Source organism: Lysinibacillus sp. NPDC095746 (genome assembly GCF_044763535.1).
GTDB lineage: Bacteria > Bacillota > Bacilli > Bacillales_A > Planococcaceae > Lysinibacillus.
This window is the reverse complement of the sequence record NZ_JBIWGL010000002.1, coordinates 1-230,686: the sequence shown is the minus strand read 5'-3', so window position 1 is coordinate 230,686 and position 230,686 is coordinate 1. Positions and strand designations below refer to the sequence as shown.

Here is a 230,686-nt window from a genome sequence, read left to right as displayed (position 1 = left end):
TGAAGATAAAATTGTAAATGTGAGAAAATATAATGCGAAAGCGAGTATTATTTTATCTCGAACTATTATGTGGGGGCTGGCAGTACAGTCAAAAAAACGATGCTCTTCGCTTAAGTATTTAGAACTTGTTGTTACTATTGAAAATACTGCCAATAGGCTAAAAAGTTATTTCGAACGATGTAGATCTAAATTGCTAAGTAAATAATTTCTATGATTCAATATAACCATTTTTGATTTAAAATATATATTTTTACAACTGCTTATGAACTAGGTATTTTTACTCAATTAGCTATTTTTTTATAGTAAAAATAATAAAAAAATACACTTTTACTATTAAAAAATACCATAAATTTTACCATGTTTATTTTTTACTAAATATACATTTATGTAAATTATTTAACATAAAATCCTAATGTAAATATTGACAATAAAAATAGATGTTGTATAGTTACTTGTGATACATAATGTCATCAGTGAAGTGCGCATATAAAAGAATCTTCAGTAATTCTATATATGAGTGACTGTTGTATATAAATAATTGTATATAAATAATTACATACTCATATAGAAAAAAATAGCTATTGATTTTTTTGTTTGGAATTACCATTTTGTTACTTAATAGTATCATTTTAGGTTAATCATGAATTACGATCATATTTTATGTGCTAATCACTAATTGACTATGCTTACTCGAAATTCGTAACAAAAAGGAGGGATGGCTGTATAATCATACGGCCGACTGAATGGAGATTATTAGTCAAACAAACAGAACTATGCTCTTTGAGGAAATTAATCCAGAAAAAATGGATTTAATTACACTTGTTGGAGATGTAAAAGGGATTGACAGTCTTAGTGATGAAAAAATTAAAGAAATTAATGAAAATCTTCTTGTCAAAAGCTTCGACGAGTTTTTAGATAAGTTTTCTCCGACGGTATACTCATTCTACAATGCTGCTAACCAAAAGGTTATGTATACATTAAAAAAACCTGAAGGAATTCAAGATGACTGTATTTCTGAAATAGCTATAGACCAAAATAATGATTTTTTAAAAATGCTATTTACCCTCATCGATACGAAAAGAAGTCAGGGCATTGCGAATGTTGATTTTAAGTTTGAAAATTTGCTTGATATGATCTCTCCTAAAAAGGTTATGGACGACATACGACAAGTCCGAAAAGAAATCCATTACCTATATGGTGAATATGACAAGTTAGATGAAGGCGATCCAAAAAAATTGGATACAGGGGACAAGCTAAACCTAATGTTCGAAGTAGCAAGTAAAAACTACAACAATGTCATGGCGATGCTTCCTTTAGCAATTGAAGATATTAAAACGAGACTATTGTTAGGTGCTAATCAGGATGAAGATGAATCCGAAAAATTACAAATTGGGACACTTTCTATTGGTGACAATGGTGAATTAAAAATCATTGAGGCACCGCAAAATAATAGCTCGGAACTGATGGTTATTGAAGACAATAGTAACTATGGTTTAAGCACAGTTTTTGAAGAGGACTACGAGGCAATTACAGAGTCACCATCCTCTTATGTTAAGGATTTGGTCGTAAGAACTTTCTCTCCTTTACCAGCTGTGAGAGCTGAATTAGATGTAGAAACAGAGGTTCAAAACTACAATACTTACTTAGAATTCTATAAGGATGCTAAGGATGAGTTTGTAAAAACAGTGAAGCCATTAGTTGAAAAGCTATTAGGCGTAAAAATGTACTTTGATCAGTATGCAACTAAAAACAAAGGTATGCAGCCCTCGTTACTTGTAACGAATACAAAGTTAGATATGCTCGTTAAAAGTAATAATCTACCACGATTACGCACGTATTTAAACACGGTTAACTCCAAAAATGACTTTACAGATACAGTATGGTACGGAATTGTCCCTGCACTAGAATTAGAAGCTTCCGGAAAAATGAAAGTTAGTAGAGCTAGATTTAAAGGGAACGATAAAGTTGCCAAGCAAGAAGGTAATACTATGGAATCATTATCTATTCTTCTTGACACTGTGAAAGACTATAAAATACAGATCTTCTTCAACTTCATGGCAGAAGAAGAAACGACATTCAATGGAATTGCTACTGCAGGTATTGATCGCTTGATCGATAAATGCTCAGTGCTTATTCGAAAAGATTATAGTGAGTTTGCGATACCATGTTTACCGAACTTCACGATCATTCCTAAAGATAAATCAGGTGTAATCATTGATACAAGAATGCAGACAACGGAAAATGGAGCGCGATTATCTAAAGAAAAAGAAGATATTTTAAAACTTTGGATAGAGGGCGTTTATGTTGGTGCTAGCTATGTAGCGGCAGGTATTGTTTCAGCTTATCAATGTCCGGAATATTTGAAAGATTCTTTCAGAAATGTTCAGAGAAATTATCCTGGTGTACGCTTCGATATTGAAGCTGGTGATAACTCACTAAGAACCGTTACAACAATGGCGAAAGAAATCTCAGGATTTACTAATAATATTAAAGATGCTATTAACAGCAGAAGCTTTGGCTTTGTATTCTCATCAGAAAATGCACAGCTTCAAGATAAAGAAATTAAACGTATTACCGTGTATAAAGCTAGAAGTTTAGCGATGGAAGAAGATGGATTTGATTCGATCTATAAAACACAAGTGAGTACGTATATTGAAAGAATTTTACGATTCCAATCAGGTGACTTTAAGCATGAAAATATCGTTCGATTCTTTAGTAATAATCCAAGTAGTCAAAAGAGTAAATGGATTAATGATAAAGGCTACGTAAACTCCATTATTCAAGATGGAGATGACATCGGCTACATTATTGATGAAAAAACAAGCACTTGTCAGATTGACCTGGTATTTAATGGTAATGTTAAGAACCTTGAAGTCATGATTACAAAGGCAAGTAGTGCTGTTAAGGCCTAACAAATTTGCACATACACTCAAAAACTTTTTAAGTCGTATGTTTAAGATTTATTCTTAAATCTTTTAACATAAATATTAGAATCTTTCGAAAGTTATAAGGTGAAAAACATTACATATTTCTCCATGCATTTATTTGATTAGCATGGGGGAATGCATACAACTAGTTATACATTTCACCTATGAGGCTTTTTGAAACGATTCAACAAAAATTTTAGGAGGTACTAAAAATGGGTTTTGTATTAAAAGTAGAAGGATCAGAAGCAATTGAATTAGGGTTAGATAGCATTATGTCTGTTCAGTATGAAACAGATACTCCAAATGATTCTAACGCGCGTTCAACAGATGTAGGAGCAACTTTAAAAATTAAAGGTAAAATTCTTACTGCAACTGATGGTGATAATTCTGATGACACAATGAAATTAGGATTATGGTCATTAGTACCAGCTGAAAAAGCTGACTGTTACCGTAAAGTAACTTTAGAAGTTATTTCTGCTGATCAAGTAGTAAGAAAAATTCATTTCCCAAATGCTTTCGTTGTTGACTATTCAGAACAGTTTGGTGACACAGAAGGTATTGGTGAATTCTACTTATTCATTAAGCAAAAGAAAGACAAAACAGACTTGGCGAAAATCGAAGGCGGCTACGCTGTTTAAGATTGCTGCTTGATAGCTATTCCACATTATCTAAGGGACTTTTATAGTTCCTTAGATAATTTTGAATAATCCTAATACTGGGGATGAAAAATATGAAAACGCATTATGAAACTTTAGGTGTTAGTAGAGACGCCACGCAAGCACAAATAAAACTAGCTTATCGAAAACTATCCAAAAAACATCATCCAGACGTGAGCGGTGGAAACAAAGAATCTGAAAAGATTTTCTTAGAGGTGACAGAGGCATATAAAGTACTGAAGGATCAAGCTTCAAGAGAAGCGTATGATGCAGGGCTAGATGGCGCTAGTCAAAAGTGGGGTAATGGGCAGACATCTGAAAAGCAGTCTTCGCGCCAACATTCTACTGAAAAAAAACCAGATTTTAATATGAGCAATATTGAAAAGAACTTTGAGCATTTTTTTGGTTTTAATCCTAAAACAAAGGAAATGGGATCAACCCTTAATAAGAACGCAAAGAAGAATCCACTAGATACAACTGATTTATTTGAACGTTTTTTTTACAAGTAAAACGAAGCCATAGCTAGTATGAAGGAGTGTGATACCATGTATGACCAAAATTCAATGAATGCATACACTGAAAACCCAAAGAAACTAATGATTATAAAATTAATCGATATTATTATTGTCACAATCGCCTTCTTTTTCATTTTATACGTATTTGTCATGAATCAGAATTTTATGTTGAAAACAATTATTGGACTAATGCTGGTCATACTAGCAATTGTTTATGGCTCTGTTAAGTATGAAGCAAAAGATAAAAATAACGAAGTGACAAAAAAGAAAATTCGAAAATTAGTTCTCCTCAATGATCGTGGAGCTGAAATAGATGAATGGGAGATTGATGATCAAACATCATTACTTATTGGGAAAAGTTCAGCAGATAATAAGGCAGATATCGATTTAAGCGGAACTGAATATGAATCGCTTATCAACTATGAACATGCCGTATTAAATAATGTTTCAGGAGTATGGTACATAGAGGATATTGATTCGGTAAATGGTGTTGGTATCAAAAAAGCCCACAAGCGCGTTAAAAACAGAATAAAACACGAAAACCCTTACCCGATAGGTAATGGTGACACAATATACATAGCAAATACACGGATTTTAGTGAAATAGAGACAAGTAAATTCGTAAACATAGACGGGGGATAGCGAAAATGAGTTTGATAAGATGCACAAATGGTCACATGTTTAGTTCCAGAAGACATAGAAATGTATGTCCGTATTGCAACGTAATGGTGGAACAGGAGCAAAGACCAAGCGGTCAGCAAGTAGCTGTAGCTGAGGTAGATGATAAAACAATGCCATATCTCGGAGAAATGGATGGCATTGATCCGGTAACAGGATGGCTAGTTTGTATTGAAGGGCCACAAATGGGGCGAGACTATCGGATTTTATCGGAAAAAAACTTTATTGGTAGAGCAGAGGATATGCACATTCGGATTGTTGGAGATAATTCGATTTCTCAGCGAAACCATGCAGTCATTGTTTATGACCCTAAAAAAAGGAACTTCTATTTACTTCCAGGTGATGCTTCTGGCTTAGCGTATCTAAATAATGAAGCAGTTTATACACCAACAGAACTTGCAGCGTATGATGTGATTCAGTTAGGCAGAAGTATGTTTCTTTTTATTCCCTTATGTGGTGTTCATTTTGAATGGGAAAACAACAACAGTGAGGAATGATGACGGATGGATCAGAAACTACTGCCATACATAATTGCACTTATTTTTATTGTTGTACTCGTTGCATTATTAATCGTTAGAAACATGCTTGCGCAACAAAATGAAAAAACAAAAATAGCAGTAGGAAATGGTCAAACGATTGGCAGACGTGATGAGCAGGATGATTATTTCTCTACAGCGGAAACGAACGATGGAACAATAGCTGTACTAGCAGATGGTATTAGTGGTTTAGCAAACGGTAGGATGGCAAGTACGGTTGCTGTTAATACATTTATTGAAGAATTTAAAAAGCTAAGCGGTCTAAACAATTTAGAAAAATTTTTTAAGGAGGCAGCTTTTGCAAGTAATCATATGATTGTTGAAAATTTAAATGGCTCGAATGGTGGTACTACATTAGTAGCAGCCGTTATTGATAATAACGGATTTCTTCATTGGGGAGCAGTTGGCGATAGTGTTATAACCATATTCCGAAACGGAGAATTCAAGGCCATCAATCAAAAGCATATTTTTGAATCAGTGTTAACTGAGCGATATATATCTGGTGAAATATCTCAGCTTGAGGTGCAAGAAAACCCTTTGAAAAAGAGACTTATCAATTATTTAGGGTATGAAGGCTTTAAAAATATGGATATCGGAAAAAGTCCGATTCAGCTAAATAGAGGGGATAAAGTATGTCTATTTAGCGATGGCGTCTATGATACTTTAACAGAGGTTGAAATGGAACAAATTCTCTCTCAGCAAGCTACTCCCTATGATATTGCTCAAGACATAATAAAAGCTGTCGAACAAAAACGCTTAAAAAATCAAGATAATGCAACGATCGTTATTTTGGAAAAAACATGGTAATCATTTTACGTGTGTTATAAATGAGTCAGTATATGAGGAGGAGTAATCATGAGAAAGGAAAATAGCAATTTTAAAACAAGCTTTTTATCCGAAGCGGGCTCATTTTTGCAAAATAAAGATTACTTTGCCTATACAGAGCTAGACGATGTAGCCTGCTGGGTAGCGGTAAAAGGGTTAGATTCTGATCAGGAAATAAGTAGTGCGGAGCTTGCTGTAAAAGCAATTTTAGAAAAATTTATGGAAAAGCCATCCATGTCCAGACGGAGAATTAAATATTACTTAAAATATGCACAAGATATACTTCAAGCTCAAAGTTTAAGGGTGAGGTTGAAGGCTAGTATTGTCATTGTCGTCTCAGATTACTCAAAGATGATTGTAGCCGTAGCAGGAAATTCAAGATTGTATCATTTCCGTAATGGGACTTTATCTTTTAAAAGTACGGATCAAAGCTTAGCGCAAGAAATAGTGAATGATAGGAATCGTTCGCTCGATATTAGTCAGCATGAGGAAAGGACTAATTTGCTAAATTATCTTGGCAAACCAAAAGATTTCAAGCCTTTTGTTTCAAAGAAAATGAAGTTAATGGATGACGATGTACTAGTGCTTTGTACAGCTGGCTTTTGGGAAGATGTCAATGAAATTGAAATGGCCGATGCGTTGGAAGATGCAAAAGAGCCTGAGAAATACGTTGATGTATTAGAAGAAGTACTGTTAAGCAGGCAAAAGAAAGTCGTCAATAATTACACAATTGCGGCAATATTTGCTAATAAGGTTTATCAGGAAACAAAAAAGAAAAAAATGAAATACATCAAAATGATTACAGCTGCATTAGTGCTGGCTTTGGTCGTAGGTGGAGGCACGATTTTTTATCAGGCTAAGCAAGCTAAAAAAATGGCTGAATTAACCATCGAGATGAAAGATCACGAAAAGAGTGGAAACCAGTATTTCCAAGATGGCACTTATGATAAGGCACTGCTGGAATATAGTGAGGGCAGAAATGCTGCTAAAAAATTGAAGGATCCAATACATAGAAATGTAATAGCGAGAAAATTAAGAGTTACCGATCTGATTATCAGTGGAGATAAAGCAGCCGAAGAAGGTAAATTTAACGATGCACTTGAGAAATATGAAAAGGCTAAAAAAGAAGGAAAGCTTATAAAAGACTTTGGGAAAGCAGTAGTTGAACAAAGAATCGCCAATATGGATACTATTGTACAAATTGCTGAAGCCGTGAAAGATGGAGATTTTCGATTTGAGGCAGAAGATTATAATGGGGCTCTAGAAACGTATCAAAAAGCAAGAAAAAAAGCCCTAACAATTGCCTATACAGGCGAACCTGAAATTAAGACAAAAATAGAAGAGACAGAGGCTAAAATTGCTGAATTGAAAAAGGCCCAGAAGGAATTAAAAGCTGAAGGTTTAGAAAAAAGCGGAGATCAGAGCTATGCACGCCAAGAGTTTGGAAAAGCAATTGAATACTATACACTTGCACAGGAAATTTATCAGGAGACAGAGCTGTTGTCGAAAGTTTTAGGTCTTGAGCGAAAGGTTATGAACGCCAATGATAAATTAAATCCTCCTCCTCAAGCACCAGCTGCCGATACAGCGCCTGATCAGGTTGCTCCGCCTACGAATGAAGGAACAGCTGCAGGTGAGCCATCTGATGAAAGAGGGAAAATAAATTGATGAAAGAGCTCATGATTGAACGGTTACGCAAAATAGAGGATTTAGAGCAACGTCAACTGCTAAAGGATATTGTAAGTGGCGTTTTTGTAAATTTAATCGACTACCAGGATGACATGAACAAAAGGCTTGAAGAGCGCGTATTCAATGAAATAGATGATGCTGAGAATAGGTTTGATATTTATGTGACGTTAAGTTCTAAGGAAGATGTTGACCCTATTCACGAATGCTTATTCCCGATGCGACAAGCTGACTTAGAAAGTAAATCAATCCAAATAAAAAAACTGCTTGAATCGCTTAAATACAATGAACCAGCTGTGTTGTTCACCTTATTTTTAGCGTGTGATTCCATGCAAATACAACAGTTACTTGCCGAGCAGCGACTCTTTAATGGAAGGCTAGTTACGACGGAAGGACAAGTGGAAATTAAGGTCAGCCTTTCACAAAATACAGACTATATACAAGAAATGAACAAGCTGTATCCGCTCTTCCAAATAAATGGATTACCATGGAAAACCATTAATCATCCATTTGTTTATAAATTTTTTAATGTCAATTTAGTAAATTGCCCACCTTTAGATGAGAATGCTGAAATTACTGAAATAATCATTGATTTAGAAGAGTATGAGGACAAAAAACGTCTAAATATGGTTCCGTTATGGAATATTGAACGTCATGAGGTCAAAAATGTCGGGTTTCCAGTTCCTGCTATCGATAAAGTGAATTTTGAACATGTCCTTTCCGTACGTAAAATCGGAAACGAGCATGGCTATCTTGTTGAAGCAGAAGAGGATAATGTTCGTTACGTTAAACGTTCAGACAATGAATTAACGATAGTTTCACCTCAGGATAAGTCAGGGGTTTGGCAGCTAATCAAAATTGCAAAAGTGGAAGATGAGAAGATTGGGAAATTAAATTACGAGCTCGTATCAAATCGAAGAATCGAGCATTTTATCCACAAATTCGCTAACAAGTATACAGCTACTGTTAAAACGAAAGGTGAAATTACACGAATGATTAACTCCTTTGAGGCAGCTAATCGTTTTGAGCTTGTCGATGTCGAAATAGTGGAATCTTTCTCAGGAACAAGCTTTACGCACTCCGCGAACCCGTTCTTAACGGAAATGATGGGAGAAAATAATCATAGAAAAACGATGCTATTAAAATTTAAGGCGGAAGAGGAAAGAAACTTTATCGCAAACGATATATTAAGCTTCCTCGTATCAGAAGTACAGCGGCATTTCTTCGAATATGAATGTGTAGGTGTTTGGCTATGAACTATATTTGGGATTTGCTTATTAAAGCTGAGGATGAAGGCCTTTCTAAAAAGGATATATATTTTCATCTTGCCGAAGCCTATTCACCCTATATGGAACTTAGTCCACAACTATTAAATGCACAAGATGTTGACCAGCACGTTGAAGTAAATCCGTACTATCGCTATTACGGAATTTTTAATGGTCTTTTTCATCCTGATAATACTTCAGATATAGAGTTTAGGAATTATCTTTTGGATACCGTATTGCATTTTTTAGCTGAAATTGATCGTATGCAAGGTATGAATAAAAGAGAGTTTTATATTCGCTTTATTTTGAGGGAAATCGAGGCCGATGTATTTGGTAAATTAGTGCGTGACAATATTCATGCCTTTACGAAAAAGGAGCAAGAAATAGTCGCCCTCAACATGCTAAGACTGTACCGGACTGGTGAAGAAATTTACTTATTAAAAGATACGCTGAAAAGGCTCTTTAAAAATTGCATGATTTATGTGAAATCGGAAGACCAGGATGAGCTACTTGTATACATCCGTCAAAAGCAGACAGAACAGAATGAGCGAAAGGTACAGCTTGTACAAGAAATTTTTCTGCCAATAGGCTTTCATATGGAGGTTTATTGGCAATATCACTTCGGCATTATTGATGCAGAGGAAACGATGAAGCTAGATCGAATAGCTCTTTACTAAATAGGGCAGAGGAGGCATTCCAATGACAACTAAATATTCATATAAGCTGTATGCCAATAAGCGTAACACAGACAAGAAATATATGACCTATACACGAGTAGAATTAATGGAAATGACAACCTTCCAGCTTAGAAATATTTGCTATAAGGAAAAGCTTGTGACTGGGCTTATTAATACACTGACAAGAGACGAGTTAATCGACAAAATTTTAAGATACCGTGGCTCTGAAGAAAACCCTCTTATTAGAGAAAAAAAGGATGGGGGTTTTGAACGAGTAGAAGCGGCCATGCAAGAGTATTTAAAAACACCGATGTCTGACAATGGTGACATTAAAATTCCTGCCAAAATGAGCTTATATAGCGGGATGAAGATTGATAAACCCGACCAGTATTTCGTTGAAACAGGCGGTTTCCTTGTTGAATCTAATGTACTGCTAGTTAATGAGCAGCTGGAGCTTTGTGGCATCCTTAATATCCTTAAAGATGACGAAGTCCCAAATCAATACTATTTCGCTGCTGACCAAGCAATTGGAATTCGGAAGACAAACAATAAAAACTATAGCTTTATTTTTTTAAGAAAGCAAGATTCAGAGTATATCTATAAGACGTACTATCAGGAGACCCCACTTCCGCCAACAAATCTTCATTATTATAAAGTTCCAATACCAGATTTAGAGATGAAACAGCTGGAAACAACGAATGCCATTCTTGCGATTGACTTTGGTACAACCAATACAACGGCTGGTGTTTATTTAGAGAGTGATTATGTGTCCTCTCCTTGCAGTCATGATTTATTAAATAACAGAATTCAGCTAAATAGCATCAATTTTGTGCAATTTCCAGATCCACTTCATCAAAACGAATGGATTGAAGTAGTGCCGACAGTCATGACTGTAGCAGATTGCTCCAATGCAGATCAAGTAGGCTATCACTTTGGTTATGAAGCGTTAAAAATGATGAAAAAAAATAGCTATACATCATTGGCTACGAAATTCCAAGGTATTAAACGCTGGGTTAGTAATTATGCCAAGCTGGAAGAGGTGATGGATGCTAACGGGAATACGGCACTTGTTCCACGGAGCCAAATTATAAGAGAGTTTATGCTTTATATTATTCGAATGGCAGAGCATCAATTTAAATGTCGCTTTAAGCATTTACATATTTCCAGTCCTGTTAAGCTGAAAACACAATTTTTAGATATGTTTCGTGCGATTTTACCTGAATATCAAATTGAAACGGAGCATGCTCTCGATGAAGGAATGTCGGTTCTTTATAATACGATTGCCAATCAAATAGAGAATAATAGTTTTCTTGATGGCAAGGAATATAAAGCACTCGTGATCGATTGTGGTGGCGGAACAACAGACCTTTCTTCCTGTAAGTTTCGGATAGAGGACGGACATATTTCTTACAAAATTGATATTCATACTACCTATGAAAATGGGGATACGAATTTTGGAGGCAACAATATTACGTATCGTATTTTCCAATTTATGAAAATCGTCTTTGCCAATTATTATAGTCGAGGAAAGAATGATTATGATATCGATGCATTAATCGATATTCCAGGTAAGGATATTTATCGATTTGTAGACGATCATGGTGTGGAAGCAGTGTACGAGCAATTCGAAAAAGCCTTTGTAGATGCCGAAAATATTATCCCTACACGCTTTAAAGAATATGAAAATCGCACACGTGATGAATACCTCCGTGTCCGCAATAATTATTATTTCTTATGGGAAATGGCAGAAGAGATGAAGAAAGAGTTTTTCCGCAAAACGGGTATATTAAGAAGTCGTTTTTATGCGGATAGCGATATGCAGCATGATAGTGATTTAAATGTCACAGCAGTAGACCGCTGGTGCCTGTCGTTGGTGGAAAATAATCAATTTAAAGAAGTTTATGACTTCCCAAATGTCTTTTTCAATATTAAAGAAATCAATCATCTCATAAAGGCGGATATTTATGATATCGTGCGGGAGTTTTTAGAGGAATTTTATGAGAATGGCATACTGAGTGACTATTCCATCATTAAATTAACGGGACAATCCTGTAAAATAGACGCATTTCGCGAGGCTTTAAAGGAATTTGTACCAGGACGCAGCATTGAGTTTAGACAAAAGGCTGAAAATATCGGTAAAGTTCCAGAGTTAAAGCTTGCTTGTTTAAGGGGAGCGCTTCGTTATTTAAATGCCAAAAAAATCGGCATGATCGAAACAGAAGTGACGAACCATGCGCCAGTTGTCCCTTACGCTGTCAGTGCCTTTACACATAATCGTCAGGAAAAATTATTGATTAGTAGCTTAGAAAGATTAAATCAAATTCACGGTACGATTTCTCGTCCATGGGGTGTAAAAGAGGTGGAATTTTTCCTTACAGGCAACGACGAGCACTCATCGTATAAATACACTTACTTAAATCGTCAAGAGGATTATACACCTGTTCTTTATGAGAATATTGCCATGCACTATCAAGATAAAATTCCGCAGGACGAGACGGACTCCATCACGAATGGAGAAGTGAAGTTCTTTGTCTTTGCCGGCGAAGATCATTGGGGCTTCCATGTAGTTCCAGTAGCGCGAAAAGACGAACAGTTGTTTATCGGAAGCAAGGAATTCTTTGCCTTCGAAACCGATTTGTCTGAGCTGGATTTCTTTGATGGATTAAAGTAAGCAGTGAAAAACAAGAAAAGAGGTGGGTGACAGCTTGTTTGCCAATCGATATCCACATTTTCAAAAGGGCCGCATTTTAAAGCGAGAAATGCTGGAAAATTTGCGAGATTACCCAAGAGAATTTTTAGATTTATATTTCCAAGATTATTCTAATGGCATTATTGCTGGTGCCAATATTGTCGTAGCAAATACAAGCCTCATCATTACAAAAGGCATTATCAAGCATAACGGAAAGCTCTATACGCTACCTAGTAGCTATGAGCTTCCTTATGAGGCAACAGGAAGCGAAATGATTCTGAAAGTACGATTTGCTGAAGAAGTGAATGAATTAGATTTTAGAAGCCTCGACACTGAAATTATCCTAGATGATTCATTAGAGCTTGCAAATAATGAGCTAGAGTTGGCACGCTTTAAATTAAAATCGGGTGCAAAACTGCGTTCGGAGTATATTGATTTTTCCGATTTTGCTACTGAATACAATACGGTTAATTATCTTCACAGTCAGTATGCAGGTTTTCAAAAAAGCACTTACCATCCAATCATTTTGCACTATTTTGCACGAGAGCTGTTAAAAAATCGACCAGCGAATCCGTACGATATAGCTTTTGCTTTAGAATGCATAAATCAGGAGCGGGTTCAACGAGATGCAATTGATTTCTATATTTGCAATCGGCTAGAGCTAGACTATCAAACATTTTCTAATAGTCAAATTCATAAATACTTGAACCGTATTTTATTGGAATCAAAACGTGGTGGTCGTATGACTGGGCACAGTCAAGGGCGACCGAAGCGCATGATTGTTGACTAACTGATGGTCTGCTAATGAAAAAACGTTCAAGAAATGGAAGGTGAATGGGTTGAAATTTTTAGATGAACAAATTATCGCCCTTAGAAACGAAATGCGAGAGCAGGAACAACATGAATTAGCTCAAAAGGAAGCAGCTTTAAAAGCAGAGCAAACACCACCTGAGGAGCCTATACAGGAGGAACAGTCTGAGCTAGAAGCAATTGACCTTTACAAGGATTTTGTCAATATAGATGAGCAGGAAGTGCCAGTCATTGATCAGCATGTCCTGGAAGGGAAAATTTCGTTCCGAATGCCGAAAATATTTTCAATCATGCCAGCACAGTTAGCCTCATTAAAATATCCGTCAGAACGAAGACCGAACATTATTTATACAGATGAATCATCTACTATTAATCTAGCTTTCAACAAGACATCACATTCTTTACCTGATGAGGGTGTAGCTGAGTTTCAGGAAAATATGATTGACGCTCTTGAGCAAGCTCAGCCTGCAGCAGAATGGTTTGATACAGATGTGATCAAAATAGATGACAAAACAGTTGGCTTTATCGAGGTCATGACACCTGCCATTGATGGTGAGATTTTTAATTTAATGTTCTTTGTATCGATTGATGGGAAAGCGCTTATCGGTACGTTCAATTGTATGGAGGAGGATACCGAGACTTGGCGTCCTATCGCAAGAGCGATGATGGAAACGATGCAATTTGCACCTAACGGAAGGATAGGAGGAGTATGACGATGAGCGAAGTAGTAACTGCCTATCATAATATTCAAATATTACCATTCAAGCTGGTGAGCATCCAAGAGCTTACGCTCACTAAGAAAATGAACGAGCACGCGACATTACACTTCACGGGCATTGTACCAGAGGAAGTTCGAGATCAGTATGTCGAAATGACAGAGGTCCATTCAGCGATTGAAGTGAATCAGCTCGATCATTTAGGTGCACCTACCCCGTTATTTAAGGGGGTTATATTAGGTGTCAAAGTACATACAATTCGGGGAATTTACTACATCGAAGTCGAAGCTGCCTCCAATACTTACTTCCTCGATATTAAAAAGAAAAATTGCTCCTATCAGGATATAGGGATGACCTATTCTTCCTTATTCAAACGAATGAGTCCCCTTTACCCTGGTCTCGATGTCATCGATGAGGCTTCAAAAGGAGGAAAATTAGGCAAGTTTACCTTGCAATATCGAGAAACCGATTGGGAGTTTTTAAAACGTCTTGCCTCCCGCTTTAACACTGGACTAGTTCCTGCAGCTACTTTCGATAAGCCAAAGTTCCATTTTGGTGTTCCTACAGGTCATGCAAAAGGAAAGCTAGAAGACTATCATTATACGACAAGAAAAAAACTAGCAGACTATCTCCTCTATACAGAGAACGGCAATGATGGTATGGGAGAACATGACTTTATGTACTATGAAGTAGAAACCGATAAGGTACTTGCCATAGGCGACCACGTAACCTTCCATAAACATATACTCTATGTTTGTGAAGCTTATACGTCGATGAAGGATGGTTTACTAAAGCATCATTATACACTTTCAACGAAGAAAGGTATGAACAAGAGTGAAACCTTTAACGAAGAAATTTCGGGTGTATCTATAGAAGGTAAGGTGCTAGAAGTTGCCAAGGATCATATTAAGGTCCATCTAAACATTGATGAAAAACAGGATAAAGACAAAGCGCATTGGTTCCTCTACTCAACGGTTTATACAGCTGAGGGGCATAGTGGCTGGTATTGTATGCCTGAAATTAACGACTTTGTTCATGTATATTTCCCTTCGTATCGAGAAGAAGAGGGAATTGCTAGCGGCTCAATTCGAAAAAATTCAGACAGCACCGCAACGAATAAACTAGATGATCCTTCGACGAAATATTATAGAACAGCCTTTGGCAAAGAAATTAAGATGAGTCCAACGGAAATTGTCATTACAGCACAGGATAACGATATTTTTATCCGTTTAAATGAAGCGAGCGGTATTGAAATTTTTAGTAAAAAGGAAATTAAGCTTATTTCCGAGGCAGATATTTCAGTCAATGCAAGCAAGAAAATTCTGTTGTCTGCGGAAGAAGAAATTTCACTAAAATGCAAGGAAAGTAAAATAACGATGGATGGCAGTGTGCAAATTTTCGGGAAAGAAGTAAAGGCCAATTAATAGCCCGTAGATGGGTTTCTTAATTAATAGAAAGAAGGAGACACATATGCAAGCAGAGGAAGTTTTACAGCATTTTTATGAAACGGAAGTAGAGAAAAGACGGTTGAAATATCTCTTTGCGTTAGAGGATTTTTTCCAAGCCTCAAAAGAGGAGCTTGCAGAGGAATTTAGAAAATCCTTTCAAATCATTTGTCGTCAGCTACAGCAGCAACAAGCTCTTCAACAGAAAGGCCCAATTGGACATATTACGTTCTCCATGCTACGTACAGAGCTACTGGAGGGGCGTCATCACTATTTGGTGGAAGGGACAGATGAGGAATGGTTCTTTGATCAACGTCCTATTTTAACTACGTATGATGCAAGTTGGGCTTTAAGCTTTTTAGAGCAATTTGCTGAGGAATTATATTTATACAGCAAGACATTCATGGGAGCCATTACCCAAGCGGATATTGAGCACATCAAGCTAAAGGAAGCGACTCATTTCCATCAATATGTTATTAGCCTTGCTAGATATGCATTGCCAGACATTATTAGATGTCCCGAATATTTAGCACTTGATCGTGAAGTTGCTGTAGAAATTCGTATAGGTGAATTTTTGGATGTCAATGAAGTTGTCTATAGCGAAGATTTCTCCTCGAAGGATATCGATGAAATTAAAGATTGGCTAGCTCAAAAATTAGAGGATGAATATGCATATGAAGTATTTAGCAACTTAAATTTATCTGGTGGCAACTATGAAGACCTAGATATTCAATATGCCTTTTTCCAGAAAACGAAATTAGCACATAGTCAAATGCGAAATTGCTTACTTATTGGAGCTAACTTAAAGGATAGTCAGCTTATGGACACTGATTTAAGTTTTAGTTCAATCCATGAGGCAGATTTTAGCAATAGTCAATTACAAGGTGCAAAGTTCCAACAAGCTCAGGGAGCAAGCGGGCTAACTGATCGACAGCAGTGGGAAATGCCAGGCTACCACCCAGTGCGCTTTACTGGCGCTAATTTAGAAGGGGCTGATTTTGAGCTTGCTAATTTACGAGGTGCTTGCTTTGTCGGGGCTAACGTCAAAAATGCCCGTTTTGAAGGCGCCAATTTAGAAAAAGCCGTGTTCTCGAAGGAAGCACGGGAGCATCTAAAGCTAGATCCATTCCAAACAGCGAGTGTCATTTGGAAATAGATGTCGTGAAAAAGGAGATTAAAAGATGAACTATTTTATTCTATCTCAGGATGAGCGTATCTCGAATGCTGTAGAACCAGTTGGCATTTCAAAAATTATAAAAAAAGAACTATTAACAGTGGAAAGAATGGAAGAGCTAGATGAGCTGGAGCGTCAATTTCCTGTTTTAGATAAAAGTGAAAATGACTATATCGATTTTATCGAAAAGCCCATTGCTCTTTTAGCTGATCCAGTGAAGCAGCTAGTGGAAAAATATGAGCCGCGCTTACCATTTAAAGCAGTTGTTCTCGTAGATATGCCGAAATTAAAACAGACGTTATATTGGCTCTCGATCCCGCCAAAAGTAGCCTGCCTTTCAGCACAAACCGAATTCAATCTAGACGGAACGCTGAAAAAGCTCGTTATTGATGAGACTTTGGCCGCACCATACACTTTCTTTCAAATTGAAGGGATTAAAGAGGATTATATCATTATCAATATTGAGCTTGCGGAAAGTATATTGCGCCGAGCATTTCGAGGTATTCGATTACGTAAAGTGCAAACAGAAGGCAAATGGAACGAGATCTTTCAAATACATAGTGTAGGAGAGAATTAACATGAAAAAAAATGGGCATCGGTTGCTTTCGCAGCATTAGTACTAGCTGGTTGTGGGGCAGGTGAGGCTGAAAAAGGTGAGAAAAAAGAGCCCGTAGCTGAACAGGGAAGCGCAGCTAAAGTAGATATGAGTAAAGAAAATTTGGCTAAAAGCTTTAAAGAAGGCACATTTAAGGCAGATGTCATGGCAATCGGTCTTCCAAAAGATATAAACGAGAAAGTGGAAAAAATTACAGCAGCTATGCAGGCTTCTCTCGCAAAAAATAAAGAGTGGTATTTAGAAACAGTTGCCGGTCTAGCTGAAGGTGAGAAGCTTCCCTATGATGAAAAATTAGGCATTACAGAAGACGAATATAAGTTTTTCCTAGAGCTTAATCAGCATTTCCAGCTCGGAAAAATTGGCGAAAGTGATATTACTATTGCCAAAAAGGATGATCAGACAACGATTGAAAATCCTACAGCTACAATTGTGAAGAAGCTAACAATTAGCGCGGATGGAAGCACATTGCAAAGTGATTTAGGTGATCTTTCATATGTAGAGGAAATCAAAGCTTCCGATGCACAAAAAATAACAGGAAAATGGAACGGTCATTTATATCGCATGGGTGGCGATGATACAAAGCAGGTTCTCAAAGTTTCAATTGGCCAGCTAGAGGATAGCAAGAAAAACATTATTTATACAGAGTTGTATGAAGAAGGTAAAGAGCAAAAAGACGAAATCATTATGTTCTAAAGTGATTTGTTTTTTTAGCGATATCTAGGCATTCAAGCATCGCGATATAGATTCTTAAAAGCGGAAATAGCAACGTATTATTTTCGCTTTTGAGTGTGCAACGGCGAGGTGAATGCACTTTTCTTATAGAAAGGGTGGTTTTTGATGGCAGATGAAATGCAGACAAAAGGCGATGAGCAGCGCAGTTATGTAGTCGCTGGTGCCAAATTATCGTGCTCGCAAGGTGATCAGACAAGCATATTAAAGATGCCTGTAAGCCATGGCGTTTATACAAAAGACAAGGCAAAAATGAACACGATGGATTATAAACCCTATGTCAATATTCAACCCTTTGGTTTATGTCAATCATTATCTAATCCTACGGTAGCAGCTGCAACAGCGGCTAATAATGGTGTTTTGAAACCGATGCCGTGTACACCAGTAGTCACAATGCCATGGATTAACGGAAAGTCCGATCAGTTGATTGAGAATTCTCCCGCGCTGATCAACCAATCTACTAATATGTGCATATATTGCGGGACGATAAAGGTAGAAGATGATGGTCAAGAATAAGCCATTATCCACTGAGGAAAGAAGGGTATTCATGTGAACACGTATGAGGAAGTGATTGGATACGGAGAGCTTGAACTCGTATCCCCCTATGAGGTTCAGACGTTGCATGATCTCAGCTTGACCCAAACTGTGAATGACCATGCAAGGTTATCAATTACGGGATTCATCCCAGAGGAAAAGAAAGATCGCTGTATGCAGATTGCCAGTAGTTCAGATCGGATAGAGCTCTATCAAAAACGTAACGGCCAACGTGTGCGACCGCTTTTTAAGGGACAAGTATCCGAAGTAGCCGTTCGTATGGTGAGAGGCGTGTACCAAATTGAACTTGAAGCGGTGTCATCTACATTTACACTGGATTGTAAACGCAATGCTCGCTCTTTCCAGCACGACAAGATGACGTATAATGCTATGCTCAAGCAAATACTCGCTAATTATCCAGGCTCCGATGTTATTGACACTGTGTCAAAGGCTACTCCTCTAAAGCAATTTATATTACAATATAGGGAGACGGACTGGCAATTTCTAAAGCGCATGGCCTCGCATTTTCGAACAGTGCTTGTACCAGCAGTAGATGCCGATAAACCTAAGCTATGGTTCGGTCTGCCAGAAGGTCGAGTAGAAAAACTGTCCGCTACTAGCTATACAATTACCAAAGATCGCTCTAAGTATTTACAAACGCTACAAAACGATATTGAGCAACCTATGGAGGAGCAGGATACAGTATCCTATGTGATCGAGTCTAAAAAAACATTAGCACTCGGTGACCGTGTCCAACTCCAAAACAAGAAGCTAGTTGTGGCGAAGTCCATAGCACGCATGCAACAAGGTGTCCTAACATACGAATATCATCTACTGTCCAAAGCAGGTATTCGTCAAGAAAGACTAAATATTCCTTCCTTATCAGGCACAGCGATTGAGGGTAAGGTATTAGAGGTCAAAAAGGATCAAGTACGCCTGCACCTATCCATTGATAAGGCACAAAAAAAGGAAGAAGCCACATGGTTCTCACTTGCTACGCCTTATACTGCAGAAGGACATAGCGGTTTTTACAGCCCGCCAGAAGAAGGCGATAGCGTCCATCTTGCCTTCCCGACACACCGGGAGGAAGCAGCCATTGTTCGCCACAGTGTACGAAAGGGCGGCGACTCGAACCCAAAAACAGCCGATCCGAAAACGTCCTACTGGGGCACGCCAAAAGGCAAGGACATCAAGCTAGACCCACAATCTGTCACGTTTACTGCACAGGAAGGCGCTGTTTTCCTAAAGTTGGATCAGGGAAGCGGGGTAGAAGTACATAGTAAGCATCCGCTTACACTAACAGCCAATAATACGATCACCTTTGCAGGTAAAAGTATCTCCATGAGCGCAGGCGAATCCATGCGCTTAACATGTGGCTCCAGCAGTCTCGTTTTTGATGGAATCACCGATATTCAGGGACAGGTTGTCACAATGGAAGGCTCGAACAAAGCACCTGTAACTGTACCTAATACATCGGGAGAAGGCGCTGACCTTGAATCCGCACTAGACGTCATGGGCATGATCCCTATTGGTGGGGGTGGTGCTTAATGGCGAAGAAGGGCAAAGGCTTCTTTGGAGCAGTTGGCAGTTTCCTTGGCAGTATTCCTGTCGTTAAGAAAGTAAAAAAAGCGGCTAAGTCCGTTAAAAAGAAAATCAAAAAAGCCAAAAAGAAACTAAAGAAAGCCTTAAAAAATGCGAAGAAAAAGCTTAAGAAAAAATTAGGCAAAGTCTTAACAAAAGCCAGGAAGCTAAAAAATAATTTATCCAAGAGCAAACTGGTGAAGAGGATTAAAAAGGCTGTAAAAAAAGCAGTTAAAAAAGCCAAGAAGTATGTAAAAAAAGTTGTAAAGACAGTTAAAAAGGCAGTGAAAACAGCTGTTAAGGCAGTTAAAAAGGCAGCGAAAACGACCGTTAAGGCGGTTAAAAAGGCAGTAAAAACGACCGTTAAGGCGGTTAAAACCGCAGCAAAAGCAACTGTCAAGGCAGTTAAAACCGCAACAAAGGCAGCTGTAAAGGCGGTTAAAAGCGTAGCGAAAACAGTCGTACTTGCAAATAAAAAAGATGTTAAAGTGGTTACTAAAAAAGCAAATAAAGCTGTAACTTCAATAGGACAAAAATTAAAGTATACAAATTTAGAAAAATCCTGTCCTGTATCATTAAAGTATACAAATTTAGAAAAATCCTGTCCTGTATCAAATAATTATGAACAACAAGTAAAGAAACCAGGAATATTTTTAAAGTTACTATCTTTAGCTGTAGATTTTATCCCTTATGTCGGAAATGTTAAAGCTGGTTTTGAGGCGTACGAAGGATACGATCCAATTACAATGGAAGAATTGGATCCTACAGATCGAAAGATAGCCACAGCAGGTATCATTCTTGGTGGTATTGCTAAAATAGGAAAAGGAGCGAAAATTGCCTCTGATTTATTATTTGAAGGCAAGAACGCGACTAATGTAGCCGAAACAGCTGCAAATTCATCGAAAAATACGACAACAGCTACAGGGGATATTCCTAAGGGTACGGGTAAAGGTGGTTCAAGTGGTAGCCTTCGAGATTTTAGGGAAGCGAAAGATCAAGATAAGAAACTGATTGACGATGTGTTTAAAAAATATAATGCTGGAAAACGGAAAAATGTCGCTGTTACAAAAGGTGAAATTAACGGTGAAAAGATTGATTTGGAATCAGTAAGTGGAAAAATAGATCCAGCGAATCCTAATCATAAGGATAATTTTAGTAAACCTTCAGAAAACCATTATAAATACAGTGGTTCTGATAAGAATGGCAGGTTAAATGATACAGAGCAGAAAATGATTGAGCATCTTAGGGAAAAGTACAAAGATACTCCAAATGTTAATGGTAATATTGAAATCATCTCTCACAAGGCGATTTGTCAAAGTTGTAATGATATTATTGATCAATTTCAAAAGGATTTCCCAAACATTAATATTACGAGAGTACAAATATTAGATGAGTAAAATATGGAGGAGATTTAGTATGAACTTTTATAAAAGTAGTGATATAGAGGATTTCTTGACATCCTTAGAGAAGGACTCTTATCCAATGAAACCCTGCAGTAAGGATGATATATCAAAATTAGTAGAATTGTCTCCAACTCGAACACTTCCTAAAACTTATTTGGATTTTATGAATAAAGCTGGTAATGGAATTGAATTTTTAGTTGGTACGGATTATTCCATGAAGTACATTTTTGATTTAAAAGAGTGGGCTATTGAACTTTTGGAGGAAAATAATTTCATAAAAAAACTCACAGATAATCAGTTTATATTTATGATGCATCAAGGATATATGTTCTGGTTTTTTAATTTAAATGATGGGGACGATCCAGCGGTATATTGTTATGATGAAAGTGTAGATTTAGATGATTTTAATAAGGTCAGTGATACTTTATCAGATTTTTTAATCTCCCTATACGATTGATAGAAGAGTCTAAATAACATAATGATTTTAACTTGACAATTATTTAAACGTTACACTTGCCATGTGGTAAAAAAAGATGTCATACTGTCAATACTAAACTAACTTATAAAACTTGCAAATATTAATAAACTTAGAAAATTTATAAACTTAAAGCACTTGATTGTCTATAACAGGCGACAAGTGTTTTTTTTGCATGTTTAAATACGTAAATGTTACAACAGTAGTTAAAAAGGGAGGTATTAACAATGTTTGAGGAAAAAGTTAGAGCAGTCTTAGGTGCACGAGCATTACTAGATGATAATGACCCTAGAATTGAGCAGAAATGGGAAGAGTTAATTGTTTTACTAAGCGATGATGAAAACTTGACTTTGAATTTCTTAAAGGTTTGTACAAAAACAGAACTTTCATTTTTAAGTGAGATTTTTGAAGAAGTGGCATATAATTTACAAAGTAAAAAGTATATTGAATTACTATATTGCCTAGATCAAAGATACCCAGACTTAAACTTAAAGAGAAGTATACAAATTGCCGAGGAGTACATGGATTAAATTTGAGGTTCAAATAATGATATTTTGTATCAAGAGAGATTAATCCTGGTTTCCAAGCAAACACCTTGATTGGCTAAATGCCTTTCAAGGTTTTTTTCTTTAATTTATATTAAATCAACTGAAATTTGAGTGAGACAATAAGAAAATGATTCGTTTGAGAATCGAAAACTCATGAAGGCTGGACCATCAAGGAGTACTATGTAAACAGTTGTCTAGGAAGAAAAGTGTGAGAATTAGGCGAGATGACATTTTACATGCAGGAGATAGTTTTGTATGGAATAGTGACTAAATAAACGATAATGACAAAGCTCGTGGCGATGAACAAGGATATAAATAGTTTTTTAATTGTGTACAGTTAAAGATATCCTTGAATTTGAATTAATAACTCATGAAGGCTAGACCATCAAGGAGTCCTATTTTAACAATAAAGCAATAAGAGCGAGAATAGGCGAGATGACATTTTACTTACAAGGGCCACTTATGGATGGTATTAGTAACAACACACGAGATAAACAAACTAAAAACGTTACACTTGCCAAGTAGTATAAAAGATGTCATACTGTCGATATAAAAATAACTTATAAAACTTTCAAATATATTAATAAACTTAGAAAATTTATAAACTTAAAGCACTTGATTGTCTATAACAGGCGACAAGTGCTTTTTCATGTTTAAATACGTAAATTGAAAAGATTGCTCTTATTTAATTAGTGTACTAAGTGTTAAATTTTATACAAGTATTAGCATACAAGGGGAAGAACAGGCGATGGAAATAGAGGTTTCGATAGATAAGTTTGTTATAGATTATAAGGATGTACCATATTCAGCATTTTTACGTGTTTATATGGTCGGAGTGCAGAAATATAAAGTGAAAATGAAGATTTATAACGGAACATACAGCTATGAACTACACATGCGGAAAAGTGACGATGTATACATTCATCTATATTTTAAAAACTTTAGAGAAACAGAAGGTCACTTACATACCCTAAGGATTGAAACAAGGCCAGAGCATTACTCACATTTCAGAGAAATACTAGAAATGATAGGGAAGCGGGCAAGCCGAGTAGAATTTGTGAGTTGTGATGTAGCGTATGATATACAAACAGGCTTGGAAAATATAGTGGTGATACCGACAGATGCACGAAGGAATATGGCACATTTTGATACAACACGATATTTTGGTAGAGGTGATCAACGTAAACGGAATGGTTTCTGTAGGATTTATGATAAACGCCTAGAACTAGCAAGGAATAAAGGAATTTATTTAGCACATGAATTAAGCCGAATAGAAGTTGTGTATAAGGTAAATGAGCAAGTATTGCTTAAAGACCTCATGAAACATCCACCAAAACAGAATGTACATTATTTTGCGGTTGTAGTGACAGATTGGCAAATACTTAAGAAGAAGCAACGAGAACGGGTAGCTAGCATGCGAGATGGAATAGATATGTATACGCAGTATATACGTAGAGCAATAAAAAAGCCCCTTGCGAACCAGTATCGAGTGGATTTCGACGAGTTAGCAGGAGCAGTATGGAAACAACTGATAGATGAGCCATGTTCGATGGTACTTGGGGTTGCTTAGTCAATTGGCTCTAATACAAGGAGGTCTTGAATAGAAACTTGTAATGTATCGCATAAGATAGAGAGAATACGTGTATGTAGACATTGTACAGGGCGAGTACATAGGTCATTTACCGTATTCGGACGTAAAGAGGCTTGTCTGGCAAGTTGCCGACGGCTCATTTGTTTTTCAATTAAAATTTCATTGAGACGTAAACGAATAGTAGAAGACATAATAAAAACACCACCTCTTTTTTTGGATTGTAACGGTTACTTATAGTGTACGACCCTACTAGAGAAAAAACGACTGTAAAATAAAGGGTTGTGCAAAATTTGGGTAAGGTCGTACAGTATGTTGTAACGGATAGACGTTACACACAAGTTATCCGCAAAAAACGGGTAAGCGTTACAGGGACTTTAATTGCTGTAACGGGAGGGGCATTATGAAAGAAAAAGTAGTTGGTTATGTACGAGTTTCAACAGAAGGGCAAGTACGTGAAGGATATAGCTTAGCGTATCAAGTAGAAGAGATTGAAAGGTATTGTGACGAAAGTAAGCTACAATTGCTCCACATATATGAAGATAGAGGACTCAGCGGAGCGACAGTTGATGAAGATGGATTAACAATTGAGCGAGAAGGCTTGCAAGAGCTATTAGCAGATATAGAATATCATCAAGTGAGCCAAGTAATTGTACTGAATACGTCTCGTTTATGGCGCTCTGATATGGCTAAAGTATTGATACAACGAGAGTTGAAAAAATATAACGCTGATGTGAAAGCAATTGAGCAGCCAAATTACAGCATATACACACATGAACCAAATGATTTTTTAGTGAATGGGATGTTGGAGCTGTTAGATCAATATCAAAGGCTTGAAATTGCATTAAAGTTGAGTAGAGGAAGAAAGAAAAAAGCGGAACAAGGTGGCTATGCAGGTGGTGGTGTCATGTTTGGTTATACAGTACAGAAAGGGCGAAAAGTATTAGAAGTGGATACAGAGAAAGCAATAGTTGTACGTAGGCTATTTGAGTTTAAGCATTGGTCACTGTCTCAATTGGCGGAACAGCTCAACATGGAAGGTCATCGAACAGAGAAAGGGAAACGATTTACAAAAGTACAAGTGAAGCGCATTTTAGACCGTGAAAGCTTTTATCGGGGGATTTATACATACGGACAAATACAATCAAATGGGAAACACCAAGCAATAATATGAAAGGTTACTTAAAAAAGGTGCTCATTTTCTTATAAGTTCTTATGTAACAGTGAAAATAGATAGGCTTTCGTACCAATGCGCACCAGTTGGTGAACGCTCGAACTAAGGTTGCCGGTATTTTCATTCATTAAAAATAAATAGGAGAATGTATGATGCACGAAAAACAGAAACACTTATATATTGGAGTGGATTTACATAAGCATCACCATGTAGCGGTGATTATTGATTGTTGGCATAAGAAGTTAGGCGAAATAAAGTTTGAAAATAAACCGTCTGCTTTTTCAACATTTTTACTGGATATTTATAAATATATGGAAGATGGTTTGACACCTATTTTTGGTTTAGAAGATGTTGGGGGCTACGGAAGAGCATTAGCTCAATATTTAGTAGACCATGAACAAATTGTAAAAGAAGTGAATCCAGCTCTATCATACCGTGAACGCAAAAGCAAGATGACCACACAAAAAAACGATAGTTGGGATGCTGAATGTGTAGCTAGAATTTTGTTGAGTGAACTAGACCAGTTACCTGACGTTAGACCCCATGATTTATATTGGTCGATACAACAGCTAGTCACTAGAAGAAATGCATTAGTAAAGGCACAAGGTGCTTTAAAGAACCAACTGCATATTCAATTAAGTCACCACTATCCAAGCTATAAAAAGTTTTTTTCAGAAGTAGATGGAAAAACAGCATTGGCATTTTGGGAACGATACCCGTCTCCATCTTGTTTAGAAGATGTGAGTATAAAACAGTTGACTACTTTTTTATTAGAAGTGAGCAACAATACATGTTCGGTGAAAAAAGCGAGTGAAATTTTAAAGTTGGTGAAAGAGGATGGAAACACAATAAGAGAACACCAAGAAATACGAGACTTTCTAGTAAAGAGCATCGTGCGAGATATTTCGTTTAAGAAGCAGGAAATGCGCTATGTGGAACGAGAATTAAAAGGGTTAATGAGTTTACTAGACGTTCAATTAGACACAATGCCAGGCATAGATCTCGTTACAGCTTCAGCTTTAATTGCAGAAATAGGCGATGTACGCCGTTTTCCGAATGCCAACAAATTAGCACGATTTGCGGGCATTGCGCCAGTTTACTTTGGCTCTGGCGGGAAAGGAAGGGAACAAAAAAGCAAACAGGGAAATCGGGCGCTACACGCTTTATTTTACAACTTAGCCGTACAGCAAGTACAAGTGGCAAAAGGAAGTAAGCTGCCAAGGAATCCAGTATTCCATGCTTACTATCAACGGAAACTAAAAGAAGGTAAGACAAAAGGACAAGCATTGGTTTGCATTATGAGAAGGCTTGTAAACATTATATACGGCATGATGAAGCACAAAACAGCCTATGAATTGCCGATAATAAAGGAGGAAGAAGTAGTTTAATAAGGTTTAAGATAGATTGCTTTTTTATTAGCGGATATTAAGATTACAACATAGGGTACGGTTAATGATAGTAAGCCAGTCAGCGGAGCTAATTCAATTATCACACCTGAAATGGAGGAAAAAATACTTTTGGGGCAGAGAAAGAACCCTAATAAAAATGAAATTATTGGAGGGCATTCATCAAACATTAATAATAGCCATTCTAACTATGCTACAGAAGTTATTAAAATCAACCCTGATGGTACAAAAGATATCAAATATATAACTCAATTTCCTGATGGGAATCTTTCGAAAATAAAAAATAGTACAATATTTCCTGAAGGTTGGAGTGATATTAAAATCTTAGATAGTATAAGTGATATTGGTAATTCTCCTTCAATAAGTATTAGAGGTAGAGATGGAGCAACTTTGCATAGGGGTATTGTTGATGGTGTAGAAATTGATGTTATTAAAATAGGTGATACGGTAGTTAGCGGCTACCCAACAGGACAAATTAATGCTCCATTACCAGGTGGTTTTAGTAAATAGAGGAGGAAAGTGAATGTACGAAAAAGTAGATGCAGTATTATCTGAAAATAGCGCAGATAATTATTTTTATGACGATGAATTTATGTATGTGCAAGAATTGATGAGTGAGTTTACTAATATTGATTGGGAGAATTTAATTCGAGGATTAAAAGATAGAGATGATAAATATAAAATTAGATTAGCCTACTGTATAGATGAAGATAACGGAGTATATGGATTTAATTTATTATTAGATTTACTAAATGAGAGTGATGAAGTGGCTGAATATGCAATAGATTCTTTACGTTCTTTTGATGGTGAAGAGTATAAAAAAATAATTGCTTCTAATAAGCAAATAAAGGACAAAGTAGAGAAATTACTGAAAAATGCTAGTTTACCTATTGAAAGGATTTTAGAAGCATTTTTACAACAAAACAAATTATAAAAATTCGCAAATATTATTAAACTTAAAAAATACAAAATCACTTGATTTCCTAAAATTTGGAGTGAATTGATAGAGTAAATTTATGGTGAAATGTCTCAAATCTTGTGAAAGCTAAAAAGTCTAAGTATAGTATTGAAAAATTAGATGATTATATAGTGAAATTAATTGATAAGCATTATGAAAAAATAGACTTAGGTGAACCTAGTATATGAGTAAATAAATCTTAATACTATTATTAAACCTTGATTGGCTAAATGCCTTTTCAAGGTTTTTTACTTTAATTTATACCTTTAATTTATATTAAATCAGCTGATATTTGAGTGAGACAATAAGAAAATGATTTGTTTGAGAATCGAGAGCTTTTGAAGGCTGGGCCAGCAAGGAGTACTCTGTAAACAGAGGTCTAGGAAGAAAAGTGTGAGAATTAAGCGAGATGAGATTTTGCATGCAATTGCTTAATGGAGTTATTAGATCAATACAATGCCTTGAAATTGCGCACTAACGAAAAAATAAAAAAGCAAAGGAAGGTGGTAATTTTACAACTTAGCCGTACAGCAAGTACAAGTGACAAAAGGTGGTAGGCTACCAAGGAATCCCAGTATATATAACACATGTACAAGTGTCGCCTGGTGGAGGAAGGCATGGGGCTAACCCTTATGTAAAAATCAATACAAGTGACGAAGGGATAATTAAAGTTGTAGATGGGAAAAAAGATACTTATAAAACTGATGGAAAAGAGACTGCTAATATTATTTTTACAGAGAGGTGATATATTTGATTGACTTACAGGCCCCTATCATTCCTTGGGTAGGAATGGGAAATGTAAAGTTATATAGTCATATTAGTGAATTTTTTTCAATAATAGAGCAACAATGTGAGAAACCAGTATCCATAGGAAATTTTTTAATCAGATACGAAATAAATAATTCGATTGATTTATGGTTTAATGTATTAAATGGTAAGTTATTTAAAATTACTGCATTGAAGAACTATACTGGAAAGTTATTTGATGTAATTTATATTGGTATGCCTATTGACAGGGCTTTGGAAATAGAACCAAGTTTTGAATATGATGATTTCGAAGAAATATATTGTAGTCCTAAAGGGATTTATATCGAGACTGACCCTATTGAAAATACTGTAATATGGATTTCAGTATACATTAAAGAAATTGATAACGAGGATTTTGATATAGGAAACTGGTAATAGAATTTTGACCTTGACTGGTTATATGAACTGCGCCCAAATTGTTAGACACATCTAACAATTTGAGGTGCGTTTTTATATGGTCAAAAAATAACTGCCAAAGATAAATTACAAGCTGTTAGCGTTACTTAAATGGAAAGGAAAGTTCCTATGATATAGCTAAATCTATAGAGACTGATAAAAAAGCAATCCTTAAATGGGTTAATGAATCAACCAGATTTAGATGCCGATTTAAAAGAGGAAATTAAAGCGATTCATGAAGAACATGAAGGGCGTTATGGCAACCATTTTACAGTATCCATAAGAAAGACCCCAATGATTTTTTGGTAAACGGCTTAATGGAGTTATTAGACCAATACCAACAGCTTGAAATTGAGCTTAAACTAACGAAGGGAAGAAAAAAAGCAAAGGAAGGTGGGTATTTTACAACTTAGTCATAAAGTAAGTACAAGTGGCAAAAGGAAGTAAATTGCCAAGGAATCCATATTCCCTGCATACTATCAACGGATAGAACAGCTTTTGAATCATAGCAATTAAAAATTTATTTTTGGCAAAAGCCTTTCAATAATTTTATAGCTCGTGGGAAATAGTATTCAAAAATAATGGAGAGCAAAATAAAAACTTGATATTAAGGAAGTATAAGATTAGTTTAAATTTTCTTGCATACGAGAAAAAGCTCGTTACGATAAACAAGAATATTAAAATTTTATGGAATAATCAGATTTGAATTAATAACTCATAAAGACAAGCTATCAATAGTTGCTATTTTAATAAGGGCGAGAATAGGCGAGATGACATTTTACTTAAAGTGCTACTTGTGAATGTAATATGCAACAGATTAAATAAGCATAAGGATCTATACATTACACCTGCCAAGCGTTAAAAAAAGATGTCATATGAAAATAATTACTTATTAAAACTTGCAAATATTAATAAGCTTAAAAAAATATATGAACCTAAAGCACTTGATTGCCTATAACAGGCAACAGGTGCTTTTTCGCATTTTCATAAAAGATGATGGCATTTTAATTAGTGTACTAAGTGCTTATACTCCAATGATTAAAGTTCCACTTTATTCTTTTGTCACACAGTATATCTAACTACTAAATTTAAAATTTTCCCGATCTTCGGGATTATTTTTTTGTTTATTCCAAATAATAGAACTTATGGATGTTGACTTTTTATCTACGGTTTATTAGCATATTTAATGATGAAAATAACCAATTAATGGTTACATTGCCATATATGTATTTATTACTGGAATATTACTGAAAAAAATTAAATTAATAACAAAATGACCTAGGTAATCGGTGTTATTTAATAGGAAAGCGAAAAAATATACGGTTATGAGATGGAATGAATACAGAATCGATATGAAGGAGCGAAAATAATGAAATTTATGGATGAAGAAGTTATCGAGATGACGAAACATGCAAGGCAGAAGAAACGAATGGAGAACATCGAAAACCAATTATTACATACTGATATCGTGCAAGCGATTAAAGATGGTCAGCTCATGATTGAAGATGAAACGATTGCGTTCAAAGAAATAAGTTTTTATGAGGGTCAAATCCGGATGAGTATGCCTGCAACATTTGACGTGATGGAGCCTGAATTACTGGATATTAAATATCCGTCCAGTCGTAGACCCGATTATATTTACACAAGTGAAAGTACGTCCATCAATGTCACACTGAAAATTATGGAACAACAGGTAAAAGAAGAGGAATTAGAAAACTTCACAGAGACTATGAGGAATATCCTCCAAAAAACGCAGCCAACTACAAAAATGTTGGATATTGGCATGAATGAAGTTAACGGTTTACAAATTGGTTACTTTGATTTCATTTCGCCAGCACTAGATAACAAGATTTATAATTTAATGTTTTTGTTTATAGTGGGCGAGAATGTGACGATGGGCTCGGTCAATTGTTTGAAAAAAGAGATGGATATTTGGAAACCCATTGCTTATGGCATGATGGAATCTATTTTTGTTGAAAACAAATTATTAGATGGGGAAGGTGTTGTTGAATGAGTAAGGAAACTGCCTTGACGTATAAAGATATCATCGTGATGCCCTATAATATTCGCGTCAATCAAATCGAAATTACGCAACAAATGAATGAGCATGCTACATTGCATTTAACGGGCGTGATTCCAGATGAACTCGAAGATTCCTATGTATATATGACCGATGCAGAAACGGCTATTGAAGTCGTACAAATCGGTAGTGGTGGACAAACTATTCCTATTTTCAATGGGCTGGCATTAGATGTACAAGTGAAATCGGTTTTGGGCACCTATTATTTGGAGGTTAAAGCCGTTTCGCATACGTATGTGTTAGATGTGAAGAAGAAAAATCAAACTTATCAAAATGCGAGTATGCCCTATAGTGAATTAATAAATGCATGTATTGCCGATCAAAAAGGTGCAGATTTCATGGACTATGCCTCAAAGGGCGCTAGTATTGGTCGCTTTACGATGCAATATATAGAGACAGATTGGGAGTTTCTTAAACGAATGGCATCGCGATTCCATACAGGTCTAGTGCCAGATACGGTTCATCCAGCCGCAAAGTTTTACTTCGGCGTGCCGTTTCAAGCTGGGCGTACGCAAAAAATGGAGGCTATCAATTATCGGGTTAAAAAGGCGATCGGCAATTTCCTTGTGTCCAGTAAAAATCATCTCGACGGTATTACTGATAGTGACTATATGTACTATGAAGTAGAATCGTTCCAATCCTTCAAAATAGGCAATGAAGTGACATTCCAATCAAAAAAATTGTATGTCTATAAAATCGTCTCAACTTTAAAAGATGGCTTGTTCAAGCACATCTACACGTTAACACCTCAGAACGGCTTCAGTGTTCACACTACTTATAATCAAGCTATTATTGGCGCCTCTATTCAAGGCAAAGTAGTCGATGTTGCGGGGGATAAAATTCGTATTCATGTCGATTTCGACGAGGGTCAAGATAAAGATACAGCGTATTGGTTTCCGTATTCAACGATCTATGCATCAGAAGATAATACAGGCTGGTACTTCATGCCGGAGCTTTCTGATAATGTGAGAATCTATTTCCCAGGCAATCGTGAGGATGAAGGGATTGCGATTAGTTCCGTATCAAAAGCACCACCACAATCTAGTTCGATGTTAGCAGCAACGAATCCGCCTAGTCCAGGAGGCGGTGGAAGTGCTAGTGGCGGAGGTGGCGGCGGGTCAAGACCTGCACCACCCGAGGATAGTCGCCAAGATCCAGCGCGGATGGCTGATCCAGATGTCAAAACGCTGAGAACGAAGCACGGCAAACAAATTCTACTTGCACCCGATCGGATTGTCATATCTGGTGGAGGATTAATGATTTCGCTTATGGATGATAATGGGATCTCCATCATAAGTGATAAAAATATTACTTTACAAGCAACAGATAAAGTCGCCATCAATGCGAAGCAAATTATGATTAATGCGAGCGAGAAAATAGAGATGACTTGTAAAGATAGTTCCATCAAGATGGAAGACAAAATGGAGATTAAAGGAACAGAAGTACGAGCAAATTAGTGAGGATGTGGACGCATGAAACGAGAAGAAGCATTACAGCATTTTATGGATGAATGCGTGTCAGTTCATATCAGCCGATTACAACAGAAGGTTGATCGCCAGTTTCGCCAAGAGAAGGAAATCTTATTAAAACCAATCATTCACTCACTTGAACAGTTGTTTGCAAATATTAGAGAGCAGCAGGGGCAAGAGAGGTTAGCGCCAGTTGCCTTTATTCATTTTTCATTGCTGCGAACATCATTACTAGATAACAAGTGTACGTATTTGCTAGAAGCGTATGGAGAAAAATGGTACTACGATTGGGGCGAATGTACGGCACAGTATGAAGCGGGATGGCTTAGTGAGGCGATTATAGATTTACACACAACGCTTGAAAAAGAAAGAAAGCCATACCTCTACATCCAAGCAGCTGACGTTCGAGGAATTATTCAACAGACTGTGATTTTGTTTCATCAGTATATTATTCAATTGGTGCGCTATCTCTTCCGCTATCAACAAGACAGCGTACCTGAAATAGACTTTCAACGAGCCGCGTGCTTGCGATTTCGTGTCGGGGAATATAAAGGATTTAGTGAAGATGTTGGGGTCATCGATGACCGGGAACGAGTGGAACAAAATCTCCTCTCATGGTTAGGGAAAAACGAGACGGATAAATCGTATACGTTTGAAAACTTCTCGAGCCTACCATTACAGCAAAAATATTTCGACCAAATGGATTTTTCTTATGCGAATTTCAATGGCAGTGACTTAGAAGGGGCTTCATTGAAACAAAGTGTTTGCGTCGGGACTAGTTTTGTAGATTGTAGCTTAGCGAATGTTGATTTTTCATATGCAGCCATTCAAGATGCTGATTTTCGTAATGCCAATTTAGCAGGCGCTAATTTTACGCATGCACAAGGAAAAACAATGATGCTTCCCGATGATGAAGTAGCGTGTTATTTAGGCACTGATTTCAGTCATGCGAATTTGGAAAATGCAAAATTTGAGTTTGCGCAGATTGCAGGCGCCAATTTTACAGGTGCCAATTTAAAAGGAGCTACTTTCTTTAAACGCGATCAAGAGAAGTGTCAATTTAGCCCAGACCAGATAAAAGACATTCATTGGATTCATTAATTTTGCATCAACATAAATGATAGTTACAGGAGGAAAAGATGGAGTATTTTATTGTTCGGCAAGATCAAAGCATTACAAATCCAATCATTCCTTTCAAGACAGACCTCGATGATAACTTTGTCTGTTCATCAGTATTCGGGGAAGTAATAGAAAAAGACAATGCGATATATCTAGATTATTTAGAGAAGCCTCGAAGAATCGTGTCGGATGATTTAAAAGGGTTATTGGTGAAATATGAGGATAACTTAGAATTTACAGCCATTGTCTTTACGGATGTGAAGAAAGGAACACAACGCGTACATTGGCTTATGGACATTGTAAAAAAGAACTGTATTTCTGATGAGACAATTTATTATCCAGACGGACAAATAAAGGAGCTCGTAATTGACCCGAAGAAGGTGGAACTAGATTGTATTTTTCAAGTCGACGGTAAAAAGGAATCGTTCACCATCGTCAATTTAGATGTGGCAGAAAGTATGCTACGACGACCATATCTCGGAATTCAGTTGCAGCGAGTAAAACTAGCAAGTCGATAGATCATTCTAATAAATCATGGCTCATTATCCAAAGTTGTGGATGAATGCCATTTATATAAGTTGATGGGAGTGGAGACTGGGCGACTCCTTTGTGACCAACATCGTGTTGGCCCTAGAGAAGCGGATGTTTTCTCTGCGAAAGTGTAGCGACAGCAACAAAGCGCCCAGTCGGAACGGAAATCAACTACACGTTATGATGATAAGCTAAATCATTCCAAAACACTGTCGTAGTTTGAAACAGTGTTCAATCGATACGAAAGGAAGGATATTTAATGGCTCAAGTTGTAGATAGTTTGGAAACAGAAGGTTCGGAACAGGAGCAATTTAGTTATGTCGTACATGGCGCGATCATTTCCTGTGAGCATGGTAGCCACCTCAATTATTTAAATTTGCCGCAAGATCATGGCGTTTATATTAAAGAGAAAGCCGTTATGAATGTAGGGGATCGAAACCCTGACAACATTCCAACCTTTGGTGTTTGTTTACAGTTGCAAAAGCCATGTACACCAACATGTTCCATTGATTGGATGGAAGGGATGGAAAATGTCAATATCGAGGGAAAGCAAGCGTTATTAAGCCGCTGCCATACCCAATGCTCAGCAGGTGGAGGCAAAATCGAAATTATTCATGACGGGCAAGAGGAAGTAGAAATACCGATACAAGGTTTTTAAAGACAGGTTGATGGAAAGGAGGTAAGTAATGAAATCGCTAGAAGAAAAGGAAGTACACATGATTAGTACGTATGAGGATCTTGTGCTCGAGTGGAATTATCCGCTTATTCATTTAGATAAATTAACGATCAAACATAAGGGCAATGACCATGCGAGATTGTACTTTACGGGAATGATTGCTGAAGAGCAAGCGCAAAAGTATATTCAGCGGGTCAATCATACGGATGAAATAGTTGTGAAATTTGGACGAGACAGTGCCGTATTGTTCTCAGGAAGAATAGAAAACGCGGAGTTGCAGGCAGCTCAAGGGGTGCACTATGTCTCCGTTGAGGCTGTATCATTTACTGCAAATATGGATATTGCGAAGCGCTCACGTTCTTTTCAAGATGCCAATATGACGTATGTGCAGTTAATAAATAACATCGTGAAAGCCTATCCTAATGGGGATTACATTGACCAAGCTTCTAACGGTCAAGCCATTGGTAGTATTGCGATTCAGTACTTAGAAACAGATTGGGAATTTATTAAAAGAATGGCCTCTCGTTTGCACGCCGTTGTTTTTCCTGATTTAAAAGGAAAAGGTGCTCGATTTTGGCTCGGTACACCTCAAAGTAGGAAAAGCATAACGATCGACCATCTGCCTTCTATAGTACGTATGGACGTTGATGCGTATCGTTTGATTACAGAAAACGATGGGACGGATGTAAGTGAAGCCGATTATACATTTTGCGAGTTTGAAAGCACGGAACCCCATGAGTTAGGCACGTTGGTGCAATTCAAGGGAAGCTCCTATATCGTAACGGCTAGGGAAACCCTTCTTGAGGGGGGCGTGCTGAAGTTTCAATATACTGCCCAACCAGAGAAAAGTATTCGTCAGCGGTTAGTGCGAAATTTAGATCTCATTGGTGCAGCATTTACAGGAAAGATCATTGATGTTACGCAAAACACCGTTAAAATTCATTTAGATATAGATAAAAGCCAGGATCAAGGAAAAGCACATTGGTTTGCCTATTCAGCAGATGCCAATGGCGTTATGTATTTAATGCCCCAAATAGGTGCACGTGCTCAATTACATTTTCCAAGTGCGGTTGAAGAAGAAGCCATCGTTATTAGCTCGGTGCGTGTTAATCCAGCCACACCAGAGGGTGGGCAAAAGCAGGCGAAGAAAATGGCGGACACTACCGTTAAATCATTGGCGACCAATGTTGGGAAAGATGTGACATTAGGCGTTGGTGATATTACCTTTAGTGCAGTAGATGGCGTCTTGGACTTAAAGATGGATGATGGAGATGGCGTAACATTTCAAAGTAACAGTACCATCATGCTAGCAGCCGATGAAACACTCGAAATAAGTGGGATGAAGGAGCTAGCCGTAGAGGCGGAAGAATGGATCGCGATATCAGCAAAGGAACAAAGCCATGTAATAATGGCCGCTGACACCCAATTAATTAGTACGCTCATTGAGCAAGAAGGTATAGAAAAGCAGAGTCAACCACCGAAGTTAAATGAAGAAGCCATCGAAGCTATGAGTAAAGTTGACTTAATTTTCCCACAAAAGGCAGAAGAGAAGAAAGAGAAGAAAGGCTGGTTTAGTAGTTTATTAGATGGTGTCAGTACTGCGCTGGATATCGCTGGGTTTATTCCTGTCATCGGTACATTTGCGGATATTGCGAATGCAGGAATTAGCTTGGCAAGAGGGAATTACATGGATGCAGCCATGAACTTAGTAGGTGCGGTCCCGTTAGTTGGTGATGCCGCCAAAGCTGCCTACAAGGTCAAAAAAGGGGCAAAACTCTTAGATAAAGCTGGTGATGTTGCAAAAGGTGTTGATAAGGTTGCTGATGCCTCAAAAGTAATAAAGGGAATGAAAGCTGCTTACACAAAAGTGTCTAAAACGCTAGATGCAGTATCGGCGCTAGCCAACAAAGGATCTAAGGCCGTGAAGACAGCAGCAGATAAAGTCGTTTCATCGATGGATGAATTGCTTGGGGTGTCGAAGGTATTAGACGGTATGAAGGATATGGCCAAGGACGTGTTAAAGAAATTTAATCGTAAAGGATCAAAGAAGCAAAAGTGTACAAATGGGCAAAATAAAAAAAATACTAATACATGTTCAGATCCTGTTGATACAATTACCGGGCGTATGATTTATGAAGGTATCGACTTTGAACTACCTGGACCCATCCCCCTTTCATGGGAACGCGTATGGTACAGTGATAGTAGTCGGATTGGCTTGTCAGGTCATGGTATGCACTTTACATACGATCTAGCCTTAGAAATTTTTGAGGATGAAGACCTGATTGGGATAGTTGTAACGGATGGTCGAGCGATAGGGTTTCCAATTTTACCAATAAACTTGCCTTATTTTAACAAACGAGAGAGAATGACCTTAACAAATACAGGTGAGGAGTATCATTTGTTCGAGCATGATACACGATTGATTTATGTATTTGAACAAATAACAGAAACAACATACCGATTAAAAGAAGTAAGAAATGAGCAAGCACATCATATTCAATTTGCGTATAACCTTAAAGGTTTCCTATCCCAAGTTACTGACAGTGTTGGAAGAGTGCTCGAAGTTACTACTAATGAGGCAGGCAGAATGACAGAAGTTGCCTTACGTAACCAGATGAGTCGTGAAGTCTTAGTTCGTTATGTTTACAATGATGTGCAAGATTTAATCGAAATCCAAGATGCATTAGGGCAAAGTACACATTTAAAATATGTGAATCACTTAATGATGCAAAAAACAGATCGTAATAAAAATAGCTTCTTCTGGCGCTACGATGGACCAACTACAGGTGCACGAGTTATCAAAACATGGGGAGATGGCAATGTCCTTGCTTATGAGCTTTCGTATCACGAGGGCTATAACGAAATTACGAATAGCTTAGGTCATAAAAGTTATTACTACTTTAACGAGGATAATCTCTGTACGAAAATTGTACATCCAGATGGTAGTGAAGTTAGCTATCAATATAATGAGGACTTTGAATTACTCCAAACAGTAGATGAAGATGGTCGTATCACGTCATATAGTTATGATGAGTGGGCAAATCCAGTGACGATTACGCTTGCAGATGGCAGTATTTTATCGTCAAAGTACGATGAGAAGGATAGGTTAATTCAGGTAGTTAACGCAGAGGGTGGAAGTCGTCAGTGGATTTATAATGAAGATGGAACATTACAGGCAAATGTTTTAGAAGATGGCACAAAGACTGAATTTTCCTATAATGAACAATGTTTAATTAAAACGGTAACAAATGCGCAAGGCCATATGGTAAGCTTAGCTTATGATAATGATCTGAACCTAAGTCAAGTGACATTACCAGACGGGACGAGTTCGACATGGGCGTATGACCGTCGTGGTAACTGCACAACAACAACCAATCCGCTAGGGGCAACAGAAAAATTCCGTTATGATAACTTGAATCGTCTTGTACGGGCAAATCTATCAGATGGTAACGACGTTCAATTAAAGTACAATGCCTATGACGATATTCTTTTGGCGAAAGATAACCATACGCAAGTAGCCTTTGATTACACCATGTTTGGCAGTTTGATATCTCGAGAACAAGGTGGGAAGAAAATCAAATTCACCTATGATACAGAAGAGCAGTTAACAGCTGTTATTAATGAAAAAGGCGAAGCGTATCAGTTTGAACGTGATACGAAAGGCAATATCATCAAGGAAATCGGCTTTGATGAGATTGAAAGAACATATGAGCGAAGTCTGGCAGGATTGGTTCAGAGGATTCAACGACCTGGTGATCGTTGGACAGCGTATCAGCATGACAATTTAGGGAATGTCATTCGAGCTGATTATTATGATGACACATGGGAAACGTTTGGCTATGACAAAAATGGTTCATTAATTGAGACCGAAAATGAGCATGTGAAAGTAAAACTAGAGCGAGATCCATCTGGACAAGTAATCAAGGAGTGTCAAAATGACCATTGGATTGCGAGTAGCTATGATGAATTAGGCAACCGTTCTCAGATTACAAGTAGCTTAGGTGCCAAAATCGATGTCGCTCGTAATGAAATGGGGAATGTGTCGCAAATCACGGCTTCTCGTTTAGAGCAAGAAAATTGGACAGCGTCAATGCAGTACAATGAACTCGGTCAAGAAATTGAAAGAATCTTACCAGGGGATGTCATTAGCAAATGGCAGTATGACGTAACAGGTAGACCGACACACCATCGAATAAATAGTCAAAACCGCGATACACGAAGACGAGTATATAATTGGGATGTCAATCATCGCTTACGAAGCATGGTCAACGAGTTAACAGGTGTAAAAGTTACCTATGGTTACGATGAATTCAGTAACCTCGTCTGGTCCAATCAAGGTGGTCAATTTGACTTCTTACACCGCAGTGTTGATGATGTCGGGAATTTGTATGAAACAAAAGAAAAGACAGATCGTGTCTATGGCGCCGGAAGCAGATTACTTGAAACGAGAGATGCAACATTTTCTTATGATGATGAAGGGAATCTCATTCAGAAAGTCGAAAAGAATGGTGATACGTGGAAGTACGAATACAAAGGTAATGGGATGATGTCGAAGGTCATCCGACCAGACAAGACAGAAGTTACTTTCAAGTATGACTCACTAGGTAGACGGATAGAGAAGCGTTCGGACGATAAAACTATGATATTCGTATGGGATGGGAATACTATCCTACATGAGTATTTCTCGGAGGAAGATTCAGGGGAATTTGAAAGCCTAGAAGAATGTTCTTTACAGAGTAGATCTGAAATACCAGACAATTTAGTTACATGGGTGTTTAACGATGGGTTCGTACCTTCAGCTAAAATCACGAGTGATGGTAACTACAGTATTATTAGTGATTATCTTGGGACGCCCGTAGAAGCTTTTGATGAAGATGGCAATAGGGTTTGGTCAGTAGAGCTTGATATTTATGGACGAGTGATGGAGTTCAAGGGTGAACAGGATTTCATTCCGTTTAGGTATCAGGGGCAGTATGAGGACAAAGAGATCGGACTATATTACAACAGATTCCGATATTACTCTCCAACTGAGGGGATTTATTTACAACAAGATCCTATTGGACTTGCTGGTGGGAATCCGACTTTATATGGATATGTAGGTAATCCAAATATTCATTTCGATCCTTTTGGTTTATTTACAGCGGGACAAGTAATGAAATTTGGTAATAAAAATTTAGGTGATTGGGGAGAAAAAATTGCTTCCAAATACCTGAAAAGTAACGGGTTTAATGTTCTAGGCTCGGTCCAAAATATATCAAACCAAGGCTTTGATCTAGTTGCAATAGATCGAGCAACAGGGGAACTTAATGTTATTGAAGTCAAAACAAGTAGAAAAGGTTTTAGATCTAAATCAAATATGCCTAGATGGACAAAAATTAACATTAATAAAATAATGAATAATGTAAATGGACATTGGAATAATATGCCATCTTATCAAAAGGATTTAATGAGAATGATTTATAATGCAGATGCAAATGGTACTTTAAAAAATAAATTAGTACAAATAAATGTTGATAAGAGGAGGATAAAGATTAAGTGCAAGTAGAACAACAATTTAAACACAAGCTAATTCAAAAAGCAATAAAAAAGTATAAATATAATGAGGTTATTAACCAAGACGAAACCAATAGAGATTTTTATGATGGATACTCCTTTTACACCAATAGAAAAAACTTCAAAAAAAATTTAAAGAACATTTATGGTGCTTTTCATGGTACACCGAATTGTAACCATATTGCAGCGAAGAACCTACTTTTTCAAGGTGATAGTGACTGTTGGAAATTCTTTGAACGTACCGCAAATTTCTTTGCTTACTCATATACAGGTGGTAGTATTCCTTTTATTGATCCAATTGCACCATTATTAAATTATGCGTTGTATGTGGAAAGAATTGATTTAATAGAACTACTATTAACAAAAGCTGCTGCTGATTTAGAAAGGGATGAGTATAAGAATAACAAGGAATACATTAAGCAAAAGGTATACCCAAGTACGTATTTGATACACTTCTTAATTGAAAAATTAGGAATTCTGAATCCTGTAAAAGATAAGGTCATGCAATACGGTGATGGGTTAGGTATCTATGAGCGAATTATAGATGAGTGGGATCATCAATTCAATGAAATTGAGGATGAGTATTGGGATAGCTTGTGTGAGTACCATTTAAATGGAATTGGTGTTACTGGAACCAAATGGAAAGATGAGGAGCTTATAGATTTTGGTCTTGTTCCAATCGAGCTAATCAATCTATTTAAAGTGAGAGAGAAATTAGGTTTAGATGTTCCAGTAATAAAACATGAGTTATTTTCAACGCCAATGGCTGTCTATCCCATGATTCCTACTGGTTATAGTTCAGACCTAGACGTAAAGTTTCAACTTGTCGAGAGAACTAAGAGAGATGCAAAGGTATATACATTTGAAGAAATAGTGGAGCAATTAAAAAAAGAGCATGGAGAAAATGCTGATCTTTTTTACTAAGCTTCTCAACTTCGCTCTATAAAGTAATCATTTTAACAAAAGGGAGTGCCATACAATGTGGCAATCAGATGACTTCGGTATGCTGTCGGAAGCAGGGACTACAAGATTATAGTCCATTAGGAAATTATGATATAAATGATATGATTAATGATAAACTATAGAAATCCAAGCTGAGTCATGAAAAAATTATGTTACGATATGGATTTTTAATATACTGAAAATCCTTAAAAGTTTTTTTGACTTAACTTTTTCTCTTTTAAATAAGACAATAAAATAGGGGATCTTTTCTTATAATATATCTTTAGTGTAATAAAAGATTGAATCTTTAAAAAGGGCAATAAATCCATTAAAAAGGATTTTATTGCCCTTTTGATCTTTCGTATTAGGTGTCAAAATCGATGTCGCTCGTAATGAAATGGGCAATGTGTCTCAGATTACAGCCTCTCGCTCAGAGCAAGAACAATGTACAGCATCCATGCTGTACAATGTTCTTGGTCAAGAAATTGAAAGAATCTTACCAGGAGATGTCATTAGCAAATGGCAGTATGATGTAGCAGGAAGACCAACACATCATCGAATAAGTAGCCAAAACCGCGATACAAGAAGGCGCGCTTATAATTGGGACGTCAACCATCGCTTACGAAGTATGGTCAACGAGTTAACAGGTGTAAAAGTTACCTATGGTTACGATGAATTCAGTAACCTAGTTTGGTCCAATCAAGGTGGTCAATTTGACTTCTTACACCGCAGTGTTGATGATGTCGGGAATTTGTATGAAACAAAAGAAAAGACAGATCGTGTCTATGGCGCCGGAAGCAGATTACTTGAAACGAGAGATGCAACATTTTCTTATGATGATGAAGGGAATCTCATTCAGAAAGTCGAAAAGAATGGTGATACGTGGAAGTACGAATATAACAGTAATGGTATGATGTCTAAAGTCATCAAACCAGATAACAGGGAAATTTCTTTCAAGTATGACTCGTTAGGAAGGCGAATAGAGAAGAGTTCTGAAGAAAAAACAATGAGTTTCGTATGGGATGGGAATACTATCCTACATGAGTATTTCTCGGAGAAGAATTCAGATGAATTTGAAAATCTAGTAGAACACTCTTCACAGAATAAATCTGAAATTCCAGATAATCTAATCACATGGGTGTTTAATGATGGGTTCGTACCTTCTGCTAAAATTACGAATGAAGGTAGCTACAGTATTATTAGTGATTATCTTGGAACCCCTGTCGAAGCCTATGATGAAGAGGGTAACAAGATTTGGTCAGCTGAACTTGATATTTATGGACGGGTAAAGGAGTTCACAGGTGAGAAGGACTTTATTCCATTCCGTTATCAAGGGCAGTATGAAGATGTAGAAATTAGCTTGTACTATAATCGCTTCCGTTTCTACTCTCCAAGTGAGGGAATGTATACACAACAAGACCCGATTGGATTAAGTGGTGGTTTTGTACTTTATAACTATGTAATTGATACGAACAATTTAACTGACATTCTAGGTTTAAAATCGAATTCTGCGAAATTAGGGAATAATCTAGGAAGTGCTCCGGGACCTAATCACGCTGCTCATCATATTGTTATGACAGGTACTAAAGACTCGAATATGAATTCTCTTGTTGCACAGATGAAAGCACATGGAATTGATCCGGATGGAAAATATAATGGTATTTGGTTACCAGTACGAGATAGTGATAAAGTAATTAATGGACCAGATACCTCTCATCAACAAGATGGGCTACATGGAAAAGATTATAAAAACGAACTATTCAATAGGTTAGATGGAAAGGATAAAGTAACGTTTGAAAATGAACTGCAGAAAATAAAGGAAGAACTAAATAAAGGGCGAACTTGGGAAACAGGAACAACTAAAAAATTAGGGAAGTGTACAAGATGATAGAAAAAGATTACGAGATGATTGTAAAAATATTCGAGGAATATAGTTCCTCATACAATGTGTTGCATCATAAAGTTGAAGACGTTGAAAATGAAACGATTATTTGGAGCAATTCTTATCTAGAAATATACCCATATCAATATGAATTAGATCAATTACCAAAACCAAAAATTTATAAAAAGGAACCGAAATCTAAGGAAGGAATTATAGTGAATAAGTTGAAAAACAATGAACTGTATTTTTCTTATGACGCTGAAAATAAAGGGTGGGGGAGTTCTTTCATAATAAATGAAACTGAAAAGAAAATCTGTCTTAGATTTCGAAGTAATAGGGCTGGTGAAATGGTTTTAAGCCAAGTACATTGTATAATATATGAAGGATCTGTGATAGAAAAAATATTATTCTACACAAGGGACGATGATGTTAACGAAGAAACGTTTATGGTTGACAGATATTCTTATAATGACAATTTGACTACTCATACTATTATTAGAGATGGTTTCTTTGGAGAAAAAATAAAAATTTTATCCACAAGGACATTTAGATTTGAGTATGTAAATGGAGATGTACTTATTTACTCGAAACAATTGAAAAAAAATCTAAAAGTTGTTGAAGATCTATTGTATACCTCTAGAAAGGCAAAAAAAAATAAACAATGAAATCAGAGACAGGTAATGCGAAACGAAAATAGGGAAATTAAGATTAGAGTGTAAGGAATTGTACTTAGCGGATGCAGTACGATGTGATTCCAAAACTCCATGTAGAGAAGAATAAACTTTCTTTTCTGCATGGTTTTTTGTTAGAAATGGAACTGTGTTTAATTCATGTATTTCTGAACACTATTAGGAGATTGAGTGTAAAAATGGGTATTTTTGGTATTTGGATTGCGATAATATAAGAGAAGTATTGAATACGCAGGAGGCAATGTATCTATAACCAATGTAGAATATAAAGATTTTCTAGATAGAAAATTGTAGATGAGGTAGAAGTTATGAGAAGAGAGTTGAAAATATTACCTAAAATCGGGATAAATGAAGTAAAGCTATCTATAACATCTTTAGACATACAAAATATCCTAGGTGAATTGGATAAGAAAAATGTCAATGGAAAAGGGTTTTTTCTATATAAAGATGAATATATATTTCATTTTGTAGATGATGTTTTAGTAAGTATTTCTGTAAACAATCCAAAGATTATTTTCTTGAATAAACAAAAAATTGATTTAATGAATGAATCAAAGCGATTTTTATTCAAAGAAAATCCGTATTTTGTTGATGGATGTTATATATTTCCTCAGTATAACATGTCGATTTACGGTTTGGATAATCCTAATGATGGAATTCAATTAACAATTTATTCAGATAACCAAAAAAATATTTACGAGAAAGATATAAATTTAGCTTTTAAATTCAGAAGTATTGATAAACAACTAATAAACTTAAAATATGAAATTACTCCGTATCAATCTGTAGGATTATTGAAATTCGGCATGCAACCGAGTGAAATTGAAAAAATATGGGGAGTTCCGTTAAAAATAAGTAAGAATAATAAAAAAGGTATAACTACAGAAAACAGGGCGAATAGTAAAGCAATGTATAATGAACAAGGACAGTTAATTCAACTAGCCTTAAATTGTAAAAAGGAAGTTTTAATAGATAATAAATTGTTATCAAAATTCGGTTCTAATTTGGATAGTTTACAAAATGAAGAGTATTTTATAAACAGAAACTATAAAATATATTTCAAGTTTGGAATTGCATTAGATAATTTAGGTAACCTATCTTCTAATGATTTTGTTTATATTTTTTCAGAAGAGATGATTCCTTACTGGAAAGATATATATCGCCCTTTAATCTAACGAATCATCAGAAGTGATAGGAATACTTCGCCTCTAGTCAAAATAAAAATGCGGAGAATTGAAACTTTACTTAACTTAATTGCGGTTCTCTGCATGTTTGCATTTAGAAAATAGCATCAAATTTTATCAAACAACTTTGAAACCTTCGAAAATAATCTTGAAAAATGTGAGGATGATTAAGTTTATTTTTCGACCAAATTAAAAGATTAGCAATAAATCCACAGAATCTTGATTTATTGCTAATCTTTTAATTTGTTTACTTGATAGGGTTGAACTGTTTTAGACAAATTCAGAAGTGACTTGAGGGGACAATTGGAAAACTAGGGGATTTAGGATAAAATAATAGCTAAGCAAGCACAAGAGTTGTTCGAATTTTACGTTTGATGCAGCTAAAGTATCTGGGGAAGTACGAGAAAAGTTTTACAAAGATATCAATAAATATATTTATGCTGAATACAAGTAAATTTGGCATTAAAGGGGGAAGTATGAAGATAAAAGAGATTATTAAAAAAATTGAACAGGATAGTAATTGTAGACTTGTGAAAAGAATCACAGATTTCACAAGTGATTTAACTCTTCCAAAAGATTTGCATTATTTTTTTAGCAATTATGAATCCCTACAAATGTTTTTATATAAGCCTTATGGGATAAAAATAGTTTCTTCAAATGAATTTATTCCAACTAGTAAAAAGCTTTATCCAGAGGATGATGTTATTTGGGAGGAACTAAAAAATGATATTAGTAATGACTGGTATCTTATTGCTGAATCTTAGCAAATAAATCAATACATTAGTATCGACATGAACAATTCTCATTTTGGTTATTGTTTTGATAGTTTCTTGGAAACCCATGCAACACCAGGAGATAGTCAGATTATTGCTAAAAGCTACGGAACTGTTAGAGCATTTATACTCAAGTAAAGGTTAAAATTTGTTTTGGTTGGCTGAAAATTTCGAATCGTATGGGATGCATATGAGGGTCTTGAATAACAAGAATTAGCTAGTATTGACTTGAAAGATAAATCATGGAAAGATACGTCAGTTGGTGATAGGGAGTTTGAGATTTATTCTTTAGAATCATAAAAATAGCCAGTTAACGGTCAAGCCGATTTTTGGCTATTTTTAGATTGCTAAGAGGCAGCCTCTTTGTTCGTTTTATCGAGAAATTTACCGAATTGTTAGTCAATTCTCACCTAACCTATGCATTTTTAGATTCCTTTTTAATACCTAAATAAGTGAATGACCTCCAAACATATTCAAGTGGTCCGAAGCGGAATTTGGATAACCAAAGTTTACTAAAAATCACTTGGAAAATAAAAATGACAATCGCAATGATGATAGCTGTCGTTAAGTGGAGTTTTCCGTATACGCCAAATGCAAATGGTCCAAATAACAATGTACATATAATAGATTGGCCGATATAGTTTGTGAATGCCATTCTTCCAGGGAACGCTAACCATTGTAAAGCTTTCTTTCCTTTCACCGTATGATAAATAAAGATCAAGCTAATAGCATAAAAGATAGTTAGGAATGGTGAGCTAATATATTGAACAGCAGAAAAATTTTCGAAAAGGAAAGGTAAGATCCAGCACAATGTTCCACCAAAAATCAATGTAAGCAACCATGTAATGAAAAAGCCTTTTCGATATTCTTCAAAACGGTGAAACCATTTTTTCTTCGCAACAGCCGCTCCGAATAAGAACATTAGTAAGTACGGAAGATTTGTAAATAAATAAAATATAGGGTTGCCTAGAGAAAGAACATATAATCCATTACGCATTGTATAATAAGTTCTTTCCATAAAATTAGCATTCATTAATTGTTGAATACTTCCATTTTGATGGGCATCTATTGTAAATTGCATAAGCTGACGACTTTTCTCTGACATGGTCATTGACATCATCGTAGAATCGGAGGATAGAGCCCCTAACGTAAATAATCCAAAATATAAGCTATATAAAGTTACGCTAATGATTAACATAGCATTAGGTTTTAACTTATGCAGGAAAAGGAGTAATAATCCTAAGATTGCATAGTCTGTTAAAATATCTCCGAACCAAATGAAATAAGCGTGGATACAACCAAAAATAAAGAGCGCAATAAGTCGTCTAAAATAAATTCCCCAGAAGTTTAGTTGCTTTGCGGCTGATCTTTCCTGCATAATGACCATTCCAAAACCGAACAACATAGAGAACAGCATGACAAATTTTCCATCGACAAACATAGTAATAATAGTATGAACGGTATAATCGGCTTGATTCCAAAAAGAAGTCCATTCATTTTTAAAACTTAGATCTTCCTGCATATAGGCCGGATAAAGGAACCAAACAATATTGGCTAATATAATTCCTAATAATGCGAACCCCCTTAATACATCAAGTGTTTCAATCCGCTCTTTGGCAGAGATGGGTGAAAGCTTTTGCTTCATATAATCATCCTTTTCATGGTTATTTTTGTTCTTTCAACAAATGGCTATTGTTGAAAAAACCTTTGTTAATGAAACTATAAATAATAAATATCAAGATTTTATAAGGAAATTTAAGGCATTGTAATTTATAAATCGAAAAGTTTGGGAGAGGGATTTGAAAATTTTAAGGAATATCCTAAATAGCAGTTTCTCTTTACTAAAGATATTTATAACGAAGTATTGCGAAAATTAGTACATTTTGTGAAAATGCTACGTAATCTATTATTTTTTAGTATTTTATAGAAAATATTGTTGAAAGTATGTAAAATAATGGTATAATGAAGTTGTGGTTACATTAATAGTTATTAATTCCTTGGAAAAGAATTAGTAAGATCAGTTTGAATATATTCAATACTTTAAATGATGTAACTGTGTGTAAAAGGTATAAAAAAACTAATGAAATGAGGAGATTTTATGATTAAAATGATTCAATTTTTAGAGCAAAATCCGTCGATGGTAACTTTGTTAAAAGAAAAAAAAGCTTCTCTAGTTGGTGTTACTGAACTTGAGCAGAAAGCAATTTTAGACTCGTTTGATGAAGAGCTGTGTTTAGAAAATCGTTTGTGGAACTAAGGTCAACTAATTCTAGATGGTTTTGGCTTGCTGTGGGCATTTATGTAATAATAGGGGTTTATTTATTATTTACATCTCATAGTAAGCCTTTTTTAAATATTGAGATAGAAGAAAAAGGCGGAAATTGGATAGTAACAAATCCTTACTATAAGGATTGGGCTAACAAGCATCAAATAGTGCCTGGAGATATAGTATTAAAAGTAGATGGAAAAGATATAAGAAATATTTCCAATGTTAAGTATGAATTCGTAATACGCTCAGCAAATAAATTAACTATAGAGAAACCTAATGGTGATATAGTACATGTGCAAATAAAAACATTCGATATTCCCCAACAATTTTATTATGTATTCGTTGTACCTACTGTCTATTATTTCCTATCGTTAATACTTTCTGTTTATTTGCATATTAAACAGAAGGAAACACCGCTATTAAATCTATTAATTCTATTTATCTTAACAGTTTCATTAGCATATGTAAGTATAGGTGCGTCTGGGATATTAAATAATGTAGGGATCATTGTAAATCGTAGTAGTATGCTGCTATGTCCTGTACTTTTAATACATTTTTTAAGGCTTTATTTTGATTTTTTAAAGATAAAATGGTTGTTTATAAAAAACATAAAGATACTATATATACTCCCTCTTTCGGTAGTATTTTTAAGCATTTATGGTATTAGAAATAACGCCATTCATGTTGTGCTTTCAAATGTAATCTTAGGAGCATTTTTCTTATTACTTATTATCATTCTTGGGATTATGATTTCGGGGTATATTAAATATAAAGTACCACAATTAAAAATATTATTGAGCAGTATAATCATTCCGTTTTTACCTTTTCTTTTTCTATACGCGTTACCAGAAGTTATCTTTCATAAACAAATACTCTCTGCAGATATTTGTTCCCTCTTTTTAGTAATAATACCTTTCAGCTTTTTATGTACACAGCTCACTGAACGTATATTTGATATGGAATATTTTATTACCCGTTTACGCTATTACTTTAATTTTTCATTTGTTTTTACGATTTGGTTATTAGTAGGTCTGTATGTAATTACAGATTTGTCTATTTCAAGAATGGCGGAAGTATTCTTTTTTGCCTTCTTATCATTAATAGCACTTTTCTACATTAAAGAGAAAATAGATTATCATAAGCGAAAAATTCTTTTTTCAACAAAGGGGGATTATATCCATCGATTGTATACGACAGTTGATAGTATTGGTAGGGTCGTGAAGATTGAAGATTTGCTGGATAAATTTGTTCAAGAAATTGCTTTACATCTTGAGATTAAACATGTTTACGTATTAACCTATGATTTGCAAACACATCAAGTTACTTCCACAAGTACATCAAAAGAATATACTCAACATCAAATGGATGAAATATTATTTGAAAATCTCCACATGGGGGATGTAAAGAAAACGGAGCATTTTTATATAGCTTTTATCCACCAAGATGTAAATTATAAAAGAATACTAGTCGTAGACCATAATAAATCGATTTATTTAAAGGATGAGGAGTTACTATGGCTTGAATTATTACTTTTATATGTCAATAATTTTATTGAAAACACGAAAATGGTGGAAGATCTATTAGAACAGTTAAAGCATATGAAAGAGGCTGATAAAAGTCAGCTACCATGGCTCAATAAACTTCTTTGGCTACGCTTTGAACAAGAAAAATATCAATTAGCGCAAGAGCTTCATGATACGGTTTTACAAGAGCAGCTTCATATTGCTCGAGAAATGGATGTATGTATTCATGCGAAGAGGACAACGGATATTCAGGTGAACCTTACTAAGATTCATGATCATATGATTGCATCGTTGAATGATTTAAGAGGCTACTGTGAAAATTTGAAGCCACCATTATTAGATACACTAGGCTTAAATGCTGCGCTTGAAAAGCTTATTCAAAAAGTTCATAAACGTGCGGATTTTGTTTTAGTTTACACAATGGATCGTCTCTATTTAGAAGATGAGCGTTTAAACTTAATGATTTATCGGCTTTTTCAAGAGTTGTTAAACAATGCATTAAAACATTCGTATGCCAATACTGTCGAAATTCATTTGTTAGAAACAGCAGATGGCTTTGAAATAATTTATTCAGACGATGGTGTAGGCTGCAAAATGGATGGCATTATTGTTTCTGATTCAATGGGAATCAGGGGGATGCAAGAGAGGGTACAGGCATTTAATGGTCAGTTTTCTATCAATACCAATGTAGGAGAAGGAATGTCCATTCGAATTAAAATAAAAGAAGGAAATTATACGCATTCCTATGACTACGATACTTATAATAGAAGGTCAACTCCTAGTAGAGGATAATATATGAATAGAAAGAAAGATATGAACGATTTTAACACCTCCTAATCTTCTCGTAGAAATTACAGTACGAGTTGGATTGGGAGGTTTTGTATTGAAGTATAAAGAAAATGCAACAAAATGAAAGAGACATCCCAAATCATAGTTGAGATGTCTCTTTGATGTTATTCATTATATGCGCTTAGCGTGAACACGAAGATACTTTTCGACATCATTGTAAAGTCCTGATTGATTTGCGTATTTCACATAGTTTTTGGCAGTACGTAACCATTCTAATGTAGATGGCTGTATCTCTTCTAAAACGTGTAATAAATCATTAGTTGTGATAGGACGTTCATCACCAGTTGCTAAAATTTCAGCAAGTACATTTTCAGTAGCTAATTCAATCGTATTTTCAATGTCTGCACCTGAGAAAAACTCAGTTTGAGCAGCTAGTGTTTCGACATCTATTTCTTTAGCATATCTTCCTGCTAGCTTTAATTTGAAAATTTGCTCTCTCGCTTTTTTATCTGGTGGAGCGACGAAGATGAGACGGTCGAATCGACCAGGGCGCTTTAAGGCGCTATCGATATCCCAAGGGGTATTTGTAGCAGCCATAATAAGTACTTCATCTGTGCTTGTATCAATTCCCTCTAACTCAGTAAGGAATGTGTCGATGATTCCTCGAGTATATTCAGAAGCTTTAGACCGACTCATACCAATCGTGTCTACTTCATCAAAAAACATAATACTTGGCTTTTGAAAACGCGCCTTATCAAAAGCCGCTTTTAAATTTTGTTCACTTTCACCGATATAGCGATTTAATATATCTGTAATATGAACAGGATAAAAATTAGCCTTACATTCACCAGCGGTTGCCTTGGCAATAAATGTTTTTCCACAACCAGGGGGACCATAGAGCAGTACACCGCCGCCTACTTTTTTTCGAAACTTAGCAAATAGACCTTTGTTATAAAATGGGCTAATAATACGTAAAGTAATGGTCTTTTTTAAGTCATCCAGCCCAGCAACATCCGTAAAAGTGATTTGTTCCTTCCCTTTTTTTACTGTTTTAGGGGCTTTACCATCAATAATTTTTAACCTAGGTGTAAAATCTATTATTTGATCCGTCTCGGTTTCTTCACTTTTGTCTTCTCTTTCAAGCAGTTCTTCTGCTGAAGCGGCAATGTCTTCAGTAGTCTCAATGATTTCATCTGACTTCGTTTGCTGAATTTGCAAACTCGTTTTTGTTAATTCATTTATGATTTCCATACGTAGTGTATCATCTGTACAGAGAGAAATTCCTGTTGAATACGATTGTATCGCTTCTAGCCAACGATCGTTTTCAGCAAGCTCTTTTCCCAGCCAGTAATGTGCTTGAGGGTCAGTTGGGCTTTGTTCCACCATTTGCTGTAACCATTTAATTTTATCCATATGTATAACCCCTTATTTTTCTTAGTCCCTTAGCCAATGGAACTGATATCCATGTATAAAGTGCAAGTATTACATAGCATTTTAAAAACAGCATGGCTATACTATCAAACCCTAGTGCTAATAATAAAAAGGTTAGCCCAATCCCTACAAGCCAAATGATAGCTGGCCCCCCTAAACGCTCTATAAAACGATTAGGAGCTAGCAGAGGGTGGGTTGTAATTTCCATCTCTTCTAATAGAGCTAGTAATGTTTGATCCCCAGGATTTAAAAGAAAGGCTTGTCTGTAATATTCTTTCGCTTCTTTTTCGTTATTTCGGAAGGAGGCATTTATTCCGAGGTGCAACAATTTTGCCACTTCACTATCTGCTGAATTCATATATTGTTCTAATGCAAGGATTTGTTGTTCTTTACTTCCATGTACACCTTGTAAAATAAAGTTTCTCCGTAATACATATGAATTGTCCGGATCTAATTCTAATGCTTTATTGATTAATAACTTTGATTTATTACGATATCCTGTTTGTTTCATTAAAACAGCATAGCCTGCATGTGTTTCTGCATTATTTGGATTTAAGCGAAGTGATTCAAGAAAGGCTTTTTCTGCTTCTTGCCATCGCTCGGTTTCCATGTATAGATGGCCGAGAAAATAAAATATGATTTCCTCATCGAATCCTAATCTCATCGCTTCATGAAATTGTTTTTCAGCCTCGCCAAATTCGTTTATTGCATAGTTACTGTAAGCTAACATATACCAAAGCCGGCTATTTTCAATATTGTCATGTAATTCCTCGTTAATAAGCTCAATAACTTGGGGATATTTCCCTATATTAAAATAATGCTCGATAACTTCAAAGGATGGTTCTTCATATTCATCATATTCTTCAAACTCACTCATAATATATCTCCTTTCCTATAGTGCTAGTAAGAATAACGTAACCAAAGCATCGATTAAGCCCGAGAAGATGATTGCGGCAAATCCTGGTCTCCATAATGATTCAGCACCACCATCTACTGCTAAATGTTCTTTATACGGCTTGTCTAAAAATGCGAAGAAAATGAAAAAACAGGCAACCCCAAAAAGTCGACCAATAAATTTAATATATTTTTCATCTATGGGGATGACTTGTTGACCAATTGCGTAAACGACCGCAAGCTTCGCAATAATAAGTACAATACTAATAATTGCTAACAGCTGTATATCTTTTTTCTCAATTTTTAGCCATTTAGCGTTTTGTATACCTAGTATGGTAATGGCAAAAATACCACCAAACGCAGCAACAAAAAATAGATTACTAATCTCATAGCTTCTTGTCCTGTCTACTTCATTGTTTGTTAAACTAGGTTCATATAGATTTTCCATCATTCCATCAAGCTCCTGTTTCCTATTAATATCCTAATAATAGTTGTATTATACATATGTTTCTTTAAACTGGAAACACCTTCTTTGCAGGATTGTCATGCTCCTACATTTTCATTAAAAAATACGTAATAGATTGTTCGGGTTAATTTTTTGAATCAGATTCTATAATCAAAAAAATATTATTTTCGTTATTGGAATAGGAGAAAATGCACGTTTTTAGAATTATTCAATAAAATGAAGAGAATTATTAAAAATGTAACCGATATAATTCAATAGATGATAGAGGAGGTATGTAAATTTGAATAAAAAATTATTTTTGACAGCAGCAGCTATCCCGGTAGCTCTTATTGTACCAACAGTTGCAGGAGCGGCAGCCAATACCGTTTCCATCACAGGAAATAATATAGTGAATGAAACGTTAAAAGCTTCTATTGAAAACTTACCAGCAAATTCAATTGTGAATGGTTATCAGTGGTATTATGTAGATGGTTCTAACAATTCAACGAATAAACCAATCTCTGGTGCTACAACAGCGTCATTTACAATACCAGTTGATGCAGCAGGCAAAGCAGTTTTCGTGGAAGCGACTACAATTAATGGCGATAAGTATAAGAGTGAACCCCGTTCGATTAATGAACTAAAACTGTCAATAACTGCTCCAAGAATTGATAGTAGTTCAAATTATGCAGTACCTGGTGAATTGGTACAAGTCGCAGGTGCAATAGTAACCGATGATGCCGGAGCAAAGTTACAAAATAGTCAGATTACATATAGCTATCAATGGTTTTATAAAGTTGGTGAATCCTTCACAATTATTGATGGAGCGACTGACGACACATACAAAATTCCTAATGATGCTTTAGAAAAAGGCATGAAAGATATCATTGTTAAAGTAAAGGCAAAGGTAGGATCTTCTTTCGTGGAATCTGATGTTTCTGCTGTGAGATCAGTATCGAATGAACCTTCTGATTCAATGGTTGAAGACATTAAAACTTTACTAATAAATGACAACAAATATAACTTGACAAGTCTAGAATCTTTTAAGTCAGCTGTCACTGCATTGGAAAGTCAATATCAGGCACTATCAACTGCAGCAAAGGCGAATGTGAAAAATTATGATGTATTAAAGAGAGCAGCTGCAGATGTAGAGTTAATTAGCAAGTTAAATGAGAAAGTAGATAAGGTAAAAGAGGTTAATGAAAAAGACCTACCAAAATATTTAAAAGAAATCGATGAGGCCTATGATAAGTTTGATTTATTACAACGTAGCTTAGATCTAAATGATGCGCTATACAATAGCATTAAAAACATTTTGAAAGATCCGACAGATATCGAAGAATTTAAAGAAGTTAGAAGAATCAATCAGGCAATTGTAGCATTATTAACATATGAAAATTCCTATGTGAAGTATGTACCTACTAGCTTAGAGTCTTTACAAGTAGCAGTTGAAACAATTGAAAAGGATATAGCAAAATTATCTCAAAATTACCGAGCAACTGTTCAAAATCAAGCAATTTTAAGTGATGCTAAAGCGGATATAAAAAAGGTTGAACAATTTATTAAACTTTTCGATAAGCTGTCAGAAAAAGATGCACCTAGCAAACAGGTGACTACAGCAAAATCAATACGTACGTCTTATGAAAAGTTAACTTATAAACAACTTCAACTTGTACCAGCAAAATATATGTATACATTACTGCAAGCAGAAAATGCGGAAAACAGTCAAATAGACAAATTAAATAGTGAGATCGACAGTTATGTAGGCGATGTGATTGATAGTTACCCAATTGATCCTTCAGTAACTACTTGGCAAAGTCATGTTAATAATGTAAACCGTATTATTAATGAATATAAGGGCTTAACGAAAAATTCAGCGGCTAAAATTGTCGGATATGATAGCATTGTAACCTTGCAAAAAGATTTTAAAGCAGCTGAAAAAATTATTAAGGATATGGACGCCTATCAAAAACTTTCAGTAACGCCAGGTGTAGCTGAAAGTAAGTTGAAAACGAACTACACGAATGTATTGAAAGCATATAATAAGTTAACGACTCTACAACAATCACTTGTGTATAATGCAAATGATTTTTTATTAAATACACCGACTATTACCGTTAATACAAATGGTAAGGAACCTGCTGATAAAGCTGCTGCATTAGCTTTAAAGGCTGATGTTGATAAGCTTGCTGATGTAACGAAATATACATTTGTACAATTTGAATCTGCTGTTAATGCTGCAACAACAAAATATAAAAACCTATCTTCCGCTGGTCGAAAGTATGTAACAAACTATTATTTATTAACAGCGGCTAGTAAAGATCTTTCTGGTGTGAAGTCATTCCATAAAAAAGTACAAACCGCAAGAGAAGAAAAAGATGCTACGAAACAAGCGAAAAAAATTCAAACAGTTCAAACTGCTTATGCAAAACTACCTGCAAATCAACAGTTTCTGGCAAAACAGCAATATGAAGATTTGCTCAATAATCGTTTAGAAGATGGCAATGCACCAGATATCACTAAATTAAATAATGAAATTGCAAAAATCGTCTCAAATGATACGTATACAGTTTCAATGGAAAAAATTAAGGAGCTTTCAACGCAATATAATAAGCTAAGCTCTAGCGATAAAAAACGTATTACGAATGCTACCATCTTAACAACAGCAGTTTCTGATGTAAAAAAAGTTGAATCATTTATGAAGACGTATGAAAAATCATTTCATAGTAACCCAACAACTGTCATCAAAGCTTTTGCTAAGCTTACATCAAAACAAATGAGTTTAGTTAGTCCAGAAATAAGACAATCTATAATTGATCAAGATAAAAATCAACAACAGTCTAATGAAATTGCTTTGAAATTAGTTGAATCCATTAATTCATTGCTAGTAAATGGTGAATATATTGATGACTTGGAGACGAAAGTAAAAGAAATTCGTACAGCATATGATGGTCTAAGTGCTTCCGAAAAGAGCGTCGTGAAAAACTATTCTAAGCTAACTCAGGCCGAGAGTGATTTGAAAAAGGTAGCAGAGGTTCATGCTCTTTACGTACCAGCTACAAACGAAAATGCAGCAGCTCGTAAAGCTTGGCAAACTGCATACGGTAAGCTCTCAAAGAAATTAGAACTTTTATATCAAAAGATGTATGCAAACGATTTATAAAAAATAGTTTAAACCAGCACCCCGGATAAAGAAATTTATTCGGGGTTTTAATGTGTGTGCCTGGAGTGAAGATGTTGATTTGTCAAGTCCTTAATATTGTGTAAAATTCTATACAAAGTTTTTCAACCCTGATTTTAGTTTTCCTAAATTTTACAGCTTACGTTGGAATTCGCCGCCAACCACATAAAGAACGCCGCACATAAAGTTTCGCTGCTAACAAGCTTTTTCGCGGTTCTATCAGCGATGTTCGAGGTTCTATCAGCGATGTTCGAGGTTCTATCAGCGATGTTCGAGGTTCTATCAGCGATGTTCGAGGTTCTATCAGCGATGTTCGCGGTTTTATCAGCGATGTTCGCGGTTTTATCAGCGATGTTCCCGGTTCTATCAGCGATGTTCGAGGTTTTATCAGCGATGTTCCCGGTTTTATCAGCGATGTTCCCGGTTCTATCAGCGATGTTCGTGGTTCTATTAGCGATGTTCGCGGTTTTATCAGCGATGTTCATGGTTCTATCAGCAATGTTAGCGGTTTTATCAGCGATGTTCGCGATTCAAGCAGTGGAAGATATGACCAAAAATTAAAAGTTAGGTGATAAAACGAGAAAGTTAATCAATAAAATTCAAAAGTTGGGTAATAAAACATAAAAGTGTTCCGATGAAATTCATAAGTTGGGTGACATTATGTTAAAAGTATATGTGGATAAGTGATTAGAGAGAGGAATATGTTTCAGGAAAAGCTTATAAGGCGAAGGCTAGTATTTTTCTATCTTATTTGACTTACACCTCTCTAGCAAACATACAGCAGCCGCACCACATCTGGGTAGAAGTGTATGAGATGCCGTTGAGTTAATGAATGATAGGGTAAACTATTTTTACGTGAGCATATGATAGAAAGCGCGCGTGTTTTATGCGGTACAACATGTCGTGCAACCATATGCAAAGGTGACAGAGCGCTTAAAAAACATCAAGTATAAAACTTATCAAAAAAGGCGCAATGACTGAAACATCATTAGAAAGCGCCTTTATGGGGGCAGCGTCATATTTTATTCCAAATAAAACATTGTATAATCGATGCAAAAACTAATACTTGATTGAGAAATGCAAACTTATGAAAAAGACTGCTGTTGATTAAATTGAAATCCAGCACATATTGAAGAAGAAGGAACGTCTGGGTGAGGAGACTTTTCCGGAAGGCTAAGCATCCAAAATTTTAAAAAAGTATTTAAAAATTTATACCAAATAGAGTCTTCATAGGGTAAACTATGGAGGCTCTGTTTTTGCCTATTATTAAGTTTTTTTCTTAGTAAAGTGTATTTATTGAGTAGTTATGGCGAAAAAATGCCGTTTTTTGAAAGGAGATCACAAAATGCCGACAGATCATATCAATCATCATAATCACCTTGCGGCAGAATGGGTGAAACAGTTTCGTCCTTATGCGAAAGAGGGACAATGCGCAAGCTATATTCCCGCTTTAGCGGAAAAAGAGCCAAATCAATTAGCGATTTCGATTATCGGTACTAATAATGAGGAAATGAAAGCTGGAGACACAACTGAACTATTTACGCTACAAAGTGTTTCAAAAGTCGTTACCTTTATATTAGCGTGTATGGAACGGGGATTACCTTATGTTTTAGAACGAGTAGATGTTGAACCTACAGGTGACACCTTCAATTCCATTATTCGACTAGAAAGCCATCAGCCTGGAAAACCTTTTAATCCAATGATTAATGCAGGAGCGATTACAGTATCCTCTATGCTTGACGGTAGTTCTCCACAAGAGAAGGTTTCGAAAATCCTTCAATTTTTAGAACAAATCGTTGGCAAGGAATTAAAGGTTAATGAAGAGGTTTATCAATCTGAGTGGCAAACTGCCAATCGAAACCGTTCATTAGCCTATTATTTAATGGATTCTGGCTTTTTAGACTGTCCTGTAGAAGAAGCATTAGAGGTTTATTTGAAACAATGTGCTATTGAAGTAAATGTTTCAGATTTAGCGATGATTGGTTTAGTCATTGCCAATGATGGTTATCATCCTTTATTAAAAACACAGCTATTTCCCAAACAAGTAGCAAAATTAGCGAAGGCATTGATGGTTACTTGCGGGATGTATAATGCTTCTGGTAAATTTGCAGCATTTATCGGGTTACCTGCAAAAAGTGGTGTCTCTGGAGCAATTTTAGCGGCAGTGCCAAGTCACGCGGGCTTAGATTCACCTTTCCCTACTGGCTGTGGTATTGGCATTTATGGACCAGCAATTGATGACATCGGGAACAGTGTAGCTGGAGTGCATTTACTAAAGCATATTGCTACCGAGTGGAATATGAATATTTTTTAAGCCATTCAAAAAGATGACTTCATAAATGGAGTCATCTTTTTTGATTATGTTGTTAATTTGCAATAAAAAGCTCTGAATTACTTTCTTTTCATTTTATAAATAATCATTAGTAGCATAAACCAAATTGGTGTTAATAGTAATGCGGTACGCGTTGCCTCTGAAATGAACATGACTACTAATAAAAATGCAAAGAAGGCAAGTACTAAATAGTTCACGAACGGAGTAAAAGGTGCCTTGAAAATCGATGCTTCATGAAGTGCACGGTTTTTACGTTTATAAATAATATGAGAGATTAATATAATACTCCACACCCATATAAAGCAAATAGCACTAATCGTAGTCACAACACTAAAGGCATTTTCAGGCATTAATTTACTTAGTAATGCACCAGCGGAAACTACAATTGCAGAAACAACGAGTGCGTTACTTGGCACACTGTTTTTATTGAGCTTTGCAAACTTTGGCGAAGCTTGCTTATTGTTTCCAAGATTAAAAAGCATGCGGCTAGTAGAAAATAAGCCACTATTACCGGCTGAAGCAGCAGATGTAAGGACGACAAAATTAATAATACCTGCAGCAATTGGAATACCCGCTAGTGTAAATACTTGTACAAATGGGCTACTAGAGGCAGACATTTCATACCAAGGATTAATGCATAAAATAACAAATAACGCTCCTACGTAGAATAATAAAATGCGTAATGGAATTTTATTAATGGCAGAAGGAATATTTTTTTTAGGGTTGGCCGTTTCTGCAGCAGAAACGCCTACTAATTCAACACCAACAAAGGCGAAAACAACCATTTGGAATGCCATTAGGAAACCGTATAGGCCGTTTGGGAATAACCCGCCATGTGACCAAAGATTTTCAACTGTCACTGTGCCAGAGCTTGTCTGAAAGCCTGTAAATAACATGATTAGGCCAATAACAATCAGTGCCACAATGGTGATGACTTTTATAAGGGCAAACCAAAATTCTAGTTCGCCAAATAGTTTCACAGTTAACAAATTCAAAATTAGTAATAGTACTAAACACCCGATTGCAGGCACCCATTGAGGTATATCGAACCAATAATGTGTATAAACGCCGACTGCAATAATATCTGCCATAGCGGTCATGATCCAGCAGAACCAGTATGTCCATCCAGTGATGTAACCTGCCCAAGGACCTATGTATTCGGATGCAAAATCGGTAAATGATGTATAGCCAGCATTCGATAATAATAATTCACCTAATGCCCGCATAACAAAAAATAAGGCGGTCCCGACAATGAGATAGGCAAAGATGATGGAAGGTCCCGCTAAAGCAATGGCTTTACCTGAACCTAAAAATAAACCAGTACCGATTGTTCCACCGATCGCTATGAGCTGCACATGGCGATTTTTTAATTCACGTTTTAATTGTTGTTGTTCCACGTTGATCCCCCTCAAAGATACGTAAAAACTATGACTGGAAAATAAAAAAGAGACTAGTAATGACACTAGTCTCGTAAACGACAGAATAACAAATACCGATTACGGATGTTATAGGTAAATAAAGAAAAACATTCGTATCGTATAGCTTTCGTGTTGAAAGTTGATATTACTCCTCTGTCCTTTTGCCTGAGATAGTGAACCCTTCGGCGACGCAAAATGCGCTCTCTCCAGAACTGCTCCTGCTATAGTGTTATCCATAGCATTCATAGCTTATATTGTATGTCTGTATGACATTATTTTAAGATATTATAAATCCTATCAGTGCCTAGTTAATTATTCAAGGATAAATTTTAGACATTTTCAGAAAAAAAGAAGAATGGAGTTCATCTAGGTAAATACTTTACGAAAAATAGTATTTTTAGACATACATTAATAATAAGTATATTACCTCACGTAGTTTTATTCTTTTCTGAAGAATTAACTTGTCAGACGTTAAACAATATATAATATAGTAGAAACTCAGAATTTTTTGCAAAAAGAAACCATCTCATAGTCATCTGAGATGGTTTACATTTTGTTTAAAACAAAATTGATATAGGTAAATACAAATAAATTTACTTTATGTCATGAGTAGATTTATGTCTTATTGATTTTTTAATTTTGTTTTTTGGACTTTATTTTACCTGTCCAAGTACGGAAGCCGCCCTGAAGTTGGTAAATTTGGTTGTAGCCACGTTTTTTAAGAAATAGAGCAGCACGTGAGCTACGGCCTGTATTTTGACAGTATAAATATACTGGTAAATCTGGGCGAATTTCTTTGTGACGTTGACGTAGAGTAGTTGAAGGAACATTGCGTGCACCAAGGATGTGACCAGCATCAAATTCTTTTTGTTCACGTACGTCGATAAGCTGTGCTTTACGATAGCCTTCAATAAATTGTTCTTGTGTTAGGTTTGTTACGGCTTTTTTTAGTCGTAGGGCATTTATGCCGATATAAGCAATTACAACTACTAAAATAACACCGATTGTGATAAGTATGTTCAACAAAATTTCTTACCCCTTTCTATCTTCTTTATTATTATAAAAGATGCGCTAGCGATAGTCCAATGAGTTTGATAAAATAAATTACATTGTGGCTAGAATTAATCTATCTTTTGTCTATGTATGTTTTAGTGAAAAGCCACAGAATTATCCACTATTTTCTTGGTTTAGTGTGGGGGATTACTTAGAAAAAGAATTGAATTAAACGAAAAGTGTCAAAATTTATGAAGCACTATTTTTGGCTCATCATTAAGAGTAGGATGAAATTTGTTAAAATGTATGCCCTATATAGGTTGATTGTAGTGAAGGTGGGGCTTAAGACCCTGTAGCGAAGCGAAGCGTCAGCAACAAATGTTTTAACTGTGCGAAAGCGAAGCGGCAGCGACACAGCGCCCAGCCGTAACGGAAATTAACCACTCGCTATAGCAATGAGCCTTATTTTGTACACATTCGCATAATATTTGTAGGAGATGAAAATATGACAACTTGGTATTTTCTAAATTCAGGGAAATGTAGCCCTTCTTTTAATATGGCATTAGATGAAGCATTACTTGATTGGCATAGTGAAGGTTTAATTCCACCAGTCATTCGTTTTTATGAGTGGGAGCCAGCAACACTTTCGATTGGCTATTTTCAGCAGGCGAAAAGAGATATTAATCTAGAAGCGGTACGAGAGCAAGGACTAGGCTTTGTTCGTCGCCCAACAGGTGGTAGAGCTGTTTTACATGAACATGAATTAACATATAGCGTTATTGTATCAGAAAGCTATCCAAATATGCCTGAAACAGTGACAGAGGCATATAGAGTGTTAAGTGAAGGTATATTGCAAGGTTTTCATAATCTAGGTATGGATGCTTATTTTAGTGTACCTGATACAGAAGAACAAAGAGCAGACTTAAAGAAACCAAAAAGTGCAGTTTGCTTTGATGCGCCAAGTTGGTATGAGCTTGTCGTGGAAGGAAAAAAAGTAGCTGGTAGTGCACAAACTCGTCAAAAAGGTGTTATTTTACAGCACGGAGCTATTTTACTTGATTTAGATCAAGAAAAATTATTGTCTGTCTTCAATTTTTCAAGTGAAGAGGCGAAGGATCGTATGCGTAGAAAGATGCCAGAGAAGGCTGTTGCTATCAATAACCTTGTTAAAGAACCAGTGACGATAGAACAATGTGTGACAGCATTTAGAGATGGTTTTGCAAAATCGTTGCAAATTGATTTAAAACCATTTACACTTTCTGAGGAGCAATTAGAATATGTACATGCATTAGAAGAAAAAAAATATGCATGTGATGATTGGAACTTCAAAAAATAAAAAATGGTATAAGAAAAATATTTTTTTATCGTTCAACCCTTGTAATAACAAGTAGTTCGGATTCTATTCGAAATTGCAAGAGTTGAATTGAAAAACTATATATAGTATCTTTATTAAAGAAATATACACAATATGTAGTGTTTAGCGACACATGATATTGTGTATTTATTTTGTAAGGCAGAAAATAAGGGAGGCAAAATGATGGTACTAACAAATCATCAACCCGAAGTAAACAAATTTGAACAGTTAAACAAAGACATTGAACAATTTCCGCAGGTTCATCCTGTAACACCTGATATGCACATTACGCATAAGGGTGTATCAAGACTTGTGATGATCGATCGCTACTCGTTTAAGGATACGGAGAAGAAAACGTTAAAAGCCGGTGATTTTGTCGTATTAACAGTGAAGGCAGATCCGAAATTCCCTGCACGTGGTTTAGGGACAATCCAAAAGCTTGATATGTCTACGAAAACAGCAGAAATTTTGATTGAGGAAGATTACCGTAGTGCGTTAGATGATCCGAAAGAGCAAGAAACGGGTGTGATTACACGTTCAATTGACGTGCTAGAAAAGCCTCTTGAAATATTTTATGAACAAATCGCAAAACGAAATGCAACAGGACTTGCTGCTGTTGAAAAAACACAAGAGAAACGCCAAGAATGGTTTGAGAAGTTTTATGAGCAGTTAGTATCATTAAAATTCATCCCAGCTGGACGAGTTATTTACGGAGCAGGATCTGAAACAGATGTAACGTTCTTCAACTGTTACGTAATGCCATTTGTAGCAGATTCACGTGAAGGAATAAGTGATCACCGTAAGCAAGTAATGGAAATTATGAGCCGCGGTGGTGGTGTAGGGACGAATGGTTCGACATTGCGTCCACGTAATACTTTAGCACGTGGTGTAAATGGTAAATCATCTGGTTCCGTTTCATGGTTAGATGATATTGCGAAGCTGACTCATCTTGTCGAACAAGGTGGTTCCCGTTAACCGAAAACGGCGGGATTAAAATCTCGTGAATTGCTGGAACACCCTGAGAGCTTTTCTTGCTACAACGTAAACTGTGAAGTTAGGCGTGAATGCTTGAAAAAAGAAAAGATTGGGCAATCAGCAGCGAAGCATCTATGGAAACGTAGTTGAACGTTCAACGACTATTGAACCTTCCTAAACTTTGAACCACATCGGAGGTGGAAGCATGGAAGAAGTAAATCGTAATGTACGGAGACGTCCTTACGAGGCGCGAGACAAAGAACGATTGATTAAAAGAATTATTGAGTTGCATGAAAATGGTATGAGCCAAGTTGATATTGCAAAAACACTTAACATTGGAAGAGGAACAATCTTTAGGTGGAATAAAGAGCTAGATCTTTTTAAAGCAAGAAAGCCTGGTCAAGCAGGAAAGCTGAAAAATAAAAAGTATCATTATGATGAACACTATTTTAAAAATATTGATACTGCAAATAAGGCTTATTTAGTAGGTTATATTACAGGTGATGGTACTATAAATGATCGTTGTAAATCGAAGCGTATTATTTTATCACTTGCTGAACAGGACCGGCAACTACTTGAAGATATTGCAAAAGAATTATCTATGCAAGAAGCGATTAAATTCCGTCAACGCAATGCACCAAATGAACAAAACAAATACTCTTTAACAATTAATTCAACAGAAATGTGCAATGATTTAATGAGGTTGGGTATTACACCTCGAAAAACAGGTTTTGAAAGTTGGATTGATTTTAAAAATGAGGATTTGCAATGGGCTTATTTAAGAGGGTTTTTTGATGCAGATGGCCATTTTTCCAAGCGTGGGAGAATAGGATTTACAGGTAATTGTCAAATGCTTTTATCATTACTCCAATTTTTGCATAATCAACAACTAGCTTTAACCATCCATAAAGTTTACCCAAAACAAGGATGCGTTGACTTATTCATTTATCGAAAAGCTGATGTGTTAAAGATTGTTCGAAAGTTATACGGTCATGGTTCCTTACAACTCAATAGAAAATATGAAAAAATCAAATCCTTCTTTGATGATATAGTCTGATCTTATGTGAAAGCATAAGAATGTGGCAGAAATGACCACATCGAAAAAGTATTTTAAAATATTTTTTTGTAACAAAAAGCGTGGGGCACAAATGATTATGCTGGCAGATTGGCATCCTGATATCGTGGAATTTATTATTTCAAAAATGCAAAATCCACGTATTCTACGATACCTAATCGAAAATACAACGGATAAAACAATTATTCGTCTAGCAAAAGAAAAATTAAACTTTAAACCTCTTTCAACTCAAGAGGAAGCTATGTACCAAGGTATTGTTAACTATAAAGGTATTGAAGGTTTAGGTGGTTTTGATACGGCTATTATTCGTGAAGCGGAAAACAAGCTTCGTGATGGTGGTACTTATACTGTTCACAATCAAGAGTTTTTAACAGGTGCAAATATTTCTGTAACATTAACAAAAGAATTTATGCAAGCTGTAGAAAATGACGCTGACTTTGAGCTTCGTTTCCCAGCTGTTGAAGAATATACAAAAGAAGAGATGGCTATTTACAACAGTGAATGGCATAAAGTTGGAGATGTGCGTGAATGGGAGAAAATGGGCTATAAAGTACGCACTTACCGCACGATTAAAGCGAAGGAATTATGGAATTTAATCAACGTTTGTGCAACGTACTCTGCAGAGCCAGGTATTTTCTTCATCGACAACGCCAATGAAATGACAAATGCAAAAGCTTATGGTCAAAGTGTTGTAGCGACTAACCCGTGTGGTGGACTTCGCCTCACGTTAAAAATTGCGGGATAAAGCGGGAAGGCTGAGAATGCTAATCCGAACCGAAGGCTAAAGGTAAAACTTCAGTCAGGGGCAACGCATACCCGGTGATCCTACTTAGTAGACTATAACCCGGGCACGAGACCGCAACATTACACATAACAGACTGGCCTAATTAGAGAAAGGCTGTGATCAAATGAACAGAGGGTATGCAGGTTTTTATAAATCATATTATTTAAGAAGTTCATATGAGTATGCATATGCCAAATTTCTAGATTATCATTCAATTTCTTGGGGCTATGAAGACAAAGTATTTAATATTGGATTCAAATTTTATAAACCTGATTTTTTCTTCTATAATGATAACGGTGATATTATAAAGATTGTTGAAATTAAGTCTCGCGATATTACGGCGAAAGAAAAAGCTCTAGAAGCTTTAAAGGTTATTGAAACAACTTATGATATTAATTGCGAATTAATTTCTTATGAAGATTTGCTCGAAATGTATAAACTTGTACCATTTTCGTTAACTTCAACGATAACAGAATGGATAGAATCAAAAAATACAACAATAAACAAAGCTAATTATGGCAAGTTAAATGCTCATTTCAATCAACAGCATAATGAGCATACTAAAAAAATAATTGGACAACATACGAAGCGATTGTGGGAATCTAATAGTCCGGCGAAAGCAAGAATGATTGAAGGTTTAAGAAAATCTGGCTTGGCTCAAAAGGGTAAGCAAAAGAAACCTAGGGAACAAAGAATCTGTAAAACTTGTGGGAGCAAGTTTGAAGTTATTGTTTCTTCATCCAAATGGTTTTGTACTCAATCATGCGCTGGAAGTTCAAATATTCAAGTTGCCACAAAAACTTATGTTGAAAAGCGAGCAAAAGTTCATCAAGAAATTAAACAGGCTGTAATTAAATGGGCAATCGACAATCAGAAAATTATTACTGGAGCCCCCTTTAATCAAATAAAATCAACTCTCCAACCATTAATTGAAAGCATTTATCAAGAATTTGGAGTTAAAGATTTTAGAGTAATTTCGAAATCAATCTTTGGGGAAGATAGAGGAAGAAAAGAACTACTTAGGTTTATGAAAAAAATGTGTAATGAAAATGTATGCTGAACTTACAGGAATTGAACTGTAAGAACTAGAGGATAAAAAGCCTTTAGGATAACAATAATTGGAACAACCACTTGCACCATATTCTGTGTGTAACTTAGCAGCTGTGAACTTAGCACAGTTTGCGAATAAAGAAAATCAAACAATTGATTACGAAGCACTACGTGAAACAGTTCGTGTTGGTGTTCGTATGCAAGATAATGTTATTGATGCTACACCATACTTCTTAGAAGAAAACCGTGTACAAGCTCTTGGAGAGCGTCGTGTTGGCTTGGGCGTAATGGGCTTAGCGGACTTACTCATTTATTGTGAGAAGGAATATGGCTCAGAAGCAGGTAATGAACTAGTCGATGAAATCTTTAAAACGATCGCTGAAACTGCGTATGAGGCGTCAACAGAGCTTGCAAAAGAACGTGGTAGCTTCCCATTCCTTGTAGGCGCAACAGAGGAAGAGACAGCACGTTTACGTAAAGCATTTACTGAAACAGGCTTCATGCAAAAAATGCCTGCACATATTAAAGAGCAAATTTTAGCAACTGGTATTCGCAACTCGCATTTACTAACAGTAGCTCCAACTGGTTCTACTGGTACGATGGTTGGCGTGGCAACGGGTCTTGAGCCATACTTCTCATTCACATATTACCGTTCTGGTCGCCTAGGTAAATTTATCGAGGTAAAAGCAGAAATCGTACAAGAATATTTAGAACGTCATCCGGAAGTAGATGAGAATAATCTTCCTGATTGGTTCGTTACGGCGATGGAATTAAAACCAGAAGCACATGCTGATGTACAATGTATCATCCAAAAATGGATTGATTCATCTATTTCAAAAACTGTAAACGCACCAAAAGGTTATACAGTACAGCAAGTTGAAAAAGTATACGAGCGTTTATATAAAGGTGGCGCTAAAGGTGGTACGGTCTATGTAGATGGTAGCCGTGATTCACAAGTACTAACACTAAAGGCTGAAGAAAATGATATGGATCAATTATCATTTGAGGAAGAATTAGTAGAAGTACCAACGAAGCGTCCAGTTGTATTAGTAGATACGATTCAAGCATTAGAATCAACAACAGTTATTGGTTCGGATGTAGGGAATACTTGCCCTGTATGCCGTAAAGGAACTGTAGAAGAAATCGGTGGCTGTAATACATGTACAAACTGTGCTGCACAGTTAAAATGTGGCCTATAAAATAATGAAAAAGTGTCTATTGTTGCTTTGAAATAAAGTCGTACCGTTTATAAAAAAGATGTACCGTTTAAAATAAAGTTATACCGTTTGTAAAAAAGTTGCACCGTTTTACCCCTTTGGATAATATTATCTAAAGGGGTGTTTTTATGTCAAAACGAAGTAGAACATCTAAAGCTTTCGTTCATCCAGAATTTCCTTATTTTTATTCTAACTTCATTCGAAGATGATCTTTTCTTAAATGAAATTTTTAATGCCTATCAAGTGTTAAACCTATAAGAAGCCATACTGGTGAAGTATGGCGTACTAATTCATCTAACAAAAAAAGACTAGCAGTAGACTTTTACAATAAGTGTGGCTATTGTGGAGATCATGATATTTACAGTGGAGGGTACAATGTATATCATGTTGAACACTTCGCCCCTAAAGAGAAATTTTAAGAGTTAGAGTTTACTTATGATAATTTATTATACAGTTGTCCTTACTGTAATATAGCTAAGTCAAATAAATGGATAGGAAAGACATCCAAAGAAGCGGTTGTGGGAAATAAAGGATTTATTGACCCATGTACGGATGAATACGACTTACACCTTGGCAGAGATATAGATGGTAAAATTATATATAAAACATCCTTGGGTCAGTACATACATGAAGAATTAAAATTATATTTAAAGAGACATGAGATATTATTTAATCTAGAAAAGATAAGAATGAAACGGAGAGCCCTTAAAGAAAAAATAGAGTTTCGTGAAAAAAATAATCAAGACTACAAAGATTTAGAAATTATTTATAAAGATTTGAGTGCTGTTTTCTGTGACTATTATGAATTGATAATCGATGAAAGTCCTGTACATACAATTTAATCGATCTTTTTTACAAAGTGGAATTTAATATTAAGACTAATCCAATTGATTTTGATCAAACTTTGTTCAAAATTGGTTGGATTTCTTTTATATAAAATCAACGTCTGCAGCATACTTTTAATCAACTTTATTCCAAACCAACAAATTTTTATAATCATCATGTTTGCCATATCAATCAAATACTTGCCAAACCCCATTTCAATTTATAATTATATATGGTTAAATTATCTTAAAATGGAATTTGATTAAGAGGGAAGTGTATTTATGAGTAAATATGATGAGTGGATTAATAGGCGTAAAACCTACGGTAACATACATAATAAATGGTCAAACAACTATGTAAAATATCGGGATTATCAAAAGTGGGCAGAGAGAATGCTTATGGTATCTAGTGTTTTGTTATTTGTCCCATCGCTATTATTTTCAGGAATCTTATTATTAAATGGTTTATATAAATATGCATTCTTCATTATAATTGGCATTGTTTTTTATACATATGTGGTATTTAAATTCTTCGATATTCTACAAATGTTTCAGGGAAAGCGGTATAAAAGAAGAGATGAGTGGCCCATCAGAAATAAGCGGTTTATTGAGGATTCTACAACACTACAATACCAAGCATTAAGGAAACAGAATCAAATTGTTGCTTCTTATTTCCAAGAACATACCGAACCTCTCAAGGAAATCGTGTTATATCATAGTTTAGAAGAACGAATTCAATACTTAGAAGGAATACCTGCAGCTTTAGGCTACATAAACACAATCATTGAAGAAAAATACCCATTCCTATCAAAAGTAACGAATATAACTCAGTTAGAGGAGGTAATTAAACTATTCTCAACTGATCGATTTGTTGACCTACACTGTCTAAACAGACCAAACGTTTACCCAGAAGCAAGAGATGTGGAACTAGAACTTTTCACAAAGCACAATATTGACGTTACATATATAGAAAACATATCTAATTATTTCAATCGTCATGGGGTAAGTAAGGCACGAAATATCATAGAAACCTTTAACAAGGAAAATGCTATTCTAAATCTTGGTGTCAAAGGTGAAGATAAGCTTCAACAAGCTTTAGACATGCATTCAGATGAATTTAAGGTTTTATATAATGTTCGATTGCAAGTCAATGATCAATCTATTGAATCAGATGCATTAGTGTTCTCTCAAACTGGTATCTATTCATTAGAAGTTAAAAACTTCGGAAGTTCAGGAAAATATTCGATTAATGTTGCATCAGATGGTCAATGGCTTAAATGCTTACAGAACGGAAAAAAAGAACCAATGAAAGACGTTACAGCTCAAACAAATCGCCATATTGCTTATCAAAATAAGTTCTTAGCTACACATATGCCGAAGCTTATGTTAGAAACTAATGAAATTAAAATAAAGCCTATTATTGTTATTGGAAATGATAATGTTATTGTCTCTAATAATAGTCCTCAAAAAATAGTCCGAACATCTCAATTATATAATTTAATTATTAATAACGATAATATCTACTCAAAACAGGACATCGACAAATTATATAATTTATTTAAGGAGAAATCATTACCTTCACAAAGGTTCCCATATCGTGATTTGATACAGGAATACAAAAACTTAATTGATACATTAACATTACTATTTGATTTAAAATTGTTATTTAGAAGAGTTAGGACAGATTATTATTATGTCCTTGAAGATAATGTTCCAGATAATGAATATTTATTAAAAAACAACTTAGATATAGGTGTAATAAGCAATTATAGTGATTGCCAATTACTATCAAGTGAACGTTTTATTGATTATATTGAAAATGATGTAATTAATATGAAATAAATGGAATAAAAAATAATCCCAAATACACTTAATTATGTTGGAACGAGCACAAGAGTTGTAGCTGCCGCACAAAGAATTAATGAAAGGCAGTTAAAAAAACAACTGGAGAGTTATGATATTCCAGATATTAATTTTACAAAAATCGTAAACTTAAATCATTTTAAAAAATGACAGGTATTTAACTAAAAACTTTTTCTCAGATTTTATAATCGTTGGTAAGATACAGGTATAGTTTAAGAAATACTGTTACTAGCAGGCCTGAACAGTTCTGTGTCATAACGATTACCTTTTGTTTATTCTTAGAAGCCTATTACTTTCATTGTTTCTTATACTATATTAGCTATTGCTAACATCGAGAGACTCCAACTAAATAGGAATTGCTGCTCCTATAGACCATTTGAGCTACACGAATTACTTTCAAAAAAGTCCTTCTCTAACCCCCCCGGTAGAGAAGGCTTTTTTGAATAAGAATATGCGGGTAATGCTAAACACTAGTATAGCTATCAATAGATTAAATGCACACAAGTTTTACTTGGAGGAGACAAATGAACAATATAGTAGCAAGAATTACTGAAGAAGGACTAATAATCGAAAAGGATTACGGAATACGAAAAAATTTTGCATATCATAGTGGTGCAAATTTAATAACATATCCTGCATTTGAAGATTTAAACAAACCAAAAGCAATGTTTGCGCTAGCGCATGAGCTTGGTCACCATTATCAACGGCAACATTATTCTAAAAATTTATTGGATACTTTAAGTGGTTTTGCAAGAATGAATCATTTGTTTCACTTATTCCTTTTCCCTTATTTACTTTGGGAAGAAATAGATGCCTGGTGGCGATTTTGATCAAACTTCAATCTTTATTATAAAGCTACACGATTTTGGGTATGAGCTTAAATTAGATTGTACTGGATGTACTTGTTCTGTTGATGAATTTGGCCTTCAGTAGATTGTTGATGAATCAGGATTACCTAAGGGAGCTTGAAAAAGAGGATAAGCTTTTGAAAGCTGAAAAAGTAACAGATTCTGTGTCAGCAGAAAAAAGCAATAAGTAATATATAGAAAGCTTTGTTAATCGTGTGAAAAGAAATGATTAGATAAATGTTATCGTAGTGGATTTGAGAAGAAAACGTCCGCTGTGCATAGTATCATTAAAAAACATTACGGATAACGAAAGCGATAGTATTTGTTGCAAAAAAACCACCTTGGGAAAAACCAAATAAGAATATGAAAAAGGCTTTGAATGACGGTTATTACCGTTTATTCAAAGCCTTTTCACTGTAGGTTTTTGAATAGTATTCCTCTTAACAAGGATTTAACAAGGTTTGTTTTACAATGATGATAGAAGGGATTTAATTACAAAGAGTGTTTTGTATATATAATTTGCAATGGTTTAGGTACATCTACAATTTCTAGATACTTCCCTCGTTTCCGCCCGACGTTTTACGCTGGCATGGCTTCAACTAATGATAGAGGGGAAAGTACACTACAATCACTATTATATGTAGATTAAAATAAAGTCGTACCGTTTATAAAAAAGATGTACCGTAAATAAAGTTATACCATTTTACCCCTTTAGATTTTAGTTATCTAAAGGGGTGTTTGTATGTCTAAAAGAGCAAGAACATCTATGAATCCATATGAAATTTTAAAAGTATCCATCAAATTTGCTAATGAACAGTTAGTAGATTCTACAGCAATAAAAGAAATATTTGCTGTAACAACTACGGTAATTACGGCTCTATACCGAAAAACCATTAAATTGAGTGATGTGGTTAATGTTTTAGCTGAGAGTGGTTTGAATGGTCCAGTATTGTTAAGTTATCGAGTGTGTATGGCAAAATAAAAGTGCAGATTATTGCAACATTGTGTAATTGCAATTGCAAAACTATGTATGTTTTCTTTGCAAAATACAAACGTGCATGAAAAGATTCAAAAAGAGAAAAAAGTAGTTATTCGATGAAATTAATCGAGTCGGTGGATACATTGCTTCCGAAATAGAAAATGATTAAACTTTTTTATAAAAGTTAAACAATACTTCACAGAGGAAGAATCTGTTTTGATCAATCTTTTTTCAAAACGGGTTCTTTTAATTTAACGTAAGATGTGGATTTGTGAGATGTTTTTGATCAAACTTTATTTCAAAGCTACATCTATTGTAGATTTGAAATAAAGTCGTACCGTTTATAAAAAAGATGTACCGTTTAAAATAAAGTTATACTGTTTGTAAAAAAGTTGCACTGTTTTACCCCTTTAGATTATAGTTGTCTAAAGGGGTGTTTTTATGTCAAAAAGAACGAGAACATCTAAAGTTGAAAAGTGGATTAAGGAAGGTCGAGGTTCGGGTATTGGAGCAGACTATAAGCCATGGCTAAACATTCAGGACGTTTCCTCATTAGGAAGATCCACCCGTCTTAGAGGAATTAAAACAAAACGACAGCATGAATTTTTATCAGATTTGGAACGAAACTACTTTTATTTAACTGAATATTCGGATTTTGTTATTGATATTCGAGAACAATTTCCCTTATTGCCGTTGGAAGAAACAATTGTCATTGCAGATGAATTAGGTCTTAAACATCCTATAGATCCTAAAACGAATGAGCCAGTTGTGATGACAACGGATTTTTTATTAACAGTGGATAAAGGAGAAGGGTTAGTAGAGCTTGCTCGGACTATAAAAATGAAGGACGAGCTTTTAAAAGAGCGAGTTATTGAGAAGTTTGAAGTTGAGCGAGTGTATTGGGAGCGACGCAACATTGATTGGGGTATTGTGACAGAACTTGAGATTCCTAAAGAGATGGCTAGAAACATGGCTAGAAACATTAGTTATATTCATGACTATTACGATATTCAACAATATGATGCTTTCCAAAATTTAAGTTCTCAGCATATGGAGGATTTAGCAATGGCATTGTTACAGCGAATATTAAGTAAAGGTGAAAGCATTCGAGACGTGACAAATCTATTTGATAAACAAACACATATGCCATTAGGGAGTGGTATGACGCTATTTTATTACTTATTGGCACAGAAAATTATTCGGGTAGATTTGCTAGAGCCATTAAATGTGGAACAACCTATTGTTATCCAGTCAATTGATGAAAGCAAATTGAAGAAGGTGAAGTATGGATGATTTATATTAATCAAGTGCTTCAATCTGTAAAAGATTCAACACGTATTCGTATTATTGAAATTGAAGAATCTTATGTCTATATCGTCAATATTGATGCCAATACATCTATGCCTAAAAAAGAACTCTATTCATCGTTAGTAACGGATATAGAGCAAAAAGAATGCCTTATAATTGCCGATCCGTTTGCACGTGCTGTCGCTGAAGATGAATTGAGTGAGGTCCAGATTCAGAAGAGAGATGCAGATTGGGAAATCATTCAAACATATTGCCTAGAGCATATGAACAGTTTATTGAAGAAGAACGGTAGAGAAACACAAATTAAAGAGATAGCTGAAGCATTGAATGTTACCCCAACAAAGGTCAAAAAATTACTTAGTCGTTATTGGCAACGTGGGATGAACAAAAATGCTATGTTACCCGATTATGCAAATTCAGGTGGTCGTGGAAAAACGAAAAAACTAAGCGATGATAAAGTAGGTCGTCCACGTAGAGTAACAGTAAATGGTGAATATCGAAGTGGCATCAATATAACCGATGAGGTTAAGACACAATTTGAACATGCAATTAATAAATACTACCGAAAGACAAATAACTATTCACTAAAAGATGTCTATCACTTTATTCTTCGAGATTTTTACTCAGATCGTTATAAAGAAAATAGAGAGGTTCAATATCGTATATGGGAATCAAATCGTATTCCCTCTTACCATCAGTTTTATTACTGGTTCAAGAAATTAGAGGACCCAAAGAAGGATATTGAATTCCGTAAAAGTGCGAAAGAATATGAATTAAAGCATCGTCCAATTTTAAGTAACTCAAAAGTAGAAACGAACGGACCTGGAACCCGTTTTCAAATTGATGCGACAATTGCAGATATTTATTTAGTTAGCTCTTTTGATGTAAACCGAATTATTGGTAGACCTGTGATATATGCCATTATTGATGTCTATTCACGAATTATTACAGGAATTTATGTAGGTTTGGAAGGTCCATCATGGCTAGGTGCGATGATGGCTTTGGATAATATGGTTGCCGATAAAGTAGAGTTTTGTAAGCAATATGATATTGAAATTACTGAAGAACAATGGTCAACCTGCCATCTACCAGAAGTAATTATTGCAGATCGTGGTGAATTCGAAGGTTATGCAGTAGAAGGGCTTATAAATAATTTAAATATCAAAATTGAAAATACAACAGCATATCGTGGCGATTTGAAAGGGATTGTTGAGCGTAAGTTTCGTACAATTAATGGCAAAGTGAAACAAAAAGCTCCTGGTGCTATTCAAAAAGAATACCGTGAGCGTGGAGATAGAGATTATAGATTAGATGCTACACTAAATTTAAAAGAATTTACGGCATTAATCATCACAATGGTATTACATCATAATCATAAAATAATCGATAAATATCCAATGGAAAAAGAAATGATTACAGATGGAGTTGTACCAACTCCCATTAATTTATGGAACTGGGGCATTCAAAATCGTAAGGGGCGTCTTCGTACGATAGATAGAGATATTCTACGAATGAATATTTTGCCACGTGGTCGAGCAACAATCTCAAGAGCAGGTATTAAGTTCAAAAATTTATTATATAGTTCAAAGCGAGCTATTGAGGAACAGTGGTATGCAAAACTGAAAAATAAAAGTATAGAAATTGTATATGATCCGCGTTATTTAGAGAAAATTTATATTCCTCATGACAACGGAGCTGATTATGAATCGTGTATTTTATTAGAGCCAAGTCAGCAATACAAATTAGATTTTATAGAAGATGTTATTTTCCAGCACCAGCTCAGAAATGAATTAGAAGAAGAGGAACGTTCTAAGCAAGTGCAATTGACAATTAATACAGATACAATGATGGATCAAATTATTAAAGTAGCGGAGCAAAAGAAAAAAAAGACGTTGCATCTACCAACGAATAAAAAAGACAAGTTAGCAGCAATTCGTGAGAATAAAGCTACTGAAAAGCAAGCTAATCGTATAAATGAAAAATTTGATTTATCTCCTATTTTAACTGAACAGAATACTGAAATAATTGAATTGAAATTAGAAGAAAAGTCAGAAAAGAAAGTATCTTCACGTCTTATGGGAAAATTAAAGCAAAAGCGAGATGAAGAATATGGAAAAAATGAATGAAAACATTGAGATTCCTATTAACGAGATTGAGAAGGCAAGTTATAAATCTCAACAGTTAAAAGAATATGAAAATAATCCATTTATTGAATCGTTGCCGCCCATATTTACTGAAGATGATGTATTAGATCACTTTATGGTTAATCCTAGAATTAGTCAGCAAGATAAATCAGGAGAAGTAAATATTCGTTATCATGTGTTGAAACGAATTAAAAGTTTTGTACAACCACTTCCTATTCATTTTGAAGTTGAACGCCGTCTGTCAACTTTAATACGTAGAGGTTATTTAGCTCGAAATCCACTGGACAAAACATTTTTAGAACGTATACGCTTACTTCATGAGTTACGAGAAGATGAAAAACAGGCTCATAAATATATAGAAGACCGTTTAAACTATATTCGTTCAACTGCTGATAGTCTGTCAATTATCGGAATATCGGGAATTGGTAAAACTACAGCGATAGAAAGATTGTTGTTGATGTATCCACAAGTAATAAAGCATGAAACATATAAAAATCAAATGTTTAATCGCACACAAATTACGTGGCTTAAAATAGATTGTCCATATGATGGGAGTCTATCGACACTTTGTAAAAGTTTTTTTAAAGCTATTGATGATATATTAGGCACTCATTATTTAGAGAAATTTGGGTATTTCAATAGGATTACGTCAACTATGTTATTATATATGACATCTTTAGCAAGTTTGTATGGAATTGGGGTTTTAGTAATTGATGAAATTCAACACCTTGCAAATTCTAAAAATGAGCAAGAAGAGATGTTAAATTTCTTTGTTACATTATCAAATACAGTTGGTGTCCCTACTGTATTAATAGGAACTTCAAAAGCACAGCAGTTATTTAAGGGGAATTTTAGACAAGCACGTAGAGCTGCGAGCGATGGTTCGATTTTTTGGGATCGTATGGAAAAAGATAGTGAAGAATGGGAGTTGTTTTTAGAAACTCTTTGGAACATACAGTGTTTAAAAGAACATACAGAACTTACTGAGGAACTTGAAACGGTTTTTTATGAGGAATGTCAAGGAATTACAGCGGTTGCAGTAAATCTATTTATCCTTGCACAAGAACAAGTTTTATTTGACGATAATAATGTACAGGAAAAAATAACAGTAGATGTTTTAAGAAAAACATCAAAAGTAGATTTGAAAATTATTCAGCCTATGCTGAAGGCGATTAGAAATAATGATTTCAAGGCAATGTATAAATTTGAAGACCTAATGATTAATCTTGATGAACTCATGATTAATCATAAAAAGAATATAACCTATGAAGGAAGAGTTAAAGCTGCAATGAAAGAACGTTTAAACACATTAGAGTATAAACGTGAAGATAAAATTAAGAATTTATGTATAGAATTAACAGCGTTAGGTATTTTTACAGCATTGAATTCTAAAGATATTAGAAAAATTGTAATTGATGTAGTAGATAATAATCCAAGTGATGTAAAAGAAAATGAGATTAAGTTAGAAATTATTCAACGAGCTATGGAGATGAATCAAAAGAAATATAATGAAACTCCTAATAAAGAATGTAAAGGAAGAAAGTTAAGTTTATTGGTTATTAGAGATGCAGCCTTAAAAAATAAAAAGCACCCCTATGATTATTTAGACAAAAATGGTTATATTTCCAATCCTTTAATTGAATTTTATTAAAGATAGAGAAAAAATACATTTATAACGGAGGGATTAAATTGCTTTCATTTTTTACGGACCCGTATCCAAATGAATTGTTATATTCGGCAATCAGCCGCTATCATTTTTATATAGGAAATGTTGGTTTTGCTGAGACACTTGAAGAATTATTTGGGAATAGAGCAGTAACGCCTAGTATAGATTTTGGAAGTAATTTATCTACATTTGTAAAAAAAGTAGGCAATAATTATTCAGTTGAAAAAATATTGACTGAGAATACAATTTATCCTTTTTTTGCCCCTTTTATAACGGAAGAAAAACAAAAAATGGTTTTTGAAGATGTCAGTGGAAATAGTGGTGGATTAAAAGGGAGACTAGGAATCTCCTCTACTAAGGTTGTAAAAAAAGATGGGGTTTTCTATTGTTCTAGGTGTTCTAAGGAAGATATTGAAATGTTTGGAGAGCCATATATCCATAGAGAGCATCAATTACCAGGAATTGATTATTGTCCACATCACGAACTACTTTTAAGAGTGTACCCTGTTAACTATACAGAGCATAGTCGTACTGGTTATATAAGATTAGATAAGCGTATGATGGATTTAGGAAATTCAAATGATGATACTCCAAAAGAGTTTAAAAAAGTTCAAATTACATTAGCTAAAATGGCTTATAAACTCCTTGAATTACCTAATAATAAAATAACTTTGGTGAATGTGTTCAATAAATATAGAACCCTACTAAGAGAAAATAATTGGATTACGAGAAATTCTGCTGTAAGACAAGAGGATCTATTAGTTGCATTTAATTCAAAATTTCCTAAAGGGTTTTTAGAAAAATATAATTCAGATATGAAAATTAGTAACGAAAACAATTGGTTGGCAATTGTTGTTACAAATCCAAATAGGCAAGGTGTTCATCCATTTCGCCATTTATTGTTAATGTATTTTTTTAATCAAGATATAGAATCGTTTTTAATGTTAAAAGAAGATGAGGGTCCTTTTGGTAGTGGTCCATGGCCATGCTTAAATGTAGCAGCAAATCATTATAAAAAATTTGTAATAACAGAAGTGAAAGTTTCTAAACGAGAAAAAACGGACATTATTATTGGGAAATTTAAATGTTCTTGCGGTTTTGAATACACTAGGTTAGGACCGGAAAAAACTGAAAGTGAAAAGTGGAGAAAAAACCGTGTTAATGCTTATGGTGAAGAATGGGAAGCTAAATTTGATGAGTTAGTAAACATGAATATGCATAGAGAAGAAATAGCAGCAGCACTTGGAATAAGTGAAAGTACTGTTAGAAGTAAAATTTCCATCAAAAATAAATCAGAACAAAGAACGGAAGAATATCGCTCAAATTTGTTGTTATGGAGAAAGGAATTTCCAAACGCTAACAGGAAACAATTCCAAAGAGAATTTATAAAGATTTTCACGTACTTATATAAAAATGATCGTAAATGGTTAGATGAAAACTTACCTTCAAAACGTTCTGATATGTTACAAGATATGGGGCAAAAAATTGAAGGATACCGCTCCTTGATATTAAAAGAAAAGAAAAATGATCCAAAAGTTACTAGGTCAAAGCTCTGGTATAAATATAATAGAGCATGCAAATGCTTATATGAACATGATTTTGATTGGTATAGTGTTAACTTTCCGGCAACGATAAAAAATAGACGAAATACATCACACGTTGATTGGGATGCAAGAGATGAAGAATATTATCAAAAAATAATAGAAATATATCCAAATTTATTGAGCTTAGAGAAGCCAGTACGAATATTGAGAGGACTATTTAGCAAACGCTTAAATTTATTCTATCTTTCAATAATGGACCAGATGGATAAACTACCAAAGACAAATAAACTATTAGAGGAAATTACAGAAACAGTCCAAGAGTTTCAAATTAGGCGTTGTTGTATCGTAATAGATAAAATGTTAGAGGAAACTGGTGTTGTAAGATTTGAGGAATTAAGGGAAACATGTGCAGTAGGTACCCCGTATTTTAAAGGAATTAAACCTTATTTAGAAGAGTATATTTTGAAAAAACAAAATGATAAGGGAATATAAAAAACAGATATTGGCATAGATTTACCTAATTTTATTGGCTATGCGTAACAAGTAGTGGAAACTAATTTTAAAAAATTATATTGCACTAAGCATAGGAACAATATTGTGGAGAAAGGAAGTAATAGTATGATTAATGTATATGTGGATGATTTAAGAAATTGTCCTATTGGTTTTGTCGTGGCAAGAACGTTTCAAGAAGCCATTCACTTACTTGAAACTCACGAAGTAGATATACTATCTCTTGACCATGATTTAGGAGAAGATCTACAAGGTAATCTATTGCCAACAGGTTATGACTTAGTAAAATATATTTGTGAAAAAGGGTTACGGGCAAACAAAATATATATTCATACGGACAACCCTGTTGAGAGAGAATATGTATCAAACACTGCATGGAGCGAAACGAAGAGGTTTCATTAATTCAGATATTGAAATTTACCACTATTCTATTACCGAAAATAAATATACCTAATGAAGTAATACATTACAATTCGAACAAATTGTTTTGTAAGAAAAAGAAATTATTAATGGGCAGTTCACCACTTATTATAATGCCCATTTTATTATGAAGGAGTGATTAAATGACAACACCAGGGATTGGAGATCCATATTGGTATGAATGGTATGTAGGTATTGAACAACTGATAAAAATGTTAGATCCAGATAAAAAAATCAAGTATGTGATGTTTCAATCAGATGTGCACAATACCATTGACGATGTTGTTGTTGGATATGAAGACAAAAAAGAAATCTGTTATCAAAAGGAAAAGCGAATCTTACTTTCAGTAAATTAATAGAAAAAACCACTTCGCATAGTGGCAATGTAAAAGTAAGTTTAATTAGGTCTTTAGCATTAGGTTGGAAAGAAGCTGAAAATATACATGGGAAATCAATTGTTCCAGTCCTATATACAAATAGACAGTTAGGATCTAATAAAACTAAAAGAGTTTATAACAATGATGAATATAATGCATTACCATTAGGTATGTTTTTGGATGAAATTTTACCATATGTTAATAAAGCTAAAACAATTGATGAGGTGGAAGTATCTTTAGAAAGTATATCGGATATGGGCTACTACAAGAAGACAAGCCCCTCAAATAACTATTGAAGATATTTTTGATGCATTATCAATAAATAGTGATAAAGAGCATGGAAATCATGAACTACCATATCCAACGCCTTTTTTTGAAAGTAGAGAAAAATATGCTCAAGAGATTATATCAATTGTTAAGCAAGAGAATAAAAAAATCATCTGGATTTCTGGAAATCCTGGTAGTGGAAAAACAAGTTTGATTAGTTTTTTACAGTTGGAACATGGAATTTTTACGGCTAGATATCATACATTTAAACCAATTTCTCCTGAGCAAAAATTTTATAATTCAGATTCAGGTTTATGTAGTCCAGAATCATTATGGAATGACTTATTGATTCAGTTAAGAAATAAATTTAAGGGAAAGCTTAATAAAAATAAAATTCCAGTTGTAAATGCACTATTTGATTGGTCTGCTAATGGTTTATAATTTGTTAAGGAAATTACAGAATTTGAAGATGTTGTCTGAGGAATTAGGAATTGTATTAAGTGAATTCAGGACCATTGTTGAAAAGGCAATGGTTCTTCTTTTTTTGATTTAAAACAATGGATAATTTTACACAAATAGATAAATAGTAGTATACTTTAGTTAATTAAATAGGATTTCTATAAGGAGGAATAACCCATGATAGTTTTAGATAAAATAAAGGTTTTTAAATATAGAAAATTCTTTGAAGAGGAAATTTCTTTTGATAATAATATTACCGTTATTGCTGGTTCAAACAATTCAGGGAAGACTTCTATTGTTGAGTTATTATCAAGTGTTTTTATAGAAAAAAAGGATTCAATAAAAATTGATGACTTACATAGTAAAGCTCGGCTAGAAGATGAAAATAAAATATTAGAAATAATTGAAAATGAAGGATTGACAAAATATCAAAAAAAAGAAAAATTAGAAAATATACATAAAGATTTAAACAAAATAGAAATAAATATAACGACAAGATATACAGAAGATAACGATAATATAGAATTCTTTTCTAAATATTTAGCAGATGTTGATATTACTAAAAGAAACTATTATTTAAAATTTGTATACGAATATGCACCAGTAAAAGAAAAAGAGATTATTGAAATTTTGGATGGATATATAGATTTTAGAGAAGTATATTCAATTTTGCAAAGTAAAATTTATTATTGTGATGAATGTTTCTTACATGAAGTACAAATTACCAATCGAACTGATTTTTATAAATTATTTAATGTTCATTGTGTATATGCTATTAGGAAATTAGCTGATACTTCCGAAGAAAAACAAAATCATTTAAGTAAACAGTTACTAACAACAGTAAAAAACAATCCGCAATGGAAAGACAGTTTACAAAAACTAATTTCAAATATAAATGACTTATTAATTGAACAAGAATTATCCAAAGAAATAGATACTATAACTATTGGAAATATCAAAGAAACTTTAGAAAGTTTTTCTAAGACTAATGGAGGAAATGCAGGTAATCTTGGAGTTGATTTCAAATTAGAGAAAAAAGATATCGAAAAAGTATTACTAGATTTCACACATATATATTTTGAACAGGAAATGGGTCTAAGAATAAAAGAACAAAAGCAAGGTTTAGGTTATAGTAATTTAATTTATTTATTATTAGAGGCACAGAGATTTAATGAAAAGTATGATTCCAGAAAAGTGAACTTACTTATTTTTGAAGAGCCTGAGGCACATCTTCATCCACAAATGGAACATGTGTTTATCAGGTATATAACTGCTTTACAACAATCAAAAAAAGTTGAGGAAAGAGTTTTTGAAAAAGTAGGGGTAACAATTGGTGGAGATTATGATATAAAAACAGAAAATGATACTTCTCTAGAAAAGAAATATGAATATTTTCAAATGTTAATAACTACACATTCTACAGAAATGACTAAAAATATTGGTCTAGAGAAAATGAGAATATTAAGACCAAATGGATATCTTAATACTAAAGTCTATGATTTAGATAATTTTATGAAGAAAAGTAAAAATAAGGATTTTTATAACAAATTTTTTCAGTTTAATATGATCGAAGTTATTTTTGCAGATAAGTTAATATTATTTGAAGGTGACGCAGAAAGACTATTATTAAAATATTTGATAGTTAATGATAATAAGTATGAAAAATTATCATCTCAATATATTTCCTATATTCAGGTAGGCGGTGCTTACGCATATAAATATATAGAATTAATGGATTTTTTAAAAATAAAAACTTTAATATATACAGATATAGATTATCGGTATAGTTTTGAAGATGACTTTGATGAAACAGGTATAGACATTATGGTTGAGATTAATGAAACAGAAATTGTTTCTGAAATTTTGAAAAGAGAGACAAGTAATGAAACATTAATTAATATTGTTAAAAATAAAATCATTGAAGACATATATAATGAGTCAAAAATAAAAAAGGGACTATATTTACCAAACGATAAGATATGCTTGAAATTTCAAACTGATCAGGATGGGTTTGCACGTACTTTGGAAGATGCAATTCTATATAATTTAGGGAATGTAACATCTGTTTTTACAAAAATATCAAGAGAAGATTTGGAAGAATTCATCATAACACAAAAAATAGCATTAAAAAGTAGTAAGAAAAAAGAAACAAATTTCAGAGATAGAGTTGATAAACTAAAAAATAAAACAGATTTTATGTACTCATTAATTGAATCCGGAAAAATAAGAAATGCAATCCCTAAATATATTGAGGAGGGGCTAGATTGGCTCAAGGACTAAATATAGATGAAAAATTTACATTAGTAAATGCACCTGCTGGTAGTGGTAAAACAACCATTATAGTTGATACTGTTAAAGAATTAACAAAAACTTCTAGCAAAAATCTTTTATGTATAACATATACAAATAGAGCTGCTAATCAATTAATTGAGAAGATTTCTAGTGATAAAGTAGAAATTAGTACTATACATTCTTTTTTGGGGAAATTTATGAAACCGTTTTTTAAATTAAGAGAAGTAATAGATTTCTTTTTAAGGTTTTATGAAGATAAAATAAATACTATTTTATTAGGTATTGACGAAAAATACATTAATAGTAGAACAAGATATATAGATAGATATGGTCTGAATGACATTACATTGAGTACACAAATAATAAGAGAAAACATAAAGTATCTTGAATATGGAGAAACACAGTTTACTTCATATCTTAATGGGAAATTATCACATGATGATTTATTAATTTTTACTAAAGCACTTTCAGATGAATATCCAAAATTAAAAATGTCTCTAACCCAAAGGTATTCTTATATATTTATTGACGAGTTTCAAGATAGCAACTCTGAGATTCTTAAGTTATTTTATGAGGCTTCATTATTGGGAAATACTCAAATGATTCTACTGGGGGATGAGATGCAACAGATTTATCCGGAAACGATTGGAGAATTTCAAGATAAAATTGATGGTTTTTTTGAAAGGGATTTTTCTTTGAAATATAATTGGAGGTCTCAAAAAGATATAGTTGAAGTTTTAAATAATATTTATTTTGATAGTTCTTATAGGCAGGAAAATAAGCATCCTTCAAAAGGTAAGCCGAGGTTACATATAGTTGAAAATTTAAATGATATTGAAGTGGGAGATGATACATTACAACTTGTATTACTTAATAGCGAATTATTTGCATCAATAGGTGCTTTTGATTTGTATAAGGCATATAAAGAACGATATGGTGAATTTCATAAATATAAAGTTAAAGATATATTAACTAATCTTACTATAGAGAATCCAGATGATTTAATAGTTCTATTAGTATTTATTTTAAAGGTTTCAAATTTACACGAAGAAAAACAATTTAGCAAATTAATAAAATTAACTACAAGTTTCAAGTTTTCTAATAAGGAATTATGGAACATAAAAACTCATTTAGATAAAGTGAAGATTAAAAAAACTCTAGATGAATTAGTGCAGCTCCTAAAGAATGATATTAATATAGAAGAACTTTTGAATTATTTAAAATCAAATGGCCTAATTCTTTCCTCATATGTTAATCAAATTATTGAAAAAATTGATGAAGAAATAAAATTTAAAGAAAAAATTAAATCTGTTAAATTTCAAGAATTTATTAATTGTTATCAAGAAATGAAAGAACCGAGGTTTTCAACTCAACATGCTGTTAAGGGTGAGGGTCATGATAAAGTTGTTTTGAAAATTAAGGATGGAAATAATCCTAATGTTAAAATGTATTTTTTTTTAGAACTCTACTCCAAGGATTACTTTAGATATAAAGAGATGATGAGTATTAATAAAAAGATAAATGAATGTTTATCAAATTTCAAAAGTTGTACCAAAAAAACACCTTCTTCTTTTACAGGTCCTATGTACACAGAATATGAAGAGAAATGCCAGTTACTTATTATGGAATTAAGGGATGTACTATTAGCTACTGGTGAAATATATCAGATTTACTTTGCTGAGAAATTTTTAGGGTACTTAAAAAAGCCAAATGTAACAGCTTTTAAAAAATGTATAACGGAAGTAAATAAAATTGCAGGAGTTTTAATAGCCTATAAGTTGTTTTATGTTGGTTGTTCTAGGGCGAAGAGTGATTTAGATATTTATGTTGAAAAAGATAAAATTGCCCCTTATTTCGATGATTTAATCAGTAAATTTGAAACGATTGGTTTTAATATAAAAATTGCAGAGACTGCCCAATTATGAAAGTAAACGATCCACAGTCCATATTAGTGGTAATACAGTAACCTGAGGACTAGAGTAGCAAGCCTTAATGGATATTCAATTGTAGGTGAACTAGGGGACTTCATAAAAGTTATGCGTGTGATGTAAGATCTTCCTAAAGTGCAGTCGATTATTATCAATCGAGGGAGCTTGCAGGAAATTTGGAAACAAAACGTTTTGTTTATTTGAGTGATAGTGCGACGAAGTGGAAGTACATAGTAGCCGAAGTAAGATTATTTTCTGGAAAGGAAGTTTGTGTAATTGCGGCTTAAAGGGAGATTAAAGCAATATCTATATTTAATTTATTTGCTTTGAAAACCTAAGGGATAAAAACGTACATTAGGAAAGTATTTTAATTGGTTTGATTAATTAATCAAATGATAGCTGGGATAAAGAAAAACTGCGATTTAATGGCATGATTTCCCTGGATTTGGGCGTGAAATAAATGAGCATAGGCATCGAGCTGTAAAGATATTTCAAAAAATAAACTATTATTAGGAGTGGAGATTTTGAATTATTTTCAAGTGAGTTCGGAAGATATTAAAAGGTTAGACGATTTCGAGTTAACTAAATTGTTGTCAATCTTGCTTTATAGCGAAGCAAATAAATTTGGACTTGTGAAAAACTCTGTATCTGTAGCATTGAATATTACTGTAGCAGATGGTGGAGAAGACGGTCATATTAGATGGGATAATAATATTGAATCTACAGATTGGATTCCTAATAGATATACACTTTTTCAAGTGAAAGCAACAGATATGCCACCATCTACTTGCAAACAAGAAGTATTGGGGTCGAATGGATTACTAAAGCCTAGAGTTGAGGATGTAATAACTGCACAAGGAAGTTATATACTTTTCCATAACAGAGAACTGAATCAGCAGCAAATTCTACAAAGGATTGAAGCTTTTGAAGAGTCAATTACTTCTATAATACATGATGCTAATCCAAGTATCGAAATATATGATGCAAGTAAAATTGCACAATGGTGTAATCAGTACATTTCGGCTATATATGCGGTTTGGGAATGGAATGGAAAATCTATTTTAATGGGTAGCAAAACATGGGAAGCATGGAATGGACATAGAGAGTTCCAATCAGACTTCATTTCTACCTATGAAATAGAACATAAAATTAAAGATTTAAGAGATTATTTAAGTGGTGAAAGAAGGGCAGCACGAATAATAGGGTTACCAGGAAAAGGGAAAACTAGATTGGCGTTAGAAGTGTTTAGAAGTGATGGCAATATAGAGCTGGAAGCGTTAAATAAAAGAGTCATTTATATAGATGCAACTTATTCTAAAGATAGTATTTTTTCTTCTATAACTTCATGGAGAAATTTAGGAATATCGGGAATAATTATAGTAGATAACTGTGATTATGAATTACATAAGATGCTGAAATCTGAAGTAGAGCATATTGATAGTAAATTTAGCCTTCTTACTCTAGATTACAATTTACACACATCTAGCTCTTCAGATCCTTTAATTAACTTGGAAGATGTTCCACAGGAGATCATTGAAGGTATTATAAAAATTTCTTACCCAGAAATGGATGAAGGAGACCTAAATAGAATAGTTGCTTTTGCTGACGGATTCCCAAGTATTGCTACATTACTTGCAGAAGCTAGGATAAACGATTTTGAAACAATAGGCAGTATTCAAGATGTGACTCTAGTGAAGAAACTACTGTGGGGAAGAGATCCAGTTGATAATCAAGCGTTAAAAGTTATTGAAGCTTGTGCAGTTTTTGAACATATAGGGTTTTTAGATGAGAAAGAATTTGAAATGAAGTATGTTGCAGAAAATATTTGTGGGGTAACTATAGATGACTTTTATGAAAAGTGTAGTTATTTTATGAAGAAAAAAATAATAGTGCAACATGGTCGTTATATAAAGTTAGTTCCAAAAACTTTAGCAATAACTTTAGCGGCTCAGTGGTGGGATAAGTGTAGACCGCAGAAAGCACAAGAACTTTTATCTGATAATAATCTACCATCATCAATGGTAGAACAATTATGTAGCCAGATCTCGAAGTTGCATTTTTTGGAAAAAGCGCAAGAGTTAACTTCTAATTTATGTGGTATACAAGCTCCTTTTGGCCAAGCAGAAATACTAAGTTCTAAAATAGGGTCTCGTATTTTCTGCTCGTTTGTAGAAATAGACCCTATAGTAACAGTCGAAACATTAGAACGTGAATTCGGAGTAATGAGCATTAATGAATTAAGGCAAGTCAAGGATGGTAGAAGAGATTTAGTTAGGGCATTAGAAAAGCTATGCTTCTGGGAAGAAACCTTCGAAGCTGCTGCTAAAATTTTGGCGAGATTTGCTGCTGCTGAAAATGAGCACTGGTCAAATAATGCTACGGGGCAATTTAATCAATTATTTCATTATACATTGTCTGGAACACAAGCAGATTTACAAAGTAGATTTTCAATTATTAAATGGGCAATATCATCTCAAGAGGAAGAAGTGAAGAAAATAGGTGTAAGTGCAGCAGGGCATGCCTTAAAAAGTCAAGGGTTTTCAAGAATGATTGGAGTTGAAAATCAAGGAAGTCGACCGTCTATGCAAGAGTGGAAGCCTAGTAATTGGGGAGAAATATTCGATTATTGGGATCAGACTATGAACTTACTTGTAGAAATTGTTATAAGAGAAGACGAATGTTCAAATTTAATCTTTGATGAAATAGTGGCGAGTATATTTGGTTTGATTAGAAGTGGATATGTTGAAAATATGGATCAACCTTTAAGAGTTATTCTCGAGAAGCGGAATAATTACTGGCCTGAATTAATAGAGAAAATCAATTTAATTTTGAAATTTGATGAATCAAAAATGCCCAAGAAAGCTGTAGACTTAATTAAGAGTTGGAAAGAGAAGTTACAACCACATGACACTATAACTACAATTATGTTACTAGTATCAAATGCTAACGATGATTATGTTGAAAATAAAGATAGTAGTAGTGGAAGTAAATATCAAAATGCCACCCATACTAGAATTAATGAACTTATAGAAGATATTTACCCACGAAAAATGGAAGAGCTAAAATCTAACTTAAGTATTTTATTGTTAGGTGAGCAAAAGCAAACTTTCTTTTTTGGCAAACAATTATTAAATAAAATGTTAGATGAAGAGAAAGGAAAATTTTTAGAATTAGTTTTCACGAAGATTAAAGAAACAATAAGCTCACAAGGCAAACAGGAGCTTAATTTAAATTTTTTAGGAGGCATATTAAACTCTATACAGTTAAGTGATCCAGCCTTACTTAAGAAATTTATAACACAGCTAGATAATACAAATGATGCTTTTATTCTTGTAGAAATAATTCGATATATTGAAGTTGACAAAGATATATTAAATTCCTTATTGGGGCAAATTAGAGACTCAATAATAACTGTAGATAGCTTATTAGCGTTAGCTTATGGACCTGCATTAAATAATATAAGCGAAGATGATTTGTTGCCATTTTTAGAAAATATATTTAAGTTAGGGAATGGTTTTAATCAAGTAATAGCTTGGAAAATATATTATAGATTTTATTTAAATAACCAAGAAATTACGAATCAGTCATCTAAATGTATAGTTTATTTCTTAGAGAATTCGATTTCTATACTTTCTGAACATAGCATTTCTTATGAAGTAATAGATATACTGGATAAATTGTATGATTCAGTGTTTGTAAATAAAGATAAGTTTAGTAGAAATATGTTAAATATATTGCTAGATATGATAAGTAAAGATATTAAATATAATACCGAAACTTTAATTGGTGAATATTTAGAAGTAATTACTAAAAACACGCCTATAGTGAGCTGGGAAGTATTGTCTGACAAACTTTTAGAAGCTGAAGGTTTATATAAATATAGACTGAGAAATATTTTAGGAAATGGTTTTTTTAAAGAGGATTTGGCAGCTATTCAAAGTATCTCCACAGAAACTTTAAAAGAGTGGGCGAAGATTGAGAAGAAAGCTCCAGCAATATTAGCTGATATTTATCCTGTAAATGTTGATAGAGAAAATGATTTTATTCATTATTTAATAGAGATATATGGAGAGGATGAAATGGTATTGAGAAATATTGATCGTCAATTGCGTACTTTTTCTTGGTCAGGATCTTTAATACCATACTATGAAAAATTAATATGTTTTTATAAAAGATATGTCAGCGCAAAACCTCCTATAAAACAATGGGCATTAAGGAATATTCATTATTTAGGGAGCGAAATAAAAAATGAAAGGATAAGAGAAGAAGAAGATAAGTTAAGATTTTAATCAAACTTTTTTATAAAACTTCACTTCATTCAAGAACCCAACCCACGCATTTTGATTAATCTTTGTTTAAAATGCGTGGGATTCTTTTATTATAAAATCTGCGTTTGTAGCATACTTTTGATCAAACTTTATTTCAAAGCTACATCTATCTCGTCAAAAAGACGGATAGGCATTTTTTTATCTTCATTTAGACAAACATTAGCTACGGAAAGTATCTCGGAGGGGGGCTTAGACCTAAGTACAAAGCCGATTCTGGACGTAATTATTCCAAGGGATTGCCGTCCATTAAGACAGAAGTTTTTACTTGACGTATTTAGTTATTACAATATTTCAATATGTTCTCGTTTGTATTCACCTACAATGATTTCACGCGTGATGACGCGTGGGGGAGTATGTCTTTCAAATAATTTGCACTCGTCCTATCGTTTGCTGATGATCTAATAATCTAGTTTATTTGTGTATAAATTAATATCTGTAGGGACATGGGGAAATAAATCTGAACATACTGGTTTATGGTATGGATTAGAATCAAAATTTGTTTCTCAAGGAGCTTATTCAAATCGAGTATCTTTGAGTATGGATTTAACACTGGCTCAATTAGATACAATAAATTCAAAAATAACTAATGGAGATTCTTGGTCAACATTAAACAACTGCTCTAGCTTTGCTGTAGATGTATAGAATTCAGTTTCTTCTGTTTAACTAAGCGCAGGCGCAACAATAAAAACTCCTACAACTTTGAGAGGAGTATCAAGAGTAAAACAGGATATGTGAGTGGACTAGGTTTTACACATACGTATAAAGTCTATTATGCAAATGGAACAGGATCATCCTCACAAAGTACTCAGTGGAATTAAGTCTCTATTAAACTATAATAATAATTATAAATTTAGGGAAATCGAGGTGGGGATTGTATGAAAAAGGGCTTAATAATTACCTTAATAATAATTATTTTAGCTGTAGGAGGTATAGCCATGATTTTTTTTACGACAACGGTATCCTCTGAAAGTATTGCTGAAAGTGGTTCCTCTTATTCTGGTGAGAAAATATGGCAAAAAGATGCTGTAATCTATATTAATATTAAGTCTAAGTTGATAAATTTCGGTAATTCTCTTGATAATTTCAATATTTCACTAGAAAAGGAAGATTATAGGTATTTTTCAGAAGTAGTTTTAATAAAAGATGATAACAAAAGAACAATATGGTCAAAATAATTAATTGAGTTAATTTCATAATTTTAATCCCTTAAAATATCAAGGGTTCTAAAATAAGCGACCAAACTAAAACCATATTTTTTAATGAGGGGGATGCCCTAAGATGTGGGGGCAAACAAAAAATTTGAATTTTTTAGTAGGATTTTCAGGAACTCTCTCGAAATATTTAAGTATAAGGGGGAGAGTGTATGTCTAGTTTACCAATTATAGTAGCTCCGATGTTTTTAGTTTCTAACACTAAGATGGTTATTGAAGCTAGTAGAGCAGGGGCTATCGGTTCATTTCCATTATTAAATGCAAGACCCGCTTCAGCATGTGCTGAGTGGCTAGAAGAAATAAAAAAGGCGCTATCTACTGAGCAATGGGCAGTCAACTTTATATGTCACCCTGTAGCGAATCCGCGTTTTGAGGAAGATTTACAGTTAATTGAACAATTTCAGCCACCAATTGTCATTACTTCATTAGGTAATCCTAAGAGAGTTATAGACATTGTTCATGGCTATGGAGGAAAGGTCTATGCAGATGTTGCGAACGTTAAACATGCCGAAAAATCTGCGGCAACAGGTGTAGACGGACTAATTCTTGTTTGTGCAGGAGCTGGTGGGCATGGCGGGCAACTGAACCCATTTGGCTTTGTATCTGCGGTTAAGAAATTCTTTACGGGAACGATCATTTTATCAGGCTCCATTTCTAGCGGTGCAGACGTACTAGCCGCTCAAATAATGGGAGCAGACTTTGCCTATATGGGTACTCGTTTTTTAGCTTGTGATGAAGGAAATGCGCCTGAGGAGTACAAAAATATGGTGATTGACAGTGATACCTCTGATATTTTATATACAGACGCCTTTAGCGGTGTCCATGTAAATGTGTTAATTCCATCCTTATTAAAGGAAGGCATTGATCCTGCAACATTGAAGCCGAGAGAGGACATTGATTTAACACATCTAGTAAATGTCAAGGCATGGCGAGATATTTGGTCTGCCGGACATGGCATCACTAACATTGTCAAACGCGAGTCCGTTCGTGAAATACTTAAAACTTTGGAAGTAGAGTACGAGAAAGCAAAGCAGCAAATAATTGCTGTACAGTCATTATAAAAACGATGAAAAGGGGCAAGTCCAACTATATATGGACTTGCCCCTTTAACTTTTAGTGGGTGATCATTTATCCACTTAACTAGTGGAACTCTGTGGCTAAGTGACCAATATTAGCTGGCCTAAAGCCTCCGACAGATGTTACGGAAATTATGCCGAGGCATAATTGATTAATTAATCATGATTCAAAGTAGCAGCGATTTCTGGTTGTTGCTCAACTTGAAGTAGCATATTGAAGGAAGCGATAGCTACTTCTACTTGTTCATCTTTAGGCTCACGTGTTGTCAGTAATTGTAGCCATAAGCCTGGATAGCCAAGGAAGCGTAACACAGGAATATTACGGCATGCATTTGTCGCTTGAAGTACTTCAAATGATATACCAAGAACAACGGGAATTAAGAGAATACGGTCCAAAATGCGTAACCAAAGTGGATCAGTTGGTACGAAGAAATATAAAAACATGCCTACAAACACAGTGAACAGCATAAAACTACTACCGCAACGATAGTGTAAGCGTGATTGTGCTTGCACATTTTCCACTGTTATGTCCATACCAGCTTCATAGCAATTTATTACCTTATGTTCTGCACCGTGATATTGGAATACTCGTTTAATTAGCGGAGTTAAAGATATAAAATATAAATAGGTAAGTAGTAAAAATAGCTTAATGCCGCTTTCAAGTAAAATTTGACCAGTTTTGCCCTCTATCCATTTTGAGAAAAAATCTGCAATAAATACAGGAATTAATGTAAAGGCAAATTTACCGAATAAAAAGGAAAGGATACCTACAACTGCAACTCCTAAAATCATTTGAAGTCTCGAGCCTTCCTCTTTATGCTCTGCTTCTTCGCCAGGTGTAACGTCGTAACGGTCTCCTGAAAATTGCATATGGCGAGAGCCTAAACCAGCTGATTCAATCAGTGCGACAACGCCCCGTACTAATGGAATTTTTTTTAGCTTTTGTAAAATAGGGTTTTGAACTTTTTTAAAATGATAATAATCAATGGAATCATCGTTACGGCGAATAGCGGTAATCGTATGTTCCTTTCCTCCGAACATTACACCTTCTAATTGTGCTTGTCCCCCGTATACAGGTGAATTGCTCAAGGCTAACACCACTCTCTTTATATATTTCAACTGTACCATTGTACTAAATTTAGTGAAAAACCTCTAGAGTTACGCATAGTAAAATTTTTATATGGTTACACTAATCGTACAGTTTAGGAAATGATTAACGCTTGAACATATACTCGTGGTACAAGTTAGGAGGATTTTACTTGAAAGTAGCTAGTATAACATCGCTCGTTAGCGCACTCGTTTTAGCATTGTGTTTAAAGGGACTTCAATACTTTCATCTTATTAAATGGAATCCAATAGGTTTTTATAAAAAATGGAATATATTTGAAGGTAGCTCAAAACTATTTCAATGGAGCTTTCTCATCCTCGTCTTATTTTTGATTGGATTTTTATTATTTATTACATTGAGATATGTCTATATTATCCCAGCTGTGCTATCTTCTTTTTTACTTGGCCTTTTTTTGTCCATGACATTAGAATGGATTGTTCTGGATTTGCCTTTACAATCTTCTTCCTTTAAAAAACTATCGATCCCTTTCATGGTCATTGTTATTTGTCTTTTACGTTTCTTGCTGGAAACTGCGAATTTTCATCAAAAGGAGCACACAGCGCAAAAAGGAAATTAGTTGCTGTATGCGCCTTGTATGATAAAATAATGGCAAGTACATAGAAAGAGGCGAGTATGCGTGAAGTTATTATGTTTGAATGGACCTAATTTAAATCGACTAGGTAAACGAGAGCCACATATTTATGGTTACGAAACATTGGAAGATGTGAAAAATAATGTTCAGAATCTTGCGGCGTCTTTAGGTGCCACTGTCGAGTTTCGTCAATCTAATCATGAAGGGGTACTTGTTGATTGGGTACATGAAGCAGAGGACGAAAAATATGATGGTATAATCTTTAATCCCGGTGCATATACCCATACAAGCATCGCGTTACATGATGCAATTGCAGGTATTTCTGTGCCGGTTATAGAAGTACATATTTCAAATATCCATAAACGTGAGGCTTTCCGTCATCATTCTTATCTCGCTCCGGCATGCCTTGGTCAAATCAGTGGACTAGGTACGAAAGGCTATGAACTGGCACTACGCACATTTATTGAGAGGGAGAATTGATTATGATGAAATTACAAAAGCTTCGTAAGGCACTTCAAGAACAAAATATTGACGGCATTTTAATTACAAACGAGTACAATCGTCGTTATATGACTGGTTTTACAGGAACAGCGGGCGTAGCGATTGTGTCTCAAAATGATGCTGTGTTTATCACGGATTTTCGTTATACAGAGCAAGCAGCTGCGCAAGTACAGGACTTTCGAATTGTAAAGCATGAGGCGACGATCATTGAAGAAATTGCAACACAAGTAAAAAATATGGGTATCAAATTATTGGGCTTTGAGAAAGATACTGTTAGCTATGGCACATATGAGCTGTATAAAAATAAAATTCAAGCTGATTTAGTGCCGATTTCTGGGCTAATTGAAAAAATTCGCTTGATTAAGACGCAACAAGAGATTAATATTATTAAGGTTGCGTGTGAAATTGCTGATCACGCATTTACACATATCTTAAACTTCATCAAGCCTGGTAAAACAGAGCTTGAGGTTTCGAATGAATTAGAATTTTTCATGCGTAAACAAGGAGCAACTCAATCCTCGTTTGATATAATTGTTGCGTCTGGTCTTCGCTCAGCTTTACCACATGGCGTGGCAACGAATAAAGTGATTGAAAAAGGCGACTTTGTCACATTAGACTATGGAGCATTGTACAATGGCTATATCTCGGATATTACACGTACTGTTGCAGTAGGCGAGCCATCTGAAAAATTAGTGGATATGTACAACGCAGTACTTGCTTCCCAGCTTTTAGCACTTGAAAAGGTTGGCCCTGGTTTCACAGGGATTCAAGCGGATGCGATGGCGCGTAACTACTTAACAGAAAAAGGATATGGCGCGGCATTTGGTCATTCATTAGGACACGGGATTGGTCTTGAAGTACATGAAGGCCCTGGCTTATCAATACGTTCAGAAGTGGTGCTAGAGCCAGGTATGGCCGTAACGATTGAACCGGGAGTTTATTTACCAGGAATCGGTGGTGTACGTATCGAGGACGATATTTTAATCACAGAGACAGGTAATGAACTGCTTACTCATTCGTCAAAAGAACTTATTATTTTATAAACTATGGAGGAACACAAATGATTTCAGTAAACGATTTCCGTACAGGTCTAACAATTATTGTAGATGGCCAATTATATCGCGTGTTAGATTTCCAACACGTTAAACCAGGTAAAGGTGCTGCGTTCGTACGCTCTAAATTACGTAACTTACGTAACGGTTCAGTAAATGAAAAAACTTTCCGTGCTGGTGAGAAAGTTGAAAAAGCACAAATCGATAACCGTAAAATGCAATACCTTTATGCACAAGGTGACGATCATGTTTTCATGGACTTAGAATCATATGAGCAAACTGAACTTTCTTCAGCTGCAATTGAATATGAATTAAAATTCTTAAAAGAAAACATGGAAGTTCACATTCAATCATACCAAAGTGAAATGCTAGGTGTTGAATTACCAAACACTGTTGAGCTAGAAGTAACAGAAACAGAGCCTGGTATCAAAGGTGATACAGCTTCTGGTGGTACAAAACCAGCAACTCTTGAAACAGGTCTTATTGTACAAGTGCCATTCTTCGTAAACCAAGGTGATAAGTTAATCATCAATACAGAAGAAGCTTCTTACGTTTCTCGTGCGTAATAAATAAAAAGCATTCAGCCTACTCTTTTTAACAAAAGGGTAGGTTTTTTTAACTTCTTTCAGCGGGTGTCCCAAACATCCTTTGAATAGAGGAAGTCAGTCACAACGCGTTGCTGCCGCTGCGTTAGTACTACACTTTCGCGCAAAAAACATCGTGCTGCTGTCGCTTCGCTTTCGCGCAAAAAACATCCGCTCATATTTGATACATATAATGTTAAATTTTTTGGCAAAGGATAGAGAAATGGTTCATCACCAAAAGTTGTGGATGACTTTTGTTAAAACTATCTACTATGAAATAGTTGATTGGAGTGAAGACAGGGCGACTCCTCGGGGATCAGCAATAGAGGAACGAAGGCTAAAAGCATCACATCCTGTGATAACGCCTTCGTGACCAACATCGTGTTGGCCCGAGACCCTGCAGCGCAGCGAAGCGGCTCATCGGACGCCCCCAGGAAGCTTTGCTCTGTGCGAAAGCGAAGCGACAGCAACAAAGCGCCCAGTCACAACGGAAATCAACCACACGTTTTGGTGATGATCCAGAAAAATAGCAACCTCTTTGTATAAAAAGGGTTTTTATTATTTGATATGTGGTCATATTTGGAAAAGTTGTTTACAATAATAGTAAGGAGTGAATACAATGTTACAAACAATTTTTGAGACCACGTCTCCAATAATACAGGCTCCAATGGCCGGTGTAACTACGTCAAAATTTGTTGCTGCCTGTGCAGAGGAAGGGATTTTAGGTTCGATAGGAGCAGGCTATTTAGATGGGGAGCAAACAAAAAGTTTTATTCAGGAAGTTAAAAAGCTAACGAAAAAGCCATTTGCTGTTAATTTATTTGTACAGGAAGAGCCGCGTATTGATATCGATGTACTTCAAAAAGCTCGAATGGCTTTACAACCGTTTTATGATGAGCTTGGACTTTCACCTGTACAAAGTGTCACGTCCAAGGAAGTATTTGCAGAACAAGTACAAGCTGTTCTTGATGAAAATGTCGCCATTTGTTCCTTTACGTTTGGCATTCCTTCAGCAGATGTGATTCAACGTTTAAAGGATAACAATGTTTATGTTATTGGTACAGCTACTACATTAGAGGAAGCAAAGCGTGTAGAACAAGCAGGGATGCAAGCAGTTGTCCTTCAGGGTGGTGAAGCTGGCGGTCACCGAGGTTCCTTCACTGAACCAATGCAATTAATTGATTTGCATGATTTACTGGAGCAAGTAGTAGGACAAATTGGCATACCGATTATTGCTGCTGGGGGCATTGTCACAAAGGAAGATGTAAGTAAAGCACTAGCAAGAGGTGCCCAAGCGGTTCAAATTGGTACAGCCTTATTAGTAGCGGATGAATGTGAAATTTCACCACTTTATAAAAAAGCCTTGCTTGAATCGAAAGCGCAGCAGACGACCATTACTCGTGCTTTTTCTGGTAAACCTGCAAGAGGCTTAGCCAATGCTTTTACGGAACGTATGAAAGATGCTGTTGTAGCACCTTATCCATTGCAAAATGATTTAACTACTACTATTCGTAAAGAAAGTGCAAAACAGGGCAAAGCCGAATATTTATCGATGTGGATGGGTGAAAAGAGCTATTTAGTGAAACAACCAGGTACTGTGAAAAGCATTATTGCCAAGCTGCTGTAACTTCTTTCCGATTCCGGATGAAGTGATGCTGAGGCATCTTTAATTTCATAAAAATACTAGATCTCTATACGTATGTATGGAGGTCTTTTTTTGAGGGTAGCAACATATATTGCTGTACACGAGGGGGCGTATGAAATGGAATTACAAGACGTATTAAGAGTCGCTGGAGTGGGACTAGTAGTTGCGCTTCTTCATGTCTTCTTTGATCAAACAGGAAAAAAAGAATTTTCATTTTTCCTATTTTTCATTGCCTACTTATATATGACAGCGGAATTACTGCGATTTTTACGTCTATTTTTCAATGAAATTCTTACATTCTTTCAATGGCTAACCTCTTCCGGGTAGTGTAAATGGAAATTGTCATTGTTGCTGTTGTCATGCTGCTTTTATTATTGCTTATAAAAGAAGTCATAAAGCCACTCCATGCGCTGATTAGTGTAATGTTTTCGTTTTTGCTGTTTGGTATGTTGTTTTCTACACTCCTATTGCCATTCATCAAGCAATTGCTTGAGACATTAGCTTTTTTGCCATATGCAAAAGCAATTGTAGTAAGTGCCAGCCTTTTCTATGTAGGGCAATGGGTGTCTTTTTTACTTGTGGAACAAAGCTATAAAGTACTCGGGCATATTGTCTATGATGGGGTCAAGATTGTTATTTTGTTGTACTGGTTTAAGGAATTTTTGGCTGTTTTACAGGAGGTGTCGGCCATTTTACAACGGCTAAACTAAGGGGCGAAGACATTGCTAGAGCAAATAGTTTCGTTTTTAACTGATCCATTTTTTCTATTGCTGAAGATGACGCTTATTTTGTGTGGCTATGTCATTATTATTTTGATCGTTAATATGATTTTACCAGAATTTGAAAAAGGGACAAGAATACTTTTTTTTCTTATTGTACTGGCAACTATCGGACCAGTTGTTGTGAGTTCATTTAATTTAATAGACGAAATAGCACAGGGGCTTGCGCATATATTTACTGCATTTTATCCCATTCTTACTTCAAGTTTTCTTTTATCTAGCAGTATTACAGCGATTGCTTCTTGGCAGCCTTTTTTACTTTTCTTTGTACAAGTCTTAACGATTATTAGTAGTAAATGGCTTATTCCAGGAGTGCTTTTTGCCATTGTGTTTGATGTCTGCAGTGTCATTGTTAAAGAAATTTCGTTTACGAGAATTGCCGAATTGATTCGTTTTACCATTATGAGCATCGTCTCGGCATCTGTAATTTGTTACATCATTTTAATGTCGGCGAGTGGGGTGGCTGCATTTAGTGTCAACGCAGCTGTTGCAGAGCCTGTGAAGAAATTAATAGAGGAAAATATTCCGGTTGTTGGTTCCTTTATAGTAGATAGTTTTTCGATGTTCCAGCATATGACACAATTTTCCTCTTCTATTACTAGTATTTCTGCTTTTATAGCGGTTATTACCGTGTCGTTCATTCCAACAGTTCAGCTTGTTGTCAGTGCGTATTCATTGAAAATGTTAGCTGCTATTTTAGAACCAATAGCTTTTGATGATATTTGTAAACTACTAGATCATGTTAGTAAGTCTCTATTTACCTTATGTGCTGTATCATTTCTAATTGCTTTTTCATTTATGTTTTCTTGTTTATTCCTCATCGTTTTTGTGCAAGTTATGGCTGGGGGGAGATAGATTGATTCTTTTATTAGCGATGCTCTTTATCTGTCAGATATTTGTGTTTCTAACAGATGATAAAGAAATAATTTCACTTACAAAGCTTGTTATTACGTTAGTATTTTTGCAATTGCTATTAAAGATTCCATTTATCAATTCATAGGAGGAAACAAGCGTACATACACTTGAAAAAGAGAAGATGAAAGGAGGCAATGTACAAGTGATGTGGAAAAGAAACGAAAAAAAACAACGTCATTTATAGTCTTAATGCTTATTGCTGCCTCCGTAGGAATTTTCATCATTTTACCAATGTATCAAACGGGTACAACGAATGGGCAAGTAACATCGATGACCAATGAAGAAAAACTTGAGCAGACACTGAAGGCTATGAAAGGTGTTGGGGAGGTTAAAGTCTATTTTTATTACGGAGATATGACAGCTGAGAATGATGACAATAAACTATTCAGTCAATATTTTCGAGGAACTGAACAAGGTACGAAAGAAGTAACAGGGATGCTAATTGTTTCAGAAGGAGCATCAGATATCTTTGTGAAAAATGAAATTCGTGCTGTTGTTAGTCAAGTAATGCAATTGCCGATTCATCGAATTATTATCGTTCCAATGGAAAATAAGGAGGAAAAGTAAATGCGCGTACGTAGAAGAACAGTTTGGTTTATGACATTATTAAGTCTAGTAGCGGTAATCTCAGTGTATTATTTGGTTGATCCAGCAAAACAATTTAATGGACTAACTATTTTCACAGATGACGCATTACAGCAAACTGCGGTAACGGGTGTGACTGATCAAGAAGCAACGAAAGAGGGAGAGACGAAGGAAGTATCTTCTCCAAGTCATTTATTTGAGGAATTGCGTATGCAAGTTAGTGATGAAAGAAGCCAGCTTCGTTTGCAATTAGAGCAGAAGATCGGTTCAAAAGATTACACAGCAGAAGAAAAAAGTAAGGCGTATAATGATATGGATAACCTAATTAAACAAGAATCCTCTGAAGCAATGTTAGAAATGCTTATTAAATCTTTAGGTTACTCTGATGCGTTTGTACGAGCAGATGGTGGGAAAGTACAGGTAACGGTCATGGCGGAGGAGCTGTCGAAAGCTCAAGCAAATGAAATTATTTACTTGGTAAAAACAGAGATGGAAGGCGCAAATGATGTCCAAGTAAAATTCAGTGCGAATAACTATTGAAAAAATAGGAATTTTCCGTTTATTTAAAACTATTGTTATATATCAGTATAATGAAAAGGCTTTCGTTTATTAAAGGAAAGCCTTTTATTTTGTTCATATTTACTTAATTTGCATGAAAGTATTTCAAATTGTTCGAAAAAAATATAAAATAGTGTTTGTAGTAGATTTTATTTCATAAGGAGAGTTAGAAATGTTCAAAATTCAAGAAATTCGCGAAATTATTAAATTGGTAGATTCTTCTTCGATTGATGAGTTCGTTTACGAAGTAGATGGCGCAAAAGTAAAATTAAAAAAGAATGGTGTTGTTGTTACTGATACTGTAGCACCTAAAAAAGAAGTAGTTGCACCTGTTGTACAACAACCTGCACCTGTAGCAGCACCTGTAGCACCAGCTACTCTAGCAAAAGCTGAAGAAGCACCAGCTGCAGCACCAGCAAATAACGACCCATCGTTACATAAAATTGTATCACCGATGGTTGGAACGTTTTATCAATCTCCAAATCCAGATTCACCAGCTTACGTTAAAGTGGGGGACAAAGTTGGTAATGAAACAATCGTATGTATCGTAGAAGCTATGAAACTATTCAACGAAATTGAAGCAGAAGTTCAAGGGGAAATCGTTGAAGTACTTGTTAAAGACGGTGAATTAGTAGAATACGGTCAACCATTATTCCTTGTAAAAGCTGAGTAAGGAGTGCACAACCATGAAAAAAGTTTTAATTGCAAACCGCGGCGAAATCGCTGTGCGTATCATTCGCGCTTGTAAAGAGTTAGGCATTCAATCTGTTGCCGTATACTCAGAAGCAGACGCTGACGCATTACATGTGAAATTAGCAGACGAAGCATATTGTATCGGGCCAAAGCTATCAAAAGATTCATATCTTAGCTTCCCGGCTTTACTGAGCGTAGCAGAAAAAACGGGGGCAGACGGTATCCACCCAGGTTACGGTTTTGTATCTGAAAACGCTGACTTCGCTGAGGCTTGTGAAAACGCAGGCATTAAGTTCATTGGACCTTCATCTGATTCTATTAAAATTATGGGTATTAAAGACGTTGCACGTACAACAATGGAAGCAGCAGGTGTTCCACTTGTTCCGGGTACTGGTATTGTTCCAAATATCGAAACAGGTAAAGAATGGGCTGCTAAAATTGGTTACCCTGTGATCATCAAAGCAACTGCTGGTGGTGGCGGTAAAGGTATCCGTGTAGCTCGTACAGAAGAAGACCTTGTAAAAGGCATTGAAATTACGCAAAAAGAGGCTGCTGCAGCATTCGGTAACCCTGGCGTCTATTTAGAAAAATTCATCGAGTACTTCCGTCACTGTGAAATCCAAGTATTAGCGGATGGCTATGGTAACGTTGTACATTTAGGTGAACGTGATTGTACCGTTCAACGCCGTATGCAGAAATTAGTAGAGGAAGCTCCATCTCCAGCGCTATCTTCTGAGCGTCGTGCTGAAATGGGTGCAGCTGCCGTAAAAGCTGCACAAGCCTGTAACTATGAAGGTGCCGGAACAATCGAGTTTATTTATGACTATCAAGAAGATAAATTCTACTTCATGGAAATGAATACTCGTATCCAAGTAGAGCACCCAGTAACTGAAATGATTTCTGGTGTAGATCTTGTACAACAACAATTAAAAATTGCATCTGGTGAAAAACTTCCTTTCACTCAAGATGATATTCAATTAAATGGTTGGGCAATTGAATGCCGTATTAACGCAGAAAATGCTTATAAAAACTTCATGCCATCAGCTGGCACTGTAGATACTTACGTAACTCCAGGTGGCTACGGTGTACGTATTGACTCTGCTGTATATGCTGGCTATACAATCCCTCCATACTATGACTCTATGGTTGCAAAATTAATTGTTCATGCCAATACACGTGAAGAAGCGATTGCGAAAATGAATCGTGCGCTTAGCGAATTTGAAGTATCTGGTCCTGGTATCAATACAACAATTCCATTCCACCAAGCATTAATGAACAATGACGTGTTCAAATCAGCGCAATTCAATACGAAGTTCCTAGAAGAGAATGATGTTTTGGGGACAAGCAAGTAAGGTTACCAACTTGCGCAATAGTTGTGCGATTTTTGTCAGCTAAATAGAATTAGGAATAAAACAAAACGGAATATCCGATTTTTAGACCCTTTAACGAAACTGAATCGTTAGGGGGTCTTTTTTGTGCGTAAAAATAATCAGCGTACCGGTATTTTCGATATAGAAAATATCGATCCAAATAAAAACGAAATGAACCGCTACAACAATTATGATTGACGTTAATTTGTATGTTTAAAGCTAATCGTATTTGTGCATATTCGGCGCCAATCGTTAAAGAACAAACCGCCTAACGGGCGCGCAAACAAACGATTAAAGAATACGACTAATCGTTGCGCTAACAATGGCCGTTGAAAGCTAGGGGCGCAAAGCTTTTATTAGTTTTCGTTTGTTTAATAAAATTTTGAAACAGTCTTACAGTATTCTTCTAACTCACTTAATGTAAATAGTAATGTCATAGGGAAATCATTTGAAGTTTCTTTTGAATATGTTAAATGAACAACAGCATATTTATTTAGCTTTTTAATCCAAAAAATAACATCATCATTATCTTCTCTTCTAGCCATTGCTACAGCTTCTTTTCCGTAGAGAATGTGTTTTTGTGAAAGTTCTTTCTCTAATTCTTTCGTTAAGAATTCAGACATACTTGTTGAAATCAACCACCAGGGATCGTTTATAAAACTTTTAAATTTTTCTTGCATTTTAGATGACCACTTCCAATTCATTAATTTTCTAAACTTAATTCAACGTTTTATTTTAATATTCCTTCTTGTGACTAAATAGTTGAATGCGGAAGATTTTTCAGAAGTAAGCCTTGAATCGATTTACCTTTAAATGACCGCCTAAATTAATGGTAAGACAGCGTGGATTCATCGAGGGAAATTTGAAAACTGTATTCCTCGGGTATAAGTAATGAGGAAGCATTTCGCCTTTATTTCGTCTTTATACGTGGTTAAAACCGGTTTTACATCGCCAGTCGTATTTATCATCTTATGTGTTTCGACGCTTAAACAAACGGAATTATAAGGGGGATTAAATGGAATGAATATTGCAGTTAGTATTGTTAATATCCAACGCAAACTACTCGAACGGACTGGGCGTAAAACAGACGTATATTACAGCGAAGGTCAAGGCGCTTTATATGTATTCATGGGAGAACCTTTAACGGTCAACAACGTAATTTACGCAGCGTCCGAAATCGAGCTAATGATGGACGTTATTTAAGATGGGAGTGGCGATTTTTATGGAATCGTTAAATATGCACGAAAACCAAGCTCGGCGTTTTGGAAAATAAACAATCGTTTTGGTTTAACGGACACCGGTGCCCGGTTACCTCTCGAATTTAGCCTTTTATGAAGTATGTAATTTGGATATGTTATAATCAAAAGTATGAAAAATCTATACTGACGGTGCAGTGTTCAATGAAAGAGGGGACAGATGATGGATAATCAATATGTCGTAGGCTGGGGTACATTAGCGTTGATCAATGCTGCACTTGCACAAGGAAAGAATAGAACGGGGTTTAATTGGTTTTTACTTTCTCTTGTGTTAGGTCCATTGGCAACACTAATTTTATTATTTGTTGATAAGAGACAGTAACTACATATTCACAATAAAGTGAGAAGCGAATGGATATTCTCACGTATTCAACAATTGGGGTGTTTATGACCTTTATGATGTGATTAACGAAGAAGCAATGTTTTGTACGATTCAAGAAGCAGAAAATAAAGGGAAAATTGACTATGGAAATGAACTTAACGTAGATAATGGCGCAAGAAAACAAGGGATTATCAAAGATAAAAAGTTAATAATGAAGGGAAAGAGGATCTTAATGTTCATCTTTCCCTTCATTATTATGGCGATTTTTATTTTACTCAATAATGATTTTTTGGGCAATTCCTTCCCCAAATCCCTTTTCATTAGGAACAGCGGTAATTTCAGAAGCCCATACAGATACTGTTAATCCAACACGTACAGTATAAATTTCATCCGTAGTAAACCATACTTTTCGTATTTCTGGTCTTTCTTTATCAACTACTAAAAATCTGTCACCTTCTATTTGTACAACTTCTCCTTTAATATTTGGGCCAATATCGTTACTATATGTGGAACATCCAACTAAAAAAAAGGTAAAAATAAATAACATAATTAAAGCTTTAGAAGTTTTCATCGAACTCCCCTTCCTTTGGATATAGTATTTTTCATAAATTATACACTTGTTTTAACGCACCTACACAACGTGAAGTTTATTATTATTCATATGCGTATGGTGGAAATATGAAAAGGAAGCGAATGTATCTCGTGGCGATGCTTTCTACGCCTTCGCTTTAGAAGTAGATTAGTTGGTACATTAAAGGGAGCGATTATTGCACAACATAAGGAAAAAATGCTCCCTTTGAAGATTGCTTTGCTTTTCATTTTTTATCGAGAGGTTATTTGAACTTATCGACCAACTTTGTTAATTTATCGAATAAAATTTGGGGTTTATCGCCTAATTTTTATAGTTATCGACATCACGACTTTCAAACCGGTTTTGTTTGCGAAAATGCATTGAATCTGCTATTTTTTTGCTAGAGTTAAGATCATGCGCACAAACCTAGAATAAATGTTCAACTTAATCCCTTGTATAGTCTTCTTTTTCTCGATTGTTCTTCTTCAATATATCAATAAATTTCTTTATTTTGTTCACGTATATCTTTCAAAATTCTTTCTATTGCTAAACCTGTATAAACTAAAAGCAACACTAATATAAATATAAAAATATCCATATTGTTCAATTCCCCTTTCCTAATTAAAAACTACATATATAGTGAATTATAGCTTATTATGATTGTTTATTTGAATTATAATGGAAAAATACGGAATATTTTGATGTAAAGTCGTATGTGATAAAATTAACGCCAGGTTTCCTGGTGCAAAATGGCTAGTAGGGAGGATTGGACTCTAATTTTGGTTAATTTACTAAGAGGGAGGGTGAAAAATATATTTATGAGGTAGCGACTGTTTTCACTTTTCGTTTTTATCGAGTCGTTATTGAATTTATCGATATTACCTGTCCTAAATAAATTAAATCGGCTTTACGAAGCCAAACCTTCCTTTTTATAGTATAATAAGCGTAAGTACAGCATTTGTTTGTGATGTGTAAGGGAAAGGATGATATTTGTATGGCAGAGAAAGTAGGACAATCTTTCGTACAACCAACGCCTTCTGGAAAAGAAGAACTTGGGAAAATCGAAGTAGCAGCGGAAGTAATCGAGGTTGTTGCTGGAATAGCAGTAAACGAGGTAGAAGGAGTCGCGGCAACTCGTGGTAATATTGCTACTGGCGTAGTAGAACGCTTCGGTAAAAAAGTGCACAATAAGGGCATTAAATCGGGTGTTACTGAAACTGGTGAGATTGCCATTGATGTATTTTGCTCTGTAAAATACGGCTATACAATTCCGAAAGTGGCGAAGGAAGTACAAACGCAAATTCGCCAAGCGATTTATAATATGACAGCACTTGAAACAGCAGAAGTGAATGTACACATTACAGGTATTCACTTTGAAAAAGAAGAAGTAGCCGTACAAGAATAAAAAGAAGGGTTGCCTATAGGGCAATCCTTCTTTTTACGTTTGTTAACGGAAATTGATTAGCAGTGATTAGTATCGCTACTTTATTATATTTCAATATGCTTCGGCTTTCTCCAGAACAAAGCAAGAATTACGCCGATTGTTAAAACAATTGTCGCAAAGTAATATGGGTAATTTAAATTTATATCGAACATTATCCCCCCTAAAATAGGACCAAAGATATTCCCAAGACTTGTAAACATGGAGTTCATGCCACCGACAAATCCTTGTTCATTACCAGCAATTTTCGATAAATAAGAGGTAACGGCAGGACGGATTAAATCGAAGCCGACGAAAATAAAGAATGTGACAAATAAAATTGCGAAATAGTGGCTAACAATGGTCATAGCAAATGTTAAAACAGCAGAAAGGATGAGTGAATAACGGATAAGATTAATTTCGCCCATTTTCTTTGTCAGCCAATCGAATAACACTAGCTGAGCAAGGGCCCCGACTACTCCACTCCCCGTAATAATAATCGCGATATCTGAAGGCGTAAATGCGAATTTATGATCCACAAATAGGCTAAATAACGATTCAAATGCAGCTAAACCAAAGGACAGTACGAAAATAAGGATGAATGGAATAAGGTATAGTGGGCTGAAAATACGTTTCACACTGCCTAAAATTGATGGAGCAGACTCTACATCATCTAAAGCACGTGTTGGCTCTTTTAGTAATAGTATTGACAAGATAGCTGCTAAAAATCCAAGTATACCTGCAGCGTAAAATGGTATGCGTGTTCCGAATTCGGCCAAAAATCCACCGATTCCAGGTCCGATAATAAAGCCAGTACTAATCGCTGCACTCATAAAGCCCAGTGCCTTTGAACGTTGTGTCAATGTTGTAATATCAGCGATATAGGCTGTTACCGCCGGCATGATAAAGGCAGCACTTACACCACCTAGCATACGCGAGATAAAGAGTATTTCAACTGTGCGTCCGAGCCCGAATAGTAGCTCTGAAAAACCGAATATAAAAAGACCCGCAACGATCATAATTTTTCGGCCAATAGTATCCACCATTTTACCAGCAATCGGTGAAACAATAAGTTGCGTAATAGCAAATGCTGCTACCATATAACCGACAACAGAGCCTGAAATTTTTAGCTCATTCATGATTGTTGGTAGCACCGGTATAACTAAACCAATGCCTAAAAAGGCAATGAATAAATTCGATAATAAAATACTTAAGGTTAAAATTTGTTTCTTGTTCATTTTGTTCTCCTTCAATTTTTCACGATAAATGAATCTAAATCTACTAGAATATTTCCATGTAATACAATAAACCCTATAGTAACTATAGGGTCAAAAGATTTGTTTCAGTGTGGCAGTATTAGGTCGCAGTTATACAAGTTGACTCAATAAATCTCCTTTGATGCTCCAAGGTTAATGTAGCAATTCTACATTAGTAATTCCTAAAGAAGTTTCGTATGGCATCAAAACGAATTTTATGTTTACAATTCTCGCAATAAAATAAGTGGGATTTACGTTCTTTGTATTGCTTATATTGTTCCTCACCTTCATATAGCTTGAAAGTTCTTTTACAGCTTGTACAAATAACTTCATAATGCATAATGAACACCTCGGAAAATGAGATTATTTTCCTTGATTATAACATTCTTGTTATTAAACAATAATGATGAATTTTAATTTTTTAACATTAAATTTCATAAAGTTGATTAAAGGGTGTTAAAATAAGCAAAAACTTGCTTGAAAAAGGTATCAGATTATTGAAAACTTGCTTGAATTCGTGTTTCTCGTACGAATTTATGCTATTATAAACCTTAATGCCACTTAAGAAGGAGAGCTTTACATGAAACGACATGAAGCACGCGAAAAAGCGTTGCAAGTTTTGTTTCAGCTAGACAATACTGAACTAACAGTAGAAGAAGCAATGGGCCATATTAAAGGTCAACCAACAAACGTCTTCTACGAAAAGATTGTTACTGGAACAGTTGAACATTTAGAGGAAATCGATGCTACTTTAGAGCAGCATCTTGAAAAGTGGTCACTTGCCCGTTTACCAAAAATTGAAAGAACGGTTTTACGTCTAGCTGTATACGAAATTTTATACATGCCAGAAACACCAAAAAGAGTAGTACTTAATGAAGCAATCGAGTTATGCAAAACATTTGGCGACGATGGCTCGTCGAAATTTGTTAATGGCGTACTTTCTAAATTTACAGAACAATAAAATGTGTTGAATTGGAAGGAGTAACTAAGGTCTATGTCAAGTGCAATTATTAATGGTAAAGAAATTGGTCAAGAAATTCGTAATTCAGTAGCAGAGCGAGTAACGCGTTTAAAAGAGCAAGGATTAACACCAGGCTTAGCGGTTGTTTTAGTAGGAGACAACCAAGCCTCGGCTACATATGTGAGAAATAAGCAAAAATCTTGTGAAGCCATTGGTATGTTTTCTGAGTTAATCAAACTGCCAGAAGAAACTACACAGGATGCATTATTAGCACAAATTGAATTATTAAATATTCGTGAAGATATTCATGGGATTTTAGTACAATTACCACTCCCTAAACATATTGATGAGGATACTGTTATTGCCACAATTGCTGTGGAAAAAGACGTGGATGGCTTCTCACCAGTAAGTGTTGGGAAAATGATGCTTGGCCAAGAAACATTTTTGCCTTGTACACCGTTTGGCGTAATGAAACTTCTTGAATATTCAGGAATTGAAATAGCAGGAAAGCACGCGGTCATCGTGGGTCGTAGTCATATCGTGGGGAAACCGATGGGACAACTACTACTACAAAAAGATGCAACCGTTACATATACGCATTCCAAAACACCAAATCTACCTTCATTCACTAAACAAGCAGATATATTAATTGCGGCAGTTGGACGTGCAAACTTTATTACGAAGGAACATGTTAAAGAAGGCGCAGTTGTTATAGATGTTGGCATTAATCGTGATGAAAACAACAAGCTTTGCGGTGACGTAAACTTTAGTGAGATCGATGGTATTGCTTCTCACATTACACCAGTACCAGGCGGTGTAGGACCAATGACTATTACTATGCTTCTATTCAACACAGTTCAAGCAGCAGAAAATAAGCTTGCACATACAGTTAAGTTATAATTTTGAATGACTCTTTATAAAAAGCTATCTCAATTTTTATTGAGGTAGCTTTTTTGTTTCGTTTATTTTCTGAGTATTTCAAGAACTTTTGTATTGTTTTTAACGTCTAATATAACGTTTGGGTCATACATATGAATAGGGAGGTTTTTATGGAAAACATAGATTTAATACTGATCATTAAACATATTATTATCGGTCTTGTACAAGGGTTTACAGAGCCAATTCCTGTATCATCTAGCGGACATGTTATGATTGCAAGTGAAATTCTTGGTCTTGGTGAGCAAGGTTTTACTTTTGCTATTTTAACGAACACAGCTTCTTTACTGGCTATTGTCTATATTTATCGACAGGATATTGTCCGACTCATTACAAATTTTTTCCTGTATCTGAAAACTCGACAGAATCGTTATAAAGCTGATTTTCGTTTCGCTATATTTATAGTAATTGGTTCTATTCCAGCGGGCGTTTTAGGTGTATTGTTAAGCGATGTTATTGCGGATAATGTTAGTATGACGACGATAGCACTTATGCTGTTTGTAACAGGTATTGCTCTATGGCTAATCCGTAATTTGCGTGGTAGGAAAAGGGATGCGGATTTGACTGCGAAAGACGCCATCATCGTAGGTCTTGGTCAAGCTGTAGCATTAACACCTGGTATTAGCCGTTCAGGAGCAACCATTATTTCAGCCATTGCAGTTGGTATGAAACAGGAAACCGCTTTACGATTTTCCTTCATGCTCTATATTCCTGTAAGTCTTGGTGGAGTTGTCCTTGGAATTTCTGATTTTTTAGATGAGCCAAATAAAGGTGCATTAGCAATTCCTTATGCTGCGACATTTATTGTGACATTATTTATGACTTATTTTGCAATGCGTTGGTTTATGGGCATCATGAAAAGTGGCAAGCTTAGCTACTTTACATATTATTGCTTTCTTGTAGGGACGCTTCTATTAATATTTTATTAATGTAAAAGCCTCATAATTTTATGAAGTTGTGAGGTTTTCTTGTTTGTTAAGAAAAAGAAATGTAGATATTCGACTCCTGTCCGTCATTTCGACGATTTCCCGTCGCTCCGGTGATTCTTACCGTCACTTGGCCTGTTTTATTCGTCGTTCTGGTAGATCTATTCGTCGTTTCGCTTTCATTCTGCTCTTTTATTAGCGATTCTGGCTCTTTCAAGTTTTAGCGGAGTTCCTTGCTTGGTTAGCGGCGGAATTTCGTGTTTTAGCGGCGTTCTTCCTTTGGTTAGCAGCGCAACTCACACTTTTAGCGGCGAATTCCAACATAAGCTGGACAATTTGACAAAACTAAAGTCAGAGTTGAAGAACAGTTGATGCTTTATCAGCGATTCTTGCTCTCTTATCAGCGATGTTTGATGCTTTATCAGCGATTCTGACTCTTTTATCAGCGATGTTTGATGCTTTATCAGCGATTCTGACTCTTTTATCAGCGATATTTGATACTTTATCAGCGATTCTGGCTATTTCAAGTTTTAGCGGCGTTCTTCCTTTGGTTAGCAGTGCAACTCACACTTTTAGCGGCGAATTCCAACACGGACAATTTGACAAAACTAAAGTCATACCGTAGCTTCGGTGGTTCTTCCCGTCACATGGCCTGTTAAATCCGTCGCTTCAGCAGATCAATCCGTTGTTTCATTTTCATACCGTCGCTCCAGGGATTCTTCCCGTCACATGGCCTGTTAAATCCGTCGCTTTGGCAGATCTATCTGTTGTTTCGCTTTCATACCGTCACTCGGCCTGTTTTATCCGTCGCTTCGGCAGATCAATCCGTTGTTTCATTTTCATACCGTCGCTCCGGGGATTCTTCCCGTCACTCGGCCTGTTTTATCCGTCGCTTCAGCAGATCAATCCGTCGTTTCATTTTCATACCGTTGCTCCGGGGATTCTTACCGTCACATGGCCTGTTAAATCCGTCGTTCTGGCAGATCTAATCCGTCGTTTCATTTTCTACCATCGCTCCGTGGGTTCTTCCCGTCGCATGGCCTGTTAAATCCGTCGCTTTGGCAGATCTATCTGTTGTTTCGCTTTCATACCGTCGCTCCATGGGTTCTTACCGTCACTCGGCCTGTTTTATCCGTCGCTTCGGCAGATCAATCCGTCGTTTCATTTTCATATCGTCGCTCCGGTGGTTCTTACTGTCACATGGCCTGTTTTATCCGTGGCGTTCTAGTAGATCTATCCGTCGTTTCGCTTCATACCGTCACTCTGGTGGTTCTCACCGTCACATGGCCTATTTTATCCGTCGTTCTGGCAGATCAATCCGTCGTTTCGATTTCATACCGTCGCTCCGGTGGTTTTTTACCGTCACTCTTGCGTTTCAATCCGTCACATGGCCTGTTAAATCCGTCGCTTCGGCAGATCAATCCGTCGTTTCATTTTCATACGTCGCTCGGTCGTTTCAATCCGTCGCTTCATTTTCATACCGTCGCTCTAGCGGTTCAATCAGCACCCCCGTAGATAAATCTGCCACTCCGATTCTTCTATTCGCACCCCAGCAAAGCACTCAATCAAAACGCAACTCCACCGCTTATTTCGTCGAAAAGACATACTTTATCTAATATGAAATCTTAAGATATGTTATAGTAAGGTTTTCAATTCTATCCAAGACAGTTGTTTTTTCAACCGAAACTGTATTTTGGCACGTCATGGGCAATAAAAAATGTTATGATAGGTGTAGTTTTGTGAAAAACTTGATTTTAGTAAAGGAGCCGGGAAAATGTCATCTGCTTCTTATTTAACTGTAAAAGCATTAACAAAATATATTAAACGGAAATTTGATGCTGATCCGCATTTACGTGAAGTCTATGTAAAGGGAGAGCTATCCAATGTCAAAATTCATCAATCAGGGCATATTTATTTTACATTAAAGGATGATGGAGCACGAATTGCGGCTACCATGTTTAAAACAGCAGCCACAAAATTAGCGTTTGAACCAAAGGAAGGTATGCAAGTATTTATCCGTGGAGATGTAAACGTTTATGAAGGCTACGGTACATATCAATTATATGTACAGGAAATGCAACCAGATGGAATTGGTAGTTTGTTTGTTGCCTTTAACCAACTGAAAGAGCAGTTACAACAAGAAGGGCTTTTTAAACCTGAGTGGAAACAACCAATTCCGAGGTTTCCTGAAAAAATCGGTGTTTTAACGTCGATAACAGGCGCTGCCATTCGAGATATCTGTACTACATTAAAGAGACGCTATCCACTTGCTGAAGTTTTTATTTATCCAACCCTTGTACAGGGAGCGCAAGCAGCGCCGAATATTGTTCAAAATATTGAGCGAGCAAATATCGATGCGAGTTGCGATGTACTGATTGTAGGGCGTGGTGGTGGATCGATTGAGGATTTATGGGCATTTAATGAGGAAGCTGTTGCAAGAGCGATTTTTGGAAGCCGTATCCCTATTATTAGCGCAGTAGGTCATGAAACTGATACGACTATCGCGGATTATGTAGCTGATTTGCGCGCTCCGACACCAACTGCAGCGGCTGAAATGGCTGTACCTAATCAACAAGAATTATTTCAACGGGTGCTTACACAAAAATCACAACTGCATCAAATCGTAAGAGCGCAACTTATGGCAGAACGTCAGCGTCTAAATAAGCTCCAACAATCTTATCCGTTGTCAATGCCAGAACGCCTATATCGACCATTTACAGAAAGGCTAGCACAACTTGAAACGGGATTACAAAAAGCCATGCAGGTCGATTTGATGAAGAAAACAGCGCGGTTTCAACAACTACATAGTGCGGTAGAGCAGCACTCGCCCAAAAAGGCATTAGCTTTCCATCAACGAGAGCTAGAAACTCACGTCCAACAATTAACTCGTGCTGCAACTCATTATGTAACGAAACAAAAACAACAATTTGAAGCAACTGTCAGAACTTTAGAAGCATTAAATCCACTTGCCATTTTAACAAGGGGCTTTACGGTAGCTTATAAAGATAATCAAATGTTAAAATCATCAGTTGATGTAAAGCCACAGGATCAATTAACACTTTCCTTCCATGATGGAAAGGTTATTGCAGATGTGGTAAAGATCTTGCCGAAAAATGAGGGGGAATAATTGTGGCAGAGAAACAACAAACTTTCGCAGATGCAATGATGGCACTTGAGGAAATTGTCCGTCAGTTAGAGCAAGGTGATGTACCTTTAGAAAACGCGATTGATTTATATAAACAAGGTATGGAGCTATCACAATTTTGCCATAGCAAACTGCAACATGCTGAGGAGCAGTTAATTTCTATTGTCCAAGAGACAGGTGAGACTACGGCATTTGATCCACTAAAGGGAGAGAACTAAAAAATGAACGAGCAATTAAAACATTTTATTGAAAGCAACATACCTCAAGTTGAAGCTGAAATGTTTGCACTAGTCGAGAAAATTGATGCACCAGCCAATTTAAAAGAATCCATGCTTTATTCATTAAAAGCTGGAGGTAAACGTATTCGCCCACTTTTCGTATTGGCTGTTCTTGAACTTTATAATAAGGATTTGAAGGATGGTTTAACGGTAGGATCTGTAGTTGAAGTCATCCATACGTATTCATTAATCCATGATGATTTACCAAGTATGGATAATGATGATTTCCGTAGAGGGAAGCCAACAAATCATAAAGTTTATGGTGAAGCATTAGCGACACTTGCAGGCGATGCATTGAATACACTTGCGTTTGGCATTTTAGCACGCATGGATGTATCAGCTGAAAAACGCATTGAATTAGTTAATCTGTTAAGTAAAGCAGCTGGTGCAGAAGGTATGGTTGGGGGTCAAGTACTCGATATGGAAGGTGAGAAGCGTCAGTTAAACATAGCTGAGCTTGAGCATGTCCATATCAATAAAACGGGCGCTCTTTTACGATTTAGTATTGAAGCGGGAGCAGTGTTAGCTGATGTCATGCAAGAAGAACGCGAAACTTTAAAGGAATATGCGCATCATATCGGTCTTGCCTTCCAAATTCAAGATGATATTTTAGATATTGAGGGTACTACAGAAGAACTAGGTAAAACTGCAGGTAAAGATGTAGCAAGTGATAAAAGCACATACCCAGCTCTATTATCTTTAGATGGGGCAAAAGAAAAGCTTGCTGAGCATTATCAGCATGCCATTAACGCACTAGATAAATTGGAAGTAGATGCCAGCTTATTATGTGAGTTTGCAGCCTATATTGTACATCGTAAAAACTAGGGGAAAAACAAGGCGTTAAAGGCACATAATATGCTAGAATAGGTGAAGGCGTTTGCCAATGTGCAAACAATAAAGTGTTCGTACTTTTAGCATATTAATAACACTGTTATAATAGTGGAAACACAATTGCGGTGAATAATTTATTGAAAAGGTGTGTGAGAAAGGTGGATTTAAATAATATAACTAGTCCAGCCTTTTTAAAAAACTTAGATAAGAAGGGTCTTGAGCGACTTGCACAAGAAATTCGTACCTTCTTAATCGAAAAATGTTCTGTCACGGGTGGTCATATCGGACCGAACCTAGGTGTTGTGGAGCTAACGATTATGCTCCATAAAATGTTTGACAGTCCACAAGATAAGTTTTTATGGGATGTTGGCCACCAAGCTTACGTGCATAAAATTTTGACAGGTCGTGCAAATCAATTTGATACATTACGTCAGTTCAAAGGGCTTTGTGGTTTTCCAAAGCGTGTGGAGAGTGAACATGATGAGTGGGAGACAGGTCATAGCTCGACATCTTTGTCAGGAGCCATGGGTATGGCAGCAGCGCGAGATATCAAAAAAGAAAAGAGCTTCGTGATACCAATTATTGGAGATGGAGCTTTAACAGGCGGTATGGCGCTGGAGGCATTAAACCATATCGGCCATGCTAAAACAAATATGATTGTCATTTTAAATGATAATGAAATGTCAATCGCTCCAAACGTCGGAGCCCTACACAGTGTACTAGGGCGTCTTCGTACAGCTAAAGAATATTCAAAAGCTAAAGAAGAGCTGGAATCGCTCATTAATAAGATCCCAGTGCTAGGCGGTAAGCTTGCTACAACTGCTGAGCGCTTAAAGGATAGCTTAAAATATTTAGTAGTATCAGGTGTGTTCTTTGAGGAGCTAGGCTTTAAATATCTTGGTCCGATTGATGGACATGATTTCGATGCTCTTGAGTCAACATTATCACAAGCTAAAAAAGTAAAAGGCCCAGTGCTCGTTCATGTCATTACGAAAAAAGGCAAAGGTTATAAACCTGCTGAAGACGATACAATTGGTAATTGGCATGGGACAGGTCCGTATAAAATTGAAAACGGTGCCTTTGTAAAGTCCGAGGTGAAAGGTCCAGCATGGAGTAGCTTGATTGCTGAGACTGTCCGCAAAATTGCTCATGAGGATAAACGCGTTGTCACGATTACGCCAGCAATGCCAGTAGGTTCAAAATTACAAGGGATTCAAAAGGATTTCCCAGAACGTTTCTTTGATGTAGGGATTGCTGAACAACATGCAGCAACGATGGCGGCAGGTTTAGCGACACAAAACATGAAGCCGTTTTTAGCCATTTACTCAACATTCCTGCAACGTGCCTATGACCAAGTACTACATGATATCGCACGTCCAAATTTAAATGTCTTTATAGGAATTGACCGTGCAGGCTTAGTTGGTGCGGACGGTGAAACACATCAAGGCGTATTTGATATTGCATTCCTTCGTCATATACCAAATATGACAATTATGATGCCAAAAGATGAAAATGAAGGTCAGCATATGGTGAAAACAGCCATTGACTATGATGGTGGTCCAATTGCATTACGCTATCCTCGAGGCAATGGTATAGGCGTTCCGTTAGATGATGAGCTTATGGCGTTACCAATTGGTAGCTGGGAAGTGTTACGTGAAGGGAAAGATGCAACGATTTTAACCTTTGGTACGACGATTCCTATGGCAATGGAAGCAGCCAATATTTTAGCGCAGCAAGGTGTTGAGATAGAAGTAGTCAATGCACGTTTCATTAAACCAATGGATGAGGATATGCTTCACCGTATATTAACAAGCCGCAAGCCAATATTGACGATTGAAGAGGCGGTACTACAAGGTGGTTTTGGTAGTGGTGTATTAGAATTTGCCCATGACCATGGCTATTTAAGTGCAATAATTGATCGTATGGGAATCCCTGATCATTTTATTGAGCATGGTAATGTAGATCAGCTTCTCGCTGAAATTCATATGACGGCTGAGGATACAGTGGCACGTCTGCATGTGTTACTTCAACAAAAACAGCAAGTAGGTTTAAATAAATAATGACAAAACAACCAAAAGAACGTGTAGACATTTTACTTGTAGAGCGTGGACTATGTGAAACACGAGAAAAAGCAAAGCGCTCTATTATGGCAGGGCTTGTTTTTTCTAATGAAACTCGCATCGATAAGGCGGGGGAAAAAATTGCTATAGATGCACCACTACAAGTAAAAGGCTCTGATTTAAAATATGTTAGTCGTGGCGGCTTGAAGCTTGAAAAGGCGCTACAAATTTTTGATATGTCTGTAGAGGGGAAGCTAATGCTTGATATTGGCTCCTCTACAGGAGGATTTACAGATTGCGCATTACAGCATGGTGCAAGACATTGCTATGCATTAGATGTTGGTTCTAACCAACTAGCATGGAAGATCCGTTCTGATGAACGTGTAACTGTCATGGAAAAAACGAATTTTCGCTATACGACAGCGCCAGATTTAACAGAGGGCTTGCCAGACTTTGCAACAATTGATGTTAGCTTTATTTCACTATCGCTTATTTTACCTGTCTTAAAAACTTTGTTAATGCCAGGTGGCGATGTAATGGCATTGGTGAAGCCTCAGTTTGAAGCTGGGAAAGAGAAAGTCGGTAAAAAAGGCATTGTTCGTGATAAAAAAGTACATTTAGAAGTTTTAGAAAAAACTGCTGCAATGGCGACAGAGGTTGGCTTTGTCGTTAAGGATGCTTCGTTTTCACCAATTACAGGGGGCGAGGGAAATATTGAATTTTTATTCCATTTAGTGAATCCTATAGGTGATGAAGAAATTCCTGCATATACAGCTTTTAATGCACTCGTTGAAGAAGCGCATAGTGCACTAAAATAACACGTGCTCATTTACAGAGCCGTGTTTTTTCTTGTGCTTTTATGTTTAAAATGGTAGTGTAAATATACAAATATTCAACTATTTATAAGAGGTGACCGACATGAATAAAGGACAGAGGCATATACGAATTCGGGATATTATTGCCAATCATGAAATTGAAACACAAGATGATTTAGTCGATTTTTTAAAGGATGCAGGCTATAATGTGACACAAGCAACAGTATCACGTGATATTAAAGAGCTTCATCTTGTGAAAGTACCTTTGCAGGATGGCCGCTATAAATATAGCTTGCCCGCAGACCAACGTTTCAATCCAATACAAAAATTACACCGTGCGTTAGCTGATGCTTTTGTCAGCATTGACGGTGCATCACACTTTTTAGTTATGAAGGCTCTTCCTGGTAATGCCAATGCTATTGCATCACTACTTGACCATTTAGATTGGCCTGAAATTTTAGGTACTATTTCTGGAGACGATACTATTTTAATTATTTGTCGTAACGAAGATGAGCGTGAAAATACAAAAAATCGCTTATTAGAAATGCTGTAAAATAGCAGGGTAATTTGATACAGAGGTGACAATTTGTGTTAAGAGAGCTTAGTATTCGAAACTTTGCCATCATTGAGGATTTAACAGTTAGTTTTTTAGATGGTTTAACAGTTTTAACAGGTGAAACGGGTGCAGGAAAATCAATTATTATCGATGCCGTGCATTTACTTGCTGGTGGCCGAGGCAATTCTGAATTTATTCGTCATGGAGCTAAAAAGGCTGAATTAGGTGGTTTATTTCAAATTTCAAGTTCTGGGCATCCTGTTTATAAGAAACTTGAAGAGGCAGGCATAGAAATAGAAGAAGATACCATTATTTTGCGCCGTGATTTAAATGATACTGGAAAAAGTGTTTGTCGAGTAAACGGAAAACTTGTGCCGTTGTCTGTACTACGTGATATTGGGTCTAGCCTTATCGATATTCATGGACAGCATGAAAATCAAGAGCTTATGGATGAGAAACAGCATATCTATTTACTTGACCATTTTGCTGAGGAACAACTGACACCTATTCAAAATTTGTACAGTTCTCAATACGAAGAATATCGTTCATTAAAAAAAGAATTAGCTTCGATTTCGATTGACGAACAGTTAATGGCGCAACGTATTGATTTGTACCAATTCCAAATGAAAGAGCTAGAGGATGCCAATTTAAAACTTGGCGAGGAAGATGAGTTACTGGATGAACGTCGCCGTTTAATGAATTTTAATAAAATTTTCGAACGCTCGAGTGCGGCATATGAAGCTATTCAGGGTGATTCTAAAGGCCTCGACTGGATTGGCAATGCGATGGGTGCATTAGAGGATGCTGCGACAATTGACGAGCAATTTAAAGAAGCTTCAGAATCTGTCACGACTGCCTTTTATGCATTACAGGATGCTGCTTACCAGGTCAAAAATGTATTGGATGAATTAGAATTTGATCCGGCTCGATTAAATGAAGTTGAGCAACGTTTAGCCTTAATACAAAATTTGAAACGTAAATATGGTTCAACAGTTGAAGAAATTTTAGCGTATTACGATAAAATTAAAACAGAGTTAAATGAGCTTTTAAATCGAGACGAAATTTTACAAGTAAAAGAACGAAAAGTATTGGAAATGGAAGCAGTATTAAATGAACTTGCTGCAGAACTTTCTACTGTTCGAAAGGACGCTGCACATAATTTAAGTGAAGCTATTATGGCCGAACTACGTGAATTACATATGGAAAAAGCAAAATTCATTGTTAATTTTGATGAATTGCCTTACTTTGATGCAAATGGCAAAGACCAAGTAATTTTTTATATTTCTACGAATGTAGGCGAGCCGCCAAAATCTTTACCGAAAATTGCTTCTGGTGGAGAATTATCGCGTATGATGCTTGCGTTAAAGACGATTTTCTCATCCTCAAATGGCATAACATCTATTATATTTGATGAGGTAGATACTGGTGTAAGTGGTCGTGTAGCACAAGCAATCGCAGAAAAAATTGCTGCAATATCTGTTAATTCTCAAGTTTTATGTATTTCGCATTTACCGCAAGTGGCTGCAATGGCCGATCATCACTATTTTATTAAAAAAGAAGTCGAGCATGATCGAACATTTACGTCATTGCTGGAAATAGATACGAACGCTCGTATTGAAGAAATCAGTCGCATGATGTCTGGAGCGGAAATTACAGATTTAACGTTGCAACACGCCACAGAGCTCTTAAAAATGGCGAATGCACGAAAAAAACAAATGAGATAGCAAAAGAATCCAGAAACATTGTTGTTTCTGGTTTTTTTCTTTTTGCGCAAATATTTACCGCTTATAAGAACGCCACAAAAACACATAGTAAAAAGACAAAAATAAAAAGGAGGTGTCGTATGTATCGTCGTTGGCGTCAATTTGTCATTTTGCCTATGCTCATCGTTTTATTATTCATGCCCGTAAAGGCTTTTGCCGCAAAAAAGCTAATTCCGATGGGCGAAGCAATTGGTATTCAACTTCAGCTATCACATGTATTTGTAGCACATGATGTGCTGTTAGCTTCCAATCAGTGGATGAAAGGAGGCGCTGTAATTGAAAAAATAAATGATATTACAGTAAAAACACTTGTAGATGCCAAAAAAGCTGTTGCTCGGCAAGGACAACAGAAATGGACGATAAAAAGTGAAGGAAAAGAAATGACACTTGATTTACAGGAGCAAGAAGCAGAACATGTTATTTCCTTTCTAAAAGATGAAACAGATGGAGTAGGAACATTGACATACATTGATCCAGAGACAAAAAATTACGGTGCATTAGGCCACCAAATCGTTGATTCAACGTTACAAGAAGCCCCTATTTTCCATGCTGGCTCCATTTTTTTAGCTTCGATTCAACAAATTCGTAAAAGCATACCTGGTCAGCCTGGCTATAAAATATCCTCCATTGAAAAACAACATAATCGATTAGGAAGTATCGATAAAAATACAGTTTATGGAATTTTTGGCCGTTGGGAAGACGGTTATCAACAAAGTTTGCCAAAAGCAATTGAAATTATGCATGAAAAGGATATAAAAACAGGGAAGGCTGAAATCTATACTGCGATTGAGGGCAGTAAGGTAGAAACTTTTTCAATTGAAATTACCAAGGTTGAAAATGAACGCCTTGAATTTATAGTAACTGACAAAAAACTCATTGAAAAAACAGGTGGTATTTTGCAGGGGATGAGTGGCAGTCCTATCATTCAAGACGGTCGTTTTGTAGGTGCGGTTACACATATGTTTGTGGAGGAGCCAAAAAAGGGAGCAGCGCTTTCAGTAGCAGAAATGTTAAAAAAATCATCTTAAACGAAGGAGCTGCCGGAAAAGGTAGCTCCATTCTTTCATAAAAATATTTTGTTCATCAAGTATTTCGTTTATTTATGAAGCGATTAGCGACACTTTAAAAAAACTGTAGTTTTATCTCCGTTTTTTCACTAAAATAAATGATATAAGCATTCGAGGCTTTGCAGGTATTTATCATAACTTGTCGATATAAAAAGAAAGTATCGGACTACATACTCATTTTTGGAAATTGAAAAGGTTTTTAAAACAAAAATGTCGAAAATTCCAAAGTGTGCAAAAATTGCATTAGGGGATAGGTGACGCTTTGGGGTAATTCAAAGCACAGTTCAAAAGGAGGAATTTAAATGACAAAGGTTAAAGTAGCGATTGCAGATGATAATCGTGAGTTGTTAAAAACGATGGAGCAGTATTTTCAAGGGCATCCTGAAATTGAAATAATTGCAACTGCTTCAAACGGGAAAGTTTGTTTACAAATGCTAGAAGAATTCACACCAGATATTTTGCTGCTAGACATTATAATGCCTCATCTTGATGGGTTAGCTGTTTTAGAGTCGATGTATCAAAATGAACGAATGTCATCAATTCAAGTGATAATGTTAACTGCTTTTGGCCAAGAAGATGTGATGAAACAGGCTGTAGACTTAGGTGCATCCTATTTCATGCTAAAGCCATTTGAATTTGATCAATTGGTTCAAAAGATCTTACATTGTGCTGGGCAGAAGGCTACACTTCCTAAAAAGACAAGTGTTTTACAACCAGCGGCACCTCAAAAATTGAATCAGCATCAATTAGATAGCACGATAACAGCGATTATTAAAGAAATCGGCGTTCCTGCTCATATTAAAGGTTACTCTTATTTGCGAGAAGCTATCCAAATGGTGTTCGAAGATATCGAGTTATTAGGCTCTGTGACGAAAATTTTATATCCAGAAATCGCTAAAAAGTTCAATACAACACCATCACGAGTTGAACGTGCAATTCGTCATGCCATTGAAGTCGCGTGGAATCGTGGCAATTATGAATCGATTTCGTCGATGTTTGGATACACGGTACATCATTTAAAATCGAAGCCGACAAATAGTGAATTCATCGCCATGATTGCAGACAAGATTCGTATTGATATGATGGCGAGTTAAGGTTAGAGCTACAAGGGATTACAGGACTTATAGTTGATATATTATAGATTTATTTACCGATAAATCACTTTTTGAACCTATAAATAACTAAATATATGCGGGTAAATGTTAACGCACATTCATTTATTGAGTTTACGAAAATTCAAATAATGGAGGTGTGTTTTTTTTTTTGCGTAAAAAATTCTTGTCAAAAACACTAAGAATGGACATGAATTTTTGTGCTTGCTAGAGCGTTGTGGCGAGCGTTGACCAAATCTAATGAGAATATTTTAATTGTGAGCTATAAAGGCAATTCAGCGAAAGCACTCTTTGAAAAGTTAATGCAAATGAATGATGCTGTCCCAAGAAAGAAATTCCCTAATGTGTTTTTACTGCATTTGATTCAGAGGGGCAATATGTAATGAGTTTCTACCGATGAAAACATTTGATGAACGAGGAAAGAAGAAGTTGCAAATAGGCTTTATCACTTCTGAAAAACAAAGGCAATTATGATTTCAGATATGAAGGTGAGCTAGGGCTTGTGAATATCGAGTGTAAGACTACCTTTCAGCAAATGTAGATGTTCGTTGAAGCAAATGGTCGCTTAGGTAATAAGCGTGGGAATAGTGAATTGCACCATGATGATAGTGTGATTTCAACAGCATTAGCGATTCAAGGTATGAAAACAAATAAATGGTATGTATAGGAGAATCACAATGAAAGCATTTAAAAAGTATCGTGACAGAATGGAATCAATATATAACAGGCATACACCTCATAGAGCTGTACCAAGCGAATCTGAGCAATGGTTGACAAAATAGGTAGGCTTCGAGATTGAATCTCTTAAAAGGCGTTTGGGAGAGTGTGAGAAGGAGCTTGCTTTTTGTCTCAAAGCAATGCGCATTATAGGGATTCCTTTTGTTCCTGTTGAAGTTATTGAACAGCAAATAGAATCGTTATTGAATGAGATTGAACATAAGAGGAAGCAATTGGCTCTGTCAGAACAATATCTATTTTAATATAGCAGAAAAATATTACAGACATTTCCACCCCCAATAAAAGTATGATTGAGGTTGAGCTGATAGAGTTAAAGGTTCAGTCAGAAGATGTATTGCGTCCACTTTTAGATGGTAAATAACGAAACCCTTATTTGAGTTTCTTCTATATATTGATTACCAATTTTTACACGCATATAAAAAAATATGAAATATTATTCTGTAATTATGTATATTATGGTAATATATAGTTCTATAATAAAATTCAGGAGTGGTAGTTTTGGAAGAAAAAGAAATAGTTCAGAAGTCACTAGAGGAAAGATTCAATGAACAGAATAAGAATAAACAATCAAAAGCACAATATACGCTTTTTAGTGTTATAGGTTTTATTGGCGCTATTGTATCAATTAGCATGGGCTTTTATAAATTGTGTATTTATGAAAACAATGATAGTTTTAGAAGCTCTAGTAAAAATGTCTACGTTGGCGGTGATGCCTATAACTACATTATCAATGGTACATATGCAACGAGTTATTTTGTGTTAGCGGTAGTATGTATGGTATTTGCTTGTTCAATGTTAATCTTAAAGAGTATTAATCAGAATAAATAGGAGTTTAACTTTAATGAAGAAAATTACTGTAGGTTTTTTATTAGTGATTACAGCTATTTTTATTAGCGCCTGTGGAAATAAAAGCAATGCACCTGAAAATGTACGTGAGGATGTATGGAATAATGGAATACAATTTGCTATCTTTATGAAAGATACGATTAATGAAGAAAAAAATATCGAAGGATTCCATGAAGCTTTCGAAGATTACTTTACAACTTATAAAGAAGATGCAACAGAAGAAGAAAAAAAAATATTAGATGCTTTGAAAGCTACACAGCTTATTTATGGTGTGACTAAGGCGATTCAAAGTGGAAGTGGTTTTGCCACTGATGAAGGATTTAATGAAATGTATAAACATGTAGAAGAAGCGATAGGGGTTTCAAATTTAGAATATAAGAATTATGATAAAGAAGGAATGGAAAAGACGCTTTCAAAATACGAATAGATATTTAATTAAGAACATTATTTAATTAAGAACATTAAAAAGGTAGGGCAATTGCTCTGCCTTTTTGTTTTGGAGAATTTTATCTTAAGGGTAGTAATTAATTTGGTAGGTGTAGTGGTATTAAAATTTATATAGAAGATAGTATATAATGATGAAACTCTTTAACTAACAATAAATAAATGAAACTTTAGTTAAATAAAGTGTTCGAAAACCTAGATATATCAACATTTCAATTTTTAATTTGTATTATCCCTTAAGACAAATAGTGAATTCATCGCCATGATTGCAGACAAGATTCGCATCGACATGATGGCGAGTTAAGGTTAGAGCTACAAGGGATTATAGGACTTATTTAGAGAGAATTCATTGGATTTATACCGACTAATTACTGAGATCATATAACTTAATGTTAATTAATTGAATTAAACTATGAAACACATTCATTTATGGGGAATTCCCATTCATGGAAGTGTTTTTTTGGGGTTCTATATTATTTTGGGGGGTATTCATACAATTACACGCATAAAAAAAGCACAGATTCACTGATTTATATATACTTGAATTGTCGAGAAACAAGAATAGGAAGGTGAACTGTGGTAAATGAATTTTAACATGAATATCCCACGATTAAAAAGAATGTAGAGATTACAAAAAGTGACGAAACGGAATGCATATGGCTTTCGACGCTGCGATCACTTTTTAAATTTGAAGTATAAAGAAATCGGAGTTCATCTGGGTTATTGTGCTAAAAGATGACACCCCGACATTTGACTTAGAACCAATTTAATTTGCGAAGAGGAGCGATAATTTATGGATTATTTTTTAGAAATAGTAAAGGAATTTGATATACCTACAATTACAAATGAAACTTTATTGACTAAAGGAAAAACAGCTTCAACCTTTTTATTGCATACAAAAACTTCGGAAAAATATATTTTGAAATCCGTTGAAACGAAAGAGCAGGCTTACTTTGAATATAAACTTATACAACATATTAGAACAAAAAATAAAAACATTGTGAGTGAGATTTTAACTTCAAAGTTTGATAAGCCATTTACTCAAATAAATAAGAATTTATTTCAAATACAAATTTACGTACCTTCAGTAAACGAAAAAGCTCCTTTGCAAAAGGTTTTAAATACTTATCAGATGTTACAAGAATATTTAAAGGATTTTCATTATGAACCAGCGCGTCATAATCGTTTTGCAATAGATAGGTTATGGATAGATACAAAAGAACTTTTATATGAAAACTTCCCCAAAATTTATGATGAACTATGCCCATCAATTGAAAAATTAATGGTTTTAGATCATAATCAGACGAATTGGATTCATGGAGATTTAGGCGCGTGGAATATTTTGTTAACTGCTGAACGGAATGTTTGCTTCATCGATTTTAGTGAGGCGCGGAAAGGACCTAGATATTTTGATTTAGTAGCAATTTTCGCGTCATATTTACCTCTGAATTTAGAGGAATTTGATACATACACTCAAGTATTTTTTGCAGAATATGAAGTTTCGGTTAATTTGAATGAGTTCTACCAAACGTTAGAACTTTGGTATGTTAAAGGAATTTTAAGTTTATTGAAAGTCGATACTCAATCAACTAAAGAGCACATCCTTTATTTTTATAAAATTATTAAATATATAAGAAGCTTATAAAAGTTCTGCTTTTTGTCCAATGATAAAAATTGGTAATTCATTCCTGCTGTCGTAAAAGCTACGTTTGATACGTTTTCTAGAGTTTTATCAACTCTACAATACTGGTTCGAAATAAACTGGCTGGATTCGATAGTTTACGGACACATATACGACTTCGTTGGCTATCTTGCTAGTGGTAAGCCTCCGGATTGGCTAACAAACGGAATCAGTTCAACTGTCTCTTTCGTTGGTGTGCTATTGTCTGGCGGAGGTAAATGCGGCAAGAAATCGCACTACAGCGAATTAGATACTGTGCCATATATAACGGTTACTCAGCGCGTCTCCATAAAGGCGAACGAGTTTTTTTAACTGCGCGTGAGAATCGGGAATATTTGGAGGGGAAAGGTGAAAACTGTTTCGGCATAGGAATAGTTATCTGGCAATCAGTTCACCGTCCGTGGAGAAGCCGACATTGAAAAGATCGCGTATCAACTAACGAAATTAATCGAAAGACAGGGGACGCAAGTTGGCTAAAAATCGTATTGAGCTTCGGTAGATAAAACCATATTTTTCAATTTCGTGTATAATTAAAAATGAGATTTTTTTATTCAGATCAAGTAAGGAAAGTAAAGGTGATTAGGAGTGATCTAGATGGTTAGTTTGTTTGCGTTTTTTGTTTTGTTGTAATGCCATTCTTAGGGATTGTTTTTTGTTTAAATCTTGTAAATATAATTAGAAAAATTAAGAATGATACAGAAACTAAAGTGGTCTATATCAGTAATGATTATTGTGTAATATAACGAGCAGGTATCTCCTTTTATAGCGGTGCTTGGCCACTTTTTAAAGAAAGTGATTAGGTGATAGTCGAAAAATTATTCTAGAAAAAATTTTATGATGAACTATGCCCGTCAATTGAATATTAATGGTGTTGGATCATAATCAGACGAATTGGATTTATGGAGATTAAACCTGAGCAATGAAAAAAGAGGTATGATAATTAATTATGAAAGATATAGAGAGGTGATTTTGATGGAAAGTGATCTTCAAGTTATTCGCAAAGAATCGAGGCCAATAATCTTTACGCTTATTTTAGTCATAGCTACTTTTGCAGTTTTCTTTATTAGTCGTTTCGTGAATGAACCATACCTAATTATTTGTTTATGGCTATTCGCATTAATAGATATTGGATTTATTGTTTCAATGGTGATGGGAATTAGAACTAAAAAAGCAAATATTATAATTTTAAGTGTCTTTGTCAATAGTCTATGTTTTGTAATTTTGACTATATTTTTATTATTAGTTAGCTTTGGGATAGGAATTTCTGAAGCATAATAAAAAAAGCCCTTTTCGAATCTGAAACCAATGACTTTTTCATTTTCTCCAGTCTTATAGTCTTCGATAACAATGAAAGGAATAGCTGAGATTCCTTTATAGCGTTTGGCTTGGCGGAGATTGACCGGTAAAGCATATTTCAATAGCGTAGCGAAAATTTTAACGCCTTTTTTAGACAGTGTGCGCAGACTGTTTAAGATGGCGTATTTTTAATGTCTAAAAATCAAAAATTGAATGTATATATTGGATGGTTCTGTAAAAATCTAAATGTGCTTACTTTTTTAATTCGCCTAACCTGACGTTTTATGCTAATACGCAGTTAAAGGTTAACTGCAGCAGATTTACATTGAATTTATGGAAAAATAATCTCATATTTTAAATGAAGAATAAACATTTGGAGGAGGAATTTAGATGGGTTTATTTGATGGGATAATAGGTAATGCAAGTGAAGTAAATCTAGAAAAATTACGGGAAGAAGTTAAAGATTTATTAACACCTCACGAAACAATTAAACACGCTTATAAAATTATAAGAGACACTTTTATTTTTACGGATAAAAGACTTATCTTAATCGATAAACAAGGAGTAACTGGGAAGAAAACGCAATATCATTCAATTCCATATAAGAGTATTCTTCATTTTTCGGTCGAAACTGCGGGAACGTTTGATTTAGATGCAGAGTTGAAAATTTGGGTTTCAGGTAGTGAATTACCGATTCAGAAAAACTTTAATAAATCAACTAACATCTATAAAATTCAAAGTGTGTTAGCGGAATATGTATTAGGAAAGTAATAAATATAACTTCTTTCAGTAGAAGTCATATCCAAATACCTGTACCTGTCGCTACCAAAACACTTGCTGAAAGAAGTTAAAGCTTGTGACGGTTGTCACGGAATCGGAAAGGAGTTCTTGGTGAAGCAAAGATTCCAGACGCAATTATGCCGAAACTTGTCAACATACTGTGGGTCGTCTATCTTTGCTTGAACGTATATAATTATATTGGGTGATAACATATGAAAAGTGTAAACTTACAGCTTGACGAAAATAACTCGTTAGAAATAACGCAGATAGAAGAAAATTTATTTGAGATGCGACTTGGAATGAATGGAAGCATTAGTGTGTACTATATGACACGTGAACAGCTCCAGAATTTCGATCAACTTGGTGCTCCTATTCGCATTGAGGCTTTTTTAGAGAATGACTCGTAACTATATTTCAAACCTATATGAGTAGTTGATAAATGGTTTTTCAAGACACTTCCATTTAGTATTGTAGGCCTAATGTAGGTTTTTGAAAATTAAGACAGATACATTAGTATTATTTCAATTTATTAAAGATTTTGTGAATTTCCTGAATATTAACGGTGGATTTATTCAATTCGTGAAAGAGATTTTTAAAATTTGAGTAAAAAAATACCTTTTTATAGTAAAAAACGACTAAATGTGATATTGAAAATAAAAGTATATATAAATATATTGCTTACAAAGTATGGGTAAAATCTTTCTTGGTAGTGACAATTGTCTCTAAACAAATGTAATTAGATTGTATATACTTACTGTTAGAGGGAAGGAGGAGGTAACTTGATACTAGTTCGAAATGATAAATTCGAAATAACCGAAGAAAATGGTAAGGTCTATATGATTACTTACAGTGCTGGCTATCCATTAAAGGAATTTGATAGTATTTTACGTAGTCATCCCCGACTTAAATTGTCAAATTTTTCAATATTAAAAAATGTCTTAGCAACAGAAAACAATAGCCCTGTTGAAATTGGACGCTGGCTTCCAAATGTTGAAGCAGAAATTGCACGAGATAAAATGTCTGCCTCGATATTTGTATATGAAACACATGATTATATACAAGAGAATAAAGAGAAATTAACTCAACAAATTCTGGAAACAATCGAGAGCGAAGGAATTGTTTATGGAATATTAGATTTTGATATTTCTAAAATTGATCCAGGAAAAGCATTTTTAATTGCACAAGGCACACCACCTGTAGCAGGAACTGATGCACAAATTACATACTTACCTAAACCAGAGAGAAAGCCAGTAATTCGCGAAGATGGGAAAGCTGATTATTATGACATGAACTTTATTTCTGAAATTTCAGAAGGTTCTTGGCTAGGTGAAAAAATCCCTGCAACATTAGGTAAACCGGGGAAAAATGTATTGGGAGAAATTATGCCTGCTGTACCAGGCCGTGATTTTCCTATACGATACGATAAAAAATCAGCTTATGAAGTAGAAGAGGATGGAAAAACTGTCATTCGTTCTAAAATAGCTGGTGTCTTAGATGATGTTAAAGGTATGATCGGTGTTAATAGACATTTGCCGATTAATGGTGACGTTGGCGTTGAAACAGGGAATATTGAATTTAATGGCTCGTTAAGTATAAAAGGAACAGTTACATCAGGCTATACAGTCATTGCTACTGGAGATATTTCCATCGAGGGTGCTGAAAGTGTAAGCGGTGCCAAACTTATTAAATCCATTGAAGGAGACGTTTATATTCGTGGAGGGATTTTTGGTTTAGGCTCAACTGTTGTAGAGGCAGGCGGAAATATTTTCGTTAAGCATGTCAATGAAGCAAATCTAGTTGCAGCTGACAGCATTCATATAGGATTTTACGCATTAGGATCACAACTCTCTGCGCATTCAATTTTTGTGGACGAACGAAAAGGGAAAATTATTGGGGGCCGTGCGGTAGCTAAAAATACAATCGTCACTGCCATCTCAGGAAACCGTTTAGAGCGTCGGACGGACTTAATCATTGAAAGCGTTAATAAACAAGAAAGATACGCTATGATGCAAGAGAAGGCTTCACAGCTTAAATCGCTACAATCAGAAATCTCTGAGCGCGAGGGGAAAATTAAAAGCTTACTGCCTTTCCTTGATAAAATGTCTAAGGAACAAATAGCTACATTTGAGGAAACAAAACAAAGCTTAACAAAATTGAAAGCGGATGCAGTAACAATCGATCATGAGGTTAAGCTCATAATGGATGAGATGCGTCATGCTGGAAAAGAAGAAATTATTGTGACGAAGGAAGCTCATCCTGGTACCTATATTCAAATTGGCAAAAAATCATCCTTATTAAGTAAGGTGACAAATGGTAAATTTCTTCTCGAATTTGGTGAGTTAAATGTCTAGGGAATCATTCATTCCTGTATTTGCACATCGGGGGGCTTCAGCGTATACACTTGAAAATACTTTGAAGGCTTTTGAAAAGGCTTTAGAGCTAGGAGCAGATGGGATTGAATTAGATATCCAACTTTCAATAGAAGGTATTCCAGTTGTGTATCATGATCCACAGCTGTCAAGATTGGTTGGCATCAATAAGCATGTGAACGAATGTACGATAGAAGAGCTAGTAAGCTTTAAACTTGGGAAGCCATGGAGGCGATTGTTTTCAACGTTTAAAATCCCGACGTTTGATGTCGTTTTAGCTTGGGCAAATTCACAACAGCTACCCCTTAATATCGAATTAAAATCAACAATTCTTAATAATAAAAGCGCACTTATTCAAATGCTTCATGGGCTTACTTTGCCAGTTGGTAGTCATTTTTCATCGTTTCACTATGAGCTACTGGAGATTGTAAAACAATATAAGCCAAACTATGAAACAGCACTTATAGCAACAAAAAAATTAAAGTGGGATTTGCTTAGTGATTACAGAGCTATTGACAGTGTTCATATGCATAAAAGGTACTATAAGCCAAGATATTTGGAGGCTTGTGTAGCGAGTAATAAAGCATGTCGTTATTATGCAATCGATGGGGATGAAACATTTTTATTGAATCCGCATCCTTCTGTAATTGGTTGGATTACTGATTTTCCTGATAAAGTAATTGCGAAACAGCAACGATAATCATTCTTATGAATGAAGATAAAAATAGCTATCCAATAAGTCTTTTGAACTTAAAAGGATAGCTATTTTTATTTTTTTTGGAAGCGCGGAGCCACTTTTCCATTTTTTCGATCGCGGTGAAGTAAAAATCCTGCGAAAAAGCCAAAGCCTATAACAAAAAGAATAATGCCAACGACGAATTGTAGCCATAAAAATGGGAAAGGTGAGATGAGCTTACCAAATAATGTATCACGCATAAATTTAATGCCACCTGCAGCCATAAGACCTGGAATAAGCATTACAATAAATGCAGCAAAACGAGCCATGCATGTCCCCCCTTATTCCTAATTTTAATTGTACCTGTGGATATTGGAATGTCAAGGAAGCTATGTAACTGATGTACCCAAAAACTAGTAAAGACTAATAGAATAACCGTAACTGAATGTTTAGAAAATTCTTACTTAAACAAGAAAATGTAATAATAGTTGATAAATTGTGAAATTGTGAGTATTGTAAAAATAAATGGAGCATTATTATCCATTGTTAAACAATTTTAAATTCTTTCAGCTGGTGTCCAAATACTAGCTGAAAGAATTTAAAGCCTCCGGCGGATGTCGCGGAATCGGAAAGAAATGTGTAAGCATAAAGCCGTTTCCGGACGCTATTATGCTGAGGCATAATTGATATACTTATTATACTGAACTGGAATGGGCATTTGGGGATGCACTTTCAAAAGCAAAGGGGCGAGTTTTCATGGAAATCTTCAAGTATATGGAAAAGTATGATTATGAACAATTGGTATTTTGCCAAGATGAAGCATCAGGGTTAAAAGCGATTATTGCTATCCATGACACAACACTTGGGCCAGCACTAGGCGGGGCACGTATGTGGACATATGCATCAGAGGAAAATGCGATCGAGGATGCATTACGTTTAGCACGAGGGATGACCTATAAAAATGCTGCAGCTGGTTTAAACCTTGGCGGAGGAAAAACGGTTATTATCGGTGACCCATTTAAAGATAAAAATGAAGAAATGTTCCGTGCACTAGGACGTTTTATCCAAGGGCTTAATGGTCGCTATATTACGGCAGAAGACGTTGGTACAACAGTGACAGATATGGATTTAATGCATGAGGAAACAAATTATGTAACGGGAATTTCTCCGGCTTTTGGTTCATCAGGAAACCCATCTCCAGTAACTGCTTACGGGGTATACCGTGGTATAAAAGCAGCGGCAAAAGAAGCCTTTGGATCTGATTCACTAGAGGAGCGTACTATTTCTGTACAAGGTTTAGGCAATGTAGCCTACAAGCTTTGCGAATATTTACATAATGAAGGTGCAAAACTTGTTGTTACAGATATTAATCAAGCGGCAATTGATCGAGTTGTGAATGATTTTGGTGCGACTGCTGTAGGACCAGAGGAAATCTATTCACAGGAAGTTGATATTTTCTCACCCTGTGCATTAGGAGCGATTTTAAATGATGAAACGATTCCGCAACTAAAAGCAAAGGTTATCGCAGGTTCTGCCAATAATCAGCTACAAGATTCTCGCCATGGTGATTATTTACATGAATTAGGGATAGTGTACGCACCTGATTATGTGATTAATGCGGGTGGCGTAATAAATGTAGCGGATGAATTATATGGATATAACCGTGAGCGTGCGATGAAGCGTGTGGAAGGTATTTATGATAGTATCGAAAAAATCTTCGAGATTTCTAAACGTGATGGCATTCCGACATATGTTGCGGCTAATCGTTTAGCAGAAGAACGTATCGCTCGAGTATCGAAGTCTCGTAGCCAATTTTTAAAAAATGAAAAAAATATTTTACACGGTCGTTAAAAACCGTTTATTCGTTTAAAGAAGTCGCATTGTCGACTTCTTCTAACTTTGTAGTAGCTTAATAGTTTAAATGACTATAAACGGCAAGGTCAGATCATTTTTCTTAGTACCAAAGGAACAAGAGTTTTCTCAAAAGGGGGAATCCATATGGCTCAAAATTATGATGTTGTCATTTTAGGCGGAGGTACAGGTGGCTATGTTGCAGCAATTCGAGCTGCACAGTTGGGCTTAAAAACAGCTATTGTTGAACGTGAGCGCCTAGGCGGAACATGCTTGCACAAAGGCTGTATACCGAGTAAGGCCTTACTTCGAAGCGCAGAAGTGTATCGTATGGCAAATAAAACAGCTGCTGAATATGGTGTTGATATTGAAGGCGCTACATTGCAATTCGACAAAGTGCAGATAAGAAAGCAAACGATTGTTGAGCAATTGAGCCAAGGTGTGAATACACTGATGAAAAAAGGCAAAATAGACGTTTATCAGGGAACAGGTCGAATTTTAGGTCCGTCCATTTTCTCACCAATGCCTGGCACTATTTCAGTTGAAATGAATAATGGCGATGAAAATGAAATGCTCGTTCCAACAAATGTGGTCATTGCCACCGGATCAAGGCCAAGAGGAATGGCAGGACTAACAATTGACGGTAAATATGTGATGAACTCTGATCATGCACTGGAAATGGAAAATTTGCCAAAGTCATTATTAATAGTTGGCGGAGGCGTTATTGGAATTGAATGGGCCTCTATGCTTTGTGATTTTGGGGTTTACGTAACGGTCATTGAATATGGGCCATCCATTTTACCTGCAGAGGATACGGATATTGTAAAAGAGGTAACTAAGCAGCTTGAAAAAAGAGGCGTCCGAATTGTGACGAACGCCCGCTTAGATACAGGGACTTTTAAAATTGAAAATGATAACGTTTTCATTTCTGCGAAAGTCGATGATAAGGATGAATTATTTGAGGCTGATAAAGTACTGCTTTGTGTTGGGCGTGAAGCAAATACACAAGATATTGGATTAGAAAATACAGAAATAAAAGTTGAAAATGGGTTTATCAAAGTCAATAATTCGTATCAAACGCAGGAATCACATATGTATGCCATTGGGGATGTTATCGGTGGCTTACAATTAGCTCATGTTGCTTCGCATGAAGGGTTGTCTGCGATTGAGCATATTGCAACGGGGGAAACAGAGGCGCTAAATGTTCTAAATGTACCAAAATGTGTGTATTCTTACCCTGAAGTTGCGAGTATTGGCTTAACAGAGAAGGCTGCTCGAGAGCAAGGTTATTCATTGAAAGTCGGTAAGTTTCCATTCAAGGCGATTGGAAAAGCGCTAGTTAATGGAGAGACAGATGGCTTTGTGAAAATGATTGCCGATGAAGAAACGAATGATATTTTAGGTATTCATATGGTAGGACCACATGTGACAGACTTAATTGGAGAAGCATCACTTGCTAAATTATTGGACGCAACGCCTTGGGAAATTAGTCAGGCTATTCATCCACATCCGTCACTAAATGAGGTACTAGCGGAATCAGCATTAGCAGTGGATAATCGCGCCATTCATTTTTAATTTAGTGAAAGTGAAACGTCGGGAAGGGGTGTTCGTATGCAAAGTGTTCAAATTAAGCATGAGGATTTAGGTTTATCAAAAGAAGATGTACTTGCAATGTTCGAAACGATGTTAATGGCGAGAAGGTTAGATGAACGCATGTGGTTATTAAACCGTTCTGGGAAAATTCCATTTGTTATTTCTTGTCAGGGACAGGAGGCAGCACAAGTAGGGGCAGCCTTTGCTCTTGATAATAATAGAGATTATATTGCACCCTACTATCGAGATATGGGAGTTGTTTTACATTTTGGCATGACACCAAGAGATTTGATGTTATCCGCATTTGCTAAAGCAGAGGATCCAAACTCGGGTGGGCGTCAAATGCCAGGTCACTTCGGGCATAAGAAAAATCGTATTCTAACAGGCTCATCGCCAGTTACTACACAAGTTCCGCACGCGGTAGGAGTTGCTCTAGCAGGCCGTCTACAAAAAGAAGATTTTATTACTTTTGTTACGCTAGGTGAAGGCTCTTCAAACCAAGGTGATTTCCATGAAGGTGCGAATTTCGCAGGAGTGCATAAGCTGCCAGTAATTATAATGGTAGAAAATAATCAATACGCAATTTCTGTGCCTGTAGAACGTCAATTAGGCTGTGCAAAAGTATCAGATCGCGGTATTGGCTATGGTATGCCAGGTGTTACTGTTGACGGGAAAAATCCGTTACAAGTTTATAAGGTTGTGAAAGAAGCAGCTGATCGCGCGCGTAGTGGTGAAGGTCCGAGTTTAATAGAAACAGTGACTTATCGCTTAACGGCCCATTCTTCGGATGATGATGATCGTCAATATCGAACTGCCGAGGATATAGCAGAAGGAAAGGCAAATGATCCAATTCTGTTGTTTGAAAAGTACCTAACGGATGTAGGCGTTATGACAGAAACACTACGTGCTGAAATAGAAGAACGTGTCATGGCAGAGGTGAATGAAGCAACAGATTATGCAGAAGCTGCTCCGTATGCAACACCAGAGCATGCTTTGAAATATGTATATGCACCAGCGGACGGAGGTGATATGTAATGGCAGTGATGTCTTATATTGATGCGATTACATTAGCGATGAAGGAAGAGATGGAACGTGATGAGCGTGTTTTTATTTTAGGAGAAGATGTTGGTCGCAAAGGCGGAGTTTTCAAAGCAACAGCAGGTCTTTACGAGCAATTTGGTGAACATCGTGTACTTGACACGCCTCTTGCCGAGAGTGCCATTGCGGGGGTTGGTATCGGTGCTGCGATGTATGGGATGCGCCCGATTGCCGAGATGCAATTCGCTGATTTCATCATGCCTGCCGTTAATCAAATTGTTTCTGAAGCAGCAAAAATCCGCTATCGTTCAAATAATGATTGGTCTTGCCCAATGGTTATACGTGCACCATTTGGTGGCGGGATTCATGGAGCGCTCTATCATTCGCAGTCTGTAGAGGCACTTTTTGCAGGAACACCAGGCTTGAAAATTGTTATTCCATCAACACCTTATGACGCAAAAGGCTTGTTAAAAGCAGCAATCCGCGATGAGGATCCAGTACTGTTTTTTGAGCATAAGCGTGCTTATCGACTCATTAAAGGGGAAGTACCTGTCGACGATTATACATTGCCTATTGGTAAGGCAGATGTGAAGCGGGAGGGGGAAGACGTTACTGTCATTTCGTATGGTTTAGCTGTCCATTTTGCATTACAAGCAGCAGAACGCCTAGCAGCAGACGGTATTTCAGCACATATTCTTGACCTACGCACAGTATATCCACTTGATAAAGAAGCGATCATTGAGGCGGCAAGTAAAACAGGTAAAGTTTTACTTGTTACTGAAGATAATAAAGAAGGGAGCATTATGAGTGAGGTTGCAGCAATTATTGCCGAGCATTGTTTATTTGAGCTCGATGCACCAATTCAGCGCCTTGCAGGACCAGATGTTCCAGCTATGCCATATGCACCAACGATGGAAAAATATTTTATGATCAATCCGGATAAAGTTGAGCGTGCAATGAGAGAACTTGCAGCATTCTAATATAAAAGGTTCATCCACTCATGTGGTAAATAGAAGCTTTGAAAAGCTAAAATAGCTGTGATTGTTTATCTACGCGTCATAGCCTAAAGCTTATTCATTCACAGATATTTCAAGACTCTTCATCAAAAGTTCAGGATGACATTTCTGAAAACGTTATGTCGTGGCTATACAAGCCGGAACGGAAATCAACCCCCACTTTATGGTGATGAGTATTTTATAAATATGATAGTAATTTGATAGATCCAATTACACCTAGGCATAATATTGATGGGAGGAATAGATGATGGCTATTCAAAATATTACAATGCCACAGCTCGGCGAAAGTGTAACAGAAGGTACGATTGAAAAATGGCTTGTTAAGCCAGGTGATACGGTAAAAAAATATGATCCATTAGCAGAAGTTGTAACAGATAAAGTAAATGCAGAAATCCCGTCTTCTTTTGAAGGAGTCATTACAGAGCTACTTGTAGAGGAAGGGCAAACGTTACCAGTAGGTGCAGTCGTTTGTTCCATTGAAATAGCAGGTGACAGTGAGTTACCTCCTCCTCCTCCTCCGAAAAAATCAGCGGTCAGTACGGCAATTTTAAATGCAGGTGTACAAAAGAAACAGGAGACGCAACAGCCAACTACAGCTACAAAAGCATCGCAAAAAACAGTTCGACAGGATAAAGTGCGTTATTCACCAGCTGTTCTCCGACTTGCAAAAGAGTATGAAATTGCCCTTGATAAAATCACAGGTACTGGTGAAGGGGGACGTATAACAAGAAAAGACTTAATGCAACTGATTGAGGCAGGAAATGTGCCAACTTCTCTAGTGGAAACACCTTCTGCAATCGATTCGGCCGTACCACAGTCAGTACCTGTTGTAGCACCAACATCACAGGAGAATACGAAACTAGCCACATCTGTACAACCAATTCAAGTAGGCGATATTGAAATTCCGGTCACAAAAGTACGCCGTGCGATCGCCAATAATATGGTACGGAGCGTTCATGAAGTGCCACATGCATGGATGATGATGGAAGTAGATGTTACGGATTTAGTAGCATATCGTGATAACATCAAGACAGAGTTTAAACAAAAAGAAGGCTTTAATATTACGTATTTTGCTTTCTTCGTAAAAGCAGTTGCTCAAGCTCTAAAGGAATTCCCAATGATGAATTCCATGTGGGCAGAAGATAAAATTATCCAAAAACATGACATAAATATTTCCATTGCAGTCGCAACAGATGATGCATTATTCGTTCCTGTTATAAAACACGCTGATGAAAAATCAATTAAAGGTATTGCTAAAGAAATTAATGAGCTCGCAGTGAAAGTTCGTGCAGGAAAACTGACGATGGATGATATACAAGGTGGTACATTTACGGTTAATAATACAGGTGCATTCGGCTCTGTACAGTCGATGGGCATCATTAAATATCCACAAGCGGCTATTTTGCAAGTGGAAAGTATTGTAAAAAAACCGGTAGTTTTACCTGGTGGAATGTTCGCTGCACGAGATATTGTGAATTTATGTTTATCTTTAGATCATCGCGTTCTTGATGGACTTGTCTGTGGTAAATTCCTAAGTAGAGTAAAAGAAATACTCGAAAATACAAATAAATCTTCAACGTCAGTCTACTGATGACTTCTCGGAAACCTGTTATATAACGGTTTCCGATTTTTTTTTGCTTTCCGAGTCGCAATTTGTCATGTAGAATAACAAATAGAAACTACTAAGGGGGGAAGCTGATTAAGCGTCCGCATGTCAAACAACATGAAAAATATTGAATTTGAAAAGCCGTCCTATTCAGAATGGCAAGATGCAGCAATCAAGGCTTTAAAAGGGAAACCATTCGAGTCTCTTTTAACGAAAACGAGTGAAGGTATTACATTAGAACCTCTTTATACCCAAGAAAGTTTAGTAGCAAAACTTGGTGAAGAACTTGATAAACAAGTTGCTACAATCCGTTCCCTACAAAATAATGAAGCATTTCAAGTGGCACAGCAAATATATGCTGATACTAGTGAAGCATTTTTTGCACAGCTGGATGATAGCTTAGCTCGAGGCAATGAAGTAGTAACAATTGATAGCCGTGTAAATTTCGAATGGACTGAAGAAGTATTGGTACAATTAGGGACTTATTTCTCAGAATATTCGTTTAAAATTGCGGTTGAAAATTCAAATGATCCATTATTAGCAGTGTTCGACAAAATAGCAGTTAATCAGCGAGAAACTGTCAAAGGTTTCATCGTATCTAAAAATCCTATCTCTTTAAATAATTTCCCGAGCGTGCGCTCAATCGGTGCGGATACGACGGTTTATCATAATGAAGGCGCAAATGCTGTGCAAGAATTAGCCTATGCACTTGCATTAGCCGCAAAATACGCAAAACAAGAAGAAAGCTTTGAAGCGTTCGCGAAGAAATTTTATGTATCTTTTGCAGTCGATACACAGTTCTTTACAGAGATTGCAAAACTCCGTGCTTTTAAAGTACTTTGGAAAGCGTTCTCATCCGCTTATGGAGTATCTAAAAGCGTAAAAGTTCCAACTATTGCTGAAACATCATTAAGAAGCTTCTCTAAGCTGGATGTTTATGTAAACTTATTACGTTCAGCGAATGAAGCTCTTTCTGGCTTAATTGGCGGTGCGGATGTCTTTACAGTTCACCCTCATGATGCATTAACGAAGCCAACCGATCAATCGGTTCGTATTGCACGAAATGTATCGTTAATCTTAAAAGAAGAAACAAATGTTTTAAAAGTTATAGACCCAGCTGGTGGTTCTTACTTTATTGAGTCATTAACAGCAGATTTTGTGAAGGAAGCTTGGGCATTATTCCTAGAAATTGAAGCAGCTGGAGGTATTGACGCTTACACTGCATCAGGAAAGCTTACGGAGGAACTAGAAAAATCCTATGAAGCTCGTATCAAAGCGGTACAAACGCGTAAGCAATCATTAATAGGTACAAATATTTATGCTAATCCAGCAGATGTACTTGAAAGCGAAACAAACCCAGTGTTTGCAGAAATTAAGCGAATTGCTATACCTTTTGAGCAATTACGTGCGGTAATGACTACGGCAAATGTGAAAACGGGAATCTTATCATTAGGTACACTTAAAAGTTCAAAACCACGTGCTGATTTCGTGTCAGGTTTCTTAAACACTGTAGGGCTAGTACCAGAAAAAAGCGAACCAGTTGCTACAGCTGAAGAAGCATTAGCTTGGTTAAACGCTACAGAAGCAACATATGTAGTAATTGCAGGTAATGATGACGATACAAAAGAATTAGTACCAGCAATTTTAGCGGGCAAACCAGCTAACGTAATTGTTGACGTTGCCGGTAAATTTAAAGACGAAGAAGAAGCTTGGTTAGCAAATGGCTTAAACGGCTTTATTTTCGCAGGACAGAACATCATCGAAAAATTAAATTCAGTGTTCGCTAGCATGAAGGAGGTCCAACGATGAGCAAGCCAAATTTTAGTGCAGTTGAAATCGAAAAAGTTTTAGCAGTCGAAGCGCCTCAAGCGTCAGAAGAAAAATTTATGACTAATGAAGGTATCGAGATTAAAGATGTATACACAAAAGAAGATATTAAAGAGGCAAAACATTTAAACGATGTAGCGGGTATAGCGCCAAATACACGCGGTCCATACCCTACTATGTATGTTGCTCGTCCTTGGACTGTTCGCCAATATGCTGGTTTCTCAACAGCTGAAGAATCAAATGCATTCTACAAACGTAATCTAGCGATGGGTCAAAAAGGTCTTTCTGTTGCCTTTGACTTAGCAACTCACCGTGGCTATGACTCAGATCATCCTCGTGTAACAGGGGATGTTGGTAAAGCTGGTGTTGCGATTGACTCTGTAGAAGATATGAAGATTTTATTTGATCAAATTCCTTTGGATCAAATGTCAGTTTCTATGACAATGAATGGTGCTGTATTACCAATTCTTGCATTCTATATCGTTGCTGCTGAAGAGCAAGGCGTTACACCAGACCAATTAGCGGGTACCATTCAAAACGATATTTTAAAAGAATACATGGTTCGTAACACATATATTTATCCACCAGCAATGTCTATGAAAATTATTGCAGATATTTTTGAATATACAGCGAAATTTATGCCGAAATTTAACTCAATTTCCATCTCTGGTTACCATATTCAAGAAGCGGGCGCAACAAATGACATCGAACTTGCTTATACACTAGCAGATGGTCTTGAATATGTTCGTACTGGGCTAAAAGCTGGAATCGATATTGATGCCTTTGCTCCTCGTCTATCATTCTTCTGGGCAATTGGTATGAATTATTATATGGAAGTTGCAAAAATGCGTGCTGCGCGCCGAATTTGGGCACAAATGATGTCAACGTTTAATCCGAAAAACCCTAAGACATTAGCACTTCGTACACACTCACAAACATCTGGTTGGTCTTTAACAGAGCAAGATCCATTTAATAATGTTGCACGTACACTATTCGAAGCGAATGCGTCTTCAATGGGGCATACGCAATCTCTTCACACAAATGCACTTGATGAAGCGATTGCTCTACCAACTGATTTCTCTGCACGTATTGCACGTAATACCCAGCTGTTCCTACAAGAAGAAACGGCAATGACAAAAGTTATTGATCCTTGGGGCGGTTCATACTATGTGGAAAAATTAACAGACGAAATTACAAAATCTGCATGGGCATTAATTGAAGAAATCGAAGAACTAGGCGGTATGGCAAAAGCAATAGAAACAGGTCTTCCAAAAATGAAAGTCGAAGAGGCTGCAGCAAAACGTCAAGCGAAAATCGACTCTAAAACAGAAACAATCGTAGGTGTAAATAAATATCGTCTAGAGAAAGAAGAACCGATCGACATTCTCGACATTGATAATACATTAGTTCGTCAAAAGCAAATTGAACGTTTAGAAGCAATGAAGGCAGCTCGTGATGAAGCAGAAGTACAAAAGCATCTAGCTCGATTAACGAAAGCCGCGCAAGATGGTGAAGAAAACTTATTAGCGATAGCTGTAGATGCAGCCCGTGCTCGTGCTTCTTTAGGTGAAATTTCTGATGCAATCGAAGTTGTTTCGGGTCGCCATAAAGCAGTTATTCGTTCAATCTCTGGCGTTTACTCTGCAAACTTCTCAGATGAGGAGCAAATTGCTGAAATGAAACAAATGACAGAGGAGTTCCTTGAAAACGAAGGTCGTCGCCCACGTATTTTAGTGGCGAAAATGGGACAAGATGGACATGACCGTGGTGCGAAGGTTGTGGCAACAGGGTATGCTGACTTAGGCTTTGATGTAGATATTTCACCACTATTTATGACACCTGCAGAAGCAGCTCAAATGGCTGTGGAAAATGATGTTCATGTCATTGGTGTATCATCATTAGCAGCTGGTCATAAAACGCTTGTTCCTGAATTAGTAGCAGAGTTAGAAAAACTGGGCCGCGAAGATATCATTATTATTGTTGGAGGTGTTATTCCAGCACAAGATTATGAATTCCTTTATGAAGCTGGCGCAGTAGCGATATTTGGCCCTGGTACAGTTATTCCTGTATCGGCACAAAAGATTATTGAAGAGATTTATAAACGTTTAGGCTATGAGGAAGTGTCTGAATAATGGACAAAAACAAAGGAATGCCTGAAAGTGCGCTATTTGTTATAGACGGAGTAGAGGCAACTCACGACGGGATGCAATATGGTACACCGAAAAAATTCCGTAAGAAAAAAGCAGACAATTTAAACATTCAGGAGCTTGCACAAGAAGTGCGTGCAAGCTCTCGTACACACTTGTCAAAAGCTATTACGCTCATAGAAAGTTCAAATGCTACACATAAAGTGCAAGCACAAGAACTTCTTCAAGAGCTTCTACCACATACAGGAAACAGTGTCCGTATTGGGATCACAGGCGTTCCTGGTGCCGGAAAGAGTTCGTTTATTGAGGCTTTCGGAACGATGCTTTGTGAGATGGGGAAAAAAGTGGCAGTTCTTGCGATTGATCCAAGCTCTTCTTTATCAGGAGGAAGTATATTAGGTGATAAGACTCGAATGGAGGAGCTCGTGAAAAAGCCTAATGCATTTGTTCGTCCCTCTCCATCGGCTGGTACCCTAGGGGGTGTTCATAAGAAGACACGTGAAACGATGCTTGTTTGTGAAGCGGCTGGCTACGATGTCATTTTAATAGAAACAGTCGGTGTTGGACAAAGTGAAACGTATGTCCGGGGTATGGTTGATTTCTTCTTGCTGTTAGTTTTAACAGGTGCCGGGGACGAGCTACAAGGCATGAAAAAGGGCATTATGGAATTAGCGGATGCCATTGTTGTTCATAAGGCTGATGGTGATAATGTTCGTCTTGCTAAAAAAACGGTATCTGAGTATAAGCAAATTTTACATTTCTTACAGCCGGCAACCCCAGGATGGATGTCCACAGCAATGCCGGTAAGCTCATGGGAAAAACGTGGTCTCGACAATGTCTGGCGTACAATAGGGGAGTTCAGACAAATTGTTGAGGCAAATAATTACTGGTCAATTAGACGCCAAAATCAGACGAAAGATTGGTTCCAATCGATGATTACCGACCATTTAATCGATATGTTTTATGGTAATCCAGAACGTAAAGCACAGGTACAACTTTTAGAACGTCAAATTTTAAATGGACAGTTGACAGTCACACAAGGTGTAGATCGTTTGTTTAGCGACGAACAATCATAGAAATAATATTACCTTTGTTATGAGCAACTAGGTGCACAAATTCGTCACTAACTGCTATGATAGGAGATGTATATGCGCCAATATCTAAAGCTATTAGTTTAAGATGACGCGAACTTGAAAGGAGCTTATCGCTATATGAATATGGATTACGATTTATTTATGCAAGAAATTTTAAAAACAGCACGTGCAGAAATTGAGGGTGCTGGTTATGAGCAGCTTCGCACGCCAGAAGCTGTTGAAGAGGCGTTTGCTCGTCCAGGTACAACTTTAGTCATGGTAAACTCAGTATGTGGCTGTGCAGGAGGTATCGCACGTCCAGCAGCAGCACAATGCGTACATTACGATAAACGTCCAGACCATCTTGTAACGGTATTTGCTGGTCAAGATAAAGAAGCAACTGCAGCTGCTCGTTATCACTTCGGTGAAGATCATTTACCATCTTCTCCATCATTTGTGTTATTAAAGGATGGACAAGTAGTAGCAGAAGTTGGACGCTATGAAATTGAGGGACATGACCCAATGTCAGTAGTAACAAACTTACAAGCAAACTTTGAGGAATATTGCGACGAACTTTAATTTTAATCAATTAAAGAAAAGCTATTCATTTAGCAGAAAACTCCGCAGGCTATAAAATGTCTGCGGAGTGTTACTACTAAAAAATTCTCCGAATTAGCATCGCTTTCTCCACGGATTTCAGTAGAATTGCATTTAGAATTTTTGTAATATTGGCTAAATGATTAGCTTATAGTTTTCTTTAAATTGAATAAAATAAGTAGAGTACTAAAAGATAGGAGGCAGTCGACTTGAAGAAGTTTTCAATCGGCTATCGTACATTAAAAACGGCCTTTGGTGCAGCAATCGCTATTGCCATTGCCCAATACTTTGAATTAGCTTCTTATGCATCTGCTGGTATTCTAACAATATTATGTGTACAGCCAACGAAGAAAAAATCTCTTCATGCTGCTTATACACGATTCGTCGCAAGTATTATCGGTATGCTTTATGCATTTTTGAGCTTTGAGCTATTTTCCTATCATCCGCTTACATTAGCAGGTATGCTGATCGTTTTCATACCAACAATTGTATCATTGAAGGTTGCAGATGGTTTTGTTTCTAGTGCAGTAATTATCATGCATATTTATGCAGCCAAAAGCTTTTCATTGGCACTAGTTTCTAATGAATTCGCATTAATGGCAATTGGATATGGTACGGGAATAGCTATAAATATGTATATGCCAGACATTCAAAAGGAATTAAATTACTATAGAGTTAAAATTGAGGAGCTTTATAGTAAGATTTTTTTAGAAATTGCCAACTATTTAAGAGAAGGCGATACATTGTGGAATGGGCAGGAAATTATTGACGCCATTAAAGTGTTAAATAGTGCAAAATCCCTAGCGTTTAAAGATGTTGAAAATCATTTTACGAGACGTGAAAATGACTACTACGTATATTTTGATATGCGTGAACAGCAGCTAGAAATTATCGATAGGGTTCTTCCGAAAATAACGGCACTTCCTGTTATAGTACAAGAGGCAGTAATCGTCGCTGACTTTTTAAAAGACCTCGGTGAGCATGTTCATTCAGGAAATACGGCTAGTCATTTTAGGGAGAAGTTAGAGCAGGTAAAGTTAGATTTCGCCCAATTACCTTTGCCGAAAAATCATGAGCAATTTTTAGCACAAGCGGCTCTCTATCAATTTATTGAGGAAATGGATCGCTATTTAGAAATTAAGCAGTCTTTTAAGGGTTTAAAGGTAAAGAAAGAGCGCCCGCAGTAATGCGGACGCCTAGCTTTCCATTACACTAGCATTGATAAGCCGAATGCTAGAGATGAAATTACCATGATTGCTATCATCGTATAAACGACAATTTTTTGAAATTTTTTATTACTCATATGCTCGTTCGCTCCTTCTTTTCTTATAAATAGTTTAGCAAATCTGAAAAATTTCTCAAGTAGTAGAGTTTTGACGAAAAAGTCTGTAAAATAGATTATGTACCATAACAGAAGGAGATGTCACCATGGAGAGAGTAGATCATATTGGGATTGCAGTCCGCGATCTTAATGAACGCATTACATATTATACAGAAACTTTAGGCCTAAAGCTGCTGAAAGTGGAAGAAGTAGAATCTCAACAGGTTCGTGTTGCATTCATTGATGCGGGTAATGTAAAAATTGAGTTATTAGAACCGATGAGTGAAAAAAGTACTATTCACGGATACATCGAAAAACGTGGAGAAGGTATCCATCATGTAGCTTTCGGTGTAACAGGTATTCGTGAGCGAATGGCTGAGCTTCGTGAAAAAGGCGTCCGTCTTTTATCTGAAGAGCCAGGACCAGGTGCTGGTGGTGCAGAAGTTGCTTTCATGCATCCGAAATCATCTTTCGGTGTGTTATATGAATTATGCGATAAAAGTGGAAAAGGGGATAAGTGATCAGTATGGATATGTTCGACAAAATTAATGACTTGTATGACCGTAAGACAGTAATTGAACTTGGTGGCGGCTATGAGCGCATCGAGAAGCAACATGATAAAGGCAAATTAACTGCTCGTGAGCGTATTGAATTATTACTAGACGAAGGTACATTTTTCGAGATCAACCCATTCATTACACACCGTACAGTAGACTTTGGCATGGACAAGATGGAAGGTCCTGGTGATGGTGTAGTAACTGGTTTCGGTAAAATTAATGGACGTCCAGTATACTTATTCTCTCAAGATTTCACAGTATTTGGTGGAGCACTTGGTGAAATGCACGCAAAAAAAATGGCAACAGTGATGGATTTAGCTGCAAAAAATGGTACACCATTTATCGGTATTAATGATTCAGGTGGCGCTCGTATTCAAGAGGGTGTACTTTCACTTGATGGTTATGGTCATATTTTCTATCGTAATGCAATCTACTCTGGGGTAATTCCTCAAATCTCAGTTATCATGGGACCATGTGCTGGTGGGGCGGTATATTCTCCAGCAATTACAGACTTCATTCTAATGGTTGATAAGACATCTCAAATGTTTATTACAGGACCGAAAGTTATTGAAACAGTAACAGGTGAAAAAATCTCTGCTGAAGATTTAGGTGGTTCAAAAGTAAACAACGCTGTAAGTGGTAATGCACACTTCCGCGCACCATCTGAAGAAGAAGCTATTGATCAAATTAAGAAGCTATTAAGCTACTTACCACAAAATAATAAAGAAAAAGCTCCTCGTCAGGCACGTCCAGAGGGTGATGACTATCGTCCGGAAATCGTGGATACTGTACCGATCGAAACAACTCGTCCTTATGATGTACGGAAAGTAGTCGAGCAAATAGTGGACGAAGGCTCATTTATGGAAGTTCATGCAGAATTTGCGAAAAACGTTGTAGTTGGTTTTGCGCGTATTGCTGGTGAATCAGTTGGTCTTGTGTGTAACCAACCTAAAGTATTAGCTGGTGGGTTAGATATTGACTCTTCAGACAAGGCTGCTCGTTTTATTCGTACTTGTGATGCTTATAATATACCAATTATCACATTTGAAGACGTTTCTGGTTTCTTCCCAGGCGTTAAACAAGAGCATGGCGGTATCATTCGTCACGGAGCGAAAATCCTTTATGCATACTCAGAAGCAACTGTACCAAAAATTACAGTGATTCTGCGTAAAGCATATGGTGGTGCGTACGTTGCCCTTAACTCTAAATCAATTGGGGCAGACTTAGTATTTGCTTGGCCTAACGCAGAAATTGCTGTTATGGGTGCGGCAGGTGCAGCTAACATTATCTTCGCGCGTGAAATTGCAAAATCGGAAGATCCAGAAGCAACACGTGCAGCGAAAATTGAAGAATATAAAGAAAAATTCGCAAACCCATACGTGGCAGCATCTCGCGGTATGGTAGACGATGTTATCGACCCACGTGATACACGTATTAAGCTAATTCAAGGGCTAGATATGTTATCGAACAAACATGAAACACGTCCAGAGAAAAAGCACGGAAACATTCCTCTATAAAAATTGTACTAGCCTAGTATCCTTTGGGATTTCTAGGCTTTCTTTTTACGAACATTTGATAATAAAAGATTTATTGAAATAACAGATAATTGAAACATTTCCTGTTTTCATTCGTACATATATAAGAGGAGTTGAGATGGATGGAATGGAAAAAATTACAAAAAGAGCAAGAAATGATTCATGCACAATTAAGAACTGCTAGTAGGTTAAGTGAACAAAAGGATTTAATTGAAAGGCAAATCGAGCGTGCACAACAGGAAATTTACAAACATTCTAAAGCACTCAATCAAATTCGTTTGAAACTCGATAAGTTAGAAGGTTTTTCTTTTATGAATATGATTCGTACGTGGGCAGGGCAACAAGATGAGCTACGTGCAGAAAAAATTGATGAAGCAGCTATTCTTGAATTGAAAATAAATGAAGCAAAGAAGATGGAACTTGATTTGACAGATGATTTACGGCACATAAACACTAAACTTACTCAAATTAACGAACAAGAGTTGCATGAAGTTTTAAAGCAATTAAATGCTAAAAAGAAAGGCTATTTACAAATACATGAGCCTGAACAGGCAAAAAGGCTTGAACAATTAGCGCACGAAGAAATGTTAACGAAACAACTTATTTTAGAGATAGGGGAAGCGGAAGAAGCTGGTGAAGCAGCGCTTACTAAGCTTGGACAAGCTGCAGAGTCCTTGCATTCTGCAAGTGGTTACTCGGCATGGGATACGTTTTTTGGTGGGGGTCTCATTGCTACACATTTAAAGCATGATGCACTTGATGAGTCCGAAAATTATCTTCATAATGCTCAAATTGCATTACAGCGCTTCCAAAACGAACTACTGGATGTACAAGATATGTCAACGAAATCGTTAGCAGTTGAAACAGATGGATTTGTAAAATTTGCGGACTATTTCTTTGATGATATTTTTTCAGCTTGGTCTGTCCATTCTAAAATATCTACCGCAAGAGAGCAGGTTTCTCGTGTACAAGATGATGTCCATAATACGATCTTGCGTCTACAGGATAAACATAATAAGGCAGATGGCTATTTGCAGTCCCTACATAAAGAAACAGAAGCGATTTTTCAAAGTAATCTGTGAAAAGACTCTCCCTTTAACGGTAAATTAGTAATAACATAAAAAGCAGAAAAAAACGCTCAATACTCTGAGCGTTTTTTTTTGTAAAGCCCCCACGAAGGTTATTAAGTATCTCCGTAGTATTCTGCAAAATGCAAAAATCCAAATTTCCTAACAAGAAAGTTTCTTAATTCGCCATGAGTAGCTTTTTCGATTGGAGGATTTGTTAGGGTGTAGGCTTTGGCATTTAATGCAGCAAATTTATCTTTATCTACTGCATTATGTTCTTTATCTTCAATAATCCCTGAAGAAATTGCGACTTTTGGATAGCCCATTAAAAATATATGTGTTCTTAATGCCATACTTGGTGTCGAATGCAACAATATCATTACAACCAACAAAGAAACAATAATTATCACTTTTTTCTTCAAGTCACCGCTCCCCAAAATTGACGTGAATAATCTATAAAATATTTTAACATAAATTTTCCATTTATCTTCCTAGTTAGCTAAAAATTACCCGTCTATAATTTGTGAATTGAATGGAACAGGATAATTATTGCCATCAATTGAAAAACAATGTAATCGTTTTATTTTACCAAACGCAGCAGTATGCTAAAATATAGAAGATAACTATGACGTGGATAAACACGTAAACTAAGGGAGTCCTACAACATGACAAGTCGTTTAGTAGAAGAGTTTTTTGAGCTCGTACAAATCGATTCAGAAACAAAACATGAAGAAGTGATTGCGCCGATTTTAATCGACAAATTAACAGCACTTGGTTTTACAGTAGAACAAGATGATGCACATACTCGTAACGGGCATGGAGCAGGTAATATACTTGCTACGCTAAAGGGTTCATTAGATATTGACCCAATTTATTTTACTTCTCATATGGATACAGTTGTCCCAGGTAAAGGGATTAAACCATCTCTTCGTGAAGATGGCTATATCGTTTCAGATGGTACAACGATTTTAGGTGCGGATGACAAAGCAGGTCTTGCCGCATTATTTGAAATGGCTAAACGCTTAAAAGAGCAAAATATTGAACATGGTGATATTGAATTTATTATTACAGCTGGCGAGGAAAGTGGGCTCGTTGGCGCTAAAGAGTTAGATCCCTCTAAAATTAAAGCGAAATACGGCTTTGCTGTAGACAGTGATGGCAAAGTAGGAGGCATTGTAACAGCGGCTCCATTCCAAGCAAAAATTGCTGTTAAAATAATTGGGAAAACAGCACACGCTGGTGTCGCGCCAGAAAAAGGAGTGTCTGCGATTACGGTTGCTTCCAAATGTATTGCACAAATGAAGCTAGGTCGATTAGATGAAGAAACAACAGCTAATATTGGTCGCTTTGAGGGTGGTCAGGCAACAAATATTGTCTGTGACGAAGTAACGATTCTTGCGGAGGCTCGTTCGATCGACAAAGCGAAGCTAGATGCCCAAACGAAGCATATGCAGGAGACGTTCGAGCAAGTAGCGGCTTCTTTAGGTGCGAAGGCTGAAGTTGAAGTGAAGCTAATGTATCCTGGATTCCGTGTAACAGAATCAGATAAAGTTGTGCAAGTGGCAATGGCAGCTGTACACAACATCGATCGTACACCAAAGCTTGGTATTTCAGGCGGAGGTTCCGATGCCAATGTTATTGCGGGCTTCGGCATCCCTACAGTAAATCTTTCTGTTGGATACGAGGACATTCATACAACAAATGAAAAAATCCCAGTCGAAGAATTAGAAAAATTAGCGGATTTACTTGTTGAAATCATTAAAGAGTCTGCGAAAAAATAACTACAAAAATCGAGGATGTGACCGCATGGAAAGTGTAAAGGCAGTAGTTTTTGCTTGTGGTACAGAGGAATACGCAGTACCCGTGGAACAAGCGATTTCGATTGAAAAGTTAGAGCAAGTAACACCGATTCCTCACTTGCCTAATTATCTTCTAGGCTTCACAAGAATTCGTGGCGAGCTTGTCCCTGTGCTTGATTTTGAGCGTATTCTTTATAATCGTTCTTCTAATGCTACAACAGCACGAATTATAGTATTGAACACGGATGTTGTAAATTATGGATTACTTGTTACAGAAGCTCGTGAAATTCTTGATTTTGATGAGTCGGTATTAAAGCAAATGGGACTTGTTAATTATTCTAAAACACGCTATTTTACAGCTGTGGCTAATCTTGAAAATCGTATGATCACCTACGTTGACCCGAAGATACTTGTGAATTCATTAGAAGGTATACGTGAAATAATAAATTATTTACACAAAATGCTTGAAAATGAAAAAGAAAACGTAGAGGCATAAGTTTTTGTATGATTAATATTTCATAGTTAATATTGGGGACAGAATTACATATATGTGATTCTGTCTTTCTTTTTGCCGAATATTAAGCTTATCACCAAAACGTGTCGTTGATTTTCGTTCTGACTAGCTCTTCTATCCACGATTTTTCAATCGCTACAAGTTAGTAACATAAATTACTTATTTCTAATATAGTAAAAATAACCTGTGTTCATATGTACATATTTGAAAGTTATCAATAGAATTATGCGATTTACCTACTGACATATCCATACTAACATCGTATTATGTATGGTAAGAAAACTACTGTAAAAGGCAAACTTCACCGAAAGGGAAGGACGCAAAGCCATGAGTCTAAACACTATTTTAGTGCATGATTGTCAGGTTGCCAGGTTCTGTTCTATGAGCCTCGGCCAATAGAATGGAGATGTAATATATGGGAAGTCATTCACTATCAAAAGCAATCATTGTTTTTATTGTAGCAATTGTAAGCACGCTAGGATTAACAATGGGAAAGGTAGACGCAATGGCCATGCAGGATAGGGCTACTTGGTTATGGGACACGACAAAGATTGTTGAAGGTGAATCAGGAGTACTTTCATTTTTAGAAAGCAAACAAGTTAATAAATTATATTTACAAATTAATAGTGATATAGCAAGTAATTATTACAAAAGTTTTATCGATAAAGCAACGGCAAAAGGGATAAAAGTATATGCGTTAGATGGTTCTGCAAGTTGGGTTTCAGCAGAGGGCTTTAAAATGCAGGATCAGCTATTTGATTGGTTACAAACATATAATGAAAATGCAGCAGCAACAGAGCAATTTTCTGGCGTTCATCTTGATGTAGAGCCCTATTTAAATAGTGGCTGGAGCTCGAACCAAGCGAAAACGATTGAATCCTATCAAGCGCTTGTTACTAGAGCGCAAGGGGATACCGACCGATTACTATTGCCATTGGAAGTTGATATGCCATTTTGGTTTGATGAAATTACTTACAAAAACCAATTCGGTAATGGTTTATTAGCTGACTGGGTAATTGACCAAGTAGAAAGTGTTTCAATAATGGCTTATCGAGATGCTGCTATAGACATTATTAATATCGTTGAACATGAAATTAATTATGCAAAAAAAGTAAAAAAGTCGATTGTTATTGGTGTGGAAACAGGAGCCACTGATGAAGGGAATAATATTACCTTCTATGATGATGGAGAAGCCTATATGAACAAACAGTTAGCACAAGTTCATCAACATTATGCCAATAAAAAAAGTTATAATGGTTTTGCCATTCATCATGTTGATAGTTGGATGAATATGCAGCCGTAAAAAATCCTCTCCAGCATTAAGTTGGAGAGGATTTTCTTTGCCTTATGAAAGTCGGCCGCTATAGTCTTCGAATTTAAATTCACGAATGACTTTAATGCATTCTTCATCGTTATAAGAAACGATTGATGGAAGATTTACGCCATTAAACATATGATTTTTCACCATTGAGTAATGTGCCATATCTGTAAATACTAGACGATCGCCTGGTTGTAAAGGCTGTTCAAATGAATAATCACCAATTACATCACCAGCCAGACAAGTAAGCCCGCCTAGACGATATGTGTAAGCTAGCTCATTTGGTTGACCAGAGCCAATAATCATTGGGCGGTATGGCATTTCTAGAACATCTGGCATATGGCAAGTTGCCGAGGTATCTAAAATTGCTAGGTCCATACCGTTTTTCTGTACATCGAGAACAGTTGCTACTAAATAGCCTGTATTAAGTGCAACAGCTTCACCTGGCTCTAAATAGACGAGAAGGTTATACTTGTCTTGAATGTAATTAATAATGTTCACAAGCTTTTCTACATCATAATCCTCACGATTGATATGGTGACCTCCACCAAAGTTTAACCATGTCATTTGATGTAAAACATCACCAAATTTTTCTTCGACAACTTGTATAATACGCTCTAACGTATCTGAGTTTTGCTCACACATTGCATGGAAGTGTAAGCCATCGATACCGTCAAGCTGTGACTTGTCGAAGTTGGCTAATGTTGTGCCAAGACGAGAATTCGTGTAGCAAGGGTCGTAAAGTGCTGTTTCGATTTCAGAGTACTCAGGATTAATACGAATACCGCATTCAATTGTTTTACTAGCAGACTTTACTTGGTCCTTATATTGATTCCATTGGTTAAATGAATTAAACACAATATGATCAACATAGCCAAGAAGCTCGTCCATTTCATGTTCGATGTAAGCTGGTGCATAGACATGAACTTCTTTGCCCATTTTTTCATAGCCGAGTCGAGCTTCAAATAATGAGCTAGACGTAATCCCTGCTAAATATTCACCTACTAATGGGAATGTTGAATGCATTGAAAACCCTTTTAAGGCAAGTAAAATGCGGCAACCTGTGCGATCTTGAATTGATTTTAAAAGTTCTAGATTTTTTGTTAATAATCGTTCATCCACTACGTAAGAGGGGGATGGAACTTTTGAGAAATCAATTGGCTTCATCGACTTAATTCCTTTGCATCTAACTCTAGGTCAAGTAATTCTGGGTTATGGCTTTCTTGCCATGGTAGACCCCATTTATTTAGTGCATCCATGAATGGATCTGGATTGAAATCTTCGACATTCCAAACGCCAGGTTTACGCCATTGACCGTTCATCACAAGCATTGCACCAATCATTGCTGGTACACCTGTTGTGTAGGAAATTGCCTGTGAACCAACCTCGTTATAGCATTCCTCGTGGTCACACACATTGTAGACATAATATGTTTTTTCTTTACCATCTTTTAGACCGCGAATGATACAACCGATATTCGTTTTTCCTTTTGTACGTGGTCCAAGTGATGCTGGATCAGGTAGTACAGCTTTCAGGAAGTGAATTGGTTGAATCATTTGTCCTTCAAATTCAATCGGCTCAATAGAAGTCATACCAACATTCTCTAATACTTTTAAATGTGTTAAGTATTTTTCAGAGAATGTCATCCAGAAGCGGATTTGCTTTAAGCCTTTAATATTTTTAGCAAGTGACTCTAGTTCTTCATGGTATAAAAGATAAATATCTTTTGGTCCGATTTCTGGTAAGTTATAAACCTCTTTTTTCTCAAGTGGTGCAGTTTCAATCCACTCGCCTTCTTTCCAGTAACGACCATTCGCAGTAATTTCACGAATGTTGATTTCTGGGTTGAAGTTTGTAGCGAAATGGTAACCGTGGTCACCGGCATTTGCATCCACAATATCTATGTAGTGGATTTCGTCAAATTCATGTTTTTGTGCATGAGCTGTAAAAACGCCCGTTACACCTGGATCAAAACCGCTACCAAGTAAAGCAGTTAAACCAGCTTTTTCGAACTTCTCTTTATAAGCCCATTGCCATTTATATTCAAATTTTGCCGTTTCAGGTGGCTCGTAGTTTGCAGTATCCACATAGTGTACACCTGTCGCTAAGCAAGCATCCATAATCGTTAAGTCTTGATAAGGTAGTGCTACATTAATAACAACTTCTGGCCCGAAGGCTTTAATTAGCTCAATAACCTCTTCCGTATTGTCTGCGTCTACCTGTGCGGTATGAATCTTTGTTTTTCCGCCATCTAGTTTTTCTTTTAGAGCGTCACATTTTGAAACAGTTCTACTTGCGATACAAATCTCCTCAAACACGTCCGAATTTTGAACACACTTGTGTACCACAACGCTGGCTACTCCGCCAGCTCCTATAATCAATGCTTTACCCAATTGTCTACCCCCAAATTCATATAAGTATTGTCAAACAAGCTGATTATACAGAAAATTGAATTACTACTCAATCATTCTTTTTAAATTTTCTACAAAATTTTTTATTTTTCAACAATAATGTAACGTATTCAGAGGGGAATGCCACGGAAAAAGAAGCATTTCGTGAAAAAAATTCCCTTAACTCTGATGTAGAAAAGGGAAAATCATTTTTTGTTCAATGGCAGCGGTTGGGGAAATCTGGGGGACTTCATGTAGTCTAAAACCACCCGAGTTATTTAAAAAAACGATTCGATATTTGTTGTTTTTCATCCCCCCATAAATAAAAAAAGATCAGTAGTAAAGTGCTTAAAAACCCCATCACAAGGGCATATGTGCTGATGGCCACATCTACTTGACTTTGCATAGCGTAAATGAAAATAGCTCCTAGTGTTAACAAATTTCCAATAATAAGCGATACAAAATGAAATCGTTTATTCATAGCACAAGCCCTCCAATTTACATGTTCTCCCAAAAATGAAAAATCACTTCAATTATCTCACAATTCAGAACTTTATCCAATGCTTTTTTATCTGGAGATTGACTAAGCGACGGAAAAGCATGATTTAGCGTTGGAAAGGCAAGAGTTAGCGTGGGAAATCCAAGTCTTAGCATCGGAAAGCATGTCCAAGTGTCAAGTCCTTAATATTGTGTAAAATTTTATACAAAGTTTTTCAACCTTGATTTTAGTTTTCCTAAATTTTACAGCTTGCGTTGTAATTCGCCGCTAAAACTTTGAGTTTCGCCGCCAACCTCACAAAGAACGCCGCTAAACCATAGAATTGCGCTGCCAACCAAGCAAAGAACGCCACTAAACCATAAAGTTTCGCTGCTAACAAGCTTTTTCGCGATTCTATCAGCGGTGTTCACGGTTCATAAGCGATGTTCGTGGTTTTATCAGCGATGTTTGCGGTTCTATCAGCGATGTTTGTGGTTTTATCAGCGATTCTTGCACTTTTATCAGCGATGTTCGCGATTCAAGCAGTGGAAGGTCATGACTAAGCGTCGGAAAGTATCCCTAAGCTGGCAAAATGAATGACAAAGGTGCGAAACCCCGTGCCGAGCAACGCGAGTATCGGACGCCCCCGAGAATGCGCCTAGTCGAAACGGAAATCAACCTTTATAATCAACATTAAATTAAAAGAATTGTAGAAAAATTTTTTCTATTTCGTTTGTTTTAGATTTAAAGATGGTAAAATACCTATATTACTTTTCTTTTGGTGAAGGTGAGGATTTTAATAGTGATTAAACAGTTTGATGAGCAAGTCCAACAAATAAATGAATTATTTTTAAATGGTCATGTGAAAGAGAGCTATCAATTAGCTAAAGCAATGTTAGCTAATAGTGCGTTTACAGAACATGAATCATTTCCAACAATTCAACAGCATGTCGCATTATTGGAAGCGAACGGTTATGCAAATATGCCTGTTCCTTCTGCTGAAAAAGTGAAGCAAAGTGTTGAACGAGCAGATGGCTCCTACCCAGAGCGTGATGTCCTCGCTGCCTATATAGGAAGTGAGGATGAACAGCAATTCGGTAAAGTAGTAGATGAATTATTAGCTGGATCGGTCGAGGCACAAGCGAATGCTTACTATACAATGGCTGAATATTTTGCTCTTGCAAAGGAGCATGATAAAGCACTTGTACAATATGCGGAAGCGATAAAACTACAGCCAAATAAAGCTCTATATTGGGGAGCGTTCGCACAGTTTTTGAGTCGAAATGAAGGCAGTCCGTATTTGGCATTACGTCTTATTGAAGAAGCTATTCAGTTAGATGGCATGAATCCTCGCTGGTATTATATTCAAGGAAATATTTTTTTACAGCTAGTCGCAAGTACAAAAAATTTAAGCTATTTACCTGCTCTAGAAGAAGCATGGGTCAGGGCTAAAAAGCGTTGCTCTGCCAAGCAAGTGGGGTTGAAGGTGGACATTGCGAAAGCTAATGACGTGCTAGCGCAATGGAAAAAGCAAATGCTGTAATCATGTTTTTAGTAGAAAAAAGCTCAGATAAGACTAAAAAACTTGATTAGCAAATAAGAATAGGTGTCCCAATAATATCATACAAATAAATTACTAAAGCATCAGCATATAAAAAAATGAATATTTATTAGCAATAATGACCTTTTGTGTATTTTTATGCTATAATACAAGTATAAACGGACGTATGAAACCTATCTTATTGCATGAAAGAAGTGTTTAGTTGAGTCTATATGTAGCGTATGTATTGGTAGGACTTGCGATTGCCATGCCTGTTGGGGCTATTACAGTAGAAATGACAAAGCAAGGACTAAAAAATGGCTTTATGCATGGTTGGGCTGTCGGTCTTGGTGGTATGACAATTGATTTTGTATTAGTTTTTGCATTGTATATGGGACTAGCTTCCATTTTAGCAATGCCTATCATTCAAATTCCTATGTGGATTATAGGGGCGGGCTTTTTATTCCTTTTAGGGCTGGACTCTATAAAAAATGCTGATCATGATATTACGCTTGCAGGAGAGAAAGTGACAAAATCATTTTTTACTTCTTATCGCAATGGTTTACTAGTTGCAATTTCACCTGGAAATTTAGTATTCTGGGTAAATGTTTTCGGTGTTGTACTAGCTAAATCATATGGGCAAGGACAGTCAGCAAACTTTTTAGTGATTGCGGCCGGGGTTCTGAGTGGCATATTGTTGCATGATATTGGCTTGATGACCATTGTTTCAGTTACCCGTAAAGCGATGAGTCGTAAGGTCATTAAGTCGCTCACGATGGTTGCGGGCTTTTTATTAATAGGCTTTGCCGGGTATTTTATTTATGAATTTATACAAGCTATTAAGAGTTATATATGAAAAGTGCGATCCAATACGATCGCACTTTTTCAATTATCCGTATTGCCCGTCAGTAAAAGATGATAGTCTCACTATGCTGAAATCTCGGTATTTTCATGGATACAAACTAAAATTTCTTCTGCTACTTGATGTGCTAAAGAAAGCTTAGAAGTGAAGCCTACACATGAACAATTCATTTCCCCTAAAATATAGCAATCTTCGCCAGCTTCGTTTGTATCAAGCATGAAATCGGCAGTCCATATAAGTGGTAAAGCATAATTGCCCAGTAAACTAGTTACGTGTGGTAGCTGAGTTAAAAAGTTTTGGACAAGCTCTTCCCAATCTTCTGGTGCATCATAGCGATATTGCGCACCCGAGAACAGTGTTGCACTAAATGCGTCCTCGGAATTTGCCGGTTTTTTATGTACTACGTTTATTGGTTTATTTCGTAACATAAATAAGCGGATTTCGCCCTCAGTAATACGAGGAAGAAAGCGCATATCAATTAGCATGCCATTTGGACCAGTAATATAGCGCTCACAGAACGTCATGAAATCACTTAATTTCCAATATTCCACATGATTATCCCGTGCTTCTGTACATTTAATCTCCGCATCAAGTGGTACTTCTGTAATTCCCTCAGCAAGAGGTTCAACAAGTTTTACTCGCCATATACCTTCTCCTGTCGATCCACGATTTTGTTTTAGGACGCGTTCAGTAATAGCAAGAGAGGTAGGGAACTGCGCTTTAAATGCTTCAATTGTATAATATGCAAATGTATCATCAGGCACTAGATTCGTTGAAGACAGTTTTGTTAATGCATCTTTAGAACCAAAACCAATCATTGCATCAGGGTGTGGCATACCGATGACACCTGCATGACAAAGTTCACGCAACATATCGAAGTACTCTTGTTCATGCTGTAAGTTTCCTGGGTTAATACGTGATACATAGGCAATACCATGCTCTTTGACGTAATGAAAAATTTCCTCTTTTTTTGTTACATCAAAGAAAATGACTTCTGCATCCTGTCCACGTTGTTTTAGTGCATTCACCATTGGCATTGTATCTTGTCGGTAGCCGTCAGGGCCTTTATCTGTGCCACCATGGACCTCGAAAAAAATAACCTTTTTATCCATAAAAATACCCCCTTGAATGATGATATTTTCAGTATAATAGACAGCAAAGGAAAAAAGATATATATAATATGTAAATTTTATGTGGAAATTCATAGTTTATAAAATCGCATAGGTATTTATGACTAACGATTTCGGAATTATCCTAAATTGGATAAGGCTTCCGCATGATTCTTTTTCTGAAAAACTGTAAGATATAAGATCATGCAGAGAATCAGCATTGTCCCAATAAACTGAAAGCTCCCAAAGGCAATTTTTAGCCAGAAAACACTTGTAATAACGGCTGTTAGAGGTTCAAGACTACCAAGTAAGCTAGTTTCTTTTGGGGATAAATAATGCAAACTTGCAATATAAAACCAAAATGCCAACATTGTCCCGAAAATTACGATAAACAGAAAGTAAGCGATTGTAGAAAAAGCCCAGTTTGACAGATCAATTTGCCATGGCTGATGGAAAACACTCATCACAATCCCGCCAATAAGCATTGACCAGCCTACAACTAACAATGAATGAAACTGCTGTAAAAGCGAAACGGCATATAGCGTATAAAAAGCAGCCGAAAGACCAGATAATATCCCCCAAAATACGGCCATCGTTGGAACAGACAGTGTAGACAACGAGCCATTTGTTAGTAATAAAAAAGTACCAATAAGTGTTAGCGTCACAGCTATTCCATCCTGCCTTGTCAATTGACTGTGCTTCGTTATTAAATAATAGGCCATAATAAAGAGTGGTGCTAAGTATTGCAATAATGTTGCTACAGCAGAATTACCTATAGCAATGGACATCATATACGTATATTGAACGGCCAGCATTCCAAGTAAACTAAATAAAATTTGTCTAAAAGCATTGTGCTTTGTTCTCCACATCACGAAAATAGACTTATTACGATGCGTAATTTTATAGGCAGTTATGAGTAAAAGACCAGCTAAAAGAAGACGACTAGAAACGAGCCAGCCAACCTCTATATTTTCTTGCTGAAATAGCTTTTGTGCGACAGTACCCCCAATGCCCCAAAAACTTGCCCCTAGAATGACAAGAATATAACCAAGTGTACGATTTTTATGTGCAGATTGATTCATCTTAAAACATCTCCTAAACTATCAATATAAAGAAATTATAAGGAATATTTAACAGAAGAAATATCGATTTAATGACTTAAAAATATCAATATATTGAGGTGTACGAAGTAATGGTGTTAACACATATTAAAATTGCGAAAGATTTACAAGAGCTAACCTTACATGGGACGAAGGAATTTCCAGTTGCCTTATATGAGACAATGTTGCGATTAGATAGCCTGGATTTTTTACCGTTACATTGGCATAAGGAAATTCAATTTGTCTATGTGAAAAGCGGTCGTGTGGAATACCGAGTAGGAGCAGATGTCTTTGTACTTGAGGAGGGGGAGGGACTATTTGTCAATGCATCAGGATTACATGAAGCAAAGCCGTTTCAAATAGAGCGGGCTACAATTTTCTGTATTAATGTGGACCCATTGCTATTAGGCGGACACAAGAACAGTATTTTTACTACTAAATATGTCCTGCCGTATATAACGAGCAATAGACTGCCCTATGTAAAGCTATCAGACCAGTTGGCGCAAAAAATTGAAATTGTGGCGAAATTACTGCAAGAGCAAGCCGTCTTTTATGAGCTAAAGGTATGGAGAGAGTTATTAGCCATTTGGGAAACTATTTTGTCCCAATCAATGCTAACAGAAGAAATACTTGATCCAGCAATTATTGTCCAGCATGAACGGGCGAAGGATATGCTTGATTATATACATGCTCATTATCAAGAGAAAATTTCTTTGGAAAATTTAGCGGCACATGTTTTTTTAAGTCGTGCAGAATGTAGCCGTTTTTTTAAAAAAATGGTTGGCATTACACCATTCACATATTTACTAAACTATCGTCTTCGTAAAAGTATGGAGCTATTACGTGATAGTGAGGAATCAATCACTACAATTGCTACAACAACAGGCTTTAGCACAGTAAGTTACTATATAGAAAAATTTAAGAAATATACAGGATACTCCCCCCATGTTTATCGTAAACAATTTTATGATAAAAGATAGCAGCGTATAAACGTGCGAAGCAAGGGGATATCCGCGGAAGAGAGGCTAAAACCCACGCTTGCAATGGGTCGCCTCAACTTAACAATTAAATATGGAGAAATTTTGAAAACTATCGGAATAGACCATACTGTTTCTAGCTGGACTTATTGACAATGATAACCATTTAAAATAAAGTAAAGTTAATAATAAAGTTACCTTTACTATTAACTTTACTTAAAGGATGGATTGAGTGATGACGAAGGATAAAGAACTTATATATAAGCTTGTGGAGGAAATAAATGAAGCTATTTATTCAATGGATAGCCATTTCATCAAGTTACATCAAAACTTAATTAGTGATGAATTATCCCCTAAACAAATAATTCTTTTAGATTTTATTAAAAAAAATAGTCAAGTGACAATTGGACAGATTGCGAGTTATATGAATATAACTTCAAGTGCTGTTGGACAATTGGTTAGTAAACTTGAAGAGCAGCAATATGTATGTCGGAGCATTAATCCTGAAAATCGACGTGAAATATTTGTAAGTCTCGATACTTCCGGCATTACATATTTTGAAAGAGAAGAAGAAATAAAACGATTTATTATTTCGAGATACTATTCCAAGCTTGAATTAAGTGAGGTCGTGCAATTAAAAGAGATTGTGCAGAAGCTCAATCAAATTGTATTAAAGGAAGGAATTATCCATGAAATAAATGATAAAGGAGAGATGTAACATGGTTGCATTAAAGAACAAGCAAAATATATGGCTAGCATTTTTGTTACTCGTACTTGCTAGCAATTACACGCTTTATAACACTGGACTTGGTGTATCGATTTTACCAACCGAAACAAATGGAGTTGTTATTGGCTCATTAATTGATTTTGTTCTTGTTATACCAGTTTTATTTCTATTATATAAAGGAAAGTTTTCTATAAAACAAGCGGTTATTTTAGCAGCAACTGGTTGTATTGCAGCTCGTTTTATTATCCCAATAGAACATCTGCAGCCATTTGTAGCAGTGACTTGGGCTGGTTTTGCGATTGAAGGTACGCTTATATTATTAGAAATTTTGCTAGTTGCAACGCTTGTTCGTTATATGCCAAGAATTCTAGCGGATGTACGTTCAACTACTATACCCGACTTGTTCTCATTCTCAAAAGCAGTTGAAAAACATGCACCGAAGCATCCTATTATCCAGATTTTTTGCGCAGATTTTGTAGTATTTTACTACGCTTTTGCTAGTTGGAAGAGAAAAGAGCGATCTGGTTTAACCTTGCATAAAAACTCGAGCTATATTGCATTTATCATTATGTTAATCCATGGGACAGTTATTGAAACAATAGGGATTCATTGGTGGCTACATGAAAAATCAATCGTTCTTTCGATTTTATTACTTATATTAAATGTATACACTGTTCTATTTTTTATAGCGGATATGCAGGCTATTCGTTTAAACCCTGTCCATGTAACATCTGATACATTGTATTTGTCTTTAGGATTGATGAAACGAGCAGAAATTCGCTTTGAGCAGATTGAAGAACTTATTGAGGATAAGGAACAATTGGAAAGAAAATTATCCAAGGATACAATTGATTTTATAGCACGTGATTTTGAAGCGGTATATCCACAGTTTATTTTAAAAATGAAGGAGCCTGTGGAAGTGACTTTCATGTTTGGCCTGAAAAAACGTTATAACAGTGTAGCTATTAAAGCTGACCAAGCACAGGAATTTAGAAAAATGCTTATTCAAGGAATTGAAGATAATAAATAATAAACAACAGGTGCTAGCAAACAAAGCTGGCACCTGTTTAATTTAGACATTAGGTCGGGTTAATTTATATACGTTGATTGCCCGGGAAAGCGCCTATTTGGAGTAGGAAATGTTTCTGATTTCGGGATTTTCAGAAGAGTATCGTTTAGCGTTTACTGATAGGGGACATTCCGGTGGCTAAAGATATATGGAAAAGAAGCAATAACCCACCTACTTAATCTAGATGGGCTATTGCATTTAATATGTCTTCACACACCGCATCCCAAAATTGTTGCTGTACAGAATCGCAATACACATATAGCTCTTTATTTTGGACATGCTCATATAGCTCAGAAATCGCTTCTTTATGAAAATGGAGTCGATGATTTAATGCTTCTCGTTCTTCCTCAATACAAAACGATTTATACATTTCTGCGAGACGTTTAAGCTTTGCTAATTTTTGTTTCGTTCCTTCATATTGTGTTTGATGAAATCGTCCTGCTGCGGTAGTCATAGAGATCTTTGCCCGATGCTCGGTATTTAACGTTCGCAATTCTTCCTGACGAATAGCCACACGATACCAAAACTCATAGCGAATAGGTAAGTCTTTTAGCTCGTATGTGAGCAAGGATTTTAAAATAAAGCTAACATGCTCATAAGAGTCTATAGTCTTTTCTGATTCTTTAAACATACCAAACATACAGCCACCCCCGTTTAGTTTAATACTACGAATGAAGGGTAAAATCCTTTAAATTTCCTGTAATATTCATGGAAGTAATGAAACAATAAAAATCTCTGGATATTAATAGAAAACAGCTAAAATACAAGCTTAAGTTAGTGTGTTTATAAAAAAATAAATCTTGCTACATTTACTTATGTAACAAGACTTTAAAAGTTGAATGATAAAATTAAATGAAGTTTATATTTTGAGGTTTAGTTTTTTTTATTATTCCCGCTACTAACAAAATCCATAGTAAACTGTTTCCAACAGAATGGGTTACAAAAGAGGCCCATGTTGAATTAGTAAACTGGGCGATCCATGGAGCAATAAGCATGCTAGGAAGCATATTGATAAAATGCCACTTCAAACAAGCATGAATAACCCAAGCCCAAAGTAATCCATTCACTACCCAAGCCCAGTTTCCGAAAATCTCTTGTTGAATAGGAAGGAAAAAACCTCTCCACATTATTTCTTCACTAAGCATAGCAAAAAGGTGTAACGGAATAAATATGGTTATCATTTTTTTGTTAAAACGTCTACTATGTAAATAGTTGATTGGAGTGGAGACTGGGCGACTCCTTGGGGATCAGCAATAGAGGAACGAAGGCTAAAAGCATCACCTCTTGTGATAACGCCTTCGTGACCAACATCGTGTTGGCCCGAGACCCTGCAGCGAAGCGAAGCGGCTCATCGAACGCCCCCAGGAAGCTCTGCTCTGTGCGAAAGCGAAGCGACAGCAACAAATGTTTTTTCTGTGCGAAAGCGAAGCGACAGCAACAAAGCGCCCAGGAAGCTCTGCTCTGTGCGAAAGCGAAGCGACAGCAACAAATGTTTTTTCTGTGCGAAAGCGAAGCGACAGCAACAAAGCGCCCAGTCGGAACGGAAATCAACCACACGTTTTGGTGATGATCCAAAATATTTTGCCATGTCCAAGTATTTCCCTCTAAATGATACAGGAAATAAACTCATTACAGGAAACCATAGAAAGAACCAAAAAGCATAAATTAATCGTACACCCTTTTTAATGAATAGCGGTGTTCCGTAATAAACACCATAGTATACTAACGAACCTGTTATGCCGAAAATGAGTAACTGCACCAGATAGAACATTTGAAGTCTCCTTCTATAAAGAGGATATATTACAAATAACATATAAGCACAAATTGTAATATTTTTCTATATATATTTTTTTGTCAACCAGCACTAGATTTTATGACACGGTAAGAATCTAGTGTTTTTTATGATGAAAAAACGGATAAGTTATCACAAAATTCTCTATCTTTTGCAAAGAAAAGGGCTGTTTTTGAAGAAATATGGAAATAGCATTTACAAAATAAAAATAAATGTGTTAACTTAAAAATGTAAACAGTTAACTTAAAAGAGGGGGAGGGTTAACGATGCAACATTTTTGGGTGGTTGGTACAGATACAGATGTCGGTAAAACGGTTATCACTACATTACTGATGCGTCAATTACAAAAGCATGATTTACTAGTTACACCTTATAAGCCCGTGCAAACTGGGGAAATTAATGAGAATGGGCATGGCTATTACTACGATACGGCAATGTATGAAAAGTATTCATTACAAAAACTAAAGCAAGAACAGTTAAATGGCTATTCGTTTAAGGAAGCTGCATCACCACATTTTGCTGCACAACTGGAGGGTCAGCAAATAAATGTGGCGTATTTATTACGGCAAATGCAGTTGTTACAGGAAGCATACGATGTCGTGATTTGCGAAGGAGCGGGGGGGCTGTTTGTCCCATTAGATACATATGGAGAAAATACGCTTCTTAATGTCATCGTTCAAAGTAAGCTTCCAGTCGTACTTGTCACGCGAACAACACTAGGAACGATTAACCATACATTGCTTACACTCGAGGCGTTACATGCTCGTAATGTTGAGGTTCTTGGCATTGTATTTAACGGAGACACAGGTAGTCAGATGGAACAAGATAATGTCAATACAATTCTACAACATCATGATTTGCCATATGCGACGATCCCAAAGCTTGGGGATATTTCACGGATTGTTGACTACTCTATTTCACACACTTCTTTGTTTGAAAGGTTGGTCAAATATGAAACAAGCATTAACTGAATTGCAGACGAGAGATTTACAGCATGTTTGGCATCCATGCTCACAAATGAAGGACTATGAGCAATTTCCGCCAATTGTTATTCAAAAAGGACAAGGGGTATGGCTTTACGATGAAAATAATAACCGCTATTTAGATGCCGTATCTTCCTGGTGGGTCAATTTATTTGGACATGCGAATCCGCGTATAAGTCAAGCATTAAGCGATCAAGCGTTTACATTAGAGCATACAATCTTTGCAAATTTTTCACATGAGCCTGCCATTAAGGTGGCAGAAAAATTAGTCGCTTTAACGCCAGATGGTTTAAATAAAGTATTTTTTGCAGATAACGGCTCTTCTGCAATAGAAGTCGCATTAAAAATGAGTTTTCAATATCATATGCAGACGGGAAAAACGGCGAAAAAGCGTTTTTTGGCTTTAACAGATGCTTATCACGGTGAAACACTTGGTGCCTTATCTGTTGGTGGAGTAGGGCTGTATAACGAAGTGTATCAGCCGCTTTTATTGGATACAGTACGTGCACAAGGACCGGATTGCTTCCGATGTCCTTTTCAAGAGAATCCAGGAAGCTGTCAAGCCCAATGTATACAGTTTGTTGAAGAGGAGCTTAGTCAGCACCATGAAGCCATTACAGCTATTATTATTGAGCCACTCATTCAAGCAGCTGCAGGCATGAAAATGTATCCTCCACTATACTTGAAGCGATTACGAGAGCTTTGTACAAAATACGATGTGCATTTTATTGCAGATGAAATTGCAGTTGGCTTTGGACGAACAGGGACATTATTTGCCTGTGAGCAAGCGGGTATTGCGCCAGATTTTATGTGCTTATCAAAAGGGTTAACGGGTGGTTATTTGCCACTATCTGCAGTTTTAACGACTGATAATGTCTTCAACGCATTTTATGATGATTACGGTACAATGAAAGCGTTTTTACATTCTCATAGCTATTCTGGTAATACACTTGCTTGTCGTGTAGCCTTAGAAGTTTTGACAATGTTTGAAGAGGATCATGTGATCGATATGATACAAAACAAGGGTGAACGTATGCGAGAGTTAGCTATGAATGCATTTGGGGAGTTGCCGTTTGTTGGGGAATATCGACAAGTAGGACTAGTTGGTGCCATAGAATTAGTCGCCAATCGTGAAACAAAGGAGCCGCTACCGAGTGAGGAACGAATCGGTTATCAAATCTATAAACGTGCCTTAGCAAAGGGCTTACTCATTCGTCCTCTCGGCAATATATTATATTTCATGCCTCCATATATTATATCGGATGATGAAATGCGTTTTATGATTGATACAACAAAAGAGACGATCATGCAATTTTTTAAGGAGCGGGAGGGAGTAAGTTGTTCAAACGACAATCAACACTGTCACTTGTGATGATTGCGATGTTTGCCGCTTTAACCGCAATCGGTGCATTTATTAAAATACCGCTACCAGTAGTGCCCTTTACATTACAAATAGTTTTTGTATTTTTAGCAGGCAGTTTGCTCGGCAGTCGCAATGGATTGCAAAGTCAGCTTGTCTACATCGGGGTTGGTTTAGTTGGTTTGCCAGTTTTTACGCAAGGTGGAGGCATCACTTATGTATTGCAACCAACATTTGGCTTCCTTATCGGTTTTGCACTGGCCGCTTTTGTAATTGGTTTCATGATTGAAAGAGTGGATACGCCAACGAAAAAACATTTTATCGGTGCAAATATTGTCGGGCTTTTTATTATTTATGCAGTAGCAGTTCCATATTTATATGTGTCATTGAATTTTTGGCTACATATGAAAACGAGCTGGTCACATATTTTCGTAGTTGGCTTTTTAAACAGTATTGTTGCAGATTTTTGCTTAGCAATCGCTTCTGCATTTTTGGCCGAGCGACTTTACAAAGTATTTAATTCAGCAAGGACAATAACTTCTTTCAGCAGAAGTCTCCCACCTCTATGATGTGAGAGGAATGCAGATTTAAGTTATTTTCAGCAAATATCAAACATGAGCTGATATAGCCTCAGGAAGATTTCACGCAATTATACAAGTAGAGAGGGAGATGTTTAAATGAATTGGTTGCAGTTAGCAGAGGAAGTTATTGCAGGGAAAATCATTAGCAATGAGGAGGCTCTTGCCATTTTAAATAGTGAAGATGATGAGCTTTTAAAGGTAATGGACGGTGCCTTTACTATTCGTAAGCACTACTATGGGAAAAAAGTAAAATTAAATATGATTATGAATGCTAAGAGCGGTTATTGTCCAGAGGATTGTGGCTATTGTTCACAGTCATCTAAATCAACTGCACCGATTGAAAAATATCCATTCATTACGAAAGAGGAAATTTTGGCAGGGGCAAAACGAGCATTTGACAATAAAATTGGCACTTATTGCATCGTGGCAAGTGGTCGTGGGCCAACTCGAAAGGATGTCAATGTTGTAAGTGAAGCTGTTACAGAAATTAAAGAGAAGTATGGCTTAAAAGTATGTGCCTGTCTTGGCTTATTAAAAGAAGAACAGGCACAGCAATTAAAAGAGGCAGGGGTGGATCGTTACAATCATAACTTAAATACATCTGAACGACATCACTCCTATATTACTACGTCTCATACGTATGAAGATCGTGTTAATACGGTTGAAATTGCGAAAAAGCATGGAATATCACCTTGCTCAGGTGCCATTATCGGTATGAAGGAAACAAAGGAGGATGTCGTGAATATTGCGCGTGCACTTCACCAATTAGACGCGGATTCCATTCCGGTTAACTTCTTAAATGCGATTGATGGCACGAAACTAGAAGGGACGAAGGAATTAAATCCACGCTATTGTTTAAAGGTTTTAGCGTTATTCCGTTATATAAATCCAACAAAGGAAATTCGTATTTCTGGTGGTCGTGAAGTCAATCTTGGGTCACTTCAGCCACTAGGCTTATATGCCGCAAACAGTATCTTTGTTGGGGATTATTTAACAACTGAAGGACAAGAAGCAAACAGTGATTATCGTATGCTTGAGGATTTAGGCTTTGAAATTGAATTAACGGAAAAACAAGCAGCAATTTGCTAAATAAAAACTTATCCCGCATTAACGGGCAGTAATGAACTCCCGTAAAAGCCCGATTGGTGAAGACTAATAATCAGAGGGTTATAAAGAAAACCCACTGATTAAAGTTTCACTTTATGAAATAAAATCTACTACTACTACTTAATTATCATCGAATTGGAAAGTCGTATGTGCGTCGTGGAAAAGGCGTATATACGGCTTTTTCTGTTTAACGGATAAAATCGTAGAAATGCTCAGGTAGGGTAAAGTGCTCGGGTTCAACGTGGAAATGCTCAGGTAGGCAAGAAAAGTGCTCGGGTTCGTCGTGGAAACGTTCAGGTAGGCAAGAAAAGTGCTCGGGTTCGTCGTGGAAATGCTCAGGTAGGCAAGAAAAGTGCTCGGGTTCGTCGTGGAAACGCTCAGGTAGGCAAGAAAAGTGCTCGGGTTCGTCGTGGAAACGCTCAGGTAGGTAAGAAAAGTGCTCGGGTTACCAAGAAAACTGCTCAGGTAGCATGACCACTGCTCGGGTCCGTCGAAAAACCCGCGATTGGCATATAAGAGATAAAAAGTGACGGATGCTAAAACGAAAAGAACTGTTTTTATGCCTTAAAAAATCTGATTTTCACAAATTGTTCAATGAAAGCGTTTTGAAATTGAACAGTTTGTGAAGGGCTTCACATAATACTTTATTTTTGAAAAAATCGGCGTAAAATAAGAATTAAGTAAGGGATTGTTATAAAACAGTTTGAAAAAAGTATCACGGTTTTAAGTGGTTGTTATATTACAAAAACGAATTAGAGGGGAGAATTTAGCATGTGGGTTATTACAGTTTTTGATAAAAAGGACGTTCGAATTTTTGAATATACAAACAAAGATGAGGCGACAAAGGCTTTAGCGAAATTTAAGAAAAATGCAGTTTTAACGTATACAAAATAATTTTTCATGAAAGTAAGCAACCCTTTTCGACGCTATAGCGCACGAAGCGGGTTGCTTCTTACGTTGCACAGATGTTCTTAGGCCAAGCTGATTATGATGATATTCATAATAATGTAGTTTCAATAATCATCGTGTTGTTTTTACGTTCTGTGATAATAATTTTCTGTCAAAGACTAAAGATGGCTTTGAACATACATTTGCATGATATTATGTAAACTTTAATGAAATTATTTATCTGTTGGGGAAGAAGTTAATATGATGAGAAATAAGCAAAGATGGTGTGAAAATTTCACACCATCTCTTATCAATAACTTTTAAATGACTTTATAAAATGCTACCTAAGCGTTTAATACCTTCTCGGATGACTTCAGGTGTTGCATTCGTATAATTGAGGCGCATTGTATTAACATCAGTTTTTGATGTATAGAATGGATCGCCAGGTACGAAGGCTACTTTTTGCTCCATCGCTTTATGGAAGACATCTACTGACGAAGTTCCATTGTTCATTGTAGCCCAAATGAACATTCCACCGTCTGGTCGTGTGTAGTCCACATGTGCTGGGAAAAACTCTTCCATTGCATTTAGCATAGCATCTGCTTGATTTTTATATAACGCTATAATTTTCTGAACGTGTTCCATATAGTCATTGTTTACTAGATAATCATAAATGACATATTGAGCGAAAATATTTGTGTGCAGGTCAGTTGCTTGCTTCGCTGTTTCGATATGCTGCAGTAATTCTTTATTTTTTGTAATGATAAAGCCAAGACGCATTCCTGGTGTGACCGTTTTAGAGAAAGAACCTAGCAAAATACTATTTTCTAATTTACCAGCACCAATGTACGGTAGTGGCTCACCTTGGAAGCGTAATTCTCCATATGGATCATCCTCAATTAATGCTACATCCTTATATTTTGCCATGATTTCGCAAATTTGCTGACGTTTTTCTCTAGAATACGTAAGGCCTGTTGGGTTTTGGAAATTTGGAACTGTATAGACGAATTTTACATTTGGCTGTTGTAGTGCATTCTCTAACTCTTCTAAGTTTAATCCATCATTTTCGAGTGTTACACCATAGAAAGTTGGCTCACTTAATGTGAAGGCTTGAATGGCACCTAAGTAACCGGGCTCCTCGATGACGATACCATCACCTTTGTTAATAAGTACTTTCCCAATTAATTCAAGAGCCTGCTGTGATCCAGTTGTAATAAATACATCGTCAGCATGGATATCTAGTCCGTGCACACGTTGATATTTTGCAGCAATGTACTCACGTAAAGGCGCATACCCTTGCGTAGAAGAGTATTGGAATAGACGACTGCCATTTTCCGTAATGGCATGGTTCGCAGATGCCTTTAATGCTTCAATTGGGAAAGAGATTGGGTTTGGAAGCCCCCCTGCAAAAGAAATGACATCCTCAGAATCAGTTACTTTCAAAATATTTCGGATGAATGAGGACGGGGTATTTAAAATCTTTTCTGAAAATTGCATAATTTTTCATTCCTTTTTTCTGATTTTTTAAAAATTATATCATTGCCATCATATGCATACAATATTATCATTGTATGCAAGACAATGAAATATTGTATGCAAAAATTGAGAGAGAAGGAGCTTAGCTTAGAATATGCCAGTTAATTCGTTTGAAGAATATCCAATGAGTTGGAAACCGGACATTAGTAAAAGTTCGCCTCCATTATATATAGCAATAGCTGAACAGCTGGAACAAGATATTAAGGATGGAAAATTATCGCCAGGCACCAAGCTACCTCCTCAGCGTGAGTTAGCTGATTTTTTAGATGTTAATTTAAGCACGATCACGAGAGCTTTTAAACTTTGTGGTCAGAAGGGGCTTATCTATGCTTCGATCGGAAATGGTACATTCGTTTCATCTGATGCAGCGACAAACAAAATGTTATTACCAACAAATAAATCTTCTCAGATGATTGAAATGGGCCCTGTATTGCCAGAAAATCATGCGAATGAGGATATTACACGTTATATGAAAAAGATGATGAATGATCCTCATTTTAGTAAATTATTTCAGTACGGACGACCGGAAGGAAATGCGTGGCAAACGGAAGCGGCAATGAAGCTTTTGGAAAAGGTCAATTTTCAAACAGATCAACCTGTATTGCTTGGAGCGGGGGGACAAAATGCGATTGTTGGCACGTTAGCTGCGTTGTTTCAGCCAGGAGATCGAATTGGTACAGATCCCATTACATATGCAGGTATAAAAACAGCTGCAAATATGCTTGGTATTCAATTAGTGGCAATCCAACAAAGAAACGGTGAAATGACAAGGGAGGGGTTATTATACGCTTGTAAAAATGAGCATATAAAAGGTCTTTATGTTATTCCAGATTTTCATAATCCAACTACCCATACAATGTCATTGGAGACAAGAAAAATGATTGCGGAGGTTGCGAGGTGGAAAGGCTTAATCGTCATTGAGGATGCGATTTATAGTTTTCTTAAGGAGAAGCCGCTTGCACCAATAGCGTCCTATGCTCCTGAAAAGGTTATTTATATTGCTAGTGTATCAAAAACCATCTCACCTGGCTTACGACTATCCTATATCGTTACACCGCCAGCGCTACGAAAAAAAATAATGGAAACACTGTATAATATAAATATTTCAGTGTCTCTCATGATGGTGGAGCTTACAGCAAGGATGATTCATGATGGCGTTGCACAGACAATTTTAGAGAAGCACCGATTGTATGCCAAGCAGCAAAATGCCCTTGTCGATCAATATTTAGGGGAATATAACATTTTAGGAGAAGAAGAATGTATTTTCAGATGGCTTATACTCCCCGAAAAATTCACCAGCATTCAGTTTGAATTACTAGCAGCAAAAGCTGGTGTGCAAGTGTATGCAGCCGAACGTTTTGCCGTAGGAAATGCGAAGCTAGTGAATGCAGTTCGTTTGGCCATCACTGCACCTGAAGATCAGCTTGAACAAGCACTCATTATTTTGAAGGAATTACTTGAAAGTGATGGTGACTATACATTTGTTGATTAATGTTAGGAAAGCTTATAATAGAAGTATCATACAATAGCGCATAAAGGACGTATAAATGAATAGTTTTTATGTGTCAATGAGTAGGCGCATGACCCTAGTCTAAAAGGTAAGCCAAAGTAAATGAGGAGATAGAAATATGAATAAAGGAAGAATCATTTTACATATCGACCTTAATTGCTTTTATGCCTCTGTTGAACAAATATATGATCCCTCATTAAAAGGGAAACCCGTAGCCATCGCAGGTAATCCTAAAGAGCGTAGAGGTATTATTATTACGTGTAGTTACGAAGCAAGAGCAAGTGGTGTTTATACAACTATGAATGTCGGAGAGGCGCGGCGAAAGTGCCCAGAGTTAATAATACTTCCTCCTAATTTCGAACGGTATAGAGCTGCGTCCAAATCATTTTTTAATTTGTTGAAAGAGTATAGCGACATTCTCCAACCAGTTTCAATCGATGAAGGATATTTGCAACTTCCAATAGTAGAAGGCCAAAATGTACTGCAACACGTACAAAATATGCAAAATAGAATCTGGAACGAATTGCAACTCCCTTGTTCAATCGGTATTGCACCGAATAAATTTTTGGCGAAAATGGCAAGTGATATGAAAAAGCCAATGGGTATTACAATACTCCGAAAGCGTGATGTTCCAACAATATTGTGGCCGATGAATGTCATTGAGATGCATGGGGTTGGCAAAAGTACAGCGGAGAAATTGGGGAATTTAGGTATCCGAACAATTGGAGAACTAGCTATAGCTGATGAATATGTACTAAAGCAAAACTTCGGCATTAATGGTTTACGGATGAAGCAAAAGGCAAATGGTGAAGATGATAGGCCTGTTGATCCAGAAGCTATATATGATACGAAAAGTGTAGGGAATTCAACAACACTTTCTCATGATACGACAGATAGAGATGAACTATATAAAGTAATCGCAACACTTTCTGAAAAGGTAGCGGACAGATTAAAGGCCAAGAAGCTTGCTGGCGTTACAGTAAGTATCATGATCCGTTCAGCTGATTGGGAAACTTGTACACGAAGTAAGTCCATCAATAACGCGATTCATGCAAAAGAGGATATCGTTGAGCATGCCTGGTATTTATTTAATAAGCATTGGGATGAGGAACCTGTACGATTACTAGGTGTTACCGTATCGAATGTTAGTGATATTAAAGAAACGACACAACAGCTAACGTTATTTAACTTTGAAGAGCATGTAAAAGATGAACCCATCATTAAACTGGTTGATCAAATCGAGCAAAAGTTTGGAAAAGGAACAATTTTGCGGGGTTCAGATATTGACAAACCCGTAGGGAAATATCAAGCAAATACGAGTTTTAGTAAAGACTTTTGGGATGAACATAAGTAGAATAAATGATCAAACTTTAAAGATCAAACAGAAAACCGTCATGTCGATTAACCTTTTTTTTGAAATGACGGTTTTCTATTTGTATTCAGAATCAAAGTAGCTTATTTAAGTGGAAATATTATATGTTCGTAGAAATTTCATTTTCCTTTTGTTCATAGTCTTCGCGACGATTTTTGATGTTTTGTAATACACTATCTAGCACATTCTGTTCAGCTAGCGTTTGATAAAGGACATTTTGTACCTCTGCCGCTTCCTTGTTTTCTTCTTGGTTACTTAGAAATTCACTGTATGTTCCCATATATTCATGATAATCAATATTAGAAAGTGTCTTAGCAGCAATTTGGTTGTGTTTAGTTAACGCAGAAGTAAACTGTTTACGTGCCTCAGCTGGTTGGGCAGGTATTAGTTTGATTTTACCTTTTGTATCTGTGTTACCTGTGAAATCAAGGAATTGATAATCGAACGCCAATGGTTTAGCAAGAGCGATATGAGCGTGAAGAGCAACAGCATGGTCAGGAAGTCTTTCAGTTATCTCACGAAGGATATCGTTTCCTTTGTCAAGATAACGACTGCCATCGAATGCAAGAACACGGCCTACTTCTTCAGAGAAATAGTCTTGAGCAAGGAATTCTTGATCGTAGCCTGTAGGTGGTAAAACTCGAAGTCTTAAGTTATTTGATACGATGTTATGGCCGTTTATTTGCATAGCTACTTGAATGTTATAAAATCCTGGGTCATCGATTAACCAGCCGTTTTTCCCTACAGACGCGAAAATCGTTTCGTACAGTGATTCACCAGGCATTATTACCTTGTTCTCTTTGTTCCACAAATATTGAACATGAGGTAGTAGTCGTCGTCCTTGTTTTCCATCTTTTTTAACGAGTACAGTCATTCCGTATAAATCGGACAAAATATGTTTATTGATGGACTGAGGTTGATTCGAAGTATTCGTTAGTTTGATTTCAATAACTGTAGGTTCTAACCATTGGAATATTGGTGATTTACGGTTAACCCTCAATTCAAGATTAAAAGAAGGGTGAATAGACATGTTTGGTTGCTCAAAACCATGATCTACAGCCCAGTCAGCATTACCCATTTGTACGAAGCGCTCAGGTGCATGTCGCATAAACAACAGTTCTTGATCACTAAAACGATACTCAAAGTTTTTAAAGAACTCTTTGCCACCAGATTTACTATCAAAATTGTAAGGGTAATTCATAAAGCTTAGAGCCTTTGGTTCTGGAATAAGAGGGCGCTCCAAAGGTTCCCAAGGATAACCTAGGTGTTTTTGCCAAGAGTGCAGCAGATTAAAAGCATGTCCCATCTCATGGCAAGCACACCAAAAACGATAGCGCTGTACAAAAGCTTCAGGAGCAGGGTCACCTTTAGGTGGATCGGCAATAAATGAATTATTAAAAATGGCAGTCCCTTGACGATGATTAGGACCTATGCTATCAAACATAATACCGCCTAGACCATGGCCTTCTTCAGCTTCCGAATTTGCAAAGAATGTCCACATGGACCATTGGGGCTTATTATCAAAGTGCGACCAATATACTTGCATGGCATCATGCATCTCTTGAGTGTTCCACTTTTTATCAGTCCCTGCATAGTCTTTGGAAACAATATTATTACCATCTGATATTTTCACATCAAACCCAGTGCGTTTGAAAACCTCTGAAATTGACAAAGTTTCATCCGGCAAAGATGCAGGCTTGTCTGGATGAGCGTGAGTTTGATAGGTAGTAACTGGCGCTGTATCTTCTTCAGCATCAAATTCAAATTCCACAGGGTGAAAGTAAGGAGATTGAAACTGGAAAGTGCTAGTTCTGTCTATCTCCCCTCCGATTAGAAACGCGACTTCTGCAGAATGCTGTTCAGGTAATGAACCGCGTGTTACTTGTATTTTTACATTTGTATAAGGAAATGATTGGTTGTCGTCTAAATATTTATTTCGAATATTGCCTGTCCATGTATCTGGACCATTCGCTGTTAACTTAGCAATCCAATGAATAGTAGAAGACTGGTTTGAACTAATAGTGCCACTTGCTACCATTTGTGGGTAGAATCCGTCGACATCGATGCGAAGTTCCTCACGGATTTGCTGCTCACTCCATACATATAAGCCACTAATTGGTGCGAGGGGAAATTCTCCTAAACTGGAAGGGGTAATGGCTTTTACTTTTGGTTCGTTCGTTTTGTTTTGATCCATCTGTATTACCTCCATGTTTATTATTTTTTGTCTTTCTTCCTCAATCCCAAGAGTCACAATGCTATGTTAAAAAATGTAAAAGGTGTTTCAAATATTATATATGCAGCAGAAACTATAAATATGACACTATAAATAATAAAATTAATACAGTGGATAAAATGAGAGAATAATCTAATTATTTCCCAAGAAATACAAGAATGAAGAAAGAAGGTGTGGTCATGCATTTTAAAGAGTACGGAGATATACATAAGCCGCTTATACTGTTGATTCATGGGGGTGGTGTTGGAGGGTGGATGTGGGATAAACAAGTCCAATACTTTTCCGATTATCATTGCGTTGTACCAGAATTAATAGATAACGTGGCTAAAAATAACTCTAATTTTTCAATTGAAGATAGTGCTAAAACCCTTCTATCATTAATAGAAGAAAAAGCAAAAAATAAATGTGTCATAGTAGTTGGTTTTTCATTAGGAGCTCAAATTGCTATTCAAATGGTTAGTCTAAAACCGCAATTAATAGACTTTGCCATCATCAACAGTGCTTTAGTGACACCATCCACAGTTGCAGAAAAATGGATTAGACCAATGATAAAATTAACTTTTCCCTTAATAAAAAATAAATCCTTCGCCAAGCTTCAAGCTAAAACATTGTATGTAGATGAAGAATATTTTGAGCAATATTATGAAGATAGTTCAAAGATAAAAGTAGATAACCTAATAAAAATATTGCAAGAAAATATGTCTTTTGCCATCCCGCATGATTTTTCAAAAGCTCAATGTAAAATTTCGGTAACTGTCGGTGAGAAAGAGAAAAGCAACATGAAAAAATCTGCGATCCATCTTGTGAATAGCAATCCCAATTGTCAAGGTGTTGTGCTATCGAACATCGGCCACGGTGTCTCATTAGCGCATCCTGAGTTCTTTAACCGTTTTGTAGAAGAGTGGATGAAGGATGGTAAGTTACCAGAAGGGAAGGTTATCAATTAGTGCATCGATTAATATTTCCTCAAACAGGCTTGTCCTATTCAAATTGAAGCAATGGGAGTGATGATACGAGTGTTTAGCCAAACGGATATTACCGAATAGTCAAGGAACTATTCAGTAAATACTCATCTAACCATAACTTTATTTAAGGTTTGATCGTATAGCACCATATTGATGGAGAATGGAATACTACAACAAATGAATAAGTGGTAAAATGTAGTAATGTGTTAATTTCAAAAATCTGACCTAAGGAGAGAAGTGCAGATGAGGAAGAAGAAAAAAAACCTTACCGAAAAATTTCGATGAACTAATTGAAGTAGGCGATATATCAGCATTAAAAGAGGTATTTTTGCAATGCGAATTAGATGCCCGTGGCGGTTACAGTAAATCAACAGCTTTGAGCTTTTTCAATATACCGAATGAATTGATCCGCTGGCTTGTGGAACAAGGTGCTGATATAAATGCTAGTGACAGTTACGGAAGAACGGCTCTACATAAACATGCAATAAGTAGGCGCGGTAATATTGATTTGCTGCTTGAATTGGGTGCAGATATAGAGGTCATTGATTATCAAAATGAGACACCTCTATTTGCCGCAGCAGATTCATTTAATCCAAATGCAGTTTACACATTAATTGCCAAAGGCGCAAATCTCAGCACAAAAAATAAGATGAAACAGACGCCCTTAGAAAAAGCTTTGGCAATGTGTAGAAACATAGATATTGTCAATATGGCGAAAATTGCCGATATTTTGCTTAACGCTGGAGCGACTGAAACGCAGAAAATGAAAGATTCTATTAAGCGAATTGACAATGACTTTGAGTTTCACAGAGAAGGCTTTAATAAAGAATATTTGAATCAAACAGATGAGGCACTTTTACGTCTATATGAGCTATTTGATGTTCCTCCAGTAGGGAAACGAAAGACTCACGATGGCACCTTTCCAATAGCAGTATCAACAAAGGGATGGCAGGCGCAACATAATGAACTTTGGAATTTATTAATTCCTTCACAAGGACATGCGAAAACTGTACAGGGTGAGGTTATCCGTATTACAGGTAAAATATCATACGAAATTTTAGATAACGGCAGTATCAACTGGGATAATCAATTTTGTAAAATGCTTAACAGTTTAGACCATTACTTTAGCTTGGGTACGCCATTACATCCTGCTGCACTTCAGGAGGCCGAAACATTAGCGAAAAAACTTCGCAACGGCAATGGTAGAAATGAACCTGTGAGACTATGCGAACTGGCAGTGCATTGGGTACTCAGCAATCCTAATCCAATTACTTTGGAACAGCCCGACTATAAGCGATAACATATGTACGACTTAATCAGCGTATACAATAAACTTTTTAATGCACTATACATACTTTTTTCTAAGTACATATCAGCTATGAAGAGGGATGAAGTAAAGGGGGGTTAATCAAACATGGCGGAACGCATACCATGCAAGACGGAAAACTGCAACGCAACAATTTTGCCGAGTACAGCAGCCAAAACAGGCGGTATCTGCATGCCCTGCCATCAGGAGCAAGAACGAAAAAAACAACAAGCTTATATTGAGCAGCACCGCAAAACGGTGAATCTCTTTGAAGGACTAACAGATCATTTAGATATTCTCAAGGTGATGCATGCACCAAGAAGGCAAGGCCCGCTTATCCAATACACTCCTTATCCTTTGAGCATGGAGCAGTTATACATATCGTTATCAGATAATGAAGCAGGCGCTATGCTGGAATATGCGATGGAATTACTCGCTATTAACAATGAAAGTAAAGCACAAGATATTTTATTATCTCTAGTATGTTATCGGAATGATAATATCTCGAATGCTTTGCCTGGGCTTTTAGAGCACGGCTTATTTCATAATCCGATTGTTTTTAAAGATGCACCACAAGACATTCAAGATCAGCTTATGGAGCGGGTGAAATGGGATGAGGACAACCGAAATCAGCTTCTCCTTGCTCTCGGATGGATGGGGAATGCCTTGGTCAAAGAGCAGTTTCGGGAATGGCAAATGCAGCCGCCAAAATGGGCGGAGCAGTTGTATGTAACTCCTGAAACATACGCTCTCGATGGAGGATGGGAGCTAACCCCAGACGGAGAGAAGCGTGATCTAATTAATCATTTATGTTATGCAATCAGACAGGCAGAACAACAGAATGATGATTTACATGAAGTACATCATGCCCGTTTTCTTGGGATAAGCCATTCAACATGCCCATGGTGCAATAGGAAGTTAACGAAGTTGATAGACGTAGCTACCTCTCATCTGTCCTTGCAATATCTCAACTTGCAGATGGAGAATCTGCAGGTAATAACCTGTGATTTATGTGGGGGCTTTAGCACGATATACATGGAGCTGGACAATTATGGCGTGCCTGTCTGGAGCCGCTATAATCAGGAACCTGCTTATCTTCCGGATATAGATGACGTTAACAGCAGTACTGAAATCCCACCTAGTTTAGTCCTTTCACATGAGCCGCAATCACCGTATTATGCTGCAGTTTGGACCATGTCACAATTAGATTCGCAAATTGGCGGCCATCCAAGCTGGATCCAGGATCCGGAGTATCCCGTTTGTCCTTGTTGTAAACGAAGAATGCGGTATATAGGGCAAATCGATTATGCTGATTTCGATGGATATGGTGAAGGCATCTTTTATATGTTTATATGTCCAAATGACAGAATTACAGCAACAGTATATCAGCAAAGCTGAATAACGTTCACACTTTAAGGAAATTGGCTTTGAGATAAAAGGAGGAAAAGAGGCGTTTAACGTGAAATACAAATTTACCGAAGTGCTGAATGATCTTATAAACTATTTTATTCTGGGAGATATTTTACTATTGGAAAAATGGAAACAGTCCAACAATCATTCTGATAATTTAGCAATGGAATTTACAACAAATGAGAGCGGCGATAATGTTGCGCTTGATGGTATCATACTTCCGATGGTAGGTATTGAGAACTATCCCTATACCATCATATTTAATTATTCTGATGATACTCCAGAATTGTTAAAAACAGATAGCCGTTTACAATTCAGACGTGACGGTTTTTCGCTTAAAGTTGAAAACAACATACTTATGCTGTTTACTTGGCGAATATTAGAACAATTCACTAACGAAAGGGTTCATGCTTTACTTAATGATTATCGACAATACAATAGGCCAATGATTGAAGTTGAAAACGGCTGGTACAGCATAGAGATATTTGGTGGAGAAACTTTGCAAAATTCATATTATGAACCCACATTTGAGTTTGTTTTGCGAAAGACAGAAAGAAAGGAATCAGTGGAATTTGATAGCAATTCAAACTTTACTATTGAAAGTTCCACCTACTAAAAAGGATGTGTAAAGATTGCTAAATAATAACAATCGAAATAAACTTGAGCGAATTGTTCACGAATACCAGTTTGAACATGCGATGGATTATTTGAAAGAGTCTGTACGTCAAGGCATTCGCTTGTCCAAGAAAGAGATCGAAACATACAATGAAATATGCTCATCCCGTATAGGGGGCGATCCAGATCTCCCTGCTAACGTGGAATGGCCGTTAAATTCTGATGGAACTTCCATGAAGTTCCTGGCCCAGCTGCGTTTAAGTGAATTGGCACCACATGATGTAGCAACACTGCTACCAGTAAAAGGCATGTTGTACTTTTTCATAGGAGTGGATGAACCTGCGTATGGAATCGAGCATAAGGTGATGTATCTATCAGAAGACAAGCTTAAGGAAGCTAAACGTTCCCCATCGCCTGCAGTGACAGCCATTGTGGGTGATTTTACCGGATACCGTGTGAGCGCTAAATCAATGATGGAACTTCCCAATTACGGTTATGTAGATTACGATATAGTGGAAGACGATGAGCATGATTATGATCAGTATGAAGAGCTATGCTTCGAGTTGAATGAAGATAACTCAAGTGATCTGGCTGCAATGTTCGGTTATCCATCTACCCAGCATGGGGATTGTGAATACGAAGCAGCTCTTCATCTGTTGATAGGTAAAAAGTATGACTATTCAATTGATTCAGCGTTAAAGAAGATTACAGATCACTTTAAAGGTGATTTTGTTCGAGCGAAGCAGGAAGTGCAGGATACGCTAGTATTGCTTGCGCTAGACTCCGATCAGGATGTGGGATTCTGCTGGTGGGACGCTGGGGAATTGCAGTTCTATATTCGAAAGGAAGATCTGCTCGCAGGCAATTTTACAAACACCTATTGCTCCCTATATTCAAGTTAAGCCAATTATTATACTATAGTTATAGGCAAAAGCCACTGATTTAGGACCATAGTTTGCAAGATTAAGAAATGTACATCGCTTGTTAGCATATGGTCAATAGAAATTAAGTGAAATCTAAGCTATAATCTCTTCAAATCATATACTGAGATGGGGAGATTTTTTTATGTTTTATATACATTTTGTCAAGATATAAAAAGAATCGATAATTTTATTTACACATGTACGATAAAGACCATCTTTTACTGGCTTTAGACAAACTAATCAACTGGTTTAGCCTTAGAAAACGAGTGGTTTTTTGTAGATCATTTGGAGGTTAGGGTTCGAATCCCTCCTAAATGGTAAATTTGTAACAGCTGAGTTTGACTGTTATCGTTGGCGATAAGAAACTCCTCAGCTTTGAAGGAGCTTACACCAACAGTCGCAAGCTCATAGAAATGTATAATGAGCATTTGAGGACTATAGTAGAGCAGAGGAATCATTTACACATGTTGTCTGATTGGAGCAACAGAGTTGTCTGTGAGCTTGTAAGAACATAACAATAGGGCTTGCATATATGAAAATCAATGATAAACACAAGCCCTATTCTTATATAACTGTTAGGGGAATAAGAAAATGAAGCTTATTCAACAGTTGCGTTTGATTGTTGGAGAGCTAGATTATTGTTGTCTTGTAATTGATTTTGTTGCTATACATCGTTAGTTACTATAACTATAAACGTATCCGTCCTTATACAAACTATATGTGGCTAATTGCTTACGAATAACGATATTCTGAAATTTTACAGAGAACAAAGGGAATAGGATTCACCTTGTTATTTCTCATCACTAGTATAATTCCTATTATATTGTAAATATAACCATATGAGGGAATTGTGTTGATGAATAATGTGAATTTATTGTACGTTTGTAATATATATTGGGTATTTTAATTAATATTAGGTACTTAAATTAGGAGTTTTGAGAAGGGCTTCAGCGTTAGATAAAAAAGACTGTGGACATTCATGACAAAATCCACCTGTTTTAGCAGGTGGTAATTTAAAGCACTCTCATCTTAACTGATGTTAAAGTGAGAATACTTATTTTGACTTATTATGCATTATCTACTGAGTATTTTAACTTGAACGCCATAACTTAAATCACATTAATCATTGAAAATGCTTGTCATTTTCACTGCAACCTCTTCGGTAATCGCAAGAAATCGTTTGGAAATTGAGGTCATGTAACGATCCTTAAGTGTAATTATATTAAGTTTTGTTTGTAACACTGGATTTGCTAGTGGTCTAAGTACCGGTAAATCAGGAGAATTAAGTAGCTTGAAACAGCTAGGTACAAAACAAATTCCTGCGCCTTTCATTACCATCATAAGTGTTGGTAATGTTTCTGTCCCCCAGTAAACGACATTAGGCGTAAATCCACTTTTTTGACATGCCTCGATCACATCATCAGCAACACCTGATCCATAAGATGTTGTATTTAAAAGAAAGCGTTCGTTTTTCAAATCTGCAATATCAATAGAATCTTTTTCACATAGATGATGGTTGGGTGGAAGAGCTAAAAGTAAAGGTTCTGTTAGTAATATTGAAGTATGGATGTCCTCAGCTCTCACTGAAGTTCGGACAATTCCAATATCTATTTTATGACTTCTTAGTTCTTCTAAAATATATGATGTATTACCCTCGCGAACATGTGTAACTATGTTGGGAGTTTCCTTTTGAATTTTTTTTAAAACATTTGGCAAAATAAATAGATTTGCTGAAGTAGTACAACCCAATTTCACGGTACCTCTAATTCCTTCATGAAACTCGACTAATTTCTTCTCCGTATTCTCAGATAAATCAAGTAATTCTTTTCCTTTTTCATATAAAAATAGTCCACTTGGTGTTAATTCAAGAGATCTACCTAAACGATTAAACAAAGTGACATTTAATTCTTGTTCAAATTTTCTAATTAAAATACTTAAGGGGGGTTGAGTCATTTGCAATGCAGTAGCAGCTTTTGTAATGCTTCCTTCCTCAACTACTGTAATAAAACAATGTAAACGATGAAGGTTCATTTTGATAACTCCTCCTTTTAGTATTCATAAAATATATGGAAGTCATATAAATATTATAATTTACATTATAAAAATGTAAAGATATACTATTTTCATAATTAAGAATTGTTCAAAAATTCGATTTAATGGAGGTTTTATCAATGACAACTAAAATTACTCAACAATCAAAAACTGTAGAGTTAACTAAACTGGACAAAAAGCACTTGCTACATCCAGCTACAAATCCGAAGGCTTTAATTGACAATGGACCGCCTATTATCTTTGTTAAAGGTAAAGGCGTTACAGTTACAAGTACGGATGATGTGGAATACATCGACGGGATGTCAATGCTTTGGAACGTGAACTTAGGACATGGGAATCAAGAACTTGCAGATGCTGGTAATAGTCAATTATCCACCCTCGCGTATGCATCATCATTTAAAGGATTCTCAAATGAACCATCCATTCTACTTGCTAAAAAATTAGCTGAGTTAGCACCAGGAGATTTAAATAGTGTATTCTACACTTCTGGTGGGTCAGAATCAAATGATACAGCGATTAAATTAGCTCGTTTCTACTGGGAGCTTAAAGGGAAATCAGAAAAAAGAAAGATTATTGCGCTAACGAATGCTTATCACGGTGTAACAATAGGAGCGCAAACAGCTACTGGTCTTGCAGCATACCACAAGTTCGCATCATCAAATATAGACGGAGTTGTTCGTGCAACAGCCCACCTATTAAACAGTGAGTTAGGTGATAAAAGTGACCCGAACTATGCAGATTCTATCCGGGGAACAATTGAAAGAGAAGGTGCGGAGACGATTGCCGGAATTATTATTGAACCTGTGCAAGGTGCGGGCGGAGTTAATATTCCGCCAGAAGGTTACTTAGAAGCAGTTCGTAAAATCTGTGACGAGTACAATATCCTTTTCATAGCAGATGAAGTTATTTGTGGATTTGGTCGTACGGGGAAAATGTTTGGTGTAAACAACTGGAATGTTGTCCCTGATATGATGTCAATTGCAAAAGGAATTACGAGTGGTTATTCGCAACTTGGCGGGGTCTTGATGAATGATGAAATTAGAGAAACAATTGCTAGCTTCGATGCTGTTATCCCACATGGTTTCACATATAGTGGCCATCCGACTGCTTGTGCGATTGGACTGAAAAACATTGAAATACTAGAGCGTGATAATATTATTGACCACGTAAACGAAATGGAGAAAGAACTTAAAAAAGGTTTAGATTACTTAGCTGAAAAGCATAGTATTGTAACAAATTGCAGAGTAATTGGTCTGTTGGCTGCATTTGAACTTTATGAAGATCCAACAAGTGGGAAATTGTTTGATCCAACTGTTTTCCCAGCAAATGCGGTAGTTGACGCATGTTTCGAACGCCAATTAATTTTAAGAGCGCTTGGAGCCAATAACCAAATTGTAGCAATTGCGCCACCGCTTATTATTAACAAAGAAGAAATTGAAAAAATGATTCAAATTATAGACGATTCGATTACTGCTTTTAAACATACACGCAACTAAACTATTCCTATAAAGTAAGTTGAGTAGTGGTGGTTATAGTTAAAAAAGGGGAGGTTCTCTAGTGCTTTATATAAATGGTGAATGGCGAGATACAGGGAATAAATTAGATGTAACAAATCCTGCGACAGGAGAAATAATTAGCACTGTTGCTACAGGTGGTAAAACTGAAACTAAAGAAGCAATCGAAAGTGCGAAGAGAGCATTTGAATTCTGGGGTAAGACAACTGGAAATGAGCGCAGCAACTACCTGTTTCAAGTGGTTCAATTGATGAAAGAAAAAACAAAAGAATTAGCTGAAACAATTACACTTGAAAATGGTAAACCTTTACCAGATGCTACTCGTGAAGTAGCAGGTGCGATCGGCTATCTGGAATGGTATGCGGAGGAAGCTAAGAGAATTTATGGGGAAACAATTCCTGCAGCTGTAGCTGATAAACACTTAATGGTAATTCGCGAACCTGTTGGGGTATGTGCAGCTATTACACCATGGAATTTCCCGTTATCGATGATTACAAGAAAAATTGCACCTGCACTTGCTGCAGGTTGTACGATTGTTTTAAAACCGGCTGACTTAACGCCTCTTTCGGCGATAAAAGTATTCGAATGCTTTCATGAAGTTGGACTACCTGCTGGAGTTGCAAACCTGGTAATTGGCCCAGCTGAAGAAATTGGAAACGAGATGACGAGTAACCCAGACGTTCGTAAAATCACATTTACTGGCTCGACGCGTGTGGGGAAAAAACTTATCCGTGATTCGTCTGATACAGTGAAGAAAATATCAATGGAGCTTGGTGGACACGCACCGTATATTGTGTTTGAGGATGCTGATATTGACGCAGCAGTTAATGGTATCTTAGTGTCTAAGTTTATTAACTCAGGTCAAACTTGCATCAGCACCAACCGGATTTACGTAGCAGAAACTGTAGCTGATGAATTCTCAGGAAAGTTAGCTGAAAAGGTATCCAAATTAGTTGTAGGAAATGGATTAGAAGATGGCGTAAATGTCGGTCCAGTAATTAATAAAGTGGCTCTTGAAAAAGTGAAAAGTCAAGTAGAAGACGCTGTGAAACATGGTGGTAAAGTAATTGCGGGTGGTAATGTATTTACATTAAATAATGGTAGCGGTTACTTCTTTGAGCCCACAGTTATTCAATATGCAAGCGATAATATGAAGATTACAACAGAAGAAACATTTGGACCAGTTGCACCAATTTATACATTTAAGACGGAAGAAGAGGTAGTTGAAAGAGCAAACCATCCTGAATATGGTCTTGCAGCTTATTGTTATACGCGAGACATTGGTCGAGGCTTGCGAATGATGCGTGCTTTAGAGTTCGGAATTGTTGGTATTAATGATCCAGCTCCAGTGGTTGTACAAGCTCCGTTTGGTGGTATGAAGGAAAGTGGAATGGGAAAAGAAGGTGGTTGGTACGGACTAGAGGAGTACTTGGAGAAGAAGTTTGTATCGATCTTTATAAAGTAATTAAAAAATTGTTACTAATCTAGGGCTCTACATCAAAGTCTGTACTTGACAGCACATTCCACTACAGGCGGACGCTTTCCTGGGGGCGAACCTTGAGTCTCCTCGTCGCTAACGCTCCTGCGGGGTCTCAAGTTGTTCGCTAATCCCCAAGGAGTCGCCGCCTTTCGTTCCATGTGCTTTCATGGCATAAGATTTACATTAAATCAAGTGCATATTGTGGTTATGGCTCAATCTAGGTAACTAAATATAGTGTGGTAGACTTTTCTGCATTCTCCCAAAGATTACTTTCCCCATACTTAGTTTATATAGGATGTGGATTAAATCTACACAATTAATAAAGTAATGAACTTTAACAGGCGTGTTGATTAGGGGTTTATTGAATAATTTCACCCTTATTCCTCAGCTTCCTAATAAAATTTACCGTATAAATAATGCCAATTTTATAGATTGTAGCGAAGGGCTACTCGACTCCCGCGGGAAAAGCGAGACAGTCGAGACCCTGAGGCCAACATGATGTTGGTCACGAAGGCATTGTCACAGGACGTGACGCATTTAGCCTTCGTTCCTTTAGCGAAGGAAGCGGCTCGACGCTCGCCCGCAGGAAAGCGAGTAGCCCGTAGCGGAAATCAACCTTTTCTTTCATTAGAATTAGATAAAAATAGTTAATCAACACACCTGAAACTTTAATTTAATTTCAATAAAATAAGAGGGAGGATTTATTATGTCTCAAGTACATTTAAAAAAAAATGGACAAGAAATAGTTGTCCGCAATATTTTAAAAGAGGATCTTGCTGAAGTTGCCGCACTTTCTATGAAGTGTTTTGGACCTGATATGGCATTAAAATATGAGCATTTTGAAAGTCAGATTGAGTTGTTTCCAGAAGGTCAAATTTGTCTAGAATATAACGGTAAAATTGTAGGAACCGCTTTAAGTCTAATTGTAAATTTTGAAGATTACGGAGATAGTCACTCCTATTTTCAAATCTGTGATTTAGGATTTATTCGAAATCATAACCCTAATGGTAAAAACCTATATGGTATTGAAATTGGCGTACACGAAGATTTTAGAGGGTTACAATTGGGACGTCATTTGTATGATGGCCGAAAAAGAATATGTGAGAAACTTAACTTAGAAAGTATCTTAGTAGGTGGTCGTATACCTTATTACTATAAATATGCTGAGCAGATGAGTGCAGATGAGTATGTACTAGAGGTAATGAAAGGGAAAATATATGATCCTGTTTTAACATTCCAATTGAAAAACGGATATGTATTAAATAAAGTAATGCCAGGCTATTTACCTGGGGATGTTGAGTCATTAGAATATGCAACACTTTTGGAATGGAAAAATCCAGTTTACAAGCTTAAATTAGTATGAGTCTTTTGTCTGTTATGTTCGCCTATTTTAATAGGCGAACAGTGGATGCACATTGTTAATTGCGAATATTTAACTTCTTTAGTTATGTAAGCGCTTTCAATCGATTGTTATAAGAGTTCCATTAGAAGTAAATCTTAGGTAAAGGGAGGAGTTATAATGGTTATCGCTGATAAAGTTATTTCGAGTGAAGCAGTATTTACAGGTTTAGAAAATGAAGCAAAGCCAGCTGCTATTGCGATTAAAGGTAATAAAATCATTGCGGTAGGTTCGATGGAGGAAATAACACCATTTATAGGTTTAGACACGAAGGAATATCATTATGGCAACCAACTCATTATGCCAGGATTTCATGATGCGCACCTTCATCTCATGTTTGGTAGTCTTTTCTCGCATGCAAGTATTAATTTATCAGATGCTCATTCGGAAGAAGAGGTTGCTAGTTTAGTAAAACAATTTTCAGAAAACGTGCATGCTGATGAGTGGATTATAGGTTATGGATGGGATCATACAAATTGGGCAAAGAAATGCTTGCCGACACGTTTTTCTTTGGACAAAGTAGTTCCTAATCGCCCAATTATTCTTTTCCACGCAGAAGGTCATTATTCGTGGGTTAATAGTTTAGCACTTGAAAATGCAAGGGTTACAAATGAAACCGAAGACCCTCCTAATGGTACGATTCAAAAAAATGAAAATAATGAAATCACAGGAATTCTTCTTGAAACAGCAATGAATTTAGTTGTGGATATTGCTCTCGCATTTCCGGATAAACGGAAAGAAGAATTGTTTGAAGAGTTCTTAAAAAAATCAGCTCAATTAGGTATTACATCAGTAAATGATTTGTTTGCAAGTAGTTTTGATAAGTTAAATAGTTTCGATATGTATAAGGCATATGATGAAGCTGGAAAACTTACGACTCGCATTCATCTTTACCCTGAGTTAAATGATGATATAGATAGAGCGATAAGCTTGCGTGAAAAGTACAATTCCGAAAAATTACAGCTTGCAGGACTTAAGCAGTTTATTGATGGCGTTGTAACTGGACATACCGCATACATGTTAGATCCTTACTTAGACAAACCTACAACACGTGGGAGTACTGCTTTTCCTGTAGAAACGATCAAAAATTGGGTGACAAAAGCGGACAAAGAAGGATTTCAAATTCGCTTCCATACAATAGGTGATGGCGCAGTTAGGCTTGCTCTAGATATATTTGAAGCAGCAAGGATGGAGAATGGTGTGAGAGATTCACGACATGCGCTAGAGCATATTGAAGTGATTCATCCGACAGATATTCAGAGATTTAAAGAATTGGGGGTTGTTCCATCTGTACAGCCTTCTCATCTAGCATTGATGCCAAAAGAAAGTCATACTTTGCGTGTCGGTAAAGAGAAAGACCCTTATACGTATTTATGTAAAACGTTATACGACGCAGTCGAGTATATTGCTCTTGGTACAGACTATCCAATAACAACATTAGATCCTTTTAAAGAAATTTTTCATGCGATTACGAGACTAGACTTTACTGGTGATTATGAGTGGAATAGTCAAGAGCAGCTAACACTCGCAGAAGCGTTGAAAGCGTATACAAAAGGTTCAGCTTACAGCACATTCAGAGAAAAAGATTTGGGTACATTAGAAGTTGGAAAATTAGCAGATATTATTGTACTAGATAAAAACCTCTTTGAAGTAGAACATAAAGAAATTCTTCAAACGAAAGTTTTGTTAACAATTATGGATGGTGAAGTTGTTTATAGTGAATCAGTCTACTATCCTACTATTTTAGTTAATTGATCATTTTACCGGGAACATTTTTTTATTACTATTCGGGGAGTGAAAAAAATGAAACATTCAGTTAATTTGTCTAGATCGCTTTCTTTAACGTCTGTTGTTGTTACTGGGCTGGCCTTTATGGCTTTAACTACAGTGTTTAGCACATACGGCATAGCCTCTCAAATATCTCATGGTATGGTCGCTGGATCGTATGTACTTGCATTAATTGTGATGATGTTTACGGCTCATAGTTATGGTCAAATGGCAAAAGCGTACCCTATTGCGGGATCTGCCTATACCTATGCGCAAAAAGCGATTAATCCTCATGTTGGTTTCTTAGTGGGATGGGCAATTTTAATGGATTATCTCTTGATCCCAATGGTTAATTTTTTACTATTTGGTATTTTCTTCTCAGTTGCAATACCTGAAGTTCCACAGTATGTTTGGATACTTACATTAGTAGTTCTTGTGACGTTTGTAAATGTTAAAGGTGTAAAGTTAAGCGCAAATGTCAACATGATTGTAATAGGCTTATCGGTATTATTTATAATTGTCTTTTGCATCTTATCAGTTAAATCAATAGTAACTGGAACCGGGACTGGCATTTTATTTAACCTTGATCCCTTTTTTAATACCGAGGAATCATTTAAGTATATAGTTGCTGGTGCTGCACTATTATGTTTCTCTTTCCTCGGTTTTGATGCAGTTTCTACTTTTTCAGAAGAAGTAAAAAATCCGGAGAAAAACATACCGCGTGCAATATCTTTAGTAACAATAATTGGTGGATTATGTTTTGTAGTCGTATCTTATTTTGCCCATAATGTTTGGCCAGATTATACGAGTTTTAAAGATGCTGATTCTGCTTCCTATGAAATTGCTTTCCTAGTAGGCGGGAATGCCTTACAAGCAGCATTCCTAGCAAAAACTGCAGTGGTTGTATTTGGTTCCGCGTCCGCTTCTCAAGCAAGTGCTGCACGTGTATTATACGCAATGGGAAGAGATGGACAATTACCTAAAAATTTTTTTGGAAAACTAAATAAAAGAACGAGAACCCCGGTAAACAACATTTTATTAATTGGTCTTTTATCATTATCTGCGATGTTTTTAAGTCTAACCTTTGTCGCGTCTTTCATTAACTTTGGCGCCTTACTTGCATTTACTGCTGTGAATTTATCCGTTGTTTTTTTATATTACGGTAAACGAAAAGAACGCTCCTTAAAGGGGACTATCTTCTATTTGATTTTTCCATTAATCGGAGCAGTACTTACAACTTGTTTGCTTTTCAATCTAGATGTTTATTCGATTACTCTTGGTAGTGTTTGGTTAGGAATTGGTGTTATTTATTTATTATTTATGACAAAAGGTCTTAAGCATAAACCACCAGTGCTCAATGCAGTTCAGATTGATTAGTCGCAGTTTAAAACATTTAATGAAGCAGCTAAAAATATGTAAAGGGGATGGATGAATGACAGATAACACTACGCTTAAAAGGTCATTAGGTGTTTGGTCAATTGTTGCACTGGGATTAGGATATATGACGCCTACAGTGGTCTTTGATACGTTTGGAATTGTATCAAAATTAACAAATGGTGTAGTACCAATGGCGTATTTTGTCGCCTTGTTAGTAATGGTATTGACAGCGATTAGTTATGGAAAAATGGTACAGGTATTCCCGGCTGCTGGTTCAGCATATACATACACCCGGGAAACAATGGGGTCTCACCTAGGATTCCTCGTAGGATGGGCATCGTTATTAGATTATTTATTATTACCTTTAGTTAATGCATTAATTATTCGAATATATATGGAATCTCTGTTTCCGAATGTACCTGTTTGGATTTGGGTTTTTGCTTATGTCATTGTAGTTACTGCAATTAATGCTTATAGTATGGAATCAACATCGAGCTTAAACTTTATACTCGTTGTTTTCACGATTTGTTTAATAGGTATTTTCATAATACTTGCTTCTGTACAACTTTATCACGGTATGGGGAATGGTACTTTATTCACGATTCATCCACTATCACATGAAAATGTGAAATTAATAGCCGTTTTAACTGGGGCAACAGTAGTAGCTTTCTCGTTTATCGGTTTCGACGCAATAACAATGTATACGGAAGAAGCAAAGGATACATCAACAGTTCCTAGAGCAATCCTTCTAACTGTTTTAATCGGTGGGGGCATTTTCTTTATTGCTTCTTATTTTACTCAAGCATTATTCCCGGATGTTTCTGTGTTCGAAAATGTAGATGATACATTGCCGGAAATTGGTTTGTATGTAGGAGGGAAGTTATTCCAACTGCTCTTCATTGCAGGAGCATTCGCTGCTACTGTAGCTTCAGGACTTGCATCTCATGCAAGTGCATCTCGTTTGCTGTTTGTTATGGGCAGAAATGGTGTACTTCCTAAAAAAACTTTCGGATACTTACACCCTAAATTTAGAACGCCTGTTTTTACGATTGTTTTGACGGGAATCGTATCATTATTTGCAATAGGGCCAAATTTAGAATTAATTGCTTCAGTCATTAACTTTGGGGCATTAATTGCATTCACATTCGTTAACCTTTCTGTTATTGTTCATTTCTATATTCGTCAGAAAAGGAGATCAGGCAGTGAAACCTTTAAGTACTTAATTATGCCTTCTTTCGGAGCATTAGCTACTGGAGTTCTTTGGTATCATTTACACGCTGATGCATTTATAGGTGGAATCGTTTGGCTTATAATCGGAACCATTTACATGCTGTTTATTACAAGATTCTTTAAAAAAGAACTTGGAAGCATGGACTCTATTGATGACTTGGAGTCATTAGATAAAGAGATTTTTAATGAAGATAAGATTAAAGTCTTGAATTAACTATTTAGAGGATGAGAATCTCTTAGATAATCTTTCTCTTTTTAATGACAGAAGAAGTAAATAGAGGAGTGATTGCTTTGAAAGAAAAAATTCGACTGTATATAGAAGAAAATAAAGAAGAATTATTTAAAACAATTCAAGATGTCGTACGTATAAAAAGCGTTGTTGGTAATGAACAAGAGATGCAATTATACATGAAAAAAAAATATGAAGAACTTAACTTGATTTTGCATGAGATTGAACCAAAATATGAGAAGGTTTCAGCTCATGAAGCGTTTATTGATTCAGGTATTCCGTTTGAAGACCGAAAAAATATTATCGGAATACATAAAGGTGTCTCCGATGGTAAGTCATTAACGATTCATGGGCATGTAGATGTTGTTTCACCAGAACCATATTCAAACTGGACGATGGACCCATGGAGTGGAGATATTATTGGAAACAAGTTATACGGTCGAGGCTCTGCCGATATGAAAGCAGGACTTATTTCAAATTGGTTCGCATTGAAAACATTAATTGATTTAGGTTATCCAATTGCTGGAGATGTTCAGCTACATTCAGTAATAGAAGAAGAAGCTGGTGGTGGAGGCGGAGCTTTAGCATGTTTGGAGGAAGGCTTCGTAACAGATGGGTACATTTCGACAGAGCCACATAATTTGAATATGACAATAAGTCATGGGGGGATTATGTATTTCCGAGTGTACGTAAAGGGAAGAACAGCGCATGCAGGTTTAGCGCATGAAGGCATAAATGCTATTTCAAAAATGATGAAAATCCTTAGTGCGCTGGATGAATTAAGCGAATGGCGTGCTAAAAATGTTAAGTTTGATTTATTTGAAAAGGGATCTGGACAGTCCGTTCACTTAAACTTAGGTGTACTAAAAGCTGGGGACTGGGTATCGACAGTTCCAGGGGAAGCGATCCTCGAAGGAAGAATTGGTTTTATCCCAGGGGAAACTCGCGAAGAAATTAAGCAACTAGTACAAGACACGATTATGAAAGCTGTCATAGGCGATGAGTGGATGGCTAAAAATCCACCTGTTATAGAGTGGTTTGGATGGTCAACGGAGCCATGGTACCAAGACCCTGAGAACCCTTTTGTAAAATTATTCATCGAAAATGCAGAAGATGTTATGGGACATAAAGTCATAATGGTTGGAAGAGCTGGAGGAAATGATGCACGATTTACGCAGTATTACGGAAAACAAGGATTGTGCTTTGGGCCAATTGGAGAAAATATGCATGGACCAGATGAATGTGTTCATTTAGATAGCGTAGTAGAAGTAACTAATGTTTTGGCAAATTATATTATTAAGTGGAGCGAGAGTTAATCAACGTTTCTCTCTTTTCAATTAAATCGATGAAATAATTTTTGCATTCGAAATTGATTGAAAATTAAAATGATTTATTTCCGAGTAAATCACATTTTAGTAGTTGGCAAGCGTATTGTTTAAAAACATTTAAAAGAAAGGATGTATTTTTATGAAAAGAAATTATTCTGTTGAAGAACTTAAAATGTTAGACCAAAAGCATTTTCTACACCCTACTTCACCAGTAAAGACGGAAAATGGACCTGCATTTATTTTTACAGAAGGAAAAGGTGTTTATCTGTATGATATTACAGGAAAAAAAGTTATTGATGGTATGTCCTCGCTTTGGAATGTGAATATCGGACATGGAAGAACAGAACTTGGTGAAGTAGCGAAGGAACAAATGGATAAATTAGCCTTCAGTTCTTGTTTTGCAACGTTTAGTAATGAGCCTGCTATTCTATTAGCAAAAAAGTTAGCAGAATTAGCGCCTGGTGATTTAAATACTACATTTTTTACGTCTGGTGGTTCCGAATCCAATGATAGCGCCTATAAATTGGCTCGTCATTATTGGATATTAAAAGGGGAAAGTTCTCGAAAAAAAATTATCTCAAGATCGAGATCTTATCATGGGGTGGCAATCGGTGCTACAAGTGCGACGGGTTTAAAAGGATTTCGTGATTTTACAAATTCTAATGCTCCGGATTTTCTATTCGTAGATCATTTCTCCATACAGGCTTTACGTGATTTGATTGAAACTGAAGGTCCAGAAACAATTGCTGCTTTCATCACCGAACCAGTACAAGGTGCAGGGGGGATGCATGTTGCACCGGATAATTATTTCAAAGAAATTCGTGAAATTTGCAATGAATACGGTATTTTGATGATAACTGATGAAGTTATTACGGGATTTGGTAGGACGGGTAAGTTCTTTGCGATGGAACATTTTAATGTGGTACCGGATATGATGTGCTTTGCAAAAGGTGTTACTAGTGGATATGCACAATTAGGTGGTGTCATGATCTCAGAGAAAATACACCAAGAATTTTCTGAGTTATCAGAAGGAACTATATTGCATGGATACACTTATAGTGGTCATCCAATGGCCTGTGCAGTTGGGTTGAAAAACATTGAAATTATAGAGAAAGATAATTTAGTAGCAAATGCAGAAATTCGTGGTCAAGAGCTATTAGCAGGGTTAAAAGTATTACAAGCGAAGTATCCATTTATTGTAGATGCAAGAGGTTTAGGTTTAATGGCAGGTATAGAAATCTCTTATGAAGGAAGACTCCTCGCTCCACAAATAGTGACAGAGGCTGCAAAGTTGGGATTAATATGTCGCTCTGTTGTACTAGATGCTCAAGATATTGTTGTATTTTCACCACCATTAGCAATAAGCCAAAAGGAGTTAAGAGATTTATTAGATATTCTAGAAAATGCGATTCGAGAAGTAGAGAATCAGGTATTGGCAAATAAGTTGTAATACGAAAGGTGAGGTAATTATATTGAGGAAAAATTTATTTATCAATGGGGATTGGATAGAAGCAGCAGAGTATACAGAATTATGCTCTCCATATAGTAGCGAGGTCATTGCAGAAATACCGAAGGCAAATGCCGAGGAAGGGCAAGGGGCAATTATTGCAACTGGTGGAGAATCTGAAGGGAATATCTTACAACCTACCGTACTATTAAATGTAAAACCGGAGCAGAAGGTTTCCTGTCAGGAGGTATTCGCACCAATCGTATCTATTATGAAATTTACATCAATTCAAGAGGCATTTGATCAAGTAAATGACTCCAAATATGGTTTGCAAGCTGGTATTTATACAGATAATATCCATGTTGCTTTACAGGCAACGCAAAAACTCCATGTAGGTGGTGTCATTATAAATGATATTCCTACATTCCGTTTAGATCATCTACCATATGGTGGCGTAAAGGAAAGTGGTATGGGAAGAGAAGGGCTGAAGTATGCAATTGAGGAAATGACAGAAATGAAACTTGTAGTTATAAACCAAAACTAAAAAAATAGGTAGGAGGAAATATAATGATAATTGGTGTACCTAAAGAAATAAAAAATAATGAAAATCGAGTAGGAATTACTCCAGCAGGTGTTGTGGCGTACAAAAAAGGTGGTCATGAAGTAATAATTGAATCGAGTGCAGGGCTAGGTAGTGGATTTACAGACCAAGATTATTTAGATGTAGGCGCTCAAATTACTAAATCAACTAAGGAAGCTTGGGATGTTGATATGGTGATTAAAGTGAAGGAGCCGATTCAGGAGGAGTACAAATATTTTAAAGAAAATCTAATTCTCTACACATACCTACATTTAGCTCCAGAGCCAGAATTAACGAAAGCTTTGCTTGAAAGTAAAGTTACTGGAATTGCTTATGAAACAATTCAATTAGATTCAGGTGCCTTACCATTGTTAACGCCAATGAGTGAAGTTGCAGGCCGAATGTCTGTACAAATTGGTGCACAGTTTTTAGAAAATTCCAAAGGAGGCAAAGGAGTTCTCTTAGGTGGTATTCCTGGTGTTGCACCTGGAAATGTAGTAATTATAGGTGCTGGAGTTGTCGGGACGAATGCTGCGAAAATGGCAGTAGGATTAGGTGCAAACGTAACAATTTTAGACGTTAATATTACACGCTTAAGTCAAATAGATGATATGTTCCAAGGACGTGTTCGTACACTTGCATCAAATACCTACAATATCGCTGAAGCAGTAAAAACAGCAGATTTGTTAATTGGTGCTGTGCTAATTCCAGGTTCACGTGCACCACAATTAGTTTCAAAAGAAATGATTCAAACGATGCAAAAGGGATCTGTTGTAGTGGATGTTGCGGTAGATCAAGGGGGTTCAATTGAAACAATTGATCGCATTACTACCCATAGTAATCCTACTTATGAAGTATACGGTGTTGTGCATTACGCAGTTGCGAATATGCCAGGTGCTTGCGCGCGTACCTCAACAATGGGCTTGTCAAATGTAACTGTTCCATACGGTTTGCAAATAGCTAATAAAGGCTATCGCCAAGCTGCTTTAGATAATCCTGTTTTAGCGAAGGGGATAAACATTGTAAATGGAAAAATAGTATATAAAGCGGTAGCTGATGCACATGGATTACCATATACGGATCTACAAGCAGAATTAGCAGCAGACTCAACTTCGGTTTTAGCAGTTAAATAGAATACGAGACATAATTTTTTCTATTTTTAAATTTCGATTAATTTTCAAAACACATGAAAGAGCTAGATTATGCGTAAGCCCGTAATCAAATAACGCATATAAACAAACCAGGCACCTCCTGTACGATAGACGTTACAATTAGGGAGGTGCTTTTTTTATGTCCACTACAAAACTAACAATAAGGAACTATGGCGTAAACTATGCTTTGTAACTGTGGGTAGCTCCTACTTTGTTTGAACCTGTATGATTCATTTACAAACGTCACTGCCTTTTCTAACTGTCCTTTGATGGCTCAAATTCTACTCGCTGAGAGCTTTCGTCCATCATTTTTTTGAGTTCGCTTTTTCTAATCTTTACATGATTGTCTGCAGATTGAAGTCTATATAAAACTATAATCTGCACATTCATTCAACAATAAGTACTTCTGCGATAGCATGGGTATTGTAGTTCCAAAAAAGTAGGTTAATAAAAGTGTTGGGAGACGTGTTCAACTTCAAAAAGAATGTAAGCTTTATATTGAACATTGAGAACTGAAAGCATGTTCAGTCAAATTCCAATCATAAAACTACTTATAAAAACAGGTTTTTAACGTTACCTGTTTTTCATATAGAGTAAAAGCTAATAGGGATAGAAATCATTGGGCAAAAAAATAGCAAACATAGATGGGTTGTATTTATTTCTGTATTATTTACTTATTTGTTAATGGCGAGCCAACGAACCGCCCCAGGACTGATTACAGACCAATTGATGCATGATTTTAATGTAACAGCATCAACGATTGGGTTATTGATGAGTACACAATTTTTTGTCTACACGAGTTTGCAAATTTCGATGGGGATTTTAGCTGATCGATTTGGGCCAAATTTTTTCTAATTATTGGTGCTACTCTTACAGGTTTAGGGACAATTATTTACAGTATGGGTACACATGAATTCGTCCTGTTTTTTGCCAGAATACTAACTGGGGTAGGGGATGCGACCATATGGGTTAACATGGTGCTAATTTTGGCCCAATGGTTTCATACCAAAGAATTTGTTCGATTAATTGGCTTGGCGGGCATGACAGGAAGTCTTGGTTTCTTATTAGCGACAGTACCTTACTCCACGTGGATACTTTTATTTGGTTGGAGGGTAACATTCTTCTCAGTAGGACTACTATTATGTTTATGTGGCATTCTCCTTTATTTTGTACTTGTGAAAAAAACAAAACAAATTTTGAGGGATGAGCAAGAAGTAGATACAGCAGAAGTGCAACGTGAAAAAACATCCGTTTTACTACGAAGAATATTTACAAATCCGCAAGCATGGGCTCTATTCTGTTGCCATTTTGGGGTAGTTGGCGGTTATGTAGGATTTATCAGTTCATGGGCAGTACCATATGGGATGAATATATATGAAATGACTCGTTCAGATGCCAGTCAGCTGATTATGATCGGTCTTATCGGAGCACCTCTGGCTAGTTGGATTTCAAGTCGGTTAGAAACAATTAATAAACCGTATATTGTCGTTCATCTCACTGTTTTATTAGGGTGGTTTTCTTTCCTTTTATGCAATGGGCATCCGTCCTTTTTCTTTCTAATTATTATTTTCTTTATCATTGGCTTTGGATATGGGACAAGTGCGTTAACTTTTGCAGCTGTTCGTCAATCTTTTAAACTGGAGGAATCAGGAATTGTTTCAGGGATTGCAAATACGGGCGGCTTTCTAAGTGCTGTATTGCTACCCATCATTTTTGGATATATATTGGAACATTTTCAATTAACTTCAGGAAATCTATTTGATGGCTATTACTATGGTCTTCTCCATCGTTGGTTTGATTGGAGTGACTTTATTTAAGGAAAATGTAAATAAGAATAACAAGCAGGGGTGAAGAGCATCTTTTGCTCCTGTTTTTTATTCCTTTGTCAGCCTGATTTACTAGGCTCTTCTCCCCCAAGAATCTTTGCCCTGTGCGAAAGCGAAGCGTCAGCTCAAAGCGCCCTTCTTAGTATTGAAAAACAAAATGGGTGTCGAGCCCCAAAACAGAATCACTAAAGCTCCTTTCGTTCGTTTTATAGGAATACTTTGAAGATTTATCGAAACAAAATTGCTCTTTATCGAAACTATTTGAGCTTTTATCGAAACAAAATCTCATTTTATCGAAACTATTTGAGCTTTTATAGAAAAACAAGCTCTTTCTATCAAAGCAATCAACCACACGTTTTGGTGTTGAGCCAGGCTATATAAAAACAGTAAAAGATTAGGTATAATTATTATTTAAGAAAAGAAAAATTATGATTAGATTAAATCTAGTATAGAAGGGGGGCAAACGTAAATTGGCAAATAATAATAAAACGGTTATCCGTTCAATGGATATTTTAAACTTATTTATCGATAATACTGAGCTGACATTTCAAGAAGTAATTGAGTTATCAGGAATCCCTAAAACCTCTGCTTTCCGCATGTTGAAATCTTTCGAGGAAATGGATTTTTTAGAAAAGGGAACCGATGCAAAATATCGGTTAGGCATTCTTTTCCTTAAATTTGGACATCTCGTATCAATGCGCCTAGATGTGCGGAAAATTGCAGAACCAATTATGAATGAGCTACATAATGATGTAAAAGAAGCGATTAATTTAATCGTTCGTGATGGTGACGATGCTGTATATATCGAGAAAATAGATACGAAGCAAAAAGTTCGACTCTACACAGCAATTGGTAGAAAAAGTCCTCTTTATGCAGGGGCATGTCCCCGTGCTGTATTATCCTTTTTACCAGATGCAGACATAAAGGAATACCTCGAATCGGTAGAACTTAAATCATTTGCAAAGGGGACGATTACAGAAAAGGAAAAGCTTTTTGAAACGATTGTGCAGGCTAGAGAACTTGGTTATACAATCAGCCATTCAGAATTAGAAAATCATACATCTGCTGTTGCAGCACCGATTTACGATCATAAAGGAGAAGTCGTTGCAGCAATGAGTATTGCGGGACTAGAAACTAATTATCGAGGGGAAAACGTTGAAATCTTCGTCGATAAACTTAAGAAGGCTACCGCAGAGATTTCTAAACAATTGGGGTATGAGCCGCAATAAAAAATGGGTAGTCTCAAGAGTCATTTGAGATTACCCATTTTGCGTTGGAGTTGATAATTTATGGATGACATTTTTTAAAATATATGCACTGTATTTTAGTTGATTGTAGTGGAGACTGGGCGACTCCTTGGGGATCAGCGTCACAGATGAGACCCTGGAGCGAGCAACGCGAGTGAAGCGGCTCATCGGACGCCCCCAGGAAAGCGCCCAGTCGGAACGGAAATCAACCACACGGTTTGGTGAAAAGCCTAATTTTTAGGGAATATTTTTATCTAAATAGGCTATAACCTTTTTAAATGGAGCCCAAATGCTAATTCATTTCGTTTTCTTTCTTGATGTATTAATGCTAATTGAGCTTCTTCAAGAGAGACCTCTTTAAAGTAGACTCGACTATTTGCTTGCATTTGTGCTAATGATGGTAAATCGGCAGAAATCACTTGAGCTATTTTAGGATACCCACCAGTAGTTTGACGATCTGCCATTAAAATAATAGGTTGCCCACTAGAGGGCACTTGAATCGTTCCAAATGTAACCCCCTCGGATAATAATTCAAATGGCTCTTTTAATTGAATAGACTCTCCTTCTAATCGGTAGCCCATTCGATCTGCGTGGGTTGTGATAGTGTAAGGCGTTGAAAGGAATTTTTTAAAACTTTCTTCATCGAAATGTTCATATTCAGAGCCCCTTATGAAGCGAATTGTTTGCGTTTTTTTAAATGTAACAAATGGTGTGTAATCAGCTGACCAAGAAAGGAACGTTGGTTCTTTTTTTAATTGGTTAAAAAGATCTTCTCCTAATTCTGATCGTCTTTCTAATTCAATGACATCATTCTTCAGCAATTTTCTTCCGTGAAATCCTCCAATCCCAGCACGTATGTAGGTGCTTTTACTGCGCATCACTTTGGGCACTTGCATTCCGCCACTAAATGATACGTAGGCTCGGCAACCACTAATCGCAGCATTAAATTTTAAAACAGAGCCTTTTTGAATGAAAAGTGGTCGCCACATTGGTGCTTCTTTTCCGTCTATTGTCGGTTGTAAATTGCCACCTGTAATAGCAATCAGTTCATCCGTTTCAAATAAAAGGGTTGTTCCATATAGTGTCACCTCAAGAGCGCCTTCTCCTTCTGCATTTCCAACAAGTAAATTCGCAATTCGTAAGGAAATTGAATCCATTGCTCCTCCGACGATAACACCAAACTTTTGTAGCCCATATCTTCCTAGGTCTTGAATGGTTGCCAGCATACCTGGCTGTAATACTTTTATGCCCATGTTTTCATCTCCCCGTCGTTCTTATATTCTTCCAACGAAATTGGGACAAACTGAATTCGATCACCCGGTTGTAATAAGGTTGGAGGAGACTGTTCAGGTAGAAACAAACGAAAAGGTGTTCGTCCGATGATTTGCCATCCCCCTGGCGTTTCTAATGGGTAAATACCTGTTTGATTTCCTGCAATTCCAACAGATCCCGGAGTAATCGATAACCGTGGAGTTTCTTTACGAGGTGTTGCAATTTGTCTGTCCATTCCTCCCATAAACGGAAAACCTGGAGCAAAGCCTATCATGTAAACAAGATATTCTACAGAAGAGTGAATTTTAATAACTTCATTAGGTGTTAAACCATGATAAGAGGCTACAAATTCTAAATCTGGCCCCATTTCACCACCATATACTACAGGGATTTTTACGACACGTTCCTTTGTTGTTTCAATTATGTGAGATTGATTCATTAAAGAAAGAATTGTTGCTTTCACCTTTTCGTAGGGCATTTCGCCTTCTTTTCCTATAGTGGAAAAGTATACTTCAACCGGATTGTAATAAACTGTCACATTATTATAGGCAGGCACAACCTCGATGAATCCTTCAAATGGATTTCTCTCTAATAAATTCAATATAGTTTTAACTTTATTGTGAATCGCTTCACTGATTCCTTCACCTACATGAATGACTAGTGCAGAATCACTCAAAGGTCTTATTTGTACATTCTCTTTTAAATTCAGCATAAAACCATCTCCTGGAGTTTCGTAATTCGGTATGTAAGTTTTAAATAACGGATTATTAATAGTATATTTAAACAATAAACGAAAACAAGTTTAATTTAAATGAAAATTTTTAAAAAAATATTCTTTCTCAAAATTTGAAATTTGCACTTTTCAGTAATAATAAAATATGTTAAGATTTTTTTAAATTTCAAAACTCAAGTTCCGAATATCGGTACAAAAAATTGTAAACGTATTCAGTGTAACTATTTTAGTGGGAAGAAAATGGGGGAAGAAGATGTTTCGAGTTGATTTAAACTGTGATTTAGGGGAAAGTTTTGGTCGTTATCGACTTGGGGAGCAAGAAGAAATCTTAAAATATGTAACCTCTGCTAATATTGCTTGTGGATTCCATGCTGGAGATCCAACTGTTATGCGAGAGACAGTTAAGCTAGCCATTGCTAATGGTGTGAAGATCGGGGCACATCCAGGCTTACCGGATTTAAATGGCTTTGGACGACGTGAGATGAACATCACACCACAGGAAGCCTATGATATGGTTGTTTATCAAGTGGGAGCATTGCAAGGTTTTCTAACGACTTACAATGCAACTATGCAGCACGTAAAGCCGCATGGAGCACTTTATAATATGGCTGCTAAAAATCCGGCGATAGCTGAGGCAATCGCACAAGCGATTTATGATATTTCACCTTCACTTGTGTTATTCGGTCTCTCAGGTAGTGAATTAACAAAAGCTGGAGAAAAAGTAGGGCTTCAAACAGCCCATGAAGTGTTTGCAGATCGTACCTATCAAAAGGATGGTTCTTTAACATCTCGTAAGCAATCTGATGCATTGATTACCGATAAGGACCAAGCTGTGAATCAGGTTGTGAGAATGGTGAAAGAGAGAATTGTGCTGTCACAACAACAAATCGAAATACCATTACAGGCAAATACAATTTGTATTCATGGGGACGGGGAACATGCTGTAGAGTTTGCAAAATATATTCATTCAAGATTATCACAACATCAAATATCAGTACGTGCAATCAAGGAGGGGTAGTCTAATGGGAGCAAAAATAACGGAAGTTAGTGAAGTAGTAATCGAACAAGAGAAAAAAGGTAAATTTGTTAAGAAAACAGCAAGTAAAAGTGTGTTAATAGGAGCTGCCTTTTTAATGGCTACCTCATCAATCGGACCAGGTTTTTTAACACAAACGACAGTATTTACACAGCAATTAGCGGCTAGCTTTGGGTTTGTCATTTTAATTTCATTAATTTTAGACATTGTTGCACAGGTAAACGTTTGGCGAATCATTGCTGTTTCTGGCTTGCGAGGGCAAGAAATTGCCAATAAGGTGTTACCTGGATTAGGTGTGCTCCTTGCAATTATGATTGTTATAGGTGGTTTAGCCTTCAATATTGGGAACGTTGCTGGAGCTGGATTAGGGTTAAATGCAATGCTTGGCGTGGATCCAATTGTTGGTGCCATTGTAAGTGCACTATTTGCTATTTTTATATTTATCTATAAAGAAGCAGGGAAGGCAATGGACAAGGTTGCGCAAATTGCTGGGGGTGTCATGATTCTACTCATGCTATTCGTTGCTTTTAAAACGTCACCACCTGTAGGAGAAGCGATTGTGAACACCGTTTGGCCTAAAGAAATCAGCTGGTTTGCGATTGTAACTTTGGTTGGTGGATCAGTAGGAGGTTATATTACTTTTGCTGGTGGTCACCGACTTTTGGACGCTGGCATTAAAGGACAAGAATCATTGCCAGAAGTAACAAAAAGCTCTGTGACAGGGATTTTGATTACTGGCATTATGCGTATTGCTTTATTTTTAGCGGTTCTTGGTGTTGTTTCAAAAGGTTTAGTTATTGATCCTGCGAATCCACCTGCATCTGTTTTCGAACTAGCTGCTGGTAATATTGGTTATCGTATGTTTGGGATGATTATGTGGGCTGCAGCGATTACTTCTGTTGTAGGTGCAGCTTATACATCCGTTTCATTTATTCGTTCATTCCACCCTAGCATTGAGAAATATCATAATTGGGTGATTATCGCATTTATCGTCATTTCAACAACAACTTTTACTTTGGTTGGAAAGCCTGTTAATGTGTTAATTTTGGTAGGTGCATTAAATGCATTAGTTTTACCATTAGCACTTGGCATTATATTAGTTGCTGCACACAAAAAAGAAATTGTTGGTACATATAAGCATCCACGTTGGTTAACTGTCACTGGAGCAATAGTAGTTGTGCTTATGGGATATCTCAGCATTAATACATTAATTGAAGAAATTCCAAAAATTTTTAGTTAATCTAACAACCAACCATCCATGAACATCTTTTCATGGATGGTTATTTTATCTTTATTCAGCAGAAGACTCCCATCTCTATAGGTGGTGAGATGAATGCGATTTTTGTGGGTGTCAAAACACCTACTGAAATAGAGGAACCCAGGCTAAGAACTTCACATCCTGTGAAAACGCCTGAGTGACCAACATCGTGTTGGCCTAAAGCCTCCGGCGGATGTCACGGATTTTCAAAGGAATGAATTGTGCCGGCACAATTCAAAATCCGGACGCAATTACGCCAAGGCATAATTGATAAGGAGTGAATGGATGATGACAGTATATAGTGCTTTAGAGCCAAATGAAATCCGTAAACTTATTCGCAATCAAGAAATTTCTGGACCAACTTCAGGCATGTCGATTGGGTTTACACAAGCAAATTTAGTGATTTTGAAGAAGGAGCATGCGTTTGACTTTCTATTATTTTGTCAGCGGAATCCAAAGCCATGCCCATTATTAGATGTGACAGAACCTGGATCATTTATACCTTCAAAAATTGCTAAAAATGCAGATATTCGCAAGGACATTCCGAAATATCGTATTTATCGGGATGGTATTTTAACGGAAGAAGTTTTAGATATTACAGATTATTGGGAAGAGGATATGGTAGGTTTTTTAATCGGGTGTAGCTTTACATTTGAAACACCTCTTCTTGAAGCAGGTATTCCAATAAGACATATTCAAGAAAATTGTAATGTGCCAATGTATAAAACAAATATCGCGTGTGAAAAAGCGGGTGTATTTGAAGGGCCAACTGTTGTCAGTATGCGTCCTATGACACCAGAAGATGCGATTCGTGCAATCCAAATTACTTCGCGTTTTCCAAATGTACACGGTGCACCAATTCATATTGGTAGTCCTGAACAAATAGGTATTACGGATATTTCAAAACCAGATTTCGGTGATGCTGTGTCCATTAAGCCAGGGGAAATACCAGTATTTTGGGCTTGTGGCGTAACCCCTCAGGCAGTAGCAATGGAAAGTAAACCCTCTATTATAATTACCCATGCACCGGGTCATATGCTAATCACTGATATTAAGGAAACAAGCTTGAGCATACTTTAAGGCATGATCGAAGACATCTATTTGTTTTTCTGCATAACAAAGCGTGGTGAGGTTAGGACAATATCAATTTCAGAAATCTAAAAAGCTGGTGAGATTTTACAAAGAGTAAAATTTCACCAGCTTTGATTTGTTAAGTGGATGTAGATCAATCTATAATTGAATACCGAACACAGGGCGGTGCACGATATCATTTTACAAAGCAACAGGATGATGATGATGTAACGTATTCTTCTCCAGAAGGTGTGGAATACGAATTAACAAAAACAACTAATGGTTTTGAATTAAAAGATACGTCAGAAACAATCCGTTACTTTGATGCACAAGGTCGAAACTATGAAATAAAGGACGAAAAAGGCAATCGTATAATTTATACGTTTGAAAATTCAACAAGTTCCCGTGTAGTGAAAATTACGGAGCGTACAGGCATTGCCGAAACAGGTCGCTCTATTGATTTATCGTATAACGTGAATGGATATCTTTCAAAAGTAACTGACTTAAATGGCAATACAACAGAATTGAATTATGAGCAAGTTGATGGAACAAATTATTTAAAGTCCATTACGTATGCGAAGAGTTCAAAAGTAGAAAAGACTATCAAATTTAATTATTATCCAACAACAAAACGCTTAAAATCAGTAACAGATGCCAATGGAAATGTGGGTAGTATTGAATACGATGATGCTTCGAATCGCGTGACAAAGTTGGTAGATCCTCGTAGTGACAGCATCTTTAGTTCTTTACAATATTACGATCGTTATATAATTTATGGAATAAAACACAGTATTCCTATTCATCATTGGATGCTCCGACAGTAAACGTTACATCTATTGTTGAGAATTTCGGGTCAAAAGATGATGCTACGACAACAAATTATAAATGGAATAAAAACCTTTTAGAAAAAGAATCTGAGCCAGATAAGGATACGGGAGCAGCATCAGTAGAAACAAGTGCAAACTATGATGGTAAAGGTAACTTAACATCAGCTGATACAACTGGTGGACAATCTTTAAAACAAGAAGTAGATGATAAATCAAATGTGACGAAAATTACTTACTCAAGTAAGGTCTCTGAAAAATACATTTACGATGAAAAAAGTAATCTAAAATCAACTACTACGAACTTTGGTTTAACGGACTTCAATGAGTACGACAATACGGTAATATTATTCGTAGCGTTAGCAAATGTAACAAGATATGCTGGTCAATATGTTGAAATCAAAGGAAAAAAAGGTGAACCTGTAACAGTTTCAGGTTGGGGCTATACGACGAGCGCAGTAACAACTGGTAAATTCACAATTAGTCTGCTCCTCACAAACGCGAGTGGCACCTCTAAAAAATATGAGCTACCATTTATGCAAAGCGAGCATGCGGCTAATGGATGGCAATTTGCCAAAAATACTTTCATTGCAGACGAGGATTTTGTCAGAGCGAAAGTATATGTCAATTATGATAATCGGACAGGCTATAGCTATTTTGACAATATTAAAGTAGAACAAACAGGTTCAGCCGTTTCAAAATCATATACAAATTTCGGTACAAATCTTTCAGAAGAAACAGATGCACAAGGAAATATAACGAAATTTAGCTATGATGCAAACGGCAATGAAAAAAGCGAAACAGACCCGAATAATGTAGTTAAATTAAGAGGATATGATGCACTTGATCGCTTAGAATCCATTTCAATAGGTAATGGCGTTAAGGCTATTAAATCATCTTATGGGTTTGATAAACAAGGAAATGTCACAAGCCGTACCAATCCTCTTGGTTATGTAACATCCTTTAAATATAATGCTATAAATGCAGTTGAACGAGAAACAGACCCATTAGGCAAATATCGCTATTACGAGTATGATGGTGAAACAAATGTGACACTAATTGAATGTGGTGATGGGACAAACAAGTCCTCAGTTTCTTTCACATATGATCTTAAAAATAACGAGAAATCAAAATCTGTAAACGGTACAAAGCTATACGATAAAACGTATTTTAAGAATAACCTTTTAAAAACAATTCAAGTGAATGGCGTTTCAGCACCATATGAATTTAACTATGATGATAGTAAACGACTTATATATGCCAAAACACCAGATGGCTATAGTTTGACAAATGTGTATGAAACTGCAAAAGAAAATCCAGCGAATGGACTGCGTACTTCTTATACAGAGTCTATGAATGGAGTTAATGCTAGCACAAAATTTGCTTATGATGGATTGCAACGCTTAACTTCGATTACAACTGCCGGTGGTAAAAACTATAATTACTACTACAATGAATCGAGTCAGCCCGTACGCCTTCAAAGTGCTAGCTCGACGCAGCTGCTAGATTTCGATACAGATGGTCAATTGACAAAGCAATCGATTTTCGGGAAGGAGTTACTACAACTTCGCTATCAGTATCAAGCAAATGGTAATATTAAAACGTATTTTGATGGGACTAAAACACATACGTATAAATATGATTTTGCAGACCGTTTGGCTTCATGGGATAATGGCACAAAAGGGATTACCTATGATTATGATGATGCTGGAAATCTATTAAACCTAAACGGCAAATCTTACACTTATAACGAAGCCAACGAAATAAAAGGTTTTACCTATGATTTTGAAGGTAATTTGACAAACGACGACCGTCTAACTTACACATGGGACGGGCTTGGCCAACTAACACAAACAACGGAAGTAGCAAATCCAGCGAACAAAGTAACCTATACGTATCACCCAGATGGTTTACGAAAATCGAAAACAGACGGTGCAACAACGTATAAATATTACTATGATGGCTCTAATTTAGTCCGTATCACAGATGCAAATCAAAAAACGATTTGGTCGATTACTTGGAACAACGGAAAAGTAGTAAATCTGACAAACGCAGCAGGGGAATCATTCGAATACGTAACGAACCACCGTGGTGATGTCGTTCGCATTCTAGACCAAAATGGTGCAACCATTGCGACATACGATTATGATCCATGGGGTAACCTACTATCAGCTGAACCAACCGACAGTCGTATAAAAGGACAACCTATTCGCTACGCGGGCTATGTCTACGATACCGAAACAAAGCTATACTATTTACAGGCTCGTTACTACGATCCAGCAACAGCACGTTTCATCTCTCGTGACCCAGATCCAGGAGACGAAGATGACCCTGTAACAATGAACGGTTACACATATGGGGATGATAATCCAGTAATGAAAACAGACCCAGATGGTAAATGGGTATGGCTCGTTATCAACGCAGGTTTTGCGATCTACGATGGTTATAAAGCGTATAAATCAGGGAAAAACAAAAAGCAAATTGCCTGGGCAGTGGCATCGAATTTTCTTCCTATCGGAAAACTGAAGCGCCTATATCGTGCAGTAAAGGTTGCTCAGGGTACAAGTAATGCCGCACATAGTGCTGCTCAATTTGCTAAATTAAAAACACATTATCAGCAAGCTCAAAAGTACGGTAGGCTGGAACAAGAACACTATCGAACGGAAGAATTAGATATTACGGTAATATTTCACCGGCTAAAAAAGCTGGTGAAATGGCAGGACGGAGAGTAGTTAGAGAATGGAACCCTTCAACTGGCCGAAAGAGAACATGGCATGAAACTGTAGACCATAATGGCAGGGTAAGACAAGTGAGACCTGAAACTGGTGGATCAAAGGGTTCATTACCGATTTGATAAAAATGGAAGATATATAGGGAAGTGGTGAAAAAATGGGACAGCCAACTAAAGAAGAGATTATTAATAAATTGAAAATGATCTTACAAGGAAAACTATCAAGAGAAGAAGTTGCAGATTGGGCGTCAGAATATGTATTGCAGGATGAACCAAATATCTCGGATGAGACTGTTTGGCAGCTTCTTAAAGTTGTTTTTGGAGTCGATTTACTAGATAGCCCAGATGAATATTTACATGGAGAGCAAGACATTAAGGATTGGATAGACGTATATTCAATTAGATAATGAATGAAACCTTGATGTTGGTTTGATGTTAACGGGGACAGCCCGCTTCAAAATGACTAAATTGAGTTGAGATTATATCACCTCTCTTGAAGTCTCTTGAAGCGGGATTTTTTCTTCCCATCGGAAAAGTGAAACGTGTTTTTCGTGCAGTAAAGTTTGCAAAAAAAGCTAGTTGTAATTGCTTTGTCGAAAGGAACAAAGGTTTTAACGGATCAAGGAGAGAAGAAAATCGAAGACATTGAAGTCGGAAATATGGTTCTCGCTAAAGATGATGAGACAGGTGAAATGGCTTACAAAGAAGTCGAATGGCTCTTCCAACGTGACGTTGAAGAAACATATAATATTACTGTTGGTAGCGAAGTTATAACGACGACTGACGAGCATCCGTTTTGGATTGTTGGCACAGGTTGGGTGGAAACCAAGAACCTTGTAGTAATTTATTCTCCAAAATATTAATAGGAGTGATATTTATGGAACCGCTTGTTTACGGAGGATTTCCACTTGTTAGCGAAACGGAAGACGATGGTTTTATTTATGGCACAATAACCGACCATTTTGATTTTGAGTGTGAGGAAGATGATAGTTGTACTTCAGGGGACGGGTTTGTTCAAGCACCTGACGGGAGTAGAGCAGGAGTTATATGGGAGATAGAAAAGGAACCCTCTTTATCTATTTGTATTGAGCCAGAAAAAGATAGATGGGGAGTTTACAATGTAAGTTTTGTTAAACCAATAAAATCAATGGATGACTTAGTTTTTAATTTTAGAACAGTGTTACCGTTGATAAAAGAGGCATACTACCAGCAAAGGATAGAAAATAAATAGTTAGTACTAAAATAAAGGAACCCCTATATAGGCGTTTCCTTTATTTTAGGTTCTATAATATTTGTTGGGGTATTCACATAATTCCACGCTACGATTTACCATCTAAAAAAGTTCGTTGTTTTAAAAATATGTTAGGTTTTTAATTAAAAAAGAGAACTAAAAGACAACTCCGGGATGAACTGCCCCGTAAAAGTTAGACATAAAATCTAACTTTTACGGGGTGTTTTTTATGAGCGAATTTACATCAGATGAAAAAAAGAGTCGTATTACGTTATATAAATGGACAAGAAAGTATCCATCACATTGCTCGAGAAGAAGGGGGAAAGGAAACAGAATTAAGGACTTGGATCAGCATGGTATTTTTACTGTTAATAACAAATACTTTATATACTTGCACCTAAAGAAAAAAACTTAAATATCTGCTCAAACTGATGTTCATTACATGAACTTATCCACGCCGTTTGTGGCCGAGCGGGACCTTGATGTAACTCCTTATATGAGTAAGGGCTACCTTATAGATAAAGTTCAAATAATTAGTGATACCCAATTAAGCAGTATCGTTTTCCCTGGTTTAACGTTCCAATGTTTCTGAGTGAATATTATATTATGATATGTAGAGAACCCTGTAGCTCATCGGAGAATGCGATAAGCTACAGGGTTCCTTATTTAACGAGAAATTCTTTACTATATTTAATTACTCTGTAATCAGTATCACCGCTGGGGTGTTAAGCGAGCCAGCTGTAGAAGTATAGACTGAATGTGTAACACTAGTTCCTTTAGGTACAGAAAATGTAGCAATCCGAACACCTTGGGTTTTGGAAGACATTGTAGGAACACCGTAAGTTGGACCATTGTTCCAACGTACAGCACCGCCATATGAACCTCCGTGACCTGTCAAATATATGCATTTTTAGTATAACATGATGTGTTTTTCGATTTAAATGTTTTACATGACATTCTATTAGCTGGTTTAGGTTAATAAGTCTTTAGTTTTGCCCCATTTATTTTCGAAAATAAGATGTTCTAAAGAACGCCTTTTTTCCCAATTAGCTAACTCTAAAATGGGTTTTTCTGGGTAATCATTAGTATAACCAATTGATATAAGAGCAATAGGATCAATGTGTGGTGGTATTTCTAAAATGTCTCTAATGTCATTCTTTTTATAAAAACTTACCCACCCCATCGCAAGTCCTTCAGCACAAGCTGCTAGCCACATATTTTGAATAGCACAGGCTGTTGATAAAATATCTGTTTCAGGAATTGAATTTCGTCCTAATACATGTGAACCTCCTCTTGTAGGGTCACATGTAACACAAATAGTTATAGGAGCTTCTTTTAAACCCTCAATTTTTAAATCAAGGAATTTCATTTGTTTTTCCCCATCATAATGAATAGCTAATGCTCGGCTTTCTTTTTCTGCTGCCCAAGCCAATTTTTCTTTAATTTCATTAGTGGAAATCAAAATAAAGTTCCAAGGTTGCATAAATCCTACTGAAGGTGCATGATGAGCTGCATTTAATATTCTATGTATAATGTTTTCAGGGATAGGAGTTGACAAAAAACTTCGAATATCTCTCCTATTATAAATAACTTTATAAATAGAATCTCTTTCTTCATTAGAAAACAAAATTTCTCCCCCTTTTCTTTACTAAAATGTATACTTTTTATATTAACTGATTTTTCGCTATTCATAGTCATTAGTTGAATAACTGAATAATCAATCTCCTGTTAAAGTGTAACACGTTTCCAAATGTTGGTGTAGGGAAGTGTAAGCTTATAAAGCAAAATATTTTGAGTTATATCATTAATTGGTGTGCTTTTTTGTGTCAGATTGTTTGTTTCATAATGCTCATGAGGTCATTCAAAGTCATTCAATGTGATATTAATAAGATGAATGAGTATAAGAAGCGGAAAAACAAGCTCTTAGCGGATAATAAGCGTGTAGCAAAGCTAAACCTTCTCAATTTTGAGTAAGCTTACAATAACAATCGAAGCAAACTCACAGAGCCATTTAACGAGCTTGTGAGTGTGGTTAGTGAAGTAGAGGATGTTATAACTCAGGATTGACTAATCATTGATACAAAGCCATATGTGAAGCTACGGGGTCAGTTGTTTCTTTTAAACTCGATTTATATATGCGGTAATCGAATCCTTATGAATATCCATGCCACATGCACGTTCAATGATGACTTCCATTAGAAACATCCTTTCTACGGCCAATCAAATTAGAGGCTTGTGCAGCAACCTGAGTAGGATGAATTTCCCATGAGTGCTTCCCGTGAGAGAGCGACAGTCAGTGATACACCGTGGTCGTTGGAGTCAGACTAACGGAAGGGCTCAAGGCACCATAGTTTATCGACCTTCCTCTCCCCGCCGTAGTATTCAATACCCGTTCTGAATACATTTTCATCTTCTGTGGTGTAGCGCTGGTTTTTGCGCTACATGGATGGCTAACGGGGCAGTTGTTGAAGAAGGTTGCTTTAAACAGATATACCAATGCGGTATTTTAAATTCCATCACTATATTGAATGAATATCTGAAAGAAAATGTGTAGTAAGATGAATATTTTAATGGGATAGAGCCACGAAGTTAAAAATGGAGCCAGCATATTAATGATGGCTCTCAGTCAACAGCACTGCTTATTTCTCTTCTGTTATTTCAAAATAAACGATTTCACATAATCTTATATGATGTAATTTTTCATTAACTATAAGAAATACGTGATCAATGAAAATAATATCTAGGGTGCCTACCAATTTGCCGACAGTTGTCAAAAATTCGATTTGCGAAATATCAAAACAAAAAGACAGACTTCATTTTACTTTTTTAACGGATCTGTTTTCATTTTAATTCTTTTTGTTACTGAAGAAAAAGTATATATTGCCAGAGCTGACCATATGAAGAGAAAGGCGATAAAATGTGCTTTTGTCAACTCTTCGTGAAAAATAAAGACACCTGTCATTAGTGACAGTGTTGGAGAAATATATTGAAGAATACCAAGCAAAGATAATGTTACTTTTTTGGCACTCTTTGTAAATAATAAAAGTGGTAAAACTGTGACTATGCCACTCCCCATTAATAATAAACTTGTTGATACTGAATCAAAAAACTGTATTTTCGATTCAAACATCAAGTACATTAAATATACTAACGCAATAGGGAAAATCACCATTGTTTCAAGTGCTAATCCAATAGTTGAATCAGCCTTAATCGTTTTCTTTAATAAACTATAAAATCCAAAAGTTAAAGCCAAACTAAGAGAAATCCAAGGAATTATCCCATAATGTAGAGTGAGTGTGAACACACCAACTCCAGCCAACACAAATGAAAGTGTTTGGGAAATACTCAATCTCTCTTTCAACGCAATAACACCGATTAACATACTAGTAAGAGGATTGATGTATTGGCCAAGACTTGCTTCTAATATCCTTCCCTCAATCACTGCCCACATAAAGATACCCCAATTAGAACTAATTAGTATAGAGGCAATAAAAAGGGACCAAAATAATTTGGGCTTCTTAACGATTTCTTTCACGAACTCAACATATGTATACCATTTTCTTGTAAGAATTAGCAGAACAAGCATAAAAATAAAAGACCAAAAAACACGTTGTGCTAAAATTTCTACTGAAGATACGTGTTGAGTAAGTTTCCAGTAAATTGGAGTGATTCCCCATAGAACATAAGATAGTATTGCATACATAACACCATCTTTTTCATTATTTAATTGCATAATGAACCTTCTTCCTAAAAATATAGTTAAATATATACAATTTATATGAGCTTAAATATAGTAACATAATTCACCATTTAGATAAGCTATTTTATTTTTAGTCACTTTCTAAACATCTTTTTTGAGGAGAGTGGTTTAAAACTTTCTATAATAACTATGACATAGCTACAAGGCTTTGAAGCATTTCTCTCATACTTCTCAATTCTAGCATTAAACAATACAATTGATGGATTGAGTTTATAATGATTTGTAAAAAAAGATTGTGAAGTATTGTACTTAAAGTAACGGTGTGCTTTAGTTGAATAAGGAGCTTTAAAATAATTAAACTTTTTTATAAAAAAATCGAACCTAGTTTTTAAAAGAAATCCATTTTGATCAATCTTTTTTCAAAATGGATTTTTTGTATTTGTTATTAAATAGGGGTTGAGAAGATCTTTTTAATCAGTCTTTTTTATAAAGCTACAGTTGTTTAACTTATTGTTCAACAATCGGGCCATTTTATGGGTGCGACACGTTCCTGATTTAAATGAGATGTGCTTAACACAGTAAAGTTCAGGCAATTTATGATTTAAATTGAAGGATATTATCAAGGAGTCGAATGATGAGGTGACGCTCTGAAAGGCTTCCCCTTGCGTCGAATAGCACGCTGAAAGTCTGAGGTGGGGGAAAAGCCAGAGATAACGCCAAAGGCTTACCTATCACTATAAGAACACCATTAAAATCTGGATATTTGTGTTAAAATTTCTCTGTATTGTTTTCCAATCTAAACTGGATTAGAGAGGTATTTGAGATTTATGGGAGAAGCTTATAATTTGAACTGCGGACATTGCTCTTACAAACAAAATGTTTTTTTAGGAATTGGATTGAAGTATATAAACTTGAGTTCGATTTTAGAATGGTATGAGGAAGAAGAAGGTCGGCAATACATCAGAGAGTTTATTAAAAACAAGGAAACGTCTTTTGAATGCTACGACGCTCTATATGTTTGTCAGAACTGTTGTTACCTATTAAATAAAGTACATTTACATATGAAGTCAGGAACCCAATCTTACACGAACACTCATACTTGTCCTCGATGTAATACTCAAATGCCGTCAAAGCCTTTAATCGAGATTAATCAAAGTGATGTTCTAGATTGTCCAGATTGTATGCAAAAAAAGCTAAAGGTGAGTTTTTATATGGATTGGGACTAAGTTGGTTCTTAAAATTTCCTTATTAAACTAAAAGAGGTTTTAACAAGATCAATATTAAACAATCAGGTGCGATTGTTTAATAAGCATCGCTTTTTCTTCTTAAACTAAAAGTCTAAAGCTACCGATTAATAAGGAACTAGATTGATATGATTCAACTGTTAATCAAAATGAATGATGGGATCCGCTCCCATTTTCGTACTGATAAAAGGTAAATCGTATGCGGGAGAGGATAATTCAGGTAGATTGACACGTTGGATTAATTAAGTAAATTGCAAATAAGTGAGGAATAAGAAGAGCGAATGGAATGAATATAGTTCCATTCGCTTTTTTGTTTGTGTGATATGAAATAACCGTGTCTAACTTTTTGGGGTCACTTCAGTAGGCAACTAACGTTTAAGGTTCTTTTTTTATTATCAGGAGGATATCTAATTTGGAGAAAAAAATTTAAAGTCGTTGGAGTTCAAATGATTCCCAAAAATAAAGTTGGGAGAATGCCGATTGTTCAACAAATCGCAGATAAGGAAATTCAACATTCATATCGTTTATTCGAAAGACTTGTGCGTCCTGTAGATAAAGATTTTGAGGAAAATCTAAGATATGAAGAGAGTAAAAGTAAATCAACAAGAAAATTCATGATTGTTGGATTAATGGATTTAGAACCAAAAGGTGATGTTTCAGGAAAGATTATATTTAATCCTAGCCTTTATTTAAGCATGGATGTGATGGGCGAATTAAAGTCTCTAGTCAGAACAGTTCATTAGGTGATTATTAATGCGAAAACCTAGAATGTATTTTGTCATTTCATGTCGAAGTCGCATCTGGTTAAGGCGAAGTGTCCTATTTGTTAAGGTAATTATATTAATAACAGCGTTATGCCTTCTAATAAGTACCAAACAAAGTTATCTTGTTATTACACTATTCTTATTCGTTGGTTTCTTTATTCTTAAATTGATTCCAATGCCACATCAGGATTCTATTGAGGTTTATTTTGACCACTTAATCTATAAAACTAAAATAAAAGAAGTGGAGTTATACTTTAATCAAATTTCATTTATTGATCAAGATGTTGTAGAAGGGCATAAAGGCGATTCTTACTATAAAAGTATAGAATTTTTAGATGATACGATGGCATCCATACTGTATATAGAGGGAAGCGGTTATTCATATGATGGACTAGTAGCGCTGTGTAATCGAATCTTCTCAGTTAACCAAGAGTTATCAACTATAAGAAACACTACTGAAAGTATTTTCAATCTTGATTAAGATAAGCAAGAATTTATTTAAGACAAGTTAGTAGTTGGAGAAGTACTGTAAAAATTGGAGCAATCGATTTCATTTTATGGGTATTCCCATTTTAAAGATTTGTCTACTATCTGATGGTAGAAACAATCAAAGAGAATGGGGGATTCCATGTTACTAACGTAATTATAAGAAGATAATGAGTTGAAACCTTCAGCATTTTAAAAATTTCAATTTGCTTTTAAAGAAGGTAACAACAGTTTAATTATAGTAGAAACCCACTCGTTTTGACCAAGGATTAATCAAATTGAGTGGGGGTGTTTTTGATGTGGATTTATTTTTTTGGTTGATTAAATTATTCTAGACCCCAATATTCAAAACAGGCCCATTCAGATGGAATATTAAATTCGTCTGAAGATAATAATTTTTTTTGTGCATTTATTAATATTTCAGCATTATCTATAAAATTATCTTCGGAATCTCTATAGCATTCTAAAACTATTAATCCAGGCTTAGCTCCTACATCCCATCTACAAAGTATTGAGGAACAATTTTGTGAAACGATTGTCTTCCAAATAGTTTCTGCTTTTTGAATATTATTTGTTGATGGTTGTCCACTTTGACAAGTTAGCAAGAATAAAACATTTAATTTATGAGCTATTTCACTAAAAAAACTGTTTTCAAGATATTTTTTTTCTGGGCCTAAAATTCTAACTGCTCCCGTTGTTCCTCTCTTTTTTCCAACTTCTTCTATACCGTGTGCAATTATAATTAAAAATAAATTCTTTTCATTTTCTATATTTGAAAATGCTTCTATATCATTAATTCGATCTTTAAAAAATTCTTTATTATTTTCGTACCATTCTTCGGCTAACGGTATACTTGTATCATTTCCACTGCTTTTTGAGCCAATAGAAATTAAAAAATCATTATTATTTAGTTTATTTTTTTTATTTCTATACTTTAATTCGTTTACTGAAAGGATATTATTAATTTTATTTATTTTCGTTATAACCCATTCTCCGTTATGCCTCATTAACGATGGGGTAAAATAAGGTATTGACATATCTGGGCAAACTATTAAATTTATTTGAGATGATAAATTCTCAATATATTCTATAAAATCTCCATAAATAAATTTAGAAAGACTTTCACATAAATACTCAATAATTTCTAAATTCTTGCTGTCTCGATCGTCACTTAAAGAAAGTATTAGACCTATATTATTTAAAACTTCATTTAAAGATTCGTTTGAATCTTCATTTAAGTTTTTAAACTTTAAAATCTTTGTACTTAATTTATACGATTGTTTTGTTACCAATAAACTTACTAAAACATCGTCGGTAATTCGATATTCATAAAAAACTTCATTTTCGTGTAGCAAAGACTGTACTAAATTTAAATCTATTTCTTCCATTTGTATAAGGCTTCTAAAACTATAATGTTCTTTAATTAAGTAAGCATGAAGTGATTCAAAAGTTTCTGTTTTTTTTCTGTATTCCTCAGATTCGAAATCAACTTTAATATTTAATAATTCTTCATAAAGTCTAAAATATTCTTCAGCTTTTTTTTCAGCTTCTTCTGATATTTTAGTATCTGTAAATTTCTTTTCTAATAAACTTATAGAGGAGGTTTTAAATATTAATTTTATCAACTTGTCTTCCCATATATTTTTGTGTTTTCTTTTTTTAGAAATTATATCTGCAAAAGCTGCTATTTTTAAGAATACCTTATAAACATTTTGGGTTTCTTCTGTATAAGCTGCCCGTTCTTGGATATGAAACATACTTTTTCTTTGAATTTCCATATCATTTATTGCCATGTCCATAATTTCCATTAGTAAATCTGAGTTTTCTTTGTAATCATCATTCATAATTTGTTTAAATATTATTTGTACAAATTGATAACATACTTTCCATCTATTATCTAATCTCATTTCGAATAACTTTAAAACATCATTGGATTTTTCTAATATCAGAGAATACGCTTCATTAACCTGCCCTAACATATATAGTGAATTTATATAATTAACAAAGTTCGTTGCATCATAAACATCCATCAAATCAAAATTCCCTAGTTCACTCATTAATAATTTTTTAGCTGTATCCCAATCTTTATTTAAAAGGGCATTCTCTATTTCTACTGGTGATGAGACTTGCATGCCTTCTTTTATTTGAGTAACAAAGGAAGTTTTAAAATTTGTTAGTTTTAATCTAATATTTTTAGTATTACCTATTTTTAAATCATTACTTAAAAATAAAAACAATATATTTAAAGAACTTTCAATAGCATAATATTCATTTGCCACTAATGCTTTTCTCATAACGACTATCGTACATAGTATTCCATCTACTTTTCTACCACTTCTATATTGAGAAACAGCCCATACAGATAAACCTAAAATAAGAAGTTTAGTTTTTATGGCCTTATCTTGTTCTCTATTGTAACGATGTAATAAGTTTAAGGCATGTTCATTAGCTTTTTGATATTCCCCAATATAAGTTAAGAATAAACCTACTTCAAATCTAATATAGGATTCTTTTAAAATATCATTAAAACTCATCGCCATCCCTAAAGCACCGTTTGCAACTTTTAGTTTTTCTTCATTACTATCCTCTAATTCTCTTAAATCTCTAACCAAACTGAATAGTTGTTCAAATGTTGGTTTAGCACCTAACTCTTCTAGCTCTTTAGATATTATGCTATCCCTAACACTATCAATAGACTGTATTTTCCAGTTTTCGATTTCGTTTTCAAATAATTTTATTAAACTTTGATACCATATCTCTTCACTTTGACTAAAATCAATAAATTCTTGTAAATCAACAAAACCTTGATCATCTAAAAATAAATATTCTATTCCGTTTAATATAGTATTTAATCGCATATCTTTAATACTTATTAAATCTTTATTAATAATTTGTTTAGTTTCTCTATCTACTTTCACCTTTAAACAATCTATAATTTTTATTTCATCTTTTAGAATGTCTAAACGTCTAGTGATAACATCTTTAGAGAAAGGAAAATCTTCATTAATCTCCACTTTGCTTAAATTTTGATAGTATTTATAGTTACTTTTAAATATATTTTTACATATTAGAGCTGTTCGATAATAAATTTCATTATCAAGTTGATCATTTTGTAAAAGTGCATGCATATAACCTTCTGCAACATTTACATTATCAGGAACGTTAGACATTAATTCTGCTATTCTCGCCATCATATCAAAATATCGATTAGAGGAAATATTAAATATTTTTCTATAAATTTCTCCTGCTCTCTTATAATTCTTAATAGACCAAAAAAAGTTCCCAGACTCTTGTAATATGTATAGATCGTCATTTACAAGTAAAAGTATGTCCTCAATGATTTTTTCCCGTTTTTCAAATTCTAGTATTACAGAGGCTTTAATTAATGCAGGAAATAAACCTATTGTCCATTTATCTTTTTCGTATATGCTTTTTAGTAGGTTAAATGCTTCAGAATATTTTTTTTGAGATATGAGAACATTACAAAATATCACTATTTCATTATTATTTAATTTTTCAAATATACCTTTTAAGACATTCAATGCCTCTTCTAAGTATCCATTTTGTAAATATACAATAAATCTTAGCAAACAGATATTTTCTCTAGGTAATTTTTTTGACAATACTTCATTTATGTAATTCAAACTTTCCTTAAGCGTTCTATTGCTCAATTCTAATATAATTTTTTGAATATCTAACTCCTGTTTTCCCGTTAATAGGGAGGTTATACTTATAAAATCATGATTTTCATATTCTTTTAATAGCTCGTTAGCCTTCTTAGGTGAAACCTCAAAAAACATTGTAATTGTTAATAGGCTTTCATTATCCTTGTATTTATTCCAAGACTCCATTATTTTTTCCGAAACATTCAATGATTCTACACCAAAGAGTCTACTAGCTGAATCTCCTATATAGTTTTCAGTAACTGCGGAGGCTGTTTGTTCAATCTCACAAAATTTTTCGGCCCCTAATATCACCAAATTGAATCTATCCTCGAATGAAATATTATTTAAATCGTCACCTATTTCTAAATAATTTAAATAGTCAGGGTGTAGATTTTCTTTATTTTTTTCTGCAAACAAATTAATAAATCTACTTAATTTCTCACTTTCATACTTATAATTTATCAATTTTATTTTCTCTTTTTTTAAAATTATTATCTCTGCCATCACATTTTCTAATGCTATATATTCACCAATTGGTTCATCACATAGTACAATATTAAATTTGTCATCTATAATTTCTATGGATTGTTGCAACATTATTATTTACCTCACATTTACGGTTTAGTTATAGTCGAGAGTTTTTTGAATAAATAAAACAATTTTCATTACAGCTATATCACTTATGTCACAATTAATTTTGTGAGCAGACTTATGGCCACTCTTCCTATGGTGTATACTGGCTATGTTCCTATTTTAACGAGTGTTCTTTTATTTTTAATAGTTAAATGGTAATATTATCTTAAATTAGAAAACTTTATTTTAGGATAAGTTTTAAGAGGATCCAATATTTTGATAATTAAGCATAATATATCATCTCTAAATACAAGTAATAGATTAACACAAAATAAGAAAAAGGCCGATAGTGTATTAGAAAAGTTGTCTTCAGGATATATGATTAATCGAGCAGGAGATGATGCAGCTGGACTGGCAATCTCTGAAAAAATGCGTGGTCAAATTCGTGGGCTAGATATGGCAGGGAAAAACATTCAGGATGGTATCTCACTCGTACAAACTGCTGAAGGAGCTTTAAATGAAATAAACCGCACTAGACGTCATGGGTAGTATCCCTATTGGTGGAGGGGATGCTTAATGGCGAAGAAGGGTAAGGGCTTTGTGGGGGCTACCCAGTGCCGTATGAATTCATCATTCAACCAATAACACATATAACCCATGTAATACCCGTACGAAGCACCTGTGTCCGTATCTAATACATCGGGAGAAGCGCTGACCTAGAATCCACACTAGATTACATGGGCATGTTCCCTATTGGTGGGGGTGGTGTTTAATGGCGAAGAAGGGTAAGGGATTTTTTGGAGCACTAGGTAGTGATTTAAATTTGGTAACTTTGCAGTAGCAGAATTACATGTTATAAAGTTACTTCCTGCTAAAGAAATTTATCTAAAAGGAGCTAAATGGCTATGCTCAATTCTGTTCCGTTTAAGCGGTCAATCAAATTGTTATAGCTTCGTTAATGCATAGGATGACTGCGGACTTCTAACAGGACAAATAAAAAAAGATAGAGCAGTTCGCTCTATCTTCTAAATCATTTTTTATTTTTTTTGTTTTTGATGTCATTGATGTCAAAAAAACTTAATTCCACTGTAATTTTCCCATCTAACTTAGTAGTTTTCAATAGTACAGTATATACTCCAGTATCCCATTGAGAATCATACAACAAAAAATTAGAAGTGTTTGTTTTAAATGTCGAATTCGGTACACCAAATTCCTCTATCACTTTTTCTTCATACATTTTATGAAGCTCTGCTACTGTGTCAGGTATAGTTTTCTCTTTACTCCAATCAAATTCATGCCAATAATAATCTAATCCATTTTTTTTATCAAATAAATAATATGTTGTTCCTGATAAATTATATCTTGCTCTATTTGTAAAAATACCAGCATCCTGCGTAGAACGAGTAACATTATTCTTTACAATCTTATATACAGAATCGTAAGACATGCCCCACTTAATATTAGAATCGTTATAAACACTATTTGATTTTTCAAACACCACTCCTTTACCTTCTAAATATTTTACAGTTCTATACATAAACATTGCTAAGTGTTCTTTTGTGAGTGTTCCATCAGGTTTAAATGTTCCATCTTTATATCCAGTTGCAATTCCTGCTCCTGCTAGTTTTTTTATTGCGTTGTGAGAACTAAGCGTCTTCGGCAAATCTTTAAATTCTATATTTGAATTATTCGGTAGATATTTTCCATAAGCTCTATCAATAAATAGAGCGAACTGTCCTCTTGTTACAGAATCAGCAGGTCTAAATGTTCCATCCTTGTACCCTGTTACAATTCCTTTTTCAAAAGCAGATTGGATTAATCCACTTTCAGGATGCTCCTTTGGAATATCAGAAAAAACAGTATTTCTTGTAGTCTTATCTAAATTCAAAGAAAATGCTATCATTGAAATCGCATCTCTTCTATCCGCAGGTAAATCAACTAACGCATCATAAATATCCGCTCCATAAAGCAACAAACCTCTTTCTTCTAAGTAAACAATTTCTTTAAAGATTGCACTTGATGGCTTGTAATCCTCCCATTCTGCTTTAGCTTCTGAATTAAATACTAAAGAAGCAAATACTACAGAAAAAATTAATGCTACTAATCTTATTTTCACAAACATATCCTCCTATCGAACTATTGAAACATGAATTATTTTTACTTCTTTTTACTCATGTTTACGTGTGTAATATTATCATATAAAAGAAAAATATGCCATAAAAAGTAGGGTATTGTCTGGGGTTTGAAGAGCATAGTAAGTGGAATATATCACTCTACCATTGTAATTGATTAAAAAGGGGGTATTTTCTCATGAAAGAAATCGAAAACTCACAAATCTCATCTCTTGACTTTTAGTAAAATCATTCGCGCGTCCTTTTTCTTTGGTCGGAATATATCAATGTTGATTAACAAAAACTTTGTGGTTATAATAATGGTAAATGAAGAAAAAATTCGGAAGTACCGAATAAATGCATTTAAATGCGTTTATTCGGTACTTTTTTTCGTCAAAATTTGGAAGAGGAGTGTTATTTTGGTAAAAGAGAATGGTAAGGGGAAAAAACAGACACGGTTTAAAACGTATAGGAATGCTTCAGGTAAAGCATTCATGGCCCTAGCAATTGCTAACGCAGCTGTCGGTGGAGTTGCTGGAGTACAAGAAGCTGAAGCGGCTACAAAATACACATGGAAGAAATTTGAGGTTAGTGAAGAAGACGGATTTATTCCATATGGTTCAAGTTGGACAGAGTGGGGACCAAGTATGGGTTACTATGAGGCTCAAGAACAATTAGCTTATCACCGTACTCAAGGGGAGTATGATTATGGAATAGCCATGTATTTATCTTTTCATTATGTTACAAAAGGTTATTACGGTAAAACTCAAAGTAAAGGGAATTACTTGGGACTAGTTACATCAAATTATGAATATGAGTATCCACAAAATGATATTAAAAGTGGATATTACTATGAATATGTGGGTTCAGAACAATATAATACAGCACCAACTACGCCAACGTTGACAGTACCATCCGTACAATTTGAACATGGAGATAAACACTTTATTTCGTATTACTCTACTGATCCCGAAGGTGACACGATAACTTATACACTTCAAGTGAATTATAATAACAGTGGTAATTGGGAACAGGTATATAAAGGAACACAAAAAGTCTACGAATACACTGTACCTCAAGACAAAATCTCAGTACAATTCCGAGTAATTGCAAGTGATGGTCAAGCAACATCTGCATATTCAACAAGTCCAGTTAAGGATATTAGAGATGTACAATATTATTGGAGTAAATATTATGCAGTCAATCCTACAGTTTGGGGAAGTACTAGACATTCAAACGCTGAGGCATCTGTTGATTGGTCAGGCGAAACTTCTTACAATCGCGAATGGAATGAAATGGGATTGCCGAGTTTCCCTTATGGCTCGCGATACGATCAATTGAGCTATAGTCCAGAAAAAGGATTTTATTATAGTAATGGTCAAGATCCAGTTGAAGTAAGAACCAATAATTGGGGAGAATTAATAATGGGTTTAATTCCATATAACACTCCTAATAGACAAGGTTATTTTGATTTAATTATTCATGCAAACGGAGGAAAAACTGCATCTTACTCTTATAAAGAAAAAATTTCAAACCCTAATGTATTTGAAAGAGGAAGTTTAATAACAAATTCATTACAAGGCGGATACAATAAGTACCAACATGGAGTACGCAATGCAGATGGATATTGGTATGAACGAGGACAACGTGTACTTTCAGATGATGTAACCCCACCAGTAATTGAATTAACTGAGCAGAGTAAGGTTGGTGCAACATCTACTGTAGATGTAAAAGTGTATGATTTTTCAACCATAAAGACTATTAAATATGCAACAGGAGAGCAAGGCTCAGGATATTTTGGAGCTAATGGAACAGCCATAACAAATGGCAAATTCACTGTGAATGAAAATGGAAAATACACAGTTTATGCCGAAGATGCTCGAGGAAATAAATCCGTTCAAGTTATAGAAGTGAAAAAAGTAAATACTGCCCCTGTTGTGATTTCTGCAGAAGCGGTAGATAAATTTAATGTTGTTGATGATTCTTCTAACTTTATTGTGCAGGGAAGTATATCTGACGTCGATGGCCAGCCTTTATTGGCAAAAGCAATCTATAATAGCACAACAGTATTAGCATCAACTGATAATAACCATACCTTTAAAGCTATGTTAAAAGGTATGGATTATCAAAAAGGTTTCCATAACAGCGAAATTAGTATTGTAGCAAATGATGGCATAGCTGATAGCGCATCAAAAATTTTAATGCATACCGTTATTAAAGTTGATAATGCAACTGATTACTTGAAAGAGTTAAATGCACATTCAGATAATCCTAATGAATATAAGACGGCACAACATGAAGCATTTTACAAGGCATATGAATCAATTTTAAGTTACGAAGCAAAGCGTACAAAAGAAGCTTTAAAAGATGCTATAGAAAAGATTGATACTTTAAAAGCGTCAACGGTATCGGAAAGTGAAACATTAACGAACTGGCAAAATCGCTTAGATTCAGTAACTGCAACTGTAGCTACTGAAGATGCTGAGCAAAGTCTTTCTAAAAAGGATTTTGAAAAAGCGAAGGATCTTGTTTCGGGGTTGACTGCTTCAAAAAGCAAGGAACAGCTAGAAGAACGTATAAATGAATTACAACGGTATCATGATGCCAGCGATGCTGTTGCAAAGATGGAAGATAATAAAGAAGGGGTTTCTTGGGATACAATTAACCATACTCAGGAAAAAGTGGCCATTGTTGAAAACGCTGATAATAAAAAGGCGTTACAAGATCGCCTAACACAAGTTATAAAAGATTTCTTGTCAGATTTATCAACGGTTACATCTGATGATTTAGACAAATTTGGATTAACTGATGTAGTACCTGAATACAGCGAGTGGTACGACGATTTCAAAGAAGTGTTTAAGCCTCTTGGAGAAGATAAGCATGCACAGGAATTAGTTGATTTTTAGGGTCCTCCATCATTACCTGAGTAATCCCTAAATCCTGAGTCGCAGTGAAAAATGAAAGCTCTCTGGGTCGACGAATCAAGGTATGAATCAATGTACATGGATACATACTACATCAAAGTATTTTGTATAAACCGACAGTCTTCTTACATTACGATACTGATACTTTGCCGTATTTAAAAATTTTGTTTTCAAGAATGGAGGAGCATAATGCCAAATTGGCCCATTTCACCACCAACTCATCTTAGTATTTTCGTAACTGATCCAGAAACAAGCCACCCAACATCAAACATTCCTCTTTATGCAGAAGTCGCGGTCCCTCGAATCATTCCAATAACTCCTCTCGATGATAGATTCGTCGAACTGAATTTTGGAGTGCTTCAAAAGCGTGATCCGTCGATAACTAAAGAAATTAAAAAAAACGTAATAGAGGCAACGGAGCATGCGATTTCGAATACCATTGATATAGCAAGTTTTTTTTCAATGGATCACCAAAAGATTAGAGAGATTTTTGATTACGTCTTTAAAAACGTGCTCTCAATGTCCGGGCAAAACCATTTCAAAGACATAAAGACTGGCGAACTAGAAAAGTTAATCTCCACCGCTCTTAGAAATGCGGCGAAAGAGTTTGATCTCATTCTTATCCAAACACCAGAGGATACAGGTAATATATGGTCGGAACCACTCGGTGTATTGACGACAGATCATGTCGGCTATGCTTCCTTCGACTTAAGGCGTCTGAGCCCTGAGGTACTCCAGATGCTGGAGGAAGCAATAGAAATGCGCCGTAATGATCCCAATTCCGTTCCAAAAATCGCGATTTGGATTTATCCATACGGCCTTGACATACGATTTGACGTATTTGGTCAGGCGCGGTTCGCCTTCGATGCTATCGTGGCTCGCTTACCAGTCAAGAAACAGACCATGCCTATAGCATTAAATAACATGGGGGCGCGGTCGTTGCAAAATCCATCTCTCACAGACTGGCGGTTATCTCCTGCCTCCTTCGCTTCTAGTCCAAAAACTCTCATCGGCGAAGAAGGTTGCGAGGAGCTTGTGGTTGCCAATATTGCACTTAAGGAATTTCTCTTGCGGCAGGTAGTTCGCATTTCCGGTGAGCCACCAGAGGGATTCGAAGTTCCTGATGGGTGCAAAGCAGCTTACGTCGACGAATATAAGGTGTCTTGGTTCTCGCTAGGTCATTCGTTAGGAGAAATTCTATATAGTCTTCCTCTTGCTCCTGCTGAGACAGTAAAGTTGGCTGTTATAGACTGGTCTTGGGACAACTTAATCAAGCGTGAAGAGAATACAAGTTTGAATGAGGAGTTGCTCCATCAAACACATCGTGACAGAACGATTACTGAAACAATGAAAGCAGGTCTACAAGAGATGCAGCACGGTTCATCTTTTATGGGTGGATACGCTAATTCATCAGGTGCTACGGGTTCCGTTGGTAATGGGGTTTTTGGCATAGGTGCAGCTGTCGGAAACGCATGGAGTCTTGGAGGATCGACAGCAACGAGTGATGGTAGTCGTGAGCTCGCGGCAGAGAATGTTCAACGACTAATGGATAGTTTCTCGCAGGCAAGCTCAGCTCAAAGGGAAATTAATTCAACGGTGGTTATACAAGCGCAGCAAGAAGAGAAGGAGAGCATTCAGACAAGGACATTCACAAATTATAACCACAGTCATACACTCACTATTCTTTATTATGAAATACTCCGTCATTTTCGGGTAACGGTTGAGTGGGTGCGTAGACGTTCTGCTCTTCTTATCAAAATCCCAGAGCAGAGGATTAATCAATTCACCGCCGCTGATCTAATTAATCATCGTTTTCAACTTGAACCGGCTCTTCTTGATCCTTCACTCAAGCCAGCTTTTGACCTACTGGAGAAAAGAGAAGCGATACGTGAGTTCCAGACAGAACATAATATTGTACCGAAGGCTTCAGAACCGTCATTTTGGGATGGCGATATTGAGTTTGGGCTTTTTGAGTTTGGAGTAAAAACGGCAAAAGGCAATGGTGATACAACGAGCCAATTGGTCATGGTAAACCTCATTATATGGGATGGAAATAACGTCATTCGACCACTGTTACATTTGTGGGAGAAGGGGGCCCCAACTCGCAATGTAAACACTGGAGAACGTCTGAACGATGATACTGCGACGAGTTGGTTTATTGCAGAGCCAGAGGACCCGCTTTTTAGAAAAACTAAATGGTCACAATTGGTTGGCTTTGAATTCGTATTGCATGATAGAAATGACTGGCGGATGGATCGTTTGGAAATAAATGGATTTCATAATGAAGGTGCAATCTCCTTAATCGAACCCGAGAAAACCCATGTTGATTACTATTTTGATACAAATGGAAGTTCTAACACCGTTACTTTCATAAAGCGTCCAAGCCTGCGTCCTGCTTCAGTTCCACCGATCCTCTCACCAGAGCAAAGTATGACACAGGAGGAAGGACACCAAATCAATAAGCTGATTGCACATTTCAATACTAATAAAGATTACTATAATCGCGTTTTGCTTTTGGCAACTGACCCAACTTCAATCGCGATTGAAATGGAACAGAAGAACGTTGCAGACATAGTAGATCCGACGCCGCTCGAAGTATTTGGAAGTTATATCGCCTATCCACTTGTCAAGCAACCTAATAATGATACACTTATCGTCGATCTTGCAGCAGCGATGAATGGGAACGATCCAAACCGCCGGCAATGGGCCGCTGATCAGCTTGCTAAGCTCTCAGAACAAGAGCGACAAAAGATAGTTGAAGGTATCTCACTTGCATCTATGAAATCCGAAAGACTGTTCACTCTACCAACACGCGGCGTTTTTGCCGAAGGCAAACTCGGCCATTGTAGCATTTCGGAAGAGATTGACAACACGCGCTTCTGGAAATGGGAGGAGCATCCGATTCCTATTGAGGCACCGGAGATCAATCCAGTGAATCCAATTCAGCCGCAACCTCAGCAGGTTGTAGCAGCGCCAACACCGTTCCCACAATCCTTGGTAAACATCGTCAATCCAACATCGGCACCCGATCCAACTGGTTTAGCTGCAGCAATGAACCTTCTTGCAACACCTAATATTTTCCGCGATATGTCGGGACGGCAAGAAGTAGCAGACCTGCTAAAAGGGCTCTCAGACAATACCATCAAGATTACCGAAGCCGCTAACAAAGCGCGAGAGATTCAAGCAAAATATATGAACGATCTGGACCGACAACAGAAAGACTACGACCTTGGAATATATAAAGCTGCAGCTGAGGTAGAAGGTAAAAAAGTGGAAGCTGAAGCGAATAGAGCAGCACGGGCCCAAGCAGCAAAGGTTGAGGCGGATACAAAGGTAGCCGAGGCTAATTCAAAGAAAGCCGAAGCTGATGCAGCAAAAAGTCAGTCAGATGCAGCCACATATTTTCCTAAAAAGCAACGTGATGAGATTAGAGAGAAAGCAGCGCAAAACCTGACCAAGCCTAATAAAAATGTAGAATTAATTTTCCGAATGAACCATTCGATTACCAATCAGCCATTAGATGGTGAGTTTAATGTAATTGTGGTTGGAGGTAACATAGACGAATTCGGCGATTTCAACGCTTCATCTGGAATCGGTAAAGTATCAATTCCACTCGAAGCGGGAGATTATGCGATTACTATTAGCGGCAGAAGAACAATTCTGCCTCGTGCCGCGTTATCCCAAATTACAATTCCTGCAACAGGCAATCATCCTGCTTTTAACGTAAACTTATCAGAACATATATCGCCTAAAGGAATGTTACTCAGTGGTACCGGGAAATTTTCGGTTCCTGCCAACGCAAAACGTATAATTCTCTCGGTTAGTGCTGTAGAAAAGGATGATGGAAAGGTTACGATGGAAGTTGATTATTCCCGGGAACAAGGGGTAGAACTTCAAGGAGGATTCGAGCTAGGAGCAAAATTGCAAGACATTGAACTTGGGAAAGTCGGTTTCACCGGTACATCCATCGACATAGGTACAAACGGAACGAAACAGTCAATTCCAATCACTTTTATTTACTTAACCGGTGGATTAAGTATCTCTCAAAACTGAAATAACAAGACGATGCTTTCGGTATTTAGATGATAGCCCAGAATTGCCGTGGATCGTTTAGGCAATGTGTATGTAACAGTGACCGACCTACGGATTTTCCCACAACCACAGGAGCCTTTGATACTCATATAATGGTGGTGTTTCCGACGTTTGTGACTAAGATTTCAACAACTTAAGGGTGCTATTGTAAAATAAATCTTAGATTTTCAAACGACTTTAATGTTATAATCCCGTCCTAAATTTAGAACGGGGTTATGCTTATTTTAGGTTTTAAAATTAAATAACTTTATTGTCTTTTTATAAGAGCCGATGTACGCTCCTAATAAGAACCATAGTTTTGAGAACGGTAAATTTCACTCTTGCTTTTGAGATGCCGTATCAAGTAAATCTTCATATTTTACAGCTCGATTTAATCTAGACCATTCCCTGTACAAGATATGCATCGAACACAAGTTGTTTTTTACGCTTTATAAATACAATGGGAAGAATCAAATTATTCAAGATACCAATCCTTTAAATGACACTACTTCATATCAGTATGACGAAAATGGCGAATTAATCTTACATCAAAAGGCCAAAGGAGACCGTATTGAATATAAATTTGATCAAGAAGCACCTGAATCAACGGTCGTTGTCAATGGGAAAAAATTGTGGCATTACAAAGGGGGAGATCAGATAATAAATTATGGTGAACTGAATCCACTACAAAATGTATTAGTTACTATGATAATGGATTACTAAAATAGATTGATAGAGATGGTGATATAGATAGCGATATTAGGTATGAATATATAGGTGACAAGTACTTATCGTAACTTTCATTCCCAGGTTATAAAACATATAATAAAATTAAAGTTTGAGCCTGATAATGCCTATAATACGAACGGGGTGCTTTAGCGGAATAAGGAGATTTAAAATAATCTGTCTTTTTTGGGGTCTCGTCAGTTTTATGCGGATTTACAACGTTAAGGAAAGAATTGTTACCAACGACGCCTTGGGAAGGTTTGATACGCTATATTAATTGGATTTTTCTGATAGTAATAGGGGATATAATGTATATTATTTTACCTTAAGGTGCAACAGTTAATTGTTGCACTTTTTATTTTTGTCTATTCTCGGGTAGGAATTAAGGATTGGGAATATAGCGAGACTTTTACTTTTATTTAATGTCGATTAAAAGAGTAGCGAAAGCCTCTATAGAAAAATGGGGCGTGTAGCAGACTACGGTATTTTGAGAGAGCATGATAAGCAATTATATGCAGAAGCCAAAAAAACGATGGATCAAATTCACTCAGAACTGGGGCATGGCAAGAATCGTAATCTTCAGAATCTTCATCTACTAAAAGTTCAGGGTTTGTTGGGTAATATTTCTCTACCCCTTCTGGAAGAGATTTGATAGTGTCATCATTAATTGTATTAGCGCTAGTATTTTGCGTAGTCCCTAAGATGATTGCACCGAACATAAAAGATGTTAATAATAGTTTTTTAATTCCTATAAGTTCCGTAATCCTCCGTTTATGTATTTTTATACATTTGTTATTATAAATGTTTTTTTGAAATAATCAATGTTATATAAGGGTAAATTCGATTTATTATTTTGATTTGTTTTATAATGTGAAAATTAGTAAAATGAATAGTGACTAAAAAATGTAAAATAACGGGAGATGTTAATTATGCATTCAACATATGTTCTTTACAATATTGTTCCCTTAGCATTCTTAATTTTGTTAGTATATATTTTTATTGATATATTACTTGATTATTTTAGAAAAGTAGAAAAAAGTGCTAAGAAACGAGTTATGTTATATAGCTCTATTTTTTACGTAATAAGCTTAGTTCAAATTAAATTGGGTGGATTCACGCTCCATCAAAATCCAGCAGACAATACTAGAAGTTTTATTTCAACGAATGACTGGTTTGGAATATTTGATACGATGCACTTTAATATTTCTATTTGGAGTTATTCAGCTTTATTTTATAATGTTATTTTATTTGTACCGTTTGGGATTTTTTTATTACTCCTTTTCAATTTAAAAAGTAACAAAAAAGCAATTTCTATTGTTATTTTAAGTTGTTTAGTGATAGATTTTGCCCGTCTTTTACTTGGGTGGTCTGGTTTTACTATAAGCAACTTTGGTAATACGGATATTATCTATTTGTTATTTAATGTTTTGGGTGGAGTCTTAGGAATATTTTTAGTAAAGTACGCAGTAAATTATATTCACTCATATAAATTAAACAACCAAACAAAAATTGTCGAATAAAATATACACATATATACCTAAAAACGTTTCCAAACGCAAGTTTGGAAACACATCAAAAAGCCACGAATGTTGTGAAATCAATGTTTCGTGGCTTATCTTATGAACATTGTTTATGTGTTGTTTTATGCACTTTTGTTAAAAGTCAGTCATAGCAAAGGTTTTGAAGCATTTGAATTAATGTTGCATCATCGTCTTTGATGAATAAAATCGTGTATAAAAATTGAAGTCTTATCGTTGTAAATTCGCATAAATCTGACGAGCCCCATTATTGAAGTAACAGGTGATTTCTTGAAAATCATTGAGTTTCATAGGCAGCTTTTTTTCTTATTGAACTCCCATGAAAATAAAATCTCTGGCACTAAAAAAGTCCATGCTCAAATAAACGCGACCTTTATATTCAAAAAAATGGTAGCGCCTAAATAGAGATCTGGTTTTAGATTGTATTAGGAAGCACC

At 36.1% G+C, this 230,686-nt stretch carries 190 protein-coding genes, 8 pseudogenes and 2 riboswitches (1 of these 200 cut by a window edge); of the genes and pseudogenes, 165 read left to right on the top strand and 33 right to left on the bottom strand.

The features are described 5' to 3' along the window. From ACIQ7N_RS02975 to ACIQ7N_RS02865, 23 genes are all read left to right on the top strand, one after another. Window positions 1-205: the 3' end of a serine/threonine-protein kinase gene (locus ACIQ7N_RS02975; protein WP_402930193.1), read on the top strand. Its footprint begins 731 nt before the window's first position; the window shows 205 of its 936 coding nt (coding positions 732-936); its start codon lies off the left edge, out of view; it ends in the stop codon at window positions 203-205. Between the two features lie 538 nt (window positions 206-743). After that, a complete protein-coding gene (locus ACIQ7N_RS02970) occupies window positions 744-2,912 on the top strand; it encodes a transcriptional regulator (RefSeq protein WP_402930191.1) in 2,169 nt (722 codons plus the stop codon). Between the two features lie 227 nt (window positions 2,913-3,139). Beyond that, complete coding sequence (locus ACIQ7N_RS02965; RefSeq protein ID WP_402930189.1) at window positions 3,140-3,565, top strand: membrane-associated protease 1; 426 nt, start codon at window positions 3,140-3,142, stop codon at window positions 3,563-3,565. A 92-nt stretch (window positions 3,566-3,657) separates the two neighbouring features. Continuing rightward, window positions 3,658-4,092: a J domain-containing protein gene (locus tag ACIQ7N_RS02960; RefSeq protein WP_402930187.1), complete on the top strand. Its 435-nt coding sequence runs from the start codon at window positions 3,658-3,660 to the stop codon at window positions 4,090-4,092. Window positions 4,093-4,128: 36 nt separating this feature from the next. Continuing rightward, complete coding sequence (locus ACIQ7N_RS02955) at window positions 4,129-4,704, top strand: FHA domain-containing protein (RefSeq protein WP_402930185.1); 576 nt, start codon at window positions 4,129-4,131, stop codon at window positions 4,702-4,704. Between the two features lie 40 nt (window positions 4,705-4,744). Continuing rightward, window positions 4,745-5,272: an FHA domain-containing protein gene (locus ACIQ7N_RS02950; protein WP_142507236.1), complete on the top strand. Its 528-nt coding sequence runs from the start codon at window positions 4,745-4,747 to the stop codon at window positions 5,270-5,272. 6 nt (window positions 5,273-5,278) lie between these two features. Next, a complete protein-coding gene (locus ACIQ7N_RS02945) occupies window positions 5,279-6,118 on the top strand; it encodes a PP2C family protein-serine/threonine phosphatase (protein ID WP_402930183.1) in 840 nt (279 codons plus the stop codon). 48 nt (window positions 6,119-6,166) lie between these two features. Beyond that, the gene (locus ACIQ7N_RS02940; RefSeq protein WP_402930181.1) at window positions 6,167-7,804 is read left to right on the top strand and encodes a PP2C family protein-serine/threonine phosphatase; all 1,638 of its coding nucleotides are present in this window, start codon (window positions 6,167-6,169) and stop codon (window positions 7,802-7,804) included. Then, window positions 7,804-9,078, top strand: a complete 1,275-nt coding sequence (locus ACIQ7N_RS02935) for a normocyte-binding protein (RefSeq protein ID WP_402930229.1) — start codon at window positions 7,804-7,806, stop codon at window positions 9,076-9,078. Before ACIQ7N_RS02940 ends, ACIQ7N_RS02935 begins: the two co-directional genes overlap by 1 nt. Continuing rightward, window positions 9,069-9,764 (top strand): iron-dependent peroxidase, encoded by a 696-nt coding sequence (locus ACIQ7N_RS02930; protein ID WP_402930180.1) that lies wholly within the window; start codon window positions 9,069-9,071, stop codon window positions 9,762-9,764. Before ACIQ7N_RS02935 ends, ACIQ7N_RS02930 begins: the two co-directional genes overlap by 10 nt. Window positions 9,765-9,786: 22 nt before the next feature. Beyond that, on the top strand, window positions 9,787-12,435 hold the full coding sequence (locus ACIQ7N_RS02925; RefSeq protein WP_402930179.1) for a molecular chaperone: 2,649 nt from the start codon (window positions 9,787-9,789) through the stop codon (window positions 12,433-12,435). 34 nt (window positions 12,436-12,469) lie between these two features. Further along, window positions 12,470-13,243, top strand: coding sequence for a DNA and RNA helicase (locus ACIQ7N_RS02920; protein WP_402930177.1), 774 nt, complete (start codon window positions 12,470-12,472; stop codon window positions 13,241-13,243). A gap of 40 nt (window positions 13,244-13,283) precedes the next feature. Continuing rightward, window positions 13,284-13,976 (top strand): hypothetical protein, encoded by a 693-nt coding sequence (locus ACIQ7N_RS02915; RefSeq protein WP_402930175.1) that lies wholly within the window; start codon window positions 13,284-13,286, stop codon window positions 13,974-13,976. 2 nt (window positions 13,977-13,978) lie between these two features. Beyond that, complete coding sequence (locus ACIQ7N_RS02910) at window positions 13,979-15,403, top strand: hypothetical protein (RefSeq protein WP_402930173.1); 1,425 nt, start codon at window positions 13,979-13,981, stop codon at window positions 15,401-15,403. A 46-nt stretch (window positions 15,404-15,449) separates the two neighbouring features. Next, entirely contained in the window at window positions 15,450-16,580 is a 1,131-nt protein-coding gene (locus tag ACIQ7N_RS02905; protein WP_402930171.1) for a pentapeptide repeat-containing protein, read from the top strand. Window positions 16,581-16,605: 25 nt separating this feature from the next. Then, window positions 16,606-17,175 (top strand): serine protease, encoded by a 570-nt coding sequence (locus ACIQ7N_RS02900; protein ID WP_402930169.1) that lies wholly within the window; start codon window positions 16,606-16,608, stop codon window positions 17,173-17,175. Between the two features lie 126 nt (window positions 17,176-17,301). Continuing rightward, window positions 17,302-17,907, top strand: a complete 606-nt coding sequence (locus tag ACIQ7N_RS02895; protein ID WP_402930168.1) for a hypothetical protein — start codon at window positions 17,302-17,304, stop codon at window positions 17,905-17,907. 144 nt (window positions 17,908-18,051) lie between these two features. After that, window positions 18,052-18,459, top strand: a complete 408-nt coding sequence (locus tag ACIQ7N_RS02890) for a DUF4280 domain-containing protein (protein ID WP_289418889.1) — start codon at window positions 18,052-18,054, stop codon at window positions 18,457-18,459. 33 nt (window positions 18,460-18,492) lie between these two features. Continuing rightward, entirely contained in the window at window positions 18,493-20,025 is a 1,533-nt protein-coding gene (locus ACIQ7N_RS02885; protein ID WP_402930165.1) for a contractile injection system protein, VgrG/Pvc8 family, read from the top strand. Beyond that, window positions 20,025-21,455 carry a pre-toxin TG domain-containing protein gene (locus ACIQ7N_RS02880; RefSeq protein ID WP_402930164.1) on the top strand — a complete coding sequence of 477 codons (1,431 nt, stop codon included), beginning with the start codon at window positions 20,025-20,027 and terminating at the stop codon, window positions 21,453-21,455. Before ACIQ7N_RS02885 ends, ACIQ7N_RS02880 begins: the two co-directional genes overlap by 1 nt. A gap of 19 nt (window positions 21,456-21,474) precedes the next feature. Then, on the top strand, window positions 21,475-21,918 hold the full coding sequence (locus ACIQ7N_RS02875) for an SMI1/KNR4 family protein (protein WP_025219948.1): 444 nt from the start codon (window positions 21,475-21,477) through the stop codon (window positions 21,916-21,918). Between the two features lie 245 nt (window positions 21,919-22,163). After that, window positions 22,164-22,466, top strand: a complete 303-nt coding sequence (locus ACIQ7N_RS02870; RefSeq protein ID WP_402930162.1) for a hypothetical protein — start codon at window positions 22,164-22,166, stop codon at window positions 22,464-22,466. Between the two features lie 766 nt (window positions 22,467-23,232). Beyond that, window positions 23,233-24,054 carry a replication initiation protein gene (locus tag ACIQ7N_RS02865; RefSeq protein WP_402930160.1) on the top strand — a complete coding sequence of 274 codons (822 nt, stop codon included), beginning with the start codon at window positions 23,233-23,235 and terminating at the stop codon, window positions 24,052-24,054. Here the strand turns inward: ACIQ7N_RS02865 and ACIQ7N_RS02860 are convergent. Continuing rightward, window positions 24,051-24,266 carry a helix-turn-helix domain-containing protein gene (locus ACIQ7N_RS02860; protein WP_053486106.1) on the bottom strand — a complete coding sequence of 72 codons (216 nt, stop codon included), beginning with the start codon at window positions 24,264-24,266 and terminating at the stop codon, window positions 24,051-24,053. The genes ACIQ7N_RS02865 and ACIQ7N_RS02860 overlap by 4 nt on opposite strands. A 209-nt stretch (window positions 24,267-24,475) precedes the next feature. On the opposite strand from ACIQ7N_RS02860, the gene ACIQ7N_RS02855 reads away from it, so the two are divergent. From ACIQ7N_RS02855 to ACIQ7N_RS02770, 18 genes and pseudogenes are all read left to right on the top strand, one after another. Continuing rightward, window positions 24,476-25,246, top strand: a complete 771-nt coding sequence (locus ACIQ7N_RS02855) for a recombinase family protein (RefSeq protein WP_402930157.1) — start codon at window positions 24,476-24,478, stop codon at window positions 25,244-25,246. 152 nt (window positions 25,247-25,398) lie between these two features. Beyond that, complete coding sequence (locus ACIQ7N_RS02850) at window positions 25,399-26,634, top strand: IS110 family RNA-guided transposase (RefSeq protein ID WP_036074950.1); 1,236 nt, start codon at window positions 25,399-25,401, stop codon at window positions 26,632-26,634. Between the two features lie 111 nt (window positions 26,635-26,745). Next, a complete protein-coding gene (locus ACIQ7N_RS02845) occupies window positions 26,746-27,162 on the top strand; it encodes an EndoU domain-containing protein (RefSeq protein ID WP_402930155.1) in 417 nt (138 codons plus the stop codon). A 13-nt stretch (window positions 27,163-27,175) separates the two neighbouring features. Further along, window positions 27,176-27,586, top strand: a complete 411-nt coding sequence (locus ACIQ7N_RS02840) for a hypothetical protein (RefSeq protein ID WP_036217845.1) — start codon at window positions 27,176-27,178, stop codon at window positions 27,584-27,586. 574 nt (window positions 27,587-28,160) lie between these two features. After that, window positions 28,161-28,355: a hypothetical protein gene (locus ACIQ7N_RS02835; protein WP_402930153.1), complete on the top strand. Its 195-nt coding sequence runs from the start codon at window positions 28,161-28,163 to the stop codon at window positions 28,353-28,355. Window positions 28,356-28,360: 5 nt separating this feature from the next. Next, complete coding sequence (locus ACIQ7N_RS02830; RefSeq protein ID WP_402930152.1) at window positions 28,361-28,792, top strand: hypothetical protein; 432 nt, start codon at window positions 28,361-28,363, stop codon at window positions 28,790-28,792. A 281-nt stretch (window positions 28,793-29,073) separates the two neighbouring features. Continuing rightward, window positions 29,074-29,214: pseudogene (locus ACIQ7N_RS02825) on the top strand (recombinase family protein); the annotation flags it as partial. 968 nt (window positions 29,215-30,182) lie between these two features. Next, window positions 30,183-30,827: a hypothetical protein gene (locus tag ACIQ7N_RS02820; RefSeq protein ID WP_402930150.1), complete on the top strand. Its 645-nt coding sequence runs from the start codon at window positions 30,183-30,185 to the stop codon at window positions 30,825-30,827. After that, entirely contained in the window at window positions 30,824-32,350 is a 1,527-nt protein-coding gene (locus tag ACIQ7N_RS02815; RefSeq protein ID WP_402930148.1) for a phage baseplate assembly protein V, read from the top strand. The genes ACIQ7N_RS02820 and ACIQ7N_RS02815 overlap by 4 nt, the downstream gene beginning before the upstream one ends. 15 nt (window positions 32,351-32,365) lie before the next feature. After that, window positions 32,366-33,463, top strand: a complete 1,098-nt coding sequence (locus ACIQ7N_RS02810) for a pentapeptide repeat-containing protein (RefSeq protein ID WP_402930146.1) — start codon at window positions 32,366-32,368, stop codon at window positions 33,461-33,463. 38 nt (window positions 33,464-33,501) lie between these two features. Beyond that, window positions 33,502-33,999, top strand: coding sequence for a hypothetical protein (locus ACIQ7N_RS02805; RefSeq protein ID WP_132356710.1), 498 nt, complete (start codon window positions 33,502-33,504; stop codon window positions 33,997-33,999). A 272-nt stretch (window positions 34,000-34,271) separates the two neighbouring features. Continuing rightward, window positions 34,272-34,670, top strand: coding sequence for a DUF4280 domain-containing protein (locus tag ACIQ7N_RS02800; protein WP_402930144.1), 399 nt, complete (start codon window positions 34,272-34,274; stop codon window positions 34,668-34,670). 28 nt (window positions 34,671-34,698) lie between these two features. Then, window positions 34,699-40,233 carry a DUF6531 domain-containing protein gene (locus ACIQ7N_RS02795; RefSeq protein WP_402930142.1) on the top strand — a complete coding sequence of 1,845 codons (5,535 nt, stop codon included), beginning with the start codon at window positions 34,699-34,701 and terminating at the stop codon, window positions 40,231-40,233. Beyond that, window positions 40,224-41,165: a hypothetical protein gene (locus ACIQ7N_RS02790; RefSeq protein WP_402930141.1), complete on the top strand. Its 942-nt coding sequence runs from the start codon at window positions 40,224-40,226 to the stop codon at window positions 41,163-41,165. The genes ACIQ7N_RS02795 and ACIQ7N_RS02790 overlap by 10 nt, the downstream gene beginning before the upstream one ends. A 424-nt stretch (window positions 41,166-41,589) precedes the next feature. Next, entirely contained in the window at window positions 41,590-43,071 is a 1,482-nt protein-coding gene (locus tag ACIQ7N_RS02785; protein WP_402930139.1) for an RHS repeat domain-containing protein, read from the top strand. After that, entirely contained in the window at window positions 43,068-43,730 is a 663-nt protein-coding gene (locus ACIQ7N_RS02780) for a hypothetical protein (RefSeq protein WP_402930137.1), read from the top strand. Before ACIQ7N_RS02785 ends, ACIQ7N_RS02780 begins: the two co-directional genes overlap by 4 nt. A gap of 332 nt (window positions 43,731-44,062) precedes the next feature. Then, window positions 44,063-44,929 carry a hypothetical protein gene (locus ACIQ7N_RS02775; protein ID WP_402930136.1) on the top strand — a complete coding sequence of 289 codons (867 nt, stop codon included), beginning with the start codon at window positions 44,063-44,065 and terminating at the stop codon, window positions 44,927-44,929. Between the two features lie 485 nt (window positions 44,930-45,414). Next, window positions 45,415-45,702: a hypothetical protein gene (locus tag ACIQ7N_RS02770; RefSeq protein ID WP_402930134.1), complete on the top strand. Its 288-nt coding sequence runs from the start codon at window positions 45,415-45,417 to the stop codon at window positions 45,700-45,702. 424 nt (window positions 45,703-46,126) lie between these two features. Here the strand turns inward: ACIQ7N_RS02770 and ACIQ7N_RS02765 are convergent, their stop codons facing one another. After that, entirely contained in the window at window positions 46,127-47,356 is a 1,230-nt protein-coding gene (locus tag ACIQ7N_RS02765) for a DUF418 domain-containing protein (protein WP_402930132.1), read from the bottom strand. 453 nt (window positions 47,357-47,809) lie between these two features. On the opposite strand from ACIQ7N_RS02765, the gene comX reads away from it, so the two are divergent. Together comX and ACIQ7N_RS02755 are read left to right on the top strand one after the other, a co-directional pair. Next, window positions 47,810-47,968: a competence pheromone ComX gene (gene comX, locus ACIQ7N_RS02760; protein ID WP_142507203.1), complete on the top strand. Its 159-nt coding sequence runs from the start codon at window positions 47,810-47,812 to the stop codon at window positions 47,966-47,968. A gap of 32 nt (window positions 47,969-48,000) precedes the next feature. Further along, a complete protein-coding gene (locus ACIQ7N_RS02755; protein ID WP_402930130.1) occupies window positions 48,001-50,295 on the top strand; it encodes an ATP-binding protein in 2,295 nt (764 codons plus the stop codon). 168 nt (window positions 50,296-50,463) lie between these two features. On the opposite strand, the gene ACIQ7N_RS02750 is transcribed toward ACIQ7N_RS02755, so the two are convergent. Genes ACIQ7N_RS02750 through ACIQ7N_RS02740 form a run of 3 tightly spaced genes read right to left on the bottom strand, consistent with a single transcriptional unit; the run spans window position 50,464 to window position 53,068 of the window. Next, window positions 50,464-51,705, bottom strand: a complete 1,242-nt coding sequence (locus ACIQ7N_RS02750) for an AAA family ATPase (RefSeq protein ID WP_402930128.1) — start codon at window positions 51,703-51,705, stop codon at window positions 50,464-50,466. After that, window positions 51,698-52,600: a tetratricopeptide repeat protein gene (locus tag ACIQ7N_RS02745; RefSeq protein WP_402930126.1), complete on the bottom strand. Its 903-nt coding sequence runs from the start codon at window positions 52,598-52,600 to the stop codon at window positions 51,698-51,700. The genes ACIQ7N_RS02750 and ACIQ7N_RS02745 overlap by 8 nt, the downstream gene beginning before the upstream one ends. Window positions 52,601-52,615: 15 nt before the next feature. Next, window positions 52,616-53,068 (bottom strand): hypothetical protein, encoded by a 453-nt coding sequence (locus ACIQ7N_RS02740; RefSeq protein WP_402930124.1) that lies wholly within the window; start codon window positions 53,066-53,068, stop codon window positions 52,616-52,618. Window positions 53,069-53,363: 295 nt separating this feature from the next. Here ACIQ7N_RS02740 and ACIQ7N_RS02735 point away from each other — a divergent pair, with 295 nt between their 5' ends. From ACIQ7N_RS02735 to ACIQ7N_RS02725, 3 genes are all read left to right on the top strand, one after another. Next, window positions 53,364-56,225 (top strand): hypothetical protein, encoded by a 2,862-nt coding sequence (locus tag ACIQ7N_RS02735; protein ID WP_402930123.1) that lies wholly within the window; start codon window positions 53,364-53,366, stop codon window positions 56,223-56,225. A 243-nt stretch (window positions 56,226-56,468) separates the two neighbouring features. Beyond that, window positions 56,469-56,804 (top strand): hypothetical protein, encoded by a 336-nt coding sequence (locus ACIQ7N_RS02730; RefSeq protein ID WP_402930121.1) that lies wholly within the window; start codon window positions 56,469-56,471, stop codon window positions 56,802-56,804. 784 nt (window positions 56,805-57,588) lie between these two features. Beyond that, a complete protein-coding gene (locus tag ACIQ7N_RS02725; protein WP_132356691.1) occupies window positions 57,589-58,557 on the top strand; it encodes a glutaminase in 969 nt (322 codons plus the stop codon). A 77-nt stretch (window positions 58,558-58,634) separates the two neighbouring features. Here ACIQ7N_RS02725 and ACIQ7N_RS02720 read toward each other — a convergent pair whose 3' ends face one another. Beyond that, window positions 58,635-59,972 (bottom strand): amino acid permease, encoded by a 1,338-nt coding sequence (locus tag ACIQ7N_RS02720; RefSeq protein WP_402930119.1) that lies wholly within the window; start codon window positions 59,970-59,972, stop codon window positions 58,635-58,637. Window positions 59,973-60,136: 164 nt separating this feature from the next. Beyond that, window positions 60,137-60,213: riboswitch (glycine riboswitch) on the bottom strand. A gap of 413 nt (window positions 60,214-60,626) precedes the next feature. Next, window positions 60,627-61,016 (bottom strand): rhodanese-like domain-containing protein, encoded by a 390-nt coding sequence (locus ACIQ7N_RS02715; protein ID WP_132357268.1) that lies wholly within the window; start codon window positions 61,014-61,016, stop codon window positions 60,627-60,629. 475 nt (window positions 61,017-61,491) lie between these two features. Between ACIQ7N_RS02715 and ACIQ7N_RS02710 the strand changes: the two genes are divergently transcribed. The 20 genes and pseudogenes from ACIQ7N_RS02710 (at window position 61,492) to ACIQ7N_RS02615 (ending at window position 89,159) form a co-directional block, all read left to right on the top strand. Continuing rightward, complete coding sequence (locus ACIQ7N_RS02710) at window positions 61,492-62,322, top strand: lipoate--protein ligase family protein (RefSeq protein ID WP_248716418.1); 831 nt, start codon at window positions 61,492-61,494, stop codon at window positions 62,320-62,322. A gap of 201 nt (window positions 62,323-62,523) precedes the next feature. Beyond that, window positions 62,524-63,312: pseudogene (locus ACIQ7N_RS02705) on the top strand (ribonucleotide reductase N-terminal alpha domain-containing protein); the annotation flags it as partial. Between the two features lie 208 nt (window positions 63,313-63,520). Continuing rightward, on the top strand, window positions 63,521-64,372 hold the full coding sequence (locus ACIQ7N_RS02700; protein ID WP_402930117.1) for a helix-turn-helix domain-containing protein: 852 nt from the start codon (window positions 63,521-63,523) through the stop codon (window positions 64,370-64,372). Window positions 64,373-64,448: 76 nt separating this feature from the next. Beyond that, window positions 64,449-65,102: pseudogene (locus ACIQ7N_RS02695) on the top strand (vitamin B12-dependent ribonucleotide reductase); the annotation flags it as partial. A 196-nt stretch (window positions 65,103-65,298) separates the two neighbouring features. Further along, window positions 65,299-66,234 (top strand): restriction endonuclease, encoded by a 936-nt coding sequence (locus ACIQ7N_RS02690; RefSeq protein ID WP_402930115.1) that lies wholly within the window; start codon window positions 65,299-65,301, stop codon window positions 66,232-66,234. 61 nt (window positions 66,235-66,295) lie between these two features. Further along, a pseudogene (locus ACIQ7N_RS02685) lies at window positions 66,296-67,423 on the top strand (hypothetical protein); the annotation flags it as partial. 536 nt (window positions 67,424-67,959) lie between these two features. Continuing rightward, the gene (locus ACIQ7N_RS02680; RefSeq protein WP_402930113.1) at window positions 67,960-68,283 is read left to right on the top strand and encodes a hypothetical protein; all 324 of its coding nucleotides are present in this window, start codon (window positions 67,960-67,962) and stop codon (window positions 68,281-68,283) included. A 264-nt stretch (window positions 68,284-68,547) separates the two neighbouring features. Beyond that, window positions 68,548-70,107 carry a nuclease-related domain-containing protein gene (locus tag ACIQ7N_RS02675; RefSeq protein ID WP_402930112.1) on the top strand — a complete coding sequence of 520 codons (1,560 nt, stop codon included), beginning with the start codon at window positions 68,548-68,550 and terminating at the stop codon, window positions 70,105-70,107. Window positions 70,108-70,652: 545 nt separating this feature from the next. Continuing rightward, on the top strand, window positions 70,653-70,958 hold the full coding sequence (locus tag ACIQ7N_RS02670) for a hypothetical protein (RefSeq protein WP_402930110.1): 306 nt from the start codon (window positions 70,653-70,655) through the stop codon (window positions 70,956-70,958). A 760-nt stretch (window positions 70,959-71,718) separates the two neighbouring features. Beyond that, window positions 71,719-71,958 (top strand): hypothetical protein, encoded by a 240-nt coding sequence (locus ACIQ7N_RS02665; protein WP_402930108.1) that lies wholly within the window; start codon window positions 71,719-71,721, stop codon window positions 71,956-71,958. Between the two features lie 438 nt (window positions 71,959-72,396). Further along, complete coding sequence (locus ACIQ7N_RS02660) at window positions 72,397-73,248, top strand: TnsA endonuclease N-terminal domain-containing protein (RefSeq protein WP_402930106.1); 852 nt, start codon at window positions 72,397-72,399, stop codon at window positions 73,246-73,248. Beyond that, window positions 73,245-75,389 carry a Mu transposase C-terminal domain-containing protein gene (locus tag ACIQ7N_RS02655; RefSeq protein WP_402930104.1) on the top strand — a complete coding sequence of 715 codons (2,145 nt, stop codon included), beginning with the start codon at window positions 73,245-73,247 and terminating at the stop codon, window positions 75,387-75,389. The genes ACIQ7N_RS02660 and ACIQ7N_RS02655 overlap by 4 nt, the downstream gene beginning before the upstream one ends. Beyond that, window positions 75,373-77,058: an ATP-binding protein gene (locus ACIQ7N_RS02650; protein WP_483869811.1), complete on the top strand. Its 1,686-nt coding sequence runs from the start codon at window positions 75,373-75,375 to the stop codon at window positions 77,056-77,058. Before ACIQ7N_RS02655 ends, ACIQ7N_RS02650 begins: the two co-directional genes overlap by 17 nt. Before the next feature lie 38 nt (window positions 77,059-77,096). Continuing rightward, complete coding sequence (locus ACIQ7N_RS02645; RefSeq protein WP_402930100.1) at window positions 77,097-79,109, top strand: TnsD family Tn7-like transposition protein; 2,013 nt, start codon at window positions 77,097-77,099, stop codon at window positions 79,107-79,109. Between the two features lie 126 nt (window positions 79,110-79,235). Beyond that, window positions 79,236-79,581, top strand: a pseudogene (locus ACIQ7N_RS02640) (cyclic-phosphate processing receiver domain-containing protein). Between the two features lie 109 nt (window positions 79,582-79,690). Further along, window positions 79,691-79,903, top strand: a complete 213-nt coding sequence (locus tag ACIQ7N_RS02635) for a hypothetical protein (protein ID WP_402930099.1) — start codon at window positions 79,691-79,693, stop codon at window positions 79,901-79,903. Between the two features lie 498 nt (window positions 79,904-80,401). Further along, on the top strand, window positions 80,402-80,632 hold the full coding sequence (locus ACIQ7N_RS02630; RefSeq protein WP_402930097.1) for a hypothetical protein: 231 nt from the start codon (window positions 80,402-80,404) through the stop codon (window positions 80,630-80,632). Between the two features lie 195 nt (window positions 80,633-80,827). Next, window positions 80,828-82,930 (top strand): AAA family ATPase, encoded by a 2,103-nt coding sequence (locus ACIQ7N_RS02625; protein WP_402930095.1) that lies wholly within the window; start codon window positions 80,828-80,830, stop codon window positions 82,928-82,930. After that, window positions 82,915-84,867 (top strand): UvrD-helicase domain-containing protein, encoded by a 1,953-nt coding sequence (locus ACIQ7N_RS02620; RefSeq protein ID WP_402930093.1) that lies wholly within the window; start codon window positions 82,915-82,917, stop codon window positions 84,865-84,867. Before ACIQ7N_RS02625 ends, ACIQ7N_RS02620 begins: the two co-directional genes overlap by 16 nt. A 527-nt stretch (window positions 84,868-85,394) precedes the next feature. Then, window positions 85,395-89,159 carry a hypothetical protein gene (locus ACIQ7N_RS02615; RefSeq protein WP_402930091.1) on the top strand — a complete coding sequence of 1,255 codons (3,765 nt, stop codon included), beginning with the start codon at window positions 85,395-85,397 and terminating at the stop codon, window positions 89,157-89,159. A 332-nt stretch (window positions 89,160-89,491) separates the two neighbouring features. Here ACIQ7N_RS02615 and ACIQ7N_RS02610 read toward each other — a convergent pair. After that, a pseudogene (locus ACIQ7N_RS02610) lies at window positions 89,492-89,617 on the bottom strand (PEP-utilizing enzyme); the annotation flags it as partial. Between the two features lie 456 nt (window positions 89,618-90,073). Between ACIQ7N_RS02610 and ACIQ7N_RS02605 the strand changes: the two are divergent. Together ACIQ7N_RS02605 and ACIQ7N_RS02600 are read left to right on the top strand one after the other, a co-directional pair. Further along, window positions 90,074-90,373, top strand: coding sequence for a hypothetical protein (locus ACIQ7N_RS02605; RefSeq protein ID WP_402930089.1), 300 nt, complete (start codon window positions 90,074-90,076; stop codon window positions 90,371-90,373). Between the two features lie 188 nt (window positions 90,374-90,561). Then, window positions 90,562-91,470: an NAD(P)H-dependent flavin oxidoreductase gene (locus ACIQ7N_RS02600; protein ID WP_402930087.1), complete on the top strand. Its 909-nt coding sequence runs from the start codon at window positions 90,562-90,564 to the stop codon at window positions 91,468-91,470. Window positions 91,471-91,641: 171 nt separating this feature from the next. Here ACIQ7N_RS02600 and ACIQ7N_RS02595 read toward each other — a convergent pair whose 3' ends face one another. After that, on the bottom strand, window positions 91,642-92,574 hold the full coding sequence (locus tag ACIQ7N_RS02595) for a DUF1385 domain-containing protein (RefSeq protein ID WP_132356681.1): 933 nt from the start codon (window positions 92,572-92,574) through the stop codon (window positions 91,642-91,644). Between the two features lie 170 nt (window positions 92,575-92,744). Here ACIQ7N_RS02595 and ACIQ7N_RS02590 point away from each other — a divergent pair, with 170 nt between their 5' ends. The 13 genes from ACIQ7N_RS02590 (at window position 92,745) to accC (ending at window position 101,849) form a co-directional block, all read left to right on the top strand. After that, window positions 92,745-93,170 (top strand): hypothetical protein, encoded by a 426-nt coding sequence (locus ACIQ7N_RS02590; protein ID WP_248716409.1) that lies wholly within the window; start codon window positions 92,745-92,747, stop codon window positions 93,168-93,170. 60 nt (window positions 93,171-93,230) lie between these two features. Further along, window positions 93,231-93,665, top strand: coding sequence for a type II 3-dehydroquinate dehydratase (gene aroQ / locus ACIQ7N_RS02585; protein ID WP_053483682.1), 435 nt, complete (start codon window positions 93,231-93,233; stop codon window positions 93,663-93,665). A 2-nt stretch (window positions 93,666-93,667) separates the two neighbouring features. Further along, window positions 93,668-94,729: a M24 family metallopeptidase gene (locus ACIQ7N_RS02580; RefSeq protein ID WP_402930085.1), complete on the top strand. Its 1,062-nt coding sequence runs from the start codon at window positions 93,668-93,670 to the stop codon at window positions 94,727-94,729. A 17-nt stretch (window positions 94,730-94,746) separates the two neighbouring features. Continuing rightward, window positions 94,747-95,304: an elongation factor P gene (gene efp, locus ACIQ7N_RS02575; RefSeq protein WP_132356677.1), complete on the top strand. Its 558-nt coding sequence runs from the start codon at window positions 94,747-94,749 to the stop codon at window positions 95,302-95,304. A 637-nt stretch (window positions 95,305-95,941) separates the two neighbouring features. After that, window positions 95,942-96,949, top strand: coding sequence for an NAD(P)H-dependent flavin oxidoreductase (locus ACIQ7N_RS02570; protein ID WP_402930083.1), 1,008 nt, complete (start codon window positions 95,942-95,944; stop codon window positions 96,947-96,949). 135 nt (window positions 96,950-97,084) lie between these two features. Further along, complete coding sequence (locus tag ACIQ7N_RS02565) at window positions 97,085-97,294, top strand: hypothetical protein (protein WP_012295089.1); 210 nt, start codon at window positions 97,085-97,087, stop codon at window positions 97,292-97,294. 5 nt (window positions 97,295-97,299) lie between these two features. Continuing rightward, a complete protein-coding gene (locus ACIQ7N_RS02560; RefSeq protein ID WP_248716406.1) occupies window positions 97,300-97,677 on the top strand; it encodes a hypothetical protein in 378 nt (125 codons plus the stop codon). A 12-nt stretch (window positions 97,678-97,689) separates the two neighbouring features. Continuing rightward, entirely contained in the window at window positions 97,690-98,601 is a 912-nt protein-coding gene (locus tag ACIQ7N_RS02555; protein ID WP_132356674.1) for a stage III sporulation protein AE, read from the top strand. Between the two features lies 1 nt (window position 98,602). Then, a complete protein-coding gene (locus ACIQ7N_RS02550; protein ID WP_166672062.1) occupies window positions 98,603-98,746 on the top strand; it encodes a hypothetical protein in 144 nt (47 codons plus the stop codon). 62 nt (window positions 98,747-98,808) lie between these two features. Then, a complete protein-coding gene (locus tag ACIQ7N_RS02545) occupies window positions 98,809-99,228 on the top strand; it encodes a hypothetical protein (protein ID WP_402930081.1) in 420 nt (139 codons plus the stop codon). Further along, the gene (locus ACIQ7N_RS02540) at window positions 99,229-99,786 is read left to right on the top strand and encodes a SpoIIIAH-like family protein (protein WP_402930079.1); all 558 of its coding nucleotides are present in this window, start codon (window positions 99,229-99,231) and stop codon (window positions 99,784-99,786) included. A gap of 190 nt (window positions 99,787-99,976) precedes the next feature. Then, window positions 99,977-100,477, top strand: coding sequence for an acetyl-CoA carboxylase biotin carboxyl carrier protein (gene accB / locus ACIQ7N_RS02535; protein WP_402930077.1), 501 nt, complete (start codon window positions 99,977-99,979; stop codon window positions 100,475-100,477). A gap of 13 nt (window positions 100,478-100,490) precedes the next feature. After that, entirely contained in the window at window positions 100,491-101,849 is a 1,359-nt protein-coding gene (gene accC, locus ACIQ7N_RS02530) for an acetyl-CoA carboxylase biotin carboxylase subunit (protein ID WP_402930075.1), read from the top strand. A gap of 389 nt (window positions 101,850-102,238) precedes the next feature. On the opposite strand, the gene ACIQ7N_RS02525 is transcribed toward accC, so the two are convergent. Next, on the bottom strand, window positions 102,239-102,547 hold the full coding sequence (locus ACIQ7N_RS02525; protein ID WP_402930073.1) for a hypothetical protein: 309 nt from the start codon (window positions 102,545-102,547) through the stop codon (window positions 102,239-102,241). 340 nt (window positions 102,548-102,887) lie between these two features. Between ACIQ7N_RS02525 and ACIQ7N_RS02520 the strand changes: the two genes are divergently transcribed. Both ACIQ7N_RS02520 and ACIQ7N_RS02515 read left to right on the top strand, forming a co-directional pair. Further along, entirely contained in the window at window positions 102,888-103,070 is a 183-nt protein-coding gene (locus ACIQ7N_RS02520; protein ID WP_132356669.1) for a hypothetical protein, read from the top strand. Window positions 103,071-103,283: 213 nt separating this feature from the next. Next, complete coding sequence (locus ACIQ7N_RS02515; RefSeq protein ID WP_402930231.1) at window positions 103,284-103,445, top strand: hypothetical protein; 162 nt, start codon at window positions 103,284-103,286, stop codon at window positions 103,443-103,445. Between the two features lie 271 nt (window positions 103,446-103,716). Here the strand turns inward: ACIQ7N_RS02515 and ACIQ7N_RS02510 are convergent, their stop codons facing one another. Beyond that, window positions 103,717-104,016 carry a hypothetical protein gene (locus ACIQ7N_RS02510; protein WP_402930072.1) on the bottom strand — a complete coding sequence of 100 codons (300 nt, stop codon included), beginning with the start codon at window positions 104,014-104,016 and terminating at the stop codon, window positions 103,717-103,719. A gap of 994 nt (window positions 104,017-105,010) precedes the next feature. Here ACIQ7N_RS02510 and ACIQ7N_RS02505 point away from each other — a divergent pair. Then, a complete protein-coding gene (locus tag ACIQ7N_RS02505) occupies window positions 105,011-105,421 on the top strand; it encodes an Asp23/Gls24 family envelope stress response protein (RefSeq protein ID WP_132356667.1) in 411 nt (136 codons plus the stop codon). 83 nt (window positions 105,422-105,504) lie between these two features. Here the strand turns inward: ACIQ7N_RS02505 and ACIQ7N_RS02500 are convergent, their stop codons facing one another. Then, on the bottom strand, window positions 105,505-106,674 hold the full coding sequence (locus ACIQ7N_RS02500) for an MFS transporter (protein WP_132356666.1): 1,170 nt from the start codon (window positions 106,672-106,674) through the stop codon (window positions 105,505-105,507). 598 nt (window positions 106,675-107,272) lie between these two features. Between ACIQ7N_RS02500 and nusB the strand changes: the two genes are divergently transcribed. From nusB to ACIQ7N_RS02395, 21 genes are all read left to right on the top strand, one after another. Continuing rightward, window positions 107,273-107,653 (top strand): transcription antitermination factor NusB, encoded by a 381-nt coding sequence (gene nusB / locus ACIQ7N_RS02495; RefSeq protein WP_100544800.1) that lies wholly within the window; start codon window positions 107,273-107,275, stop codon window positions 107,651-107,653. A gap of 33 nt (window positions 107,654-107,686) precedes the next feature. Next, window positions 107,687-108,553, top strand: a complete 867-nt coding sequence (gene folD / locus ACIQ7N_RS02490; protein ID WP_402930069.1) for a bifunctional methylenetetrahydrofolate dehydrogenase/methenyltetrahydrofolate cyclohydrolase FolD — start codon at window positions 107,687-107,689, stop codon at window positions 108,551-108,553. A gap of 149 nt (window positions 108,554-108,702) precedes the next feature. Continuing rightward, entirely contained in the window at window positions 108,703-109,518 is an 816-nt protein-coding gene (locus ACIQ7N_RS02485) for an undecaprenyl-diphosphate phosphatase (protein ID WP_402930068.1), read from the top strand. Between the two features lie 1,771 nt (window positions 109,519-111,289). Further along, the gene (gene xseA / locus ACIQ7N_RS02480) at window positions 111,290-112,642 is read left to right on the top strand and encodes an exodeoxyribonuclease VII large subunit (RefSeq protein ID WP_402930066.1); all 1,353 of its coding nucleotides are present in this window, start codon (window positions 111,290-111,292) and stop codon (window positions 112,640-112,642) included. A gap of 2 nt (window positions 112,643-112,644) precedes the next feature. Beyond that, window positions 112,645-112,878 carry an exodeoxyribonuclease VII small subunit gene (gene xseB / locus ACIQ7N_RS02475; RefSeq protein ID WP_049664205.1) on the top strand — a complete coding sequence of 78 codons (234 nt, stop codon included), beginning with the start codon at window positions 112,645-112,647 and terminating at the stop codon, window positions 112,876-112,878. 3 nt (window positions 112,879-112,881) lie between these two features. Beyond that, window positions 112,882-113,763, top strand: a complete 882-nt coding sequence (locus tag ACIQ7N_RS02470; protein WP_402930064.1) for a polyprenyl synthetase family protein — start codon at window positions 112,882-112,884, stop codon at window positions 113,761-113,763. Between the two features lie 164 nt (window positions 113,764-113,927). After that, on the top strand, window positions 113,928-115,829 hold the full coding sequence (dxs, locus tag ACIQ7N_RS02465; RefSeq protein WP_274068546.1) for a 1-deoxy-D-xylulose-5-phosphate synthase: 1,902 nt from the start codon (window positions 113,928-113,930) through the stop codon (window positions 115,827-115,829). Further along, on the top strand, window positions 115,829-116,647 hold the full coding sequence (locus ACIQ7N_RS02460; RefSeq protein WP_132356659.1) for a TlyA family RNA methyltransferase: 819 nt from the start codon (window positions 115,829-115,831) through the stop codon (window positions 116,645-116,647). The genes dxs and ACIQ7N_RS02460 overlap by 1 nt, the downstream gene beginning before the upstream one ends. A 100-nt stretch (window positions 116,648-116,747) precedes the next feature. After that, window positions 116,748-117,197 carry a transcriptional regulator AhrC/ArgR gene (gene ahrC / locus ACIQ7N_RS02455; protein ID WP_079561797.1) on the top strand — a complete coding sequence of 150 codons (450 nt, stop codon included), beginning with the start codon at window positions 116,748-116,750 and terminating at the stop codon, window positions 117,195-117,197. 35 nt (window positions 117,198-117,232) lie between these two features. Continuing rightward, a complete protein-coding gene (gene recN / locus ACIQ7N_RS02450; protein WP_402930063.1) occupies window positions 117,233-118,924 on the top strand; it encodes a DNA repair protein RecN in 1,692 nt (563 codons plus the stop codon). Window positions 118,925-119,043: 119 nt separating this feature from the next. Next, on the top strand, window positions 119,044-119,991 hold the full coding sequence (locus tag ACIQ7N_RS02445) for a SpoIVB peptidase S55 domain-containing protein (RefSeq protein WP_402930061.1): 948 nt from the start codon (window positions 119,044-119,046) through the stop codon (window positions 119,989-119,991). A gap of 341 nt (window positions 119,992-120,332) precedes the next feature. Beyond that, entirely contained in the window at window positions 120,333-121,124 is a 792-nt protein-coding gene (gene spo0A / locus ACIQ7N_RS02440) for a sporulation transcription factor Spo0A (RefSeq protein ID WP_053483724.1), read from the top strand. Window positions 121,125-121,683: 559 nt separating this feature from the next. After that, window positions 121,684-121,809: a hypothetical protein gene (locus ACIQ7N_RS02435; RefSeq protein ID WP_274068526.1), complete on the top strand. Its 126-nt coding sequence runs from the start codon at window positions 121,684-121,686 to the stop codon at window positions 121,807-121,809. 569 nt (window positions 121,810-122,378) lie between these two features. After that, entirely contained in the window at window positions 122,379-122,708 is a 330-nt protein-coding gene (locus tag ACIQ7N_RS02430) for a hypothetical protein (RefSeq protein ID WP_274068525.1), read from the top strand. Window positions 122,709-122,721: 13 nt separating this feature from the next. Then, window positions 122,722-123,153, top strand: coding sequence for a hypothetical protein (locus tag ACIQ7N_RS02425; RefSeq protein ID WP_402930059.1), 432 nt, complete (start codon window positions 122,722-122,724; stop codon window positions 123,151-123,153). An 810-nt stretch (window positions 123,154-123,963) separates the two neighbouring features. Further along, a complete protein-coding gene (locus ACIQ7N_RS02420; RefSeq protein WP_402930057.1) occupies window positions 123,964-124,815 on the top strand; it encodes an aminoglycoside phosphotransferase family protein in 852 nt (283 codons plus the stop codon). A 1,008-nt stretch (window positions 124,816-125,823) separates the two neighbouring features. Then, window positions 125,824-126,126: a hypothetical protein gene (locus tag ACIQ7N_RS02415; RefSeq protein WP_402930055.1), complete on the top strand. Its 303-nt coding sequence runs from the start codon at window positions 125,824-125,826 to the stop codon at window positions 126,124-126,126. 411 nt (window positions 126,127-126,537) lie between these two features. Beyond that, complete coding sequence (locus tag ACIQ7N_RS02410; RefSeq protein ID WP_132356642.1) at window positions 126,538-126,918, top strand: PH domain-containing protein; 381 nt, start codon at window positions 126,538-126,540, stop codon at window positions 126,916-126,918. 221 nt (window positions 126,919-127,139) lie between these two features. Then, on the top strand, window positions 127,140-127,334 hold the full coding sequence (locus ACIQ7N_RS02405; protein WP_402930053.1) for a hypothetical protein: 195 nt from the start codon (window positions 127,140-127,142) through the stop codon (window positions 127,332-127,334). Between the two features lie 372 nt (window positions 127,335-127,706). Further along, a complete protein-coding gene (locus ACIQ7N_RS02400) occupies window positions 127,707-129,278 on the top strand; it encodes a flagellar assembly protein A (RefSeq protein WP_402930051.1) in 1,572 nt (523 codons plus the stop codon). Beyond that, window positions 129,271-129,996 carry a glycerophosphodiester phosphodiesterase gene (locus ACIQ7N_RS02395; protein WP_402930050.1) on the top strand — a complete coding sequence of 242 codons (726 nt, stop codon included), beginning with the start codon at window positions 129,271-129,273 and terminating at the stop codon, window positions 129,994-129,996. Before ACIQ7N_RS02400 ends, ACIQ7N_RS02395 begins: the two co-directional genes overlap by 8 nt. Window positions 129,997-130,064: 68 nt before the next feature. Here ACIQ7N_RS02395 and ACIQ7N_RS02390 read toward each other — a convergent pair whose 3' ends face one another. Continuing rightward, complete coding sequence (locus tag ACIQ7N_RS02390) at window positions 130,065-130,301, bottom strand: DUF2627 domain-containing protein (RefSeq protein ID WP_079561768.1); 237 nt, start codon at window positions 130,299-130,301, stop codon at window positions 130,065-130,067. A 427-nt stretch (window positions 130,302-130,728) separates the two neighbouring features. Between ACIQ7N_RS02390 and ACIQ7N_RS02385 the strand changes: the two genes are divergently transcribed. The 10 genes from ACIQ7N_RS02385 (at window position 130,729) to ACIQ7N_RS02340 (ending at window position 143,907) form a co-directional block, all read left to right on the top strand. After that, window positions 130,729-131,823 (top strand): Leu/Phe/Val dehydrogenase, encoded by a 1,095-nt coding sequence (locus ACIQ7N_RS02385; RefSeq protein WP_402930048.1) that lies wholly within the window; start codon window positions 130,729-130,731, stop codon window positions 131,821-131,823. 147 nt (window positions 131,824-131,970) lie between these two features. After that, window positions 131,971-133,398, top strand: coding sequence for a dihydrolipoyl dehydrogenase (lpdA, locus tag ACIQ7N_RS02380; RefSeq protein ID WP_402930047.1), 1,428 nt, complete (start codon window positions 131,971-131,973; stop codon window positions 133,396-133,398). 36 nt (window positions 133,399-133,434) lie between these two features. Beyond that, on the top strand, window positions 133,435-134,451 hold the full coding sequence (locus tag ACIQ7N_RS02375; protein ID WP_402930045.1) for a thiamine pyrophosphate-dependent dehydrogenase E1 component subunit alpha: 1,017 nt from the start codon (window positions 133,435-133,437) through the stop codon (window positions 134,449-134,451). Further along, complete coding sequence (locus tag ACIQ7N_RS02370; protein WP_274068516.1) at window positions 134,451-135,434, top strand: alpha-ketoacid dehydrogenase subunit beta; 984 nt, start codon at window positions 134,451-134,453, stop codon at window positions 135,432-135,434. The genes ACIQ7N_RS02375 and ACIQ7N_RS02370 overlap by 1 nt, the downstream gene beginning before the upstream one ends. A 283-nt stretch (window positions 135,435-135,717) precedes the next feature. Further along, window positions 135,718-137,061, top strand: coding sequence for a dihydrolipoamide acetyltransferase family protein (locus tag ACIQ7N_RS02365; RefSeq protein WP_402930227.1), 1,344 nt, complete (start codon window positions 135,718-135,720; stop codon window positions 137,059-137,061). A gap of 120 nt (window positions 137,062-137,181) precedes the next feature. After that, a complete protein-coding gene (locus ACIQ7N_RS02360; RefSeq protein ID WP_402930043.1) occupies window positions 137,182-138,885 on the top strand; it encodes a methylmalonyl-CoA mutase family protein in 1,704 nt (567 codons plus the stop codon). After that, complete coding sequence (gene scpA, locus ACIQ7N_RS02355) at window positions 138,882-141,035, top strand: methylmalonyl-CoA mutase (RefSeq protein ID WP_402930041.1); 2,154 nt, start codon at window positions 138,882-138,884, stop codon at window positions 141,033-141,035. Before ACIQ7N_RS02360 ends, scpA begins: the two co-directional genes overlap by 4 nt. Further along, window positions 141,035-142,126 (top strand): methylmalonyl Co-A mutase-associated GTPase MeaB, encoded by a 1,092-nt coding sequence (gene meaB, locus ACIQ7N_RS02350; RefSeq protein WP_402930039.1) that lies wholly within the window; start codon window positions 141,035-141,037, stop codon window positions 142,124-142,126. Before scpA ends, meaB begins: the two co-directional genes overlap by 1 nt. A 135-nt stretch (window positions 142,127-142,261) precedes the next feature. Further along, window positions 142,262-142,702, top strand: a complete 441-nt coding sequence (locus ACIQ7N_RS02345) for a BrxA/BrxB family bacilliredoxin (protein ID WP_053483738.1) — start codon at window positions 142,262-142,264, stop codon at window positions 142,700-142,702. Between the two features lie 227 nt (window positions 142,703-142,929). After that, window positions 142,930-143,907, top strand: a complete 978-nt coding sequence (locus ACIQ7N_RS02340) for an aromatic acid exporter family protein (RefSeq protein ID WP_132356630.1) — start codon at window positions 142,930-142,932, stop codon at window positions 143,905-143,907. 20 nt (window positions 143,908-143,927) lie between these two features. Here the strand turns inward: ACIQ7N_RS02340 and prli42 are convergent, their stop codons facing one another. After that, window positions 143,928-144,023, bottom strand: coding sequence for a stressosome-associated protein Prli42 (gene prli42, locus ACIQ7N_RS02335; protein WP_156304613.1), 96 nt, complete (start codon window positions 144,021-144,023; stop codon window positions 143,928-143,930). 125 nt (window positions 144,024-144,148) lie between these two features. Here prli42 and mce point away from each other — a divergent pair, with 125 nt between their 5' ends. From mce to ACIQ7N_RS02320, 3 genes are all read left to right on the top strand, one after another. Then, window positions 144,149-144,562, top strand: a complete 414-nt coding sequence (gene mce / locus ACIQ7N_RS02330) for a methylmalonyl-CoA epimerase (protein WP_132356629.1) — start codon at window positions 144,149-144,151, stop codon at window positions 144,560-144,562. A 5-nt stretch (window positions 144,563-144,567) separates the two neighbouring features. Beyond that, a complete protein-coding gene (locus ACIQ7N_RS02325) occupies window positions 144,568-146,115 on the top strand; it encodes an acyl-CoA carboxylase subunit beta (RefSeq protein WP_248716369.1) in 1,548 nt (515 codons plus the stop codon). Window positions 146,116-146,255: 140 nt separating this feature from the next. Then, window positions 146,256-147,215 carry a hypothetical protein gene (locus ACIQ7N_RS02320; protein WP_402930036.1) on the top strand — a complete coding sequence of 320 codons (960 nt, stop codon included), beginning with the start codon at window positions 146,256-146,258 and terminating at the stop codon, window positions 147,213-147,215. 101 nt (window positions 147,216-147,316) lie between these two features. Here the strand turns inward: ACIQ7N_RS02320 and ACIQ7N_RS02315 are convergent, their stop codons facing one another. After that, window positions 147,317-147,622 carry a hypothetical protein gene (locus ACIQ7N_RS02315; protein ID WP_402930034.1) on the bottom strand — a complete coding sequence of 102 codons (306 nt, stop codon included), beginning with the start codon at window positions 147,620-147,622 and terminating at the stop codon, window positions 147,317-147,319. A gap of 243 nt (window positions 147,623-147,865) precedes the next feature. Between ACIQ7N_RS02315 and ACIQ7N_RS02310 the strand changes: the two genes are divergently transcribed. The 3 genes from ACIQ7N_RS02310 (at window position 147,866) to ACIQ7N_RS02300 (ending at window position 150,816) form a co-directional block, all read left to right on the top strand. Beyond that, the gene (locus ACIQ7N_RS02310; RefSeq protein WP_132356625.1) at window positions 147,866-148,981 is read left to right on the top strand and encodes a M20/M25/M40 family metallo-hydrolase; all 1,116 of its coding nucleotides are present in this window, start codon (window positions 147,866-147,868) and stop codon (window positions 148,979-148,981) included. A 25-nt stretch (window positions 148,982-149,006) separates the two neighbouring features. Then, on the top strand, window positions 149,007-149,495 hold the full coding sequence (locus ACIQ7N_RS02305) for a chemotaxis protein CheW (RefSeq protein ID WP_132356624.1): 489 nt from the start codon (window positions 149,007-149,009) through the stop codon (window positions 149,493-149,495). Between the two features lie 301 nt (window positions 149,496-149,796). After that, window positions 149,797-149,885: riboswitch (cyclic di-GMP riboswitch) on the top strand. A gap of 43 nt (window positions 149,886-149,928) precedes the next feature. Further along, on the top strand, window positions 149,929-150,816 hold the full coding sequence (locus ACIQ7N_RS02300) for an amidase (RefSeq protein WP_402930032.1): 888 nt from the start codon (window positions 149,929-149,931) through the stop codon (window positions 150,814-150,816). A gap of 42 nt (window positions 150,817-150,858) precedes the next feature. Here ACIQ7N_RS02300 and nspC read toward each other — a convergent pair whose 3' ends face one another. The 3 genes from nspC to ACIQ7N_RS02285 form a co-directional block, all read right to left on the bottom strand. Then, entirely contained in the window at window positions 150,859-151,998 is a 1,140-nt protein-coding gene (gene nspC / locus ACIQ7N_RS02295) for a carboxynorspermidine decarboxylase (RefSeq protein WP_402930031.1), read from the bottom strand. Further along, window positions 151,995-153,224, bottom strand: coding sequence for a saccharopine dehydrogenase family protein (locus ACIQ7N_RS02290; RefSeq protein WP_132356621.1), 1,230 nt, complete (start codon window positions 153,222-153,224; stop codon window positions 151,995-151,997). Before ACIQ7N_RS02290 ends, nspC begins: the two co-directional genes overlap by 4 nt. Window positions 153,225-153,495: 271 nt before the next feature. Continuing rightward, the gene (locus tag ACIQ7N_RS02285; protein ID WP_132356620.1) at window positions 153,496-153,702 is read right to left on the bottom strand and encodes a hypothetical protein; all 207 of its coding nucleotides are present in this window, start codon (window positions 153,700-153,702) and stop codon (window positions 153,496-153,498) included. A 799-nt stretch (window positions 153,703-154,501) separates the two neighbouring features. Here ACIQ7N_RS02285 and ACIQ7N_RS02280 point away from each other — a divergent pair. Both ACIQ7N_RS02280 and ACIQ7N_RS02275 read left to right on the top strand, forming a co-directional pair. Further along, on the top strand, window positions 154,502-155,242 hold the full coding sequence (locus ACIQ7N_RS02280) for a tetratricopeptide repeat protein (protein WP_402930028.1): 741 nt from the start codon (window positions 154,502-154,504) through the stop codon (window positions 155,240-155,242). Window positions 155,243-155,462: 220 nt separating this feature from the next. Further along, complete coding sequence (locus ACIQ7N_RS02275) at window positions 155,463-156,095, top strand: LysE family transporter (RefSeq protein WP_132356619.1); 633 nt, start codon at window positions 155,463-155,465, stop codon at window positions 156,093-156,095. Between the two features lie 71 nt (window positions 156,096-156,166). Here ACIQ7N_RS02275 and ACIQ7N_RS02270 read toward each other — a convergent pair whose 3' ends face one another. Then, the gene (locus ACIQ7N_RS02270) at window positions 156,167-157,213 is read right to left on the bottom strand and encodes a Cj0069 family protein (protein WP_402930026.1); all 1,047 of its coding nucleotides are present in this window, start codon (window positions 157,211-157,213) and stop codon (window positions 156,167-156,169) included. Window positions 157,214-157,350: 137 nt separating this feature from the next. Then, window positions 157,351-158,292, bottom strand: a complete 942-nt coding sequence (locus ACIQ7N_RS02265) for a DMT family transporter (protein WP_402930024.1) — start codon at window positions 158,290-158,292, stop codon at window positions 157,351-157,353. 110 nt (window positions 158,293-158,402) lie between these two features. Here ACIQ7N_RS02265 and ACIQ7N_RS02260 point away from each other — a divergent pair, with 110 nt between their 5' ends. From ACIQ7N_RS02260 to ACIQ7N_RS02250, 3 genes are all read left to right on the top strand, one after another. Continuing rightward, window positions 158,403-159,290 (top strand): AraC family transcriptional regulator, encoded by an 888-nt coding sequence (locus ACIQ7N_RS02260; RefSeq protein WP_402930022.1) that lies wholly within the window; start codon window positions 158,403-158,405, stop codon window positions 159,288-159,290. 232 nt (window positions 159,291-159,522) lie between these two features. Next, on the top strand, window positions 159,523-160,005 hold the full coding sequence (locus ACIQ7N_RS02255; RefSeq protein ID WP_132356615.1) for a MarR family winged helix-turn-helix transcriptional regulator: 483 nt from the start codon (window positions 159,523-159,525) through the stop codon (window positions 160,003-160,005). Between the two features lies 1 nt (window position 160,006). After that, on the top strand, window positions 160,007-161,044 hold the full coding sequence (locus tag ACIQ7N_RS02250) for a beta-carotene 15,15'-monooxygenase (protein WP_402930020.1): 1,038 nt from the start codon (window positions 160,007-160,009) through the stop codon (window positions 161,042-161,044). 214 nt (window positions 161,045-161,258) lie between these two features. On the opposite strand, the gene ACIQ7N_RS02245 is transcribed toward ACIQ7N_RS02250, so the two are convergent. The 3 genes from ACIQ7N_RS02245 to ACIQ7N_RS02235 all read right to left on the bottom strand — a co-directional run bounded on the left by ACIQ7N_RS02245 (window position 161,259) and on the right by ACIQ7N_RS02235 (window position 162,854). Next, on the bottom strand, window positions 161,259-161,723 hold the full coding sequence (locus ACIQ7N_RS02245; RefSeq protein WP_132356613.1) for a hypothetical protein: 465 nt from the start codon (window positions 161,721-161,723) through the stop codon (window positions 161,259-161,261). A gap of 208 nt (window positions 161,724-161,931) precedes the next feature. Next, window positions 161,932-162,264 (bottom strand): CPBP family glutamic-type intramembrane protease, encoded by a 333-nt coding sequence (locus tag ACIQ7N_RS02240; protein ID WP_402930018.1) that lies wholly within the window; start codon window positions 162,262-162,264, stop codon window positions 161,932-161,934. 167 nt (window positions 162,265-162,431) lie between these two features. Then, window positions 162,432-162,854, bottom strand: coding sequence for a hypothetical protein (locus tag ACIQ7N_RS02235; protein ID WP_402930016.1), 423 nt, complete (start codon window positions 162,852-162,854; stop codon window positions 162,432-162,434). Window positions 162,855-163,141: 287 nt separating this feature from the next. On the opposite strand from ACIQ7N_RS02235, the gene bioD reads away from it, so the two are divergent. The 5 genes from bioD to ACIQ7N_RS02210 all read left to right on the top strand — a co-directional run bounded on the left by bioD (window position 163,142) and on the right by ACIQ7N_RS02210 (window position 167,800). Further along, window positions 163,142-163,846: a dethiobiotin synthase gene (gene bioD / locus ACIQ7N_RS02230; protein ID WP_402930014.1), complete on the top strand. Its 705-nt coding sequence runs from the start codon at window positions 163,142-163,144 to the stop codon at window positions 163,844-163,846. Continuing rightward, the gene (bioA, locus tag ACIQ7N_RS02225) at window positions 163,827-165,230 is read left to right on the top strand and encodes an adenosylmethionine--8-amino-7-oxononanoate transaminase (RefSeq protein ID WP_402930012.1); all 1,404 of its coding nucleotides are present in this window, start codon (window positions 163,827-163,829) and stop codon (window positions 165,228-165,230) included. The genes bioD and bioA overlap by 20 nt, the downstream gene beginning before the upstream one ends. Beyond that, complete coding sequence (locus ACIQ7N_RS02220; protein ID WP_274068950.1) at window positions 165,197-165,787, top strand: biotin transporter BioY; 591 nt, start codon at window positions 165,197-165,199, stop codon at window positions 165,785-165,787. The genes bioA and ACIQ7N_RS02220 overlap by 34 nt, the downstream gene beginning before the upstream one ends. A 108-nt stretch (window positions 165,788-165,895) precedes the next feature. Beyond that, window positions 165,896-166,888, top strand: coding sequence for a biotin synthase BioB (gene bioB, locus ACIQ7N_RS02215; protein ID WP_132356608.1), 993 nt, complete (start codon window positions 165,896-165,898; stop codon window positions 166,886-166,888). A gap of 789 nt (window positions 166,889-167,677) precedes the next feature. Further along, window positions 167,678-167,800, top strand: a complete 123-nt coding sequence (locus tag ACIQ7N_RS02210; protein WP_323656811.1) for a hypothetical protein — start codon at window positions 167,678-167,680, stop codon at window positions 167,798-167,800. A 324-nt stretch (window positions 167,801-168,124) separates the two neighbouring features. Here the strand turns inward: ACIQ7N_RS02210 and ACIQ7N_RS02205 are convergent, their stop codons facing one another. Next, on the bottom strand, window positions 168,125-169,291 hold the full coding sequence (locus tag ACIQ7N_RS02205; protein WP_402930010.1) for an aminotransferase-like domain-containing protein: 1,167 nt from the start codon (window positions 169,289-169,291) through the stop codon (window positions 168,125-168,127). Window positions 169,292-169,424: 133 nt separating this feature from the next. Between ACIQ7N_RS02205 and ACIQ7N_RS02200 the strand changes: the two genes are divergently transcribed. Continuing rightward, the gene (locus ACIQ7N_RS02200) at window positions 169,425-170,822 is read left to right on the top strand and encodes an aminotransferase-like domain-containing protein (RefSeq protein WP_402930008.1); all 1,398 of its coding nucleotides are present in this window, start codon (window positions 169,425-169,427) and stop codon (window positions 170,820-170,822) included. A gap of 136 nt (window positions 170,823-170,958) precedes the next feature. Continuing rightward, window positions 170,959-172,194 (top strand): DNA polymerase IV, encoded by a 1,236-nt coding sequence (locus tag ACIQ7N_RS02195; RefSeq protein ID WP_402930006.1) that lies wholly within the window; start codon window positions 170,959-170,961, stop codon window positions 172,192-172,194. 118 nt (window positions 172,195-172,312) lie between these two features. On the opposite strand, the gene ACIQ7N_RS02190 is transcribed toward ACIQ7N_RS02195, so the two are convergent. Continuing rightward, window positions 172,313-174,406 (bottom strand): hypothetical protein, encoded by a 2,094-nt coding sequence (locus tag ACIQ7N_RS02190; RefSeq protein WP_402930004.1) that lies wholly within the window; start codon window positions 174,404-174,406, stop codon window positions 172,313-172,315. 212 nt (window positions 174,407-174,618) lie between these two features. Here ACIQ7N_RS02190 and ACIQ7N_RS02185 point away from each other — a divergent pair, with 212 nt between their 5' ends. The 5 genes from ACIQ7N_RS02185 to ACIQ7N_RS02165 all read left to right on the top strand — a co-directional run bounded on the left by ACIQ7N_RS02185 (window position 174,619) and on the right by ACIQ7N_RS02165 (window position 179,643). Next, the gene (locus ACIQ7N_RS02185) at window positions 174,619-175,392 is read left to right on the top strand and encodes an alpha/beta fold hydrolase (protein ID WP_402930225.1); all 774 of its coding nucleotides are present in this window, start codon (window positions 174,619-174,621) and stop codon (window positions 175,390-175,392) included. Window positions 175,393-175,699: 307 nt separating this feature from the next. Further along, on the top strand, window positions 175,700-176,710 hold the full coding sequence (locus ACIQ7N_RS02180) for an ankyrin repeat domain-containing protein (RefSeq protein WP_402930223.1): 1,011 nt from the start codon (window positions 175,700-175,702) through the stop codon (window positions 176,708-176,710). 114 nt (window positions 176,711-176,824) lie between these two features. Next, entirely contained in the window at window positions 176,825-178,114 is a 1,290-nt protein-coding gene (locus ACIQ7N_RS02175) for a DUF1963 domain-containing protein (RefSeq protein WP_402930002.1), read from the top strand. Between the two features lie 61 nt (window positions 178,115-178,175). Then, the gene (locus ACIQ7N_RS02170) at window positions 178,176-178,742 is read left to right on the top strand and encodes a hypothetical protein (RefSeq protein ID WP_402930000.1); all 567 of its coding nucleotides are present in this window, start codon (window positions 178,176-178,178) and stop codon (window positions 178,740-178,742) included. 16 nt (window positions 178,743-178,758) lie between these two features. Beyond that, window positions 178,759-179,643 (top strand): YwqG family protein, encoded by an 885-nt coding sequence (locus ACIQ7N_RS02165; protein WP_402929998.1) that lies wholly within the window; start codon window positions 178,759-178,761, stop codon window positions 179,641-179,643. A 1,140-nt stretch (window positions 179,644-180,783) separates the two neighbouring features. Here the strand turns inward: ACIQ7N_RS02165 and ACIQ7N_RS02160 are convergent. Beyond that, window positions 180,784-181,695, bottom strand: coding sequence for a LysR family transcriptional regulator (locus ACIQ7N_RS02160; protein WP_323656794.1), 912 nt, complete (start codon window positions 181,693-181,695; stop codon window positions 180,784-180,786). A gap of 140 nt (window positions 181,696-181,835) precedes the next feature. Between ACIQ7N_RS02160 and ACIQ7N_RS02155 the strand changes: the two genes are divergently transcribed. The 13 genes and pseudogenes from ACIQ7N_RS02155 (at window position 181,836) to ACIQ7N_RS02095 (ending at window position 198,273) form a co-directional block, all read left to right on the top strand. After that, window positions 181,836-183,212, top strand: coding sequence for an aminotransferase family protein (locus tag ACIQ7N_RS02155; protein ID WP_402929996.1), 1,377 nt, complete (start codon window positions 181,836-181,838; stop codon window positions 183,210-183,212). A 61-nt stretch (window positions 183,213-183,273) separates the two neighbouring features. After that, window positions 183,274-184,695 carry an NAD-dependent succinate-semialdehyde dehydrogenase gene (locus ACIQ7N_RS02150; protein ID WP_402929995.1) on the top strand — a complete coding sequence of 474 codons (1,422 nt, stop codon included), beginning with the start codon at window positions 183,274-183,276 and terminating at the stop codon, window positions 184,693-184,695. Between the two features lie 510 nt (window positions 184,696-185,205). Further along, a complete protein-coding gene (locus ACIQ7N_RS02145) occupies window positions 185,206-185,361 on the top strand; it encodes a hypothetical protein (protein ID WP_402929993.1) in 156 nt (51 codons plus the stop codon). 55 nt (window positions 185,362-185,416) lie between these two features. After that, a complete protein-coding gene (locus tag ACIQ7N_RS02140) occupies window positions 185,417-186,073 on the top strand; it encodes a GNAT family N-acetyltransferase (protein WP_402929991.1) in 657 nt (218 codons plus the stop codon). Window positions 186,074-186,229: 156 nt separating this feature from the next. Beyond that, window positions 186,230-187,864, top strand: a complete 1,635-nt coding sequence (locus ACIQ7N_RS02135; RefSeq protein WP_402929989.1) for an amidohydrolase — start codon at window positions 186,230-186,232, stop codon at window positions 187,862-187,864. Window positions 187,865-187,912: 48 nt separating this feature from the next. Further along, complete coding sequence (locus ACIQ7N_RS02130) at window positions 187,913-189,253, top strand: APC family permease (RefSeq protein WP_402929987.1); 1,341 nt, start codon at window positions 187,913-187,915, stop codon at window positions 189,251-189,253. Window positions 189,254-189,308: 55 nt separating this feature from the next. Continuing rightward, a complete protein-coding gene (locus tag ACIQ7N_RS02125) occupies window positions 189,309-190,697 on the top strand; it encodes an APC family permease (RefSeq protein ID WP_248716340.1) in 1,389 nt (462 codons plus the stop codon). Window positions 190,698-190,774: 77 nt separating this feature from the next. Continuing rightward, on the top strand, window positions 190,775-192,028 hold the full coding sequence (locus ACIQ7N_RS02120) for an ArgE/DapE family deacylase (protein ID WP_402929985.1): 1,254 nt from the start codon (window positions 190,775-190,777) through the stop codon (window positions 192,026-192,028). 151 nt (window positions 192,029-192,179) lie between these two features. Continuing rightward, a complete protein-coding gene (locus ACIQ7N_RS02115; RefSeq protein WP_402929983.1) occupies window positions 192,180-193,490 on the top strand; it encodes an aminotransferase family protein in 1,311 nt (436 codons plus the stop codon). 142 nt (window positions 193,491-193,632) lie between these two features. Further along, a pseudogene (locus ACIQ7N_RS02110) lies at window positions 193,633-194,031 on the top strand (aldehyde dehydrogenase family protein); the annotation flags it as partial. A gap of 23 nt (window positions 194,032-194,054) precedes the next feature. Beyond that, window positions 194,055-195,200, top strand: a complete 1,146-nt coding sequence (gene ald, locus ACIQ7N_RS02105) for an alanine dehydrogenase (protein WP_402929982.1) — start codon at window positions 194,055-194,057, stop codon at window positions 195,198-195,200. Window positions 195,201-196,117: 917 nt separating this feature from the next. Beyond that, window positions 196,118-197,035, top strand: a complete 918-nt coding sequence (locus ACIQ7N_RS02100) for an MFS transporter (RefSeq protein WP_402929980.1) — start codon at window positions 196,118-196,120, stop codon at window positions 197,033-197,035. A gap of 479 nt (window positions 197,036-197,514) precedes the next feature. Further along, window positions 197,515-198,273 carry an IclR family transcriptional regulator gene (locus ACIQ7N_RS02095; RefSeq protein WP_402929978.1) on the top strand — a complete coding sequence of 253 codons (759 nt, stop codon included), beginning with the start codon at window positions 197,515-197,517 and terminating at the stop codon, window positions 198,271-198,273. A gap of 281 nt (window positions 198,274-198,554) precedes the next feature. Here ACIQ7N_RS02095 and ACIQ7N_RS02090 read toward each other — a convergent pair whose 3' ends face one another. Together ACIQ7N_RS02090 and pxpB are read right to left on the bottom strand one after the other, a co-directional pair. Continuing rightward, window positions 198,555-199,544 (bottom strand): 5-oxoprolinase subunit C family protein, encoded by a 990-nt coding sequence (locus tag ACIQ7N_RS02090; protein WP_402929976.1) that lies wholly within the window; start codon window positions 199,542-199,544, stop codon window positions 198,555-198,557. After that, complete coding sequence (gene pxpB, locus ACIQ7N_RS02085; protein ID WP_402929974.1) at window positions 199,535-200,275, bottom strand: 5-oxoprolinase subunit PxpB; 741 nt, start codon at window positions 200,273-200,275, stop codon at window positions 199,535-199,537. The genes ACIQ7N_RS02090 and pxpB overlap by 10 nt, the downstream gene beginning before the upstream one ends. 274 nt (window positions 200,276-200,549) lie before the next feature. Between pxpB and ACIQ7N_RS02080 the strand changes: the two genes are divergently transcribed. The 8 genes from ACIQ7N_RS02080 to ACIQ7N_RS02045 all read left to right on the top strand — a co-directional run bounded on the left by ACIQ7N_RS02080 (window position 200,550) and on the right by ACIQ7N_RS02045 (window position 208,447). Continuing rightward, entirely contained in the window at window positions 200,550-201,314 is a 765-nt protein-coding gene (locus ACIQ7N_RS02080; RefSeq protein WP_402929972.1) for a LamB/YcsF family protein, read from the top strand. 40 nt (window positions 201,315-201,354) lie between these two features. After that, on the top strand, window positions 201,355-202,572 hold the full coding sequence (locus ACIQ7N_RS02075; protein WP_402930222.1) for an NRAMP family divalent metal transporter: 1,218 nt from the start codon (window positions 201,355-201,357) through the stop codon (window positions 202,570-202,572). A 306-nt stretch (window positions 202,573-202,878) separates the two neighbouring features. Then, complete coding sequence (locus tag ACIQ7N_RS02070) at window positions 202,879-203,670, top strand: putative hydro-lyase (protein ID WP_402930220.1); 792 nt, start codon at window positions 202,879-202,881, stop codon at window positions 203,668-203,670. A gap of 134 nt (window positions 203,671-203,804) precedes the next feature. Beyond that, window positions 203,805-204,485, top strand: a complete 681-nt coding sequence (locus ACIQ7N_RS02065; RefSeq protein ID WP_402929970.1) for a hypothetical protein — start codon at window positions 203,805-203,807, stop codon at window positions 204,483-204,485. Next, complete coding sequence (locus ACIQ7N_RS02060; RefSeq protein ID WP_402929968.1) at window positions 204,467-207,217, top strand: RHS repeat domain-containing protein; 2,751 nt, start codon at window positions 204,467-204,469, stop codon at window positions 207,215-207,217. Before ACIQ7N_RS02065 ends, ACIQ7N_RS02060 begins: the two co-directional genes overlap by 19 nt. 157 nt (window positions 207,218-207,374) lie before the next feature. After that, window positions 207,375-207,623, top strand: a complete 249-nt coding sequence (locus tag ACIQ7N_RS02055) for a DNA-binding protein (RefSeq protein ID WP_402929966.1) — start codon at window positions 207,375-207,377, stop codon at window positions 207,621-207,623. Between the two features lie 156 nt (window positions 207,624-207,779). Next, a complete protein-coding gene (locus ACIQ7N_RS02050) occupies window positions 207,780-208,079 on the top strand; it encodes a polymorphic toxin-type HINT domain-containing protein (RefSeq protein WP_402929964.1) in 300 nt (99 codons plus the stop codon). A 14-nt stretch (window positions 208,080-208,093) separates the two neighbouring features. Next, window positions 208,094-208,447, top strand: coding sequence for a 3-deoxy-8-phosphooctulonate synthase (locus tag ACIQ7N_RS02045; RefSeq protein WP_402929963.1), 354 nt, complete (start codon window positions 208,094-208,096; stop codon window positions 208,445-208,447). Between the two features lie 694 nt (window positions 208,448-209,141). On the opposite strand, the gene ACIQ7N_RS02040 is transcribed toward ACIQ7N_RS02045, so the two are convergent. From ACIQ7N_RS02040 to rarD, 3 genes are all read right to left on the bottom strand, one after another. Next, entirely contained in the window at window positions 209,142-209,345 is a 204-nt protein-coding gene (locus tag ACIQ7N_RS02040; protein ID WP_402929961.1) for a hypothetical protein, read from the bottom strand. A gap of 72 nt (window positions 209,346-209,417) precedes the next feature. Continuing rightward, window positions 209,418-210,074: a 5,6-dimethylbenzimidazole synthase gene (gene bluB / locus ACIQ7N_RS02035; protein ID WP_402929959.1), complete on the bottom strand. Its 657-nt coding sequence runs from the start codon at window positions 210,072-210,074 to the stop codon at window positions 209,418-209,420. A gap of 1,191 nt (window positions 210,075-211,265) precedes the next feature. Then, window positions 211,266-212,180, bottom strand: a complete 915-nt coding sequence (rarD, locus tag ACIQ7N_RS02030) for an EamA family transporter RarD (RefSeq protein ID WP_402929957.1) — start codon at window positions 212,178-212,180, stop codon at window positions 211,266-211,268. A 1,657-nt stretch (window positions 212,181-213,837) separates the two neighbouring features. Here rarD and ACIQ7N_RS02025 point away from each other — a divergent pair. Further along, complete coding sequence (locus ACIQ7N_RS02025; RefSeq protein ID WP_402929955.1) at window positions 213,838-214,134, top strand: hypothetical protein; 297 nt, start codon at window positions 213,838-213,840, stop codon at window positions 214,132-214,134. A gap of 196 nt (window positions 214,135-214,330) precedes the next feature. Beyond that, the gene (locus ACIQ7N_RS02020) at window positions 214,331-214,636 is read left to right on the top strand and encodes a hypothetical protein (RefSeq protein ID WP_402929953.1); all 306 of its coding nucleotides are present in this window, start codon (window positions 214,331-214,333) and stop codon (window positions 214,634-214,636) included. 331 nt (window positions 214,637-214,967) lie between these two features. Here the strand turns inward: ACIQ7N_RS02020 and ACIQ7N_RS02015 are convergent, their stop codons facing one another. Then, window positions 214,968-218,903: a hypothetical protein gene (locus tag ACIQ7N_RS02015; protein ID WP_402929951.1), complete on the bottom strand. Its 3,936-nt coding sequence runs from the start codon at window positions 218,901-218,903 to the stop codon at window positions 214,968-214,970. Window positions 218,904-219,155: 252 nt separating this feature from the next. On the opposite strand from ACIQ7N_RS02015, the pseudogene ACIQ7N_RS02010 reads away from it, so the two are divergent. Continuing rightward, window positions 219,156-219,401: pseudogene (locus ACIQ7N_RS02010) on the top strand (flagellin N-terminal helical domain-containing protein); the annotation flags it as partial. Between the two features lie 508 nt (window positions 219,402-219,909). Here the strand turns inward: ACIQ7N_RS02010 and ACIQ7N_RS02005 are convergent. After that, complete coding sequence (locus ACIQ7N_RS02005) at window positions 219,910-220,995, bottom strand: S-layer homology domain-containing protein (protein ID WP_402929949.1); 1,086 nt, start codon at window positions 220,993-220,995, stop codon at window positions 219,910-219,912. 414 nt (window positions 220,996-221,409) lie between these two features. Between ACIQ7N_RS02005 and ACIQ7N_RS02000 the strand changes: the two genes are divergently transcribed. The 3 genes from ACIQ7N_RS02000 (at window position 221,410) to ACIQ7N_RS01985 (ending at window position 230,231) form a co-directional block, all read left to right on the top strand. Further along, entirely contained in the window at window positions 221,410-223,896 is a 2,487-nt protein-coding gene (locus ACIQ7N_RS02000) for a hypothetical protein (RefSeq protein WP_402929947.1), read from the top strand. 207 nt (window positions 223,897-224,103) lie between these two features. After that, complete coding sequence (locus tag ACIQ7N_RS01995; RefSeq protein WP_402929945.1) at window positions 224,104-227,967, top strand: hypothetical protein; 3,864 nt, start codon at window positions 224,104-224,106, stop codon at window positions 227,965-227,967. A 1,673-nt stretch (window positions 227,968-229,640) separates the two neighbouring features. Continuing rightward, entirely contained in the window at window positions 229,641-230,231 is a 591-nt protein-coding gene (locus ACIQ7N_RS01985; RefSeq protein ID WP_402929941.1) for a VanZ family protein, read from the top strand. Window positions 230,232-230,686 lie beyond the last annotated feature (455 nt).

Coding starts and splice junctions, on each gene's coding strand:
- ACIQ7N_RS02730 (WP_402930121.1), top strand. CDS start 56,469: ATGTTCGAGGTTCTATCAGCGATGTTCGAGGTTCTATCAGCGATGTTC.
- ACIQ7N_RS02390 (WP_079561768.1), bottom strand. CDS start 130,301: ATGGCTCGTTTTGCTGCATTTATTGTAATGCTTATTCCAGGTCTTATG.
- ACIQ7N_RS02950 (WP_142507236.1), top strand. CDS start 4,745: ATGAGTTTGATAAGATGCACAAATGGTCACATGTTTAGTTCCAGAAGA.
- ACIQ7N_RS02940 (WP_402930181.1), top strand. CDS start 6,167: ATGAGAAAGGAAAATAGCAATTTTAAAACAAGCTTTTTATCCGAAGCG.
- prli42 (WP_156304613.1), bottom strand. CDS start 144,023: ATGAGTAATAAAAAATTTCAAAAAATTGTCGTTTATACGATGATAGCA.
- ACIQ7N_RS02195 (WP_402930006.1), top strand. CDS start 170,959: ATGAATAAAGGAAGAATCATTTTACATATCGACCTTAATTGCTTTTAT.
- ACIQ7N_RS02665 (WP_402930108.1), top strand. CDS start 71,719: ATGTCTAAAAGAGCAAGAACATCTATGAATCCATATGAAATTTTAAAA.
- ACIQ7N_RS02600 (WP_402930087.1), top strand. CDS start 90,562: ATGTCTAGTTTACCAATTATAGTAGCTCCGATGTTTTTAGTTTCTAAC.
- ACIQ7N_RS02155 (WP_402929996.1), top strand. CDS start 181,836: ATGACAACTAAAATTACTCAACAATCAAAAACTGTAGAGTTAACTAAA.
- ald (WP_402929982.1), top strand. CDS start 194,055: ATGATAATTGGTGTACCTAAAGAAATAAAAAATAATGAAAATCGAGTA.
- ACIQ7N_RS02395 (WP_402930050.1), top strand. CDS start 129,271: ATGTCTAGGGAATCATTCATTCCTGTATTTGCACATCGGGGGGCTTCA.
- ACIQ7N_RS02205 (WP_402930010.1), bottom strand. CDS start 169,291: ATGCAATTTTCAGAAAAGATTTTAAATACCCCGTCCTCATTCATCCGA.
- ACIQ7N_RS02845 (WP_402930155.1), top strand. CDS start 26,746: ATGGAGGAAAAAATACTTTTGGGGCAGAGAAAGAACCCTAATAAAAAT.
- ACIQ7N_RS01995 (WP_402929945.1), top strand. CDS start 224,104: ATGCCAAATTGGCCCATTTCACCACCAACTCATCTTAGTATTTTCGTA.
- ACIQ7N_RS02890 (WP_289418889.1), top strand. CDS start 18,052: ATGGCAGATGAAATGCAGACAAAAGGCGATGAGCAGCGCAGTTATGTA.
- ACIQ7N_RS02285 (WP_132356620.1), bottom strand. CDS start 153,702: ATGAATAAACGATTTCATTTTGTATCGCTTATTATTGGAAATTTGTTA.
- ACIQ7N_RS02740 (WP_402930124.1), bottom strand. CDS start 53,068: ATGATGGAAAATCTATATGAACCTAGTTTAACAAACAATGAAGTAGAC.
- ACIQ7N_RS02880 (WP_402930164.1), top strand. CDS start 20,025: ATGGCGAAGAAGGGCAAAGGCTTCTTTGGAGCAGTTGGCAGTTTCCTT.
- ACIQ7N_RS02605 (WP_402930089.1), top strand. CDS start 90,074: ATGAAAAAGGGCTTAATAATTACCTTAATAATAATTATTTTAGCTGTA.
- ACIQ7N_RS02725 (WP_132356691.1), top strand. CDS start 57,589: ATGCCGACAGATCATATCAATCATCATAATCACCTTGCGGCAGAATGG.
- ACIQ7N_RS02840 (WP_036217845.1), top strand. CDS start 27,176: ATGTACGAAAAAGTAGATGCAGTATTATCTGAAAATAGCGCAGATAAT.
- ACIQ7N_RS02325 (WP_248716369.1), top strand. CDS start 144,568: ATGGATATGTTCGACAAAATTAATGACTTGTATGACCGTAAGACAGTA.
- ACIQ7N_RS02115 (WP_402929983.1), top strand. CDS start 192,180: ATGAAAAGAAATTATTCTGTTGAAGAACTTAAAATGTTAGACCAAAAG.
- ACIQ7N_RS02260 (WP_402930022.1), top strand. CDS start 158,403: ATGGTGTTAACACATATTAAAATTGCGAAAGATTTACAAGAGCTAACC.
- ACIQ7N_RS02160 (WP_323656794.1), bottom strand. CDS start 181,695: ATGAACCTTCATCGTTTACATTGTTTTATTACAGTAGTTGAGGAAGGA.
- ACIQ7N_RS02130 (WP_402929987.1), top strand. CDS start 187,913: ATGAAACATTCAGTTAATTTGTCTAGATCGCTTTCTTTAACGTCTGTT.
- accC (WP_402930075.1), top strand. CDS start 100,491: ATGAAAAAAGTTTTAATTGCAAACCGCGGCGAAATCGCTGTGCGTATC.
- ACIQ7N_RS02415 (WP_402930055.1), top strand. CDS start 125,824: ATGGAAAGTGATCTTCAAGTTATTCGCAAAGAATCGAGGCCAATAATC.
- efp (WP_132356677.1), top strand. CDS start 94,747: ATGATTTCAGTAAACGATTTCCGTACAGGTCTAACAATTATTGTAGAT.
- ACIQ7N_RS02675 (WP_402930112.1), top strand. CDS start 68,548: ATGAGTAAATATGATGAGTGGATTAATAGGCGTAAAACCTACGGTAAC.
- ACIQ7N_RS02905 (WP_402930171.1), top strand. CDS start 15,450: ATGCAAGCAGAGGAAGTTTTACAGCATTTTTATGAAACGGAAGTAGAG.
- ACIQ7N_RS02370 (WP_274068516.1), top strand. CDS start 134,451: ATGGCAGTGATGTCTTATATTGATGCGATTACATTAGCGATGAAGGAA.
- ACIQ7N_RS02710 (WP_248716418.1), top strand. CDS start 61,492: ATGACAACTTGGTATTTTCTAAATTCAGGGAAATGTAGCCCTTCTTTT.
- ACIQ7N_RS02945 (WP_402930183.1), top strand. CDS start 5,279: ATGGATCAGAAACTACTGCCATACATAATTGCACTTATTTTTATTGTT.
- ACIQ7N_RS02580 (WP_402930085.1), top strand. CDS start 93,668: ATGATGAAATTACAAAAGCTTCGTAAGGCACTTCAAGAACAAAATATT.
- ACIQ7N_RS02775 (WP_402930136.1), top strand. CDS start 44,063: ATGAGAAGAGAGTTGAAAATATTACCTAAAATCGGGATAAATGAAGTA.
- ACIQ7N_RS02435 (WP_274068526.1), top strand. CDS start 121,684: ATGTTCGTTGAAGCAAATGGTCGCTTAGGTAATAAGCGTGGGAATAGT.
- ACIQ7N_RS02795 (WP_402930142.1), top strand. CDS start 34,699: ATGAAATCGCTAGAAGAAAAGGAAGTACACATGATTAGTACGTATGAG.
- ACIQ7N_RS02425 (WP_402930059.1), top strand. CDS start 122,722: ATGAAGAAAATTACTGTAGGTTTTTTATTAGTGATTACAGCTATTTTT.
- ACIQ7N_RS02190 (WP_402930004.1), bottom strand. CDS start 174,406: ATGGATCAAAACAAAACGAACGAACCAAAAGTAAAAGCCATTACCCCT.
- ACIQ7N_RS02510 (WP_402930072.1), bottom strand. CDS start 104,016: ATGAAAACTTCTAAAGCTTTAATTATGTTATTTATTTTTACCTTTTTT.
- ACIQ7N_RS02540 (WP_402930079.1), top strand. CDS start 99,229: ATGCGCGTACGTAGAAGAACAGTTTGGTTTATGACATTATTAAGTCTA.
- ACIQ7N_RS02865 (WP_402930160.1), top strand. CDS start 23,233: ATGGAAATAGAGGTTTCGATAGATAAGTTTGTTATAGATTATAAGGAT.
- ACIQ7N_RS02310 (WP_132356625.1), top strand. CDS start 147,866: ATGACAAGTCGTTTAGTAGAAGAGTTTTTTGAGCTCGTACAAATCGAT.
- ACIQ7N_RS02055 (WP_402929966.1), top strand. CDS start 207,375: ATGGGACAGCCAACTAAAGAAGAGATTATTAATAAATTGAAAATGATC.
- ACIQ7N_RS02125 (WP_248716340.1), top strand. CDS start 189,309: ATGACAGATAACACTACGCTTAAAAGGTCATTAGGTGTTTGGTCAATT.
- ACIQ7N_RS02820 (WP_402930150.1), top strand. CDS start 30,183: ATGAAATTTATGGATGAAGAAGTTATCGAGATGACGAAACATGCAAGG.
- ACIQ7N_RS02265 (WP_402930024.1), bottom strand. CDS start 158,292: ATGAATCAATCTGCACATAAAAATCGTACACTTGGTTATATTCTTGTC.
- ACIQ7N_RS02745 (WP_402930126.1), bottom strand. CDS start 52,600: ATGAGTGAGTTTGAAGAATATGATGAATATGAAGAACCATCCTTTGAA.
- ACIQ7N_RS02910 (WP_402930173.1), top strand. CDS start 13,979: ATGAGCGAAGTAGTAACTGCCTATCATAATATTCAAATATTACCATTC.
- spo0A (WP_053483724.1), top strand. CDS start 120,333: ATGACAAAGGTTAAAGTAGCGATTGCAGATGATAATCGTGAGTTGTTA.
- ACIQ7N_RS02965 (WP_402930189.1), top strand. CDS start 3,140: ATGGGTTTTGTATTAAAAGTAGAAGGATCAGAAGCAATTGAATTAGGG.
- ACIQ7N_RS02300 (WP_402930032.1), top strand. CDS start 149,929: ATGGGAAGTCATTCACTATCAAAAGCAATCATTGTTTTTATTGTAGCA.
- ACIQ7N_RS02770 (WP_402930134.1), top strand. CDS start 45,415: ATGAAGATAAAAGAGATTATTAAAAAAATTGAACAGGATAGTAATTGT.
- ACIQ7N_RS02015 (WP_402929951.1), bottom strand. CDS start 218,903: ATGTTGCAACAATCCATAGAAATTATAGATGACAAATTTAATATTGTA.
- ACIQ7N_RS02020 (WP_402929953.1), top strand. CDS start 214,331: ATGCCACATCAGGATTCTATTGAGGTTTATTTTGACCACTTAATCTAT.
- ACIQ7N_RS02860 (WP_053486106.1), bottom strand. CDS start 24,266: ATGTCTTCTACTATTCGTTTACGTCTCAATGAAATTTTAATTGAAAAA.
- rarD (WP_402929957.1), bottom strand. CDS start 212,180: ATGCAATTAAATAATGAAAAAGATGGTGTTATGTATGCAATACTATCT.
- ACIQ7N_RS02765 (WP_402930132.1), bottom strand. CDS start 47,356: ATGAAGCAAAAGCTTTCACCCATCTCTGCCAAAGAGCGGATTGAAACA.
- ACIQ7N_RS02560 (WP_248716406.1), top strand. CDS start 97,300: ATGGAAATTGTCATTGTTGCTGTTGTCATGCTGCTTTTATTATTGCTT.
- ACIQ7N_RS02255 (WP_132356615.1), top strand. CDS start 159,523: ATGACGAAGGATAAAGAACTTATATATAAGCTTGTGGAGGAAATAAAT.
- ACIQ7N_RS02850 (WP_036074950.1), top strand. CDS start 25,399: ATGCACGAAAAACAGAAACACTTATATATTGGAGTGGATTTACATAAG.
- ACIQ7N_RS02500 (WP_132356666.1), bottom strand. CDS start 106,674: ATGAACAAGAAACAAATTTTAACCTTAAGTATTTTATTATCGAATTTA.
- accB (WP_402930077.1), top strand. CDS start 99,977: ATGTTCAAAATTCAAGAAATTCGCGAAATTATTAAATTGGTAGATTCT.
- ACIQ7N_RS02635 (WP_402930099.1), top strand. CDS start 79,691: ATGACAACACCAGGGATTGGAGATCCATATTGGTATGAATGGTATGTA.
- ACIQ7N_RS02525 (WP_402930073.1), bottom strand. CDS start 102,547: ATGCAAGAAAAATTTAAAAGTTTTATAAACGATCCCTGGTGGTTGATT.
- ACIQ7N_RS02140 (WP_402929991.1), top strand. CDS start 185,417: ATGTCTCAAGTACATTTAAAAAAAAATGGACAAGAAATAGTTGTCCGC.
- ACIQ7N_RS02505 (WP_132356667.1), top strand. CDS start 105,011: ATGGCAGAGAAAGTAGGACAATCTTTCGTACAACCAACGCCTTCTGGA.
- nusB (WP_100544800.1), top strand. CDS start 107,273: ATGAAACGACATGAAGCACGCGAAAAAGCGTTGCAAGTTTTGTTTCAG.
- ACIQ7N_RS02700 (WP_402930117.1), top strand. CDS start 63,521: ATGGAAGAAGTAAATCGTAATGTACGGAGACGTCCTTACGAGGCGCGA.
- ACIQ7N_RS02650 (WP_483869811.1), top strand. CDS start 75,373: ATGGAAAAAATGAATGAAAACATTGAGATTCCTATTAACGAGATTGAG.
- ahrC (WP_079561797.1), top strand. CDS start 116,748: ATGAATAAAGGACAGAGGCATATACGAATTCGGGATATTATTGCCAAT.
- xseA (WP_402930066.1), top strand. CDS start 111,290: ATGTCATCTGCTTCTTATTTAACTGTAAAAGCATTAACAAAATATATT.
- ACIQ7N_RS02660 (WP_402930106.1), top strand. CDS start 72,397: ATGTCAAAAAGAACGAGAACATCTAAAGTTGAAAAGTGGATTAAGGAA.
- ACIQ7N_RS02460 (WP_132356659.1), top strand. CDS start 115,829: ATGACAAAACAACCAAAAGAACGTGTAGACATTTTACTTGTAGAGCGT.
- ACIQ7N_RS02520 (WP_132356669.1), top strand. CDS start 102,888: ATGAATATTGCAGTTAGTATTGTTAATATCCAACGCAAACTACTCGAA.
- ACIQ7N_RS02305 (WP_132356624.1), top strand. CDS start 149,007: ATGGAAAGTGTAAAGGCAGTAGTTTTTGCTTGTGGTACAGAGGAATAC.
- ACIQ7N_RS02080 (WP_402929972.1), top strand. CDS start 200,550: ATGTTTCGAGTTGATTTAAACTGTGATTTAGGGGAAAGTTTTGGTCGT.
- ACIQ7N_RS02375 (WP_402930045.1), top strand. CDS start 133,435: ATGCAAAGTGTTCAAATTAAGCATGAGGATTTAGGTTTATCAAAAGAA.
- ACIQ7N_RS01985 (WP_402929941.1), top strand. CDS start 229,641: ATGCATTCAACATATGTTCTTTACAATATTGTTCCCTTAGCATTCTTA.
- ACIQ7N_RS02750 (WP_402930128.1), bottom strand. CDS start 51,705: ATGGATAAAATTAAATGGTTACAGCAAATGGTGGAACAAAGCCCAACT.
- ACIQ7N_RS02780 (WP_402930137.1), top strand. CDS start 43,068: ATGATAGAAAAAGATTACGAGATGATTGTAAAAATATTCGAGGAATAT.
- ACIQ7N_RS02900 (WP_402930169.1), top strand. CDS start 16,606: ATGAACTATTTTATTCTATCTCAGGATGAGCGTATCTCGAATGCTGTA.
- ACIQ7N_RS02365 (WP_402930227.1), top strand. CDS start 135,718: ATGGCTATTCAAAATATTACAATGCCACAGCTCGGCGAAAGTGTAACA.
- ACIQ7N_RS02955 (WP_402930185.1), top strand. CDS start 4,129: ATGTATGACCAAAATTCAATGAATGCATACACTGAAAACCCAAAGAAA.
- ACIQ7N_RS02815 (WP_402930148.1), top strand. CDS start 30,824: ATGAGTAAGGAAACTGCCTTGACGTATAAAGATATCATCGTGATGCCC.
- bioD (WP_402930014.1), top strand. CDS start 163,142: ATGCAACATTTTTGGGTGGTTGGTACAGATACAGATGTCGGTAAAACG.
- bioB (WP_132356608.1), top strand. CDS start 165,896: ATGAATTGGTTGCAGTTAGCAGAGGAAGTTATTGCAGGGAAAATCATT.
- ACIQ7N_RS02420 (WP_402930057.1), top strand. CDS start 123,964: ATGGATTATTTTTTAGAAATAGTAAAGGAATTTGATATACCTACAATT.
- meaB (WP_402930039.1), top strand. CDS start 141,035: ATGGACAAAAACAAAGGAATGCCTGAAAGTGCGCTATTTGTTATAGAC.
- mce (WP_132356629.1), top strand. CDS start 144,149: ATGGAGAGAGTAGATCATATTGGGATTGCAGTCCGCGATCTTAATGAA.
- ACIQ7N_RS02175 (WP_402930002.1), top strand. CDS start 176,825: ATGGCGGAACGCATACCATGCAAGACGGAAAACTGCAACGCAACAATT.
- ACIQ7N_RS02565 (WP_012295089.1), top strand. CDS start 97,085: ATGGAATTACAAGACGTATTAAGAGTCGCTGGAGTGGGACTAGTAGTT.
- ACIQ7N_RS02690 (WP_402930115.1), top strand. CDS start 65,299: ATGAACAGAGGGTATGCAGGTTTTTATAAATCATATTATTTAAGAAGT.
- ACIQ7N_RS02385 (WP_402930048.1), top strand. CDS start 130,729: ATGGAAATCTTCAAGTATATGGAAAAGTATGATTATGAACAATTGGTA.
- ACIQ7N_RS02625 (WP_402930095.1), top strand. CDS start 80,828: ATGATAGTTTTAGATAAAATAAAGGTTTTTAAATATAGAAAATTCTTT.
- ACIQ7N_RS02320 (WP_402930036.1), top strand. CDS start 146,256: ATGGAATGGAAAAAATTACAAAAAGAGCAAGAAATGATTCATGCACAA.
- ACIQ7N_RS02570 (WP_402930083.1), top strand. CDS start 95,942: ATGTTACAAACAATTTTTGAGACCACGTCTCCAATAATACAGGCTCCA.
- ACIQ7N_RS02870 (WP_402930162.1), top strand. CDS start 22,164: ATGTTTGAGGAAAAAGTTAGAGCAGTCTTAGGTGCACGAGCATTACTA.
- ACIQ7N_RS02210 (WP_323656811.1), top strand. CDS start 167,678: ATGTGGGTTATTACAGTTTTTGATAAAAAGGACGTTCGAATTTTTGAA.
- ACIQ7N_RS02135 (WP_402929989.1), top strand. CDS start 186,230: ATGGTTATCGCTGATAAAGTTATTTCGAGTGAAGCAGTATTTACAGGT.
- ACIQ7N_RS02960 (WP_402930187.1), top strand. CDS start 3,658: ATGAAAACGCATTATGAAACTTTAGGTGTTAGTAGAGACGCCACGCAA.
- ACIQ7N_RS02345 (WP_053483738.1), top strand. CDS start 142,262: ATGAATATGGATTACGATTTATTTATGCAAGAAATTTTAAAAACAGCA.
- ACIQ7N_RS02270 (WP_402930026.1), bottom strand. CDS start 157,213: ATGGATAAAAAGGTTATTTTTTTCGAGGTCCATGGTGGCACAGATAAA.
- ACIQ7N_RS02970 (WP_402930191.1), top strand. CDS start 744: ATGGAGATTATTAGTCAAACAAACAGAACTATGCTCTTTGAGGAAATT.
- nspC (WP_402930031.1), bottom strand. CDS start 151,998: ATGAAGCCAATTGATTTCTCAAAAGTTCCATCCCCCTCTTACGTAGTG.
- folD (WP_402930069.1), top strand. CDS start 107,687: ATGTCAAGTGCAATTATTAATGGTAAAGAAATTGGTCAAGAAATTCGT.
- bioA (WP_402930012.1), top strand. CDS start 163,827: ATGAAACAAGCATTAACTGAATTGCAGACGAGAGATTTACAGCATGTT.
- ACIQ7N_RS02100 (WP_402929980.1), top strand. CDS start 196,118: ATGGGTACACATGAATTCGTCCTGTTTTTTGCCAGAATACTAACTGGG.
- ACIQ7N_RS02895 (WP_402930168.1), top strand. CDS start 17,302: ATGAGTAAAGAAAATTTGGCTAAAAGCTTTAAAGAAGGCACATTTAAG.
- ACIQ7N_RS02875 (WP_025219948.1), top strand. CDS start 21,475: ATGAACTTTTATAAAAGTAGTGATATAGAGGATTTCTTGACATCCTTA.
- scpA (WP_402930041.1), top strand. CDS start 138,882: ATGAGCAAGCCAAATTTTAGTGCAGTTGAAATCGAAAAAGTTTTAGCA.
- pxpB (WP_402929974.1), bottom strand. CDS start 200,275: ATGCTGAATTTAAAAGAGAATGTACAAATAAGACCTTTGAGTGATTCT.
- ACIQ7N_RS02485 (WP_402930068.1), top strand. CDS start 108,703: ATGGAAAACATAGATTTAATACTGATCATTAAACATATTATTATCGGT.
- ACIQ7N_RS02925 (WP_402930179.1), top strand. CDS start 9,787: ATGACAACTAAATATTCATATAAGCTGTATGCCAATAAGCGTAACACA.
- ACIQ7N_RS02670 (WP_402930110.1), top strand. CDS start 70,653: ATGAACAATATAGTAGCAAGAATTACTGAAGAAGGACTAATAATCGAA.
- ACIQ7N_RS02360 (WP_402930043.1), top strand. CDS start 137,182: ATGTCAAACAACATGAAAAATATTGAATTTGAAAAGCCGTCCTATTCA.
- ACIQ7N_RS02810 (WP_402930146.1), top strand. CDS start 32,366: ATGAAACGAGAAGAAGCATTACAGCATTTTATGGATGAATGCGTGTCA.
- ACIQ7N_RS02445 (WP_402930061.1), top strand. CDS start 119,044: ATGTATCGTCGTTGGCGTCAATTTGTCATTTTGCCTATGCTCATCGTT.
- ACIQ7N_RS02245 (WP_132356613.1), bottom strand. CDS start 161,723: ATGTTTGGTATGTTTAAAGAATCAGAAAAGACTATAGACTCTTATGAG.
- ACIQ7N_RS02935 (WP_402930229.1), top strand. CDS start 7,804: ATGAAAGAGCTCATGATTGAACGGTTACGCAAAATAGAGGATTTAGAG.
- ACIQ7N_RS02515 (WP_402930231.1), top strand. CDS start 103,284: ATGATGGATAATCAATATGTCGTAGGCTGGGGTACATTAGCGTTGATC.
- ACIQ7N_RS02090 (WP_402929976.1), bottom strand. CDS start 199,544: ATGGGCATAAAAGTATTACAGCCAGGTATGCTGGCAACCATTCAAGAC.
- ACIQ7N_RS02805 (WP_132356710.1), top strand. CDS start 33,502: ATGGAGTATTTTATTGTTCGGCAAGATCAAAGCATTACAAATCCAATC.
- ACIQ7N_RS02655 (WP_402930104.1), top strand. CDS start 73,245: ATGATTTATATTAATCAAGTGCTTCAATCTGTAAAAGATTCAACACGT.
- ACIQ7N_RS02470 (WP_402930064.1), top strand. CDS start 112,882: ATGAACGAGCAATTAAAACATTTTATTGAAAGCAACATACCTCAAGTT.
- ACIQ7N_RS02070 (WP_402930220.1), top strand. CDS start 202,879: ATGACAGTATATAGTGCTTTAGAGCCAAATGAAATCCGTAAACTTATT.
- ACIQ7N_RS02405 (WP_402930053.1), top strand. CDS start 127,140: ATGAAAAGTGTAAACTTACAGCTTGACGAAAATAACTCGTTAGAAATA.
- comX (WP_142507203.1), top strand. CDS start 47,810: ATGATTAAAATGATTCAATTTTTAGAGCAAAATCCGTCGATGGTAACT.
- ACIQ7N_RS02045 (WP_402929963.1), top strand. CDS start 208,094: ATGGAACCGCTTGTTTACGGAGGATTTCCACTTGTTAGCGAAACGGAA.
- ACIQ7N_RS02145 (WP_402929993.1), top strand. CDS start 185,206: ATGATGTTGGTCACGAAGGCATTGTCACAGGACGTGACGCATTTAGCC.
- ACIQ7N_RS02855 (WP_402930157.1), top strand. CDS start 24,476: ATGAAAGAAAAAGTAGTTGGTTATGTACGAGTTTCAACAGAAGGGCAA.
- ACIQ7N_RS02235 (WP_402930016.1), bottom strand. CDS start 162,854: ATGTTCTATCTGGTGCAGTTACTCATTTTCGGCATAACAGGTTCGTTA.
- ACIQ7N_RS02240 (WP_402930018.1), bottom strand. CDS start 162,264: ATGATAACCATATTTATTCCGTTACACCTTTTTGCTATGCTTAGTGAA.
- ACIQ7N_RS02250 (WP_402930020.1), top strand. CDS start 160,007: ATGGTTGCATTAAAGAACAAGCAAAATATATGGCTAGCATTTTTGTTA.
- ACIQ7N_RS02200 (WP_402930008.1), top strand. CDS start 169,425: ATGCCAGTTAATTCGTTTGAAGAATATCCAATGAGTTGGAAACCGGAC.
- ACIQ7N_RS02800 (WP_402930144.1), top strand. CDS start 34,272: ATGGCTCAAGTTGTAGATAGTTTGGAAACAGAAGGTTCGGAACAGGAG.
- ACIQ7N_RS02025 (WP_402929955.1), top strand. CDS start 213,838: ATGATTCCCAAAAATAAAGTTGGGAGAATGCCGATTGTTCAACAAATC.
- lpdA (WP_402930047.1), top strand. CDS start 131,971: ATGGCTCAAAATTATGATGTTGTCATTTTAGGCGGAGGTACAGGTGGC.
- ACIQ7N_RS02410 (WP_132356642.1), top strand. CDS start 126,538: ATGGGTTTATTTGATGGGATAATAGGTAATGCAAGTGAAGTAAATCTA.